A 230,686-nucleotide genomic window follows, 5' to 3' on the forward strand; every position below is an offset into this window, starting at 1 on the left:
TCGGCCAGGCACTGGAGGCCGACACCACCAAGGTCATCAACGCCAAGGGCGGCAAGGTGCTGGGCTCGGTCAAGCACCCGCTCAACGCCTCGGACTTTTCGTCCTTCCTGCTTCAGGCGCAAAGCTCCAAGGCGCATATCCTGGGTCTGGCCAATGCGGGCGGCGACACCATCAATGCCATCAAGGCCGCCAAGGAGTTCGGCATCAACAAGACCATGAAGACCGCCGGTCTGCTGGTCTTTCTGACTGACATCCACAGCCTGGGCCTGAAGAACACCGAAGGCCTGCTGCACACCACCAGCTGGTACTGGGACATGAACGACGAATCGCGCAAGTTCGCCAACAAGTTCTTTGCCAAGACCAAGCGCATGCCTACCGATGTGCAGGCCGCCGACTACTCGGCCGTGATGAACTACCTGAAGGCCGTGGAAGCGGTGAAGACCACCAATGCCGACAAGGTGATGGCCCATCTCAAGAGCACGCCCATCAACGACTTCTACGGCAAGGGCGTGATCCGTCCCGACGGCACTTTCGCCCACGATATGTATCTGGTCGAAGCCAAGAAGCCCAGCGAATCCACCAAGCCCTGGGACTACCTCAAGGTGCTGACCAAGTTGCCTGCCGATACGGTCTGGACCACCAAGGCCGAAACCAAGTGCGCGCTCTGGAAGTAATGGCGCTACCGGTTTGATGCACACCTCACCCTCACCAGCGTATCTCTCATGGAAATCTTCGGCGTTTCATTGCCCGGCCTGATGAGCCAGCTCCTTCTGGGGCTGGTCAACGGTTCGTTCTACGCAATTCTGAGTCTGGGCCTGGCCGTGATCTTCGGCCTGCTCAATGTCATCAACTTTGCGCATGGCGCCCTGTTCATGCTGGGGGCCATGTGCACCTGGATGGCCATGAGCTACTTCGGCATCAACTATTGGGTGATGCTGATCCTGTCGCCGGTGCTGGTGGGGATTTTGGGGGTGTTGATCGAGCGCTTCTTGCTGCGCTGGATCTACAAGCTCGATCATCTCTACGGCCTGCTGCTGACGCTGGGGCTGTCGCTGCTGATCGAGGGGGTGTTCCGCTCCGTCTATGGCGTCTCGGGCCTGGGCTATGACACGCCCGAGCTGCTCGAAGGCGCGACCAATCTGGGCTTCATGATCCTGCCCAATTACCGTGCCTGGGTGGTCGTGGCTTCCATCGTGGTGTGCGTGGCAACCTGGTTTGTGATCGAGAAGACGCGCATCGGTGCCTATCTGCGTGCCGGTACGGAAAATCCGCGCCTGGTCGAGGCTTTCGGCGTCAACGTGCCCGTGATGATCACGCTGACCTATGCCTTCGGTGCCGCGCTGGCGGCTTTTGCCGGCGTGCTGGCCGCTCCCGTCTACCAGGTCACGCCGCTGATGGGGCAGAACCTGATCATTGTGGTGTTTGCCGTGGTGGTGATTGGCGGCATGGGCTCCATCATGGGATCGATTCTCACCGGTCTGGCGCTGGGCGTCATCGAAGGGCTGACCAAGGTTTTCTGGCCTGAAGCATCGTCCACCGTCGTGTTTTTCATCATGGTCATTGTTTTGCTGATTCGCCCCGCTGGCTTGTTCGGTAAAGAAAAATAAGAGGGGCACGACATGAAATCCAAGACGCTTGTTCAACGCATTGCCCCCGTGGGCTATGGCCTGCTGCTACTGGGCCTGATCGTCGCGCCCTTCCTCGGTGCCTATCCGGTTTTTGTCATGAAGCTGATGTGCTTTGCACTGTTTGCTTCGGCCTTCAATCTCTTGCTGGGCTATACGGGTCTGCTGTCCTTCGGCCACGCCGCGTTTCTGGGCGGTGCGGCCTATGTGGCTGGCTACACCATCAAGGCCTGGGGCTTTACGCCCGAAGTCGGCATGTTGCTGGGTACGGTGGTCGGCGGTCTGCTGGGCCTGATCTTTGGCTGGCTGGCCATCCGTCGCCAGGGCATTTATTTCTCCATGATCACGCTGGCGCTGGCACAGATGCTGTTCTTTGTCGCGCTGCAGGCCAAGTTCACAGGCGGCGAAGACGGCCTGCAGGGCGTGCCGCGCGGCAAGCTGTTCGGCGTGATCGATCTGAGCAGCGATATGGTCATGTACTACGTGGCGCTGATCATCGTGGCAGCGGCCTTTCTGCTCATCGTGCGCACCATTCATTCGCCGTTCGGGCAGGTGCTCAAGGCCATCAAGGAGAACGAGCCGCGCGCCATCTCCCTGGGCTATGACGTCAACCGCTTCAAGCTGCTGGCCTTTGTCATCTCTGCGGCCCTGACGGGTCTGGCCGGCTCTCTGAAGACTCTGGTGCTCGGCTTTGCGACCTTGTCCGATGTGCACTGGACCACCTCCGGGCATGTGATTCTGATGACGCTGATGGGGGGGCTGGGCACGCTGTCGGGTCCGCTGCTGGGCTCGGCCGTCGTTGTGGCGCTGGAAAACAAGATCGGCGAGTTCGGTACCTTTCTGGCGCACACCACGGGAGTGGAATGGTTCAGCACGCTGGGCGAATCGGTCACCATCGTCACCGGCCTGATCTTTGTGCTCTGTGTGCTGCTGTTCCGCAAGGGCATCATGGGCGAGTTGATCGCCTGGCTGTTGCGTCGCAAATAAGGCGCTTCGCCCTCTCTCCAAAGGCCGCATCTGCGGCCTTTTTTATTGTCCTGACTTCAGTGTGGAAATCGAAATTTCAGAGATTCCTGAAATTCCTGGTACACGTTTGCAAGCGATGGACTTTATTTCTCACAACAATGGACTTTTTTTCTCATTTCAAAAATGCCTGAGTGCAGCCGGATGCCGGTGCGCGTGCAGGCGCATACAGTTCGAGGTTCGATATGACACATCGGGAGCAGGCGCAGCCCTTGGCCGCGCGCATCTGGCTCTGGGTTCTGGGGGCGGCGCTGGCGCTTGCCGGCCTGTTCTTCTTGATAGGCGGTGGCAAGCTCATCAGCCTGGGCGGCAGCTGGTACTTTTTGCTCGCTGGCCTGGGGCTGCTGTTGTCCGGCGTGCAACTGGTTCGCCGCCGCGTGAGCGGCGCATGGTTCTACCTGGGCACTTTCGGCGCGACCGTGTTGTGGGCGCTGGCCGAAGTGGGCCTGGATTACTGGAGCCTGATTTCGCGTCTGCTGGCGCTGACCTTTGCAGCCGTGGTGGTGCTGGCCAGCATGCCCTTGCTGCGCAAGGCTGGCGAGCCGGGCAAGGCGTTGTCCAGCAAGGCGCCATTTGCTGCAGCGGCGGTCATGCTGGTGGCTGGCATGGCGGCCTTTGTGTCCATGTTCCAGATTCACCCCGAGGTGCAGACCCCGTCTGCCGTGGCACGCAAGCCTGTGGATGCTGCCAGCGAGCAAAAGGACTGGAGCCATTACGGCAACAGCAGCAACAACGACCGCTTTGCCGCGCTGGATCAGATCAACGTGGACAACGTCAGCCAGTTGCAGGTGGCCTGGACTTTTCGCACCGGCGACATACCCAAGTCCACAGGCGCCGGCGCTGAAGACCAGACCACACCGCTGCAGGTGGGCGACAAGGTGTTTGTCTGCACGCCCAGCAACAACGTGATCGCGCTCGACGCAGACTCTGGCAAGCAGCTGTGGCGTCATGACACCAACTCCCATGTGGGCGGTGTGTGGGAGCGCTGCCGCGGACTGGCCTACTTCGATGCGGATGCCGCACTGGCTCAGCCCAGCGTGCCGGGATCGACTCCGGTGCAGGCGGTGAGCCTGCCTGCTGGCGCCACCTGCAAGCGCCGCATTCTGATGAACACCATCGATGCACGTCTGTTTGCCATCAACGCAGACAACGGCGAGTTGTGCGGCGAGTTCGGCGATCACGGCGTGGTCGACCTCAAGCAGGGCGTTGGCACTATTTCAAATCCCGCCTTCTACACCCTGACATCGGCGCCCACGGTGGCCGGCACCACGGTGGTGATCGGCGGCCGCGTGGCCGACAACGTACAGGTGGACATGCCCGGTGGCGTGATTCGCGGCTTCGATGTAATGACTGGCGCACAGCGCTGGGCGTTCGACTCAGGCTCGGCCACGCCCAATGAAGTGCTCAAGTCCGGCGAGACCTACACCCGCTCATCGGCCAATGTCTGGGCGGGAACAACTTACGATCCCAGCTCCAATACGGTGTACCTGCCCATGGGATCGGCTTCGGTGGACCTGTATGGCGCCACGCGCTCTGCAGCGGACCTGAAGTACGGTGCGTCCATCCTCGCGCTGGATGCCGCCACGGGCAAGGAGAAATGGGTGTACCAGACCGTGCACAACGACTTGTGGGACTTCGACCTTCCCATGGCTCCCACGCTGATCGATTTCCCTTTGCCGGATGGCAAGACGACGCCAGCGCTGGTGGTCGGTACCAAGGCCGGTCAGATCTTTGTACTGGACCGCCACAGCGGCAAGCCGCTGACCAAGGTGGAAGACATTGCCGTCAAGCCCGGTCATATTCCTGGCGAAAAGTATGCCCCGACCCAGCCTCTGTCCGTGGGCATGCCGCAGATCGGCACCAAGACCCTGACCGAAGCCGATATGTGGGGCGCGACGCCGGTGGATCAGCTGATCTGCCGCATCAAGTTCAAGTCCATGCGCTATGAAGGCCTGTTCACCGCGCCTGGCACCGATGTGTCGCTGAGTTTCCCGGGTTCGCTGGGCGGCATGAACTGGGGCGGCCTGTCTGCGGATCCCGGCAACAATCTGATCTTTGTGAACGACATGCGTCTGGGCCTGTGGGTGCAGATGATGCCCCAGCAGAAAAAGGACAAGCTGTCCGACGGCGGTGAAGCGCCCAACACCGGCATGGGTCAGGTGCCGCTGGGAGGCACTCCCTATGCTGTGATCAAGGACCGCTTTATGTCGCCTCTGGGCATTCCTTGCCAGAAGCCTCCGTTCGGCACGCTGACCGCCATCGACATGAAGACCCAGCAAGTGGTCTGGCAGGTGCCCGTGGGTACGGTGCAGGATCAGGGGCCCATGGGCATCAAGATGCGCATGCCCATGCCTGTGGGCCTGCCCACACTGGGCGGCACGCTGGCGACCCAGGGCGGTCTGGTGTTCTTTGCCGGCACGCAGGATTACTACCTGCGCGCCTGGGATAGCGCCACCGGCAAGGAAATCTGGAAGGGCCGACTGCCAGTTGGCAGCCAGGGCGGCCCCATGACTTACAAGTCGCCCAGGACCGGCAAGCAATATGTGGTCATCTCGGCCGGCGGTGCCCGTCAGTCGCCCGACCGCGGTGACTACGTGATTGCCTACGCGCTGCCCGATAGCGGCAAATAAGCGACGCAGGCATTGAACCCGAACAGCCATGGCTCGTCAGAGCCATGGCTTTTTTCATCGCCGGGCAGCGCCCCTCTCGGAGGGGCCGCGACCACACGCAGTGGGAAGCGTGGGGGGCCTTTTTTCATGCCTGCGCTGCGTGTTACGCTCGCGCGCTTGAGTCAATGGAGATGTGGTCGTGAGCGAGCAGCAAGGTCCTGAAAATTCACTGAGCCAGCAGCCTTCGGCAGACGAGGCATCGGCCGATATGCGCCGAGCCCTGCTGGATGCGGGCAAGACCGAGTTTGCCAATTACGGCTATGACGGAGCGCGGCTGGAACGCATTGCCGCCAAGGCGGGCTGTGCCAAGCGCATGCTCTACTACTATTTCGGCAACAAGAAAGACGTGTACCTCGCGGTCATCGAGCAGAGCTACTCGGATATTCGCGAGTCGGAGGAGCAGCTCAATCTCGATGCGCTGGAGCCCTTGCAGGCGCTGCATGCGCTGGCGCAAAGGAGCTTCGAGTATCACGAGCAGAACCAGGAGTTCACGCGTCTGGTGCTGCAGGAGAATTTCCAGGGCGGCGAGATGCTGGGCCAGATCTCCAAGACCGAGCTGTTGCGCAAGGCGGCGCTGGAGCCGATCGAGCGCATTCTGCAGCGCGGCGTGGCGCAGGGCCTGTTCAAGGACCAGCTGAGCGCGGTCGATGTCCACTATCTGATTTCGGCCCTGTCCGGCTTCCGCGTGGATCATGCCGCGACCTGGCAGAGCCTGCTGCAGGTCGATCTCTTGGGCGAGAGCTTGCGCGAGCGCCATCTGCAGCTTCTGCTCGATCAGCTCGGCGCTCTGGTGTGCAAGCCCCAGGCCCTAAAGCCTTAGCGCATTCGCATAGCCTGTCATCTCCAGGTAGCCGTTGCCCACGCGGCGGCTTGTGCCATCGGCGCTTATGTTGCGCAGCTCGCACAGACCCTCCCAGTAAATGGCACCGGTGCTGGCGCGGCTGTCCAGTTCCTGGTCGTCCACCAGCGCATGAACCTCGAAACGGCCCGCCGGTGTCTGCACGCTCCAGGCCACAGGGTAACTTGCTTTGCTGTGCGGGCTGCTCCAGTGGCGCAGCGGTTTGAACCGTACCTGATCGGCGGCAAAGATTTGCGCGCTCTGGTTCGGCGCGCGAAATGAGCCGCCGGCCCAGAGCGCCGAACCATTGTGGCGGCGAAGATGAAAGGCCGTGAGGGCGCTGCCGTCATCGAGATTCATGCCTATCCAGTCCCAGCCCTGAGCCTCAGGGTCCATGATGGCCGCGCTGCATTCATGGTCCAGCCAGGCGCGGTTGTGTGCGCTGGCTTGCACAGGCAGCTGCTGCCCGCCCACGGTGATGGAGCCGCCGACCTTGAGCTGAGGCTGACTGTAGTAGTAGCTGGCCTGTTCCTCACGCGGGCCTTTGCGTGAAAGACCATTCAAGCCCTGCAAAAGCAGTGGCTGCGTGCTGTCAAATTCAAGATCCAGTATGAAGTCCTGGTTGCTCAGCAGAGCTCTGTAGCGACTGGCTTCGCTGGCGCTTCGTCCTGGTACGGGTCGACGCTGGAGATACCAGTCGTTGATATGCACATCGGTATCGTTTTCGCTGGCTCCGGCCAGACCCAGTCCCGCGCGCGCCATGCGCTGGTCGTGGCGTAGCTTTTGGCCCTCGACATCGCACAGGGCCGCATGGGCGAAGATCAACTGCTTGGCCGCAAGTGCCGATTGCAGGCCTTGCGCGGCTTCGATGCGCGAGCGAAAGAAAGTCAGCTGAAAGCCCCAGGGCTTGCCGCCGGCCTGCAACTGTCCGGTGATGTACCACCACTCGGTCTGCAGATCAGGGTGGCTGCCGAAGTCGCGTGGAAACTGCAAGGTTCTGGACGGCAAAGCCATGCCTGGCAGAGGCAGGCCCAGGGTAGCCCAGCCCAGCCCGGCAGCAGCCAGCCTCTGCAGGGACTGCCTGCGTGACAGGGCCAGCAGTGCCGGTTGTTGAGGCTGGGAGTGCGTGGGCTGATAAGGCATGGTCCATTGTCGCCCAGCCGATCAGCGCAATGCCATGAGCTTCGAGGTGCTGCTTTGCGCTGCCTCAGCCGATATCGATCAGGGGAACGATCACCATCCAGCTGACTCCGAAGCGGTCGGTCACCACACCAAAACGGCGCGCAAAAAACGTGGTGTCCAGCGCCATCTGTACCTTGCCGCCCTGGCCGATGGCGGCAAAGATGCGGTCGGCCTCATTCTCGCTGGGCGCGGTGATGGACAGAGAAAAGCCTTTGAAGTCTGGCTTGCCGCCGTTCATGCCGTCAGATGCCATGATTTGCGTCTCGCCAATCTGGACATTGGCGTGCATGATTTTTTCGGGATCCATCTGTCCCGGGCCGCAGCCTTGCTGGGTCGATGACTCGGGCTGCGGAGGAGCATCCTTGTAGCGCATCAGCATGGTGATCTCGGCCCCAAGTGCGGCCTGGTAGAAATCCAGGGCCTCTTCGCAGCGGCCATCGAAAAAGAGATAGGGCTGGATTTGCATACGAACTCCTCGCAGCGGTGAAGGTTTCATTGTGCGCTGCGCAACGGCGCAATCATGTGAAAAACGCTGACAGGGGTGCAGGTATAGCTACCAGTCCTCCTTGACGGCCAGCACCGCGTCGGCACTGGCGGCCCGGCGTCCGGCCAGCCACGCGGTGATGACGCCTGCCAGCACCACGGCAGCGCCCAGCGCCAACAGGCGCAGCAGGGGCAGGCGCAGCTCCATGGTCCAGTGAAAGCTCTGCGGGTTGACCACATGCACGAGGATCACGGCCACGCCCAGGCCCAGCAGCGTGCCCGCGATGGTGCCCAGCATGGTCCAGGCCAGACCCTCGGCGGCAACCACGCTCAGCACATTGCGCCGTGTCAGGCCCAGATGGGCCAGCAGCCCGAATTCCTTGCGTCTGGCCAGTACCTGGGCGCTGAAGCTGGCCGCAATGCCGAACAGGCCTATGCCTATGGCCACGGCCTGCAGCCAGTAGGTGACGGCAAAGCTGCGATCGAAAATGCGCAGGGAGCGCTCGCGCAGCGCCTGGCTGCTGACAAATTCCAGCGCTGGGGGCGGCTGCCCCGGCGTGCCGAGGGCCTGCTCTATCGCTGCTTGCAGATCGGTGCCAGACAACTGGCTTTGGGACTCCGGCCAGACGGCGATCTCGCTGATCTGCGCTGCATTGCCTGCATGACCCACCAATGCCAGGTAGTCCTTCCAGTCCAGGGCCACGGCACCGAACTGACGCACATAGTCGCGCCACACGGATGCTATGTAAAAAGAAGCTTCCGGCGTTTGGTGGTCATGGGTTTGAAGGCTGAAAGCCTTGGAAAGCAGCGGCCACGCATCACCAGGCTTCAGGCCATAGAGCTGGGCCACGGCTTCGCTGATGTGCACGGCAATGCCTGGGCGTGTCTCATGGATTGGGCCTTCCACCCAGGGAAGCAGCATGGCCTGCTCACCTTGAAGAGGTCGAATCAGCAGACTGATGGCCGGGCGCTCGGGGCTCAGCACCAACTGGCTGCTGCGCATGGCCTGGGCACGCGCTATGCCGGGCAACTGCTCCAGGCGCTGCGCCGCATCGGCCGGCAGCAGGGCTGCATCGACACGGCTGGAGCCGCCTGCGGCGCGTACATACATGGGGGCGGGCAACACGGCATCCAGCCACTCCATCATGCTGCCGCGAAAGCTGGTGACCATCACCGTCAAGGCTACGGCCAGGCTCAGGCTTGCCACCACACCGCCCACGGCCACGGTAGTGGCGTGGCGCATGCGCCGCGCGCGCTCCAGCGCCAGCGTGGCCAGCGGCTGGCGCGAGAAGGCCTTGGGTACCAGTCCCAGCACCGAACCCAGCAGCCAGGGCAGGGCTGACATGCCGCCCAGCAACAGCAGGCCCACGGCCATATAGGCCGCCAGCGGGATACCTGCCACCGGTGGCATAAAGGCCAGCACCAGGCTGGCTGCAAGCAGCGTCACTGCGGGCCACAGGCGCGGGGCTCTCTCATGCGTGCTGCCCAGTCCCTTGAGCGTGGTCGCTGGCGGCAAATCCATGGCGGCGCGTGCGGGCCACCAGGCTCCGGCCAGCGTGGCGGCAAGGCCCAGCAGACCGAAGACCAGCGCTGCCACAGGGCTCCAGTGCAGGGCTGGCTGCACGCCGGCAAAGAAGCCGCCGCCCAGATCGCCGCCCAGCACCTGCAGCGCCACCCAGGCCAGTGCCGTACCCAGCGCAATACCGGCCAGGCTGCCTATAAGCCCCAGCGCCAGCGCTTCCAGCAGCACCAGTGCCATGCGCTGGCGCGGCGTGGCTCCGAGCACGGCCAGCAGCGCAAACTGCGGCGCGCGCTGTGCCACGCTGAGCGCCAGTACCGAGAACACCAGAAACGCTCCCGTGAACAAGGCCACCAGCGCCAGCACCGTGAGGTTGACGCGGTAGGCGCGCGACATCTCGCCCACGCGCTGCTGATCGTCGCTGGGCTGCTGGATCAATACCTGGTCTTGCCAGGCCGGCAGGGCGTGCAGGGCAGTGGTCACTTGACTGCGGCTGGCGCTGTCGGTCAGCAAAAGGTCCAGCCTGTCGATACGGTCAAACAGGCCGAGCTTTTGCTGCAGTGCGCCAATGTCCATGACTGCGACCGGTGCGCCGCTGGCGGCGACCGTGCCCGCAATGCGAAGTTGCTGGGCCTGGCCGTTGAGCAGCCATTGCATGGGGGCGTTGGCGGCCTGTTCAGGATTCAGACGCAGGGCCTGCAAGGCGGCGGCATTGAGAAATACGGCATCGGGAGCAAACAGATCGAGCCGGTTGCCGCCTTCAAACAGGCGCGGCATCAGGGCCGGGGCGACAGGTGCCAGTTTGAGGGCATCGCTGCCGAGCACGCGCAAGCTCACGCCTTGCGCTGCTCCTAGCGTGCCGCGCGTCTGCAAATCTGCAGTGCTGCCCGGCAGCAACACCGTGGTTTCGACCCAGGGAACGGCGGTGGCGATGCCCCGGGTCTGCGCCACCTGCGGATAGAGTGCCAGCGGCAGACCGCCCTGCATGGCGTGCAGTTGCAGATCGGGCTGGCCGTTGACGCTGCGTACCGCCCTGGAAAATTCGTCCAGTGCCGACTGGTTGATCACATGGACGGCAAAGCCCAGTGCCACGCCAAGCATGATGGCAATCAGCGCCGTGGCCGTGCGCCAGGGATGCTGGCGCAGCTCCTGCCAGGAGAAGCTGCTCAGCAGCATAAGAAGCGGGGGGCGTGCAGTCACAGGCCTAGCGATGTTTGCTGCGACACCGAGAGTTCGGCCTGCATGCCGCCGGCCGTCAGCCGCAGCACGCGGTCGGCTCGCCTGGCCGCTTCTGCGGAATGGGTGACGAGCACCAGCGCCGTGCCGTTGTCGCGGGTTTGCTGCAGCAGCAAATCCATGATCTGCTGGGCTGTGGATGGGTCCAGATTGCCCGTGGGCTCATCGGCCAGCAGCAGAGGCGGCGAATGCACCAGGGCTCGCGCTATGGCCACGCGCTGCAACTGGCCGCCGCTGAGCTGCTGGGGCAGGCGCTGGCCCAGACCCGCGAGTCCCACGGCTTGCAGCACCTGCTGCACGCGCTGCTGACCCTGGCCGTCCATGCGCCCGAGCAGCATCAGCGGCAGGGCAACGTTCTGCGCCACATCGAGATGGGGCAGGACATGAAAGGCCTGGAACACAAAGCCCAGATGCGCGCGCCGCCAGATGGCACGCCGGGCTTCATCGAGCGTGGAAAGATCCGTGCCGTTGTGCAGAACCCGGCCTTGCTGCCAGCTGTCCAGCCCGGCCAGGCAGTTGAGAAAGGTGGACTTGCCCACGCCGGAGTTGCCGACGATGGCGACAAACTCGCCGGCGGCGATCTCGCAGCTCACCTGCGCGAAGACCGTGGTCTGGGCCTCGCCCTCGCCATAGCGTTTGGCAAGGTCGCTGACCTGCAGCAGCGGAAGGGCGTGGGGTGAGTCGGTGGCAGCCATGCAGCGATCTTAACGATGGGCGGCTGCGGTCGTGGTGCTTAGCTGGCGTCTTGCTGCGCCGCGTCAATGGCAGCCATGGCGGCATCCAGCAATTGCTGCTGGGCGCCGGGTGCATCGCAGGCAATGGCATGGCGCTGGGGCATGGAGCGTAGCCAGGTGATCTGGCGCTTGGCCAACTGGCGTGTGGCGGCGATGCCGCGCTCGCGCAGGCCCGCCATGTCCAGTGGTTTGCCGGGATCGGCCTCCAGGGCGTCCAACACTTCCCAGGCCTGGCGATAGCCCACGCAGCGCATCGAGGGCAGGTCCAGATGGAGATCGCCGCGTGCGCGCAGGCTGCGCACTTCGTCGAGGAAGCCTTGCTCCAGCATCAGATCAAAGCGCAGCGCAATGCGCTGATGCAGCCAGGCTCGCTCTGCAGGCTCCAGCGAAAAAAGCGTTGCAAGTCCCATCTGTTCGGCTGGGCCCGTCTTTTTCCTGGTCGTGTGAAAGCTTGAAAGCGGTTTGCCCGAGACATGCCAGACCTCGAGTGCGCGCTGGATGCGCTGGCTGTCGCCGGGGGCCAGGCGTGCTGCCGTGACGGGGTCCACCTGGGCTAGTCTGGCATGCATGGCGGGCCAGCCCAGCTCGGCGGCCTGCGCGTCCAGCATGGCGCGCACTTCGGGGTTGGCGGCGGGCATATCGTCCAGCCCGTCCACCAGCGCCTTGAAATACAGCATGGTGCCGCCCACCAGCAGAGGTATGGACTTGCGGGCGCGGATTTCGGCAACCAGCTTTTGCGTGTCGCGCACGAACTCGGCCGCGCTATAGGCCTGCAGCGGATCGATGATGTCGATGAGGTGGTGCGGCACGGCGGCCAGCTCGTCCCTTGTGGGCTTGGCTGTGCCGATGTCCATGCCCTGGTAGACCAGGGCCGAATCCACGCTGATGATCTCGGCCTTCTGCCCGCGTTGCGCCAGGCGCTCGGCCAGAGCCAGCGCTGCCGCAGTCTTGCCCGAGGCAGTGGGGCCGGCAATGGCGATACAGGGCAGGGCGTGGGCAGCAGTCATGGGCGAAATCCGTACAGGTCAAAGCACAAGAACCAATGACCGCCGGTCATTGGTTCTTGCTGGTTGTGAAGGATAACGCAGCCCGCCGCTTGGCGGCAGCGGCGGGGCTTAGTGCCCTGCCTAGCCCCGGCTCAGCCGTGCCGGCACATAGCGATCGGCCTGAATATCGGGCGAGAGGCCGTGGCTGTAGATTTCGGCCGTGATGGGCAGCAATTGCTCGTTCCATTCCTCCCATTGCCTGCGCAGGCCGGCAAAGATTGCTGGCTGATGCTCCTTGAGATTGGCGCGCTCGCGGGCGTCCTCCTCCACATTGAACAAGAACTCGTTGTCGTTGATCTTGAGGTATTTCCAGGGCCCCTGGCGCACGGCACGCTGGGTCTGTGATTTGTAGCGCCAGAACAGGCTGCGCTCGGTATTGGCTGCATGGCCCTCCAGGATGGGCAGGATGTTCTGGCCGTCGCTGGGGAAGTCGGGGTGTGGCCTGGCACCTGCAGCGGCCAGCAGCGTGGGCAACCAGTCGAAGCTGGCTGTGACCTGCTCCTGGACCTGGGGCTGGATGCGGGCGCTCCAGCGCAGCAATGTGGGCACGCGGATGCCGCCTTCCAGCAGCTCGGTTTTCTGGCCCGTGAAAGGCCAGGTCTTGGAAAAGCGTTCGCCGCCATTGTCGCTGGTGAAGATGACGATGGTGTTGTCGGCCTGGCCGGTGTCATCGAGCGCCTGCAGCACCTGGCCCACGGCCTTGTCCAGGGCCTCGACGATTTCTCCATATTTCTTGAGACTGCCGCCGTCGTAGTGGAACAGGTCCTTGATGCTGTGCGCGACATGCTCGTCGTCAGGCCCTTCCCAGGGCCAGTGCGGTGCCGTGAAGTGCAGCGACAGGAAAAAGGGCTTGTCCTGGTCCTTGCGCTCATGCACATAGCGTGTGGCCTCATCACCCAGGATATAGGTGTAGTAGCCCGTGCGCTCCACGGGCTCGTTGCCTTGCCAGAGGTCGGGGCTGAACTGCTCGCCCACGCCGGGCTTGTGCGTGAAGTAGTCAATGGCACCGCTGTGATTGCCGAAGAAATAGTCGTAGCCGCTGCGCTGCGGGCCGTAGGCGGGCGGCTTGCCCAGATGCCATTTGCCTATCAGCGCCGTGTCGTAGCCCGCTTGCTTGAGCAGCGATGGCAGCGTGGGGTGATCGGCAGGGAGGCCTAGTTGCGCGCCATGGCGTGCCAGCGGCTCTTCGAGCCCGGCCTGGAGCCGGTACTGATAGCGTCCGGTGATCAGCGCAATGCGTGTGGCGGAGCAGACGGCCGAGTTGGCATAGGCCTGATTGAAGCGCACGCCCTGGGCGGCGAGGCGGTCCAGATGCGGGGTCTTGAAATCGGTGGCTCCATAGACGCCCAGGTCGGCCCAGCCCAGATCGTCGGCCAGGATGAAAACGATATTCGGTGCGGTCATGAGTAGGTCGTTCTGCTTATTCGATGGCAAAGCCGGAGTTGGCAATCACGGGACGCCATTTGGCGACTTCGGCCACGCGCAACTGCTCCAGTGCCTGCGGCGTGCGAGGGTCCGGCTGCAGGGACAGCTCCGCCCATTTGGGCTGCAGCTTGGGATCCTGCAGCGCGTGGTTGACGGCGCGGTTGACGGCGGCAATGGCTTCGGGCGAAGTGCCTTTGCGTGCCCACAGGCTGTACCAGCCGCTGCCTGTGGCCTTGGGGTAGCCGGCTTCGGCAAAGGTCGGTACATCGGGCAGCTCGCGACCGCGCTGGCTGCCGAAGGTGCCCAGAATGCGCACCTTGCCTTCCTTGTGCAGCGGAGCGAGCTCGCTGGTGGTCTGGATGGCGGAGGCCAACTGGCCGCTGATCAGATCCGTCATCATGGCCGGACCGCCCTTGTAGGGCACATGCACGATGTTGACGCCGGCCGCTTCGCCCAGCAGCAGACCGAAGAAATGCGGCAGGCTGCCCACGGCAGGGCTGCCGAAGTTGGCTTTTTCAGGGTTGGCCTTGAGCCAGGCCACATATTCCTGAATATTGCGCGCCGGATGCCTGGCGGGGACGGCCAGGCCGAACTGGAAATGCGCGAGCAGACCCACTGGAGAGAAGTCGCGTGCAGGGTCGTAGCCGGGCTTTTTGTAGACGATCTGCGAGAGCACCGGGGTGACCAGCGGTGCGATCAGATAGGTGCTGCCGTCGCTGGGGGCGTTGAGCAGAGTCTGTGCGGCAATCTGGCCGTTGGCGCCGGGTTTGTTGTCCACCACCACGTAGTGGCTCCTGCCCAGCTGTGCGGCGATGTTTTCGGCCAGCACGCGTGCCAGCAGATCGATGCCGCCACCTGCGCCAAAGCCCACCAGAATGCGGCTGGACTGAGGAACGGCGGATATCTCGGCGGCCTTGGCCAGAGAGCTGAGGGAGAAACCAGCGGAGCTGGCGGCAAGCAGCGATTGCTGCAGAAAGGAGCGGCGGGAATGCATGGCTGGAGATCACAAAAGTGCGGCGCGTTGGCCAGTCCAGGCATTCTCAAAAAATCTCTATAAAAAGAAAAATAATAAAAACTGGTTTTTAAATAACACAAACATCTTATTTCAAATCATGATTTGCTGATGCCGAAACGCTGTACCAGCGTCCATGCCGTGATGGCAGTGCAAGCCGACCAGAACCAGATGCCGAAAGCCAGCGGCATGGTGGAATCCGCATCCAGATTCAGTCCCAGCCAGTGCCCCATGGCAAAAGCCATCAGCATCATCACCAGGCCGTTGATCGCCGAGGCCGTGCCCGCTGCCTGGGGGAAGGGTGCGATGGCATTGCTTTGTCCGCAGGGCATGTGAATGCCGTGGGCGATCTGGTAGAGACAGAAGGGAAGGGCATAGGCCCAGATGCTGCGCAGATCGCCCAGGGCCGCCAGGCCCATGATGGAGCCTGCCGTCAGCGACAGCACCCCCGCCACGGCCACGGTGCGCTGCACGCTCATGCTGCGCAGCAGACGGCGGCAGGCGAAGGTGCCGGCGATATAGCACAGCGCGTTGCCGCCCAGCATCAGCCCGTATTGCGTGCGCTCCATATGCAGCACGTTGATGTAGGTGAACGAAGAGGCCGCCAGATTGGTGAACAGGCCTGCATAGCTGAAGCAGGTCAGCAGGTTGTAGGCCTGGAACATGGGGTTGCGCACAATGCGCGACCAGGTGCGCAGCAGATTGCCCGCTTGCAGCGCCTGCGGGTTGCGCTGGGGAATCGACTCCCTGAAGCGCAGCACCACCAGCAGCCAGGCCAGACAGCCCATGAAGGCCTGGGCCAGCATGGTGGAGCGCCAGCCCAGCCAGCCCACGAGCAAGCTGCCACTGATGGGGGCCAGAAAGGCCAGCACGCCCAGGCCTGTCAGCGCCTTGGACATGACTTGCGCGCCCATATGCGGTGCGTAGAGATCGCGAACCACGGCACGCGCGCACATCACACCGGCGCCCAGGGCTGCGCCTTGCAGGCTGCGCCAGGCAATCAAGGCCTCCATGCTCTGAGCGCTGGCGCAGCCCAGAGCGGCGATCACATAGCCGCTGATGCCCAGCAGCAAGATCGGGCGGCGGCCCAGCCGGTCCGACAGCGGGCCCCAGAAAATCTGCGAGCAGCCAAAGGCCAGCAAAAAGCCGGTCAGTGTCAGCTGGGCCTGCGAGACATGGGCGCCAAAGCCTTGCTGCAACTGAGGCAGGGCGGGCAGATAGAGATCGGTTGCCAGCGGCTGCAGACCCAGCAGCAGCCCCAGTGTGAGAATCACAAGGACTGCAGATTCAGGAGCACTCTTCGCTTGCTCATCAAGGGATTGAGCGGGATTTTGCTTTGAATTCAGGGCAGGCGGCGCAGACATAACCAGACAGACTATCAGAACCTGCCCATTGATCCGTATGCTGACGAGACAGTATGTGGCGATGTCGCTCAGCGCGGATTCAGGCCGAACAGCTCATGCAGTGCCTGGCGGTATTGCGCCAGTGCCTTGGACTGGGTGTTGTGGTGGCTGGCGCCCTCGACCAGGATCAGGCGCTTGGGCTCGCGCGCCGCATCGAACAGCTGCTGGCCCAGCCGGGCCGGAATCAGCGGGTCGGCCGTGCCGTGCACGACCAGCAGCGGCGAGCCGATGTCCGCCACGGTGTCGACCGAGTTGAAACGCTGCGTGATCAACCAGTTCACGGGCAGCCAGCCCCAGCGCATGGAGTCGAACACATCGGGGATGCTTGTGAAGGTGGACTCGACCAGCACTCCGCTTTCATCCTTGACGGAGCTGGCCAGATCGATGGCAACGGCGCCGCCCAGCGAGTGGCCGAAGATATAGCGCGGCCTGCCTGCGGCCTGTCGGCCCAGCCAGTCCCAGGCGGCACGGGCATCCTCGGCGGCCGAGGCCTGCGAGGGCAGGGCCGGGCTGCTCTTGCCAAAGCCGCGGTAGTCCACAGCCAGCACCGAAAAGCCCATGGCCTGCAGGCGCCGTATGCGTGGCGAGGAGCCCGTCACATTCCAGCGCGCTCCATGCAGAAACAGCAGCAGCGGGGCACGCGCATCGCTGGATGGCATCCAGAGGGCATGCAGCCTGGCGGCGCTGCCGTCGCGGCTGCGAAAGTCTATCCATCGCTCCTGCATGCCGGTCGTGTTGGCTCCGGGCCAGCTGCGGTCGCTGGGCTGAAAAATCCAGACCCGCTGCCTCGCATCGAGTTCGCGCATGCCCCAGCTCGCGAGCACCAGCAGCAAGGCCAGACCGAGTGCAGCCGCGATGCGGCGAGGGCTCCAGAAGCGTGAGGTCTTGGGCATGGAAGAAGAGCGACGGAAGATGGCGGCTGTCAAGTGCTGTGCAAGTATGGCTGTCTGACCTGCCCCCAGTCATCTGGAGTGCATGAATTGGCGATATTCTTGCGGGTGTTTCAAGCCGCAAATGCATAGCTGGTTACGCAGAGTTTGCGAGCGTTTGAAGCCTGTTTGAAGGATTAGTTCACTATGTCGATCTGCCTGGGTCTTGCCGCCAACAAACTCCACCACCAAACCGAGGACGCCGCGCTGTTTGCCCTGCTGCGCGCCTGCGAGGCCGGAATTCGCGAGCTCAAGCTGGGCTTTCATACCGTGGGCCGCACCTATGACGCCATCACGGCGGCCAGCATGCTTCAGGGCTACAAAGGCCTGGTGCGCTATCCCTATGGCCGCGAGGGCGGGCTTATGAGACTGGTGGCCGAGGTAGTGGGCATGGAGGGTGACGAGCGCACTCTCGACGGCGCCATCTACCTGATGGACCCGGTGGATCCGTCGTCCATCTTCCCCGAAGCCCTGGCCCTGAAGCGCCAGTGCGTGATCCACGGCAAGCCTTTTCTTTCCACCGTCGCCTCCACGCGCGACTGGATAGAGATGGAGCGCATTCACGCCGGCCTGGCACGTGACCGCAATGCCGACCGCTTTCACGACTACGAAAACCAGACGCTGGCGCTGATTGCCCACGATGCCATGAAGCCCACCATGCTGGACTTTGCAGCACACAACTTCGAGTTGCTCAGCCGCTACCGCCGCCGCGTGGGCACGGGCACCACGGGTCAGAAACTCAACGAAATGGCCTGGAGCAAGGGCTGGCCTGCCGACAAGCCCTGGGTGGACCGCTATAACAGCGGTCCGCTGGGCGGTGATGCGCAGATTGCCGATCTGGTTCTGGAAAAGCGCTGCCACCGCGCCATCTTCTTCGAAGACCCGCATGTGGCACGTCAGCACGAAGCCGATATCCAGCTGCTGGAGCGCGCCGTGACCACGGTCACGCACGATGCCGTCTGCAGCACCTCGCCCCAGGTGGCGCAGCGCTGGTGCGATGCGGCAGTCAAGCGCGCAGGCTGATGCGGGTTGCTGAGCGCTACTGGCGGTTGCGGTAGCGCTTGAGCTCGGCCTGCAGCCAGCTGGCGCTGGCTTCGGCCTCTTTGCCGCTGCAGCGCACCTGGTAGGGCTTGTGGCTGATGCTGCTCTCCGTGCCTGCGCGGGCAATGAAGTCCTCGGCTGTTGCCACCCAGCCCTTTTTGAGCAGATAGTCGTATTTGCCGCGCAGATGCTCGGCTGCCTTGGCGCTGTCATGCCAGCTGCCATTGCGCTGGAACTCGCAGCCCGAGGTTTTGAGGTGGCCGATCAGGTACTCGATCTCCTGAGTCGCGGCCGGTGTGGGCGATGCGGCAAGACTCAAGCTGCAGGCTGCACCCAGCAGCAGGGCGGTAATGGTGTGCTTCATGTGGGTTGATCCTACAGAAGAAGAGTCGAGCAAAAACAAAGGCCGCAGCGATGGACTGCGGCCTTGTGTTGGTCGGTCGAAGCTGTGCGGTGCTCAAGGGGCCGGCGTGGCCAGAGGCTTGCCCTTCTCCACGACATACACGCCAATCAGCTTGACCGTGCCATTGCTGGCATTGTGTGCGTCATGAATCACACCAGCGGGAACGACAAAGGTTTCGCCGGCCTTGAGCGTGCGCGGCGACTGGCCGTCGATCAGCAGATCGACCTCACCCTCGCTGATATAGCTGATCTCGTCGCCGGGGTGGGTATGGCGGCCCGCGCGTGAGCCTGGGGCGACTTCCACCTTGGCCACCACGGCTTCGCGGCCCGGTACCGAAACATCGGCCTTGCCGACCATGGTCCGGGACAGGCCTCCGGTCTGAGCCGCACCCGGCTGGGGCATACCCGCCTGGGGTGCAGCAGCCTGGGCCAGGGCGCTCTGGCTGAACAACATGAAGGCGCTGCTGCAAAGCAGGGTCGAAAAGCTGGCGCGGTGAGTCAAGGACATGAAATTACCCTCCAAGGTTTTTGACGGAGACAAGTGGTGAAACCTGTCACTTTTACCGGGAAGGAGTGCGGCCATGCCATGGGGGCTGCCCTAGTCGCAGGGTTGCCGAAAACAAACCTGGGCGCGGTGATGCAAGACCCTGCGGGCAGGAAAGCATAGGGAGCTGCAGGCCGCTGCCTTAGTTGTCGCCCGTGATCCTCGCGAACTTCACCAGCTCGGCGTATTTATCCATGTCGGTGCGCATCACCTGGGCAAGGCTTTCATTGCCCTTGGCGGGCGGGGTTCCAGCTGCTTCCAGCTTTTGACGGATGGCTGGATCGGCGAGACCTGTCTGTATCGCTTTTTGCAGCTTGGTCAGCACTTCCGGAGGCAGACCCTTGGGGGCAGCCAAAGCAAACCAGCCGCTCAAGGCATAGCCCTTGAGCGCGGGGTGTTCTGCCAGCGCCGGCACCTCCTTGAGCGTGGCGATGCGGGTGGCTGTGGTTGCGCCAAGAATCTTGATTTTTCCGGACTGCGCCAGCGGTGCTGCAGCGGTTGGCGAGAGGATGGCGAAGTCCAGGTTGCCGCCGCCCAGATCGCTGGTCATGGCGGGAGAGCCCTTGTAGGGGATGTGAACCAGGTAGACACCCGCAGTCTTCTTGATCAGCTCTCCCGAAAAATGCGGCGTCGAGCCAATGCCGGGGCTGCCGTAGCTGTATTTGCCGGGGTTGGCTTTGGCCAGTTTGACGAAGTCATCCACGGTTTTGACGGGAACATGCGCACCGGCCACCCACAGATTGGGGGCCTGGGCGGTCAGGCTCACCGGGGTCAGATCTATAGCCGGATCGTACTTCTGCGCGGCATTCACAAATTTGGTGCCCGCCATTTCGTTGCTGGAGCCTGCCAGCAAGGTGTAGCCGTCGGGCTTGGCCGATACCACGCGCTGCGCTCCCACCACGCCTGCGGCGCCCGGCACGTTCTCGACCACGACGGTGGCGTTCAACTGCCTGGCCAGTATGTCCCCGACCACGCGGCCGACCATGTCGACAGAGCCGCCCGGAGCATAGCCAATCACGATGCGGATGGGCTTGCTGGGATAGGCATCCTGTGCCTGCACCGCGCCTGCGAACAGGCTGGTCATGGCACAGGCGATGCAAAGTCGGCGGGAAAGAGTGGCGCGGTCTGGATTCATAAGTTCCACAATTATTTGTGGCGAAGGTTGATTCAGTAATTGGTGTTGAATTGCTCAACAAAATTTAATTGATTGTCATGAGATTTCATGTGGGGAGGAATCCATGAAAACCAGTGGTTCAACTGATTTTTAGCCGGTGCCTCGCGCCGGTAGGGCTGGCTGAGCCAGCTGCAGGGCGCACTGCCGAGCTTGAAAGTCCGATTTCGCTGCAGTGTTGGCTGGCGGGGGCAATCAGCCCGTTGCAGTCAATCAATGATCGATATTCCTGCTTATAGTCGGTGGCAAGGCCTGCCCAGCGCATTCCATGCAACGGCGCGTTCTCCGCGGCAGCCAGCCAACCGGGCACAGATCCGGCTCACAAGCGTTTCAGTTGAATCGTCAGGGAGTCTCAGATGCAGGAACAGAACCGCGTTGCCGCCTGGCACGCGTTGGCTACCGATACCGTACTCACTCAATTGCAATCGACTGCCGCCGGGCTGAGCTCTGGAGAGGCCCGCGAGCGCTTGCAGCAGCAAGGACCCAATGCCTTACCTGCTGCCGCTTCGCGCAGCATGCTGGCGCGCTTTCTGTCGCAGTTCAACAATCTGCTGATCTATGTGCTGCTGGGCTCGGCCGTGGTCACCGCCTTGCTGCAGCATTGGGTCGATACGGGGGTCATCCTCGCGGTGGTGCTGATCAATGCGGTCTTCGGATTCGTGCAGGAAGGCCGTGCCGAGAAGGCACTGGACGCCGTGAAGGCCATGGTTTCCAGTCGCGCCAATGTGCTGCGCGACGGCTTGCGCATGGCGGTGCCTGCAGAAGAACTTGTCGCCGGCGACTGCGTGCTGCTCGAGGCTGGCGATCGCGTCCCGGCCGATCTGCGCCTGCTGCGCGCCAGCAGCCTGAAGCTGGACGAGGCCATGCTGACCGGGGAATCGGTGGCCGTCGACAAGTCGGCCGATCCGGTGGTTGTCGATGCCGCTCTCGGCGACCGCTTTTCCATGGCCTACTCCGGCACCCTGGTTGCCGCGGGGCAAGGCCTGGGTGTGGTGGTAGCCACAGGCCCGCGTACCGAGCTGGGCCAGATCAGCACCATGCTGGGTTCGGTGCAGACACTGGCCACCCCGCTGACGCGGCTCATGGACCGTTTCGCGCGTCAGCTCACCGTCACCATACTGAGCCTGTCCGCGTTGATGTTCTGCTTTGCGCTGTGGGTGCGCGACTACGACACAGCCGACGCCTTTATCGCTGTGGTTGGCATTGCCGTATCGGCCATCCCCGAAGGCCTGCCCGTGGTCATGACGATTGCGCTGGCCATTGGCGTGCAGCGCATGGCCGCACGCTATGCCATCGTGCGCAGTCTGCCGGCGGTTGAAACACTGGGCGCCGTCTCGGTCATCTGCTCCGACAAGACCGGTACATTGACACGCAACGAAATGAGCGTGCGCGCCGTGGTGCTGCCCGGTTCCCGCTTCGACATAGAAGGCGAGGGCTATGCGCCCCAGGGGCATTTCACCCTGGCGGGCGAGGAGATCGAGCCTGCGCTGCATCCACAGCTGCTGCACTTCGCCACGGGCGCGGCACTTTGCAACGACGCCCATGTAAGGCATGCCGAAGGTACGGCCTGGACAGTCGAAGGCGATCCCATGGAAGGCGCGCTGGTGACGCTGGCCACGCGCGCCGGTCTGGATGTGGAGCGCCTGCGTCAGGACTGGCGCCGACTCGACGAAGTTCCCTTTGATGCAGTCCACCGCTACATGGCCACTCTGCACCGCCCAGTTGATGCTCCAGCCGTGGTTTTCGTCAAAGGGGCTCCGGAGCAGGTTCTTGCCATGTGCCGCGACCAGCAGGGCGCTGAAGGCCTGCAGGCGCTGGATGCAGCCTATTGGCTGGAGCAGGTCGATGCCCTGGCGGCCAAAGGCTATCGCGTGCTGGGTCTGGCCAGCTTCGCGCCCGAGGATGCCAAGGACAGGGTGGACATGGCCGACGTCAAGGACCTGACCCTGCTTGGCGTGCTGGGCATGATAGATCCGCCGCGAGAATCGGCAAAGGAGGCCGTGCACGAATGCCGCAGCGCCGGAATTGCCGTGAAGATGATCACCGGCGACCATGCTGCCACCGCTGCCGCCATCGCCAGGGAGCTGGCGCTGGCCGACACCATCCGAGTCACTTCAGGCCATGAGCTGGACGGGCTCAACGATGCCCAGCTGATCGACGTGGCCAGAGCCTCCACGGTATTCGCCCGTACCAGTCCGGAACACAAGCTGCGCCTGGTGCAGGCCCTGCAGGCAGATCACAGCGTCATCGCCATGACTGGTGACGGCGTCAACGACGCACCGGCACTCAAGCGTGCCGACATCGGTGTGGCCATGGGCATCACCGGCACGGCTGCCGCCAAGGAGGCCGCAGGCATGGTGCTGGCCGACGACAACTTCGCCACCATCGTCGCCGCCGTCAAGGAAGGGCGCACCGTCTACGAAAACCTGCGCAAGGTCATTGCCTGGACCTTGCCGACCAACGGCGGTCAGGCGATTGTCATCGTCGCGGCGATTTTGCTGGGCCTGTCCCTGCCCGTCACTCCGGTGCAGATTCTCTGGGTCAATCTGGTCACCGCCGTGGCCCTGGGCCTGACGCTGGCCTTCGAGCCGCCCGAGCCCACGCTGATGCAGCGCAAGCCGCGCTCGCCGGACGAGCAGTTGCTGCAGCCCTATCTGCTGTGGCGCGTCGCCCTGGTCTCGGTGCTGTTCGCGCTGGGCTGCTTCGGCATGTTCGAGTGGTCGCTGCGCCGCGGCGACTCGGTCGAACTGGCTCGCACCATCGTGGTCAATGCGCTGGTGATCATGGAGATCTTCTATCTGTTCAGCGTGCGCTACACGCAGGGAACCTCGCTGAGCCTGCGCGGCGTCCTGGGCACCCCGGCGGTGCTGCTGGGCGTGGCCGGCGTCACCCTGGTGCAACTGCTGTTCACCTACACCCCGCCCATGCAGGCACTGTTCGACAGCCGTCCTGTCGACCTGGCGGCCGGACTGCTGGCGATAGGGCTGGGTGTTGCCCTGCTGCTGTTGCTGGAGGTCGAGAAGCTCTTGGTGCGCTGGATGAGACTGGGCGTGCGGGCCTAGAGCGCTGTGCACGCAAGGCATTCAAGCCATCGTTTCACTGCCTGGCCGAGGGCATGAAAAAAGGCCCCGAAGGGCCTTTCTTGCGAGTGACGAGCACCTGACGCTCAGATCACGCCTTGTGCCAGCATGGCGTCGGCCACCTTCACAAAGCCGGCGATGTTGGCGCCGTCGATGTAGCTGATGGTGCCGTCTTCGCGCTTGCCGTGCTTCACGCAAGCAGCGTGGATGCTTTGCATGATTTGCAGCAGACGGGCGTCCACTTCTTCTGCGGGCCAGGACAGGCGGGCCGAGTTTTGCGACATTTCCAGACCCGAAGTGGCCACGCCACCGGCGTTGGATGCCTTGCCGGGTGCGTACAGCACGCCGGCAGCTTCGAAGGCGCGGGCGGCTTCGTTGGTGGAGGGCATGTTGGCGCCTTCAGCCACGCACAGCACGCCGTTGGCGATCAGGGTCTTGGCATCGGCTTCGTTCAGTTCATTCTGAGTGGCGCAAGGCAGGGCCACGTCCACCTTGATGGACCAGGGGCTCTTGCCGGCCAGGAATTCCACGCCGGAAACCAGCTTGGCGTAGTCGCTGACGCGGCCGTACTTGTGGTTCTTCACATCCATCAGGATGGCCAGCTTTTCGGTGGTGAAACCTGCAGCGTCGTACACGGTGCCCGAGGAGTCGGACACGGTCACGACCTTGGCGCCCAGCTCCATGGCCTTTTCCACGGCGTACTGAGCCACGTTGCCCGAACCGGACACGGACACGGTCTTGCCTTCAAAGGACTGGCCGCGAGTGGCCAGCATTTCACGGGCGAAGTAGACGGTGCCGTAGCCGGTGGCTTCGGGGCGGATCAGCGAGCCGCCGAAGGACAGACCCTTGCCGGTGAACACGGAAGCCGCAGTGTTCGACAGCTTCTTGTACATGCCGGCCATGTAGCCCACTTCACGGCCGCCCACGCCGATGTCGCCTGCCGGCACATCGGTGTCGGGACCCACGTGGCGGAACAGCTCGGACACGAAAGCCTGGCAGAAGCGCATGACTTCGGCAGGGCTCTTGCCCTTGGGGTCGAAGTCGGAGCCGCCCTTGCCGCCGCCCATGGGCAGAGTGGTCAGAGCGTTCTTGAAGGTCTGCTCGAAAGCCAGGAACTTCAGCACGGACTGGTTGACCGAGGGGTGGAAGCGCAGACCGCCCTTGAAGGGGCCGATGGCCATGCTGTGCTGGATGCGGAAGCCGCGGTTCACCTGCACCTGGCCCTTGTCGTCAGTCCAGCTCACGCGGAACTGGATGATGCGCTCGGGCTCGACTAGGCGCTCCAGCAGGGCGTGCTCGGCGTACTTGGGATTCTTCTCGATGAAGGGCCACAGGCTTTCCATCACTTCGGTGACGGCTTGCAGGAATTCGGGCTGACCGGGGTTGCGTTGTGCCACTTCTTCCAGGAATTGGCCTACGGACTCGTACTTCATAGAGAACTTTCTGACAGGGACAGAGGAATGCGCTGAAACTCGCGAAACCAAAATTATGCCAAAAAGTTATGCAGTCATGCATGGATTCGGTGCATGGGAGCGCAATTCTGGTGCGCAAATGCCCAAATTTGGAACATTGCTGCCGTATTTATTCTTAGTTTTCAGGCACTTGGATGGTGCAGTTGAAGTAAAGGATTTTTCATCCCGGTGTCGTAAAAACATTTTTGCTGCCTGTCGCACAAGTGTTTTCGTTTCGTGACGGCCGGCTTCATGCGCTCGCCCTGTCTTATCTGTGCTAGCACCAGAGTGGTGCATGTGATTTCAGGCACGAAATCTGCAATCGTGAAAACTGATTTTCATGAACCAGGCCGCACGCCTGAGCTGGGAGACTGCGCAGCTGGCCTCAGGGCCTGGGTAAATCTGGATTTGAAATTTAAATTTCATATTTTTTAATAAGGAAAAATTTATTTCAATCGGCTTGCCTGCCCTGCGCCAGGCCAGCCCTCAACCAAGAGGAGGTGGATATGGCAGCTGAGATCCCCGTGACGCCCTCGGCGTCAGGCAAGGCCAGTGCGGCGCAGATGCAGCAACTGGAAAATGCGCTCAACCAGATCGGTGTGACGCGCTCGCACAAAAGCATCATCTTTCTGGTGGTCTGCGGTGTGCTCTTCGATGTGTTCGAACAGAACGCGGTCGGCCTGGTCGGCCCCCTGCTGCGCCAGCAATGGGGGCTGGACGCGACGGACATTGCCTTTCTCAACACCATCACCTTTTTTGCCGCCGCCATGGGGCGTTTGCTGTCGGGCTACCTGGCCGACCGCATGGGGCGACGCTTCATGCTCAATGTGAACCTGGCGCTGTTCACGCTGGGAGCCGTCGGCTGCGCGCTGGCGCCCGATTACGCGTTTCTCGCCGTGGCGCGTGCCATCGTGGGCTTTGGGCTGGGCGGAGAAATCACCACGGCCGTGACCATGCTGGCGGAGTTCTGCTCGGCCCGCTTTCGCGGCACGGCAGTCGGTCTCATCAATGTAGGCGGCGGCGGCCTGGGCAATATGCTGGCGCCGGCATTTGCCCTGGGCGTGTTCACGCTGTTCCCGGGCGATGATTCCTGGCGCTGGCTGTTCGGCTGCCTGGTCATGCCGGCCATCTTCATCGTGTTCTACCGCCGCTTCGTGCCGGAGACGCCGCGCTTTCTGCTCTCCAAGGGACGGGTCGAGGAAGCCAATCAGGTGCTGAGCATGCTGGCGGCCGGCAAGCTGGCCAATGCGCAGTACGAACTGCGCGAGTTCATCACCCCAGGCAGCGCACAAGAGCAGACGGCTGCCGCTCAGACCGTGCAGCGCAGCTCCTTCACCGACATCTTCAGGGGCGGCTATGCGCGGCGCACGATTGCCGTGGGCCTGGCTTCGTGGATGACGTTTGGCGCGCAGCTCTCGGTGCTCACGCTGATGCCGACGATTCTGGTCGCTCAGGGCTATTCCATCACCAAGAGCTTCAGCTTCACCATCGTCATGCAGATGGGCAGCCTGCTTGGGGCGATCGCGGCATCGACCATGGGCTATTACTTCCCGCGCAAGCGGGTGCTGACGGTAGGGGCGATTGCCGCCTGCCTTGCGGGGCTGGCGTTCGGCAACTTCACCGACAGCGTGGCCATGATCCTGGTCTGTGGTGCGCTGTTCCAGTTCTGCGTGCTGACGCTCAACACCTCCATCTGGATTTTTGCGCCCGAGCTCTACCCCACGCGCATTCGTGCGCTGGGAACCTCCTTCCTGCTGGCGCTGGGCACGATTGGCGGCGCCATGTCCCAGGTGCTGGCGGGCAAGATGTTCGACCTGCACGGCGTCTCCGGAATGTTCGGCATGATCGCGGCCATGTATTTCATCTTTGCGATTGCCGTGCAGTTTGCCCCCGAGACCTTTGGCCGTTCCATCGAGGAAGGCGTGGGTGGTGAATCCCATTCACAGGAGGAGTCTGCAGCGGCTGCAGGCGTACCTGCAAGCGCTCAGGAGCGCACGGCATGAAGGCTGGCATGCATATTCTGCTGATCAATCCCAATACCTCGCAGCAGACCACGGCGCTGATGCTCAGACAGGCGCGGGCCTGTCTGCCGCCCGGCGTACTGCTGCACGGTGCGACGGCCGAGCGGGGAGCGGCCATGATTACCGACGAGGCGGGACTGAAGCTCGCCGAGCAGGAGGTGCTGCGGCTGGGCCTGGGCTTTGCCCAGGGCGATGACAGCCAGGCTGGGCGGGCCATCATCGTGGCCGCGTTTGGCAATCCGGGGCTGGAGTTGTTGAGAGCGGCCTTGCCGGCCGGAGTTGCCGCCTTCGGCATTGGCGAGGCAGCGATGCTGCAGGCCGCTCGGGATGAGCAGGGGCGTCCGCGCCGCTTTGGCATTGCGACCACCACGCCGGGGCTGGAGGCTTCGATTGCCGCCTCGGTCGCGACGCTGGGCCTGGCGCCCTGGTTCTGCGGCACGCGCATTGCCCAGGGCGAGCCGTTGGTGCTGGCTGCAGATCCGGCCTTGCAGTGCGAGCGCCTGGGCGATGCCGTGGCCCAATGCGTGCAGCGCGATGGCGCACAGGCCGTGGTGATCGGCGGCGGCCCGTTGTCCGAAGCCGCGCTGTGGCTGGCGCCGCGCTTTGAGGTGCCGGTGCTGTCGCCCGTGGTGGCCGCGATGCAGGCGGCGCTGGCCGGCCTGTCGGTCGCCGTCGCTAGCTGATTGCTATTGATTCAAGAGCTTATACCGCCAGTCATTCATGGGTTTTAGGTTGAAAAATATCTGAAATCTATGAATAACAAGCGCAACAAGCTTTTGATTTCATAGCATCTCGTCCAGCGCATCGTGGCTGGTCTCGATGGCAGCCATATGTCTGCGCCCCGGCTGGCCGCTTTGCTGCAAGGTAGCCGTGGCAATCAGGTGGCAGAGCATGAAAAGCGCCGTGTGATTGTCCAGCGGTCCCGGTGCCGAGGTCTGCACGCGCAGCAGCCAGTCCGCCTCGGGGGCCGGGCTGGCATGGTCGGTGATGCAGATCAGGCGGGCACCCAGCAGCCTGGCCTGGCGCGCGAACTCGCTGACCACGCGCACGCTGCGGCGCAGGGCAAAGATCACCACAACATCGTTTTCGCCGATCTGGGCCGCGTATTCGCCCAGGGTCTCGCCGGCGCCGGGGATGACCTGGCTGGGCATCTCCAGTGCCTGCAGCAGCTGCCAGCGCAGATAGGCGGCAAAGTTGCGGTTCTGGCGATAGCCGACAAAGAACAGCTGTCGGGCGCCGATCAGCGCCAGGGCGATGTCCTCCAGCTGCTGTGCCGAGATCTGTCCTATGGTGACAGCCAGATTCTCAGAGGCCTGGCGCAGATGGGTGGCAATCACATCCGCCGTGGGCTTGCCCTGGGCCGATGCGGCAGCCAGAAACAGCGGCGAGCCGTTGTCGCCCTGGGCGCGAGCATGGCGGCGCGCATCCTCGTAGCCTTCGTAGCCCAGCCGCTGAATGAAGCGAGTGACCGTGGCATTCGATACCCCCGTGAGCTTGGCCATCTCGGCCGCCGCATAGCTCGACAGATTGCCGGGAAAGTCCAGCAGGAATTCCGCCAGCCGCCGCTCCGAGGGCGGCAGCTGCGGCAGGGCCGCACGCACGCGGGCGATGAAGGAGTGGGCTTCGGCGGGTTCCGGGGTGGAGGAGCTGGGGGTCATGACGGCGGATGGCAGGCGGGGGACAGATCTTCCGGCCCGCTGTTTTGGTCGATACCGGCAATGTAGCGGCTATTTGGCGGCTGTTGCAGCCCGGCCATCAGCGCCCGCGCAGAAACAGCGCATCCAGCTCCTTCATGCTCAGCTGACGCCAGGTGGGGCGGCCGTGATTGCACTGGTCGGAGCGCTCGGTCACCTCCATCTGGCGCAGCAGCGCATTCATCTCGTCCAGCGTGAGCTTGCGGTTGGCGCGCACCGCGCCGTGGCAGGCCATGGTGGCCAGAATCTCGTTGCGCGCGCGCTGCACCACGGTGCTGGCGTCATGCTGGGCCAGTTCGGCCAGCACGCTGCGCGCCAGCTCCACGGCATCGCCCTGGGCCAGCGTGGCCGGCACGGCGCGCACGGCCAGGGTCTTGGGCGAGAAGGGCGAGACCTCCATGCCCAGGGTCAGCAAGGTTTCAGCATGGGCCTCGGCCGTGGCGACTTCCTCGGGCGTTGCGGCAAAGGTGGCGGGAATCAGCAGCGGCTGGCTGGGAATCTGCTGGTCGCCATTTTCCGTATTCACGGCGCTCTTGAGCTGCTCATAGACGATGCGCTCATGGGCGGCATGCATGTCCACGATGACCATGCCCTGGCTGTTCTCGGCCAGGATATAGACGCCATGCAGCTGGGCCACGGCCCGGCCCAGCGGCCAGACGGGGGTGTTGTCTGCCGCAGCCGTCACGGGTGGTTGCGCTGCTGGCGCTGCGGCATGTTCGGCAGTGTGCGTGGTAGCAGCAGGTTCGACCGGGGCTGCAGCTGCAGCATTGGCAACGATCTCAGTAGCGGCTGGCGCTTCCTGCATCTGGGGTGCAGGCGCTTTTCGCTGAAAGTAGCTGGACTGGCCCGAAGGGCGCAGCCTGATGCCTTCGTCCTCGGGCTGAGGCACGGGGCTTGGCATGGCCGTGGTGTTGGTGATCGTGGTCGCGCCGGGGGCCGATGATTCAGGCGTCGCAGGCGTGGCGCTCGCTGGGGCTGGTGCCGCAGTCACCATCTGGGGCGCGGGCGCGGTTTTAGCAGTGGCTTCGCGCATGGGCTCCCAGAGCTTGGCCAGATCGCGCACGGGATTGCCGATGGCGGGTTCGCCAAAGCTCATGCGGGTTTGCGGCCAGGCAGGGGCTGCGACGGGCTTGGTCGCGGGCTTGGCCGGGACAGGCGTGGCAGTGCTCTCGTCGATCAGGCCGGGCTGGCGGGCGGCTTCCTGGGCAGCCGCCTCGACCACGGCCGCGGCGCGCGGCGTGGCCAGCGCGTTCTCGATCGCGTGGCGCACCGCCTGGTGGACTTCGCGGCTGTCTCGAAAGCGCACCTCGATCTTGGTGGGATGCACGTTCACATCCACACGCGCGGGGTCGATCTCTATATAGAGCGCGTAGACCGGCTGCTTGTTGCCATGCAGCACGTCCTCATACGCAGAGCGGGCCGCATGCGTCAATACCTTGTCGCGAACAAAGCGGCCGTTGACATAGCAGAACTGCTGGTCGGGACGCGAGCGCGCCGCGTCCGGGATGCCGGCGCGGCCCGTGACGTGGACGGGGCCGGCCCAGTGATCGACGGCGACCGAGTTGTCGACAAACTTGTCGTTCAGCACATCGGCCAGGCGGCGCGACAAGGCTTCGTCGGGCGTGCTGCCGGCAGCGCGCCATTGCTCGACCAGCTTGCCTTCATGCCAGATGGCAAAGCTCACATCGGGGCGTGCCAGCGCATGGCGACGCACGGACTCTATGCAATGCGCGAGTTCGGTGGCATCGGTCTTGAGGAATTTGCGGCGCGCGGGCGTGGAGAAGAACAGCTCCTTGACCTCTACGGTCGTGCCCTGGTTGCGTGCGGCGGGGCGCAGCTCGCCGCTGCGTGCATCCAGCAGATAGGCCGAGTCCTGACCTGCAGGGCGCGAGAAGATGGAGGTTTCCGATACCGAGGCGATGGCGGCCAGTGCCTCGCCGCGAAAGCCCATGGTGGCCACGGTTTCCAGATCGTGCAGATCGCTGATCTTGCTGGTGGCATGGCGGCGCAGGGCCACGGGCAGCTCGTCGCGCGGGATGCCGCAGCCGTCGTCTTCCACCGCGATCAGGCGCACACCGCCGGCCAGCAGGCGCACGGTGATCTGGGCTGCGCCCGAGTCCAGAGCGTTGTCCACCAGTTCGCGCACCACGGAGGCGGGGCGCTCGACCACCTCGCCGGCGGCGATCTGGCTGATCAGCTCGTCGGGCAGGTCGCGAATCGGCCGGCGCACGGGGGCAGCCTGGTCGGCGGTTTCGGTAGGAGAGGGGGAGAGTTCGGGGCTGGTTGCGTTCACGGCAACCATTCTAGGCGGCTGTACAAACCGGCCGGGAAGTGAGTTTTTTGAAAGGGGAAAACACAAAGAGCCGCCGGAATACTTCTGGCAGCTCTTCGTTGAACCCGCGGGCGCAGGGCTTAGTGGCGGTGGCGGTAGCCGCCCTTGGTCAGTTCGTTGCCGATCAGAGCACCGGCGGCGGCACCGCCGATGGTGCCCACGGGGCCGCCAAACAGCACGTTGCCCACTGCACCGCCGGCCACGGCACCTGCGCCGATACCGACTTGCTGACGGCTGGGGCCATGGGCGCAGCCGCCCAGTGCCAGTGCGCCGGTCAGTGCGGCTGCCAGAGTCAGGGCCTTGCCATAGCGCATTGTGAATGTCTTCATGTTCGTATTCCTCTCGTCGTGCTAGTTATGGAAAGCGGTCTGGTCTCTGTGCCCACTCCTGCGCATGCGGGAGGCTGGAGACGCCGGACTTTGTTGGCCAGGGGGCCGATGTCGTGATTTGCAATGCACGGCTTGCGGCGACACATCTCTACTGTGCCAGCAGAAATGGCAAGCTGACGTATTGTTGACGTTTAGTTTTATCAAAACTTGTAACAAACCAGCATTAAAAGGCCGGCCTTGTTGCAGTCTGCAAGCAGCTGTGAGTTTGCTCTCAAAAACATGGCACTACAGCAAAGGGTGGAGCGTCTGCGGGCTTTGGGGGCGCAGTACATTACTGGCCGGCATACGCCGGTATGCCAATCCATTTTTGAGGACCGTGTTTTGGAAATCATTCAGTTTCTGATCGACTTCATCCTGCATATCGACAAGCATCTGGAAGCCTTTGTCGTGGCCTATGGGCCTTGGGTGTATGCCCTGTTGTTCATCATCGTGTTTGTCGAAACCGGTGTGGTGGTCATGCCTTTCCTGCCCGGTGACTCGCTGATGTTCATCGTCGGCGCGCTGTGCGGTGCCGGCTACATGAGCTACCCGTTGGCGGTGGTGGTGCTGCTGGCAGCAGCCATCCTGGGTGACCAAAGCAATTACACGATAGGCCGCTACCTGGGCCCCAAGGTGTTTCAGTGGGAGGACTCGCGATGGTTCAACCGCAAGGCTTTTGACCAGGCCCACAACTTCTATGAGCGCTATGGCGGCGTGACCATCATTCTTGCGCGCTTCATGCCTTTCATTCGCACCTTTGCACCTTTCGTGGCCGGTGTGGCTCATATGAGCCGCGCCAAGTTCAGCCTGTTCAATGTTGTGGGGGCCGTGCTCTGGGTGGTGGGCATCAGCGCCGCAGGCTACTTCTTCGGCAATATGGAGTGGGTGAAGAACAATCTTGAAAAAATCATCTGGGGTCTGATCCTGGTGCCCGGTCTGATCGCCATCTTTGGTGCCTGGCGCGCCGGCAAGGCCGAAAAAGCCAGGACCGCCTGATCTGCACTCTTGACAGTGCTTTGCCCCGACCGGAAAAGCGCTGACCCATGAAAAAGCCCCGGCAAGCCGGGGCTTCTTTTTTGGGAATTCAGATCGGATCGAGGCGTTTATTTGCGCTTGCCTACCTCGTTGCCGATCAGCGCGCCTGCCGCGGCACCGCCTACGGTGCCCAAAGTGGAACCAAACAGTGCATCACCGACCACGCCGCCAGCGACGGCGCCGACACCGGTGCCGATCTGGGCATTGGTGGGCGAGGTGGAGCAGCCTGCCATGGCCAGCGTGAAGGCAGCAGACACGGTGATGGCAAGAGTTCGCAGTTTCATGAGGTCTCTCCTGTACAGCTTGCCCTAGAGGCCAGCTTTCATAAGAACACGCCTTGATCTTGAACCTTCTGCCCTGGCTTTCAGGTAGGAGAGAGGGCCAAGCCTGTGTCATTCAGGCTTGGCGACTGTCATCGAGCCGGCTTGTCGGCTGACAGCCAGCATGGTGGTTTTGTGTAAGCGCGCACTTAAACCGATCGGCTGCGCGCCAGGGGCGGGTTGTGGGCGAAGTACTTGCGTATGCCCGTCATCAGCGCATCGGCCAGTTGCTCGCGGTAGGCGGCAGAGGCCAGCTTGGCTTCTTCCTCGGGGTTGCTGATGAAGGCCGTTTCCACCAGCACGCTGGGAATGTCGGGCGCCTTCAGCACGGCAAAGCCGGCCTGCTCCACGCGGGCCTTGTGCAGCTTGGCCATGCTGCCGATTTCGCCCAGCAGCGAAGTGCCCAGCTTGAGGCTGTCCTTGATCTGGGCGGTGGTGCTCATGTCCAGCAGCATGCGCTGCACATGCTGATCCTGCAGTCCGCCCACGTTCAGGCCGCCCACCAGGTCGGCCTGATTTTCCTTGTTGGCCAGCCAGCGGGCGGCCGTGCTCGATGCCCCGCGTTCGCTGAGCGCAAACACGCTGGCACCGCGCGCTGCCGGGGTGGTGAAGGCATCAGCATGGATGCTGATGAACAGATCGGCCTGGACGCGGCGGGCTTTTTCCACGCGTGTGGCCAGGGGCACGAAGAAGTCGGCGTCGCGCGTCATGAAGGCGCGCATGGGGCTGCCGCCTATACGCGAGTTGTTGATGCGCTCGCGCAGCAGATGGGCGACCTTGAGCACCACGTCTTTTTCACGCAGGCCGCTGGGACCGGTGGCGCCGGGGTCTTCGCCGCCATGGCCGGGGTCCAGCGCCACGATGATGATGCGGTCCGTGCTTTGCGAGGTGGCAATATTGGGTGCAGGCCTTGGCGTCGGTGCCGGGCGTGGCGCGGGAGCAGGCGGCGGCGGCACGGGAGCCGGTGCCGGAGCCTGTGCAATTACCGCGGGAGCCGGTGCTGGCGCGCTGGGCCGCTGGTTGCGCTGGGCAATCAGATCACCCAGGGGGTCGGCCGGAGGGGCTGTCGCAATCGCTACAGGGGGCGGTGTCGTGATGGCGGGGTTGTGCGGTGCCGGGGCGGCGGCCGTGCTGCCGGCATCGCGCAGGCGCTCGCTGATCAGGGCTTCCAGCGGGTCCACGGCCTTGGCGGGGTAGAGGTCCAGCACCAGCCGGTGCTTGTAGGGAGCAATCGGGGCCAGCGTGAAGACCTGGGGCCGGGCTTCCTGCTTGAGGTCGATCACCAGACGCACCACGCCGGGCGCAAACTGGCCAACGCGGATGCTGGCGATATTGGGGTCGTCGGAGCGGACCTTGGCCACCAGTTCCTTGAGCGCCGGGTTCAGATCCAGGCCCTCGATATCGACGGCCAGCCGCGGCGGGCTGGGCACGAAGACCGGCTTGGCCGTCAGCGGAATATCGGATTCCAGCGTGACGCGCGAGTAGTCAGGTGCGGGCCAGACGCGCACGGCCACGATGCTCGCGCCCTGCGCAATATGCTGGCGGCCCAGCAGCAGAACCACGCCGCCTGCCTGCAGCAGATTGCGGCGGGAAAGACCCGGTCGGGAAAGACCCGGTCGGGAAAGACCCGGTCGGGAAAGACCTAGTCGGGGCAGGTCCGGAAAAGCCGTGGAGAAAGTTGTTTTGCTCATGCCGTCAATGCTTCAAGCACGGTGCAGCCTGCGGGGGTGCCGGCCTTGAGCGTCACCTGTCGCTGCACATCGTCAATTGCTTCGATATGGATAGCTATATCCGCAACAGGTGTAACCGCTGCAGCCTTTTCGGGCCATTCTGCCAGCTTGAGTCCAGCGCTGGCAAAAATGTCACGAAAACCTGCATCTTCCCATTCACGCGGATCGTCGAAGCGGTAGAAGTCAAAGTGCCAGATCGAGAGATCGCCAGCCTCATGCGGCTCCACCACTGCGTAGGTCGGGCTCTTGATGCGGCCCTGCACGCCCAGGGCGCGCAGCCAGTGACGCACCAACGTGGTCTTGCCCGCACCCAGGTCGCCATGCAGGGTCACATAGGCGTTGCGCAGTTGGGGCAGGGCGGCCAGTTGCCGGGCAAAGCGCTCGGTATCTTGTTCGCTTTGCCAGAGTATCTGGCACTGCGCCAGCGCCGGTGTGGGCTCGCTTCCTACAATTCGGGGTGTATGTTGAGCAGCAGTCAATTGGTTCCTTTGATGCAAGCCTGGGCTCGCGAGCTGGGATTTTCCCAAATCGGCGTGGCGGGCGTGGATTTGTCCTCGGCAGAACCCGGTTTGCTGCAATGGTTGGCGCAAGGGTTTCATGGCGAGATGCATTACATGCAGGCCCATGGTTTGAAACGAGCCCGGCCAGCGGAATTAGTTCCCGGCACGGTGAGCGTGATTACCGCGCGCATGGATTATCTGCCGCGCGAGACCGGGGACGGCTGGCAGGCCGTGGAATGGGATCGGCTCAAGCGTCCCGAAGAAGGCATTGTCTCCATCTACGCCAGAGGCCGTGACTATCACAAGGTGCTGCGCAACCGCCTGCAGAAGCTGGCTGAGCGCATCGCACAGGAAATAGGCCCGTTCGGCCACCGTGCCTTTACCGACTCCGCCCCGGTGCTGGAGGCCGAGCTGGCAAGCCGCAGCGGCCAGGGCTGGCGCGGCAAGCACACCCTGGTGCTGAGCCGCGAGGCCGGATCGATGTTCTTTCTGGGCGAAATCTATGTAGACTTTGCGCTAGAGCCCACCGTCCCCGTCACAGCGCACTGCGGCAGCTGCTCGTCCTGCATAGACGCCTGTCCCACGGGCGCCATCATCGCGCCGCACAAGGTCGATGCGCGGCGCTGCATCTCCTATCTGACCATCGAACATGCGGGCAGCATTCCCGAGGAACTGCGGCCCTTGATGGCCAACCGCATCTATGGCTGCGATGACTGCCAGCTGGCCTGTCCCTGGAACAAGTTTGCCCATCCGAGCGTCTTGCCGGACTTCGACGCCCGCGCCGGACTGGCCGACACTCAACTGGTGCATTTCCTGGCCTGGGATGAAGCCACTTTTTTGCGCGTGACCGAGGGCAGCCCCATCCGCCGCATTGGCCATGCGCGCTGGCTGCGCAATGTGGCCGTGGCCCTGGGCAATGCCTGGCGCGAAACCGGCAGGCCCGAACTCAAAGCCGCGCTGCAGAGCCGGGCCGATCATCCCGACCCCGTGGTGGCCGAACATGTGGCCTGGGCGCTGGCGCAGCGCGCCTGACTTTTAGTGAAATTGGCCTCTATCGCTTATCCAGTAAGCGCAAGAGGCTATCAAATTTAAATGCCGATCAGCCAGAGCCCGAAGGGTAGGCTGAGCACGCCCAGCATCGTGGACAGCGACACCAGACTGGCCACAAACGAGCCTTCATAGCCCATGCGCACAGCCAGCACATAGCAGGACGAGGCAGTAGGCAGGCTGGAGAACGCCATCAGCGCAATCGCCTGCGGCTGGTTGAGGTGGAACAGCTGAACCATGGCAAAGGCGATCAGCGGCTGGATGGCATGGCGTATCAGCAGCAACTCGCTGGCCAGCAGCTTGTTGCTGGCCAGAGCACTGAGCTTGAGGCCGGCGCCGGCGGCCATCAGGCCCAGTGCGATCGAGGCCGCACCGATGCGTGCCACGGGGGCTTCGAGCAAGGCCGGAATTTTCAGTCCGGCGGCATTGAACAGCAGGGCGCTGACGGTGGCGATGATCAGCGGATTGCGCAGCAGATGACCGACAAAATGCTGGTCGCTGCCACGTGTCATGGGCCAGACGGCGGCCACATTGAACAGCGGCACGGATACGCCGATCAGCACCGAGACATAGAGCAGTCCGTCCGGCCCTGCCAGGCGCGAAACCAGTGCCAGCGCGATGAAGGAGTTGAAGCGAAACGCCACTTGCGCTGCTCCCGCATAGCCACGTGCATCGATGCGCCGGCCCAGAAGAGGCAGGTGTGGAAGGCTGTAGGTCAGCGCAATGCCCAGCAGGCCTCCCAGCACACCGGCAGCCAGCAATTGGCTGGCGTCGCCCCACTGGATCGGGTTGCGCGTGATGGAGTGAAACAGCAGCACCGGAAACAGCAGGTAGTAGACGAGCTGCTCCACGGCTTGCCAGACGCTGCGGTTGATGGGCGTGAAACGGCACAGCACATAGCCCAGCACGATGAGCGCGAAATCGGGAAAAAGCAGTTCTAGATAGTTCACGGCCTGTAAGCATAGGGCCGGTCATAGGTTTGCTGAGAGAAAGCTGTCGCCAAGTTTCTATGTAGTAGTACTTACTGTTGTCGCTCGGCTCATTCGAGCTGAACTTTGATGCGCTTCAAGGAAATGGTGTGAATCTAGGGTAATTACTGAGAAATCAGGGCTAACAAGAATGTGTCGGGTTTTTTGCGGCACGTACCATCAGCCGTTAATTTCAGAACTCATAAGGAGACCCCTTCATGAATCGTCGTATGTGCGTGGGCCTGACAATGGCTCTGGCAACTGTAGGTTTCTCGACCGGTGTGTTGGCAGAGGCCAACTACCCCACCAAGCCCATCAAGCTGCTGGTGCCCTTTGCAGCAGGCGGCACGACCGACATCATTGCGCGTGTGATCGCCGAGCCGCTGAGCAAGGAACTGGGTCAGTCCGTGGTGGTGGACAACAAGGGCGGTGGCGGCGGCGTCATCGGTGCGCAGGAAACCGCGCGCCAGAAGCCCGACGGCTACAACCTGGGCATTTCCACGCTGTCGACCATGGCCACCAATCCGGCCATCAACCCCAAGACTCCCTACAACCCGCTGACGGACTTCACGCCCATCATCAATATTGCGGCCACGCCCAATGTGATCGCCGTGAACCCCAAGTTCCCCGGCGCGGCTAACTACAAGGCTTTCGAGGCCGAACTCAAGGCCAATCCCGGCAAGTACTCCTATGGCTCGTCCGGTACGGGCGGCATCCAGCACATGCTGATGGAGCTGTACAAGTCGCTGACCGGCATCCAGATGACCCATGTGCCTTATCGCGGCGCGGGCCCGGCCCTGAACGACGCGGTTGCCGGCCAGATCCCCATGATTCTGGACAACCTGCCTTCGGCGCTGCCTTTCATCAAGGACAACCGCCTCAAGGCCATCGCCGTGGCAGCTCCCCAGCGTCTGGCCGTGCTGCCTGACGTGCCCACCTTCAAGGAAGTGGGTCTGCCCCAGGTCAATCGCATGGCTTCCTACGGCATTCTGGGCCCCAAGGGCATGGACAAGGCCATGGTCGACAAGATCAATGCCGCAGTGAAGAAGGTGCTGCAGGACCCCGCGGTCAAGAAGCGCATCGAAGACACCGGCTCGCTGGTGGTGGGCAACTCTCCTCAGGAATTCGCCAAGGAACTGAAGGAAGAGTTCGAAACCTACAAGCAGGTCGTGGCCAAGCAGAAGCTGACACTGGACTAAGCAGCTGATCTGCTGCCGATGCAGTAGCGGATACCGCAAGCCCGAATTGCCTTTGAGGCGATTCGGGCTTTGTTTTTTTTATTATTTTCCGCTCCCAGGCAGCAACAGAATCTTGCCGATGCTGACCCCGGACTCCATATGTCTGTGCGCCCCAGCAGCATCTGCCAAAGCGAAGGAGCTATCGATCACGGGCCGTATCGCTCCACTCTCCAATGCACCAAGCCATCGCTGGGCAAAGCGCTGGACCATCGCCTGCTTGACTTCGGGCGAGCGTGACTTCATCACGGTTCCGAAGATCCGCAGATGGCGGTACAGCACCAGGTCCATGGGCAATGCAGCGCCCTGGGAGCCGCCCAGCAGGCCCACCATCACCATGCGCCCGCCGACGGCCAGCGATCGCACATTGGGCTCCAGGTAGGGGGCACCGACGAAATCGATCACGATGTCCACGCCTTTGCCGTCGGTGGCCTGGGCCACCACGGTTTGGAAGTCCTCGCTGCGATAGTCGATGAAGACATCGGCTCCGAAACCCAGGACCGCTTCGCGCTTGTCGCTGCTGGCCGTCGCAAAAACCCGGGCGCCGGCAGCATGTGCAAGCTGAACGGCGGCCGATCCGACACCACCCGCTGCCGCATGGATCAGCACCGACTCGCCGGCGCGCAAGCCAGCCAGATGAAACAGGGCCTCGTGTGCGGTCACGAACACCTCGGGTATCGCACCGGCATCCACCAGGTCCAGATTCCCGGGGACATGTATCGCCATGCGGTGGTCTATGCGCGAAATCTCGGCATAAGCGCCGCCGCCCACGATGCCCATGACCCGGTCGCCCACGGAGAAGCCCTGCACCAAGGGACCGGCGTCGATCACGGTTCCGGCGATCTCCAGGCCCATGGTGTCTGCGTCACTAAAGGAAGCTCGGCCATAGGCGCCCTTGCGGTGATAGAGGTCGGCACGATTGACGCCGATGGAGGCGTTGCGTACCAGCAAGTCGTGGGGGCGAAGCTCAGGAGCCGGCAGCTCGCGGGCCACCAGCACCTCGGGCCCGCCAAAGTCGTCAAAAACGATGGCCTGCATGGTGGTGGGCTTTGCTGCGGGGATGGAGTCTGTCAAAAAGGTGGGCATAGCGTCGTTCTCGAAATATCTTTGAGCGCTGAAGATTACGACGCAAAGCTTTGTTTGCAATGCCGCGATTTCGCTCTACATTGATGCAAATTTGCATCAACTGATGAGCCATGAACTGGGACGATACCCGCATCTTTCTCGCCCTGAGCCGCACGCACTCATTGCGCGCCGCAGCGCGCAGCCTGGGCATTGATCAGGCAACGGTCGGGCGACGCCTGAATGCGCTGGAGTCCGAGCTGGGGGCAAAGCTGTTTTTGCGGGCCAAGGATGGATACCTGCTCACGGCCGCTGGCGAGGTGGCACTGGCTGCGGCAAAGCGTATGGAGAGTGCGGCCCTGGACTTGCGCACCAAGATCGAGGGTCAGGATGAAAATCCCGGTGGGCTGGTGCGCGTGACAAGCACCGACTCCATCGCTATTGACCTGTTGCTGCCCGCTGTCGAGCGTTTGCAGCAGCACTGGCCGAATATCCGCGTGGATCTGGAAGTCTCCACCCAGTTGCTCAGCCTCGGTCGTCGGCAGGCGGATATTGCTTTTCGCAACGTCAGGCCTGATACCCCGGAGCTGGTGGTTCGCCGTGTGGCTTCGTGGCCTGTGGGGCTGTTCGCAAGCACGAGTTATCTGGCTCGCTTTGGCGAGCCTGCCCCTGAAGACGAGTTGCGCGGTCACCATCTGGTGGCATACGGGCCTTATCTGGAGCAGAGTCCGCTACTGAGCATGGCCGGAGTGCCGGCACGTCAGGCCAGGATTGCCATGTCGGTCCGCTCCAGTCTCCTCGTGCGCAAGGCGGTTGCTGCAGGCATCGGGATTGGGGAAATGCCGTTGTGGATGGGGGAGCGCGAAGGCCTGGTGCGTATCTGGCCGCAACGCCGACGTCCGAACGACTACGAAGTCTGGCAGGTCATGCATCCCGATCTGCAGCGCACGGCTAGGGTGAGAGCGGTTGCGCAGTTCCTGGCCGAGGCTTTCGATGGTCCATCAGCCGGCATCAGCTGAAGCAGGCACAGCATTTGCCATTGCCGGTATCTGACCCTGATCTCCATGGTGCACCGAGCTGATTTCAGCTCGGTGCATCCTCGCCAGCGTGTACGCTAGCTCCATGTCCGACACTCCTAAAAAAGCCCGCAAACCGCAGATTCCCGATGACTGGCCGCAGCCCTTGCCGCAGAGCCAGCATGCGCTCGATCAGTTCATCGATGCCCTGCTGCTGGAGGACGGGCTTTCGCGCAATACCCTGTCCGCCTACCGGCGTGACCTGACAGCGGCTGCGCGCTGGCTGGCGCGGCTGCAGCCGCCCAAGGCGCTGGATGCTGCGCAGGAAGCCGATCTGCAGGGTTATTTCACGGCCCGTGTGGAGGGCACCAAGGCCACCTCCTCGAACCGTAGGCTGACGGTGTTGCGTCGCTATTTTCACTGGGCGCTGCGTGAAAAGCGCATCGCTGCCGACCCTACGGTGCGCATGCTGGCGGCCAAACAGCCGCCGCGCATGCCCAAGACCCTGACCCAGGAGCAGGTGGAGGCCCTGCTCGATGCGCCCGATGTGGACAGCCCGCTGGGCTTGCGCGATCGCGCAATGCTGGAGCTGATGTATGCCAGCGGTCTGCGTGTCAGCGAACTGGTGGGCGTGTGCATGCATGAGCTGGACCTGCGCTCGGGCGTGCTGCGCGTGACGGGCAAGGGACGCAAGGAGCGGCTGGTGCCGTTCGGCCAGGAGGCGCAGCACTGGCTGGAGCGCTATCTGCAGCAGGCGCGAGCGGCGATTCTGGGAGGGCTGCAGACCGAGGAGGTGTTTGTGACCCAGCGCGGTGCGGGCATGAGCCGCGTGATGTTCTGGGTCATCGTCAAGAAATGCGCGCAGATCGCGGGTATCAACTCGCCCCTCTCACCGCATACGCTGCGCCATGCGTTTGCCACCCATTTGCTCAACCATGGCGCCGACCTTCGCGTGGTGCAGATGCTGCTGGGGCATGCCGATATCTCCACCACCACCATCTACACCCATGTGGCGCGCGAGCGGCTCAAGGCTCTGCATGCCGAGCATCACCCGCGCGGCTGAGCCGCTACCTAGGTCGTCGCGCTGCCAAGCTGCAGGTGGTATAGCCCCCAGACGGCGGCAGGAAAGCGCTGCTTGACGGGCAACTGGCCGAGCTCCGGAATCTGATGGGCTGCAAAAATGGCCCAGAGCGGGCCCACGCCGCCCATTGCCAGCGGCACGCCGTCCAGCTGGGTGGCGATCAGCATGCGCCAGCGCACGGCCTGGGCCAGCGGTATCTGGCTGCGATAGCCATCTATGCCCTGCAAAGTCAGTTGCAGGCCGCGCGCCATGGCCTGGCCTACATCCACGCCGGCGGCCTGCAGCACCTGCTCCAGTAGCGGGCCTTGCAGGCTGTGCTCGGCTTCGTCGTATTCAAGCGTGGTCCTGAGCGTCTGCTGCTCCAGGCTGTTGAGCGCATCCATGCCACAGGACCAGGCTGCATCAAACAGATAGCCATGGATGATCAGCATGCGGTCCGCCACGGCCTGCGGCTTGCCGCGATTGGCCTGCACACCGGGGCCGCTGATGGTGAGCACAGCGGGCTGCAGGCCATCGAGCACGCAGGTGCGGGAGGCCTTGCGTGTGGCCGCGGCGGGCAGAGCCATGGCGCCCAGTGCAGCGCCCGCAGCACCGCTTCGCAGCAAGATGGAGCGACGGGATAGAGGTTGTTTTTCTTCCATGGGGCGCTTTCTTTGTGGAGATTGCTGCAGTCTAGCGACAAGCCTTGCGGGCGTCATTGCGACATGTCGATGAAGGTGTTGGTCGGTTGGAGTGTTGGTCTATTTAAATGTTTGAAGTTTTATTTTGATGTTTTCTGTCCAGTGAATTGACGAATCGTCGTCCAAATCAACCGGGGAATTCACTTTGGTCAAAAATGCAGGTCTTGATTTTTGGATTTCGAGTGATGACTAACTTTCTGCGTCGCAGCATGCTCACCTGTGCCCTGGCAGCCATGCTGCCTGCCACCTTGTCCCTGAATGTCCAGGCGGCCGACAAAGCCGACGCGGCTGGCTGGCCCAGCCGTCCCATTCGTCTGGTGGTGTCCTACCCTGCCGGTGGTGTGAGCGATGTGGTGGCCCGTGCACTGGGTGAAAAGCTGTCACAGTCGCTGGGGCAGTCGGTGGTGATCGACAACAAGGCCGGCGCGGGTGGCGCGATTGGCCTGGACCAGGTCGCCAAGTCCAACCCCGATGGCTATACGCTGGGCTTTTCGTCCATCAGCCCGCTGACGCTGAGCCCCCATCTGGGCAAGCCGCTGTTCGATCCGCACAAGGATATTGTTCCCGTGGTCAGCGTGATGTATTCGCCCGTGCTGCTGCTGGGAACGACCCGTCTGGCAGCCAAGAGCTTTCCCGAGCTGATGACCCAGGCCAAGGCCCACCCCGGCGATGTGCGCTGGGCCACGGCTGGTCTGGCCTCGCTGGGCCACATCATGCTCGAGCAGATTGCCGATCAGGGCAAGGTTCAGATCACCCATGTGCCTTACAAGGGCGGTGGCCAGCAGCTCAATGACGGCCTGAGTGCACAGTTCGAGGTGTTGTCCACGAATGCCGGCCCAGCCGTGATGCAGCATATCAAGGCCGGCAAGTTCAAGGCCCTGGCCGTGGGAGCTCCGGCGCGTCTGGACTCGCTGCCCCAGGTGCCCACGCTGGCCGAGCTGGGTTACAAGAACGCCAACACCACATCGGTCTTCGGCATCTTCGCTCCCGCAGGTGTGCCCGCCCCCGTGCTGGCTCGCCTGAATGCCGAGGTGAACAAGGCGCTGGCGCTGCCCGAGATCCGTCAGCGCCTGGAAGCCACTGACAATGTGCCTACCGGCGGCAAGGCTGCGGACTTTGCCAAGCAGATCGAGGTCGAGTCCAGGTCCAACGCCCAGATCATCAAGGCTGCAGGTATCCAGACCAACTGATCGGGACTTTCTTGAATGAAAAAGGGCTTGCGGTCACATCGGCTGCAAGCCCTTTTTCGTTGTGCGCAGCAAGCGCACTGACTGGTCGCGAAGCGGATTGGCTCAGATCACTTCGCTGGCCAGGTTGTCGGCCCAGCTCAGTGCCTGCAGATGGGCCCAGTTGACCTGGTGGTTGGACAGCTGCAGCGCATTGGCGGCGCGGGCAAAAGCCGCTTCGTCGCCAGACTCGCAGGCGCGCGTCAGATCCAGGAAGGGTGCAAAAACGCCCTGGTTGTGTACCAGTGCGTCAACCACGGACTGGGGCAGGGCTACGGATTCCAGGGCCTTGGCCATGGGCTGGCTCAGCATCACATCGAGCAGCGAGAAAACGCCCACGACGAAAGCGTGGTCGCATTCCTCGGGCGGCAGCAGCTCGGCGGTCAGCAGCTCCATCAGGCGGCCGCGCACCACGGCTGTCTGGCCCACAGCCGGCGGTGTGCCGCCGGCGCGTGAGGTGGTCAGCAGCAGGGCCGCCCAGCGGAACAGCTTCTTGAGGCCCAGAATCATCACCGCATGGCGGAAGGAGGTGATCTCGCAGGACAGGCCGAAACCCGAGCTGTTGATGAAGCGCAGCAGGTTGAAGGACAGCGTGGGGTCCTTCTTGAGCAGCTCTTCGATCTCCTCCGTGCTGGCCTGCTGGCGCACCAGGTTGATGAGCTGGATGATGGTGGTCTGCGTGGGGCGGATGGTGCGCGCCTGCACGAGCTGGGGCTGGGCGAACCAGTAGCCCTGGAACAGCTTCACACCCAGGCCCAGCATATGCTCGAACTGCTCGGCTGTTTCGACCTTCTCGGCCACGATCTGGGCGCGTGTGTAGGTCTGGGCAAACTTCACCAGCTTCTCGGCATGCTCGATCGCGAAGCTCTGCATGTCCAGCTTGACGAAGGAGGCCATGGGCAGCCATGACGCATAGTTGCGGCGCAGCAGGTTCTGGTCGAAAGCCAGGCGAAAGCCACGCTGGCGCAGGGCCGCGAATGTGGGCAGGCAGGCTTCGATGTTTTCCTGCGTGGCATCGGCGGGCAGGGCCGGCACTTCCAGTACCACACGGTCGGGGTGAATCAGCTCCAGGTGGCCGCCGCTCAGGCTGTCATGGGTGCAGTTGATGAAAACCGTCTTTTTGCCCACCAGGGCTTCGGCACCGGCGTAGGACAGTGCATTGAACAGCAGTGCCGCATCAGATGCTGCTGTGTGTGCGTTATGTGCAACCGAGCGGTCAAACAGCTCGTAGCCATACACATCCCGCTTTTCATCGACGATTGCCTGACGCGCAATGCTGGCCATATTGGCCTCGTCCCTGTCTGCAACGGGGCTGGCGGTTGGTGAAGAGGCGTTTGTGTCAGAGGTATCCATGTCGGTTATCGCTTGGGTGTGGGGCAAAAGTGCTGTCAGTCGGACAGACACTCCGTCCATCTCAAAGCCTGCAGATGAGCGTGATTGATGTCCCCGTGCTCCAGCTCCAGGCTGCAGGCACTGCGGTCGAATTGTTCCTGGTCATGACTCTCGCAGGCCTTGGTGAGCATCAGCAGCTCGCCCAGAATGCCTTCATGATGCAGCAGCGCGGCAGAGACCGATTCGGACACCGGAATCAGCGCCAGCGCTGCAGGCAAAGGCATGCCCAGCATGCGGTCCAGCATGGAGAACATGCCGCAGATAAAGGCCAGATCGGCGTCGGTGTCCGTTAGCGAGTGCTTGGCCAGCAGCTCCATCAGACGGCCGCGAATCACGGCGGTCTGGCCTACGGCCGGCGGGGGGCCGCCTTCACGGGCGGCCGTCAGCAGCATGGCAGCCCAGCGAAACAGCTTGTTCAGGCCGAGCAGCATCACGGCCTGCTTGAAAGAGGTGATCTTGCGATGGGCGCCAAAGCTGGCCGAGTTGATGAGGCGCAGCAGGTTGAAGGCCAGGGCGGCGTCCTTTTTGAGAACTTCCTCGATCGCATCGGTGCTGGCCTGCTCGCGTACCAGCGTCAGCAACTGGATGATGCTTTGCTGCGTCGGGGTCAGAAGGCGGGTCTGCATCACCGTGGGACGGGCAAACCAGAAACCCTGGAAAAGCTCGATGCCCAGGCGCTGCCCCAGCTCATGCTGGTGGGCACTTTCGACTTTTTCGGCGATCAGCTCGGCGCGGGTGTGGCGGTTGGCGAACTTGACCAGCACCGTAAGCTGGTCCGGTGCCAGCGTGGAGAGGTCTAGCTTGATGTAGTCGGCCAGCGGCAGCCAGGCCGAATACACAGACTCCAGTACCGTGTGGTTGAAGGCCAGATGAAAGCCCTGGTCCTTGAGTGCCAGCAAGGTGGGCAGGCGGGCTGCCACCTCATGCACGGCAGCATGGCCCAGAGGGGGGATCTCCAGCACCACCTTGTCGGCAGGCAGCAGCTCCAGGTGCTCGCCGGTCAGACCTTCGTGAGTGCAATTCACGAACATGAGCTTGGTGCCGACCAGATCTTCCTCTCCAGCATGCGTGAGGGCCGCAAAGATCAGCGTCGCGTCTGAGGCCATGGTGTGACCATAAGGCGAGCGCGAGCGGTTGAACAGCTCGTAACCAATGATTTGCTGCAGCCCGTTGACGATGGGCTGGCGTGCAATCATGCCTTTGGACAGGTTGCGCGGCGAGGCGAATGCCTGGTCCTCTATGGTTTGTTCACTCATTGCTGCATGACGTCTGTGTGGGAAATGGTTGGCTGTGCCGGTTATTGTAAGAACGAGCCGATCATAGTGTCAGCTTCGTGCGTTCAGTCCGTTTGTGCCAACAACTTCGGCTCGCGGGCCTCGCTTGTCGGTGGTTCTTGATTCGAGTCAAGAAAAAAATACCTATATCTGTTGCAGCCAGGCGATCTCGGTTGCGGTGAAGCCTGCGGCACGGCGTGCCTTCTCATTGAAGGGTGGGCGCAGGCGCGGCGCTTCATGGCGCTTTGTCAGCTCCAGGTACAACGACTCGGGGTCCAGACCGTTTTTCTCGCACAGCCAGCGATACCAGTGGTTGCCTATGGCCACATGGCCCACTTCCTCGCGCAGGATGATGTCCAGAATGTCACAGGCCGCCAGCGCATCGGTCGCGTGGGTGTTGCGCAGCTTGTTCTGGATCTGCGGCGTGGCGTCCAGGCCGCGCGCCTCCAGCGTTCTGGGTACCAGGGCCATGCGGGCCACGATGTCGCCCGCCGTTTTTTCGCACATGGTCCACAGGCCCTGGTGGGCCGGATGGTCGCCATAGTCCTGACCATGATGCTGGCGCAGATGATCGCGTAGCAGGCGGAAATGCTTGGCTTCCTCTGCAGCCACCTGCAGCCAGTCGTGGTAGTACTGCTCGGGCATGCCGTCAAAGCGCCAGATGGCGTCCAGTGCGAGGTTGATGGCATTGAACTCGATATGTGCAATGGCATGGATGAGCACGGCCCGGCCTTCGAGGGTGGCCGGCGAGCGGCGCGCCACGGCCGTGTGGTGCTTGAGCTCGGGCCGGGCCGGGCGGCCGGGAAGCTCGGATTCGGGGATGCGCAGTGTCGGTGCTGTTTCTGCTATCGAATAGAGAGCTTTTTGTGTATGCAGATCAATGGCTGCAGCAGCTTTTCTCTCTGGGTCTGCAAGGCACAAGACCTCTAGCGCGCGATGACGTAACTCCATCCCTACAATTCTAGGTTCTATAAAGAAGCAACCCACAGGGAGACAAGCAGATGGCAATTTACGAACTCGACGGCGTTGCGCCGCAGATCGACGAAAGCGCCTGGGTGGCCGACAGCGCCGAGGTCATGGGCCGCGTCAAGCTGGACAAGGACGCCAGTGTCTGGTTTGGAACGGTCATCCGCGGGGATACCGAAAACATCAGCATCGGCGCGGGCTCCAACATCCAGGATGCCAGCGTGCTGCATGCCGATTTCGGCAAACCGCTTACGGTGGGTTGCAATGTGACGGTTGGCCACCAAGTAATGCTGCATGGCTGCACGATTGGCGATGGCTCGCTCATCGGCATCGGTGCAGTGGTGCTCAATGGCGCCAGGATAGGCAGGAACTGCCTGGTGGGCGCAGGCTCGCTGGTGACCGAGGGCAAGGAATTTCCCGACGGCTCCATGATCCTCGGCAGCCCCGCCAAGGTCGTGCGCGAGCTATCGCCCGAGCAGATCGAAGGTCTGCGCCAGAGCGCCAGGAACTATGTTGAAAATGCTCGCCGCTTCAAGCGCGGCTTGCGCAAGCTGGGCTGAGGGCCCTGCTTTTTACCGGAATCGATTAGCGTGTCTGAACTGCATAAATTCATTTTTGACGGCCTGCCCGTGCGTGGTGCCATTGTTCGCCTGACTGACTCCTGGCAGGAAATCCTGCAGCGCCGTGCCGGCAACAAGGATACCGGCGCCTACCCAGAGGCCGTCAGCACCTTGCTCGGCGAGATGACGGCGGCTGGCGTGCTCATGCAGTCCAACATCAAGTTCAATGGCGCGCTGGTATTCCAGGTTATGGGTGACGGCCCGGTCAAACTGGCCGTGGCCGAAGTGCAGTCGGACCTGAGCCTGCGTGCCACGGCAACACTGGTGGGAGAGGCCAATCTGCCCCTGCGCGGCCAGTTGGCCCCGCTGGCAGAACTGGTCAATGCCCATGGCGCGGGCCGCTGCGCCGTCACGCTGGACCCCAAGGACCGCCAGCCCGGCCAGAACCCCTATCAGGGCGTGGTGCCGCTCAACGATGGTGCTGGCGGCCGCTTCGAGCGCCTGTCGGATGCGCTGCAGTTCTACATGATGCAGTCCGAGCAGCTCGACACCGTGATGGTGCTGGCCGCCAATGACCAGATCGCTGCCGGTCTGATGCTGCAGCGCATGCCTGTGAAGGGTGAGGCGAATCTGGCCGCTGCCACCGAAAGCGGTGAGGCCGAGCATGATGCCCAGGGCCTGAACGAGGAATACAACCGTGTTGCCACGCTGGCCTCCAGCCTGACGCAGCAAGAGCTGTTGACGCTGGATGTGGAGACCATTTTGCGGCGCCTGTTCTGGGAGGAGAAGCTGCTGCGCTTCGCTCCTCAGGCCGACGAGCAGGCCCCGCGTTTCGCCTGTACCTGCAGCCGTGACCGGGTGGCCGCCATGCTGACCTCGCTGGGCGAGGAAGAGGTGGATTCCATCGTGGCCGAGCGTGGCAAGATCGAGGTGGGCTGCGACTTCTGCGGCCAGCAATACCAGTTCGACGCCATCGATGCGGCGCGTCTGTTCACCGAAGTGCAAAAGCAGCCGCCCAGCTCCAGCTCGGTGCAATAACTGAACAGTCTGCCCGCGGCGATGGAGCTCTGATGGCGGTGGAGATACCCTGCAAGAGCCCAGGTCGGGGCAGCGCGGGTGTCTTCCAGCTCGGAAAAGATAGGGGAGAAGGCACGAGGCGCCTCAGGGGGCGCTTTTCAAGGCCTCGAACAGTGCCAGCTCGCACTCGGGATCGCCGCATTGCTCGCAGGCTTTGCGGCGTATTTTCTGACTGGAACTCCATGGATTTTTGCTTGAAATCCAATCCCAGTCTGCGGCCGGTTCCATGAATTTCAGAGAGGCAGCCAGTTGCTGCCATTGGGCAGACGGTCTGCCGTACAGCATCACATAGCTCTGAGAGCGTGCTTCCAGCAGTGCGCGCCATTGGCTGATCTGCTGAGCGATGGCGGGGTCCGGGTCGGCATCGCGCCAGTCCTGGCCCAGCACATAGACCAGGGCATCGGCCGGCCATTCATCGCCGCTCGCGGGGGCCAGGCATTGCCAGGGCGTGGCATGGCCCGCATCCAGACGGGCCTGCAGCAAGCCATGAGCCATGCCGCGCGCCAGTGCATGCGGCGCACCCAGCAGCACCAGCGTGGGCGCAGGAACAGCAAAGCCAGCGCGGGGCTGGCTTTGATGCAGAGCGGGTGCCGGGTCAGCGCTTGGAAACCTGAATATAGATTTCATTGGGTTTGACCATGCCCAGCTCGTAACGGGCCTTTTCTTCCACGGTGGACAGGCCGTCCTTGAGGTCGTTGACCTCGGACTGCAGCCTGTCGTTTTCCGATTTTTCTAGGGCGTTGGCCGCGTATTGATCCTTGATTTGCTGCTGCAGCTCGTGCACATAGGCCATGCTGCCATTGCCCAGCCAGAGCTGGGCATGAATGGCGGTCAGCAAGACCAGCAATGTGACACAGACGACGCGGTTGACCATACAAAAACCTGGTGGAATCAAGGGTAAGCGCCCTGGCCGCAAAGCGGTTGCCGGGCACTTACTTCAGCTGCGCACTTTAGCGCAGGTTGTAGAAGGCAGCGCGGCCGGGGTACTCGGCGACATCGCCCAGGTCTTCCTCGATGCGCAGCAGCTGGTTGTACTTGGCGATACGGTCGGAGCGGCTCATGGAGCCGGTCTTGATTTGACCAGCATTCAGGCCCACGGCGATGTCGGCAATGGTGCTATCTTCGGTTTCGCCAGAGCGGTGCGAGATCACGGCGGTGTAGCCGGCGCGCTTGGCCATTTCGATGGCGGCGAAGGTCTCGGTTAGGGTGCCGATCTGGTTGATCTTGATCAGGATCGAGTTGGCGATGCGCTTTTCGATGCCTTCCTTGAGGATCTTGGTGTTGGTCACGAACAGGTCGTCACCCACCAGCTGAACCTTGGCGCCCAGGCGCTCGGTCAGGATCTTCCAGCCATCCCAGTCGCCTTCGTGCATGCCGTCTTCGATGGAGATGATGGGGTACTTGTCGCACCAGCCGGCCAGCATGTCGGTCCACTGCGTCGAAGTCAGCGTCATATTGCCTTCACCGGCCAGCACATACATGCCGTCCTTGTAGAACTCGGAAGCTGCGCAGTCCAGGCCCAGGGCGATCTGCTCGCCGGGCTTGTAGCCGGCCTTTTCGATGGCTTCGATGATCAGCTGGATCGCGGCTTCGTGGTTTTCCACGGAAGGTGCGAAACCGCCTTCGTCGCCCACGGCGGTGGACATGCCGTTGTGGTGGATGATGGCCTTCAGCGCGTGGAAGACTTCGGCGCCCCAGCGCACGGCTTCACGGAAGGTGGGGGCACCCACGGGGATGATCATGAACTCTTGCAGGTCCAGCGAGTTGTTCGCGTGGGCGCCGCCATTGATCACGTTCATCATGGGAACGGGCAGCTGTACGCCACCCATGCCGCCGAAGTAGCGGTACAGGGGCAGGCCGGCTTCTTCGGCTGCGGCGCGGGCCACGGCCATGGACACGGCTAGCATGGCGTTGGCGCCCAGGCGGCTCTTGTTGTCGGTGCCGTCCAGGTCGATCAGGGTCTTGTCCAGGAAAGCCTGCTCGGAAGCGTCCAGGCCCAGCACGGCTTCGGAGATTTCGGTGTTGATGTGCTCCACAGCCTTGAGCACGCCCTTGCCCAGGTAACGGCTCTTGTCGCCGTCACGCAGTTCAATGGCTTCGCGCGAGCCGGTGGACGCGCCCGAGGGCACGGCGGCACGGCCCATCACGCCGGATTCCAGCAGCACGTCGCACTCAACGGTGGGATTGCCGCGGCTGTCCAGCACTTCGCGGCCTACGATGTCAACAATGGCACTCATTGCATTTCCTTTGGGTTTCTGAAATCGGTACGTGCAGGCTGACTTCTTTCATGAAATCACGCCCAAGCGCTTGTGCATAAAGCGCAAGCTGCTATCAAAATTGTGAAGCCGACTCTTCTCCACATGCTGCGCGCGCGCCATGCACGCGACGAGTATGGAAGAGGCTGCGGCGGCTATTGTGCACAAATTTGGTGGGCCGCTTTTGCCTTGACGTGTTGCAGCAGTCGAATTTCTTGCGCAAGACGTTTCTGTGCAAGCATTCGGACACAAAAGCGGATACAAAAAAGGCATGACGCCACGCTTCATCGTGTCGGTCATGCCGGGGTGCATCATCTGCTCAGACGCCGCTGCCCGCCTTGGGGCGGCCGGGGCGTATGGACATGCAGGCCTGCTGCAAGGCCGCCATGTCGCTGCTGATGCGCTGTGCATGCATGCTCAGGCCTGGAAGCGGTCTTCCAGGAAGCCGTTGCGCTTGGTCACATCGTCCAGCGTCACCAGTGTCTCCAGCAGTGCCTTCATGTGCTTGAGCGGCACGGCATTGGGGCCGTCCGACAGGGCGTTGCAGGGATCGGGGTGGGTTTCCATGAACAGGCCAGCCACGCCCACGGCCACGGCCGCACGCGAGAGCACGGGCACCATCTCGCGCATGCCGCCGCTGGATGTGCCGTTGCCGCCGGGCAGTTGCACGCTGTGGGTGGCGTCGAACACGACAGGGGCGCCAGTCTCGCGCATGATGGCCAGCGAGCGCATGTCGCTGACCAGGTTGTTGTAGCCAAAGCTGGCGCCGCGTTCGCAGGCCGTGAAGCTGTCCGCGGGCAGGCCCGCTTCCACAGCCGCAGCACGGGCCTTGTCGATGACATTCTTCATGTCATGCGGGGCCAGGAACTGGCCCTTCTTGATGTTCACGGGCTTGCCCGACTGGGCCACGGCGCGGATGAAGTCCGTCTGGCGGCACAGGAAGGCGGGGGTCTGCAGCATGTCGACGACAGACGCCACGTAAGGCACTTCGGCCTCGGTGTGCACATCAGTGAGGATGGGCACGTTCAGCTCCTTCTTCACCTTGGCAAGGATCTCCAGACCTTTTTCCATGCCGGGGCCGCGAAAGCTGGTGCCCGAGGAACGGTTGGCCTTGTCGAAGCTGCTCTTGAAGATGAAGTGGATGCCCAGCGAGGAAGTGATTTCCTTGAGTTGCCCGGCCACGTCCATCTGCAGCTGTTCGGATTCGACCACGCAAGGGCCGGCGATCAGAAAGAAGCGCTTGTCCAGACCAATATCAAAGCCGCAGAGTTTCATGGGGGTTCCTTTTTGCACGCCGTGCATGCTTCAAAAACTGAAGCTGCTGGCGCTCTATTTTGAAAGACTTCAACATCATTTGATGCTGAGATCATTGCATTTCAAGCGCTGGCAGCTCCTATTTAAGGATTGATTCCGGAGGAGGGGAATCAGGCCTTCTTGCCCGGCTGGGCCTTGTTGTCCATGGCCGCCTTGATGAAGGCGTTGAACAGCGGGTGACCATCCCAGGGGGTGGACTTGAACTCGGGGTGGAATTGCACACCGATGTACCAGGGGTGAACCTTGGCGGGCAGCTCGACGATTTCGGTCAGCTGTTCGCGCTGGGTCAGGGCCGAGATCACCAGGCCGGCTTCGCGCAGCTGGTCCAGATACTGGGTGTTGGCTTCATAGCGGTGGCGGTGACGCTCGGTCACCACGTCGCCGTAGATGCTGTGCGCCAGCGTGCCCTTTTGCACGTCGGAAGACTGTGCACCCAGACGCATGGTGCCGCCCAGGTCGGAGTTCTCGTCACGGGTCTTGATCGTGCCGTCCGCGTCCTTCCACTCGGTGATCAGGGCGATCACGGGATTGGGGGTGGCGGGGTCGAACTCGGTGGAGTTGGCGCCTGCGAGACCGGCCACATGACGGGCGTACTCGATGGTGGCAACCTGCATGCCCAGGCAGATGCCCAGGTAGGGCACCTTGTTCTCGCGGGCAAACTTGGCCGTAGAGATCTTGCCTTCCACGCCGCGCGAGCCGAAGCCGCCGGGCACCAGAATGCCGTCGTAATCCTTGAGCAGCTTGGTGGCATCCGCGTCGTGGATGGTTTCCGAGTCCACATGCGTGATCTTCACGCGCACATGGTTGCGCATGCCGGCGTGCTTGAGTGCTTCGTTGACCGACTTGTAGGCGTCGGACAGCTCCACGTACTTGCCCACCATGGCAATCTTGACTTCGCCCTGGGGATGCTCGGTCTCATAGACCAGGTCGTCCCAGCGCTTGAGATTGGTGGGAGGCGTGTTCAGGCGCAGCTTGTCGCAGATCAGGCCGTCCAGACCCTGCTCGTGCAGCATGCGCGGCACCTTGTAGATGGTGTCCACGTCCCACATGGAGATCACACCCCACTCGGGCACATTGGTGAAGAGGGAGATCTTGCTCTTTTCCTCTTCGGGCACCTGGTGCTTGGCGCGGCACAGCAGCGCATCGGGCTGGATGCCGATTTCGCGCAGCTTCTGCACGGTGTGCTGGGTGGGCTTGGTCTTGAGCTCGCCGGCCGTCTCGATGAACGGCAGGTAGGTCAGGTGCACAAAGGCGGAGTTGTTGGGGCCGAGCTTGAGCGCCAGCTGACGCGCAGCTTCCAGGAAGGGCAGGGACTCGATATCGCCCACGGTGCCGCCGACTTCGCAGATGGCCACATCCACTTCGTGGTCGGTGCCAAGGCCCGCGCCGCGCTTGATGTATTCCTGGATCTCGTTGGTGACATGGGGGATGACCTGCACGGTCTTGCCCAGATAGTCGCCACGGCGTTCCTTTTCCAGCACGGACTGATAGATGCGGCCCGTGGTGAAGTTGTTGCTCTGACGCATGCGCGTTTCGATGAAACGCTCATAGTGGCCCAGGTCCAGATCGGTCTCGGCTCCGTCATCGGTCACGAACACTTCGCCGTGCTGGAAGGGCGACATGGTGCCCGGGTCCACGTTGATATAGGGATCGAGCTTGATGAGGGTGACTTTGAGACCGCGCGATTCCAAAATCGCAGCAAGGGAGGCTGAGGCGATTCCCTTACCTAGGGAAGACACCACACCGCCGGTGACGAAGACGAACTTGGTCATGTCTTTTTTTGGTGGTGGTAAAACAGGATTATAGGTTCGCCACGAATTTCGGCGTGGCGTACAGGGATGCTTGTGCGGCAGCAAAGCCGCTCAGGTCTGATAAATTGCGCAGCATGAATGACGTGTTCGCAGGCAAACATCTGGTGCTGGGTCTCTCCGGAGGCGTGGCTTGTTACAAATCGGCCATGCTGTGCCGCTTGCTGGTCCAGGCCGGTGCCACGGTGCAAGTGGTCATGACGGAGGCGGCCGAGCAGTTCATGACAGCCGTCACCATGCAGGCGCTTTCTGGGCGCGCAGTCTACACCTCCCAGTGGGATGTGCGCGAACCCAACAACATGCCCCACATCAATCTGAGCCGTGAAGCCGATGCCATCCTCATCGCACCCTGCAGCGCGGACTTCATCGCGCGCCTGGTGCAGGGCCGCTCGGACGAGCTGCTCAGCCTGATGTGCCTGGCCCGGCCCATGGAGAGCGTTCCCCTGCTGCTGGCCCCGGCCATGAACCGCGAGATGTGGGCCCATCCCGCGACCCAGCGCAATCTGGCCCAGGTGCAGGCCGACGGTGCCCAGGTGCTGGGCGTGGGCAACGGCAGCCAGGCCTGCGGCGAGACCGGCGACGGCCGCATGCTGGAGCCCGAGGAAATCATGGAGGAGCTGGCGGCGCACTTCACGGCCAAGAGCCTGCAGGGTCAGCATCTGCTGGTGACGGCCGGCCCGACTTTCGAGGCGATCGATCCGGTACGCGGCATCACCAATCTTTCGAGCGGCAAGATGGGCTTCGCAATTGCCCGTGCGGCGCACGAGGCCGGCGCCCAGGTCACGCTGGTGGCCGGCCCGGTGCATCTTCCAACGCCGCGCGGAGTGACCCGTGTCGACGTGCAGTCGGCGCGCCAGATGCAGACTGCCGTGCAGTCCCTGGTGGCGGGGGCCTCGATCTTCATTGCCACGGCCGCCGTTGCCGACTGGCGGCCGGCCGAGTTTTCCGATCAGAAGATCAAGAAGGATGGCTCGGGCGATGTGCCGGCCATGGACTTTGTCGAGAACCCCGACATTCTTGCCGGCGTGGCCCAGTCCGACCAGGCCCGGTCCGGCAAGCTGTATTGCGTGGGCTTTGCGGCCGAAAGTCATGATCTGCTCAAGCACGCCAGCGCCAAGCGGCTGCGCAAGAGCGTGCCGCTGCTGGTGGGCAATATCGGCCCCGCGACCTTTGGCAAGGACGACAATGCACTGCTGCTGATCGACGATCAGGGCTCCAAGGAGCTGCCTCATGCCAGCAAGGACGTGCTGGCGCGCCAGCTGGTCGATGAAATTGCACAGCGACTGAGCGCCAAGCGTCCCTGATCCGTGATCCCAGGAGTCCGAACATGAATCCCTCCAGTTATGAAGGCCCGCGCAATGGCGACTATGTGGCTTATGTGGATCAGCTGATGCGAGCCAGTCCCGAGTACCGCCGCACGCAACGCAGCATTGCCGGAGCGATTCAGACTGCGGTCGTCACGCCAGGCTCCCAGGCCGGCTCGCCCATGTCCCAGCTGCGCAACACCCTGCAGAAGGCGCGCGACATGGCCGAGCAGGCACAGCAGGTGCCGGGAGCGCGAACCACGGCGGCTGCTCAACCGGCCCAGCGCACGGCTGCTGCACGGCGCCCCAATACGGCCGTGACCAAGCAGGAGGCGCAGCAGCGCTTCAGGGCCATGGAGCGCGAGATCGAGGGGCAGAAGGCTCAGAATGGTCGCAAGCCCTGGGTGTCTCCGGGCTCGCTGGCGCTGATCGTGGGCGGGGTGATCCTCTCCCAGTTCATCCAGGGCTTTGGCGTGCTGCTCGCACTCATGGGCCTGATGTCGCTGGTGGGCGGCGTGCTCAAGCGCCTGCAAGGCCGCTGACAGGCGTCAAGCGCCAGCTCTTGCCCGGCAGCGGGCACAATGGCGCCCTTCAGGAAAACCGCTGGCCGCTGCCATGCAGCTGCCGCAATGAATGCAAGGCCCGGTTCACGGGCCTTGTTTCAAGACAGACAAGACTAGCCAGATCCTTATGAATGTTGATGTAAAGATTCTCGATGCGCGCCTGCGCGACAACCTGCCCGCCTACGCCACTGCCGGCAGCGCCGGACTGGACCTGCGCGCCTGCATCGATGCGCCCGTGACCCTGGAGCCCGGCCAGTGGCAGCTGATTCCCACCGGCATGGCCATGCACCTCAAGGACCCCCATTACGCGGCGCTTATCCTGCCGCGCTCGGGCATGGGCCACAAGCACGGCATCGTGCTGGGCAACCTGGTCGGCCTGATCGACTCCGACTACCAGGGCCAGCTCATGGTCAGCGCCTGGAACCGTTCGCAGACCGCCTTCACGCTGCAGCCCATGGACCGTCTGGCCCAGCTGGTCATCGTGCCCGTGGTGCAGGCACAGTTCAATCTGGTGGATGACTTTGCCGACGCCAGCGAGCGCGGCGAAGGCGGTTACGGCTCCACCGGCAAGCACTGAGTCTCTGGACTCGCCCGCACCTCGCGCAACATGAGCCGCCAGACCCGCAGCCGCTCTGCTTCCTGGACCAAGGTGCAGCTGGGGCGCGACCAGCACATGCGGCGACGCCTGCAAAAACGCCACTGGCTGCGTCTGCATGCCGCTCTGACCGGCGGCCTGAGTCTGGCTGCCATGTCCCTGATCAGCCTGTGCCTGCTGCATGCCGGTGTGCACAGCATGGGGCTGCGCTATGGGCTGGCGCTGGCCTGCGGCTATCTGCTTTATCTGCTGCTGGTGCGTCTGTGGGCGGGCTGCATGCTGCGCCGCGACTGGGACGGGGGCGAGCTGCCCTCCGATGGTCCCGGCTTGGGCGGCAAGCCGGGCAGCGCCGACGCTGCGGGCTTTGAAAGCGGGCAGGGAGGCTCCTACGGCGGCGGCGGTGCCGGCGGCCACTGGGACGATGGCGCAGCCGTGCCTGATATCGCGCCTGCGTCGTCGGGCCTGGAGCTGCCGGATGTCGATGTGTCGGGGCTGGACGGACTCGATGAAGGCGCCGTGGTGCTCGTGCCGGTGCTGCTGGTTTTTGCGGCCCTGCTGATCGCGGTCACGGGCATGGGCTCGCTGATGTGGCTGGTGTTCGGTGCCGATCTGTTCCTGACCGTGGCGGTAGAGGTGGCGTTTGCGCTGCTGATGACCCGAACCCTGTATGTGGTGGAGCGCGAAGGCTGGCTGCTGGCGGCGCTGCGCATCAGCTGGAAGCCCGTGCTGGGCGCCCTGGTCGCGGCCGTGGCGCTGGGGCTGCTCGCCGACTGGCTGTTTCCCCAGGCCGATACCCTCGCACAGGTGCTGCGCAGTCTTTGATCGCCCTCAGTCCTGGTGCCTGGCGCCAGGCAGTTGCAGCTGCATGCGCAGCCCGCCCAGCGGCGATGGCAGAGCCTGGATGCTGCCACCATAGGTCTGAACCAGATCGCGCACGATGTCCAGGCCCAGCCCGGCGCCGGGACGCTGTTCGTCCAGCCGCTCGCCGCGCGCAAAGATGCGCTCGCGCAACTCGGGGGCAATGCCCGGGCCGTCGTCGTCTATGCACAGCGTCAGTTGCTGGCTGTCATCGGCTATAGGCTGCACCTTCAGAACGACCTTCGACCTGGCCCATTTGCCGGCGTTGTCCAGCAGATTGCCCAGCATCTCCATCAGGTCCTGGGAGTCGCCCTTGAAGTCCCATTGCGAGGGGTCTCCCTGTAGCTCGAAGCGTATGCAGCGCGCCGCATGCAGCTTGTCCATGGTGTGCACCAGGGAGTGCAGCGGTCCGGCCAGCGCGGTGCGCAGGCCATGGCCTTGCTGCGCCGCTGCGGCGGCGGCGCGGGCGCGGGCCAGGTGATATTCGACCTGGCGGCTGGCACTGGCGACCTGCTCGCGCACCAGGATCGCGAGCGGGCTGTCCTGCTGCGCGGCCGCGTTGCCCATGATGCTCAGCGGGGTGTTGACTGCGTGAGCCAGATTGCCGGCCTGGGTGCGGGCTCGCTCCACCATCTCGGCATTCATGCGCAACACATGGTTGAACTCCTGAACCAGGGGCATGATTTCGGCCGGGTGCTCGCCCCTGATTTCAGAAGCTTCGCCCTGGCTCACGGCGGCCAGCTGACGGCGCAGGGCGGCCAGCGGAGCCAGTGCCAGCTGCAGCTGCACAACCACGGCGGCGATCAGTCCCGCCGCCAGCATGCACAGCGCGGCCACCAGCATCTTCGTAAAGCGCTGCAGCGGCGTGGCCAGCATGGCCGCGTCGGCGGCAATCATCAGGCGCAGCGGTGGGGCATCGGCCTCGGGCAACTGCACGGTACGCGTCACGATCACCAGGGTGTTGCCATTGCCGTCCGACATATGGCCGTAGCTGGCGGGAGCGTGCAGGGGCAGGGTTGGCTCCCAGACCTTGTCGGCCTGGAAGAAAGGCCAGTCCAGGGTCTGGTCCCAGAGCGAGCGCGAACGCTGGATGCCGGCCTGAACCGTTTGCTGGCCGCTGGCATCGAGCTGGTCCACCTGCCAGTACATGCCCGACAGCGGTTGCTGCAGCAAGGGATCGCCGGAGAAGGGCGAGACCGTGACCGGGACGGCCTGATCCGGCTGGTAGTTGACGGCGCCGCTGAGCCGGTCGAGCTTGGCCACCAGCTGGCTGCGCAACTGCTGGGTCAGGTGCTCGGCAAACAGCGTGCGCAGGCCCCAGCCCGTGAGCAGCAGGGCCGCCAGCACCCAGATCAGGGCGCCCGCCAGCAGTCGCAGGCGCAGCGAGTTCTTCCAGGAGCCCGCAGTCAGCGGGGGCGGCTGTTGGGTCGTGGGGGTGGTCAGAGTGTGCTCGGACATAAGGGTTATGTGTGGTTGGAGGGCGCGACCAGGCGATAGCCCAGGCCGCGCACGGTTTCAATCGAGCCTGCAGGCAGCTTTTTTCGCAGGCGCCCGACAAAGACCTCGATGGTGTTGGAGTCGCGATCGCTGTCCTGCGGGTAGATATGCTCGGACAGCTCGGTGCGCGAGACCACGGCGCCCATGCGCTGCATCAGCAGGGCCAGCACCTTGAATTCATGGCTGGTCAGCGTCAGCGCCTGACCTTCGACGGTGACGCGCGCCTGGCGCGAGTCCAGGGTGATGGCACCGCATTGCCACAGTGCGCTGGCATGCGGGCTCAGACGCCGCAGCAGGGCCCGCAGACGCGCCAGCAGCTCTTCCATGTGGAAGGGTTTGGCCAGATAGTCGTCGGCTCCGGCATCCATGCCTGCGACTTTTTCATGCCAGGCGGCTCTCGCAGTGAGGATCAGCACCGGCATGGAGCGGCCCTGAGCGCGCCAGGCGCGCAGCACGCTCAGCCCGTCGCGCACGGGCAAGCCCAGATCCAGCACCGCAGCGTCAAAGCTCTCGACCTCGCCCAGGTATTGCGCCGTCTCTCCATCGGCGGCCGTCTCCACGGTGTGGCCGGCCTGCAGCAGGGCCTGCTGCAGCTGCTCGCGCAGCGTGGGTTCGTCTTCAATCAGCAAAATTCGCATGCTCTGCAGCCTTCCTGAATGCCGGGGCTCACTTCTTGCGCTTCATGCTGATGAGGCTGCCGTTGCTGGCATCGATCTCCAGCTTGACCACCTTGCCATCGTTTTGCAGCAGCCGGATCTCGTAGACAAAGCGGCCGTCCTCGCGGTCGAACTCCACCTTGATGACCTGGCCCTGGTATTGCTGCTCGACCTGATCCAGAACCGTGCGCAGCGGCAGCACCTGGCCCTGGCGCAAGGCCTGGCGGGCGAGTTCGTGGTCGTTGTCGCCGGCATCCGAGGTGGCAGGCCACAGGCTCAGCGCGGCAAAGCCTGCCGTTGCCAGCAGCATGGCCAGCACGGCATGAAGGGCGCGCCGGCGTGGGCGTGGCGGGGATTGCGGTTCATTTGAGGCGTTGGAAGAAGTCATGGCGAAGGAGCTGGAGTTGAGGTGATGCGGCCTGGTGGCGCTCTGCAGCCAAGGTTATAGGCCTGCATCGATGAACGGAAGCTGAATGGCGGCTTCAGAAACGGTTCAGGGTGAATGCGAACAATCGGTCGCAATCCCAACAGGGCACCTCCCGCCCGGCGGGCCGTATTTTTGTCCCCCTCGTTCACCAACCGACTGCAGGAGTTTCCATGTCTCATCTTCAAGCCCCCGTCTTTGCTATGCCCGCTCGCGTCCTGTCGCTATACCGGACCATGCAGCGCAGCGGCGGCATCGCCCTGCTGGGAGGCGCCGCGCTGCTGTCCGCAGGCACCTGCCTGGCCGCAGAAAACTCCCTGGCTGACCGTGCCTCGGCTTCGGTGGCGGCCGTGCGCGGCATGGCACTCGGACCGGCCCTGTCCATCCGCGATGTCTGCGACCGGCTGGAGAAGGCCGGCTATCGCGAATTCCAGGAGGTGGAGTGGGACGACGGCCTCTACAAGGTCAAGGCCACAGCCAGCGATGGACGCTTTGTGAAGCTCTATGTGGATGGGCGCAGCGGTGAAGTGCTGCGCGTACTCAGCAAAGGCTGAGTTTGCTATATTTTTAATAGCTTTCGGCGCTTTGTGATGGAGGTTTCAAATGGTATTTGAATCGGAAATGAGCGCTGCTCAGGGCAAGGCGCTATGGTTTGAAGAGTTGTAAACGGCTGCGCTTTACTCAAAGTATTGTGAGCAAATGTGAAAGCTGTCGTCCTGGCGAGCCTGTGCCGCGTTGCAATGGAAAGGCAGACCGTGCAAGGTTTGCAGAGCAACTCATAACAGGGACTGCGGCGCATGGAATGTGCATGCGCCAATCAGGAGATTTCCATGCAAATCAATCAACGCTGGGGCCGGTTGGCCATGGTGAGCGCAATCGTTGCGGCTCTGTCGGCCTGCGCGGCCTATCCCCAGGGGGGCTACCAGAGCGGCGGCTATCAGGGGGGCTACTCCCAAGGTGCTTATTCGGGTTCTGGCTACCCTGGCAGCACACAGGCCTACCCCGTGGGCAACAACCAGGTCCAGACCTATCCCGCCAATAACTGTGGCTACAACAACCCCAACTGCTATTCGCAGCAGCCTCAGCAATACGCCCAGCAGGGCCGTGTGATGAATATCGAGACCGTGCGCGTGCAGGACGGCAGCGGTGTTGGCGCAGGCGGCGCGATTGCCGGTGGCGTGATCGGCGGCGTGCTGGGCAACCAGGTGGGCAAGGGCTCGGGCCGTACACTGGCGACCATCGCCGGTGTGGCTGCAGGCGCTTTCGCCGGCAATGCCGTGCAAAACAGCATGGGCGGCGGCAGCGTGCGCGATATCTACCGCGTTACTGTGCAGCTGCAGGACGGCAGCGTGCGCGCTCTGGACTACCAGCAGCCTCCGCAGCTGAGCATCGGCGAATACGTGCGCGTGGAAGGCAACCAGATCTTCCGCCGCTAGGCAGCCGAGCGCACAAAACAAAAGGGACTCCGAGGAGTCCCTTTTTGTTGTCTGAAGCGATGAGCGATGCTTGAGCCGGTGGCGCAGCGCAACTCAGTGACAGCAAGCAAGAGCCTAGGCGGCCCCGCCGCCCCGCAGCGAAGCTGTCGTCCCCCTGAGGGGGGAGGCGCAAAGCGCCTCAGGGGCTCAGTGAAGTGTTTCGTTGCCCGGAGCCATGGGCTCGATACGGAAAAATCCCGTACCGGCTGTGCCACGACCGATTTCTTCCTCGGTGGCCTCGCGCACGGCTTCGATCTTGAGGTGCAGGCGGATGGCGATTCCGGCCAGCGGGTGGTTGCCGTCCAGCACCACATGCTCGGGATAGATTTCGGTGACCGTGTAGAGCAGATCGGGAGGCACGGGGTTGGTGCCCTTGGGCATGGCCGTGCTCTCGAAGCTCATGCCTTCCTCGATCTCCTCGGGGAACAGCTCGCGCTTTTCCAGGAAGATCAGGCTCTCGTCATAGTCGCCGAATGCTTCTTCGGGCTCCAGGTGCAGGTCCAGTGTGGTGCCTACGCCGTGGCCTTGCAGAGCCTCTTCGATGCGCTTGAACAGATCATCGCCACCGACAAGGAATTCCACGGGCTCGTCCAGCACGTCCAGCTCCTCGCCCAGGGTGTCTTTCAGTGTCCAGGTCAGGGCGACCACGCATTGTTGGGTAACTTCCATGGTGTGTGTATGCAGTTGGTGGGCCGCGGGCCAGTCCCGCAGCCGAAATTGAAACGCCGCCACGACCGTGGCGCAATGGCAGGCATTGTCCCATGCGCTGCCCGGCACTGCAGCACAGGCCTTTTGTTACACCCTGCAAAAAGCACTTGCACGGGCTTCACATTGGCGCTCTTGCAGGCCTGCATACTGGCCTCATCTTTGCTGCAAGTAATTTGCGGGCTTAAAGGAAAGCACCATGACCTCTCAAGAACAACAACTGCTGCAAGACCTGTGTGCCAGACTGACGCTGACCCAGGGCCAGCCCAAGGACGCACAGGCCGATGCCGAGCTGCGCCGTGGATTGAGCAACGCGCCCGATGCGGTCTACTGGCTGGCCCAGCGCACCTTGATGCTGGAGCAAGCCATTCAGCAGGCCCAGCAGCAGATCGGCGAGCTGCAGCAGCAGGTGAAGCAGGCCCAGCAAAGCCAGAGCCAGGGCGCAGGCAGCTTTCTCTCGGGCGGCCTGGGCACGCACTTCGGCCGGGCTCCCGAGCGTTATGCCGAGGATGGTGGCTACGCTGCCAATGCCCAGCCTCCCTATCAGCCCCAGTACCAGCCGCAGAACCAGCCGCAAGTGGCGTCTCAGCCCTCCAGCTGGCGCGACCGTTTCTTTGGCGGCGGCTCGGCGCCGCGTGCTGCAGCGCCGCAGGCCTATGGCCAGCCCGCAACCTCTGCCGGCAGCAGCTTCCTGGGCAATGCCGCAGCGGCCGCAGCCGGTGTGGCGGGCGGCATGTTTCTGTTCAACGGGCTGGAGAATCTGATGGGCGCCCATCACGCCGGCTCGGGCAGTCAGAGCGGCGGCGAAAGCAAGTCACTGGCGCAGGACAGCAGCAGCCAGGGCCTGCATGGTGATAGCGGCAATACCTCGAGCCTGGCCAACGATGCGGGCCTTGGCAGCATAGACAACTCAGCCAGCTTTGACAGCGGCAGTTGGGACGATGGCGGCGGCTTCTTTGACGATGACTTTGCCTGATTACATGCTTTGAGATTTTTGAGGCTCAAGCCCTTTTCCATCAAACGCTAGCAGCTATGGATTAGATAGTGAGAAGGAAAAAAGAAAGCCACCTGGCGTTTTCAAATCAGGTGGCTTTTTTAATTTCAGTAGCGATGGGCGCGAGCTTTAACTAGGGCGTGACCTAAGTGTGGGACAGCAAGCAAGCGCCGCCGCGCAGCAAAGCTGTCGTCCCCCTCCGCGAAGCAGAGAGGGGGAAGCGGCGGGGCCGCCCAGGCAAAGCCGCTCAGGGGGGTCTTTAGAACGGATAGTGGCGTGCTTCAGTCTGCATGGTAATCCAGCGTGTCTCGGTAAAGGCATTGATGCCCTGCTGGCCGCCGAAATGGCCATAGCCCGAGGCCTTGACGCCGCCAAACGGCATCTGAGCTTCGTCATGCACCGTGGGGCCGTTGATATGGCAGATGCCGGCCTCGATGCGCGCAGCCACACGCCAGCCGCGGGCCGTATCCCGGGTGAAGACTGCGGAGGACAGGCCGAACTCGTTGTCATTGGCCGTGGCAATGGCTTCTTCCTCGCCATTCACGCGCACGATGCCCTTGACCGGGCCGAAGGTCTCCTCGTGGAAGATGCGCATCGCCGGCGTCACATGGTCGATCAGCGTGGCGGGCATCAGCGTGCTCTCGGCCTTGCCGCCGCAGACCAGTTTTCCGCCCTTGGCCAGCGCGTCGTCGATCATGGCATTGCAGCGCTCCACCGTGGCCAGATCGACCACCGAGCCCAGTACCACGGGGCCCTTGCGCGGGTCGCCCAGCGGCAGGCTGCTGGCCCTGGCGGCAAACTTGGCGATGAACTCGTCGGCCACCTTGTTGTCCACCACAAAGCGCTCGGTGGACATGCAGATCTGGCCCGAGTTGGCAAACGCACCAAAGGTGGCGGCGTTCACGGCCGCATCGATATCGGCATCGTCCAGCACCAGGAAGGGAGCCTTGCCGCCGAGCTCCAGCAGCGCGGGCTTGAGATGTCTGGCGCAGGTCTGGCCGATGATGCGGCCCACACGTGTGGAGCCGGTAAAGCTCACGCGGCGCACGGCCGGGTGGGCCACGATGGCTTCGACCACGCTGCCCGCATCGGCGGGCGCATTGGTCACAAAGTTCACCACGCCGGCGGGCAGGCCCGCGTCCTGCAGTGCCTCGATGATCAGGCCGTGGGTGGCGGGGCAGAGTTCCGATCCCTTGAGGATCACGGTATTGCCGCAGGCCAGGGCCGTGGAGATGCTGCGCACGGCCAGGATCACGGGGGCATTCCAGGGCGCGATGCCCAGCACCACGCCGGCGGGCTGGCGCACGGCCATGGCCAGGCTGCCGGGCACGTCGGAGGGAATGATCTCGCCATTGATCTGCGTGGTCAGCGAAGCCGCTTCCAGCAGCATGCTGGCGGCCAGATGCACATTGAAGCCGGCCCAGATGCCCGAGGCGCCGGTTTCTGCGGCCATGGCCGCGGCAATCGCTTCGCCCTTGGCTTCCAGCGCCTGGGAGGCCTTCATCAGCATGGCGCGGCGGGCGTTCGGCCCCAGTTGCGACCAGGCGGGGAAGGCTGCTGCCGCTGCATCGCAGGCGCGAATCGCGTCCTCGGTCGTGGCTGCCGGGGCGCGCGTGGCCACGCTGCCATCCAGCGGGTTCCTGCGTTCAAAAGTCGCGCCATTGCCGGCTGCGCATTCCTGGCCGGCTATCAGCATTTTTTGTTCGATCATTTGTGTCTCCTTTTAAGTGTCGAGCCAGTCGATAAGACTGGTAATTGTTCAGGGCCTTCAATGAAGTGCGGCCTGGTAAAGGGGTGCCGAGCAAGGGCCTAGGCGGCCCAGCCGCCCCGCAGCGTGGGCTGCCCCAGCATGGGCTGCCCCAGCGATGGGCTGCCCCAGCGATGGGCTGCCCCAGCGATGGGCTGCCCCAGCGATGGCATCGTCCCCCTCTGGGGGAAGCGGCAAGGCCGCTCAGCGGGATTCATCTCAATGTTCACCGCCTAAATAAGCGCGGCGCACGGCGGGGCTGCTGCTGAGTTCTGCGGCCGAGCCTTCGCCCACGATGCGCCCGGTTTCGAGCAGATAGCCGCGATCGGCAATCGCCAGGCTCTGGCGCGCGTTCTGCTCCACCAGCAGCACGCCCATGCCCAGCGTCTTGATGCGCGCCAGGGCTGCGAACAGCTCTTTGCACATCAGCGGTGACAGGCCCAGCGAAGGCTCGTCCAGCAGCAGGATATCGGGTTGGCTCATTAGCGCGCGGCCCACGGCCACCATCTGCTGCTCGCCGCCGCTCATGGTGCGCACGGCCTGGGGCAGACGGTCGCGCAGCTTGGGAAAGAGGGCGAAGACCTGCTCCAGATTGCTGGCCTCGTTGGCGCGCGCGCGCCGGGGCTGGGCTCCCAGCAGCAGGTTTTCCTTGACGCTGAGATCGCCGAACACGCCGCGCCCCTCGGGCACCAGGGCCAGGCCGGCTTGCACGATGGCATGCTGGGGCAGCTGCATCAGCTCCTGGCCCGCCAGCTGGGCGCTGGCGCCGGCCTGGGGCGTGACCATGCCGCCCAGCGCCTTAAGCAGGCTGGACTTGCCTGCTCCGTTGGCGCCCAGCATGACGACCAGCTCGCCGGGCCGCACCTGGAGGCTGACCTGGTGCAGCGCCTCATGCTTGCCGTAGCTCACCGAGATATTGCGCACTTCAAGCATGGCGAACCTCCGCTGACCGGTCTTCATCTGCACTCACATCTTCCCCCAGATAGGCACGCACCACCTCGGGCTCTTTGAGCACCTGGGCCGTGGGGCCGTCGGCTATTTTTGTGCCCGCGTTCATCACCACGCAGCGGCTGCACAGCGCGTGTACGGCGTCCATCACATGTTCGACCATGAGAATCGTCAGCCCCGTGGCCTGCAACTGCCGGATCAGTGCAATGCCCTGCTGCAGCTCCGTGGGGTTCAGGCCTGCCAGCCATTCGTCGAGCAGCAGGATCTGCGGCTCCAGCGCCAGCGCGCGGGCCAGCTCCAGGCGCTTCTGGTTGATATAGGTGAGCTCGCCTGCAGGAGTATTCGCAAATTCGGCCAGACCCACCTGATTGAGCAGTTGCAGGGCACGCGCAGCAGCAGGTTTGCCAAACAGTGGTCGGGGTTTGAAGGCCATGCCGGCAATGACGTTGTCGGTGCAGCTCATGGAGCCCAGCACCTTGACCAACTGGAAGGTGCGTGCCACGCCCAGGCGGGCGATCTGGTGGCTTTTGAGCGGGTGGATGGGCTTGCCGTTGAATACGATCTCGCCGCCGTTGACGGGCAGGGCGCCCGAGATCAGATTCATGGCCGTGGTCTTGCCCGAGCCATTGGGGCCGAGCAGGCCAACGACCTCGCCCGGGTAGACGTCAAAGCTCAGTGCGTTGACGGCCACCAGGCCGCCGAAGCGTTTGGTGGCGCCGCGCACGGAAAGCAGGGTGGCGGTCTTCATGGCTGGTCTCCCTTGCTGGCCGAATTCCTGCCCAGCAGCCTGGCCAGCACGCCAGACAGGCCCTGGGGAATGAAGTACACGATCACGATGAACACCAGGCCCAGCAGAATCGAGAAATGGTTGGGGAAGTTGGCACCCAGGTACTCGAACAGCAGCACCAGCGGCACGGCCCCCAGAATCGGGCCGAACAGCGCGCCTGCACCGCCGAGCAAGGCCATGATCAGGGTCTGGAACGAGACGGCGGGAGCAAAGGCAATGCTGGGGTCGATATAGGTCCAGCGCGGAGCCATGATGGCGCCCGTGACGGTGATGAACACGGCGCTGACGGCGAACAGCAGCAGCTTGGCCGTGGTGGTGTTGATGCCCACATGGGTGGCCACGGTCTCGTCCTCGCCGATCACGCGCAGGGCCAGACCCAGGCGCGAGCGATTGATGAGGGCGCGCAGCGCCAGCACCAGAGCCAGCATGGCCAGCAGTTGCCAGTAGATATCGAGCTGGGTGATCTCCACGAACACATAGCGGCCCAGGTCCTTGGTGATGTTGACTTCCCACCAAGTGACGAGCTGCTTGACCAGCTCGGCCAGGCCGAAGCTGAAGATCACGAAGTACACGCCCGACAGCCGCAGCGTGGACAGCCCCACGATCAAGGCCATGATCAGGCCCACGCCGGCCGCAATCCCCAGCACGGCAGCCCAGGGCAGGGACTCGCCGAACACGGCGGTGACATAGGCGCCCATGCCGAAGAAGGCGACGGTGGCCAGCGAGATATAGCGCGTCGGTCCAGAGAACAGAGCCCAGGCCGTGGCCAGCACGCAGTACATCAGGATGCTGATCATGAGCGAGAGGTAGTACTCGTCCGTCAGCCAGCGCGGCAGCAGTGCCAGGCCCAGCAGGGCGGCGGCGCTGACGGCCCAGATCAGGATTTCCTTGCGATGGTTCGGATTCATCGTGCGGCCCTCCCGAACAATCCTGTGGGCTTGAACAGCAGCACCAGCAGGAACACCGCGTAGTTGACGGCCAGCGTCAGGCCGGGGTCGACAAAGGAGGCCACCAGTGTTTCGGCAAAGCCCAGCAGCATGCCGGCCACCAGGCAACCCATGAGATTGCCCACGCCGCCCATGATGACGACGATCAGCGCCTTCATCGCAAACATGGTGCCCATGCCGGCCGAGAAGGGCAGAAACATGCTGACCAGCACGCCGCAGACCGCCACCAGCGCGCCGCCCAGACCGTAGGCCAGTGCCGCCGTGCTGCGCACATTGATGCCGACCAGAGGTGCGAACTGCGGTGCCACGGACACGGCGCGCACCACGGCGCCGGCGCGGGTGCGCGTCAGCAGCAGGTACAGGCTGCCCCCCAGCACGATCGCAAAGCCCAGCACCAGCAGACGGTTGGCCGCGACCTTGCTGCCCAGGATCTCCACGGGTTCGGACAGATAGCTGTAGCTGTGATAGTCGCCGCCGAACATCACCAGCATGATGCCCTGCACGACGAACAGCATGCCGAAGGTGGCCAAAATTGAATCCACCTCCAGCGCCGGTCCGCCCTTGGCGCGGCGCACCAGCGGGGTCAGCAGCAGCTGATAGATCAGCCACTGGATGGCAAAGCCCAGCGGCACCACCAGCAGCACCAGAAGCAGCGGTGAAATACCCCAGCTGCTCACCGCAAAAAAGGCCAGAAAGGCCGGTGCAATCAGAAACTCCCCATACGAGAGATTCATGATGCGCGCCACGCCGTACTGCAGCGTCAGCCCCATGGCCACCAGGCCGTAGAGCCCGCCCAGCATGGCGCCAGCAAGAAGGATGTCTATTAAATTCATAGCGTATACCGCTGGTGATTCATTGTTCTTGTTATGAAATCAATGCAAAGTTAAAGCTAGACATGCGCAAGAAGCTCTTGTTTTGATAGTTCTCGCGGAGCTGGGCGAATGCTGGAATAGGCATGCCCCAGCAACGGGACAGCGAGGAAGGGCAGCCCCGCACCGAGGCTGTCGTCCCCCTCCCATAGCGCGAAGCGCGTAGAGAGAGGGGGAAGGCGCGCAGCGCCTCAGGGGGTGACCCGCGGTATCACCGCAGGTTTGACCCCCGCCCGGTTGGTCGGTGCAATCGCATTGAACTCGCCGTTCTGCCACTGGCCCACATGCCAGAGCTTGGTCAGCATCTGGCCTTCAAGCTTGACGGGGCCGAGCACGGTCTCGAAGCTGCCGCTCTTGAGCTCCTGGGTCACGGCGGCGCGGTCGATCTTGCCCACGCGCTCGATGGCCTGCTGCAGCATCTGCAGCGAGGTATAGACGATGGGGCTGGCAAAGCGGTCCGATTCCTGGCCGGTCACTTCCTTGAAGCGCTTCAGATAGGCCTGCATCTGCGGGTTGCCGGCATCGATGCCGCCCGGCGCCATCACGCCTTCGGCCGCTGCGCCGAACTTGCCCTTGAACATGGGGAACTGCGTGCCCACGCCGGTGAAAAGCACCTTGGGAGTCAGGCCCAGCGTCTTGGCCTGCTCGTTGATCAGCATGGTGTCGGGCGGATAGGAGTAGGCCACGAAGGTGTCGGCACCCTTGCCCTTGGCCTCGTTGATGACGGGCGTCATGTCCTGCGTGCCGATCGGGTAGCTCTTGTCGTAGACCAGCTCGAAGCCATGCTGCTTGGCGGCCTTGCGCGTGGCATTGGCCAGCTCCACGCCAAAGCCGTCGGCGATATTGATCATGGCGATCTTGTTGTTGATCTTGCCGTCCTTCTTGGCCTTTTCCAGCATGGCGACCAGGCCCTCGGCATATTCGCCGCCTGTGCCCAGGAAGAAGAAGGCATGCTTCCAGCGCTTGGCCAGATCGGGGGCCTTGTCGGTCACCGAGGTGGCGGCCAGCAGCGGGTATTTGTGTTTTTCGTAGGTCGGACCCACGGCCAGGTTGGAGCCCGTGCCCCAGGGCGGCAGCACGAAGTCCACCTTGTCCTGGGTGATCAGGCGCTCGGTGGCGCGCACGGCCTCCTCGGTGCTGGAGCGGTCGTCGTATTCGATGACCTCGATGGGCACGCGCTTGTTGTAGGCCTTGAGCATGATGCCGCCGGCGTCGTTGATCTCCTTGACCCAGAGCTTGTAGTTGGGCGCCGTGGTCACGGAAGTACCGCCCGCGTTGACGCCGGTCTTGGCAATTGCCCAGCCGATACGGATGGACTTGGGCGCTTCCTGGGCCAGGGCCTGGCCGCACAGGCCCGCCAGGGCCGTGGCTGCGACCAGGCTTTTGAGAACAAAACGCTTGTCGGCGAATGTCATGTTTGTCTCCTTTTGATGGACGGGTGTCCGGGTTTTCGGCCATCGTAGGAAATCGCGGCGCAAGGGGCTTGTCTGTGCGTGCACTGCGTCTTGTCTGTGCATGCAAGTATCTGTGGGTAAACACTGATTTCCCTGCGAGGCGCCGGTTTTGCCCGGCCCCTGGTCTGGATCGCTATGGATAATGAAGCATCCTGTTACTTCTTCAGGAGCCCAGATGCGGCCAGACATTCCTGCCTACCAAGTGACCGAGAAGATGACCGAGATGCAAGGTGCCCAAGCCGTGGGCGCCTGGCAGCACTGGATGTCCACGCTCTATGGACTGGAGAGCGATGTCTATGGCGATCAGCATTTCTCGGCGCGGCTGGGAACCCTGGAGCTGGGGCCGGTGGGCATGACCCGGATCGAGGCCAGCCGCCATCGCGTGCGGCGCACTTCGGCCAGCATGGCACGCCACAGCACCGACTTTCTCAAGATCGTGGCCCCCTGGCATGGCGAGGCCCGCGTCTGCCAGAACGGGCGCGAAGCCGTGGCGCGCAGCGGCCAGTGGCTGATCTATGACACCACGCAGGAGTACGAGGTGCTCAACCCCGAGTGGTGCGAGCATCTGATCATCACCTTGCCCAAAAGCCGCTTCGAAGACCATGGCCGCGCCATCGACGCCCTCATGGGGCGCTATGTGGGCGGCAGCGAAGGCGTATCCCGCATTGCGCTGGACATGATGCGCGGCACTTTTGCCGAATGTCGGGCCATGGGCCAGGGACTGGCCCAGCATGTGACGGATTCGCTGCTTCAGCTGATCCAGCTGTCCCTGCTCGATGCCTGCGGCCGCGCGGCATCGCTGAGCGCCAGCGAGCTGCTGCAGGGCCGCATCAAGGCCTATGTGCGCCAGCATCTGCGCGATCCTGCCCTGAGCGTGGATGCCGTGGCCGCAGCGCTCAACTGCAGCAAGCGTCATCTCTACAACGCCTTTGCCGATGAGAGCTTGTCCATCAGCCAGCATATCTGGGCCGAGCGCGTGGCCCTGTTCCAGCGCGAACTGCTCAGTCCTGCCAATCGCCACTGCACCCTGACCGAGCTGGCGCTGGCCAGCGGCTTTGCCAGCGGCGCGCATCTGAGCCGCCTGTTCAAGCAGCACACGGGGCAGACGCCGGCGCAGTTCAGGGCAGGCGTGCAGTCTTCGAGTCTGCTGAACTAGGCATTAAATTGGCCTTAAACCCAATCCAGGAAATCGCAAACAGCTATTGATACAATAGCAAACAAGAAGCAAACAAGAAGCAAACAAGAAGCAAACAAGAAGCAAACAAGAAGCAAACAAGAAGCAAACAAGAAGCAAACAAGAAGCAAACAAGGAAAAGAAAGCCACCTGGCGTTTTCAAATCAGGTGGCTTTAAAAATTTGAGGCTAGGGCGCAGCAATTGAACAGGCATGCCCCATCAAAGGACAGCAAGCAAGCGCCGCCGCGCAGCAAAGCTGTCGTCCCCCTCCCGCATTGCGAAGCAAAGCGAGAGAGGGGGAAGGCGCAAAGCGCCTCAGGGGGAGATCAAATGTTTATTCCGCACTTGCCCGGAGCCAGAATCCCATTGGGGTCCAGAGCACGCTTGATCTTGCGCTCGATATCGCGCTTGACCGGACCGTAGCTCTGCGCCACGCGCTCCTGGAAGGCCGTGTTCACGCGGTACACGGCATAGCCTTCCTTCTCGAACTCGTCCAGCAGCTCGGCAAAGCAGGCGTTGGCGCGCTTGGTTTCCTCTTCGTTGCTGCGGTCGTAGAGCACATCGATGACATGGTGCATATCGCGCCAGCCGACGATGAACTCGCCCACATAGTCCAGGCCATGCTTGTTGAGGATCTTCTTGGCCAGCGACTTCTGCTTGTCGCACTCGCTGCCGCGCGCCTGCGACACAGGGGCAAACCACATCGAGCCGCCACCCCCGCGCCAGTTGTAGAGGCCGAACTCCTGCAGGTTGGGCACGCCCGACATGAGCTGGGCACGGTACTTGAAGGGCTGGGTGTCGCCAGCCATCTCCTCGGTGATCAAGCGGCCCTTGCCCAGTTTCTTGAGCGCGTCCTGCACGATCTTGAAGTTGACGTCGACCTGCTCCCTGGTGCCGTACAGCGCAGCGTAGACATTCCAGGCGCCCAGATGCTTGTCTTTCTGGATCTGCTTGAGGATGGCGTCCGGCGTATGGCCGGGCTCGGTGATGTAGTCCGAGCGGCGGGTGTTGCAGGTGGATGCCTCCCACAGCACGCCGGCAATCACCACCGAATTGGGGATGACCTGGGCGATGCGCAGGGGGCGGATGAATTCCACGATCTCGGAGATATCGCTGTCTTCGTCGAACTGGATTTCCAGCGGCTTGAAGACCGGGGGCTTGGGCATCAGCCAGAAACCCATCTTGGTGCAGATGCCGTAGTTGGACTGGGTGAACATGCCGTCCAGCGTCGGGCCGTAGCCCCATTTGAACACCTGCCAGGCCTTGTCGCCCTTGACGCCTCCCATGCCGGTGCGCAGCACATCGCCGTTGGCCATCACCACTTCCATGCCGCACTGCATCATGAAGTGTTCGCCATAGGGGGTGTAGCCCACGCCGCGGTCCATGGTGTTGCCTAGAGGACCGGCAATGGCCGAAGGTGCCGAGAACGACAGCATCAAGGGAATCTTGTTCTCTTCGAGGTAGTCGTAGAGCATCTGGTAGGTCACGCCAGGCTCGACCAGGGCCGTGCACAGTTCGGGGTCCACGTGGATGATCTTGTTCATCTTGCGCAGATCCAGCACCACCTGGCCGCGCTGGCCCGGCGCGGCCGAGCCGTAGCCGAAGTTGCGGCCGGTGGAGATGGTCCACACGGGCACCTTGTGCGCGTTGCAGATCTTGACGACCTCTTGCACCTGCTCCACGGTGGTGGCAGTCACCACGGCGGAAGGTGTGTGCTCTTCGGTAGGCACAGCCATCATCACCTTGGTGTAGGGACGAACCAGCTCGTCCTTGATCATCACATTGTCTTCGCCCAGGGCCTTCTTGAATTGAGCGATGGCCGCATCAAAGCTGCTCTCGCTCATGCCCTTGGGCAGGGCCATGTATTTGCTTGTCATGCTCTGCTTTCCTTGTTTCTTAGATTACGCAGCTAAAGGACACGCGGGCTTCCTTGCCTGCTGCCGCCGTGGTGGTGTTCATGACTTGACCGGACGCCAGCGACCGACCCAGTGCCTGGGCCCAGTCGGCGGCGGCGCCGTCCACACGATGGTGTTCCACGGCCAGCACGCGGCCACCGCTGGAGCGAACCAGGTCCAGCACCAGCGTGGCCGAGGCGTCATCGAGCAGACCCAGCAACAGGGTTTCCTGGCTGTCGGTCAGCAGCTCGCCCAATTGGTTGAATGCGGCGCTGTCCAGACCTTGAAGGCCGGTGTGCACCACGTTGCGGGAGGTGCTCTGAACACCGGCCGCAAAGGCCTTTTCCAGCGCGCTGGCGTGCATGGAGGAGGTCACGGCCAGCACCTCGGCAGAGCGTGTGGCTGCGCTGGCGGTGCGGCCTGCAGCGGAGGTGGCAGCCTGTGCCCAGCCTATGCCGGAGACAGCCAGACCTGCAGCGGTCAGACCTTTGAGAAGGGAGCGACGATCGGTTTGCATTGCATCGTCCTCCTTATTTCCTGGCGGGCTCGGCTGCCTTGGGGGCCTCTGTCTTGGACAGGTAGTTTGCCAAGTCTTCCAGCGTGGCGTCGTCGATATCGGTCACGCGAAAGGATGGCATGGCGTTCATGCCGTTGCGCGCAATGATCACGTAGGTCGCGGGCGGAAAGCCTCGCCCCTTGATGACGGGGCCTATGCCGGCTTCATGGCATTTGGCGCAGGTCTTTTCGTAGAAGCGCTGGCCGGGGCCAATGTTGTGAGAGTCCGCAGCCGAGGCGGCGAGGCTGAGGCCAGACAGCAGGGCTGCCAGGGCCAGTTGGGAGGCATGTTTCAACGTGGGTCTCCGGTGGTTCTGTTGGTCGGCAGACACAAGGCGCGGGTTGGGGCTCGCGCCTTGCCCATGCGGGCGCTGCACCTGAGGTCTTTGCCTCATGGCCCAGTGCCGGCGATGGAGGTTTCAAGCGAGGACAGGAGTCACGCCTGCCGGCTACGACTGCTGTCCTGGACGCTTTAGAAGGGGTAGTGACGTGCGGTGGTCTGCATGGTGATCCAGCGGGTGTCGGTGAAGGCATCGATACCGGCCTGGCCGCCAAAGTGACCGTAGCCCGAGTTCTTTACGCCGCCGAAAGGCATCTGTGCCTCGTCGTGCACGGTGGGGCCGTTGACATGGCAGATGCCCGCTTCGATGCGGCCGGCCACGCGCCAGCCGCGCGCTGTGTCCCTGGTGTAGACGGCGGAAGACAGGCCGAACTCGTTGTCGTTGGCCATGGCGATGGCCTGCTCTTCGCCACGCACACGCACGATGGCTTTTACCGGGGCAAAGGTCTCTTCACGGAAGATTCGCATCTCGGGTGTCACGCCGTCTATCAGCGTGGCGGCCATCAAGGTGTCGCTGGCCTTGCCGCCGCAAAGAATCCTGGCACCCTTGGCCACGGCATCGTCGATGAGCTCGTTGACGCGGTTCACGGTGTTCATGTCCACGACGGAGCCCAGCACCACGGGGCCTTTGCGGGGGTCGCCCAGAGGCAGGGTTGTGGCGCGGCCCACCAGCTTGGCGATGAATTCCTCGGCCACGGCCTCGTCCACGATGATGCGCTCGGTGGACATGCAGATCTGGCCCGAGTTGGCGAAGGCGCCAAAGGTGCAGCCGGCCACTGCGGAGTCGATGTCGGCATCGTCGAGCACCAGAAACGGTGCCTTGCCGCCCAGCTCCAGAATGACGGGCTTGAGGTATTTGGCGCAGGTCTGGCCGATGATGCGGCCCACGCGCGTGGAGCCCGTGAAGTTCACGCGGCGCACGGCGGGGTGGGCCACCATGGCCTCGACCACGGCGCCGGCGTCTTCGGGCGCATTGGTCACAAAGTTCACCACGCCGGGCGGCAAGCCGCCTTCCTGCAGCGCTTCGATGATCAGGCCGTGCGTGGCAGGGCACAGCTCCGAGCCCTTGAGGATCACGGTGTTGCCGCAGGCCAGGGGCGTGGCAATGGCGCGTACGGCCAAGATGATGGGGGCATTCCAGGGGGCGATGCCCAGCACCACGCCGGCGGGCTGGCGCACGGCCATGGCCATGCTGCCGGGAATGTCCGAAGGAATCAGCTGGCCGTTGATCTGGGTGGTCAGCGATGCGGCTTCGAGAAACATATTGGCGGCCAGATGCACATTGAAGCCGGCCCAGATGCCGGAGGCGCCGGTCTCTGCCGCCATGGCTGCGGCAAAGGCCTCGGCCTTGGCCTCCAGGGCCTGGGAGGCCTTCATCAGCATCAGCCTGCGTTCTGTGGGGCCCAGGGCCGCCCAGGCAGGGAAGGCCGCCTGAGCGGCTTCCACGGCACGCACGGCGTCGGCTGTTGTGGCGGCCGGGGCACGCGTGGCGACCGAGCCGTCCAGAGGGTTTTTGCGCTCGAAAGTGGCGCCATTGCTGGCCTGTGCGGTCTTACCGCCGATGAGCATGCTTTGTTCAATCATCTTCGCTTCCTTCACTACCAAGGGCGCGTGACCGCAGTCACTGCTTGTTGATGCAAGTTGAAAAGTGGGGGCTGGTGTCGTTGCACAAGGCTTGTGTCACCGGGCTTGTCTCCACCTTTTGTGATGTTTCGCCTGACACTGGCGTGTGAGTGATCGTAGGAAAAGCCCTGGCAAGATGCTGTGCGCAATGTGCACAAACCGTTTGACGAATCGTGCACGCGACCTAGGGTTTGCACTAGTTTGAATGCAGTGTGGGAGATTCTTCATGGCCTGAGCGCGAAAGTGCTCACTTACCGATAATTGTTGTACTTTGTCGGTACAGGCAGAGATAGATACAACGAGGAGTCAAGGCCCATGACCGCGCCCGTGGTACTGAGTACCGATGGTCTTCCCGAGAAGGAAACTGCACCAGCCTGGCAGGGCTGGATGGCACAGCTGTTCTCGGGTCTGGATACGGATCTGTATGGCGACACCTGTTTTGACGGGCATCTGAGCGTGGCATACGCAGGCGATGTGATGCTCACCAAGCTGGATGCCGGGCGCCACCGCGTCATACGCGACAGCCACCGTCTGCGCGACAGCGAAGCGGCCTACCTCAAGATCGTGGCGCCCTGGAGCGGCCATGCCGAGGTGCAGCAGTACGGCAGCAAGGCCTGCGTGAGCAATGGCAGCTGGGCCATCTATGACACCTCGCAGCCCTATGTGGTGGCCAACCCCCGGCACACGGAGCACCTGATCATGATGGTGCCCAAACAGAGCATTGCCGAGCGAGGCCTGCGTCTGGAAAACCTCATGGGTCGATCGGTGGGGGGCAGCGCCGGCATTGCGCGCATTGCTCTGCAGACCATGCGCAGCACTTACCAGGAACTGGACAATATGACGGCACCGCTGGCGCGTCGCGCCGGGGAGTTGCTGGTGGATATGGTGCATCTGTCCCTGCAGGCACTTGGCGGGCAGGCCACGGCGGTGACGCAAAAGCAGGCCCTGTACGACCGCATCTGCGAGCATGTGGCCTGCCATGTGCGCGACCCTGGGTTGTCGGTCGATCAGGTGGCCGAAGCACTCAATTGCAGCCGTCGGCATCTGCACAACGCCTTTGCGGGACGAGATCAGTCGCTGGGCGGCTTCATCCAGCAAAGCCGGCTGGAGCTTTGCATGCGGGAGCTGCATTCCCCGGCGCTCGCGCACCGCACCATTACGGAAATTGCCATGGGCTGTGGTTTTGGCAACAGCGCGCACTTCAGCCGTGCCTTCAAGGCCTATGCCGGCATGTCGCCGTCCGAGTTCAGAGCGCTCGGTCATTGATCTGTGCCGACCAGCGTTTTCGAGGCCTATAGGACAATGCAGTCCGTTGCTTAGAAAGCAGGACTGTATTCATGGACATCAATACGCCGCTCACCCTGCTGGGTGGGCTCACCGCCTCTCAATTCATGCGCCGCCACTGGCACAAAAAGCCCTTGCTGGTGCGTCAGGCCATCCCTGGCTTCAAGGCCCCGATTCCGCGCGCCCGACTGCTGGCCATGGCGGGCGAGGATGGCGTGGAGTCGCGCCTGATCCAGCAGCTCGAAGGCGACAACTGGAAGCTCAGCCACGGCCCGCTGTCCCGTCGCAGCCTGCCTGCATTGACCAAGCCGGGCTGGACCGTGCTGGTGCAGGGCGTGGACATGCATGACGCCAAGGCGCATGAGTTGCTGCAGCAATTCCGCTTTGTGCCCGAGGCGCGCCTCGATGATCTGATGATCAGCTTTGCCACCGATCAGGGGGGCGTAGGCCCGCATTTCGACAGCTATGACGTGTTTCTGCTGCAGGCCCAGGGCAAGCGCCGCTGGCGCATCGGTCGTCAAAAAGACCTGTCTCTGCAGCAGGGCAAGCCACTGAAAATCCTCTCCAATTTCGAGCCCGAGGAAGAGTTCGTTCTGGAGCCCGGCGACATGCTGTATCTGCCGCCCAAATGGGCGCATGACGGTGTGGCGGAAGGCGAATGCATGACGTATTCGATAGGCTTTCGCTCGCCCGATCGCAGCGAGCTGGGCCGCGAGTTGCTGCTGCGCATGTCGGACGAGCCCGACGAGCCCGAAACTCCGGTCATTTATCGCGACCCCAAGCAGGAGGCCGTGAGCAACCCGGCGCTGATTCCTGAAGGCATGTATGACTTTGCCCGCGAGGCACTGAAGAAGGCCATGGCCGAGCCGCTGGCGCTGGAGCGCGCGCTGGGCGAGTACCTGAGCGACCCCAAGCCCAATGTCTGGTTCGAGCATGGCGATGAAAACGGCATGTTCGAGAGCGTTGTGCTGGATCGTCGCACGCGCATGATGTATGACGCCAAGCACATCTTCATCAATGGCGAAAGCTATCTGGCAGGTGGCCGCGATGCCACGTTGATGCGCAAGCTGGCAGACAGCCGAGCCCTGTCGCGCAAGGATCTGGCAACTGCCAGCGATGACGCGCTGGAGTTGCTGTCGTCGTGGTTTGATGCTGGCTGGGTTCGCTCCGGCGACTGAAACAGGGTGGACTTGTAACAGCGATCGTGCTAACTTACGGGTTTGTCCTCTGTGGCTCCTGCTGATTTCGCAGGCTTTGTGTAGGTTATGTAAATCTTTATCAAAGCTTTGTCAGGGATTTGACAGGAATAAATTTATGCTCCACAGTGTGGCTCAAGGCAAGCGTGGGCTTGCCCGATAAATGAGAACGCGCCGATTTGTGCAGAATTGTTTGGTTGCTGTCAGTGTTAGTCAGCAATGGGCAAAACTACCTATAATGCGGGCTGAGTCGAATTTATCGTTTGACCTGATCTGCCAGAGCGATCAATAGCTGCAAAAGGCTGACCGTAATGGCAATCTGCATACCGTCTGCTGAACCTACCATTTAGGAAACTGTCATGAAGAACTCTCTGATTCTGGCTACCGTGATCGCTGCTGCTGCTCTGGCTGCTTGCGGCAAGAAGGAAGAAGCTCCTGCTGCTCCCGCTCCTGCTGTGGAAGCTCCTGCTGCTCCCGCTCCTGCTGCTGAAGCTCCTGCTGCTCCCGCCGCTGACGCTGCTGCTCCTGCTGCTGACGCTCCTGCTGCCCCCGCCGCTGACGCTCCTGCTGCTCCTGCCGCTGACGCTCCTGCTGCTCCCGCCGCTGAAGCTCCTGCTGCCAAGTAATTCGCTGCATCAGCCAGCTTGAGGCCCAGGCCTCAAGCATGAAAAAACCGCACTCAGGTGCGGTTTTTTTACGTCTGGATTTCACAGCGGATTTTCGAGCCGCGGATGCTTGTCGGCATATGAGGTCTGTACCGATATCTGCACTTGGGCGGATTCTCGCGTGCAAGCGCGCCATGAGCATTGCAGCCCCCAAGCCGAAGTTCGATTCGTTCGGACATGAAAAAAGCCACCAGAGCGCAGTCCGGTGGCTTTTGCATGGGGGCAGCGCTCTTTACTTCAGATCATCGGTGATGATGCGCACGATGCGCTGGCCGTTGGCGGAGTTGTCCGGCTGGCCTTGCTCATTGAGCACGCTGACCTGGGACTTGTTGCCGTCACCCTTGACCTGGATCTGATACTTCTGAGGCGCGGCAGCTTCCTTGCCCTGGCTGAAGATCTTGCTGAAGAAGCCCTTGGACTCAGGCTTGGCGTTCGGGTCCACGTAGCGCACGTAGTAGAGGCCGCGGCTGCGGTCGCGGTCTTCCACGGTGAAGCCGGTGCGGTCCAGTGCCACGCCAACGCGGCGCCATGCGCGCTCAAAGCCTTCTTCCAGCTGCAGCGTGGGCACACCGTTGATGGTGTCCATGCGTGCGCTGGTCGAGGTGGTGGCTGCAGACTTGTCCGCCTTGGCAACGGCAGAGGCCTGCTCTTCGCTCACACCCAGCTTGACCATGATGCGGCGCAGGAATTCGGTTTCCAGTTCGGGATCGCGAGGACGCGGTTGCCAGATGGTGTTGTCCTTGCGCTCGCTGGTGTAGACCTCCTGCATGCCACGGTGGGTGACATAGATGCGGGTCTTGCCATCGGGCTCGCGCTCCAGGCGGGTGCGGAACTTGTCGCGCTCGCTGGTGGAGTAGAGCGAATCGAACACCTTGCCCAGGCTTTTTCGGATGATGTCCTGAGGCAGCTTGGCGCGGTTTTCGGCCCAGTCGGTCTCGAGAATGCCCAACTGGCGGTCTTCCATCGCATAGATGAAGCCGTTTTCCAGCCAGAAGTCGCGAGTGGGCTCCCAGAGCTTGTCGGCTGCACGATCAACCACGAGCCAATGCTCGGCACCGTCGCGCTCGATGCGGACGTCGCCAATCTTGTTGGCTGCGGTGTTGTTGTCGGCAGGCTTGGCGGCCTTGGCATTGGCCTGCATGGCAGCAGCGGATACCACGCCACCAGGGACGGTATAGCGCGAGTCTTGCGACAGCTGCGTCAGATCCGGAGGGACTTCAAGAGAGGGAGCTTGATTCTTGCCCGCGCTCTTGTAGTCGATCTTGGTCTCTTGGAACGTGGTCGTGCAGGCAGACAGGCCCAGCGCGATGCTGAGCAGGCTCAAACGTGCTGTTTGTTGTTTCACGCGGATTGTCCTTGGGTAGCGTTCAAGCTATGTGCGAAAAACCGCTAGCTTAGCGCAACTCGATCAGAGTACGCCAACTTTACGCAGAGCATCCTCAACAACTGCTTCGCATTGCTCGCTCAGCGGCGTCATGGGCAGGCGCATGGCGGGGCCGCACAAACCCATGCGGGCTGCTGCCCATTTCACGGGAATGGGATTGGCTTCGACAAACAGACTCTTGTGCAGGGGCATGAGCTTGAACTGGATTTCCATGGCGCGCTTGGTATCGCCGGCCATGGCGGCCTTGCACAGCTCGCTCATCAGGCGGGGAGCGACGTTGGCCGTCACGCTGATGTTGCCGTGGCCGCCGCACAGCATCAGTGCCACGGCGGTGGGGTCGTCGCCGGAGTAGACGCCGAAGCCGGCAGGCACGTCACGGATCAGCCATTGAGCACGCTCGATGTTGCCGGTGGCTTCCTTGATGCCGATGATGCCGGGGATCTGGGCCAGGCGCAGCACGGTGTCATGCTGCATGTCCGCAACCGAGCGGCCGGGCACGTTGTACAGAACCACGGGCAGGTCGCCAGTGGCTTCGGCGATGGCCTTGAAGTGCTGGTACTGGCCTTCCTGTGTGGGCTTGTTGTAGTAGGGAACGACCTGCAGCTGGCTGTCGGCGCCCACCTTCTTGGCGTACTTGGCCAGCTCGATGGCTTCGTGGGTGCTGTTGGCACCGCAGCCGGCCATGATGGAGACGCGGCCGGCGGCCTGTTCCACGGCGACACGAATGATTTCGCAATGCTCTTCGACATTCACGGTGGGCGATTCACCAGTGGTGCCGACCACACCGATGCAGTTGGTGCCTTCGGCCACATGCCAGTCGATGAGTTTGCGCAGCGACGGGTAGTCGACGCTACCGTCTTCGAGCATGGGCGTAATGAGGGCAACAATGCTGCCAGTGAGAGCAACGGAGGGTGATGTCATATCCGCAATCAGAAAACGGTAAAAATGAATTCTACAAACAGGGACAGGGTGCAGGCAGTGGTTTGCCATCAACAGTGTCTAGCAAAACTCTGTTTTTGTCGAAGTGTTGTTGATAAATGACGAAATGACGAAATATTTAATTTCTGTGCGTCATATTGTTCGTTGATCGTGGCTTTGTTTCGGACGGCATGGCTGCAATCTGGCGGCTTTGCAAGTCTTGCACCATGCGGTCCGGCCGCTTTTCTCAAAGCCTGCATGCAGGCTTGGCGACCGTGGTTTCAGCCCCGCCGGCATCGCTTCAGTTCGCGCTGTAGTTCCAGGCGCTGATATGGGCCTGCGCCAGCCGTTCCATGAAGTCCTCGGCATCTGCCGAGCGCACCACGGTCACGCGCAGGCTGTCGTCATCGGTGGCCAGCTTGATCAGGGCCAGCTGGCGGCCGGCCAGATGTTCGGCCATGTTCTCCAGGCCCGATTCAACACCGTCAGCGGGCGTGTCCCATTGCCAGTCATCAGTGCCTGGCAGCCAGTGCGTGTTCGCAATGCCATCGGCATCCTTCCAGTCAAAGCGGGCGAACTCACCGGCAACGGCAAGCAGATGCACCCAGTACAGGGTTAGCGCGTTTTCACCAGCGGGCAGATGCATGACATCGGGGTCGATCTCGTCATCTTCGTCCCAGCCCATGTCGTCAGGATCAGGTGCCGCCACGCAGTCACGCCATTGCTGAAGCAGTTCTGCGGCCTGGCTTTCGTCATTCAGGCAGAGGATGCGCGATATATCCTGCATCCAGGCCTCATCCTCTGCCTCTATCAGTTCCGCGCGGGTCATGGCCGTGGTTTCGGGGGTGTCGCCACCCAGGCCCTTGAACATGCCGCGCAGCGCGTTACGGTAGTCCTCCCAGGTTTCTCCGGTGCGGGTGATGCTGAAATCCTGGATGGAGAACATGACCAGTTCGGCCTCCGGCCCTTCGCCCATAAAGCTCAGCAGTTCATTTTTCTTGGGACTGCAGTTCAGCGGCGGGCACCAGATATCAGGGGCGGCCAGCAGCTTACCTTTGGTGTTGAAGATGCGGGGCTCGCCTTTTTCGGTGATGGCCAGCAGCTTGCGGCCGGGAAATACCTTGGGGGGCGAGCTGCTGAAGCCGCGCTCTATGGTCTTGAACTGACAGGGGATGATTTCCTGGCCGCGGATGTCAATCACGCCTTCGAGGATGCGGAACTCCTGCTCGCCCTGCTCGTTGACAAAGGGTTCCCGGATGCAGGCGACGGCCAGGTCTGTCTTGGCGCTGAAGTCGTTGATGTGCTCATAGCGGCCCGCATCAAACACAGGGTGGCCGTCGGGCTTGAGCAGCAGCTGGCGCGAGTCGCCATAAGGGCCTTGTTCGGCACGGATTAATTCGTCCTGTTCCTCGTTGTAGTCGATGCTGCTGAGCCCTTCGTGCAGCAACGCGAGGCCGGGCAGGTTGCGCAGGTCCTGCATGTTTTCCTGCCTCGGTGATCTGCAGGCCATCACATGGGGCGTGACGGCATAGGCGTCGCGATAGCCCTCGGAGGGCGATACCAGCCAGATGCCGTTCAAATCCTTGATGCCGGACCTCGCGCCTTCGCCCGGCGTGGTCTCGGGATAGTGCACGCTCAGATGCTCGCCAGAGACAAAAGTCATGCTCGCGCCTTCCAAGGGGCGCTGAAGCCAGCGGCCATAGGGCGTGACCATGCCCACGGGCCAGTGGTCGCGCTCGGCTTCGTTCTGTGGTTTCAGGCCCGTGCGCGGGTGCAGCTTGGGCATGACGTAATAGCTTTCGGTCGCTTCGTCCCAGGCGCCATGGTGGCGCGGCTCGTAGTGATCGGCCAGCCAGGCGGGCCAGTCTTCTTCGCTTTCCTGCTCGATGACCTCGGTGCGTGCAATGACCGAATCGCTCCACCATCCCAGATGGGATTGCGGCGCCCGCTTCAAGGCCTGCAGAGATTCGGGCAGCTCGCCGCCGCTGCAGCTCCATTGCCGGCATAGCTCGCGCTGGGCCTGCAAAAAGGTTGTGAACTGCGCTTCGTCAAAGTCATGCGGACATAGCGTGGCGCAGTCCAGCAGCAGCCACTGGCGCGTGCTGGTGCTGATGGTGTGATCGATGTGCTGCCATTGCTTCTTGACGGAGTCGGGCCAATGCGCAGGGCTTTTTGCGGGCAATGGCTCAATCACGCTCCTCAGCCATTGCCAGCGGGCCCGGACCTGCTCCATGGGGGCGGCCAGGGCCGAGAGGCTTTGCTTGTCCTGGTAGGCGCTGCAGGGAACCAGTTCGGGCAGATGCCGCGCATCGCCCAGCAGCACGCTGAACAGCAGCGGTGTGCTGCTGAACCATTCGGCCCAGCCGTCGCAGCTGCCGCCGGGCTCTGCGGGCCACTCTGTCGAGGGACTGGGGTGTTCGTCGTGGGCAAGCAGCAGGGCGTAGGCGGGCATGGCAGTCGGGCAGATGTGGATGCAGAAGAAGGGCGTCAGGCTTGAAGCAATGCGGCAGGCGCGGCCGGGCCACCGGGCCTGATGGCGGCAATGCGCTGAACCACGCGCTCGGGCTGGTGCAGCAGGCCGTGCTCGTAGGCGACGATGTTCCAGCCTGCGCAGACCTGCAGCAACTCGGCTGGCGCCAGCAGAAAGTCCGGGCGCGAGGGCTTGCCATAGGCCTCGTTGCCCTGGGCGAAGGTTTCGTAGAGCAGCACGCCGCCGGGCTTGACGCTGGCCAGAATCAGCGGCCACAGCGGTCGCCACAGATAGTTGGTGACGACCACGCCATCAAAGCTGCGCCCCGTCAGCGGCCAGGCACTGTTCTCGATGTCGGCGGTAATCGTCTCGGCGATATCCGCCACGGACCGGGTCGCTTCCGGCGCCTTGTCCACGCTGGTCAACGCGTGATTCAAGTCCGAGAGGAAACGGGTATGGCGGCCCATGCCGCAGGCCAGATCCAGCACAGAGCCCTGCGGGCGTACCAGATGGGCAAAGCGGGCAATCCAGGCGGAGGGCGCCGGCGCGCAGTGGCTGGCGGCAATCGCAGGAATGGCGGTGAGTGTGGGAGGCTGGGTGTTGCTGGTCATCTTGCGAAAACTATAGCAGTGCCCGCAGCCCTGTTCCTGCATGGCCTGCCGCAGCGTCAGATGTAGGCCGCCAGCTCAGTGCGGCTTCACATCGTCCTTGAGCGCGGCCAGGGCCATGTCTTCCACCATGCCCGGGGCGATCAGCTTGATGAAGCGACCCAGTTTGCCCTTGCCCGTCATCACCACCTCGCGCTGGCGGCGCCTCATGCCGTCGAGTATGAGGTGCGCGCATTCGGCCACCGTCATCGCGCCGTCTTCCTTGAGGCCGCTGACGCCTGCGGCCTCGCCTCTGGCGTTGTAGCCGTGGTAGCGGATGCGCGTATCCACCACGCCGGGGTAGGCCGTGGTCACGCTCACGCCGGCGGGTTTGAGCTCGATGCGCAGGGCTTCGAAGAAGCCGGCCATGGCGAACTTGCTGGCGCTGTAGGCCGTGCGGCCCGGCACGCCTATCAGTCCTGCCAGCGAAGACACGGCGACGATGGAGCCCTGGCTGGTCTTGAGGTGCGGCAGCGCTGCATGGGTGCACCAGACGCTGCCCCAGAGGTTGATGCGCATCAATCTCTCATACCAGCCCAGGTCTTGTGCGCTGACCTGTTCAAAGAGCGCATGGGCCGAGATCCCGGCATTGTTGATCAGGGCGTCCAGCCCGCCAAACTGCTGCACGGCTGCGTCGATCAGCGCACGGCACTGGGCCTCTTCGCTCACATCGGTGGGAGCTGTCAGCACCTGCGCCCCCAGGGCCCGGCATTGCTCTGCCACGGCTTGCAGATTGCCGGCATTGCGCGCGGCCAGCGTCAGCTGCAGCCTGCTCTGATGGGTTTGTGCCAGCTGTCGGGCCATTTCGGCGCCTATGCCGTCCGAGGCTCCGGTGATGATGATGCGGGTCATGCTCTCTCCCGGCCATGCCGCCCGGGCAGCTTGCCCAAGAGCTCAGAAGCAGGCCCAGACCTGGTCTGCCAGTGTGAGCATGAATTCCGGTTGCAGATACAGGGCAAACACCGCCAGCAGCAGCACGAGCACGGCACACCAGATGGAGATGCGTTGCCAGAGTTTGAGCTGCATGGTGGTGTCTCCGGTATCAGGCGGCGCTGGGCGCGCGGCGCACAATGGCTGCCTCGCGCACGGGCAGGTTGACGATGGCGGCAAAAATGCCCAGGGCAATCGAGATGTACCAGACCATATCGTAGTTGCCGTTGATATCGTAGAGATAGCCGCCCAGCCATACGCCCAGGAAGCTGCCGATCTGGTGGCTGAAAAAGACAAAGCCGCCCAGCATGGACAGATGCTGCACGCCGAAGATCTGGGCGATGGTGGCATTGGTCAGCGGAACGGTGGACAGCCACAGAAAGCCCATGGCGGCGCAGAAGGCATAGACCGACCAGGGCGACAGCGGTGCCAGCAAAAAGGCCACGGTGGCCACCGAGCGCAGACCGTAGATGCCCGACAGCAGGTAGCGCTTGGGCAGCTTCTGGCCCAGATTGCCGGCCAGATAGGTACCGAAGATATTGAACAGGCCGACCAGTGCTAGCGAATAGCTGGCCACATGGGGCGCCATGCCGAAGTCCTTCAGATAGCTGGGCATGTGCACGCCGATGAACATGACCTGGAAGCCGCAGACAAAGTAGCCCGCCATCAGCAGCAGAAAGCTGGGGTAGGTCCAGGCTTCCCTGAGCGCCTGGCCCACGGTCTGCTCGCGCTTGATGGGCGTGCTGCCGCCAAAGCCCGGCTCGCGCAGGCCGAAGGCCAGCGCGGCGATCAGCAGCGCGAACAGCGCCAGTATCAGCAAGGCATTGGACCAGCCGAACTGCGCGATCAGCTTGCCTTCCACGGGCACCATGAAGAACTGGCCAAACGATCCTGCAGCAGCTGCAACACCCATGGCCCAACTGCGCCGCGCCACGGGAATCTGCCGGCCCAGCACGCCGTAGATCACGGCATAGGTGGTGCCGGCCTGGGCCGCGCCGATCAGCACGCCGGCGGTCAGCAAAAACACGGTGGCATCGGGAGACAGCGCCATGCCGGCCAGGCCCAGGGCATAGAGGATGGAGCCGCCGATCAGCACCTTGAAGGCGCCGATGCGGTCGGCCAGCATGCCGACGAAGATGCCCAGGATGCCCCAGGACAGGTTCTGCACGGCAATGGCCAGGGAAAAGTTCTCGCGCGTCCAGCCCATCTCCTGGGTGATGGGTTGCAGCCACAGCCCGAAGCCGTGGCGTATGCCCATGGAGAGCGTGACGATGGCGCCACCGCACAGAAGAATCTGCGCCATGGACATGGGGGCTTGAGTTGTCTTTGTAGTCATGCCGTGTGTGCGAAAAAAGGCTTGGGGGCGGTCAACTTGCCACTTTAACGAAACAAGCTGTTTTGCGCCTGCGCAGGCCGTCACATGCGTGGCAGGCTGGCCTGCCAGAATGCGTGACCGGCAAGCAGCGGCGCGGGAGCCGGAGCAGGGCGGAAGAAAGAAAAAGTGAGCGCCTTGCGCAATCCATGTAATGGATATGGATTTAAAACTATACATAACGTATGAATCGCATGTGGTAGATGCTATTGTTTTAAGAGTATCCGCAGCGATGAAGACCCGGTAAAAACACGTTGCCAAGACAGATGTTCGGGCTTTGTGCAAGAGTATTGGGAGTAAACAACTGTGAATTTATCCAGCTCTCATCCGGAGAGGCCACTACAATCCGCCCCCATGGCAGTCAAACCGTCCAACGAATATTCCGAAGGCTCGATCCGCGTTCTCAAGGGTCTGGAGCCTGTCAAACAGCGTCCCGGCATGTATACGCGCACCGACAACCCCCTGCACATCCTGCAGGAGGTGATCGACAACGCGGCCGACGAGGCGCTTGCCGGCTACGGCAAGAAAATCAAGTTCACCATGCATGCCGACGGCTCCTACAGCGTGGAGGACGACGGCCGCGGCATTCCCTTCGGCCTGCACCCCGAGGAGAAGGCGCCCGTGGTGGAGCTGGTCTTCACGCGTTTGCACGCGGGCGGCAAGTTCGACAAGGGCAATGGCGGCGCCTACAGCTTCTCTGGCGGTTTGCATGGCGTGGGCGTCTCGGTGACGAATGCGCTGGCCACGCGCCTGGAGGTGCAGGTGCATCGCGACGGCCAGGTGGCCACGCTGGTGTTCTCGGGCGGCGATGTGGTCGAGCCGCTCAAGGTGCGCCCTCTGCAGGCAGGCGAGCGCAAGCAGGGCACGACGGTGCGTGCCTGGCCCGATGCCAAATACTTCGAATCCTCGGCCCTGCCCATGGGCGAGCTGGTGCATCTGCTGCGCAGCAAGGCTGTGCTCATGCCCGGCGTGGCCGTTTCGCTGATCAATGAAAAGTCGCGCGACACCCAGAGCTGGCAGTTCAAGGGCGGTCTGCGCGACTATCTGGCGCAGAGCCTGCATGGCGAGCCCGTCATCCCCCTGTTCGAAGGCGAGGGCTTTGCCGACAAGAACAACGACAGCTTTGCCGAAGGCGAGGGCGCGGCCTGGTGCGTGGCCTTCACCGAGGACGGCGCGCCGCTGCGCGAAAGCTATGTCAACTTGATTCCCACCACGGCGGGCGGCACGCATGACAGCGGCCTGCGCGACGGCCTGTTCCAGGCCGTCAAGGCCTTCATCGACATGCACTCGCTGCTGCCCAAGGGCGTCAAGCTTATGCCCGACGACGTGTTCGCGCGCGCCAGCTATGTGCTCAATGCCAAGGTGCTGGACCCGCAGTTCCAGGGCCAGATCAAGGAGCGCCTGAACTCGCGCGACGCCGTGCGTCTGGTCTCGGGCTTTGTGCGCCCGGCGCTGGAGCTGTGGCTCAACGAGCATGTGGACTGGGGCAAGAAGCTGGCCGAAATCGCCATCAAGGCCGCCCAGACCCGTCAGAAGGCCGGCCAGAAGGTGGAAAAGCGCAAGGGCAGCGGCGTGGCCGTGCTGCCCGGCAAGCTGACCGATTGCGAGAGCAAGGACATAGCCGTCAACGAGGTGTTTCTGGTCGAGGGCGACTCTGCCGGCGGCAGCGCCAAGATGGGCCGCGACAAGGAAACCCAGGCCATCCTGCCGCTGCGCGGCAAGGTGCTCAACACCTGGGAGGTGGACCGCGACCGGCTGTTCGCCAACAACGAAATCCACGATATCTCGGTGGCGATCGGCGTGGACCCGCATGGCCCCAATGACGAGCCCGATCTGTCCGGCCTGCGCTACGGCAAGATCTGCATTCTCTCGGACGCGGACGTGGACGGCTCGCACATCCAGGTGCTGCTGCTGACGCTGTTCTTCAAGCATTTCCCCAAGCTCATCGAAGCCGGCCACATCCATGTGGCGCTGCCGCCGCTGTTCCGCGTGGATGTGCCTGCGCGCGGCAAGAAGCCGGCCATCAAGGTCTATGCGCTCGATGCGGGCGAGCTCGATGCCATCATCGAGAAATGCGCCAAGGACGGCGTGCCGCGCGAGAAATGCCAGGTCAGCCGCTTCAAGGGCCTGGGCGAGATGAATGCCGAACAGCTGTGGGAAACCACGCTGAACCCCGATACGCGTCGCCTGCTGCCGGTGCAGTTCATGAATCTGGACTTTGCACAGTCGGAGGCCGTGGTCACCAAGCTCATGGGCAAGGGCGAAGCCGCCGCCCGCCGCGAGCTGATGGAGCTGCATGGCGATGCCGTGGAGGTCGATATCTAGGCGGGCGTTGCCAACGTCTGCACTAGCGCTCACTAGCGGTCGATGGAGCCAGCCATGCACAAGCCCATGTTCGATGCCTCACCCAGCCAGCCGCCCGCGCGCGGCGGGTTCGCGTCTGTGCGCTTGCGACGTGCGGTGGCAGCTGCCCTGCTGGCGGGCTCGGGCTGGCTGGCCCTGGCGCCGGCGGCGCATGCCGATCTCTGGGCCTATGTCGACGAATTCGGCGTCACGCACTTTGCGGCCGAGGCGCTGGACGAACGCTACAAGCTGTTCTTCAAGGGCGAGCTCTACGACAGCAGCCAGCCGGGTCTGCAGCTCAAGCAGGATTCGGCGGCCGAGGGGCTCAACGCCCGCACGCGCATGCAGAGCTTTTTCGAGGTCTCGCCGCGCTACAAGAGCGTGAGGCCGCATCTGCAGAAAGCGGCCGAGAGAACCGGCGTGGACTACGACCTGATCAAGGCCGTGATCGCCGTGGAGTCCGGCTTTGATGCCCAGGCCGTCTCGCCCAAGGGCGCTGTCGGCCTGATGCAGCTGATGCCGGCCACGGCAGAGCGCTTTGGCGTGTCGGCCAGCAAAAAGCGCAGCATGCAGCAGCAACTGGCCGACCCGGCCGTGAACGTGCCTGCCGGCGCGCGCTATCTGAGCTATCTGATGGACTTGTTCCCGGGGCGGCTCGATCTGGTGCTGGCCGCCTATAACGCAGGCGAAGGTGCGGTGCAGAAATTCGGCAAGGCGATTCCGCCCTACAAAGAAACAATGAATTACGTCAAGGCCGTCACCGGCATCTACGAGCAGTTGCAGGCAGCCCGGCCCCTGAGCGGCCGGCTGGCTGCGGCCGGCTCGGCTGGCCGCGGCGGCTCCCGCATACGCATGACTCTGCCGGGCGCGGCCTCTGCGGCCGCGGACGCGCAAATACCTTGAGTCGCCGGATCGGCGCAATTTGGAAAATCACAAAGAATTCATGAGCGATCAAACCACACTGGATTTGTCTCAACAAGCCGCTGGCGATGCACTGGACCTGGGTCAATACGCACAGCGCGCCTATCTCGAATACGCTTTGTCGGTGGTCAAGGGCCGTGCCCTGCCCGATGTCAGCGATGGCCTCAAGCCCGTGCAGCGCCGCATCCTCTATGCCATGGACCGCATGGGTCTGGGCTATAGCGGCCCGAATGGCAATACGGCGGCCAAGCCGGTCAAGAGCGCCCGTGTCGTCGGCGACGTGCTGGGCCGCTTTCACCCGCACGGCGACCAGTCGGCCTACGACGCACTGGTGCGCATGGCCCAGGACTTCAACCAGCGCTACCCGCTGGTCGACGGCCAGGGCAACTTCGGCAGCCGCGACGGCGACGGCGCAGCGGCCATGCGTTACACCGAGGCGCGCCTGTCCAAGATCACCGGCCTGCTGCTCGACGAAATCGATATGGGCACGGTGGACTTTGTGCCCAACTACGACGGCAGCACCCAGGAGCCCAAGCAGCTTCCGGCGCGCCTGCCGTTCTCGCTGCTCAATGGCGCCAGCGGCATTGCCGTGGGTCTGGCAACGGAAATCCCGAGCCACAATCTGCCCGAGGTGGCGGCGGCCTGCGTGGCCTTGATCAAGAAGCCGCAGCTGCCCGAGGAAGAGCTGCTGGCGCTGATTCCCGGCCCCGACTATCCGGGCGGCGGCCAGATCATTTCATCGAGCAGCGATATTGCCGATGCCTATCGCACGGGCCGTGGCAGTCTCAAGGTGCGTGCGCGCTGGAAGATCGAAGAGCTGGCACGCGGCCAGTGGCAGCTGGTGGTGACCGAGCTGCCGCCCGGCGTGTCGGCCCAGAAGGTGCTCGAAGAGATCGAGGACATCACCAACCCCAAGGTCAAGACCGGCAAGAAGGCGCTGAGCCAGGAGCAGACCCAGCTCAAGGCCAGCATGCTGGCCGTGCTGGACTGCGTGCGTGACGAGTCGAGCAAGGATGCGCCGGTGCGCATCGTGTTCGAACCCAAGACCGGCAAGATTCCCCAGTCGGAGCTGATCACGGCGCTGCTGGCCCACACCAGCCTGGAGTCTTCGAGCTCGATCAATCTGACCAGCATCGGCCTCGATGGTCGCCCGGTGCAGAAGTCGCTGCGCCAGATGCTGGAGGAGTGGATTGCCTTCCGCTTCCAGACCGTGACGCGACGCAGCCAGCATCGGCTGGAGAAGGTGCTGGATCGCATCCACATCCTCGAAGGCCGTCAGGCCGTGCTGCTCAATATCGACAAGGTTATTGCCATCATCCGCGCCAGCGATGAACCCAAGCAGGCCCTGATCGACGCCTTCAATCTTTCCGAGCGTCAGGCCGAGGACATTCTTGAAATCCGTCTGCGTCAATTGGCGCGCCTGGAGGCCATCAAGATCGAGCAGGAGCTCAAGGAACTGCGCAGCGAGCAGGGCAAGCTGGAAGACATCCTGGGCAGCGAGGCGACCATGCGCCGCCTGATCTGCAAGGAAATCGAGGCCGATGCCAAGACCTTCGGCGATGCCCGTCGCACGCTGATCCACGAGGAGAAAAAGGTGGTGGCCGAGGTCAAGGTGGTGGATGAACCCACGACCGTGATCATTTCCGAAAAGGGCTGGGTGCGCACGCGTCAAGGCCATGGCGTGGATGCGGGCACGCTGAGCTTCAAGGCAGGCGACAGCCTCTACGGCACGTTCGAGTGCCGCACCGTCGATCAGTTGCTGGCCTTTGGCAGCAACGGCCGGGTCTATTCGGTGCCGGTGTCGGCCCTGCCGGGCGGACGCGGCGACGGCCAGCCCGTGACGACGATGATCGAACTCGAAGCCGGTACCCAGCTGCTGTACTACTTTGCCGGCAGCGAAAGCACACAGCTGCTGCTCTCGGGCTCGGGCGCCTATGGCTTCACGGCGAGTGTGGGCGATATGGTCTCGCGCCAGAAGGCCGGCAAGGCCTTTGTCACGCTGGGCGAGGGCGAGACCCTGTGCGCACCTTCGGTGGTGCATGGCGTGCCCATGAATGCGCGTGCCGAATATGTGGAAGGCGGCGAGCAGGGAGCAGGTTTGCTCAACCCCGCCAGCCATGTGATCTGCGCCTCGGTGGGCGGTCGCATTCTGACCTTCGAGATCGCAGAGCTCAAGGCCATGCCCAAGGGCGGGCGCGGCCTGATGCTGATCAGCCTGGAAGACAAGGATCAGCTGGCCGGCGCGGCCGCCTATACGCGCAGCATCCGCCTGGATGGCGTGGGGCGCGGCGGCAAGGCGCGGACCGAGACGCTGGAGATCCGCAGCCTCAACAACGCCCGTGGCAACCGCGGCCGCAAGGGCAAGGCTGCCGACCTGGGCTTCAAGCCCCAGGCGGTGACGCGTGTGGAATAGGTGATCAGTACGCCCATGAAAAAACCGCGTCAGTTTTGCTGGAGCGGTTTTTTTTTTGATCGGGCTTGAAGAAGGAATGGCAGAGAACGATCCGTGGCGGACGTTTGTGTCGAAGCCGTCAACGGTATCGCTTCGATCTTTCTGAGAAATTGTCACGTATAGATCTTCGTTGCCGCAAATCTCTCGCGCAGCCATGTGGCCGCGGGCCCGCTGGGCCGCTGTTTGTGCCAAACCAGCTCCAAGGCCACTGGGTGCGCCCCTTCGTCGAATCGTAGCGCTGGCATGACGAGGTCCTTGGCGATAGGCGAGCGCGCGATGATGTGATCAGGGATCAGTGCCCAGCCAATTCCTTGCTTGAGGATTTGCAGGATGACCCAATGGCTTTCGACCCACCAGACCTCGGCAGCGACGCGAAGGCGGTGCTTTTCGGTTCCCTCGGACCTCAGGGTCACCATGATTTGGCGGTGACGCTTGAGCTCCTCCCAGTCGACAACGGTGTGCGCAAGCGGATGGTTGCTTCCGCAAACCAGTTTGAGCGGTACCCAGCCAATAGTGTGAAAGCCAAGTTCTGCGGGCAGCGATTCCTGGCGCCACATCACTCCGATATCCGCTTTTCCATCAAGAATCATGTTGCTGACATCCTCCATCATGGGGAACAGCAACTCCAGCTCGACATGGGGAAAGAGGCTCGCGAACTCGGCGAATAGCTCTCCCTGCACATGCTCCGGGTAGAGCTCGTCGATGGCTACGACAAGGCGCTTTTCAACATGCGCCTCGAAGCTCGCCGCAACCCCAATGAGGTGTTCGCGGCGGTCGAGGATCAGCCTGGCCTCAGCCAGCAGGCGCTCGCCCGCAGCCGTCAACGAGGGGTTGCGCCCGGCACGGTCGAACAGCATCACCCCAAGATCCGTCTCCAGGTTGGAAACCTGGGTGCTGACGGCCGATTGCGCCTTGCGCAAAGCTCGTCCGGCGGCAGAAAACGATCCTTTTTCTGCCGCCGAGACGAATGCTTCCAGTTGATCCATGGATATGCTCATCTATCTGATTTTAAGATGGAAGATAACTTTTCATTATTTGATATCAAGATACATTGCACACCAATCAATGTGATTGGAGAAAAATGATGAAAACGCGCAGTCTTTCTGATCGGGTGCGGCACGCTTTGATGTTCGAGGCTATCGGGTTGATGATCATCATCCCGGCCTCGGCAGCCTTGTTCAACAAGCCCATGACGCACATGGGGGTGGTGGGTATCGGCTCTGCCACGATCGCGACGGTTTGGAATTTCACGTTCAACATCGGATTTGATCGCTGCATGCGGAAGATGTACGGCCACATTCGCAAGAGCTTCAAAGCACGCCTGCTGCACACTGTCTTGTTTGAGGCGGGTCTGCTGCTGATTCTGCTGCCGTTGATAGCCTGGTATCTGAATATGACGCTACTCGATACGCTGGTGCTCGATCTGGCTATCGTCGTGTTCTATCTTGTTTACAACTTTGTGTTCAACGTCGCCTATGACCGCTTTTTCCCGGTCATGGCAAATAGCCGCCCTCAGGTTGTTTCCAACTTGGGCGAGGCTTCATAGTTCACAGCCCGGCTTGGGTGCCAAGTCTCATGGAGGGGCTGGCTTCATGACGTGGTGCAGGTTTGAGCTGCAGTTACGGATTCCCCGCGCAATCCAGTGTCGGACTGAAGACTGAATTGGAGCGCCCATCATGTCGCTTGGCTTGGAGGCTAGCCAGTCGCGCTATCCATCGAATGCCACAAGGCCTGCATCTGCAAGGTACCGAAGTCAATGTTCGAAGGTTCTCTATGAAATTCCAGAGCCGCTGGCTCACGCTTGGCGTGGTTTCAACGGCGTTGCTGCTCATCGTCATCGATATGACGGTGCTCTACACGGCGTTGCCGAGTCTGGCGCAGGCCCTGCACACCACGGCTTCGGAAAAGCTGTGGATTCTCAATGCCTACTCTTTGGTGATGGCCGGATTGATGCCGGCCATGGGTGCCTTAGGCGATCGCCTGGGCCACCGGGCGGTCTTTATCAGTGGCATGGCTCTGTTTGGACTGGCCTCCGTGATTGCAGCATTTGCTCCCAGCGCCGCTGTACTGATCGCTGCTCGTGCATTGCTTGCCATTGGCGGCGCAGCCATGATGCCGGCCACGATTGCCATTGTTCGTACCACCTTCCACGACCCCAAAGAACTGGCTTTTGCCATTGGTGTCTGGGCGTCTGTGGCCTCTGGTGGCGCTGCGGTGGGCCCGGTTTTGGGTGGAGTCTTGCTGGAGCATTTTTGGTGGGGTTCGGTTTTTCTGATCAACGTCCCAGTCATTGCTGTGGCTGCAGTGCTGGCCTGGTGGCTGGTTCCCAAGAGCGCGGGGAATGCGAGCGTCACCATCGACTTGCATAGCTGCTGGCAAAGCACGCTTGGCATCATTGCACTGGCTTATGGCATCAAGGAATTGGCCAGGCTCGATAGTCATGTGCTCCTGGCCTGGGGGGCTTTGCTTGCGGGAGCTGCGACATTGACAGTCTTTGTGCGACGTCAACTCCGGCTGCCTCAACCATTGATTGATTTCAGCTTGCTTTCAGTCACCCCCATAGCCATGGGTATTTTTATCGCCCTCGTGGCGTCAATGATGCTGATCGGCTTTGAGTTGGTGCTCAGTCAGAGGCTGCAGTTGGTTCTGGGAAAAAGTCCTCTTGAGGCAGGAGCATCTGTTCTGCCTATCTCCTTGGGGTCTTTCTTCGCAGGACCATTGGCGGGGATATTGATTGGACGCATTGGCGGTCCGCGTGTCATTGCTGCCGGCCTGGTCATGTGTGCCTCAGGCATCTGGGGATATCTTGGCTTGAACGAGGCAGGCGCATTGTGGCAAGTGGGGGTCCTGGCCTTGTGCGGTGTGGGAATAGGCTTCAGCCTGACCGCCTCCAGCGCGCTGGTAATGACGAATGTGTCAGAAGACCGCGCAGGCATGGCGGGGTCTGTAGAAGGCGTGGCCTATGAGTTTGGAGGAGGGTTGGGGGTGACTATTTTTGGCTCCCTGATGACCGCGGTCTACGTCGCGCATGTACGACACGGCGGTAAAGAGGCCATGGCTGGCAGCGGCCTGGACGAGGCGTACCGAAATACCCAGCAAGGCATCCAATCTCCAGCCGTTTTACAAAGCGCAATGCAAGCGTTTGAAGCGTCTTTTGCCGCGGTTAGCGGTGTTGTCATCGCGTTGCTTTTTTCTCTCGCGCTAGTCGTTTTGGTGCTGGCTCGTCATTTACCCAAGCAGCAGACGGGCGGCTGACTCCAGGCAATAGGCAGGATTTTGAGGTTGCTCTGCTTTTGCAACAGCGCGCCGCAGCTTTGGTCCAAAGCTGTCGTTTCATAAAGTACGCGTGCGGCGGCTTTGGGGCGCCGAACGGCGACAGTCAAAATCTATGCCAAAGCAGCCCGCCTCGCTGACTCCGTTTCGGCCGCCAGGGATTAATGCTCACAGCAGGAAATTCGATTTTGACCTGGGTTGAGGCTTAGCTCGCTCCAGTCCCGGAGGCCTGTTGATGCAAAGAGCTTTGGCAAAGCTCTTGCGCCTATTTACTGCGCTGGCACAGGCAATGCCGCAAAGGTTTGCGCTGGGGCTATTATTTGGTCGCGGCAGGCGACCAGGGGCAGGTCGCGCTGTCCCGATTCGGTGCGAGAGACCAGGGCATACAAGGTGCTCACGGCCCTGGACACGGCATCGGGCACGGCGCGCCCTTGAATCAGATGGCCCAGCAGAACGGCCGAGAACACATCGCCCATGCCGTTGGGCAGAGGGTGCAGGTCGATATAGGGCGTCTGTACCAGCCAGGACTTGTCGGCAGTCACGGCCAGCGTGGCCAGTTGGTCGGCAGGCAGATCGTCGGTGCGCAGGCTGGTGATGACGATCATGGCCGATGGGCTGTGATGCAGCTGCGTCAGCATGGCTCGGGCCGCCTGGGTGGCCGCTTCCACGGTGCTCAGCGGCTGGCCGCCGCACAGCAGCTCGAACTCATAATGGTTGGGCGTGATGACGCTGGCCTGGGACAGCGCGCGCTTGCGCAGAAAGTCCGGGATGCCGGGGCGCACGAACACGCCGCGCCCCACATCGCCCATGACCGGGTCGCACAGATAGTGTGCCTTGGGCTGGGCGGCGCGCACCTCCTGCACGGCGGCCAGAATGGCTTCGCCCACACCGGCATCGCCCAGATAGCCCGAGAGCACGGCCGTGCAGCGCGCCAGCACGCCGCGGGCGCGCAGGCCGTCCAGCACATCCTGTACATGGGCCGGAGTGAAGACCTGGCCCTTGAATTCGCCGTAGCCCGTGTGGTTGGAGAACTGCACCGTATGCACGGCCACGGGTTCTATGCCCAGCAGTTGCAGCGGCAGCATGGCGGCGTCGTTGCCCACATGGCCGTAGGCGACATGGGATTGAATGCTGAGAACCAGCGGGGGTGCCTGCGTGCTGGGCATGAGGGCTCTTTCGTGAGTGATCGAGATGCTTGCGGCAAGCATCGCGCTGCAAAGATAAAGTGAGCTGCTTGCGCTTGTCAGTCAATCAATTCAGATGGTTTTGTATCTGAAATCTATGAATGGCAAGCGGTATTAGCTCACTTTATGTGAGTGAGCGGAAGTCTTAGCCCAGCTCTGCCATCAGCTCGATTTCCACGCAGCAGCCCAGGGGGATCTGGGCCACGCCGAAGGCGCTGCGGGCGTGCTTGCCGACTTCGCCGAAGACTTCGCCCAGCAGTTCGCTGCAGCCATTGGTGACCAGATGCTGCTCGGTGTAGCTGGTGCTGGAATTGACCAGGCTCATGACCTTGACGATGCGCTTGACGCGATTCAGATCGCCGCCGCAGGCATGCTGCAGCGTGCCCATCAGATCCACGGCCACGGCTCGGGCTGCCTGCTTGCCTTCTTCGGTCGTCATGTTCTCGCCCAGCTTGCCGACCCAGGGCTGGCCGTTCTGCTTGGCGATATGGCCGCTGAGGAACACCAGATTGCCGGTCTGCATATAGGGCAGGTAGGCGGCTGCAGGCATGGCCACTTCGGGCAGGGTGATGTTCAGGGCTTTGAGTTTTTCATAGACGCTCATGACGGCTCCAAAAAGTGCGAGGCTAAGGATCGACAAGTTTGACACAGCAGCGGGCCCGGGCATGGATCGCCTTGGCACAGTGGCCATAGCTTTTGAATTGATAGCTGCTCGCACAATGAGAGCAAATGTTTGATGCCGTTTTGGTGTCCGAGACAGGGCAGGGATAGTCGCAATGCTGGGCCTGGTCGCTCCCTCCTAGCATGGCAGCATGCCGCTCCATCAGACTCCAAGCTCTCAGCGTCGCCGCCTGTCGTGGCTGGCGCCGCTCTGGGGTTGTGTGCTGGGCGCTGCATGGCAGGTGACCCAGGCCAGGCTGTGGCATCTGTCGCTCTACCAGATCTTGCTGGCTTGGGGTTTGCTGACACTGCTGTTTGCAAGCAGATGGCGTGGTAGGTCCTGGCAGAGCTGGTGGCTGATGCTGTTGGGTGCTGCCTGCTGTGTGGCGGGGCTGACGGGTTGGCGTGCACATGTTTATCTGACGCAGACCCTGCCACAGGCGCTGGAGGCGGTGGACTTGCAGGTGGAAGGCCGGATTGCCTCCATGCTGCAGAACCAGGCCAACGGCCAGCGCTGGCGTTTTGTGGTCGATAGTTCGGACGCAGGCGTGCCAAGGCTGCTGGAGCTGTCCTGGTATGGCCCGTTCGGGCAGGTGCCGGATGCCAACCAGCCTCTCGTGCCTGACTGGGCCAAAGGCGTGGCGCTGAGTCCCGGACAGCGTTGGCGCTTCACGGTGCGCGTCAAGCGCCCGCATGGCTCGCGCAATCCGCACGGGTTTGACTATGAGCTGCTGGCCTGGGAGCAAGGAGTGCTGGCCACGGGCTATGTGCGCAAGCAGCCCGCGCCCGAACTGCTGGCCGTGACAAGCCAATATCCGCTGCAGCGCTGGCGACAGGGCTTGCGCGATCGCATTCAGGGCGAGGCATTGCGCTTGCAGCGCTGGTTGCCAGGTGGCGGTGCAGAGCATGCTCAGACCGCTCTGGGTGTGGTGGCTGCGCTGGCCGTGGGCGATCAGCAGGCGATTGACCGCAAGGACTGGACCCTGTTCCGTCAGACAGGTGTGGCGCATCTGATGAGCATATCGGGCCTGCATATCACCATGTTTGCCTGGCTGGCAGTCTTGATCGTGGGCCGTGTATGGAGGCTGAATGCGCGCGCTTGTCGTTGGATGCCTGCCCCGCGCGCGGCCCTGGTCATGGGCGTGTTACTGGCGGCGGCCTATGCCTTGTTCAGCGGTTGGGGCCTGCCTGCGCAGCGCACGATCTGCATGCTGGCTGTAGTGGCGCTGCTTCAATGGCTGGGCGTGCGCTGGCCCTGGGCCTGTGTATGGCTGCTGGCACTGGCGGTGATTGTTGTGGCCGACCCCTGGGCGTTGTGGCAGGCTGGGTTCTGGCTCAGTTTTGTCGCCGTCGGCGTATTGCTTGCTTCCAATTCAGGGGCCGTTAGCGCTGAAGCTGCAAGCGCAAAAAGACGATTTCTCGCACGCTTGAAGGAATTGTGGCGCGAGCAGTGGCTGATCTCCCTGGCCTTGGCACCACTGGGTCTGCTGCTGTTTGGTCAAGTGTCCGTAGTGGGCTTGCTGGCCAATCTGCTGGCCATTCCCTGGGTGACATTGGTGGTCACGCCGCTGGCCTTGCTGGCTGCCGTGCTGCCCATGGCGGCAAGCGCTGCCGCCGTCGCCATGCTGCCCTTGATGAGCCTGCTGCAGTGGCTGGCTGCGCTGCCCGGGGCCGTATGGGCCTTGCCGCAACCTGCCTGGTGGGCCAGTGTGCTGGCGATAGCCGCCGGACTGCTGGTGATTGCGCCTTTGCCACTCAGGTTGCGGCTGGTGGCGGCCATATTTGTTTTGCCAGCCCTGTTTTGGCCTCGATCATGGCCGCGTGCGGGCGAGTTTGAACTGCTGGCGGCGGATATCGGCCAGGGCAATGCCGTCATCATCAGCACAGCCAGCCACCGTCTGCTCTATGACGCAGGGCCGCAGTACAGCCGCCAGAGCGATGCCGGCGAGCGTGTGCTCCTGCCGCTGATGGCCGCGAATGGCATGCAGATTGATGCCATGATGCTCAGTCACAGCGACAAGGATCACACCGGCGGGGCTCTGGCCGTCAAGGAGGCTCAGCCTCGCGCGAAAGTCTGGGGCTCGGACTCGGTGATTCAAGCCCCGCAACTGGCGGGCCTGGCTCCGGTTCAGCGCTGTACACAGGGGCAGCACTGGCAATGGGATGGTGTGACGTTTGAAGTGCTGCATCCGCCTGCAGGAGAGGCCTGGCTCAATGGTCGCAAGGCCAAGCCGAACTTTGGCAGTTGCGTGTTGCGCCTGCGTTCGGCCAGCGGGCGCGTGGCCCTGTTGGCCGGAGATATCGAGGCAGCGCAGGAGCAGCAACTGTTGCAAACCAGTCTGGACGAGCCAGTGGACTGGCTGCTGGTGCCTCACCATGGCAGCAAGACTTCATCGACCGAGTCCTGGGTCAGCACTCTGCGGCCGCGCTGGGCGGTGGTGCAGGCGGGTTATCGGAATCGTTTTGGACATCCGGTGGCTGCTGTGGTGCAGCGCTATCAGGCGGTGGGCAGCCAACTGGTGGCTCAGGATCGCTGCGGCGCGGCCTACTGGAACTCTGCTCAACCTGAAAAATTGGAATGCGAGCGCTTGATTCGGGCGCATTATTGGGATGTCCATGCCGTTTCCAAGGAGCAGCCCTGAGAAACTGGCATGGGGCTTGCATTGATGCTGTACCGCCTTCGGGCGGGTGCATACATGCATGGTTGCACGCTCGTTGCCTGGCAGCTTGTCCGGTGCGGCGTCGCTAAACTGAAATCCGTGGCTTGCCTGTGTGAGCAGCGGCAAAAATAGAGAGGACAAGATGCGCACATTCGATGAGATGTATCTGAGCTTGCCCGCCGAAGGTGGTGCGGTGCGAGACCACTATCGGGACTATGCGCAGTGGCTGGGCAAGCAATCGCAGGAATACCTGCGAGCGCGCAGTGCCGAGGCGGAAATCGTTTTTCGCCGCGTGGGTATCACCTTTGCCGTCTATGGCGACAAGGACGAGAGCGGCGCAGGTACGGAGCGCCTGATTCCGTTCGATCTGATCCCCCGCATCATTCCGGCCCATGAGTGGGCCAGCATGCAGGCCGGTCTGGCCCAGCGCGTGAAGGCGCTCAACTGCTTTATCCGCGATGCCTACCATGGCCAGGACATGGTGCGCGCCGGTCTGATTCCGACGGAGCTGGTGCGCGGCAACAGCCAGTACCGGCCCGAGATGGAGGGCATTCAGGTGCCCAACGATGTCTACGCCAACATCGCCGGCATAGACATCGTGCGGGCGCCCGATGAGCAGGGCAACGGCGTCTACTACGTGCTCGAAGACAATCTGCGCGTGCCATCGGGTGTTTCCTACATGCTGGAGAACCGTCGCATGACCATGCGCCTGTTCCCCGAACTTTTCGGCAAGCATGCCGTGGCACCCGTGGCCCACTATCCCGACATGCTGCTCGACACGCTGCGTGCCAGCGCACCGTCGGGCGTGCTGGAGCCCACGGTGGTGGTGCTGACGCCGGGCATGTACAACAGCGCCTATTTCGAGCATGCCTTCCTGGCCCAGCAAATGGGGGTGGAGCTGGTCGAAGGCCAGGATCTGGTGGTCGAGAAAGACGTGGTCTATATGCGCACCACCCAGGGGCTGCAGCGTGTGGACGTGATCTACCGCCGTGTGGACGATGATTTCCTCGACCCCGAAGTCTTCAGGCCCACATCGACGCTGGGCTGCAAGGGCCTGATGCGGACCTACCGTGCAGGCAACGTCAATATCTGCAATGCCGTGGGCACGGGCCTGGCCGACGACAAATCGGTATATCCCTATGTGCCGGAGATGATCCGCTTCTATCTGGGTGAGGAGCCCATCCTGCAGAACGTGCCGACCTGGCTGTGTCGAAAGGAGGACGACCTCAAATACGTGCTCGACCACCTGCATGAGCTGGTCGTCAAGGAGGTGCACGGTGCAGGTGGCTACGGCATGCTAATCGGGCCGGCCGCGACCAAGGCCGAGATAGAGGCTTTCCGCCGCGTGCTGGTCGGCAATCCTTCGGGTTATATCGCTCAACCCACGCTCTCCCTGTCCACCTGCCCGACCATGGTGGAAAAAGGCATAGCGCCGCGCCATATCGACCTGCGGCCCTTTGTGCTCACGGGCACCGAGGTCAATATGGTGGCCGGTGGACTCACGCGTGTGGCGCTCAAGCAGGGATCGCTGGTGGTGAATTCGTCTCAGGGCGGCGGAACCAAGGATACCTGGGTGCTGGAAGATCAAGGGGGAGCTCGCTGATGCTGTCACGTACCGCAGATCATTTGTGCTGGATGTCCCGCTACACCGAGCGGGCGGAAAAAAATGCTGCAAGCATTTTTTCAACAGAATACGGCGCGCGCGTTCAGCGCGTGCGGGGTTCTCTGCCCAAGGAGGGCCTATGCTGAGTCGTACTGCCGATCATTTGTATTGGATGTCCCGCTACACCGAGCGGGCGGAGAACACCGCGCGCATGCTCAGCGTAGCCTATGAAACCGCCATGCTGCCGCAGGCCATCCATGATGCGCACCGTGGCTGGCAGAGCGTGCTGTCCATCAGCGAGCTGATCCCGGCCTTCAAGGCTCAGTTTCCGGTGGTGGATCGTGAGTCGGTGCTGCAGTTCATGGTGTCGGACGAGGCCAATCCGTCCTCCATCTTTGCCTGTCTGAAGGCTGCACGCGAGAACGCGCGTGCCGTGCGCGGTGCGCTGACCACGGAGTCCTGGGAAACGCAGAATCAGACCTGGCTGGCGCTGCAGCGCCACTTCGGCAAGGATGCCTGGAAAAAGGATCCGGCGCAGTTCTTCGAATGGGTCAAGTACCGCTCACACCTGTGGCGCGGTGTGTCGCTGGGCACCATGCTCAAGGACGAGGCGCTGCACTTTGTGCGCCTGGGCACTTTTGTCGAACGGGCCGACAACACGGCACGTTTGCTGGATGTGAAGTTCCATTCCATAGAGCGCGACTACCACGGCATGCCGCGCGGTCGCGCCCTGATGAACTTCGACTTCTATCACTGGAGCGCCTTGCTGCGCAGCGTCTCGGCCTTCGAGGTCTACCGCAAGGTCTACCGCGATGTGATCACGCCCGAACGCGTAGCCGAGCTGCTGATGCTGCGCGCCGACATGCCGCGCTCGTTGCTGGCCAGCATGCATGAGGTGGTCAAGAACCTGGAGCGCGTGGCCAACGACCATTCGCAGGAAACCACGCGCAAGGCCGGGCGCCTGCTGGCCGACCTGCAATACGGTCGCATCGACGAGATACTGACCACCGGCCTGCACGCCTATCTGACGCAGTTTCTCGATCGCGTCAACGATCTGGGCTCCGGCATCAGCCGGGACTTCCTGATGCCGACCTGAGGCCGGGGTCTCCAAAGCAAAAAGCGGCCCTGAGGCCGCTTTTGTCTTTCAGCGTGAAGCCGAAATTATTCGATCTCGCCCATCAGAGACTGCAGATAGTTCTGCGTGCCGACCTTGTCGATCAGGTCGAGCTGGGTTTCGAGGAAATCGATGTGCTCTTCGGTGTCGTCCAGAATCTTCTGCAGCAGATCGCGCGAAACATAGTCGCGCACGGATTCGCAGTGCGCGATACCGTCCTTGATGGTCTGCTGCGCCGCTTGCTCCAGGCGCAGGTCGCAGGCCAGGGCTTCCGGCACGTCCTCGCCGATCTGCAGCTTGCCCAGGTCCTGCAGATTGGGCAGGCCGTCGAGCATGAAGATGCGGTCCATCAGCGCGTCGGCATGCTTCATCTCGCCGATGGATTCCTCATATTCCTTCTTGGCCAGCTTGTCGAAGCCCCAGTGCTTGTACATGCGGTAATGCACAAAGTACTGGTTGATGGCGGTCAGTTCGTTCTTGAGCTGGGCTTGCAGCCAGGAAATGACTTGTGCATCACCTTTCATGAGGACTCCTTCTCGGGCAGTTGTTGTTCGAGTCGATTGTCCATGCTTTATGAGGCAAATCAAACAAAGCCCATGCCCGCGCGAATTGGCTGCATCTGATGCGCGTTCTCGTTTAGCTTACGTACTGCCGGACGGACCTTCCTCGCGAGGTTTGACTCAGTGATGACAACAAAAGCTATGAGCGTGATTGAAGGACTATTGGCTTGAACTTCCTGGTTTCGGCCCACAATAGAAAGCTGAGCTGCACAGAGGTGCGGCTTGACTTCAGAAGCCGGGAATCTGGTTTGATAGGTTTTGTAAATCAATTTGATGAAATCAATCGATTGGTTTTATTAAGCGGGCCGCTCTAAACTTCATCCTGTCTTCAAACACTAACCACAAGGAAACAGCAAATGTCTCTGATCAACACTCAAGTTCAACCTTTCAAGACCGAAGCCTATGTGAACCGCAACGGCAAGGGTGAATTCATCACCGTGACTGAAGAGAGCCTGAAGGGCAAGTGGTCTGTGGTGATCTTCATGCCCGCCGCCTTCACCTTCAACTGCCCCACCGAAATCGAAGACGCAGCCAACAACTACGCCGAGTTCCAGAAGGCCGGTGCCGAGGTCTACATCGTGACCACCGACACCCACTTCTCGCACAAGGTGTGGCACGAAACTTCCGACGCAGTGGGCAAGGCCAAGTTCCCCCTGGTTGGCGACCCCACACACCAGCTGACCAACGCTTTCGGCGTGCACATCCCCGAAGAAGGCCTGGCTCTGCGCGGTACCTTCGTGATCAACCCCGAAGGCGTGATCAAGACCATGGAAGTGCATTCCAACGAAATCGCTCGTGACGTGTCCGAAACCCTGCGCAAGCTCAAGGCTGCCCAGTTCACCGCCGCCAACCCCGGCCAGGTGTGCCCCGCCAAGTGGAAGGAAGGCGCCAGCACGATCACTCCTTCGCTGGATCTGGTCGGCAAGATCTAAGCCTGATACCTATCGGCTGAGCGTGCATGCGCTCTGAAAGCCGGACGACGTTCAGGCGAGTGCCGCCTGTCCGTCCGGCTTTTTTTCGCCCAGTTTTTGCTTTCATGGGCGGGCAAAGGCCTCAAAAGCACTTTGCTGCATTGCATCAACAACTCTAAATTCAAAGGAATCCACCATGCTTGACGATCAACTCAAAGCCCAACTCGCCGCCTACCTGGAACGCGTGCAGCAGCCGTTTGAGCTGGTGGCTTCTCTGGATGACAGCGAGACCAGTGCACAGATGCACGATCTGCTGAAGACCATCCAGTCCCTGCGCAGTGACAAGATTTCGCTGCGCACCGACGGCAGCGATGCCCGCAAGCCCTCGTTCACGCTGCAGCGCCAGGGCACGGCCACCCAGCTGCGTTTTGCCGGCCTGCCCCTGGGCCATGAATTCACCTCGCTGGTGCTGGCCCTGCTGTGGACGGGCGGCCATCCTCCCAAGGTGGAGCAGGATGTGATCGACCAGATCAAGGCTCTGGACGGCGACTTCAACTTCGAGGTCTACATGAGCCTGAGCTGCCACAACTGCCCCGACGTGGTTCAGGCGCTGTCGCTGATGGCCATTCTCAACCCCAAGGTCAAGACCACGGTGATCGAAGGCGGAGCCTTCCAGAAGGAAGTGAGCGAGCGCGAAATCATGGCCGTGCCCATGGTGTTCATGAACGGCAGCGTGTTCGGCTCCGGTCGCATGACCATCGAAGAAATCGTGGCCAAGCTGGACACCGGTGCAGCCTCGCGTGACGCAGCCAAGCTGTCGGCCAAGGAAGCCTTCGACGTGCTGATCATCGGCGGTGGCCCTGCCGGCGCGGCAGCCGCCGTGTACGCTGCGCGCAAGGGCATTCGCACCGGCGTGGCGGCCGAGCGCTTTGGTGGCCAGGTCAACGACACGCTGGCGATCGAGAACTACATCTCCGTGCTGGAAACCGACGGACCCAAGTTCGCCGCTGCATTGGAAGCCCACACCCGCGCCTATGACGTGGACATCATGAACCTGCAGCGCGCCGAGAAGCTTATTCCCGCTGCGCAGCCCGGTGGCCTGGTGGAAGTGCAAATGGCCAATGGCGGCTCGCTCAAGGCCAAGACCGTGATCCTGTCCACCGGTGCGCGCTGGCGCAATGTGAACGTGCCTGGCGAGGCCGAGTACAAGAACAAGGGCGTTGCCTATTGCCCGCACTGCGACGGTCCGCTGTTCAAGGGCAAGCGCGTCTCGGTGATCGGCGGTGGCAACTCCGGCATCGAAGCTGCGATTGACCTGGCGGGTCTGGTGGCCCATGTGACGGTGGTGGAATTTGCCGATCAACTCAAGGCCGATGCCGTGCTGGTCAAGAAGCTGCACAGCCTGCCCAATGTGACCGTCATCACCAACGCCCAGACTACGGAGATCACGGGTGCCAACGGCAAGGTCAACGGCCTGAGCTACAAGGACCGTACGAGCGGTGCCGAGCACCATGTGGAGCTCGAAGGTGTGTTTGTGCAGATCGGCCTGGTGCCGAACACCGAATGGCTCAAGGGCACACTGGAGCTGAGCAAGTTCGGTGAAATCATTGTGGATGCCAAGGGGCAGACCAGTCTGTCCGGCGTGTTCGCCGCCGGTGACTGCACCACGGTGCCTTACAAGCAGATCGTGATCGCCGCCGGCGCCGGTGCCACGGCGGCACTGTCGGCCTTCGATCATCTGATCCGCAACTAAACGGCCTTCATCGCTTGCAAGGTAAGCGATGGTAGCTATTAAAAAAGGACTGCCTAGGCAGTCCTTTTGCTTTTGAACGGCCGCGAAGAGAGGGCATGGCCGCCGGGGTCGTCAGGGCTGCAGCGTTCCTCAGGGCGGGTTGAGGACATAAGCAGCCCGTGAAAACAGGCGGCGCTGCAAGCCGTAGCCTTGCGCAAGACTCAATTCCCGGTTTTGTAACGAGTTTATTTGCGGTTGAGAATTATTCGCATATACTTCTTCCATTCAGCCAGCCAATGCCGTGCCAGCTACAGGCCGCGAAGCCTCTGACGTTTCGACCTGTGGCCATTGACGTACCTATCAGAAGCCAGCTCTTTTCCATTTCTATGAATAAAGAGGGTTTCTGGTATGGCTTCCGCCACCGCTTTGCACGCCCGCGCCATGCCGGCGCCACGCTCCAATCTCCGTCCGCTGGCGCTGGCCTGCGCACTGGCTTGCGCCACCATCTCGGTTCAGGCGCAGCAAAAGTCTTCCGAGTCCGTCCAGGTCGCAGCGGCCCGCGCCGACCGCAACACTCCTGTTTTGCGCGATGTGGTCATCAGTGCCTCGCGCGACGAGCAGGATGCCGACAGCCTGCCCATGACGGTGGACGTCATCGACGCCAAGCAAATGGAAGAGGAGCAGATCGGCGACATCCGCGAGCTTGCAGCCAAGCTGCCCAATGTGACCGTGCCGCGCAGTCCTGCGCGTTTCACGTTGGCCGGCTCTCCTACCGGGCGCGACCAGAACAGCGGCTTCAATATCCGCGGCCTGGAAGGCAACCGCGTACTGATGCTGGTCGATGGCGTGCGTCTGCCGCGCAGCTATACCTTCAGCGCCAATGCCTTTGGCCGCGACTATCTGGATCTGGGTCTGGTGCAACGCGTGGAAATCCTGCGCGGCGCCGTGCCCGCTCTCTATGGCTCGGACGGCATGGGCGGCCTGGTCAATTTCATCACCGTGCAGCCCTACGATCTGCTCAAGGACGGCAAGACCATTGGCGGCCGGGTCTCGGCCAGCTATGACGGCTCGGACAACGGCAAGCGCCTGGGCGCAACCCTCGCGGGCAAGGCCAGCGATGAATGGAGTTGGCTGCTTTCGGCCGGTGTGGGCCGCTCCAGCGCGCTGGAGAATATGGGCAGCAATAACACCGTGGGTGCCCTGCGCACCACGCCCAACCCCGAAAAGGACAAGAGCCATTCGCTGCTGGGGCGCCTGGTCTACACGCCATCGGCCGTGCAAAAACATGTCTTCACGCTGGAAAACGTGGACAAGCGTGCCGACTACGACCTGTTGAGCGCTCGCAGCGCCACCGTCACCGATTCGCGTGCCGAGACCACCATGAAGCGCTGGCGCGCTACCTGGCAGGGGCAGTGGCAGCAGCTGGATACGGCACTGGCCGACGAGCTCAAGCTGATGGCCAGCTATCAAAGCTCGAGCTCGCGCGAGTTCGTGACCGAAACCCGCACCCCACCGCTGGCCTATCGCGAGCGCGATGTGACTTATGACGAGGATGCGCTGCAGCTGCATGCCCAGGCCGGCAAGACGCTGCGCTGGGAAAATGGCCTCAGCGGCAAGTTCAGCTATGGCATCGACTATCTGCGCGGCAAGGTGGTCAACGAGCAGAACGGCATCACGCCGCCGGCAGGCGAGAGCTTTCCGCTCAAGCGCTTCCCCGACACCACGGAAACCTCGACCGCGCTGTTTGCCCAGGCCGAGCTGCATTATGGTGCTTTCAGCCTGACGCCCGGATTGCGGGCCGAGCACTACAGCATCAAGCCCAAGCAGCAGGGCTTTGGCGGCACGGCGGTCAGCAATTCGGACTCCGCCGTCTCCCCCAAGCTGGGTGCCATGTTCCAGATGAACGATGCCTGGTCGGTCTACGGCAACTATGCCGCCGGTTTCAGAGCGCCGAATGCAGGGCAGATCAATGCCTTCTTCGAGAACCCGTTCATGTTCTACAAGAGCATTCCCAACCCCGATCTCAAGGCGGAAAAAAGCAATACCTTCGAGCTGGGCCTGCGCGGCCGTATGAGTGCGCTGCGCCTCGATGCCGCAGTCTTCACGGGCCGCTACAAGGACTTCATCCAGGATCAGGTGCAGGTTGCGGGCGAATACGGTGATCGCAACAACCCGGCCACGTTCCAGTCCGTCAATCTGAACCGCGTGCATATCAGCGGCTTCGAGCTCAAGGCCGACTATGACTGGGGCCGGTTTGCGGGCGGCAACTGGCGCACCAATGCCGCCTATGGCTACACCAAGGGTACGGACAAGAGCACCAACAAGCCGGTGGACACCATCTCGCCTCAGCAACTGGTGCTGGGCGTGCGCTATGACCGCTCGAATGTGGGCGTGCAGCTCAGCGCCTCGCACTGGGCAGGCAAAAAAGACAAGGATGCGCCTGATCTTTCCACTGGCCGCCCCTTGCTCAGCTCATCTGCGACGGTGCTGGATTTGAGTGCGCAATGGCGTATCCGTCCGGGCACGCGTCTGAATGTGGGCATCTACAACCTGACGGACAAAAAGTATTCGCGCTGGGCGGATGTTCGTGGCTTGAGCCGCACGACGCAGATTGCCGATGCCTATACCCAGCCGGGCCGCAATGTGCGCGTGTCCCTGGTTCAGGACTTCTGATTTTGTAGCTGAAAGCGCTTGACTGATAAGCGCTGTAGGCCTTTTTGACTCAAAACTGCGGGAGTGTGCCATGTCTGTTTTCGAGAACGCCGCCAATGCCCAGAGTGCTTCTGGCAGTCGCGATGAGGAATATCTGCTCACCGAGGGCGAAGCCCAGCTGGCCACGGTGCTGGCGCTGATGACCGGTTTCAGCCAGGGCTGCTGTGCGGCGCACCGCGCGCCCATGGCTCAGAGGGTCTCGACGCAACTGGCGCGCATGGCCGAAGGCCTGGACGGCTGTGAGCGCTCTGAGGACATGCGCCACTTTCTGCAAAAGCTGGAGCAGCGCTGGGCCACGGTGGCCCGGGTGCTGGCCCAGCCTGAACAAGAGCCCGAAGCCCAGGCTTCGGCTCCCCGCTTTGACGACGAATTTTCCAACCCACAACCACACTGGCATCACAGCCCGGAGACCCTGCAATGAACGCCATCACATCCCCTGAAATCCAGACCATGACTGCGGTGCAGATCCGTGAGCAATTCGCGCAAAAGCGCGAGCAAGGCCTGCGCGCCAAGGATGCGGCCGAGGCGCTGCAGCTGAGCGAAGGCGCGGTCATCGCGGCCCATGGCGGCGAACATGAACGCACGCTCAAGGCTTTGCCGCTGCGCGCCGAATGGCTGGACATTCTTAAAGCCCTGGAAGCCTGCGGCACCGTGATGGCGCTCACGCGCAACGAATCCACCGTGCATGAAAAAGACGGCATCTACCAGAACCTCTCGGCCCAGGGACCGGTCGGTCTGGCGCTGAGCCGCGAGATCGATTTGCGCCTGTTCTTCATGCACTGGCATGCCGGCTTTGCCGTGACCGAGGAGTCCGCCAACGGCAACCGTCCTGCCATGCGCAGCCTGCAGTTCTATGACGCCGCTGGCCGTGCCGTGCACAAGGTGTTTGCGCGGGAGGCCACGGACATGGCAGCCTGGAATGCACTGGTGGAGCGCTTTGCTGAGCCCTCTGCAGGCTATGTGTTCCGCGAGCCTGCGGCCAAGCCGGCCGTCAAGGCCGATGCCGAGATCGACGTGCCCGCGCTGACTCAGGCCTGGACCGATATGAAGGACACGCATGAGTTCTTCGAGATGCTGCGCAGGTTCGGAGTCGAGCGCCAGCAGGCCTTCCGTCTGGTGCCTCAGTACTGCGAGCGCCTGAGCACCGACGCGGTCGCGCAGTTGCTGGGCGATGCGGCGGTGGACGCTGTCTCCATCATGGTGTTTGTGGGCAGCAGCGGCTGCATCCAGATCCACACCGGCCCCGTGAGCAATATCCAGCCCATGGACGGCAAGGACGGCGTGCGCTGGATCAATGTGCTGGACAAGGGCTTCAACCTGCATCTGCGCACCGACCTGATAGCCAATGTCTGGGTGGTGCAGAAACCCACCAGCGATGGCGTGGTGACCTCGGTTGAGGCCTTTGATGCCGAAGGCAACAACATGGCCATGTTCTTTGGTGAGCGCAAGCCAGGCCAGCCCGAGCTGCAAGGCTGGCGCGATCTGGTGGCTGGCCTGCCGCGCAAGACTGCAGTGGCGGAGGCCGTATGAGCACGGCCAGCATTTCCCGACGCCAGGGCCTGCAGTGGCTGGGTGCGACCGTGGCGGGCACGGCCCTGCCGGGGCTGGTGCAGGCCGCTTCTGCAGCTGCTGCACCCGGAGCCAAGCGACTGGTGTCGCTCAGCGGCGCACTGACCGAGGTGGTCTATCTGCTCAATGCCCAGAGCCTGCTGGTGGGCACGGACACCACCAGCCTGTTTCCCGAAGCGGCGCAAAAAACTGCCAAGGTCGGCTATGTGCGCCAGCTCTCGGCCGAAGGCCTGCTCTCGCTCAAGCCCGATGCGGTGATCGCAACCAGCGAGGCCGGCCCTCCCGTGGTGCTCGATCAGATCCGTCAGGCTGGCGTGCGTGTATCGCTGGTTGCGGCCAGGCACAACTGGGCCGAGGTCCAGGAAAAGGTCAAGGTTGTGGGGCGCGAGACAGGTCGTTCCAGCGAGGCCGACAAGCTGCTGGCCCAGCTTGATGCGCAGTGGAGCAGCGTCCAGGCGCAGGTGGCCAAGGCCCAGCGCAAGCCGCGCGTGCTGTTTGTGCTCTCGCACAGCGGCAGTCCGCAGGTGGCAGGCAAGGGCACGGCAGCCAATGCACTGATCCAGTACGCGGGCTGTGTCAATGTCATCGACCAGTTCGACGGCTACAAGCCCTTGACTGCCGAAGCCATGGCCAGCGCTGCGCCCGAGGTCATCATCAACACCACGCAGGGCATTGAAGCACTGGGTGGCGAGGCCGCCTTCTGGAAGCGGCCCGAGCTGGCACTGACTCCCGCCTATGCCAAGAAGGCGCTGGTGACGCTGGAAGCCAGCCATTTGCTGGGCTTTGGTCCGCGCCTGCCCAGCGCTGTGCAGGCGCTGCATATGCGCGCTTTGCAGTGGGTGGCCTGAGCATGAGCGCAAGCATGGGGAGCGTGGCACCAAAGCCAGCAGTCGAGCTGCCCGTCGCATCACGTTGGCGCACTCCTGCTGGGCGGCTCAGCCGCGGCGCAGCCCTGCTGCTGGGGGCGGCTCTGGTATTGCTGGCCATGGTGTGGGGTGCGGCCAGCGGGGCCTATGCCATTGCACCGGGGCAATTGCCCGGGATTGCCTGGGACGGGCTTCGCAGTCTTTTTGGCGCTGCGGTGGACAGCGGCCCCGAGCATCTGGTCTTTCTCAATATCCGCCTGCCGCGCCTGCTCATGGGCGTGGCTGCGGGTGCAGGACTGGGGCTGGCAGGCGCATTGATGCAGGGGCTGTTTCGCAATCCGCTGGCCGACCCCGGCCTCATCGGCGTGAGCAGCGGCGCGGCCCTGGCTGCCGGCATCACCATCGTGCTGGGCGGCCTGTATCTGCCCTGGCTGCCGCGTCATCTGGGTAGCTGGGCCCTGGTGGCCATGGCTTTTGGCGGCGGTCTGGCCGTGACCGCCGTGGTCTATGTGCTGGGTCAGGTCCAGGGCACGACCCGCATCGGCCTGATGCTGCTGGCCGGCATTGCCATCAATGCGCTGGCCGGCGCCGGACTGGGCTTTCTGAGCTTTGTATCGACGGACGAGCAGTTGCGCAATCTGCAAATGTGGCTGCTGGGCAGCCTGGGCGCCTCGCGCTGGAGTGCGGTGGCCCTGGTGTCGGCGGCTGTGGCCGTCAGCGCGGCGGCGGCGCTGGCGCTGGCAAGGCCGCTGAATGCGATTGCCCTGGGCGAAGCCCAGGCCAATCTGCTGGGCGTGGCCGTGGAGAAAACCAAGCGCCGCGCCGTGATGGTGGCGGCGCTGGCTGTGGGCGCTGTGACCGCGACCACGGGCATCATCGGCTTCATCGGTCTGGTCGCGCCGCACTGGGTGCGGCTGATTGCCGGTCCCGATCATCGCGTGGTGCTGCCGGGCTCGGCCCTGCTGGGTGCGGCGCTGGTGGTCAGCGCCGATGCCGTGGCGCGCACCATCGTCAAGCCGGCCGAGCTGCCGCTGGGCGTGCTGACCGCGTTTATCGGCGTGCCGCTTTTCCTGGCCATGCTGCGCCAGTTCAGGAGCAAGGTATGAGTGCGCACCAAGGGGTGTCCAGCCTCGAATGCCGCAATCTGGGCGTTGGCGTGCTCAAGGGGCCGCGCCTGGCGACGGTGGATGTGAGGATTCCGGCGGGGCGCTTTACCGCCATCCTCGGCCCCAACGGCGCCGGCAAGTCCACGCTGATGTCCATGCTGGTGGGCGAGCGCGCGCCGCAGTCGGGGCAGGTCCTGCTCGACGGGCAGGCGCTGTCCGCGCACGCGGTGGAGGGTCTGGCGCGGCGTCGCTCCGTCATGCCCCAGGATTGCAGCGTGGCCTTTGACTTCACGGCCCAGGAGGTGGTGGAACTGGGACGTTATCCGCATCGTCATCAGCCCGGCACCGGGGAGGCGCAGATTCCGGCGCAGGCCATGGAGTTGACCGGGGTCGATCATCTGGCGCAGCGCAGCATCAACACGTTGTCGGGCGGCGAGCGGGCTCGCACTCACCTGGCCAGGGCACTGGCGCAGATCTGGCAGCCGCCCGCCGACGGCGCGGCGCGCTGGCTTCTGCTGGACGAGCCCACCGCTGCTCTCGACCTGGCCCATCAGCACCATGCCATGCGCCTGCTGCGCCAGTGGGCTGGGCAGCAGGGCGCAGGCGTGGTGGCGGTGATTCACGATCTGAACCTGGCCTTGCGCTATGCCGATGATGTGCTGGTACTGGGCGGGGATGCCGGAGTGCATCACGGTGCGGTGCAGGATGTGCTGCAACCGGCGCTGGTGCGCCAGGTCTGGGGCATGCAGTGCGACCCGGTGCGCAGCAGCGACGGCGCGCTGCAGTATATTTTTGTAGCTGATACTGCTTTACCTGCTTGAAATTTAAGCATATTGAATTGAATTTTGAAGCCAGTCATGCGCAGGCTGCTTCAGATTCAATAGCTAATGACCTGGCTGTCACTGGCTGTCACTGGCTGTCACTGGCTGTCACTGGCTGTCACTGGCTGTCAATGTGTATGCACGGTCAGCGCAACCAGCTTGAGCACCAGCGGCCGCACCATCATCACGCAGAAGAACGCCACCGGCATGGCCAGCGCATAGGCGCTGAACACACGACGGACGTAGCCGGCATCAAAGCCGGTATTGGCCGCCACGATGGTGCAGCACATCAGAAACGCCATGATGCCGGCCATGAAAAACGCGAAAACAAACGGCGTGTAACGCCTGTGCAGCTTCAGTGCGGAAAGTCTGGAGGAGAAGGAGTTGGAGTATGAATTCATGGGAACGATGCTGAAAATGCACTCGGCGTCATGGCGGCTTGCGTTGCTGTGTCAAAGGCTTGAGGCCGAATGCATGGATGGGAAACAGGGTTGCACTGTAAGCATCAGCGGCGGCCGGCGGTAGAGGTCCGGGGCTTGTTGTACTCATAAGCAGAACTTTCGAATTCAATTGGAGATACATTCGCAGTCATGCCGAATCTGCGAGCCATAGAAACCTTTGTCAAAGCGCTGGAGGGCGGCTCCATCGCCTCGGCCGCGCGTCAGCTGGGCATTTCGCCCGCCGCAGCCAGCCAGAACATCGCGCGGCTGGAGCGCGAGTTGGGCACGCGCCTGATCACCCGCACCACCCGGTCCATGGCCTTGACCGAGGCCGGCGAGAGCTATCTGGCGCGTGTCGCTCCGGTGCTCGACGAGCTCGAAAAAGCCCAGTCCGATCTCTCGCTGATTCATGGAGAGCTGCAAGGCCGTTTGCGCATTGCCTGCATGGCAGCCTTCGGCCGCCATGTGCTGGCGCCGCTGCTGCCGGCGTTTAGCGCGCTGCATCCGCGACTGGAGCTGGAGCTCTTGATCACGGACCGGCATGTGGATGTGCTCAAGGAGGATGTGGACATCAGCGTGCGCTACCGCGATGTGCTGGAGCCCGGCATGTCGGTGCGGCTGCTGGCCTCGGTGCCGCGCATTCTGTGTGCATCGCCGCAGTATCTGCAACAGCATGGCTGCCCGCAGACGGCACAGGATCTGCTTGAGCATGCCTGTCTGCTGTATCGGCGCGAGCGCGACGGCAGGCTTATGCGCTGGCCCTTTCTGCGCGATGGCCAGCGCACCGATCCGCAGCAGAGGATTGCGGCCATAGGCAGCGATATCGATGCCCTGGTGGAGTTCGCCGCTGCCGGTGGCGGCATCGCCTGGGCCGGCAGCTTCATCGTCCATGAAGAGATGCGCAAGGGGCGGCTGGTGCCTCTGGCACTCAAGCCGGCGCGCAAGGGCCAGTTGCAGTTCGAGGATGCTCCGCTGGACTTCTTCGCCTGCTTCAAGGATCGCAAATATGTACCGGCCAAGGTCCGCGCCCTGGTGGACTATCTGCTGCAGGAGCTGCCGCAGCAGCCCGTCCTGCGTTGAGCGAGGACAGTGCGTGGCGCCTGCATTACCCGTAGTTCTTGACGCCGGCGCGGGCTAAAGGCACGGGCTAAGTAAGGGCGGCCGAGAGCCGCCTCGCAGCGAGGGCTGCGTCCCCTTGGGGAAGCGGCGAAGCCGCTCAGGGGAAGGCTTAATGTCCCAGATGCTGCGGCAGCACTTCCTGCAAGATGGTAGTGGCAATCTCTTCGATCGACTTGGTGGTGCTGGACAGCCACTCGATGCCGCTTCTGCGCATCATGGCCTCGGCCTCGGCCACCTCGTAGCGGCAGTTGGGCAGGCTGGCGTACTTGGAGTCGGGGCGGCGTTCGTTGCGGATGCTGGACAGGCGCTCGGGCTGAATCGTCAGGCCAAACAGCTTTTTGCGATAGGGCTCCAGCGCGGGCGGCAACTGCTTGCGCTCGAAGTCTTCGGGAATCAGCGGGTAGTTGGCCACCTTGAGGCCAAACTGCATGGCCAGGTACAGGCTGGTGGGAGTCTTGCCCGAGCGGCTCACGCCCACCAGAATCACGTCGGCGCCGCTCAGGTCGGCATGGGTCTGGCCATCATCGTGAGCCAGCGTGTAGTTGATGGCCTCCATGCGCTCCAGATATTCCTTGCTCTCGCTGATGTCGGCAAAGCGGCCCACGCGGTGCAGCGACTTCTGGCCCAGCTCCACCTCCAGCGGGCGCACAAAGGTGCCGAACATGTCGAACAGCTTGCCCTTGCAGTTGGCTTCAAGGAATTCCAGCATCTCCTGATTGACCAGGGTGGTGAAGATGATGGGCTTTCTCTTCTCCACCTCGGCCACATGGTTGATCTGGCGCACGGCCTGATGAATCTTGTCCATGGAGTCCACAAAGGGGATGCGAATCAGCCTCGGCTTGCTCTCGAACTGGGCCATGATGGCCGTGCCGAAGGTCTCGGCCGTGATGCCTGTGCCGTCAGAAATGACAAAAATCGTATGGGTATGCATAGTGCGCGCAGTGATTAGGTGGGACCTGAGCAGGCAATGCCATGTCCCGGACTCTGAATCTGGTTTGAGCCACGCGACGCTCGCCGGCTCAGCCTACAATGGCGGCCATTATTCCCAAATTCAAGCCCATGCTCGTTGACGGTCGACATCCAGAACAGCAAAGCACTGCATTCAAGCAGCATGGGTTCGCGTGCCCTGGCCATTCAGCCCAGAGCCGCCTGCGTACCGGTTTTTAACTTTGGAGCTTCCCATGTCTCAACTGTTCGAAGCGACCGCTCTGGTCGTTCCGTTTGAAAAACTGAGAATGTCTGATGTCGAGTCCGTAGGCGGCAAGAACGCCTCGCTCGGCGAAATGATCTCGCAACTGCCCCAGGGCGTACGCGTGCCTACCGGCTTTGCCACCACGGCTCATGCATTCCGCGAGTTCCTGGCATTTGAAGGTCTGGCCGGCAAGATCTCGGCCAAGCTGGCTGCCCTGGACGTGGACGATGTCCGCGCTTTGGCCGCTGTGGGCGCGGAAATCCGCACCATGGTGGAAAACCAGCCTTTCCCTGCCGATCTGGAGCAGGCCATCCGTGAGGAATTTGTTCGCCTGCAAGGCGGCAATGCCGAGGCATCGTTTGCCGTGCGTTCTTCCGCCACGGCAGAAGACCTGCCCGATGCATCGTTTGCCGGCCAGCAGGAAACCTTCCTGAACGTGGTGGGCATCGAAGACGTGCTGCACAAGATGAAGGAAGTGTTCGCGTCGCTGTACAACGACCGCGCCATCTCCTACCGCGTGCACAAGGGCTTCGAGCACGATGTGGTGGCCCTGTCCGCCGGCGTGCAGCGCATGGTGCGCTCCGACAAGGGCGCTGCCGGCGTGATGTTCACCATCGACACCGAATCCGGTTTCGAGGAAGTGGTCTTCATCACCTCCAGCTACGGCCTGGGCGAGACCGTGGTGCAGGGCGCCGTGAACCCCGACGAGTTCTATGTGCACAAGCCCATGCTCAAGGCTGGCAACAAGGCGCTGATCCGCCGCAATCTGGGCTCCAAGCTGATCCAGATGATTTTTGCCACGCCCGAGGAAAAGGCTGCAGACGGCAAGCTGGTCAAGACCACCGATGTGGCTCACGAGCTGCGCAACCGCTATTCGCTGACCGACGAGGAAGTGCAGCAGCTGGCGCATTACGCTCTGGTGATCGAGCAGCATTACGGCCGCCCCATGGATATCGAATGGGGCAAGGACGGCACCGACGGCCAGCTCTACATCCTGCAGGCGCGCCCCGAAACCGTGAAGAGCCAGGCCAAGGGCCAGGCCGAGTTGCGCTACAAGCTCAAGGGCACGGGCACCGTGCTGGCCGAAGGCCGCGCCATCGGCCAGAAGATCGGTACCGGCCCCGTGCGCCTGGTGTCCGACATCTCGCAGATGGACCAGGTGCAGGCCGGCGACGTGCTGGTGACCGACATGACCGACCCCAACTGGGAGCCCGTCATGAAGAAGGCTTCGGCCATCGTCACCAACCGCGGTGGCCGTACCTGCCACGCAGCCATCATTGCTCGCGAGCTGGGCATCCCTGCTGTCGTGGGCTGCGGCAATGCGACCGATCTGCTCAAGGCCGAAACACTGGTCACCGTGTCCTGCGCGGAAGGCGATACCGGCAAGATCTATGACGGTCTGCTGGAAACCGAAGTGACCGAGGTCAAGCGTGGCGAGATGCCCAGCATCTCCACCAAGATCATGATGAACGTGGGCAACCCCCAGCTGGCTTTCGACTTTGCCCAGCTGCCCAACGAAGGCGTGGGTCTGGCCCGTCTGGAATTCATCATCAACAACAATATCGGCGTGCACCCCAAGGCCATCCTGGACTACCCCGCCGTTGACGCAGATCTGAAGAAGGCTGTCGAGTCCGTGGCCCGCGGCCATGCATCTCCCCGCGCGTTCTACGTGGACAAGGTGACTGAAGGCGTGGCAACGATTGCCGCCGCTTTCTGGCCCAAGCCCGTGATCGTGCGCATGTCCGACTTCAAGTCCAACGAATACCGCAAGCTGATCGGCGGCAGCCGTTACGAGCCCGAGGAAGAGAACCCCATGCTGGGCTTCCGCGGTGCAGCGCGCTACATCTCGGCCGAGTTCGGTGAAGCCTTCAAGATGGAATGCGAAGCCCTGCGCCGCGTGCGTGAGGACATGGGTCTGACCAACGTCAAGATCATGATCCCCTTCGTGCGCACCCTGGGCCAGGCCAAGCGCGTCACCGAGCTGCTGGCCGAGAACGGTCTCAAGCGCGGCGAGAACGGCCTGCAGCTGATCATGATGTGCGAAGTGCCTTCCAACGCAGTCCTTGCCGAAGAGTTCCTCGAATACTTCGACGGCTTCTCCGTGGGCTCCAACGACCTGACTCAGCTGACTCTGGGCCTGGACCGCGACTCGGGCCTGGAGCTGCTGGCCGCCGACTTCGACGAGCGCGACCCCGCCGTCAAGAAGCTGCTGGCCCGTGCCATCAAGGCCTGCCGCGACCAGAACAAGTATGTAGGCATCTGCGGCCAAGGCCCTTCGGACCACCCCGACTTTGCCAAGTGGCTGGCCGACGAAGGCATCTCGTCTATCTCTCTGAACCCTGACAGCGTGGTCTCCACCTGGCAGAAGCTGGCTGAATAAGCCTTGCGCATCGGCATGCAGACGCATCACGCGCCCGTGCATGACGATGCTGTGTCGGATGCTCCGCGACAGGCATTCGATGCTTTGGGCAATCCGGTGGAAGTCACCTTCCCGCCGGATCTGCACGATACCTACCACCTGAGACTCAAGGCCTTGCTGCTGACGGTCTGGGTGGTATTTTCATTTGGCATCTGCTACTTTGCGCGCGATATCCAGGCGCTGGTGCCCAACTGGCCCGTGGCCTACTGGATGGCGGCCCAAGGGGCGGTCCTGATGTTCCTGCTCATCATCGTGGTCTATTGTGTGGCCATGGATTATTTCGAACGCCAGCAGGCGCGTGACGAGGCGCGCAAAGCGGCTGAGGCTCACGACGCCTCCTCTGCCACTTCCGATCTTCATGCCTGAGCGGCCAGTTCTGAGCCGTGCCTATCACTGGCGGCTGCATCGCATCCTGTTTCTCTATGTGCTGGGAACGGCAGGCTTTCTGCTGACCATGCTCTGGGCCGAGGAGCGCGGGCTCTCTCGCCACTGGATCGGGCCCATCTTCCTGTTCTCCACGGTGATGGTGTACGCGGCCATCGGCGTGTATTCGCGCACCAGCGATGCCGAGGAGTATTTCGTCGCCGGCCGGCGCATTCCGCCTTTCTACAACGGCATGGCGGCTGCTGCAGACTGGATGAGCGCAGCCTCCTTCATCAGCCTCTCCGGTGCGCTTTATCTGCAAGGCTTTTCGGGAACCGGCACGCAGCCCGGCGGACTGGCCTATGTCCTGGGATGGACGGGCGGGTTCTGTCTGGTCGGTATGCTGATTGCCCCCTATCTGCGGGCCATGAATCTCTATACCGTGCCGGATTTCTTTCAGGCGCGCTATGGCGGACGTTGGCCGCGCATCATTGCTGCGCTGGCGGCCATCACCTGTTCCTTCACCTATGTGGTAGCGCAGATCTACGGCGTGGGCCTGATTGCTGCGCGACTGACCGGCGTGCAGTTCGAGATCGGCATCATGCTGGGGCTGGGCGGCGTGCTGCTGTGCTCGTTCCTCGGCGGCATGCGGGCGATCACCTGGACCCAGGTGGCGCAATATGTGGTGATCCTGCTGGCCTTCATGCTGCCTGTCTCCTGGCTGGCCTACAAACAGCTGGGCAACCCCTGGGCCCAGCTGGCCTATAGCCAGCAACTGGGCAAGATCGGCGCCATGGAGCAGCAGTTGCTTTCCTCAGAGGCCGAGCAGTCGGTGCTGGAGGCCTATCGCACCCGCGCTCAGGTGCTGCAGGCCAAGCTGCGCGATGTGCCCAATGTGCTGGCGGCCGAACGTCAGGCACTGAGCGAGCATATCCGCGAGCTGCGCACCAGCAGTGGCAATATCGGCGCCATCATGGCCGCCAGCCGGGAGCTGGCCGCCATGCCCAAGGACGAGGCGGCGGCGCGCGAGCTCTGGAGCCGTGAGTTGCACGAGGCCTATGAGCGGGCCAAGCCGCTGGGCGGCATGCCGCTGCAAAGCCAGCCTTTCGCAGGGGATCCGGATGGCTCGCCGGCCGAGCAGCAGGCCTATGAGGAAAGTCGGCGCAACTTTCTGGCGCTGATGTTCTGCCTGATGGTCGGCACGGCCGGGCTGCCGCACTTGCTCACGCGCTATTTCACGGTTCCCTCGGTGTCTGCCGCACGTACCTCTGTGGCCTGGTCGCTGTTCTTCATCGGGTTGCTGTATCTGGGGGCGCCAGCCTTGGCCGTACTGGTGAAGTACGAGGTCATGAGCAATCTCGTTGGCACGCATTTCGATGCCTTGCCGAACTGGATAGCGCAGTGGTCAAGGGTGGACGCCTCGCTGCTGTCGGTGGAGGACATCAACGGCGATGGCATTTTGCAGTTTGCCGAAATCCGCATGGGGGCCGACCTTATCATGCTGGCCACTCCAGAACTAGGCGGCATGCCTTATGTGCTCTCGGGGCTGGTGGCTGCGGGCGGACTGGCGGCGGCCCTGTCCACGGCCGACGGCCTGCTGCTGACCATCAGCAATGCCCTGGTGCGGGATCTCTATTTCCAGGAGCGCCAGCGCCTGGATACGCGCAAGCGCCGCATCTCGCCTGAACAGCGCGTGATTCTTTCCAAATTCGCATTGCTGCTGGTGGCCCTGTCGGCGGCGTTTGTCGCGGCGCGTCGCTCTTCGGACATTCTTCCCATGGTCTCTGCCTCCTTTTCTTTGGCGGGCTCGGCTTTGGTGCCGGCCATGGTGCTGGGCATCTTCTGGCGTGGCACCACGCGCCGTGGCGCGGTGGTCGGCATGCTGCTGGGCCTGGCCGTGACGCTTTACTACATGGCCTCGCACGTTCCGGGTCTGCAAGGGGTGCTGCCGTCGATCCTCCGTGGCGAGGCACTCTGGTGGGGTATTCAGCCCATCTCGGCCGGAGTGTTCGGTGTGCCGGTGGGCTTGGCCTCCACATTGCTCGTCAGCTGGTGGGAGCAGCGACGGGCGAGAGCTTGAAAACTCTTGATTGGATGGCCTTCAGCGATCTTTTGAATCAGGTTCAAGGCAGTTTTCTGCTGAATATCCGCCGCGAACTGATCTGGAGCATGCGCGGACCAGGCTTGCAGGAAAACCCGCTTTTCAGCTGCAGCCATAGCTGCCATCCTGCAGGGCGGAAAGCAATTCAATGCACAGAGGGCGGGGTCGATGTATCTAGTCAAAACACCCGAGGGCCAGCTGGCCTTCAAGGAGCGCCATGCCGATCTGAGCCAGCGGCTGCGCTCGGCCTTTTTGCTGTTTGACGGTCGTCGCAGTCTCATGCAGGTGCTGGAGGCGACCTCGGCGCTGGGGGTGAACAAGGACGATATTCTGGCGCTGGTCGGCAAGGGCTGGCTGGCCACAAGAGAGTCGTCCGTCGCGGCCGATGCAGCAGTACAGGCCCATGCATCTTCGCTCTCAAAGAGCAGTTCGGCATCGTTGGCAGCTGCTGACGTCGACCCTGGCAGCGCCCAGAGGCGTTACCAGAGAGCCTATCCGATAGCAGTGTCCATCACGGGGGCTCTGGGGCTCAAGGGCTTCAGGCTGAATCTGGCGGTGGAGGCGGCCATGGGTTATGAGCAACTGGCAGCGCTGGCTCCGCGCATACGTGATGCTGCGGGTGACAAGGCCTATATGTCGTTGCACAGGGCGCTGTTTGAGGCGGAAGAGACATAAGCACCATCTGTGCCGAGCCTCTCGCAAAGAAAAAAGCGGCCTCAGAGAGAGCCGCTTTTTTGATGAGCCAGCCTGTTTTTTAGACAGCCAGCAGTTCCACGTCAAACTTAAGCGTGGCGTTGGGCGGGATCACGCCACCGGCGCCGCGCGCGCCATAGCCCAGGGCAGCGGGGATCAGCAGCGTGCGCTGGCCGCCCACCTTCATGCCCTGCACGCCTTCGTCCCAGCCCTTGATGACCATGCCGGCGCCCAGGGGAAAGACGAAAGGATCGTTGCGGTCCTTGCTGGAGTCGAACTTGGCGCCTTGCACGCCATTGTTGTAGAGCCAGCCGGTGTAGTGCACGGTCACGTTCTGACCGGCCTTGGCTTCGGCGCCTTCGCCCACGACGGTGTCTTCGTATTGCAGGCCGGAGGCAGTAGTGTTGAATGCCATGATGATTTCCTTTCAGCGCAAAGCAGAAAAAGGCGATGGAAAAAAGGGCCCGCCAAGCACGCTTGGGGCCCTTGGATGATAGTGGTGCACCTGCTTGCTGCCAGTCCCCCGGCCGCAACAGCGGCAAGGTTTACTTCTTGGCGCGCGCGGCAACCCAGCGGTTGGCAAAGGCTTGTACATCGGACAGGCGCTTGAGCAGATCCTGCCCGGTCAGGGTGACGGTGTAGCCGTCGCTGCCATGCTCGAGCAGGCCGCACTCGCGCAGCTCCTTGATACGGGTGTTCAAGGTGTTGGGGGTGATGCCGCCCACACTGTCTTGCAGCAGTCGGAAGGTCTGGGGATGACCATCCCGCAAAGCCCACAGCACGCGCAGCGCATAGCGGCATTCGAGCTTCTCGAACAGCTGGTTGATGGCGGCGTTTTCCTTGGAGCTCATGGACGCTTCTCCTTGCGCAATGATGTTGTCGAGCTGGGCGCACTAGGCGCTTTCAGTGCCATGTCCAATGGACTATAGCGGTTAATTTATTTTGCTACAAGTTTAGTAGCTTCAAATCTTCGACTGCAACGCCTTGAAGTGATAAAGGCCACAAACAGCGCGCAAGTGTTGCGGGTCAGCCACGAATCAGGGAGAAGACTCGCTTGCTTCAGGGTTTGTAGCAATAGGGGCAGGGCTGAAGCAGCCCTGGGGACAGGGTGGCGAGCCATGCCGGAAGTGTTAGTACTGGCTTAGGTGTTTCCGGGTGTAAAAATTGACTCTAGCCATTGATTTGTCAGAGCAAGCAGCTATGGAAATCATAGTTCCTGCTTTTGTGCCGGCATTTGCTTGAGTTGCACCAGCACCTGCAGCAGACGGTTGCTCGGCGTGGCAATGCCCAGGGCCTGACCGCGCCGCACCACATAGCCGTTGAGATGGTCTATTTCCGTGGTCTTGCCCCGCGCCAGATCTTGGGCCGTGGAAGAGAGCTGTCGGGGCATGGTGCGCGCTATGGCCGCTACAGCCTCGTCCACGGAGGCCGGCAGCAGCACGCCGTCGGCCAGAGCTACGGCCTTGCATTCGGCGGCAATATCCTGCATGACGGCGGGTACGCCCTGCTGCGCTATCAGCCAGCCATAGGGCTGCTGGGTGAGGGCGGAGAGTGCGTTGTACACGCAGTTGATGATGAGTTTTTGCCAGAGTGCGGTCAGCACGCCGTCCGAGGTCTGGGTGGGGATGTTTGCTGCGCTGAACTGGAGTGCAATCTCGTCACCCTGCGGACAGGGCGCGATGAGCAGCTCGCCCCGGCCGAAGTGACGCACATGGCCTGGGCCGGCCATGGCGGTGGCGACATAAACCACGGCAGCAGCCACCGGCTGCCGGCCCAGTACCAGGCGCAGGCGCCGGTCGTTGTCCACGCCGTTCTGCAAGCTCAGTACTTGAGTGTGCGCTGCCAGGTGGGGTTTGATCTGTGCAGCCGCTGCTTCGGTGTCGGTGGATTTCACGCAGAACAGCACCACATCGGCGCCTGCCACGGCACTGGCTTCGGTGCTGGTGGTGATGGGGATGTTCAGATCTTCTGTCGCCGTCTGCAGTCGCAGCCCGTGCTGGCTGATGGCCTGCATATGCGATGCTCTACCGATCAGCGTGACCGGGTGGCCGGCGCGTGCCAGCAGAGCACCAAAGTAGCAGCCCACCGAGCCCGCACCCATGACGGCAATGGACAGGCGGGGGGAGGCGGCGGTGTGGTTGACCATGTTCATGCGGCTATCTCGCAAAGAGGCTCAGCTCTTGAGCTTGAGCAGATAGGTCATCAGCTGGGCAGTGGAGGTTTCGACCTCCAGAAATTCATGCAGTGCCTTGCCGGTTTGCCAGGAAGAGTTCCAATTATTGCTGACCAGGGCTTGCTTCCAGCTGTCCTGGTTGCTTGCATGGTCGATAGCGGCCAGCAGTTGCTGGGCGCGTTCTGCCGGCAGATTCTTGCCTGTAAAGACGGCACGCCAGTTGGACATTTCCGCATCCAGACCCTGGTCGCGCATGGAGGCAATGCCGAACATGGCACGGCGTGACGAAACACCGAGGGCGCGCAGTTTGCCCGCCTGCAAGGCTTCTCTGAACTCGCTGTAACCAGAGATTCCCACCTGCACCTGCTTTTGCAGCAGGGCCTGGAGCACATCGTTACCGCCGGCAAAGGGTTTGTATTGCAGTTGCTCCGCATTGGCCTTGGCCAGGCGGGCCAGCATGCCTGCGTACATATGGTCCACACCGCCTGCAGAGCCTCCGGCAATGGTCAGTGCCGGCAGGTTCTCGCGCATGGCCTTGGCCAGTGCCTTGGGGTTGGCAAGCGGCGAGTCGGTGGGCACGGCCACCACCAGATAGTCGCTGGTCAGGCGCGCAAGGGGTTGCACCTGCTGCAGCGCGGCCGAATTCTTGTTCAGCGCCAGGGCGCCGACCATGACCATGCCACTGATCAGCAGGCAGTTGGGGTCGCTGCCATAGCGTTTGGTGTACTCGGCCAAGCCGATGGTGCCGCCCTTGCCGCCGATGTTTTCATAAACGACCTTGTCCACCGTGCCGCTGCTGGTCAGCGCGGTGCCCAGGGTGCGGCCGGTCTGGTCCCAGCCGCCGCCGGGGTTGGCGGGGATCACGATACGCAACTGCGTGCCAAGGCGCTGAGGCGGATTGGCGATGGCAGCAAAAGGTGTAGACAGCAAGGCAGCGCAATAGCTTAGCCAGTGGCGACGTGTCAGGGCATTGTTCGCGTGGGGGGTATTCATGTCTGTCTCCGTTGTTATGTGTCTTTTGGTGGGTTTGGCCGCAAGCGAAGGCTTGCTGACCTGGGCTGCATGCGAAAAAGCCCCGACCTGGGGCAGGTCGGGGCTTTGAGTAGCAGGGAACCGGCGCGCCGGTTCCTCGGACTGACTTTACAGCGAGTCGATGAAGCTGCGCAGCTTGTCGGAGCGCGAGGGGTGCTTGAGCTTGCGCAGCGCCTTGGCTTCGATCTGACGGATGCGCTCGCGCGTCACGTCAAACTGCTTGCCGACTTCTTCCAGCGTATGGTCAGTGGACATTTCAATACCGAAGCGCATGCGCAGCACCTTGGCTTCGCGAGGCGTCAGGCCGTCGAGAATGTCCTTGACCACATCGCGCAGACCGGCCTGCATGGCGGCGTCGATAGGCGCCGTGTTGTTGCCGTCCTCGATGAAGTCGCCCAGGTGGGAATCGTCGTCGTCGCCGATGGGGGTTTCCATCGAGATCGGCTCCTTGGCGATCTTCATGATCTTGCGGATCTTGTCCTCGGGGATCTCCATCTTGGCTGCCAGGATGGACGCATCGGGCTCGAAACCAAACTCTTGCAAGTGCTGGCGCGAGATGCGGTTCATCTTGTTGATGGTCTCGATCATGTGCACGGGGATACGGATCGTGCGGGCCTGGTCGGCGATGGAGCGCGTGATGGCCTGACGAATCCACCAGGTTGCATAGGTCGAGAACTTGTAGCCGCGACGATATTCGAACTTGTCCACGGCCTTCATCAGGCCGATATTGCCTTCCTGGATCAGATCCAGGAATTGCAGACCGCGGTTGGTGTACTTCTTGGCGATGGAGATCACGAGACGCAGGTTGGCCTCGATCATTTCCTTCTTGGCATCGCGGCTGGCGCGCTCGCCGCTGTTCATGCGCTTGTTGATGTGCTTGAGCTCTTCCAGAGGCACGACCACGCGGGCCTGCAGGTCGATCAGGTTCTGCTGCAGCTCCTGCACGGGCGGAATATTGCGCTCCAGCACGGCGCTGTAGTTCTTGCCTGCCGCCACTTGCTTGATGACCCAGTCCAGGTTCAGCAGATTGGGCGGGAAGTCCTTGATGAACTGCTCCTGGGGCATGCCGCACTTGTCAACGATGATCTTGCGCAGCTCGCGTTCCTTCTTGCGCACGTCGTCCACCTGGGCGCGCACCAGATCGCAGAGCTTTTCAATCGTCTTGGCTGTGAAGCGAATGGTCATCAGCTCTTCGGTGATGGCCTTCTGCACCTTCATGTATGCCTCGGTGCCGTAGCCTTCCTTGTCATACACCTTGTGCATCTTGTCGAAGAGCTCGCGCATGGAGTCAAAGCGACCCAGGGCTTCGTTCTTCAGCTCTTCGAGCTTCTTGGTCAGGGCCTTGGAGCCGCCCTTGCCGTCATCGTCGTCTTCTTCGTCGTATTCGTCGAAGTCTTCTTCGGCCACATAGTCGTCGTTCTCATTGGCATTGACGAAGCCGTCCACCACGGTGGAGATGACAACCTTGCCTTCGCGGATTTCCTCGGCCATGTTGAGGATTTCGGCGATGGTCGCAGGGGAGGCCGAGATGGCTTCCATCATGTCCATCAGACCGCCTTCGATGCGCTTGGCGATTTCGATTTCGCCTTCGCGTGTCAGCAGTTCGACGGTACCCATTTCACGCATGTACATGCGCACGGGGTCGGTGGTGCGACCGAATTCTGAGTCCACGGTGGACAGAGCCGCTTCGGCCTCTTCTTCCGCTTCTTCTTCGGTGGTGGCCGACTGGCCGGTGTTGTTCAGCAGCAGGGTTTCCGCATCGGGAGTCTGCTCGTACACGGCCACGCCCATGTCGTTCAACATGGAGATCACGACTTCCAGCGTTTCGGCATCGACCAGCTTGTCGGGCAGGTGGTCGTTGATTTCGGCGTGGGTCAGGTAGCCGCGGGTCTTGCCCAGCTTGATCAGCATCTTCAGACGCTGACGGCGGGTGTTCATTTCCTCTTCGGTCAGAACAGTCTCGTCCAGGCCGAATTCCTTCATCAAGGCGCGTTCCTTCGCCTTGCTGATCTTCATGCGCAGAGGCTTGGCCTTTTCGGCAGGAGCAGCAGACGCTTCGGTCGATGCCTCCTCTTCGACTTCGCCTTCCAGATCGCTGTCGATATCCGACAGGTCTGCATCATCCATGTCCTCGTCGGCCTCCTTGGCCTTGGGCTTGCGGCCGCGCTTGGCGGGAGTCTTGTCGGCATCGGCACTGGCAGCGGGGGCCTTGACGGCGGCTGCCTTCTTGGCAGCAGGGGCCTTTTTGGCGACAGTCTTCTTGGCGGCAGGAGCGGCAGCTGTGTCGTCGTCTTCTTCGGCCTTCTTGCGGCCGCGCTTGGGAGTTGCCTGCGCCAGCAGCGCATCGGCCATGGCTTTGAGTTCGGCTTGTGACTTGGTAACCACGGTGGTGTCTTTCTTTGCTTCGGCTGCAGATGCAGCACTCTTCTTCACAGCAGGCTTGCTGGCACTGGCCTTTTTCGCGGGCTCTGCTGCGGAAGTGGAAGTTTTAGAGGTCTTGGGCTTTGCTGAAGCTTCTGGGGCCTGCTTGGACTTCACGGACTTTGAAACGGGCATGAACACCTCTCACGGTACGAACACACACAAACACACAAAGGAAAACGGAAAATGCAAACAAACGCCATGAAAGCTGGCGCAAGAACAGGTCTAGCCTGTCCGGTGGAGCACAAAGACTCCATGGCAAGATGTTGGGGCGATCATTTGGTATGCAATCCTTGCGAGAAATGGGCCATGCAGTTGCTGCCATCACGTGATTTCTTCACGGTGCCCGGGTCGGAGGTGTTGCTGTCGCTCTTGCCTATATCCACTAAATTATACCTTTTTTAAAGATGTCAAGAGGTGGAGCTAATAATTACAGATAAATTTTTTCGCCGCTGTTGAAACTCAATGTAACGCCTTGCCGCTGTGGGGTCAGTAGCAATTTCCTTGAGAGCCTTGGCTTCTTCGCGCTTGAGGTGATCCACCAGAATCAGATTGAGCGTGCCGCGCAACTCCTTGCGCAACTCGTCCACTTCGCCTTCAGGGGTGGCATGGGCGCCGCTCATGAGCTTGTGGGCAAGCGGCTCGCAGGGTGAGCCTTGCAATTGCTCGCGCAGCACAGCCCAGGAGCGCGGCCCGGACTCGGTGAACTGGGCCTCCAGCCAACGGAACAAGGGGGCATGGCTTTGGTTGCAGCGAGCCAGGGCATCGAAATCCTCATGGGTCATCTCTTCCATGAACTCCATGTGACACATCAGCAGGCGTGCGGCCTGATCTTCGCGGCTGACCGGCGTGGGGCGCGGGCCCAGTTGTGGCGGGTTCCAGTCCTCGCCCTTCTTGCCCCAGGGCTTGCGCTGGCGGCCGAATTCCTTGCGGCCCGACCAGTTGCCACCATCGCTGCCTCCGCTCTGGCTTGGGTAGGAGGGGCTGGGTGCACCTGCGTCAGTCCAGTCGGGAGCGCTTTCCCAGTTGCCCGCAGGAGCATCCCATTCCGGTGCCTGAGGGCCGGGGGGCGCAGGGGCGCGGCGGGCAATGGGGGCGGTGCGTGCGGCTTCCTGCGCCCAGATATCGGAGAGGTCGCGCGAGTCCAGCTGGGCCAGGGCTGCGATTTCGGAGAGCAACTGGCGCTTGAGCGCGCCGTCGGGCAGCAGCGACCACAGCGGCCGGGCGTTGCTGGCCATGTGGGCACGGCCTTCTGTCTGTCCCAGATCGCAGCCTTCGCTGGCCGATTCGATGAGAAAGCGGCTCAGTGGCGTTGCATCGCCTACATAGCGCGAGAAGGCCTCGGGGCCGAATTCGCGGATGAAGCTGTCGGGGTCGTGCTCCGAAGGCAGGAACAGGAATTTGATGGAGCGCGTGTCGGTTGCCAGCGGCAGGGCTGCATCCAGAGCCTTGCGCGCGGCGCGCCGGCCAGCGCCGTCGCCGTCGAAGCTGAAGACCACGGCATCGGTGAATCGAAACAGCTTTTGCACATGCTCGGGCGTGCAGGCCGTTCCAAGCGTGGCCACGGCATTGGCAAAGCCGAGCTGGGCCAGCGCCACCACGTCCATATAGCCTTCGGTGACCAGGGCGTAGCCCATGTCGCGCAGGGCCTGGCGGGCCTCGTAAAGGCCGTAGAGTTCGCGGCCCTTGTGGAAGACCGGGGTTTCGGGCGAGTTCAGGTACTTGGGCTTTTCATCGCCGAACACCCGCCCGCCAAAGCCTATGCACTCGCCTTTGACATTGCGAATCGGGAACATGAGCCGGTCGCGAAAGCGGTCGTAGCGGCGGCTGTCGTCCTCGCCGACGATGACCAGCCCGCATTCTTCGAGCTGCGGGTTGTCGTACTCGGCAAATACGCTGGCCAGACCATGCCAGCCTGCAGGGGCATAGCCCAGGCCAAAGCGCTTGGAAACTTCGCCGGAGACGCCACGCTTTTTCAGATACTCGATGGCTTTCGGAGCTGCCTTGAGCTGCTTGCGATAGGACTCGCCGGCTTTTTCCAGCAGATCACTCAGTGTTTCCGCCTTTTGCTTTTGCTGAGCCTGGCGCTGGCGCTCGGCGGGACTGATGTCGTCCTGCGGCACTTGCAGACCGCATTGGTTGGCAAGCTCCTGCACGGCTTCGACAAAGCCCATGCCGGCATGCTCCATCAGAAAGCCGATGGCATTGCCATTCTTGCCGCAGCCAAAGCAGTGAAAGAACTGCTTGCTGGGGCTGACGGTGAAAGAGGGCGACTTCTCGCTATGGAACGGGCATAAGCCCATGAAGTTGGCGCCGCCCTTTTTGAGCTGTACATAGCGGCCCACGATGTCGACGACGTCGACGCGGGATAGCAACTCTTGGATAAATGATTGGGGAATGGCCACCCGCGTATTCTGCCTTTTTCGGCAATGGCCGAGGGCGCGGCAGGAATGGAGCAGGCGGGCAAAAAAAAGCCTGCACCCATGGGTGCAGGCTCAGGTCTCCTGATGCCTGGGTCATTGCCAGGCTCTCCTCTAAAACGTCTCCTCCGCCACTCAGTCTTGAGGCTTGCGACCGGCTCCGTGCGGGCAGAGATGCCGGTCTTGCACTGCCAGTGCAGGCAGTCATGTACTCAAAACATGTGCGCATTCTAAAAGCGATTCGAAGTCCTGGTGATTGGTCTGTCAGATAAATGATGTCTTATAGATGACTTGCATGAGTTGGCCCTGCCTGGGTAATGAGGGAATTTTTCAATGAGATTCCATGTTGTTGATTTAAAATGAATTTATCGATTTTCAGAAGCTGTTGAAAGTACTGTCTCGCTGAATGACCTTTTGCATTGCTCTGGTTTGTCTGTGCATGTCGCATGCCGGTTTGCCGGCGCGGTGCGGCATTTCGGGCGCAACTGCTTGATCCCGATCACAACAGGCCTGCATGGCGCTCGGTTGTAAGCCTGGCGTGACCGATGCTGGGGTACAAAACGCTCAGGAGACAAACATGACAAGTTCTTTCGATCTGAACCTTGCACCGAATACCGCCAACTACGCCGCGCTGACGCCGCTGAGCTTTATTGCCCGCACGGCCGAGGTCTACCCCGAGCGCCTGGCCATTGTTCACGGCGACTTGCGCCAGAGCTGGGCGCAAACCTATGCGCGCTGCCGTCAGCTGGCCAGCAGCCTGCAGAAAATCGGCATTGGCAAGAACGACACCGTGGCCGTGATGCTGCCCAATACGCCACCCATGGTGGAGGCGCACTTTGGCGTGCCCATGGCCGGTGCCGTGCTCAACACGCTCAATACCCGGCTCGATGCCGAGACCCTGGCATTCATGCTGGATCACGGCGAAGCCAAGGCCCTGATCGTTGACCCCGAGTTTGCGGCCTTGATGGCCAGGGCACTCAAATTGCGCAAGGGCACAGAACCCATCTATGTGATCCAGGTCGAGGACAGCGTCTATGGCGAGGCGGCCGAACAGATCGGTGCCATCGACTACGAAAGCTTTGTGGCCCAGGGCGATGCCGGCTTCGACTGGCAGTTGCCCGGCGACGAATGGGATGCGATTGCGCTGAACTACACCAGCGGCACCACAGGCAACCCCAAGGGCGTGGTCTACCACCATCGCGGCGCGCACAACAATGCCATCAGCAATGTGCTGGAGTGGGACATGCCCAAGCACGCGGTCTATCTGTGGACGCTGCCCATGTTCCACTGCAACGGCTGGTGCTTCCCCTGGACGGTGGCCGCACGCGCGGCGGTCAATGTCTGCCTGCGACGGGTGGATGCGCAGGCGATTTTTGACGCCATCCGCAACCATGGCGTGAGCCATTACTGCGGTGCGCCCATTGTGCACAGCCTGCTGGTGAATGCGCCGGCTGCCATGAAGCAGGGCGTGCCCGCAGGCGTCAAGGCCATGGTGGCAGGGGCCGCGCCGCCTGCATCGATGATCGAGGGCATGGAGGCCATGGGCTTTGACATCACCCATGTCTATGGCCTGACCGAAACCTATGGCCCGGCCACGGTCTGCGCCAAGCATGAGAGCTGGAATGCGCTCGATATCGGCGAGCGCGCCCGCCTGAACTCGCGCCAGGGCGTGCGCTACCACCTGCAGCGCTCTGCTGCCGTGCTGGACCCCGAAACCATGCAGCCCGTGCCGCGCGACGGCCAGACCATGGGCGAGATCATGTTCCAGGGCAATATCGCCATGAAGGGCTATCTCAAGAACCCGCAGGCGACGCAGGAAGCTTTCCGCGGCGGCTGGTTCCACAGCGGCGACCTGGCAGTTCAGCATCCCGACGGCTATATCCAGATCAAGGATCGCAGCAAGGACATCATCATCTCGGGAGGCGAGAACATCTCGTCCATCGAAGTGGAGGATGTGCTCTACCGCCACCCCGCCGTGCTGGCTGCGGCCGTGGTGGCCAAGCCCGATCCCAAATGGGGCGAGACGCCCTGCGCCTTCATCGAGCTCAAAGCCGGAGCCGAGACTACGGCCGAAGACATCATTGCCCACTGCAAAAAGCATCTGGCCGGCTACAAGGTGCCGCGCGCGGTGGTGTTTGGCGAGCTGCCCAAGACCAGCACGGGCAAGATCCAGAAGTTCGAGCTGCGCAAGCAAGTAGGCTCGGCTTCAGCTATCTCGGTTTGAGATCTGGCCGTAAACAAAGAAGCCCGGTGCTCCAGCTCTGTGGGCAGCGGGCTTTTTCGTGTCTGTCAGTTCAGTAAATTTGATAGCTGCTAGCGCCTGCTATTCATGGAACTTTGATGGCTTTCAATCTGAAATCTATGAATAGCAAGCGCAAGAAGCTCTGAATTGGATAGCGCCAACCGGGGCGTCGCGTCAGGCCTGCTCGGGCGGCATGCGCTGCCAGCCTTGGGGTGTCATACGCAGCACCTCGGCGCGACGCGTATCGGCATCGATGTGCCAGTCGCTGAGCACGATGCGCCACTGCTGCCTGCCCAGTGCGTGGTCGGCGGGCTGATGAGTGTGGCCGTGAATCAGCCAGGGCGCTTGCGCGGCCTGCATCCAGGTGGCACTCATCTGCGCGTCGGCATCCGCGTAGGGTGCGCCGCTTTGCTTGCGTTGCTCGCTTTCGCTGCGTGCCGATCTGCCGATCGCGCGGCGCACGGCCAGGGGCTGGGCCAGCAGTTGCTGCTGCCAGGCGGCGGAGCGCGAAACAGCGCGGAATTGCTGGTAGTCCACATCGTCAAGGCACAGCGCATCGCCATGGCTGAGCAGGATGCTGGTGCCTGCCCACCGCAGCACCGTGGGGTCGGAGAGGCCGGTCATGCCGCTGCGGCGCAGAAATTCGTCACCGGCCAGAAAGTCGCGGTTGCCGACCATGAAGAACAGCGGGCGCTGCTGCGCCGCCTCGCGCAGCACGGCGGCGCACTCGGCTTCGAAGCTGCCGGGCTCATCGAGTGCATCGTCACCCACCCAGACTTCAAACAGATCGCCGAGGATAAAGATGGCGTCGGCCGTGCTGCGCGCCAGATAGTCCCGCCAGGCTTCGACCGTCTGCGGCTCGGACGGCTGCAGATGCAAGTCGGAAATGAAGTCGATAGCTTGCCAGTCGGGTGCGCCTTGCAGCTGCGCCACCTGGGGAGCAGTCGTGCGGGGATCTGAAGAATCAGTCATGTGATGATGGTACGCAGCCTGAAAACAATAACGGCCCCGAGCGAGAGACGGCAAGCAAGAGCCGCCTCGCAGCGAGGCCGTCGTCCCGGCCGGGGGCGCCTTGCATCTGTGCCACTTGAGGCGCAGTCGTGCGGGAATCAGAATGAACGATGGATTCAGTCATTTGAACAAGTGAGGACTTGCGCAAACCAGAATGCAACAACAGCCTGCTTCCAGAGGCAGTCATCCTGCCTGAGCCCGTTTTTGCGTAAGTCGTGAGGTAAGCGGCTTCTAAAACAACAACGGCCTCGTGCGAGAGACGGCAAGCAAGGGCCGCCCCGCAGCGAGGCCGTCGTCCCCCTCAGGGGGAAGCCGCCAAGCGGCTCAGGGGGATCAAATTACAGGGCCACTGCCTTGTCGATCACCACGGCGTCGAAAGGCACGTCGTCGTGGAAGCCCTTGCGGGTGGTGCGCACCTTCTTGATGGCGTCCACGACTTCCTCACCCTTGACCACCTTGCCGAACACGGCGTAGCCCCAGCCCTGGCCGGTGGGAGCGGTGTGGTTCAGGAAGCCGTTGTCCACGGTGTTGATGAAGAACTGGGCGGTTGCGCTGTGGGGATCGCTGGTGCGAGCCATGGCAATCGTGTACTTGTCGTTCTTCAGGCCGTTCTTGGCTTCGTTCTCGATGGGAGCAGCAGTTTCCTTTTGCTTCATGTCGGCTGCAAAACCGCCACCCTGGATCATGAAGTTCTTGATCACGCGGTGGAAGATGGTGCCGTTGTAGAAGCCCTGGTTCACGTAGTTCAGGAAGTTCTCGGTGGACTTGGGCGCGTTCACGGCGTCCAGTTCCAGGGTGATCACGCCCTGGGTTGCGGTGTCAGCCACGTTGATGGTCACGTGCAGTTCGACTTGGGGATTGCTCATGTCTGTGCTTTCTAGAGGATGGAGTAAAGAGGCGGGCGCGGCCCGGCAGGTGCAGCGCCGCCGGGGTGTTTACTTGATTTCGGTGGCAGAGAGGATTGTTACCGGCGTCGTGGGTACATTCTGGTGCATGCCACGGTTGCCCGTAGCCACGGCGCGGATTTTGTCCACCACATCCATGCCTTTGACGACCTTGCCGAAGACGGTATAGCCATGGCCGTCGGGCTTGGGGGCGTTGAGCATGTCGTTGTTCACCACATTGATGAAGAACTGAGAGGTGGCGGAATTGGGGTTGCCGGTGCGCGCCATGGCAATCGTGCCGCGGTCGTTCTTGAGGCCGTTGCTGGCTTCCAGCGGAATCGGGGCGCGTGTGGGCTTTTCGTTCAGATTGGCGTCCATGCCGCCCCCCTGGATCATGAAGCCGTCGATGACGCGGTGGAACACCGTGCCGTCATAGTGCTTGTCACGCACATACTGCAGAAAATTGGCGGCGCTCTTGGGGGCCTTGGCATCGTTGAGCTCGACCACGATATCGCCCATGCTGGTCTTGAGCTGCACCTTGGATTGCGCCTGGGCCAGGCCGGGGGTGGCAAAAACAGTGGCTGTCAGCGCAATCGCGGACAGGGCCTTGAGGCTGTTTCGACGGAAATTCAGCATGGTCATATTCCTGGGTAAGTGGGCCTTGGGCAGGGCCGCAGGGATGGCGGCTGCGAAAAACAGGCTTGAGGCAGCTGAGGGCGCCGGCCTGCTTCACAAGAGGGAGAAGGGCGGCGATGGCAAAAAACGGGTTCAGCGCTGTGCAGGCTGGGCCGGGGCAGGCGTTGCGAGAGAGGCCGCAGGCTGCAGCAAGTCCTTGAGCTGCTTGAGCTTGGGGTTCAGGGCTGCTGGGCGGCCGCCCTTGGCCAGGGACTGCGCATAGGACTGATAGGCCAGGCGGGCATAGATATCGCCCAGGTTCTCGTGCGCCACGGCATAGTTCGGATTGTTGCGCACGGCGGCTTCGAGCGCGGCGCGGGCGCGATCCAGGTCACCCTGGCGTGCATAGATCACGGCCAGGTTGTTATAGGGCTCGGGCAGCTCGGGATAGTCCTCGGTCAGCTGGCGAAACGCTGCAATCGCGTCCTCGGTCTTGCCGTCATTGCTCAGCGCGATGCCGCGCAGAAAACGCATCTGCGGGTCGCGTGAATTCTTGGCCAGATAGGCGTCTGCTTTTTGCAGCGCCTGCTGTGTCTTGCCGCTCTTGAGCAACTGGGCAACATCCGTGTAATCGTCGGCGTAGGCGCTACCTGCAGCGAGCAAGGCAGCCAGGGCTGCCGCACGCGCTGCGGTACTGAACAAGTTGCGTACAGGCATGTAGGTGCTTTCATGGCGCCGCAAAACTGCGCTGCGGCGGGAGCTTATACTGCGGGGAATTGTAGCTGAGGGGTGTGCGGCGCTTAGGCGTCTGGCCGGACCGGGATGTGTCTGGATGCTAGTGCGCATTTTTCAGCCTCAGGGAATGGCAGGCATGGTTTATGCATCGCAGGCATGACCAGTGCTGCTGCTCGCCACCCTCTCTCCCTATTTCAAGATTCATGAGTTTGCGTATCTACAACACGCTGTCGCGTGCACTGGAATCGTTTTCGCCGCTTGAGCCGGGCCATGTGCGTATGTACGTCTGTGGCATGACGGTCTATGACCTCTGCCACCTGGGCCATGCACGCTCCATGGTGGCTTTCGACGTGGTGCAGCGCTGGCTGCGCGCCAGCGGCTACAAGGTGACCTATGTGCGCAACATCACCGACATCGATGACAAGATCATCAAGCGCGCGGTGGAAAATGGCGAGACCATACGCAGCCTGACCGACCGCATGATCGATGCGCTGCACCAGGACGCGGATGCGCTGGGCATCGAGCGCCCCACGCTGGAGCCGCGCGCTACCGAGTATGTGCCGCAGATGCTGAGCATGATTGCCCGCTTGCAGGGCAAGGGCCTGGCCTATCAGGCCGGCAACGGCGATGTGAACTACTCCGTGCGCAAGTTTCCGGGCTACGGCAAACTCTCGGGCAAGTCGCTGGACGAGCTCAACGCCGGCGAGCGTGTGGCCGTGGCCGACGGCAAGCACGACCCGCTGGACTTTGTGCTGTGGAAGTCGGCCAAGGTGGACGAGCCCGCCGATGTGAAGTGGGCTAGCCCCTTTGGCGAAGGTCGCCCCGGCTGGCATATCGAGTGCTCGGCCATGGGTTGCGAGCTGCTGGGAGAGAGCTTCGACATCCATGGCGGCGGTGCGGATCTGCAGTTCCCCCACCACGAGAACGAGATCGCCCAGAGCGAAGGTGCGACCGGCAAGCCGTTCGCACGGACCTGGATGCACAACGGCTTCATCAACGTGGACAACGAGAAGATGTCCAAGTCGCTGGGCAACTTCTTCACCATCCGCGACGTGCTCAAGGAGTACGACGCCGAGACCATCCGTTTCTTCGTCGTGCGCAGTCACTACCGCAGCCCGCTGAACTATTCCAATGTGCATCTCGATGATGCGCGCGGTGCGCTCAAGCGCCTCTATACCGCGCTGGACCTGGTGACGCCTGCCGAGGTGCAGATCGACTGGAGCAATCCCTATGCCGCCCGCTTCAAGGCGGCGATGGACGAAGACTTCGGCACGCCCGAGGCCGTGGCCGTGCTCTTCGAGCTGGCCGCCGAGGTCAACCGCAGCAAGTCGCCCGAAGTGGCTGGCTTGCTCAAGGCCCTGGGGGCCTGCCTGGGCTTGCTGCAGGCCGAGCCGCAAAAGTTTCTGCAGGCTGGTGCCGAAGGGGTGGACGCGGCAGCGATCGAGGCGCAGATTGCCGCACGCGCAGAGGCCAAGGCTGCCAAGAACTGGGCCGAGGCCGACCGCATCCGCAAGGAGTTGCTCGATCAGGGCATCGTCCTCAAGGACTCGGCTGCGGGCACGACCTGGGAAGCGGCCGCCAAGGGCTGAGGCTGCATGCAATATTCCATCAACTGTGTGAGCAGTGCGGAGAGTCGTGCATGAGTGCGGCCAAGCATCTGGATACCATGGAGTTTGAGCAGCTGCCGCTGGTGGCTGATCTGCCCGTGCCCATGGGGCCGGCTGCGCCTTTGCCTGTAGCGCCTTTGGGGGCCGCAGCCATTGCTCAGCCTGCGGGTACATCTGCAAAGCAGGCAGTTGCGTCCAAAGCGGCCGCTCCAAAGATCCATCTGGATTTGCCTGATGGTGTGCCCGCCTATTGGGCTGAGGCCTGTCGTCAGCTCATGCGCCGCGATCGTGTGCTCAAGCGCCTGATTCCGCAACTCGGCAGCCAAGCGCTGTTGCCTTGCGGGCAGGAGCAGGCCTTTGCCACGTTGGCCCGGTCCATCATCGGGCAGCAGATTTCGGCGAAGTCCGCCAAGACCTTGTGGAACAAGTTCGCCAGGCTGCCTGCTGCCATGCAGCCCGAGCAGGTGCTCAGGCTCAAGGTGGACGATATGCGTGCGGTGGGGTTGTCGGCCCGCAAGGTGGACTATCTGGTCGATCTGGCTCTGCACTTCACCGAGAACCGTCTGCACATGGATGAATGGGCTCAGATGAGCGATGAAGTCATCATTGCCGAGCTGATGTCCATACGCGGTCTCAGCCGCTGGACGGCCGAGAATTTTCTGATTTACTGTCTGGGGCGGCCCAATGTGCTGCCTCTGGACGATGCCGGTTTGATACAGGGCATCTCTCTCAATCATTTTTCGGGCGATCCTGTCAGTCGCAGCGATGCCCGTGAAGTTGCCGAGGCTTGGAAACCGTGGTGTACGGTTGCAACTTGGTATATTTGGCGCTCGCTCGAGGCGCAGCCTGTGGCTTGATGACATCTGTCCACTGGCCGATTGCAAGGATTGCAACAGGCTGGCACAAGGAGAAATACGTTGGCGAAAAAGAACTTTCTGGATTTTGAGCAGCCCATTGCCGAACTCGAATCCAAAATCGAAGAACTGCGCTATGTGCAGACTGAAAGCGCAGTAGATATCTCGGAAGAGATCGATCAGCTCAGCAAGAAAAGCCTGCAGCTGACCAAGGACATCTACAGCGACCTGACCCCCTGGCAGATCACCAAGATCGCACGCCATACCGAGCGCCCCTATACGCTCGACTATGTGCGCGAGTGCTTTACCGACTTTGTCGAAATGCACGGCGACCGCCACTTTGCGGATGACCAGTCCATCATCGGCGGCCTGGCGCGCTTCAATGGTCAGCCCTGCATGGTGATCGGTCATCAAAAGGGCCGCGATACCAAGGAGCGTACGCTGCGCAACTTCGGCATGACGCGTCCCGAGGGCTATCGCAAGGCCTTGCGTCTGATGAAGACGGCCGAGAAGTTCAAGCTGCCCGTGTTCACTTTCGTGGACACGCCCGGCGCCTTCCCAGGCATCGATGCCGAGGAGCGTGGCCAGTCAGAAGCCATCGGTCGCAACATCTACGAAATGGCCCAGCTGCAGACCCCCATCATCACCACCATCATCGGTGAAGGTGGCTCGGGCGGTGCGCTGGCCATTGCGGTGGCAGACCAGGTGCTGATGCTGCAGTACTCCGTGTACTCGGTGATCAGTCCCGAAGGCTGCGCTTCCATTCTGTGGAAGACCGGCGAAAAGGCCCAGGAAGCAGCAGACGCCATGGGCATCACTGCTCACCGCCTCAAGGCGCTGGGTCTGGTGGACAAGATCGTCAACGAGCCTGTGGGCGGTGCTCACCGCGATCACAAGCAAATGGGTGCCTTCCTCAAGCGTGCGCTGGGCGATGCCTATCGCCAGCTGACCGATCTCAAGCCCAAGGAGCTGCAGGATCGTCGCTACGACCGCATTCAGAGCTATGGCAAGTTTGCCGACACCAAGGCCGACAACCGCTGATCCAGCGGGCTTGATGCCGCTTGCGCACAATGGCTCCTTCGGGAGCCATTTGTTTTTTGTCGAGAGTTTATGAGCGAAATACGCCTTAATCCCTTGCTGGGTAGGCGTTGGCTGCTATTGAATTTGAAAGATGGAGTCTGTTGTTCATGCAAGCCCAGTCAGATGCTGACTTGTTGGCGGCTTCGGCCGGCCGGGTGGATGCCGCAGTGGCTGCATTCAATCCAGCGCTGCCGCTGGTTGTGGCCTTCAGCGGCGGAGCCGATTCGTCAGCTCTGCTGCTGGCCTGCCATGCGCGTTGGCCGGGGCAGGTGCGGGCGATTCATGTGCACCATGGTTTGCAGGTTGCAGCTGATGAATTTCAGCGGCACTGCGAGCAGCTGTGCGCCCGGCACGGCATTGCCCTCAAGGTCTGCGCCATCAATGCGCGCAATGTGCAGGGACAAAGCCCCGAAGATGCGGCGCGGCAGGGGCGTTATGCGGCCTTGATTCAGGAGGCTCGGCAGCCTTGGCTCGATGCGCAGGGTGCTGCGCTGGATGCGGTGCGCTCCATGGCGCTGGCCCAGCATGCCGACGATCAGGTCGAGACCTTGCTGTTGGCGCTCTCGCGCGGTGCCGGTGTGGCCGGTCTGGCGGCCATGCCTGGGCATTGGCAAAGAGCAGGGCTGGAATGGTTCAGGCCCTTGCTGGAGGTGCCGGGGCAGGCGCTGCGCGACTGGTTGCGGCTCAGGAATTTGAGCTGGGTCGAGGATCCGACGAATGCCGATCCAAGTTACACGCGCAATCGCATCCGGGCTCAGTTGCTGCCGGTGCTGGAGCAGGTCTTTCCGCAGTTTCGCAGTACGTTTGCACGCAGCAGCGCCCATTGCGCCCAAGCGTCGCAGTTGCTGGACCAGCAGGCGGCGGCAGATCTGCAACTGGTGGGGGTGCCGCCCGCCATCAAGGCGCTGCAGAGTTTGAGCGAGCTGCGTATGGGCAATGTCCTGCGTTATTGGTTGCGCACCGAGCATGGCACCACGCCGACGGCGGCACAGCTTGCGCAGCTCATGGCACAGCTCGGCGTTTGCACTACGCGAGGGCACCGCATCCACATCAAGGTGGGGCGAGGTTTTGTAGAGCGCCAGGGGGCAAGTCTCGGTTGGTACAATTCCTAGGTTTTGGTTTTTTTACCTGTACGAAAACCGCCGGCGCGCCAAAACCTTTGTGATCTGCGCCGTGGCTGCTGTTTCGTCACCCTTTAGTATCCAATGGCACTGATCGTTCATAAATACGGCGGCACCTCGATGGGCTCGACAGAGCGCATCCGCAACGTCGCCAAGCGTGTGGCCAAATGGGCTCGGGCAGGTCACCAGTTGGTGGTTGTGCCCAGCGCCATGAGTGGCGAAACCAACCGTTTGCTGGGTCTGGCCAGCGAACTGGCTCCCAGCCACGCCAAGAGTTCGTACTATCGTGAGCTTGATATGCTGGCCGCCACTGGCGAGCAGGCATCCTCGGCGCTGCTGGCCATTGCGCTGCAGGCCGAAGGCATGGAATCGGTCAGCTATGCGGGCTGGCAAGTGCCCGTGCGCACCGATAGCAGCTACACCAAGGCTCGCATCGAGTCCATCGACGACAAGCGCGTGCGCGCCGACCTCGAGGCAGGTCGTGTCGTGATCGTGACCGGCTTCCAGGGTATCGATCCCGAAGGCAATATCACCACGCTGGGGCGTGGCGGCTCCGATACTTCGGCCGTGGCCGTGGCTGCCGCCCTGAAGGCGGCCGAATGCCTGATCTATACCGATGTGGATGGCGTCTACACCACCGATCCCCGTGTGGTGCCTGCTGCCAAGCGCCTGGGTACGGTGAGCTTTGAGGAAATGCTGGAAATGGCCAGCCTGGGCTCCAAGGTGCTGCAAATCCGTTCCGTGGAGTTTGCAGGCAAGTACAAGGTGCCCATGCGCGTGCTGTCGAGTTTCACGCCCTGGGATATCGATCTGGAAGAAGAAGCCAAGTCCGGCACGCTGATTACTTTTGAGGAAGACGAAAAAATGGAAAAGGCTGTCGTATCCGGCATCGCTTTCAATCGTGGCGAGGCCAAGATCTCCGTGCTGGGCGTGCCTGATACCCCCGGCGTGGCTGCTGCCATCCTGGGTCCCGTGGCTGATGCCAACATCGAAGTCGATGTGATCATCCAGAACATCTCCAAGGACGGCAAGACCGACTTCAGCTTCACCGTGAGCCAGGGCGACTACCAGCGTGCCATGGAGCTGCTGCGTGAAAGCGTTGTTCCTGCGCTGGGTGCTTCCGAAGTGGTGGGCAATCCCAATATCGCCAAGGTCAGCATCGTCGGTATCGGCATGCGCAGCCATGTGGGCGTGGCCTCCACCATGTTCCGTGCTCTGAGCAAGGAAGGCGTGAACATCCAGATGATCTCGACTTCCGAGATCAAGACTTCGGTTGTGATCGACGAGAAGTACCTGGAGCTGGCCGTGCGTTCCCTGCACACCGCCTTCGGTTTGGACAAAAGCGAATAATTTTCGCAACTTTCCAAAAACGAACAAAAAAGCTGTTTACAATAGCGTCATTCCGGAAACGTGACCGAGTGGCCGAAGGTGCTCCCCTGCTAAGGGAGTATGGGGTGTAGAGCCTCATCGAGGGTTCGAATCCCTCCGTTTCCGCCAAATCAAAGAAAAAGCCGCAAGGCTTTTTCTTTTTGTCAAGACCATCTGGGTCTTGACAAAAAGTTTCAAACTTTGATTTGAGTCTGGTAAAAACAGGCTACAATGCAAGGCTTCGCTGATCGCAGCAAGCAACGAGATTCGAGATCGGTACTTCCGGTTTTGCACTCGGTTCCTTAAAAAAATACAGCCGATAAGCGTGGGCGTTTGAGGGCAAGCAGCCAGTTCTTCGGAGCAAACTCTTCGGAGTTATCAAGCGCTCACAAAAACAGTAATGAGGAAGAATTAATTCTTCTTGATTCCGTCAAGTGAGTGAGCAGTCGAAAGACTTTAAATTCAAGATCGAACTATAGAGTTTGATCCTGGCTCAGATTGAACGCTGGCGGCATGCTTTACACATGCAAGTCGAACGGTAACAGGTCTTCGGATGCTGACGAGTGGCGAACGGGTGAGTAATACATCGGAACGTGCCTAGTAGTGGGGGATAACTACTCGAAAGAGTAGCTAATACCGCATGAGATCTACGGATGAAAGCAGGGGACCTTCGGGCCTTGTGCTACTAGAGCGGCTGATGGCAGATTAGGTAGTTGGTGGGGTAAAGGCTTACCAAGCCTGCGATCTGTAGCTGGTCTGAGAGGACGACCAGCCACACTGGGACTGAGACACGGCCCAGACTCCTACGGGAGGCAGCAGTGGGGAATTTTGGACAATGGGCGAAAGCCTGATCCAGCAATGCCGCGTGCAGGATGAAGGCCCTCGGGTTGTAAACTGCTTTTGTACGGAACGAAAAGCCTGGGGCTAATATCCCCGGGTCATGACGGTACCGTAAGAATAAGCACCGGCTAACTACGTGCCAGCAGCCGCGGTAATACGTAGGGTGCAAGCGTTAATCGGAATTACTGGGCGTAAAGCGTGCGCAGGCGGTTTTGTAAGACAGTGGTGAAATCCCCGGGCTCAACCTGGGAACTGCCATTGTGACTGCAAGGCTAGAGTGCGGCAGAGGGGGATGGAATTCCGCGTGTAGCAGTGAAATGCGTAGATATGCGGAGGAACACCGATGGCGAAGGCAATCCCCTGGGCCTGCACTGACGCTCATGCACGAAAGCGTGGGGAGCAAACAGGATTAGATACCCTGGTAGTCCACGCCCTAAACGATGTCAACTGGTTGTTGGGTCTTAACTGACTCAGTAACGAAGCTAACGCGTGAAGTTGACCGCCTGGGGAGTACGGCCGCAAGGTTGAAACTCAAAGGAATTGACGGGGACCCGCACAAGCGGTGGATGATGTGGTTTAATTCGATGCAACGCGAAAAACCTTACCCACCTTTGACATGGCAGGAACTTACCAGAGATGGTTTGGTGCTCGAAAGAGAACCTGCACACAGGTGCTGCATGGCTGTCGTCAGCTCGTGTCGTGAGATGTTGGGTTAAGTCCCGCAACGAGCGCAACCCTTGCCATTAGTTGCTACATTCAGTTGAGCACTCTAATGGGACTGCCGGTGACAAACCGGAGGAAGGTGGGGATGACGTCAAGTCCTCATGGCCCTTATAGGTGGGGCTACACACGTCATACAATGGCTGGTACAAAGGGTTGCCAACCCGCGAGGGGGAGCTAATCCCATAAAGCCAGTCGTAGTCCGGATCGCAGTCTGCAACTCGACTGCGTGAAGTCGGAATCGCTAGTAATCGTGGATCAGAATGTCACGGTGAATACGTTCCCGGGTCTTGTACACACCGCCCGTCACACCATGGGAGCGGGTCTCGCCAGAAGTAGGTAGCCTAACCGCAAGGAGGGCGCTTACCACGGCGGGGTTCGTGACTGGGGTGAAGTCGTAACAAGGTAGCCGTATCGGAAGGTGCGGCTGGATCACCTCCTTTCTGGAAAAATGCTGCTTCAAATTGAACGTCCACACTTATCGGTTGTTGGAACAAGCCAGGTGGCCTGCTGAAAAAGTGGGCTGCGTGGAATGGGTCTGTAGCTCAGCTGGTTAGAGCACTGTGTTGATAACGCAGGGGTCGTTGGTTCGAGCCCAACTAGACCCACCAAGATTCCAATATCTGGTCAGAGGATCCCGGGGGATTAGCTCAGCTGGGAGAGCACCTGCTTTGCAAGCAGGGGGTCGTCGGTTCGATCCCGTCATCCTCCACCAAAAATGATAGCGCTAATGGTGCTATAATCGAAGGCTTCCCAATACAAAAGCAGTCTTGCAAAGACTGCTTTTGTATTGATCGAAACGTCGATCAATTGGCTGTTCTTTAAAAATTCATAGAGTCGAAATCAGCGTTGCTGGTGGAAAGAGTTGAAAAATACTCACCGTGCCGCCAGCAACATTTTGATTGCGTCAAAACAGATATTTTGCGAATGCAAATTTATCTAGTAATGACGAATATTCTCTAAGCTGCATCGAAAGATGCAGCCAAAGATATTCACATTACGGCATAACGCGTGAGGTGCAAGACCTCACCAGTCTTTGAAACCAGGCTTTGATTCTCGCTAAGAGAGTCCAAAGTTATAGGGTCAAGTGACTAAGAGCATATGGTGGATGCCTTGGCGATGATAGGCGACGAAAGACGTGATAGCCTGCGATAAGCTTCGGGGAGCTGGCAAATAAGCTTTGATCCGGAGATTTCTGAATGGGGGAACCCACCTCGCAAGAGGTATCGTGCACTGAATACATAGGTGCACGAAGCGAACCTGGAGAACTGAAACATCTAAGTACCCAGAGGAAAAGACATCAACCGAGATTCCGATAGTAGTGGCGAGCGAATTCGGAAGAGCCTTGCAGTGATAGTCGATCAGTTAACAAAACGGCATGGAAAGGCCGACCATAGTGGGTGATAGTCCCGTATGTGAAAACCGATCGGTGGTACTAGGCTGCAGACAAGTAGGGCGGGGCACGAGAAACCCTGTCTGAATATGGGGGGACCATCCTCCAAGGCTAAATACTCATCATCGACCGATAGTGAACCAGTACCGTGAGGGAAAGGCGAAAAGAACCCCGGGAGGGGAGTGAAATAGATCCTGAAACCGTATGCTTACAAAAAGTCGGAGCCCTTAGGGGTGACGGCGTACCTTTTGTATAATGGGTCAGCGACTTACATTCAGTGGCAAGCTTAACCGAATAGGGGAGGCGAAGAGAAATCGAGTCCGAATAGGGCGACTAGTCGCTGGGTGTAGACCCGAAACCAAGTGATCTATCCATGGCCAGGATGAAGGTGCCGTAACAGGTACTGGAGGTCCGAACCCACTAATGTTGCAAAATTAGGGGATGAGCTGTGGATAGGGGTGAAAGGCTAAACAAACTTGGAAATAGCTGGTTCTCTCCGAAAACTATTTAGGTAGTGCCTCAAGTATTACCGTCGGGGGTAGAGCACTGTTTAGGCTAGGGGGTCATGGCGACTTACCAAACCTATGCAAACTCCGAATACCGACGAGTACAGCTTGGGAGACAGAGCACCGGGTGCTAACGTCCGGACTCAAGAGGGAAACAACCCAGACCGCCAGCTAAGGTCCCTAAAATTGGCTAAGTGGGAAACGAAGTGGGAAGGCTAAAACAGTCAGGATGTTGGCTTAGAAGCAGCCATCATTTAAAGAAAGCGTAATAGCTCACTGATCGAGTCGTCCTGCGCGGAAGATGTAACGGGGCTAAGCCAGTTACCGAAGCTGCGGATGCACAGTTTACTGTGCGTGGTAGGAGAGCGTTCTGTAAGCCTGTGAAGGTGTCTGGTAACGGATGCTGGAGGTATCAGAAGTGCGAATGCTGACATGAGTAGCGTTAAAGGGGGTGAAAAGCCCCCTCGCCGTAAGCGCAAGGTTTCCTACGCAACGTTCATCGGCGTAGGGTGAGTCGGCCCCTAAGGCGAGGCAGAGATGCGTAGCTGATGGGAAACAGGTCAATATTCCTGTACCGATCAATAGTGCGATGTGGGGACGGAGAAGGTTAGCTCAGCCAACTGTTGGATATGTTGGTTCAAGCGTGTAGTCGTGCTCTTTAGGCAAATCCGGAGAGCTAAGATGAGGCGTGATAACGAGTCTGCTTGCAGACGAAGTGAGTGATACCCTGCTTCCAGGAAAAGCCACTAAGCTTCAGCTATTGACGACCGTACCGCAAACCGACACTGGTGCGCGAGATGAGTATTCTAAGGCGCTTGAGAGAACTCAGGAGAAGGAACTCGGCAAATTGACACCGTAACTTCGGGAGAAGGTGTACCCCAAGTAAGTGAAGTTGTACAAATGGAGCTCAAAGGGGTTGCAAAAAATTGGTGGCTGCGACTGTTTAATAAAAACACAGCACTCTGCAAACACGAAAGTGGACGTATAGGGTGTGACGCCTGCCCGGTGCTGGAAGATTAAATGATGGGGTGCAAGCTCTTGATTGAAGTCCCAGTAAACGGCGGCCGTAACTATAACGGTCCTAAGGTAGCGAAATTCCTTGTCGGGTAAGTTCCGACCTGCACGAATGGCGTAACGATGGCCACACTGTCTCCTCCTGAGACTCAGCGAAGTTGAAATGTTTGTGATGATGCAATCTCCCCGCGGAAAGACGGAAAGACCCCATGAACCTTTACTGTAGCTTTGTATTGGACTTTGAACGGATCTGTGTAGGATAGGTGGGAGGCTTTGAAGTGCGGTCGCTAGATCGCATGGAGCCGACGTTGAAATACCACCCTGGTGCGTTTGAGGTTCTAACCTGGATCCATTATCTGGATCGGGGACAGTGCATGGTAGGCAGTTTGACTGGGGCGGTCTCCTCCCAAAGCGTAACGGAGGAGTTCGAAGGTACGCTAGTTACGGTCGGACATCGTGACGATAGTGCAATGGCATAAGCGTGCTTAACTGCGAGACTGACAAGTCGAGCAGATGCGAAAGCAGGACATAGTGATCCGGTGGTTCTGTATGGAAGGGCCATCGCTCAACGGATAAAAGGTACTCTGGGGATAACAGGCTGATACCGCCCAAGAGTTCATATCGACGGCGGTGTTTGGCACCTCGATGTCGGCTCATCTCATCCTGGGGCTGTAGTCGGTCCCAAGGGTATGGCTGTTCGCCATTTAAAGAGGTACGTGAGCTGGGTTTAAAACGTCGTGAGACAGTTTGGTCCCTATCTTCCGTGGGCGCTGCAGATTTGAGGAAGCCTGCTCCTAGTACGAGAGGACCGGAGTGGACACACCTCTGGTGTACCTGTTGTCACGCCAGTGGCATCGCAGGGTAGCTAAGTGTGGAAGAGATAACCGCTGAAAGCATCTAAGCGGGAAACTCGTTTCAAGATGAGATCTGCCGGGGCCTTGAGCCCCCTGAAGGGTCGTTGTAGACCACGACGTTGATAGGCTGGGTGTGGAAGCGCAGTAATGCGTTAAGCTAACCAGTACTAATTGCCCGTGCGGCTTGACCCTATAACTTTGGGTAAGCCTGGAAAATGAAAGACAGAACGCAAGTTCTAGTTATGCCGAAAAGGCGCAATCGAAAAGCTGATTGAAGACTCTATGAATTCGTTGGATTGAAGGTGAGCGAGATTAAGAAGTTAATCGAGGCGCTGTCAATCTGACAAAAAGTTTATGCCTGATGACCATAGCAAGTTGGTACCACTCCTTCCCATCCCGAACAGGACAGTGAAACGACTTTGCGCCGATGATAGTGCGGGTTCCCGTGTGAAAGTAGGTCATCGTCAGGCTCTTACGCCAAAACGCCTGGCTCACGCCAGGCGTTTTCTTCTCCCTCCTTGTAATGAGGGGTGAGAAGAAAACGCAAAAACGTTTTAAAAGTACTGTGAAAACAGTGCTACAATAGAAGGCTTCGCTGATCGCAGCAAGCAACGAGATTCGAGATCGGTACTTCCGGTTTTGCACTCGGTTCCTTAAAAAAATACAGCCGATAAGCGTGGGCGTTTGAGGGCAAGCAGCCAGTTCTTCGGAACAAACTCTTCGGAGTTATCAAGCGCTCACAAAAACAGTAATGAGGAAGAATTAATTCTTCTTGATTCCGTCAAGTGAGTGAGCAGTCGAAAGACTTTAAATTCAAGATCGAACTATAGAGTTTGATCCTGGCTCAGATTGAACGCTGGCGGCATGCTTTACACATGCAAGTCGAACGGTAACAGGTCTTCGGATGCTGACGAGTGGCGAACGGGTGAGTAATACATCGGAACGTGCCTAGTAGTGGGGGATAACTACTCGAAAGAGTAGCTAATACCGCATGAGATCTACGGATGAAAGCAGGGGACCTTCGGGCCTTGTGCTACTAGAGCGGCTGATGGCAGATTAGGTAGTTGGTGGGGTAAAGGCTTACCAAGCCTGCGATCTGTAGCTGGTCTGAGAGGACGACCAGCCACACTGGGACTGAGACACGGCCCAGACTCCTACGGGAGGCAGCAGTGGGGAATTTTGGACAATGGGCGAAAGCCTGATCCAGCAATGCCGCGTGCAGGATGAAGGCCCTCGGGTTGTAAACTGCTTTTGTACGGAACGAAAAGCCTGGGGCTAATATCCCCGGGTCATGACGGTACCGTAAGAATAAGCACCGGCTAACTACGTGCCAGCAGCCGCGGTAATACGTAGGGTGCAAGCGTTAATCGGAATTACTGGGCGTAAAGCGTGCGCAGGCGGTTTTGTAAGACAGTGGTGAAATCCCCGGGCTCAACCTGGGAACTGCCATTGTGACTGCAAGGCTAGAGTGCGGCAGAGGGGGATGGAATTCCGCGTGTAGCAGTGAAATGCGTAGATATGCGGAGGAACACCGATGGCGAAGGCAATCCCCTGGGCCTGCACTGACGCTCATGCACGAAAGCGTGGGGAGCAAACAGGATTAGATACCCTGGTAGTCCACGCCCTAAACGATGTCAACTGGTTGTTGGGTCTTAACTGACTCAGTAACGAAGCTAACGCGTGAAGTTGACCGCCTGGGGAGTACGGCCGCAAGGTTGAAACTCAAAGGAATTGACGGGGACCCGCACAAGCGGTGGATGATGTGGTTTAATTCGATGCAACGCGAAAAACCTTACCCACCTTTGACATGGCAGGAACTTACCAGAGATGGTTTGGTGCTCGAAAGAGAACCTGCACACAGGTGCTGCATGGCTGTCGTCAGCTCGTGTCGTGAGATGTTGGGTTAAGTCCCGCAACGAGCGCAACCCTTGCCATTAGTTGCTACATTCAGTTGAGCACTCTAATGGGACTGCCGGTGACAAACCGGAGGAAGGTGGGGATGACGTCAAGTCCTCATGGCCCTTATAGGTGGGGCTACACACGTCATACAATGGCTGGTACAAAGGGTTGCCAACCCGCGAGGGGGAGCTAATCCCATAAAGCCAGTCGTAGTCCGGATCGCAGTCTGCAACTCGACTGCGTGAAGTCGGAATCGCTAGTAATCGTGGATCAGAATGTCACGGTGAATACGTTCCCGGGTCTTGTACACACCGCCCGTCACACCATGGGAGCGGGTCTCGCCAGAAGTAGGTAGCCTAACCGCAAGGAGGGCGCTTACCACGGCGGGGTTCGTGACTGGGGTGAAGTCGTAACAAGGTAGCCGTATCGGAAGGTGCGGCTGGATCACCTCCTTTCTGGAAAAATGCTGCTTCAAATTGAACGTCCACACTTATCGGTTGTTGGAACAAGCCAGGTGGCCTGCTGAAAAAGTGGGCTGCGTGGAATGGGTCTGTAGCTCAGCTGGTTAGAGCACTGTGTTGATAACGCAGGGGTCGTTGGTTCGAGCCCAACTAGACCCACCAAGATTCCAATATCTGGTCAGAGGATCCCGGGGGATTAGCTCAGCTGGGAGAGCACCTGCTTTGCAAGCAGGGGGTCGTCGGTTCGATCCCGTCATCCTCCACCAAAAATGATAGCGCTAATGGTGCTATAATCGAAGGCTTCCCAATACAAAAGCAGTCTTGCAAAGACTGCTTTTGTATTGATCGAAACGTCGATCAATTGGCTGTTCTTTAAAAATTCATAGAGTCGAAATCAGCGTTGCTGGTGGAAAGAGTTGAAAAATACTCACCGTGCCGCCAGCAACATTTTGATTGCGTCAAAACAGATATTTTGCGAATGCAAATTTATCTAGTAATGACGAATATTCTCTAAGCTGCATCGAAAGATGCAGCCAAAGATATTCACATTACGGCATAACGCGTGAGGTGCAAGACCTCACCAGTCTTTGAAACCAGGCTTTGATTCTCGCTAAGAGAGTCCAAAGTTATAGGGTCAAGTGACTAAGAGCATATGGTGGATGCCTTGGCGATGATAGGCGACGAAAGACGTGATAGCCTGCGATAAGCTTCGGGGAGCTGGCAAATAAGCTTTGATCCGGAGATTTCTGAATGGGGGAACCCACCTCGCAAGAGGTATCGTGCACTGAATACATAGGTGCACGAAGCGAACCTGGAGAACTGAAACATCTAAGTACCCAGAGGAAAAGACATCAACCGAGATTCCGATAGTAGTGGCGAGCGAATTCGGAAGAGCCTTGCAGTGATAGTCGATCAGTTAACAAAACGGCATGGAAAGGCCGACCATAGTGGGTGATAGTCCCGTATGTGAAAACCGATCGGTGGTACTAGGCTGCAGACAAGTAGGGCGGGGCACGAGAAACCCTGTCTGAATATGGGGGGACCATCCTCCAAGGCTAAATACTCATCATCGACCGATAGTGAACCAGTACCGTGAGGGAAAGGCGAAAAGAACCCCGGGAGGGGAGTGAAATAGATCCTGAAACCGTATGCTTACAAAAAGTCGGAGCCCTTAGGGGTGACGGCGTACCTTTTGTATAATGGGTCAGCGACTTACATTCAGTGGCAAGCTTAACCGAATAGGGGAGGCGAAGAGAAATCGAGTCCGAATAGGGCGACTAGTCGCTGGGTGTAGACCCGAAACCAAGTGATCTATCCATGGCCAGGATGAAGGTGCCGTAACAGGTACTGGAGGTCCGAACCCACTAATGTTGCAAAATTAGGGGATGAGCTGTGGATAGGGGTGAAAGGCTAAACAAACTTGGAAATAGCTGGTTCTCTCCGAAAACTATTTAGGTAGTGCCTCAAGTATTACCGTCGGGGGTAGAGCACTGTTTAGGCTAGGGGGTCATGGCGACTTACCAAACCTATGCAAACTCCGAATACCGACGAGTACAGCTTGGGAGACAGAGCACCGGGTGCTAACGTCCGGACTCAAGAGGGAAACAACCCAGACCGCCAGCTAAGGTCCCTAAAATTGGCTAAGTGGGAAACGAAGTGGGAAGGCTAAAACAGTCAGGATGTTGGCTTAGAAGCAGCCATCATTTAAAGAAAGCGTAATAGCTCACTGATCGAGTCGTCCTGCGCGGAAGATGTAACGGGGCTAAGCCAGTTACCGAAGCTGCGGATGCACAGTTTACTGTGCGTGGTAGGAGAGCGTTCTGTAAGCCTGTGAAGGTGTCTGGTAACGGATGCTGGAGGTATCAGAAGTGCGAATGCTGACATGAGTAGCGTTAAAGGGGGTGAAAAGCCCCCTCGCCGTAAGCGCAAGGTTTCCTACGCAACGTTCATCGGCGTAGGGTGAGTCGGCCCCTAAGGCGAGGCAGAGATGCGTAGCTGATGGGAAACAGGTCAATATTCCTGTACCGATCAATAGTGCGATGTGGGGACGGAGAAGGTTAGCTCAGCCAACTGTTGGATATGTTGGTTCAAGCGTGTAGTCGTGCTCTTTAGGCAAATCCGGAGAGCTAAGATGAGGCGTGATAACGAGTCTGCTTGCAGACGAAGTGAGTGATACCCTGCTTCCAGGAAAAGCCACTAAGCTTCAGCTATTGACGACCGTACCGCAAACCGACACTGGTGCGCGAGATGAGTATTCTAAGGCGCTTGAGAGAACTCAGGAGAAGGAACTCGGCAAATTGACACCGTAACTTCGGGAGAAGGTGTACCCCAAGTAAGTGAAGTTGTACAAATGGAGCTCAAAGGGGTTGCAAAAAATTGGTGGCTGCGACTGTTTAATAAAAACACAGCACTCTGCAAACACGAAAGTGGACGTATAGGGTGTGACGCCTGCCCGGTGCTGGAAGATTAAATGATGGGGTGCAAGCTCTTGATTGAAGTCCCAGTAAACGGCGGCCGTAACTATAACGGTCCTAAGGTAGCGAAATTCCTTGTCGGGTAAGTTCCGACCTGCACGAATGGCGTAACGATGGCCACACTGTCTCCTCCTGAGACTCAGCGAAGTTGAAATGTTTGTGATGATGCAATCTCCCCGCGGAAAGACGGAAAGACCCCATGAACCTTTACTGTAGCTTTGTATTGGACTTTGAACGGATCTGTGTAGGATAGGTGGGAGGCTTTGAAGTGCGGTCGCTAGATCGCATGGAGCCGACGTTGAAATACCACCCTGGTGCGTTTGAGGTTCTAACCTGGATCCATTATCTGGATCGGGGACAGTGCATGGTAGGCAGTTTGACTGGGGCGGTCTCCTCCCAAAGCGTAACGGAGGAGTTCGAAGGTACGCTAGTTACGGTCGGACATCGTGACGATAGTGCAATGGCATAAGCGTGCTTAACTGCGAGACTGACAAGTCGAGCAGATGCGAAAGCAGGACATAGTGATCCGGTGGTTCTGTATGGAAGGGCCATCGCTCAACGGATAAAAGGTACTCTGGGGATAACAGGCTGATACCGCCCAAGAGTTCATATCGACGGCGGTGTTTGGCACCTCGATGTCGGCTCATCTCATCCTGGGGCTGTAGTCGGTCCCAAGGGTATGGCTGTTCGCCATTTAAAGAGGTACGTGAGCTGGGTTTAAAACGTCGTGAGACAGTTTGGTCCCTATCTTCCGTGGGCGCTGCAGATTTGAGGAAGCCTGCTCCTAGTACGAGAGGACCGGAGTGGACACACCTCTGGTGTACCTGTTGTCACGCCAGTGGCATCGCAGGGTAGCTAAGTGTGGAAGAGATAACCGCTGAAAGCATCTAAGCGGGAAACTCGTTTCAAGATGAGATCTGCCGGGGCCTTGAGCCCCCTGAAGGGTCGTTGTAGACCACGACGTTGATAGGCTGGGTGTGGAAGCGCAGTAATGCGTTAAGCTAACCAGTACTAATTGCCCGTGCGGCTTGACCCTATAACTTTGGGTAAGCCTGGAAAATGAAAGACAGAACGCAAGTTCTAGTTATGCCGAAAAGGCGCAATCGAAAAGCTGATTGAAGACTCTATGAATTCGTTGGATTGAAGGTGAGCGAGATTAAGAAGTTAATCGAGGCGCTGTCAATCTGACAAAAAGTTTATGCCTGATGACCATAGCAAGTTGGTACCACTCCTTCCCATCCCGAACAGGACAGTGAAACGACTTTGCGCCGATGATAGTGCGGGTTCCCGTGTGAAAGTAGGTCATCGTCAGGCTCTTACAGTGAAAACCCCGTAGTCGAAAGATTACGGGGTTTTTTATTTGATCAATCGGTATTCTTGATATTGCTTGCGCAGTAGTGGACATGGAAAGGATGAGCATGCAGCTGCAGGACATGTTGTATTCACAAGGCTTTGGCATTCGCCGTGTCTGCTCCGGCTTGGTGCAGCAAGGCTGGGTGGAGCTGTGGAACCCGCAGACTTCTGACTGGGAGAAGGTCCTGGATTCCACCCAGCAGGTGGATCCTGAAGGTCTGCGCTTCAAGGTGCAAGGCGTGGAGTGGGAGTATCACGAGCTGGGTTATGTGCTGCTGAACAAGCCTGCTGGCACCGAATGCTCGCAAAAGCCATCGGCCTATCCCAGCATCTACACCTTGCTGCCGGCTCCGCTGCGTCAACGACCCAACAAAGGGGCGGTGCAAGGTGTTCAGGCGGTGGGGCGCCTGGATCAGGATACGACTGGCATGCTGCTGCTCAGCGACGATGGCCAGTTCATCCACCGCATGTCGTCGCCCAAAAAGCATGTCTCCAAGGTTTACCGGGTGACTTGCAAGCATCCCGTGGATGCCAAGCAGATACAGCGGCTGCTGGATGGTGTCGTGCTCGATGATGATCCCAAGCCCGTCAAGGCAGCGGCCTGCGAGCAGGTGGATAGCCATGTGCTGGATCTGACGCTGACCGAGGGCAAGTATCACCAGGTCAAGCGCATGATTGCGGCCGTGAGCAACCGGGTCGAAGGTCTGCATCGCAGAAGAATCGGCGGCATGGAGTTGCCCGCAGAGCTGGAGCCTGGCCAATGGCGCTGGCTTACGGCGGATGAGCTGGAATTGTTCAAGCCGGGCAAGTAGGGCAGAGAACCATAAAAAGCCTGCTGGCTTGCGCCAGCAGGCTTTTTGATTGGGGACACGGTAAATCAGTGTCTCTGCGCAGGGAGCATGGACGTCTGCTGGAGCTTGCCCGAGGCTTGCAGCGCAGCGCCGGGCAGGAATTCGATGCCGGTGCGGCGCACCAGCTCCGTGTAGCTGATGGGCTCGGTGACACGGGCCGCATCATCATTGGCCTGCCAGTGCGCCCAGGCACGCTGGCTCTGAGCGTCATAAACCAGCTTGTAGAGAAAGCTGGGCACACGCACCTGGTTGTGGCCGACGGAGGCTGCATTGGTATCAAAGACCGGGCCGGTGATGATGTAGACATCGCCCTGAGCCCGTTGCGCATAGCTGCGCGTGTCTTTTTCGATGCGGGCCCAGGGGCCGCCGTTCTGCTTGATGGACTGGGGCACCATATTGGCCAGCGAGAAGCTCTGGGCCATAGCCTGTGCGGTCGGCATGTCGCCAGCGGGAGCCATGTGGCCGCGTGAGTAGCCGGAACGCTTGTAGTCGTCCAGCTCGGCGCGTTCATCACGAGGCAGGCGGGCATCGCTGTAGAACTTGTTGGTGCGCTTTTCGTCGGCATCGGCGACCAGGGCCTTGTTCAGGCGTTGGGCGACGAAGACGGGCGTCTTGCTCTGGCCGCTGTGCAGCACGGCAAACGCGTCATAGCACAGCGCACGCAGCTTGGGCTGATCGCTGAGCACGGGGGCCTTGCCATTGGCAAAGAACTGCGGGCATTGCTCAAAGCCCTGGGTGCTGCGCGTGGGATTGCTGACCTGGATGAGCGATGCGGGGCTGACCGCTGCCGAGGGCGCAGGCATCCGGGCGGAGCAGGCCACACTGCCGATGGCCAGCATTGCGATGCCGGCATGGCGCAGCCATAGCGGGGAGCGTGAGGAGAAAGAGGAGAGCGGTGCTGAAAAAGCGGAAGACATGCGCGAAGAAGGCCGAGGGAGATGAAAAGAGTGCCAGCAGCCCAGGCGCAAGAGCGAGTCTGGCCGTCATCGAGGAGGAGTGATTGCTACTTGAATAAGAGCTGCTTGCGCAAGCTTTGAAAGCTTTTCAAGGTGAAAGTTTCCTGAAAAGCTTTGTAATAAAGCGCTAAATGCTCATATTTTATTAGGGGTGGACTTTGCCACAGTCCTGTCCCTGCTTACGTCGCCAAGCTTCGGATCCCTGAGGGCGTTCCATGCATGATCAGGATCTGCAGCGCGGCTTGGGTTTGCAGATGCAGCTGTTTGAGCGCCTCGTCTTTCTGGGGCGGCAAAATGTACTGGCCCTGTGCGTTCCTGGCATAGGGCTTGCCCAGAATGTCGGCCATGTCGATCTGGTAGTAGCTGCGGTCGCCATACGGCCGCTTGCCGTCGATATAGGGCAAGGGCCAGATCGCCTGGCCGTCTTCCTCCTCGGCCAAGACATAAGGCAGGTCATCGGTACCGACTTCTCGCCACAGGGCGGCATGCAGCAGCGTCAGGTGTTCGGGACGAAAGTCGAAGCTGCTGTCTGGCGCCTGACCTGAGAAGTCGGGCGGCAAGGCATAGCGACCGGGCGCCAAGGTGGCGGTGGCCACAAACTGCGGCAGCCAAAGGCAGACCTCGGCCAGGAGCCTGGTGGCCAGAGCAGGATCGTGATTGCGCAGCACCTGCTGGGCCGTGTCGAGGGTGGACAGATCGCCGCCGAAGGGCTGCACGGGATCGAAGCCGGGTGCCCCAGACTCTACGGGCATCCACTGCACCCGCAGCAGGCGCATCAGCTGCAGATGCTGGGCGCTCAGCGGCGGCAGCGCCTGGCTGAAGACCATCTGGATCACGGCTCGACGTTCGGTACTGCCCTGACGCTTGCGCAGCCACGACCAGCTCAAGGCGCCGGTTGCCGCAACTGCCAGGGTGGAGAGTGTGGAGATCAGCAGCCTGCGCTTCATGGGCGAAGGCTTTCAGTCATCGATGGAAGCGCTCCAGCGGTCGCCCCAGCCGCTGTTGTGCTGCACGCGGTCGATTTCGCGGCGGTCACGCTTGGTGGGGCGGCCGGTGTGCTGGGCCGCCAGTGCTTCGGCGGGCTCAGGTGCCAGACGGCGCTGCTCGGCCAGCTGTTCGCGCTGGGCAATGCTTTGCGCCGTTTCCTCGTATAGCTGTTGGGCCACGGGTGCCGGGCCGCGCATGCCGCTCAGCCCGCGCACTATGACTTCCCTGGGAATATTGCCCTGGCGCAGGTGGATGTGGTCGCCCGGGCGGATTTCACGCGAGGCCTTGGCATTGGCGTTGTTGACCGTGACCCGGCCTTTGCCAATCTCCTCCACAGCCAGGCTGCGGGTCTTGTAGAACCGCGCGCACCACAGCCATTTGTCCAGACGCATGGATTCAGTTTCACTCATATCGGTATTTTGCGGCGTGAAGGGATGGCGATTCAAGTCAGAGCAGTATCCATGTCCTGGGCATCGCCATTGTGCAGGGGCAGCTGAATCAGCGCCTGCAGGCCACGCACGCGGCCGAGTTCGTCGTGCAGGTTGCGCAGCTCGATCTGGCCGCCCAGGGTCTGCACGATCTCCTGGCAGATGGCCAGGCCCAGGCCCGAGCCGCTGCGCGTGTTGCCCGCCGAAAAGGGCTGGAACAGTCGCTGGGCCAGTTCATCGTCGATGCCGCTGCCGCTGTCTTCGATACTCAGCTGCGCCATGCCGTCGTGCGCGCGCACATCGATCTGCAGACTTCCGTGCCTGGGGGTGTGGCGTATGGCGTTGTGCAGCAGGTTGCGGGTCAGCTCGCGCAGCATCCATTCATGGGCGGCCACGCAGCAGGCCTGGGTTTCGATGCCGAAGTCCATGTCGTGATCGGCAATCAGCGGCGACAGCTCCAGCGCCACGTCGCGCACGATATCGTCGAGCTGGGCGAGCATGGCGCTGCTCTGGTTGCTGTCTTCCTGGCGCAGCTGCTCGACCTTGGCCAGGGCCAGCATCTGATTGGCGACGCGGGTGGCGCGGTCCACCGTGTCGTCAATCTCGGCAAAGGCCTGGGCCGGAGGAATATCGCCGCGCTTGGCTGACTGAACCTGAACCTTGAGCACGGCCAGCGGCGTGCGCAGCTGGTGCGAGGCGTCGCGCACAAAGCGCTTCTGATTGCTCAGCAGGCCTTGCAGGCGCTGCATGGTCTGGTTGGTGGCTTCCAGCAGGGGCTGGACTTCGCGCGGGACCTCGGGCGCAGCCAGCGGACTCAGATCCCCCTGGGCACGGCCCTGCAGATCCTGGCTGAGCTGGCGTATGGGCTGGGTGGCGCGCTGCACCACGATGATCACGATCAGGGCGACGACCAGCACCAGCAAGGCTTGACGAATCAAGGTGTCACGCAGAATCTGCAAGGCCAGGGATTCGCGCAGTTCCAGGGTTTCGGCCACCTGGATCACGGCCATGCCGCGTCCGTTGGCACTGGCAACCGGCTGCAGCAGCACGGCCACGCGCACGGGGTGGCCGCGAAACTCGTCGTCGTAGAAGTCCACCAGCGCCGCATAGGGCGGGCGCTGCGGAATCCTGCCGTTCCAGACTGGCAGTTCCTCGAAGCCGGAGATCAACTGTCCGTCCAGCGTGGAGACGCGGTAGAACATGCGGCTCTGGTTGTCAGCCTCGAAAATTTCCAGTGCCGAATAGGGAACGATGGCGCGCAACTGTGCCTGATCGTCGTATCCCGTGACGCCGATTTGCTCGCTGATGCTTTTGGCCGAGGCCAGCAGGGTTCTGTCGTAAGCCGTGTGCAGCGATGCCAGGGTTTGCTGATAGAGGCTCCAGGCGTTGAGGGCAATCAGCGCCAGCACAGGCAGCAAGATGCCGGTGAGCAGCAGGCGCCGCAGTGACCAGGCCGTCTTGAGCCGCGCTTTGGCACCAGCCGCTGTCATGCGGCCGCCTCGGCCTTGACCAGATAGCCCAGTCCGCGCAGTGTGACCAGTTGCACGCCGGTGCCGCCCAGCTTTTTGCGCAGCCGGTAGGCCACGACTTCCACGGCCTCGTATTGCACATCGACCTCGCCGGGGAAGACCAGACTGAACAGCCGCTCCTTGGTGACCGCATGGCCGGGGCGGGCCAGCAGCGCATGCATCATGGACAGCTCGCGCGGGGTCAGCTCCAGGACCTTGTCGTCGAGATAAATGGCGCCGCTTTCCTTTTCATAGCGCAATGCGCCCAGGGTGATAACTTCAGAGGCCGATCTGGGTGTGAAGCTATCCTGGCTGCGGCGCAGCAGGGCGCGCAGGCGTGCTTCCAGTTCGTCGAGGTCAAAGGGCTTGGCCAGATAGTCGTCGGCACCGGCGTTCAGCCCCATGACGCGGTCGCCCACGGTGCCACGTGCCGTCAGTATCAGCACCGGTGTGCGCAGGCCCAGGGCCCGGGCGCGCTCCAGCACCTGCAGGCCGTCGAGGCCGGGCAGGCTCAGGTCCAGCACCACGGCATCGGGTTCGCGGGTCTGCCAGTGAGCAAGGGCACTGGGGCCGTCGGCCGCCACATCCACATGCAGCCCGCGGCGCATCAGGGTGCGCTGCAGCGTGGTGCGCATGGCGGAATCATCTTCAACAAGCAGTAATTGCATGGAGCCGAACATAGCACTGCGCTGCGAATGCGAAGACAAGTCGTGAAACTACCGGGCTTGCTTAAGGGATAGCCCTAGGTGATTGGACAGCCGTTTGACAGGCAGGCTGTCCATGATTGCATTCACCAACTACATAAGGAGTACATCATGCGTCGTGATACGTTTCTGAAGTCTCTGGCAGCCCTGGCGGCGGCCGGTGCTTTGCCCCTGTCGGCCCAGGCAGCGGCAGCCATCAAGATGATGCTGCCCGCCAACCCTGGTGGCGGCTGGGACACGACAGGCCGTGCCCTGGGCAAGGCCTTGCAGGACGCAGGTGTAGCTTCTTCCGTCACCTATGACAACAAGGGTGGCGCTGCCGGCGCCATCGGTCTGGCCCAGTTCGTCAACGGCAGCAAGGGCGATCCCAATGCCATGATGGTCATGGGCGCCGTGATGCTGGGCGGCATCATTACCGGCAAGCCTCCCGTCAACCTGAGCCAGGCCACGCCTTTGGCGCGCCTGACCAGCGAGTACAACGTGTTTGTGCTGCCCGCCAATTCGCCCTACAAGAACATGGCGGAAGTGGTGGCCCAACTCAAGAAGGACCCTGGCTCCATCAAGTGGGGCGGTGGCTCGCGCGGCTCCACCGAACACATTGCAGCGGCCATGATCGCCCGTGAAGTGGGTGTGGACCCAGCCAAGATCAACTACGTGGCTTTCCGTGGGGGCGGCGAGGCCATCTCCGCCATTCTGGGCGGCAACGTCACCGTGGGCGGCAGCGGCTTCAGCGAGTTTGCGGAATACATCGCAACCGGCAAGATGAAGCCCATCGGCGTGACTTCGGCTCAACGCCTCAAGGGTGCGGCCTCCAGCATTCCCACGCTCAAGGAGCAGGGCATCAATGTGGAAATCGGCAACTGGCGCGGTGTGTATGGCGCGCCCGGCATTTCCAAGGCCCAGCGCGACGAACTGGTCGCCCAGATCGAAAAAGCCACCAAGAGCAAGGCCTGGGCCGAAGCGCTGCAGAAGAACGACTGGACACCTGCCTGGCTGGGCGGCGATGCCTTTGGCAAGTTCGTGGATGACGAGTTCGCCAGCCTGCGCGCCACCATGGCCAAGTCCGGCATGATCTGATGATCACCAGGCCGCTGCGTTCTGCAGCGGCCTCTGGCGCGTGAACACGCTCCAGGGACATGGTACAGGGCTGGCGACTTCAGCCCTGATCGCGTTGTGTCCTGCTGTTTTCCCCCGCACTGATTGATGGCCTGCCCCTGACGGCGCAAGCCAGGGTTTGTGCAACCCCATGATGCCGTGAGAGCTACTGGCAAGTTTGCTCTGACGGGTTCCGAAAACCATTGAAATCAAACACATTCATCATGTCTGATTCATTCCAAGATCTGGCCCGGGCAGCGGAGGCCGCACAGGTTTCGGCCTATGCAGACCCCGATGAGCCGCAAAGCCCCAATGTACCGTCCAAAAGAGCGCAAACCATTGTAGGTTCGGGCGTGCTGCTGGTCGCTGTCGGCCTGGCTGTCGGCGCACTGCAGATTCCTTCCGACTCGGGCTACGGCGGCGTCGGCCCCAACTTTCTGCCCTGGCTGTGCGCCATCGTGCTGGCCGTTTGCGGTGCGCTGCTGATCTGGGAAGCTCGGAGCGGCGGCTTTCGCCATGCGGCGGATCCTGGCGGCCATGCCAAGGCCGATATATTGTCTTTTGTCTGGGTTTCTGCAGGTCTGCTGATCAATGCGGCTTTGATTGGAACCGTCGGCTTTATCTTCAGCTGCACGATTTGCTATGTCTTGGCCGTGCAGGGCCTGCGCCGCGCCGCGCATCAGCCTCAGGCCTCTGAAATCGGCACCTGGGTGAAGGATGTGATCACTGGCTTGCTGATTTCAGCGCCCGTTTTCTGGATGTTTACTCAGTTCCTGGCAATCAATCTGCCTGGCTTGACTCAGACGGGGTGGCTGTAATGGATATCTTCAATGCTTTGATGGCAGGCTTTGCCACCGCCATCACGCCCGCCAATCTGTTGTGGGCCCTGGTGGGCTGTGCCCTGGGTACGGCTGTGGGCGTGCTGCCCGGTATCGGCCCGGCCGTGGCAGTGGCCATGCTGCTGCCCATCACCGCCAAGGTGGATGTGACGGCATCCATGATCTTTTTTGCCGGCATCTACTACGGTGCCATGTATGGCGGCTCGACCACCTCGATTCTGTTGAACACGCCCGGCGAAACGGCGTCCATGGTCACGGCCATGGAGGGCAACAAGATGGCCAAGAGCGGCCGAGCGGGTGCGGCGCTGGCAACCGCCGCCATCGGCTCGTTTGTCGCGGGGACCTTTGCCACCGTGGTGGTGACCCTGTTCGCTCCCTATGTCGCCGACTTTGCCGTGAAGCTGGGCCCGCCCGAGTACTTCATGCTGATGGTGCTGGCCTTCACCACCGTGAGCGCCGTGCTGGGCCAAAGCTCGCTGCGCGGCATGACGGCGCTGTTTGTCGGCCTGGCTGCAGGCTGCATCGGCATGGATCAGATCTCCGGTGCCGCGCGCTATACCGGCGGCAAGATGGAACTGCTGGACGGCATCGACATCGTGCTGGTGGCAGTGGGTCTGTTTGCTGTGGCTGAAGTGCTGTATGCCGCCATGTATGAAGGCAAGGTCGAGGAGTCGCAGAACAAGCTGACCCGTGTGCACATGACCAAGCGTGACTGGAAGCGTTCCTGGCCCGCCTGGATGCGCGGCACGCTGCTGGGTACACCGTTTGGCTGCATTCCCGCTGGCGGCACCGAGATCCCGACCTTTCTGAGCTACGCGACCGAGAAGAAGCTGGCCAAGGGCGAAGACAAGGCCGAGTTCGGCGGCAAGGGCGCCATCGAAGGCGTGGCCGGTCCGGAGGCTGCGAACAATGCCACCGTGACCGCAGCCCTGATTCCGCTGCTGACGCTGGGCATTCCTACCAGCAACACCACGGCCGTGCTGCTGGGCGCCTTCCAGAACTACGGTATCAACCCCGGCCCCCAGCTGTTCACCAGCTCGGCGGCCCTGGTCTGGGCGCTGATTGCCTCGCTGTACATCGGCAACGTGATGCTGCTGGTGCTCAACCTGCCCATGGTGGGTCTGTGGGTCAAGCTGCTGAAGATTCCGCGTCCCCAGCTGTATGCCGGCATCTTGATCTTTGCAACGGTCGGTGCCTACGGCATGCGCCAGAGCGCGTTCGATCTGTTCCTGCTCTACGGCATTGGCTTGCTCGGTGTGATCATGCGCCGCTTCGACTTCCCCACCGCTCCCGTGGTGGTGGGCATGATCCTCGGCCCCTTGGCGGAAGCGCAGATGCGCAATGCCGTGTCGATCGGCGAAGGCAGCTGGTGGATCTTCCTGCAGCGTCCCATGTCGCTGACGCTGATCATCATCGTGCTGGCCGTACTGATCATTCCCCGTGTGCTCAAGCGCCTGTCGGAGGCCAAGCAGGCCCGGGAGGCAAGCGCCGCCTGAGTCCCGTTTCCTAGCCTGCTGCGGGTGCTGTACGCATGGAGCCCGTTGCATTCATATCCCCTGTTCGGTGAGCTGGACAGGGGATTTTTTTATGGAGGCCGGCTAAAGCATGCTTTGAATGCGCTAGCTGGAGGTCTGTGCCGATGGTTTTGGGGCAATGTCGCCCTACCATGGCGCAATGATGGAAATGAGCCAACGGCTACCCAACGATTTCGCTTGCGAGCTGCCCGACGATGCCGACGGCATCTATGCATTGGCGGCACGGTCCATGTTTCAGCTGTTCTCGTCAATGAGCCAGGGCATGTTTCTGGTCGACAGAAGCGGGCGCATTGTCTGGGTCAACAAAGGCTACGAGCGTTTTTTGCCACGCCTGGGAGTAGCCGGTGTGGGCGATTTTCTCGGGCATAAGGTGGAGGAGGTCATCCCCAACACGCAGATGCGCAGCGTGCTGGAGACCGGCAAGCCGGTCCTGATCGATCTGCTGACCAATAGCGCCGGAACCTTTGTCGTCAGCCGCCTGCCGCTGCATGACGATGAAGGTGGCGTGATCGGTGCCATCGGCATTGTGCTGTTCGACCAGCCCGAGACAACCTTGCAGCCGCTGATCAGCAAGTTTGCGATGCTGCAGCGCGATCTCGATGAAGCGCGGCGCGAGCTGGCTGCCCAGCGCAGCCGCAGCCTGCAGGCGTCCGTACAGGGTTCGCGCCGCAGCAAATACAGCTTTGCCAGCTTTGTGGGCAGCAGCCCGGCTGCGGTCGAGGTCAAGCGCCAGGCGCGACGGGCGGCCCAGTCCATGAGTCCGGTGCTGCTGTTGGGCGAGACCGGTACCGGCAAGGAGGTGCTGGCCCATGCCATCCATGCCGCATCGGCTCGGTCTGCCGGTCCTTTTGTGAGCGTCAATATCGCGGCCATTCCCGAAACGCTGCTGGAGGCCGAATTCTTCGGCGTGGCTCCGGGCGCATTCACCGGAGCCGACCGCAAGACGCGCGATGGCAAGTTCAAGCTCGCCGATGGCGGCACCCTGTTTCTCGACGAAATCGGCGACATGCCCGCCAGTCTGCAGGCCAAGCTGCTGCGGGCCTTGCAGGAGGGAGAGATCGAGCCGCTGGGCTCCAACCAGATCGTGCATTTCGATGTACGCGTGGTGGCCGCCACCTCTCGGGATCTGCTGCAGATGGTGCGCGACGGGCGCTTCCGGGAAGACCTGTTCTACCGGCTGCATGTGCTGCCCGTGCGCGTGCCGCCGCTGCGCGAGCGCAGCAGCGATATCCCGGCCCTGGTGGAAATGCTCTGCGAGGACCTGGCGCTGCGCAACGACATGGTTCCGCCGGAGCTGGGAAAGGGGGCGCTGGAATTGCTGGTCGCACAGGCCTGGCGCGGCAATATTCGCGAGCTGCGCAATGTGCTGGAGCAGGCAGCCATGCGCTGCGATGACTCGCACATTGATGCCGGCCTGCTGGCACAGGTGCTGCGCTCGTCCGGGGTAGAGCTGCAGGTTCCGCATCGGCAGCCCTTGGCGCAGGAACCCGTGGCTGCGGCGGGCGATTTGCTCAAGCCGCTTGCCGAGCAAATGGCCGAGCTCGAAGCCCGTGCGATAAGGGCAGCGATGCAGGCCCATGGAGGCAACAAGCTGGCCGTTGCAAGGACGCTCGGCATATCGCGCGCCAAGCTCTACGACCGGCTCGAGAAGCTGAATTTCTGAGCCATGCTAGGGATTGCCCTTGGTGGGTAGGACTTGGTTTGTTTTTATAGTTATAAAAAATATCTAATTTGAGTCCGGAGACAGCATGGCATTGGTACAAGGGCAGGAGTTGTGGAGGCCCACGCAGCAGCAGCAGGAGCAAAGCGGCCTGTGGCATTACATGGACTGGCTGCGCGACCGCCGTGGCCGTGACTTCTCCGACTATGAAGCGCTGTGGCAATGGTCGGCGACGGATATCGAAGGCTTTTGGCGCTCCGTCTGGGACTATTTCGACATTCAGGCCGATGGAGACCCGACGCAGGTGCTGGCCGGCCGCAAGATGCCGGGTGCCGAGTGGTTTCCCGAAACCCGGCTCAACTATGCCGAACACATCTTCCGCCAGGCCAGCGACCAGCGTCCGGCCATCATTGCGCGCTGCGAGGGCCAGACCCCAGTCGAAGTCTCCTGGCAGCAGCTGCAGCGCGATGTGGGCGCCCTGGCGGCAAGCCTACGCGGTCTGGGCATAGTGCGTGGCGATCGCGTGGTGGCCTATCTGCCCAATGTGCCGCAGACCGTGGTGGCGTTTCTGGCCTGTGCCAGCATCGGCGCCATCTGGTCCAGTTGCGCGCCGGAGATGGGGGTATCCGTGGTGCTGGATCGCTTCCAGCAGATTGCGCCCAAGCTGATTTTCGCGACCGACAGCTATAGCTATGCCGGCAGGCAGTTCGATCGCCGTGAAGTGCTGGACGAGGTGCTCCAGGGTCTGCCCGATATTGCCCGGGTGATTCATGTGCCGGGGCCCTTGTTCGGCAGCGATGCCGAACACGCGGCCGTGCCCTGGCGTGACTGCATGAGTTGGGCCGATGCAACGTGCCATGCAGCGCCGTTGCAGTTTGAGCGCCTGCCGTTCTCCCATCCGCTGTGGGTGGTGTACTCGTCGGGAACCACCGGCCTGCCCAAGGCCATGGTGCACAGTCATGGCGGCATCGTGCTCACCCATCTCAAAACCAATCGCCTGCAGCACGACGTGTTGCCCGGCGATCGTTTCATGTTCCTGGGAAGCACGGGCTGGATTGTCTGGAACCTGATGATAGGCAGCCTGCTGGCCGGCGCGACCGTGGTCCTGTCCGACGGCAACCCAACGGCGCCGAGCGACGATGCGCTCTGGGACTTCATCGACCAATACCAGGTCAGCATCTTCGGTTGCGGTGCGGCCTTCCTCACCAAGAGCATGAAGGATGGCATCTCGCCGAAGAGGGGGCGCCAGTTCGAGAAGCTGCGTGCCATCAACTCCACGGGCTCGCCGCTGCCTCTCGATGCCTATGCCTGGGTCTACGAGAACGTCAAAAGAGATCTGTGGCTGGCCTCGATCAGCGGCGGCACGGATATCGCCTCGGGCTTTGTGGCCTGCGCGCCCATACTGCCCGTCAACGCGGGCGAGATTCAGTGCCGCGAACTGGGCGTGGCCGCCCATGCCTTTAACGAACAGGGCCAGAAGGTGATCGCCGAAGTCGGCGAACTGGTGATTACCGAGCCCATGCCCTCCATGCCCGTGTTCTTCTGGAACGACGAGAGCGGGGCGCGCTACCACGACAGCTATTTCGACGTGTTTGCCGGCTGCTGGCGCCATGGTGACTGGATCGAGTTCAGCGAGCGCGGCACGGCCGTGATCTACGGACGCTCGGACAGCACCATCAACCGCTTCGGCATACGCATGGGCACGGCGGAGATCTACCGTGTCGTCGAGGAGCTCGAAGCCGTCAAGGACAGCCTGGTGGTCGACCTCGAATATCTGGGTCGACCTTCCTTCATGCCGCTGTTCGTGACTCTGGCCGAAGGCCAGGCATTGACGGGCGAGCTGACCGCCCAGATCAAGAACGCCATCAAGACCAAGGCTTCGGCACGTCATGTGCCCAATGTGGTGGTTCAGGTGGCCGAGATTCCGCGCACCCTCACCGGCAAGAAGATGGAGGTGCCGGTGCGCAAGCTGCTGCTGGGCGCGGACGCGGCCAAGGTGGCCAGCCCCGATGCCATGGCCAATCCATCCAGCATTGATTTCTTCATTCAATTTCGAGAGCAGGTGCCGCAGGCGTGACAGGCGCTTGAGGCTGATTTGACTCAATACCCAAAGCAGGCCCACCCATGAACCATCAAGATCTGATCGCCATCGATTTCCACACCCATGCGGAAGTCAGCTGCCGCAATCCCTTTGACAGCTACGGCGAGGAGTACGACCGCGCGGCCGACAAATACTTCGGCAGCTCGCTGCGCCCGACGATCGCCGAAACCATTGCCTATTACCGCGAGCGCAAGATCGGTCTGGTGATGTTCACGGTGGACAGCGAGGCGCAACTGGGTCGCCGCCGCATCCCCAACGAAGAGATCGCCGATGCCGCGCGCGAGAACAGCGACATGATGGTGGCGTTCGCCAGCATCGACCCGCACAAGGGCAAGATGGGCGCGCGCGAGGCCGAGCGCCTGATCACCGAATGCGGCGTCAAGGGCTTCAAGTTCCATCCCACAGTGCAGGGCTTCCATCCCTATGACCGCATGGCCTGGCCCATCTACGAGGTCATCAACCACTACAAGCTGCCCGCCATCTTCCACACCGGCCACAGCGGCATCGGCAGCGGCATGAAGTGCGGCGGCGGTCTGCGCCTGGCCTACAGCAACCCCATGCTGCTGGACGACGTGGCCGTGGACTTCGGCGATATGCAGATCGTCATGGCCCATCCCAGCTTTCCCTGGCAGGACGAGGCGATCTCGGTGGCGCTGCACAAGCCCAATGTCTGGATCGATCTTTCGGGCTGGAGTCCCAAGTATTTCCCCAAGCAGCTGGTGCAGTACGCCAACACCCTGCTCAAGGACCGTGTGCTGTTCGGCAGCGACTTCCCGCTGATCACGCCCGAGCGCTGGATGAAGGACTTCGAGGTCGCCGGCTTCAAGCCCGAGGTCATGCCCGGCATTCTCAAGGACAACGCCGTGCGGCTGCTGGAGCTGGACAGAAAACGCGATGCCGCATGAAAGCCACAAGGATCACCCCGGTGATCCTTTTTTCATGGCGGATTGAGCAAAGCCAGAGACGAGCCCTAAGGCGGTTGTTGATTTGTATTGAAATCAGTCACTGTCTGAATTAAAGACATTTATTGCCTGATTTTCAGACGATATAGAGCTGCGTATAGCGGCTCCTCAGAGGAAAACCAGACTGGCACGAAGACTGCTGTCTGCACACCATAGAAAGACAAGCGGACACACCGCATCCATCCTCAAGGAGACAACACATGCACAAGCGCAGCCTGCTGCAGGCGGCCGTTCTGGCGGCCATGGTGGTTCATGTTCCCGGCGCCCTGGCGCAATCCGAAATCCGCATTGCCCATGTCTACAGCAAGACCGGGCCGCTGGAGGCCTACGGCAAGCAGACCCAGGCCGGGCTGCTGATGGGGCTTGAATATGCCACGGGCGGCAGCATGACGGTGGCAGGCAAGAAGCTGGTGCTTATAGAAAAGGATGACCAGGGCAAGCCCGATCTGGGCAAGAGCCTGCTGGCCGCAGCCTATTCGGACGACAAGGCAGATCTGGCTGTCGGCCCCAGCGCGTCGGGCGTGGCGCTGGCCATGCTGCCCGTGGCCGAGGAGTACAAGAAGATCCTGATCGTCGAGCCCGCCGTGGCCGATTCCATCACCGGCGACAAGTGGAACAAGTACATCTTCCGCACGGGCCGCAACTCCAGCCAGGACGCGATCAGCAATGCCGTGGCCATCGACAGGCCTGGCGTGACGATTGCGACACTGGCCCAGGACAATGCCTTCGGTCGCGACGGCGTCAAGGCCTTCAAGGAAGCGGTCAAGAAAGGCAAGCTGGTGCATGAGGAGTACCTGCCCGCCGCCACCACCGATTTCACGGCCGGGGCCCAGCGCCTGATCGACAGGCTCAAGGATGTTCCGGGCAGGAAGGTGATCTGGATTGTCTGGGCCGGTGCCGGCAACCCCTTCAAGATCGTCGACATGGACCTCAAGCGCTACGGCATCGAGATCGCCACGGGCGGCAACATACTGCCCGCCATGGCGGCCTACAAGAATCTGCCGGGCATGGAGGGCGCCACCTACTATTACTTCGGCATTCCCAAGAACCCGGTGAACGAAGCCATGGTCTCCATGAGCTACAAGCAGTTCAAGGCTCCGCCGGACTTCTTCACGGCGGGCGGTTTCTCGGCCGCCATGGCCATCGTCACGGCACTCAAGAAGACAGGCGGCGACACCAAGACCAACACCTTGATCAAGGCCATGGAAGGCATGAGCTTCGATACACCCAAGGGCGTCATGACCTTCCGCAAGGAGGATCACCAGGCCATGCAGAGCATGTACCACTTCAGGATCAAGAACGATCCGGCCATGGCCTGGGGCGTGCCCGAGCTGGTGCGCGAGATCAAGCCTGAAGAAATGAACGTTCCCGTCCGGAACGGACGGTAACCCCCCCCTGAGTTACTTCGCCTAGGCGGCCCCGCGCCTTCCCCTAACCGGGCGTCCCCTCTCTCGTCGGGAGGGGAACGACGCCATCGCCGTGAGGCGGCTCTTGCTCGGCGTCTCTGACTTGGTCAGCGTGCGGGCAAGGTTCAGTTCACTTTTTGATAGCTGCATGCGCTTGTGTGTAAGGCGCTAGGGGCTGTATTTGCCTATTTTTCATGCTGACCACTGACAAGCTCACCGTCCGCTTTGGCGGCCATGTTGCGGTCAACGGCGTGACCTGCTCCTTCGAGCCGGGCACGCTGACGGCCATCGTCGGCCCCAATGGCGCGGGCAAGACCACTTACTTCAATCTGATCTCGGGGCAGTTGCGGGCCACGGAGGGCAGGGTGTCGTTGCAGGGGCGCGACCTTACGGGCCTGCCGCCTTCGGCGCGCACGCGTGCCGGCCTGGGGCGGGCCTTTCAGCTCACGAATCTGTTCCCGGCCCTGTCGGTGCTGGAGAACGTGCGCCTGGCCGTGCAGGCCACGCGCCAGGGCGCGCACCGGCGCGGCATGAATCTCTGGAGCATCTGGAGCGACCACCGCGCATTGCTGGCGCGCGCGCAGCAAATCCTGGAGCAGGTGGCGCTGTGGGCGCGGCGCGATGAGCCGGTTTCGGCCCTGCCGCATGGCGACCAGCGCAAGCTTGAGGTGGCGCTGCTCATGGCGCTGGAGCCGAAGGTCTATATGTTCGACGAGCCTACGGCGGGCATGAGCCATGACGAGGCGCCGGTGATTCTGGACCTGATACGCGAACTCAAGAAGGATCGCAGCAAGATCATTTTGCTGGTGGAGCACAAGATGGACGTGGTGCGCGAACTGGCCGACCGCATCATCGTGCTGACCAATGGCACGCTGGTGGCCGACGGTAAACCGGCCGAAGTCATTGCCTCGCCCGTGGTGCAGCAGGCATACCTGGGGTTGACGCCCCAGGATGCCGTTGGCGGCACTGACGCTCACCCCCATCCCGGCCTTCCCCCGTCAGGGGGAAGAGGAGAACAACCATGAGCGAGATACTGTTGGAGCTCCAGGGCGTGCACACCCATATAGGCGCCTATCACATCCTGCACGGCGTGGATTTGGCTGTGCCGCGCGGCGAGGTCACCATGCTGCTGGGCCGCAATGGCGCGGGCAAGACCACCACGCTGCGCACCATCATGGGCCTGTGGCAGGCCGGCCAGGGCAGCATCCGCTTTGGCCGGCAGGACATCACGCGCCTGGCCACGCCGGCGATTGCCCAGCTCAACATCGCCTATGTGCCCGAGAACATGGGCATTTTTGCCGACCTCACGGTCAAGGAAAACCTGCTGCTGGCTGCACGCTCGGCCTCGCATGCGGCGCGTATGGACCGCTCGCGCCTGGACTGGATCTACGAGCTGTTCCCGGCCGTGCAGAAATTCTGGGACCATCCGGCCGGCAAGCTCAGCGGCGGGCAAAAGCAGATGGTGGCCGTGGCGCGCGCCATCGTCGAGTCGCGCGATCTGCTCATCGTGGATGAACCCAGCAAAGGCCTGGCTCCGGCCATCATCAACAACATGATCGAGGCCTTCGCCCAGCTCAAGGCCAGCGGCGTGAGCATTTTGCTGGTCGAGCAGAACCTTGCCTTCGCCAAGCGCCTGGGCGACGGCGTGGCTGTAATGGACAACGGCCGTGTCGTGCACGCGGGCCGCATGGTCGATCTTGCGGCCGACGAGGAACTGCAGCAGTCGCTGCTGGGGCTGGCGCTATGAAGTCACAAGAGTCAAAGCAAAAAGCAGATCGAGCGCTTGCTGGTCAAGCGCAGGCCGCTATGGATATGAAAGTTCGCGCCGAGGTGAGGACATGATACGCAAGGACCTGGATTACAAGCCGCTGCTGCTGGTGCCGCTGCTGGCGCTTGCTACCTTGCCCCTGGTGGGCTCTCCCAGCACCTGGCTTACGCTGACGGTGGCTGGCCTGGCAATGGGTATGATCATCTTCATCATCGCCTCGGGGCTGACCCTGGTGTTCGGCCTCATGGACGTGCTCAACTTCGGCCATGGCGTGTTCATCGCGCTGGGCGCCTTCGTCGCCACCAGCGTGCTCGGTGCCATGGGTGACTGGACGGGCTCGGCGCAGCTGTGGCGCAACCTGGTGGCCGTGCTGCCGGCCATGGTCGTGGCCATGCTGGTGGCTGGGGCCCTGGGCCTGGCCTTCGAGCGCTTCATCGTGCGGCCCGTCTACGGCCAGCACCTCAAGCAGATTCTCATCACCATGGGCGGCATGATCATCGGCGAGGAGCTGATCAAGGTCATCTGGGGTCCGCAGCAGATTCCGCTGCCGCTGCCCGAAGCCATGAAGGGCGCCTGGCTGCTGGGCGATGCGGCCGTGGAGAAATACCGGGTCTTTGCCGTGCTGGTGGGCGCTGCCGTGTTTGCCGTGCTGGCCTTCATGTTGTCGCGCACCAAGATCGGCCTGCTGATCCGCGCCGGCGTGCAGGACCGCGAGATGGTCGAGTCCCTGGGCTACCGCGTGCGCCGATTGTTCGTGGCCGTGTTCGTCGCGGGATCGGCCCTGGCCGGCCTGGGTGGGGTGATGTGGGGCCTGTACCAGCAGAACGTGGTGGCCCAGATGGGCGCCCAGGTCAATGTGCTGATCTTCATCGTCATCATCATCGGCGGCCTGGGCAGCACGGGCGGCGCGCTGATCGGTGCGCTGCTTGTGGGACTGATGGCCAACTACGCGGGCTTTCTGGTGCCCAAGGTGGCGCTGTTTTCCAATATCGCGCTCATGGTGGCCGTCCTGCTGTGGCGTCCCCAAGGCATCTATCCGGTCGCCAACAGATGAGATACCCCCTGAGTCGCTTCGCGCCTTCCCCCTGGAAGGAGGACGCCACCCTCGCTGCGGGGCGGCGCGGCCGGCCCAGGCCCTTGCTCGGTGGCAACTGGCTTGGTGCATGCCGGCTGCATATGTGGCGCCATGAAAGTTTGAAAGGCTAGTCTGATGCTCAACCGTTTGCTCTCCGGCGACCTGCCGCGCAGCCGCGTGCTGGCCATGGTGTTATTGCTGATCTTCGCGGGCCTGGCCCTGGCGCCGTTTCTCTTTCCCGGTGTCAAGGCGCTCAATGTGGCGGCCAAGGTGCTGATCTTCGTGGTGCTGGTGGCAAGCTTTGATCTGCTACTCGGCTATACAGGCATCGTCAGCTTTGCCCACACCATGTTTTTCGGCATAGGCGCTTATGGTGTGGCCATTGCCTCAGGCAGGCTGGGGCCGGGCTGGGGGGCGCTGGCCCTGGGACTGGGGGCGGCGCTGCTGGTGTCGCTGCTCTTGTCCCTGGCCATCGGCCTGTTCTCCCTGCGTGTGCGTGCCATCTTCTTTGCCATGATCACGCTGGCCGTGGCGGCTGCATTTCAGACCCTGGCGTCGCAGCTGTCGGACTGGACGGGAGGCGAGGACGGCCTGACCTTCAAGATGCCCGAATGGCTGTCGCCCAGCTTCGAGCCGTTCGAGAACGAGATCTTCGGCATCCTCATCGACGGCAGGATCATCAGCTACTACCTGCTGTTTGCCGTGGCCGTGGCCCTGGTGCTGATGCTGCTGCGCATCGTCAATTCGCCGTTCGGCCGCGTGCTGCAAGCCATCCGCGAGAACGAATTCCGTGCAGAAGCCATTGGCTACCGCGTGGTGGTCTATCGCACCACCTCCAGCGTGCTGTCGGCCCTGTTCGCCTGCGTGGCTGGCGCCATGCTGGCCGTCTGGCTGCGCTACAACGGGCCCGATACCTCGCTCTCGTTCGAGATCATGATGGACTGTCTGCTCATTGTGGTGATCGGCGGCATGGGCACCATCTACGGCTCGGTGATCGGCTCCGTGGTATTCCTGATCGCCCAGAGCTATCTGCAGGATCTGCTGCGCATGGCCAGCGAGGCCAGTGCCAGTCTGCCTTGGCTGGCCGCGCTGCTGTCGCCCGACCGCTGGCTGCTGTGGCTGGGCCTGCTGTTCGTGCTTTCGGTCTATTACTTCCCCACGGGTGTCGTGGGGAGGCTGCGCGCGGCTGCGGCGCGCAAGTCCTGACATCTTTTACTGGCATCCCTTCTCTGACTGCTTTCACTACGACAGGAGACAAAGCCCATGCAGAAGACCTATGCGATTGCCTTGCCGCCTCTTTCCCTTGGCGCCCTTGCGGTGCTGGCGGCCGCCGTGCTGACCGCCTGTGGAGGCGGTGACGGCGGTGACCTGAATGCCAAGCCCGGCTACCTGGGCACGGTGCGGCAACAGAGCTATGACGGCAGCAGCGATGACCTGCTGACCGCGGGCCTGGGCAAGAGCGGCCTGGCCGTGGCCACGGCGCCGAGCTTTGCGGTTGCGCTCCAGCCCACGGCGGCCGAGCTGCGCCGCCTGGCCATTTACACCAATTACCGCGCCATGCTGGACATGACGGCAGCGGGTGGCTACGGCACGCTCTACGGCCCCAATGTGGATGCGCAGGGCCGGGTGACGGCCGGCGAGGGCAGGATTGCCGGTACCGAGTACATCGCGTTCTCGGATGACGGCACGGGCCGCAAGAACGTCACGCTCATGGTGCAGGTGCCGGACAGCTTCGATCCCAGGAAGGCCTGCATCATCACCGCCACGGCTTCGGGCTCGCGCGGCGTGTATGGCGCCATCACCACGGGCGAATGGGGGCTTAAGCGCGGCTGTGCAGTGGCTTATTCCGACAAGGGCACGGGCGCCGCGCCACATGACCTCATGAACGACACCGTGCCGCTGATCGACGGCACGCGCAGCACGGCTGCCGCAGCGGGCAAGCAGGCTGCATTCAATGCGGGGCTCACGGCTGGCGAACTGGCCGCCTTCAACACTGCCACGCCCAACCGCTTTGCCTTCAAGCATGCGCACTCGGGCCAGAACCCAGAGAAGGACTGGGGCCGTACCACGCTGCAGGCCGTGGAGTTCGCCTACTACGTGCTCAACGAGCGCTATGGGGAGCGCAACATTCTGGGCGAACGCCTGCGGACACTCAAGCCGAGCAACACCATCGTCATTGCATCAAGCATCTCCAACGGCGGCGGCGCGGCGATTGCCGCCGCCGAGCAGGACTCGCAGGGGCTGATCAATGGCGTAGCCGTGTCCGAGCCTGCGGTGGAGTTGCCCGCCAGCCCCGGCGTGACCGTGCAGCGCGGCGGCACGGCACTGCCCGTGGTGGGCAAGACGCTGGTGGACTTCACGAGCTATGCCAACCTCTATCAATCCTGCGCCTCGCTGGCGGCATCGGTCAGCGGCTCTCCCTATGCGGCTGCGTTTGCTGCGGGCTTTGCCAGCACGGCTCTGCCGATTGCGCCCAACCGCTGCGCGGCACTCAGGACTGCCGGATTGCTGAATGCCACGACCACGGCGGCACAGGCCGAAGAAGCTTTGCAGAAGCTGCGCGACTATGGCTGGGAGCCGGAGTCCAGCGAGCTGCATGCCTCGCTGGCCGCCTTTGAGGTGGCGCCCGCCGTGTCGGTCACTTTTGCCAACTCGCTCTCGCGCGCCAGCGTGAAGGACAACCTCTGCGGCTACAGCTATGCCGGTGCGACGGCTGCGGGCGCAGTGACGCCGCTGGCCCCAGAGGCGCTGGCCAGCATGTTCTCCACGGGCAACGGCGTGCCGCCATCGAGCAGCGTGCAGCTCATCAACAACAAGGGCAAGTTCGGTGCCGCGCGCGACTTCCTCTCCGTCTCGGTGAACTCGGGCGTGGCCGACTGGAACACGCCGGGTGCGCTATGCCTGCGCAATCTCGTCACGGGCAATGATGGCGCCGCCAGGGCGCTGCAGGCCGGTGTCGACGAGACAAGGCGCAACGGCAATCTGCAGGGCAAGCCGGCCATCATCGTCCATGGCCGCGCGGATGCGCTGCTGCCCGTGAACCACACGACGCGGCCCTATGTGGCGCTCAACCGGAAAGTGGAAGGCGCTGCCAGCAAGCTCAGCTATGTGGAGGTCACGAATGCCCAGCACTTCGACAGCTTTATCGGCCTGCCCACCGTGCTGCCGGGGTACGACACGCGTTACATCCCGCTGCATGTCTATCTGAACCGCGCGCTCGATGCCATGTATGACCACCTTGCCAACGGCAAGGCGCTACCTCCCAGCCAGGTGGTGCGCACCGTGCCGCGTGGTGGCAACCCAGGCCAGGCGCCGGCCATACAGCCGGCCAATCTGCCGCTGATTGCCGGCACGCCGGCAGCGGCCGACAGGATAGAGGTCAGTGCCGGAGCCATCCGCGTGCCGGACTGATACGCATGACCGGCAGGTGGCTACGGCTGCCGGCCGACTACCGAAGTTGATAGCTGATAGCGCTTATCGCATATGCGCTAGAGGCCTTTTTGATGCTGAAACCTGCCATGCCCAACAACTGCGCTTCTGCGGCCATCGAGCCGGCATCCTGCTATGCGAACTGCGCTGGCTACGAGATTCATTACCTTGACTGGAAGCCGCAAGGCCCGACCAAGGCTACGGTGATCGCCTGGCATGGCCTGGCACGCACGGGGCGCGACATGGATGCACTGGCGCAGTTTCTTGCGGTGCAAGGCTATCGCGTCATCTGCCCGGATACGCTGGGCCGCGGCCTGAGCCAATGGAGCCGCAACCCGCGCGAGGAGTATCAGCTGCGCTTCTATGCCCGGCTGGCACGCGAGCTGATGGATGCGCTGGCGCTGCAGCAGGTGCACTGGGTGGGCACCAGCATGGGCGGAGCGATAGGCACGGTCTGTGCATCCGGCCTGTTCGAGCCGGATCTCAGGCAGCGCATTCTCACGCTCACGCTCAACGACAATGCGCCCGAACTGGCCGAGGCTGCGCTGGCCCGCATCAAGAGCTACGCGGGCCGGCCGCCGGTGTTCGACACCGTCGCCGAGCTGGAAGGTTTTTTCCGCGCGGCCTACAAGCCCTATGGCTGGCTCAGCGATTTCGAGTGGCGCAAGCTGACCGAGACCAGCACGCGTCGTTGCGATGACGGCCGCGTCACCCCGCATTACGATCCGCGCATGATCGAGCAGTTCACCGAGCATGACAACGACTATCTGCTCTGGGATCACTATGACGTGCTGCAACTGCCCGTGCTGTTGCTGCGCGGCGAGGAGTCCGATCTGGTGCTCAAGCCGGTGGCCGAGCAGATGCAGCAGCGTGGCCCCGGTGCCCGAGGTCTGCTGACCTGGCTGGAAGTGCCGGACTGCGGCCATGCGCCGGCGCTCAATGTGAGCACGCATTTCGAGGCCGTTCTGTCCCATCTGCACCAGGTTTGACGCGCAAAACCTCGCAGGCCCGGGGATGTTCGCGTCTCGCTAGCATCGGTGGCTAACCCTGGTCGGGGTAAGGAGCGTGGGTCATGGGTTTTGTCGTGGATCTGATTCGGGAATACGGCTTCGGCATTGTCTTTCTCAACGTGCTGGTAGAGCAGCTGGGCGCGCCCGTCCCGGCCTATCCGGTGCTGGTGGTGACCGGAGCGCTGGAGGGGGGCAGCCTGGCACGCCTGGGCTGGCTCACCGTGATTGCGGTGGCCGCAGCGCTGATAGCCGATGTGCTCTGGTACCACGCTGGCAGGGCCTATGGGCACAGGGTGCTGGGACGTATCTGCCGCATTTCGCTCTCGCCCGATGCCTGCATACGCCAGACCGAGTCGGTTTATGGGCGTTGGGGCGCCAAGTCCCTGCTGGTGGCCAAGTTCGTGCCGGGCTTTGCCTCCATTGCCAGTGCGTTGGCCGGTGTGGTGGGCACGCCGCTGCGCACCTTTGTGTTGTTCGATACGCTGGGGGCCCTGATCTGGGTGGGCTCGGCGGTGTTTCTGGGCTCGCTGTTCAGTTCCACGGTGCAGGATCTGCTCGATGTGCTGACGGCGCTGGGCAAATGGGGGCTGCTGCTGCTGTGCGTGGCGTTCGCGGTCTTCGTGGCGCGCAAATGGTGGCAGAGGCAGCGCGTCGTGCGTTCGCTGAAGATGCCGCGCATGTCGGTCGAGGAACTGGCGGGGCTCAACGCCCAGGGCATCACGCCGACGGTGATCGATGTGCGCGAACCCCTGCTCTTCGGCCAGGGTCATATTCCCGGGGCCAGCTCCTGGCTGGAGCATCAGGGCAAGGGCAAGGCGGCCTACGAACATTTGCTGCCGCGTGAGCGGCATGAGCATGGCCTGGTCGTGTACTGCGACTGTCCCGACGAGATCTCCGCCGCGCGCGTGGCCCGGCAATTGCAGCGTGCGGGATTTCACAACGTCCGGCCATTGTCCGGTGGCCTGACGGCCTGGGAGGCAGCGGGCTTCGAGCTGGAAAAGCCCCAGGCCTGAGCAGGCCCCAAAGAAAACGCCCTGACCGTAGGGCAGGGCGTCGGGGCAGGGACTGTGGCCCTTATTTTCCGGCAGGCATGGAGCAATGTCCGCCCTGTGCTGCCTGGCCGGAGCCGGCTGCAATCAGCGGCGCTTCAAAGCGCAGGTCGATGGCCGGCGATGTATGAAAGTCCCAGGCCAGAAAGACGAGCAGCAGAGCCCAGAATACGGTGCGCAAGGTGCTTGGTGAGGTCATGGTTGTTCCTTGCTCAGAAGCCGAAATGGCGGCGGATGCGCAGGCCGAAGATGGTGCCCGCAAATGCCAGTGGGACCCAGATCCAGCCGTGGATGGAGCCGGTGGAGATGCCCGAGAGCATGGCGCCCACATTGCAGCCGAAAGCCAGGCGCGAGCTGTAGCCGAGCACCAGTCCCGCCACCAGGGCCACGACCCATTGCGTGCCTGTGAGTGCCTTGGCAGCCGCGGGCTTGCCGGCGGCAATCCACAGTGCGCCGCCCAGAATGCCGATATTGGTGATGCTGGTCACGTCCAGCAGCACGGTTTCATGCAGGCGCGCCGCATTGCCGGGCTGGCTCCAGAACCAGTTGCTGGCCAGATCGACGGCGCCCGTGGCGTTGGCGATCTTGGCTGCCCACAGACCAAAGCCGTAGACCACGCCCCAGGGCTGGCCCGCGATGATCAGATTGAGCGTGGCCAGGATGGCCAGCAGCACGGCACCGACCAGCCATTTGCGCACCAGCAGCGGCTTGGCCGGGCGGTTCAGGGCGGCATTGGCCTTTTTCACATACAGGGCCACGCCTGCAGCGATCACGGCCAGTGCCACCAGCGTGGCGATCAGCGCTGGAGCCCAGCCCCATTGCGTGACCAGGCCCACGGGTGCTGTATTGCCCAGGTCCAGCCACCAGCCCAGGTGCAGGCTGCCCAGAAAACTGCCGATCGCAAACAAAGGCAGTATGGCCGTGTTCATGGGAATGCCCATGCCGGCTTTGTACAGCGTGCCGCTGCCGCAACCGTCGGCGATCTGCATGCACAGGCCGAAGACAAAGGCACCGACCAGCAGGCTGATGCTGGGGGGGCCGAGAGCTGCCGTCAGCTCGGGGAAATGGCCCAGCAAAGGCATGGCCAGTGCCGCAGCCAGCGCCAGCAGTAGCAACTGGCCAAAGATGCCGCTGCCGTCTTTTTCCTCGACCAGCATGCGCCAGCCCGTGGTGAAACCAAAGCGCTTGCCGGCCAGCACCGCGCCCAGGCCTATGCCCACGGCGAACAGCGCCGCCTGACGCACCGAGACCGACCACAGCAGCCAGCCAAAGAAAACGGCCAGCAAGGCCGTTATGGGAAGTCGTTTCATGTTTTTAGTGTTAATTCAGTGCCTCAAGAGTTCGAGGCGTGTAATACCGCCACACACCAAGTCAGAGACACCAAGCAAGTCCTAGGCGGCCCCTCTGCCTCGCAGCGAGGGTGTCTGTCCCGCTTGGGGAAGGCGCGAAGCGACTCAGGGGAGTCATTTAAAAGTTTTTTCCCACCATTTTTGGGCGTCATAGGCCAGTGACTGGGCGCGGCCCGGCTGGTTGGCCATGCGCGGCGCGTCCTTGGACTGCGTCCAGTCCACCATGGAGCCTGCGTAGAGCTTCACATTGGGCAGGCCGGCCATTTCGGACAGGCCGAACCAGTCGGTGGCCGCCCAGTGACCGGTGTTGCAGAAGGCCACCATGTCCTGGCCTTGTGGGCGCTGGACCTTGGCAGCGATTTCCCTGGCCTTGGCTGCATCCACGAACTGCGAAGTACCGGGCACAAACCACTGATTGAAATCCAACTGCTGGGCGCCGGGCAGGGTGCCCGAGAGCTTGGCTGCTGGCGCGCGGGTCTTGCCCAGATAGAAGGCGTCGGGGCGCGAGTCCACCAGGGCCGCATTGGAGAGGTCGATATGCTTGCCCACGTCCTGCTGGGTGGCCAGCCAGCTGGCGTCAAAGGTCGGTGCGTAGCTGCTGGGCGCGATCTGTGTGCGGGTCTTGGTCAGGGGCTTGCCTGCGCCTTCCCAGGCCTTCATGCCGCCGTTGACGATGGACAGCTCCTGGAGACCCAGGCTTTTGAGCGTCCAGTAGACGCGGGCAGTGGCACCGAAGTCCGTGGCGTCGGCACCGCTGGAGATCACGATGGCATGCGTGGCCGGCGTCAGGCCCAGGGACTGCACCAGTGCCACCAGCTTGGCCTGGTCGGGCAGCTCGCCCGGATTGGTGGCCGGGCCGCGCCATTTGCCGTAGGGGGCGTTGGTGGCCTGGGCGATATGGCCGGCCTCGAAGGCTTTGGGGTCGCGGATATCGATGAGGCGGACATCGGCCTGCTGCAGCAGTGGCTGCAGTTGCTCGGGGTTGAGCAGGGGTTGGGCTGCGAGCGCCCAACTGGTGGCGCCCAGGCTCAAGCCCAGACCCAGTGCATAGCGTGTCAGAGAGTTTTTCATGGCAGGAGTCGGCAAAGCCGAGTCGTCAGGGGCATGGCTATGCCCAGGGCCTCTATTGTCCGGCCTTGCCGCGACAGGGCCAACCAAGAAAAACTTGTCTGCTTATTGCCTGGGGTCATGAACCGGAGAGCAAACGGCATGACTTCTGATGATGATAGCTAGAAGTGGTTGAATCGCTTTGTGGGTAGGCGATTGCAGCTATTAATCTTGAGCAATCATGCGCTTTTCCCGGCCGGAAACAGCTCCTGCACCGCCCGCCGGATACCGCCATAGCCCGTACAGCGACAAAGGTTTCCACACATCTGGGCCTCGGCCTCGGCAGCCGTGGGGCGGGGCTGCTGCTGGTGCAGCCAGCTCATGCTCATGACCATGCCGGAGGTGCAATAGCCGCATTGCACGCCGCCGCAGCGCGCCAGCGCGTCGCGCACGGGTTCGCTGGCGCTGTCCTGTGCCACGGACTCGATGGTGCGCACCGTCTGGCCCTGGATCTGATAGGCCATCAGCAGGCAGGCATTCACGGGCTCGCCGTTGAGCCAGACCATGCAGGCGCCGCAGCGCCCCACTTCGCAGCCGGGCTTGGCCCCGGTGAGGTGCCAGTGCTCGCGCAGCAAGGTCAGCAGCCGGGTGTCGGGGCTGCAGCTGGCGCTGACCGGCTGGCCGTTCAGATTCAGCTGCAGCGCAAAAGCCGGGGCCTCCTTTGCGCTGGCTGCGGGTGGCTTGCCGCCGTGCTCCGGGATGTGGGTCGTCGTCATGGTGTGGAGGACTCCGCGCCCGCCTCCAGCAGCGCGATCACGCGCTCCGGGGTCATGGGCAGTTGCGTGATGGGGCGCTGCAGTGCGGCGGCCAGGGCATTGGCCACTGCGGGCAGGGCCAGGTTGACGCTGATCTCGCCGGCTCCGCGCGGGCCTATGGGATCGCCCTCGGGAAGGTTCTCGATCGCCAGCACCTGCATTTCAGGGGCATCGGCCAGCGTGGGGATCAGATAGCTGTCGAGATTGCGTGCCTGGTAGTGGCCGTCCAGGCAAGTCAGCTCCTCCTGCGTGCCCATGGCCAGGCCCATGAGGGCGCCGCCTTCCATCTGACCCAGATAGCCCTGGGCCGATGCCACGGGGCCCAGGGCCGTGCACATCACCAGCCGCTGCACCTGGACCAAGCCGCTCCAGGTGTCGACGCGTACCTGGGCAATGGCGGCGCAGGCTCCGAAGACGAAGTGGGTGTCATGCGCGTTGCCCTCCGGGTCCTCTGCGCGCAGGTCTATAGAGATACAGGGCGCTTGTTCGCCCGATGCCTTTGCCAGATCGGCGTAGCTCAGGCACAGGCCCGCAGCGCTTTCCAGGCCCCAGGCGCCGCAGCGCAGAGGGATATCGGGCAGCAGTCTTGCGGCGGTCAGGAGCAAGGCTTGCTGCCAGGGCTGGGCCGCCTGCTGCAAGGCGCGCCATACCAGCGTGGTGGCGCGCGAGGCGGCCACTGGGCCCGAGTCGGGCGTCAGCCGGGTATCGCCCAGCACCGGCCGGATCGCGTCGGCTGCGCAGCCCAGATGCTGCGCGCCCAGGCTCTGTATGGTTCCGACCAGGTTCTGTCCCAACTCGGTAAAGCCGCAGCGCAGCTCGATCGCACCGTCGGCGGCCAGGGCCAGCTCCATGCGGCAGTCGCTGGGCCCACCCTTGCCAAAGCCGTCACTGCGGTGGATCAGCGTGAGGCCCACGCCGTGCAGATGGCGGCCGTCCGCGCTGGCCCAGCGATGCGGCCCGCGCCACAGCGCTTGCTGGCGGGCGACATCGAGTGCGCGCTGGGCGCCGTCAAATGGCACGACATGCTGGCCCAGCGGGCCGGGTGCCTCGGGAGCGGCGAGATTGAGGGCGCGAAACGCGTCAGCTGTCATGCCGACCAGCGCAGCCAGTCTGTCCATCTGCTGCTCGAGTGCAAATTGCACCTGCACGGCGCCGAAGCCGCGAAACGCACCGGCGATGCCGTTGTTCGTATAGGCCAGCCTTGCGCTGAGGTCCAGCGCCTGATACCGGTAGGGGCCGGGGACATGCTCGAGTGCGGCATCCAGCACCTCGGGGCCGTGCGTGGCATAGGCCCCGGTGTCGGCCACTATCTGCACCTGGTGGTAGGTAAGCCGCCCCTGTGCATCGCAGCCTGTCTGCATTTCGATCTGCATGGGATGTCGCTTGACACCCAGATCCACTGATTGCGGACGTGTCAGGTGCAACCGTACGGGGCGCTGCGCCTTCCAGGCCAGCAGGGCCGCAATCGGCTGAATCGTCAGCTCGTCCTTACCGCCATAGGAGCCGCCCACGGGTGTGCCCACGGCATGCACTCTGTCGTGAGGCAGGCCCAGCATGTCGGCGATGACCTGCTTGTCCCGCGCGGGATTGTGGCCGCCGAAGAACAGCTGCAGGCCGCCCGCGCCATCGGGCTCGGCGACACCGCCTTCGGTCTCGAGAAAGGCATGCATCTGGCGCGGCGTCACATAGCTGTCCTGCACCCGGTGCACTGTGCTTGTCCGGGCCGCAGATATATCACCCTGGCGGTGGCTGGCGGCATGCAGCAGATTGCCGCCCTGATGGACCGGATGGGCGGCGGCCACCGTGTCGTCAAGGGCAGCGACCGGGTCGCAGACCGGGGGCAGGGGTTCGTAGTCAACCCGGATCAGCGCCAGAGCCTGCCGCGCCGTCTCCATGTCCACGGCCGCAACGGCGGCGACCGGGTCGCCCACATGGCGCACCTTGTCGATGCAGAGCACGGGCCGATCCGCCTTGCGCAAGCCATAGTGCTTGATGCCGGGAATATCGGCATGGGTCACCACGGCATGGACGCCTGGCAGGGCTTGGGCGGCGCTGGTGTCGATGCTCAGAATGCGCGCATGGGGGTGGGGGCTGCCGAGAATCGCTGCGCGCAGCTGGCCCGGCCGGATGCGGTCGCTCAGAAAGCCCGGGTTGCCGCCGAGCTTGGCCCCGGCATCGGGCCGTACCGGCAAAGCCTCCAGGCCCAGCTCGCGGATGTGATGAGGGGTGGGGAATTCCATGATGGTTCAGGCCAGCAGCCCGCAATGTCCGGCAATCAGGCGGCTGGCAATCCGGGCCAGATCGGGAGGCAGGCTTTGCTCGCAGGTGGTGCGTATATCGCCGAGGGAGGGATGGATCTGCAGCTCCTGCGCATAGCTCAGCAGCTTTTCCGTGGCTTGCAGGCGGTGCACTCCTATGCCGGGAGCCGCCACGGCGATTCGGTCCACGCTCAGCAGCTGTTGTGCATCGCTCCAGCGCAAGGCCATGCGCAGGCGCGCGGGGGAGAATGCCGCGCGGTAGCCGACCTTCTCGAACACCAGTGGCCGGGGCTCCATCACATCGCTGCGCGGCAGCAGGAACGACAGCATCAGAGGCCGGTCCATGAGCTTGAGCGTCTGCGCCAGCGACTGCAGGTTGCCGTCCGTCAATTCGACCTGTGCATCCATGGCCAGCAATACCGGGCAGCAGTCGCCTTCGCCCCAGCCTATATTGCCGCCCAGGGTTCCCAGGCGGCGTATTCCCATGGCTCCGAGCTGATCCAGGGCCTGGACGAGCACGGGCGCGTGCTGCTGTACCCAGGGGTGACAGCGGACGGCTTCCAGCCGCATGCCTGCACCAATATGCAGATACTGCGGGCCGAGGCTGATCTGCTGCATCTCGGGCCAGTGCATCACATTGATGAAATGCGTGGCCGACGGCGCCAGGCGAGGCTCTGCCCATGACTGCTGCAGCAGCGTGCCCCCGGCGATGAAGCAAGCGGCATCGCCGAGCTTGCGGGCCAGGGCCTGTGCGGCCTGGGGTGACGAGGGGTGGGTGAGCAGCATGGCAGCCTCCTGCTGGCGTGGTCCTCAGCGCTGTGCCCAGAAGGCTTGCTGCTGGGCGGCGATCTCGGCCTCCATCTCGGGTACGGGGCCGATCAGCTCCACGGCCTTCTGGCAATGGTCGAAGACATAGCGCGACGAGACGCTCATGGTCGGGTTCTCGCCATGGCTGCCCGTGCATTCCAGCAGGTGCTGCTCGGTCATGCCGAACACGATGCGACCGATATTGGCCCAATAGGCCGTACCGGCGCACATGCAGCAAGGCTCCACATTGGTGTAGAGCGTGCAGCTCCAGAGAAACTCGGCCGTGTAATTGGTGGCCGCCATGCGCGCCAGGGTCGATTCCGCGTGATTGACGGTGTCGATATTGCACTGCTCCATGAGCACGGTCTCCTGGTCGGGGGCCACCAGCACGGCACCGAAGGGGTGGCGGCCCATTTGCGTGGCGCGCTGGGCCACGGCCTGCGCGCGACGCAGATTGCGCTGGATTTGTTCGGCAGAGGGCGTCAGGCCCTGCGGGGGAAAGTTCTTGTCTGTCATGGTGGCGGTCCTTGTGTTGATCAGGCTGGAGTGCTCTGGCTCCAGGGAAAGAGGCGCTTGTGCAGCTGCTGCACGCCACCATAGAGCAGCAGGCTGCACAGCACCAGCAGTGCCAGTGCGGCAAAGGCCACGGGCACCTTGAAGGAGGAGGTGGCAAACAGGATCAGATAGCCCAGGCCTTTTTCCGCAGCCACGAACTCGGCGACCACGGCGCCCACAATGGCCAGCGTGATGGAGACCTTGAGGGCCGAAAACACATAGGGCACGGCAAACGGCATGCGAATCTGCCAGTACTGGCGGCTGGTGGTGGCGCGCAGCGAGCGCGACAACTCCACCAGCTCTGCCGGCACCGAAGCCAGGCCCAGGGCCGTGGAAACCACCAGCGGGAAAAAGGCAATCAGCGTGGTGATGACCACACGGGGCAGCAGGCCTGCACCCAGAGTGACGACGATGATGGGAGCGACGGCCACGATGGGGGTGGACTGGATCACCACCAGCCAGGGCATGATGATTTTCGAGAGCAGCTGCGATCGCGTGATGGCGATGGCCAGCGGAATGGCCAGTGCGATCGCCAGCGCATAGCCTATGAGCGCGACCTGCAAGGTGGCCGTGACATGCTCCAGCCAGCGCTGCAGCCCCATCTCGGCAGCAGCCAGCCAGATCTGGCTGGGAGCGGGAAAAATGTACTCGGGTATATGCGCCAGGCGGCAGGCGCACTCCCAGAACAGCAGGACGGCGAGGAAAACCAGCAGCGACGCATGGCGTTGTATGAGGGCAGACATAGGGGGCCTCTTGGGGCTGCGGGAGGATCTTCAGGCGTGTGCGGGGTGTTTGCTGAAGACCTGGAGACGAATCTCGTTGGCCATTTCGGTGAACACGGGATCGGCCAGAGTGGCCATGCTGCGCGGGCGTGCCAGCGGCACATCGATGATGTCGGCCACACGGCCCGGGCGGGCGCTCATGACCACGATGCGGTCGGATAGCAGCAAGGCCTCCTGGATGGAGTGGGTCACAAAGACCACGGTCTTGGGGCGCTCGTTCCAGATGCGCAGCAGCTCCAGGCTCATTTCGTCGCGTGTGAGCGCGTCCAGCGCCGAAAAGGGCTCGTCCATCAGCAGGATGTCCGGATCATGCAGCAAGGAGCGTGCAATCGCGACGCGCTGCTGCATGCCGCCCGAGAGTTCGTGGGGCCGCTTGTGGCCGAAGTCCCTGAGGCCGATCATCTCCAGCAGTTGCTGGGCGCGGGCCTCTTCCTTCATTTCCACATTGCCGTATTTGTGGCGCATGGGGAAGGTGATGTTGTCCAGCACCGAGAGCCAGGGCAGCAGCGTGGGCTTCTGGAACACCATGCCGATCTCGTCGCGTGGTTCGGTCACGGGCAGATCGAAGATGCGCACCTCGCCGCTGCTGGGGCGGATCAGGCCCGCAATCAGTCGCAGGATGGTGGACTTGCCGCAGCCCGAAGGGCCGATCAGCGAGACGAATTCGTGGCGGCGCAGATGCAGGTCCACGCCCTGCAGGGCCGTGACAGGGCTGCCATCGCTGGAGACAAAGGTCTGGGTGACCGCGTTCAGATCGATTACGTATTGCATGGCAGGCGATCAAGGAAAGAACAAGGGCGGGAGCGCGAGGGCGGCGCTGTGCCGCCCTCACAAGGGATTTACTGGCTCAGAAAGCGGCGGTCCACCAGCGTTTCCGGGTCGACCTTCTTGAGGTCGTAACTCATGGACTGGGCCACCCAGCCCCAGGTGGCAGCCAGCAGCCGGGGCTCGAATTTGCCAAGGCCGTCGCGCTGGCTGATCTCGTTCCTGAGCAGCGGGATGGAGGCTTCAAATTCGGCCTTGACCACGGCAGTGTCGGCCTCGGGCACCTGGGCCTTCAGCGACTCGGCCGCCTTTTGCGGGTTCTGGATGGAGAACTCCAGCGACTTGCCCAGTGCCCGCACATAGCGCTTGAGCACTTCGGGGCGCTCCTTGATGGTCTTGTCGCTGGCCATGACGGACCAGCCATAGCCGTCCAGACCGAACTGCGTCCAGGGCAGGACCGACAGTTCCTTGCTGGCCTGCTTGAGCACGGCGCCGAAAGCTGGAGCCACGGTCACCCAGTTGATGGTCGCGTCCACGCGGCCCTGGGCCAGCATGGGTGCCAGCGTCGCCGGGTCCGACTTGATGACCTTGATCTTGCTGGCGTCCACGCCGTTCTTCTGCAGCACGATGGGCCACAGGGCATTCGACGAGGAGAAGGTGGGCATGGCCACCGTCTTGCCTTCCATGTCCTTGAGGCTCCTGATCTTGCTGTCGGTGCGCGTGAAAAGCGCATCGGGCTGTTTGGAATACAGCGACATCACGGCCTTGACGGGAATCCTGCCTTCGGCAGCGGCCATCATCAGCGCCGAGATGCCGCCAAAACCCACATCGGCAGAGCCCGAGGCCACCTTGGTCACGGCATCGGCCGAGCCTCGGCCGGGAACAATCTTCACGTCCAGGCCTTCGTCCTTGAAAAAGCCTTGCTGCACGCCGGCATAGACAAAGGACTTGTCGCCACCGGGCAGCCAGTCGAGCTGTACCGTGAGCTTGTCGGCTGCCTGGGCCGCTGCGCCACAGGCGACGAGCATGGCGAAAAGGGCGGAGCGCTTGAAGTAGGTAGCGGGGCGCGTCATGAATAACTCCTGAAGAATGCGAGTTCGGGGTAATTGCTTGCTATACATTGATGAGCGGCATGCGCAAGCTCATAAACGGTTTTGATTGAATTTCATCCAAAACCGGCAGCAAGGTATCGCTCAGGGCCTGAGGGCAGGCCAGCTGTGGCACATGGCCGCAGTCGAGGCTGATGCGCCTGGCGCCCGGCGTGAGCTGCTGCATGCGCTGCTGCAGCGGCAGCGTCACGGAGCGGTCCTGGCGACATTCCACATAGATACGTGGCACCCGGCCAAAACGCTCTGCGCTGAGCCGGTTCACCATGGCCCGGCCCGTTTCGGGCTGGACGCAGAGACGGCTGGCCGCTTTGAGCGCTGCGGTCGGAGGGCAGTCATGCAGGAACAAAGCCATGGCGGCTTCCAGCGGCACGCTGCTGGCATTGCGCTGCTCGTTCCAGGCCAGATGCGGGCCTATGCCCTGGTAGTCAAAGCCCGGATCGGCGGCGCGGCATTGTGCGATCACATCGCCATAGCTCATGCCGCTGGGCAGCATCATTCCGGCCAGGTAGACCAGGGCGCTGACCCGCTCGGGGGCGGCCTGGGCGACCTGAGACGCTGTCATGCCGCCACCGCTGTGACCGACCACCACGGCAGGGCCGTCCAGCGCTTCCAGCACGCGCAGCACATGGGCGGTGTAGCCGTCGAGATTGGCGCAGCTGTCGTCTTCGGCGGCGGCATCGTTGCCCGGCAGATTGACGGCAAGCACCTTCCAGCCTCGGGCCTGCAGCAGCGGCGTCCAGGCCGCAAAAGCCCAGCTGCCTTGCCAGGCCCCGTGGATCAGCACCATATTGCGTGAGCTTGTCATCGTGGTCTCCGTCAACCGTAGGTGCGGCGATAGCATTCGATCTGGTGCTGCTCCACCGTGACGGCCGGGTATCTGGGCTGCTCGCCATCGTCCAGGCAGGTGGGAATGCATTCCACCTTGTGCAGCGGGTTGCCCGTGAAGAAAAAGGGCACGGAATAGCGTTCGCGACCCGAGACATTGATGACCCGGTGCAAGGTAGAGACATAGCGGTCGTTGGTCCAGCGCGCGAACAGGTCGCCGATGTTGACGACGAATGCGCCGGGTACGGGGGGGGCGTCGATCCAGCTGCCGAGATCCTTGTCCCAGACCTGCAGGCCGCCGGCCTCGTCCTGCAGCAGCAAGGTCACGCCGCCGAAGTCCGTGTGCTCGCCGCAGCCTTTCTCGCCGGGTTCAGGGTTGGCAGGCTGGGGCGGGTAATGCAGCAGGCGCAGGGTCGCGGCGGCCTCCTTGAGATAGCCGTCGAAGTGGCTGACCGGCACGCCCAGCGACAAGGCTAGGCCGCGCACAATGGTCGCGCCCAGGCCGTAGGCGGCCTGGTAATAGTTCTGCATCACGGCGCGGAAGTCGGGCAGGGTTTCGGGCCATTGGTTGGGGCCGGTATTGAAGCGGCCGGCCAGCACGCGCGCATCGTTGGCCGCGACCTCGGCGCCAGCGTAAAAGCTTTCCTTGAGATCGGGCGGTGCGCCGCTCTCCAGCGTCTGGGCGCGCAGCGGCTCATAGCCGCGATTGCAGCGGGAGAGCTTTTTGTCCACGGCCAGCTTTTCGGTCATGGGCAGGTCAAAGAAGCGCTGGCTGGCGGCAAACAGGCTGCTGATCAGCGCAGGGTCTATGCCATGGCCGGTGATATAGAAGAAGCCGCGCTGTTCGCAAGCCTGGCGCAGTTGCTCGGCCACCAGGTGCTGATCCACAGGGTCATGGCTGCGCAGGCCGCTGATGTCGATGAGGGGGAGGGCAGAGGTGCTCACGAATGGCGTCCAGAAACTGAAGAACTGGAGTCAGTTTAGAAAGCACAGTCCGTGCTGGGTAGCGCAGCTTTTGCTGCGGGGTGATCTAAAAATGTGAGCGCTAATCGCTGATGGGTAAAGTGTTGCACGGCATTGGTGCATTCGCGAGAGGCGATACGCACAATGCCGGTGCAGTCATGGACCGGGGCGCTCTCAGCTCCTGGCGGAAGCCGCCGCAGCGGCGGTCTGCGTGCGGGCCACCCATTCACGCAGGGCGACGCTTTCCTCGTCCTCGCGGCTTTCTATGGCATCGGCCGCGATGCGGTTGAAGGCGTCGAGTGCCGATGGCAGCGTGCGTCCTGCACGCACATAGACGCCAAGTTCGGAGTACAGAGTGGTAGGGGTATCCAGCGGCACATGGACCAGCCGGCCTTCGCGCAGCTCGCGCTCCAGCCCCAGGCGGCTCTGGAAGAAAATTCCCACGCCGCGTTCGGCAAGACTCTTGGCCAGCTCGATGGACGAGGTTTCCAGCAACACCTGCAATGCACGCTTGTGGTGCGCCAGCAAGGGCTGCAGCAAGTCGTGCATGGAGAGTTCGGGCGTTGGCAGAATCAGCGGAAAGGCCGCGCATTGCGCAAAGTCCACGCGCTCCAGCTGGGCAATCGGGTGCTTGGGCGGCACGATGGCACCCAGCGCAAAGCGGCCCATGGTGCATTGGCGCAGATTGTCGTGGCGCTTGATCGAAAAGCCTATGCCCACGTCCGCATCGCCCTGAATCACGGCCTGTGCCGCCTGCTGGGAGCCGCAGGTGCGCACATGAATCTGAATCGTGGGATAGCGCCTGTGCATCTGCGTGAGCACGGCCGGCATCAGGTCGGCGTTCAGGCCTTCCACGGCGGCCACGCTGACCGAGCCGCGACGCACGCCGCGCAGCAGCTCCAGCTCGGTGCTGAGGCGGTGCTCGTCCTGCAGCACTGTGATCACATGGCGCGAAAACACTTCGCCGGCGGCCGTGAGCCGCAGGCCCGAGCTCAGGCGCTCGAACAGCGGGCTGCCGATTTCGTCCTCAAGCTGCAGCAATTGGCGGTTGACTGCCGACGAGGCCACATGCAGATGGCGCGCGGCTTCGCGTATGGAGCCGCAGCGGCGAATCATGTCGAAATAGCGAATGGAGCGGGCGTGAATATGCATGCAGCCGGAGGCAGCATATGCCGTGCCAGTTCGCTGGATGGCCGCCTACTGCGGCGCGCCCGCCGCCTTGGCGTGCTGGGCACGGGCCTTGAGATCGACATCGTCCTCGCGCCCGGTGGGCCAGCCTTGCATATGCTGCCGGGCAATATCGCTGAGTGCGGTGATCCAGGGCGCACTGTCGTTGAGGCAGTCTATGTACTCGAACTGCTGGCCGCCCGCATGCAAAAAGGCTTCACGCGCTTCCTGCTTGATTTCCTCCAACGTCTCCAGGCAGTCGCTGGTAAAGCCGGGGCAGACCACATCGACGCGCCGGGTGCCGGCCTGGGCCATGGCAATCAGCGAGGGTTCGGTATAGGGCTCCAGCCATTTGGCCTTGCCAAAGCGCGACTGGAAGGTCACCAGATACTGGTCGGTGGCGAGCTTGAGCCGCTCGGCCAGCAGGCGTGCCGTCTTGTGCGATTCGCAGTGATAGGGATCGCCCAGATGCAAGGTGCGCTCTGGCACACCATGAAAGCTCATGACCAGCTTGTCCCCGCGACCGTGGCCGCGCCAGTGGGCTTCTATGCGCTGTGCCAGCGCTTCGATATAGCCGGCATCGTCGTGGTAGCGGTTGACGAAACGCAGCTCGGGAATATGGCGCTGGGTCCTGGCCCAGTCGTAGACGGCGTCGAACACGCTGGCCGTGGTCGTGCCCGAGTACTGGGGGTACAGCGGCAGGATCAGGATGCGCGTCACGCCGTCTTTCTTGAGTGCATCCAGCTGGGCCGCAATGGACGGCGTGCCGTAGCGCATGGCTGGCAGCACCAGCACATTGTGGCCGCGCTCGCCCAGCCAGCCGCGCAGCAAAGTGGCCTGGCGCGTGGTCCAGTGCAGCAGCGGGGAGCCGTCCTTTTCATGCCAGACGGTGGCGTACTTGGCGGCCGACTTGGCCGGACGGGTGCGCAGGATGATGCCGTGCAGAATCGGCCACCAGGCGAGCTTGGGAATCTCGACCACACGATCGTCACCGAGAAACTCCGCCAGATACGGGCGCACTGCGGCGGCCGTGGGCGCGGCCGGCGTGCCCAGATTGCACAGCAGGATGCCGGTGCGTGCGGATTGATCGTGACGGAAGCGGGGTTCGGGCGCAAAGCGTGATGGCATGGCGCAATTGTGTCAGCTAATCGGATAGGCGCAGCCGCTCTGCGGCATTAGCCGGGCCGCTATTCTTCGGGGTATGCAACCCCAAGACACCACAGCCCCTGCCATTGAAACTCTTCAGCGTCTGCGCCACAGTGGCCAGATTCGCGCCATCAGTCTGGATCTGGACGACACGCTCTGGCCCATCTGGCCCACGATTGCCAAGGCTGAGGCCGTTTTGCTGCAGTGGCTCGCGCAGCATGCTCCCGGTACGGCCGAGCACCTGGGCGATACAGACAAGGTGCGTGCCTTGCGCCATGAAATCGTGGGGCTGCGCCCGGATCTGAAAGCCGACCTCAGTGGCCTGCGCCGCGAGTCCATCCGGCTGGCGCTAAGCCGCGCCGGTGACGATCCCGCCCTGGCCGAACCGGCCTTTGACGAGTTCTTTGCCGCTCGCCAGCGGGTCGAGCTGTTTGACGATGCCTTGCCGGCGCTGCAGTTTCTCTCGCAGCGCTGGCCCGTGGTGGCCCTGTCCAATGGCAACGCGAATGTGCATGTGGTGGGTATCGGTGAGCACTTCCATGCCTCGCTGTCTGCCAGCGGAGCCGGCATGGCCAAGCCCGAGACGCGTTTTTTTCAGGCCGCAGCGGATGCGGCCGGCGTCGCCCCCGAGCATGTGCTGCACATCGGCGACGATGCGGAGCTGGATGCCCGGGGCGCCATGGATGCGGGTATGCACGCAGTCTGGCTCAACCGCGGGCAGGTAGCATGGCCTTGCGTGGGACCTGAACCCCACGTCACAGTCGCCAGCCTTTGGCAGTTGTGTCAGGGGCTGGCAGATCGTTGACCGGGACGAGCGGGAGCAGTGCGGGTCAGCGAACAAGGACCGCCTATGCCTACCTGTCTGTCTGCCTGTCTTCTCACGCCGCCTCCGCTGGCACCTGTGCGAACCATTGCCTGGAGCCGGCCTATGGTGTGGCTGTCCAGAGCCTTGCAGGACATTTCTAACGCTCCGTTAATCAGTCTGGCGCATGGTCTGGCCTTGATCCTGATCGGTGCAGCAATCCTGACCCTGGGGCACAATCGCTTCTGGTTGATGGCAGGGGCCTTGTCGGGCTTTCTGGTGGTGGGGCCTCTGGTGGCCACCAGCCTCTATGCCGTCAGCCGGGCCATAGAGCGCGGTGAGGTGGCAGACTGGGGTCTGATTCGCCGCACCTGGACGCAATGGCAGAGCTGCCATGCCACGGGCCGGGGAGGGTACTGGTGCATGGTCAGGTTCGGCGCCTTGCTGGCGCTGGCAGCCACGGGCTGGGTGCTTATTTCGGCATCGCTGATCACCGTGATGTCGCCCGTGCGCGTGCAAACCCTGCAGGATTTCATTGTGCATGTGGTGCTGGCCAGGGATGGTCAGCTATTTGTGCAATGGATGGCTTTGGGCAGCTTTCTGGCTGCTCCGATTTTTGCGTCCAGCGTGGTGGCCATGCCGCTGATGCTGGACAGGCGAGTGACCGTGCGCCAGGCCGTGTTGACCAGTTGGTCCGTGGTGCTGGCCAACCCTGGCCCTATGGCCTTGTGGGCGGCGCTGATTGTGATGTTGACTTTGCTGGGCCTTGGCAGCTATCTGCTGGGGCTGGTGGTTGTGATGCCCCTGCTGGGCCATGCCAGCTGGCACGCCTATCGAGACCTGGTGGATGCCTCTGCATTCCCCGCCAGAGATGAAGCGATAGTGCCTGCCGTCTGAGCGCTGCGCGACCAGGGCCTGGCAAAGGCTGTAAGGACCTGGTTGTCGTGATATTCGGATATACGGAAGAACAGCTTGCCCACTTTTTCCTGACCTGGGGGGTGGGTGCCTTCATCTTGTTCATGGTGTTCATCATCTTGCAGCTGGCGCGTCAGTCCAAGGCAGGCAAGTTCGGCACCTTTGTGATCTTTCTGGGCCTGGGCGTGGGCTTTGTAGGCTATCTCGCCAAGATCATCATCCAGTGGTGGATAGAGAGCCGCTGAGCTGATACATGGGGCGGCGCTGACCGGCTCACTACTTGAGCAAGGTCCGCCCCGCAGAGAGAACCTAGCCCCCTTCCGAAAAGAAGGGGGAAGAAGCGGTGTCTCAGTGGGTTAACCCGGTTTCACCTGTGCGCGCTTGAGCACTTTTTGCCAGCGGTTCTGCTCGGTGGCGATGAACTGGGCAAACTGCTCCGGCGTGCTGCCAATGGGCTCGGCCGCATCGCCTTGCAAGCGTTTGAGTGCATCGGGCGCCTTGACGGCCTTGGCGCACTCTGCAGCCAGCTTGTCCACATGGGAGCGAGGCAGACTGGAAGGGGCCAGCATGCCGTACCACTGGGTCATCTCGAAGCCGGCAAAGCCCTGCTCGGCCACCGTGGGCACATCGGGCAATTGCGGCAGGCGCCTGGTCGAGCCGGTGGCGATACAGCGCACCTTGCCGGCCTTGATGAAGGGCAGCAGCGCGGCGGCGCCAACCGAGGCAGCATCAAGGCGGCCGGAGAGCAGGTCGGTCATCATGGGGCCGGTGCCGCGGTAGGGCACGTGGAGCATGAAGATGTCGGCCGTCATTTTCAGGTATTCGAATGCCAGATGCCCCGCGCTGCCGTTGCCGGCCGAGCCGTAGCTGAGCTTGCCGGGGTTCTTCTTGGCATAGGCCACCAGATCTGCAATGTTCTTGACGGGCAGATCGGGGTGCACCACATAGAGGCTGGGCACCTTGGCCAGCAGGCTCACAGGCACAAAGTCCTTTTTTGAGTCCCAGGGCAGCTTGTCAAAAATATAAGGGTTGACGGCTAGGGTACCGATATGGCCGAGGATGACCGTGCTCTGGTCATCGGCGCGAGCCACCTCCTGCATGGCGATATTGCCCGCGGCGCCGGGCTTGTTGTCCACGAATACGTTCTGGCCTATGGTCTTGGACAGCTCTGCGGCGGTGGAGCGGGCCACGATTTCAGAGCTGCCGCCAGGCGCAAACGGCACGACAAAGCGAATCGGACGGTTGGGCCAGCTGTCATCGGCAGCGCGGGCCATGCCGGGCAGCAGGCCGCTGCAGGCCAGGGCTCCGGCGCCGGTCAGCAGATGGCGGCGCGAGATACTCAGAACTTCGCGAGTGGACTTGTCGAATGTGGATGCCATGTTGTCTCCGTTGCTTTTGGCTTTATGCGGCTGAGAGATTGCCTCTCAAGCCATGGTTGCAACTGTGGCTGTCAAATCGCTGTCAAACCTGGTGCAGCAGGACTATCCAGGCATCAGGATTGTGCTGATAGGGTTTGCGCTAGAGCTACTCAGTCCTAGTCCTTGCGGACCAGTTGCTCGGCTGCCTCGAGTGCGCAACGCACCGCACCTTCCAGCGTCGCTGGATAGGGCCCGTTCACATAGTCGCCGCAAGCCCAGAGGCCATGGCCCAGCTCCAAGCCAGGGCGCTTCACGCCGGGCCGGCAGGCAAATGTGGCGCGCTTTTCAACCACGGTCAGCACAGCTTGAATGTCCTGCCAGCCCAGCTGTTGCCGGGCTTGTTCCAGCACCTGCTGCTCCAGGGCTTGGCGGTCCGTGCGGCAGTCGCTGATGACAAACGCCATCAGACCTTGCTGGGCGCCATCGGAGGGCTGCAGATGCCCGCGGTCAAATACAAACTGGGCCGGAGCCTGCTCGCCGGGTTGCAGTGCCAGCCAGGGCAGCCCGGCGGCAAGGCGATGGCTGGTGCGCGCATAGACCGTGGCAATGGCCGTGTGCTCCAGCGCCTGCGCGGTCTGTGCCCAGTGCTGGTAAGTCACCGCGTCGCGCGCGGGCAGGCGCTGGTCTTCGGCCGCCAGCAGGGCCAGGCGGGCGGCTTCCTGAGGTGAGCAAGCCAGCAGCACGGCATCGAAGCGCGATTGCTCAAGCGCTGGTCTCAGTGCCGCATTGGATGTACGCAGCAGCCATTGCCGGCCATGGGGAATCAGCTCCTGAATGCGGCTGGCCGTATGCACGGCATGGCCGCGGTCTTGCAGCCATTGCGCGGCCGGATTCGGAAACAGATCACCGAGTTCGTAGCGCGGAAGCAGAAAATGCGAGCCGCCCGTACCCGCGAACAGCGCGTCATGTAGCACGCGCAGGAAGATGCTGCCACTTGCCTGTGAGGCTGGCAGGTTGAGGGCCGACACGCACAGCGGCTCGATGAATTCGTCGAGCAGGCGCTTTGGCAGACCGCTGCAGATATCGGCAACGGTTGCAGCCTCTGCGCAGCGAAAGCCCTGAACGCGCCAGCGCAGGGCGCGCCCCAGCAGGGCGGCACGTTCGCGCAGTGACCAGCCGTTGGCGCTGGCAATGCCGATCAAGGCGTCCAGCGGCGCCGGCAGGTCGGGGAAGGACAGGCCGTTGCCATCGGCGTAACGCATGGTAAGTGGTTTGCGCAGCAGGGCTTGCTCCGGCGTCGCGCCCACGATGCGCATGAGCCGCAGGCATTCGGCATAGGCGCCAATCAGAATGTGCTGGCCGTTGTCGGCGATGGTGCCGCCCGGCAGTTCCAGATTGCGGGCCCGGCCACCCAGTTGACGACCGGCCTCGAAAACCGTGGGCTGATGGCCGTCTAGCGAAAGCTGTACAGAGGCAGCCATGCCGGCCCAGCCGCCACCGATGATGGCAACTTCCATGGCGCGCTTACATGCGACCCAGCGCCTGCATCTTCCAGACCAGCCAGAACTTGCGCAGTGGCGTGAGACTGATGCGCTGGTGCAGTACCTGGAAGTTCTCGGACTCGATTTCGCGCAGCAGGGTGCGATAGATGCTTGCCATCATCAGGCCGGGCTTTTGTGCGTGGCGGTCGGCATCGGGCAGCAGGCCAAGCGCCTTGTCATACAGGCTATGGGCACGCTCGGCCTGAAAGCGCATCAGGGCCGTGAAGCGTTCCGAGTACTCGCGCTTGTTGATCTCGTGGGCCTTGACGTCGAACTGCTGAAGCTCGCTGATAGGCAGGTAGATGCGCCCGCGCATGGCGTCTTCGCCCACGTCGCGGATGATGTTGGTCAGCTGCAGGGCCTGGCCCAGGGTGTGGGCGTATTCGGTGGTGCGCTCCTCGGTCTGCCCGAAGATGCGGGCGGCAACCTCGCCTACCACGCCGGCGACCAGATGGCAGTAGCGCTGCAGACCGGCAAAGTCCAGGTAGCGGGTCTGATCCAGATCCATCTGGCAGCCTTCAATGACGGCCTGCAGATGGCGCTCTTCGATGCCATAGGTCTTGGCGTGGGGCATCAGTGCCTGCATCACGGGATGAGCGGACTGGCTGGTGAATGCCCTGTGTACCTCGGTCTTCCACCATGCCAGCTTGGTGGCTGCCACGCCAGGGTCCGTGACCTCGTCAACCACGTCATCCACTTCGCGGCAGAAGGCATAGAAAGCCGTGATGGCGGCGCGGCGCTCCTTGGGCAAGAAGAGAAAGGCGTAATAGAAGCTGCTGCCCGAAGAGGCGGCTTTGTCTTGGACGTACTGATCCGGATTCATAGGGGGAGCATTGTCCCATGACGCGGGCGGTTGGCCGACACAACAGTGAAATGCGCGGCATGCGCCTAGTCAGACTTCAAATTCAATAGCGCCTTGCGTAGGCCCATCAGGGGATAGGGGCTATCTGTTCGCTCACATGCGCACGGCTTGCCAGAGCATGGCGACCATGTCGAGCTTGCCCAGTTTGATGCGTTGATAGAGGTTGCGGCCTTGCATGGCGTCCAGTCTGTCCAGAATGCGCAGACCGCCTTGCACGACCAGGCGCAGCTCCCAGCCCGTGCGGCCGGGCAACTGATGCACCAGGGGCGCTCCATGGTGCATGAGGCTGCGGGCCTGGCGGTTGAGTTCGCCGAGCAGAGACTGCAGCTCGGGTGTCAATGCCGCTGCCTCCGGCTTGATGGCACTTCGCACAATGCCATGGCGGGCCAGGTCGGCATCCGGCAGGTAATGGCGCTGGCGCGGCAAGTCCTGGCTCAGGTCCTGCCAGAAGTTGATGAGTTGCAGGGCGGTGCAGATGGCGTCGCTCTGAATCAGTGCCTTGGCGTTGACCACGCCATACAGATGCAGCAGCAGGCGGCCGACCGGGTTGGCCGAGCGGCGGCAGTAATCCAGCAAATGGGCCATGTCGGTGTAGCGGGTCTGGGCGGCCGTCATGCGCACATCCTGCTCGAAGGCACTGAGCAAGTCGGCCAGCAATGGCTTGGGCAGACCATGGGCCTGGACCTGGACTGCCAGCGGGCCAAAGACATGCGGCCAGGCGGTGCGCATCAGCATGGCGGCTTCGCCGGAGCAGCCCAGCTGCTGCAAATCTGCGCCATATTGCTGCAGCTGTGCGATGCGCTGCTCGGTGCCATGCTGGCCCTCGTCGGCCAGATCGTCGGCGGTGCGCGCAAAGTGGTAGATGGCGGCGATGGGCGCACGCAGTCGTGGCGGGCACAGCCAGGAGGCGACAGGGAAATTTTCGTAGTGGGTGATGCTGGCCGGCGCGTTGGCGGCGGGGCTCGCTGGGGGCATATGGTTCACGCCCGTATTGTGGACCGGGTGGACTTGCCGGCTGGCGGCAGCCCATAAAAAGACGGCGCAAAAGCGCACGTGCGTGCACAATCAGCGCTGACTTGGGTGCTGCGGCCTGCCCGGCAGCTGCGCTTTTCCTATTTTTACAAGCCCAGAACACCATGGCTGTTTCGTCTTCTCGTCGTTTTGCAATGTTGTCTTTGCCGCGCCGGCCTGCCGCTCCCTTGGCTGCGCTGTCCATAGTGGCGGCTGCCGTCATGCTGTCGGCCTGCTCCAAGAAAGAGGCCGCGCCCGAGCCGGTGCGCGCAGTCAAGCTGGTGACCGTGGGTGAGGGGCAGATCGAGTCTGCTCAGCAATATTCGGGCGATGTGCGGGCCCGTGTCGAATCTCGCCTCGGCTTTCGCGTGGCGGGCAAGATCACAAGGCGCGAAGTGGAACTGGGTCAGCATGTGAAGGCTGGACAGGTATTGGCGCGACTGGATGCGCGCGATTACCAGCTCAGCGCCGATGCCGCGCGTGCCCAACTGGCCTCGGCCACCACGCAGCGCGATCTGGCCGAGGCCAATGCCAAGCGTTTTCGCACGCTGCGCGCCCAGAACTTCATCAGCGCTGCGGAGATGGAGCGCTATGAGGCCAATCTGAAGGCGGCCCAGGCCTCGCTCGATCAGGCCCGTGCCCAGCTCTCGAGCCAGTCCAATCAGGAGAACTACACCCAGTTGCTGGCTGATGCCGATGGCGTGGTCACCGCCGTGGAGGCTGAACCCGGTCAGGTGGTTGCGGCCGGCACGCCCGTGGTGAGGATTGCCCAGGACGGCGCACGCGATGCGGTGTTCAGCGTGCCCGAAGACCGGCGCAGCGCCATCAAGCCGGGCCAGGGCGTGAAGGTGCGTCCCTGGTCGGACGAGTTGCGCGTGATCAACGCACAGGTGCGTGAGGTGGCGGCCAGTGCCGACCCGGCCACACGCACCTATGTGGTCAAGGCTGCGCTGCTGGGCGCGGACCTGCCTTCATTGGGCGCGACCGTGCATGTCATGCCCGAGGGCATGGGCGTCAGCGGCGAAGCCATAGGCAGCCAGGTCATCAAGCTGCCAACCACGGCCTTGCGCCAGGAGGGGGGTAACGGTCAGGGTACGGCCGTCTGGCTGTATGACGCGGCCAGCAGTTCGGTGAAGCTGCAGCCGGTGCAGATTGCCAGCGCCGACGGCAACGAGGCGGTGATTGCCTCGGGTCTGCAAGCCGGCATGCAGGTGGTGGCCACAGGCGTCCACGTGCTGACCCCCGGGCAGAAGGTGACGGTATATCGCGACAAGTATGCGAAGCCGCAGCAGGGTTCTGGATCAAATCAGCCGAAAACGCAGGCGGGCAAAGCGCAGGATGCTCATGAATCAGGTGTGGGTCAGCCTGCGGTGGCTGCGGAGGCTGGCAAATGAGCGGCGCTGGACACAAAAAGACCAGTGGCGCGCATTTCAATCTTTCCCGCTGGGCGCTCGATCATGTGGCGCTGACACGCTATTTCATCGTTGTGCTGATGCTGCTGGGCTTTACGGCCTTCTTTCAGCTGGGCCAGGACGAGGATCCTCCGTTCACCTTCCGCGCCATGGTCATTCGCACCTACTGGCCCGGCGCGACTGCCGAGCAGGTGGCTCAGCAGGTGACGGACAAGATCGAGCGCACGCTGCAGGAAGTGCCTTATGCCGACAAGATCAGCAGTTACTCAAAGCCTGGCGAGTCGCAGGTCATCTTCCAGGTCAAGGACTATTCGCCCCCCAAGGAGGTACCGCAGCTCTGGTATACGGTGCGCAAAAAAGTGGGGGATATGCGCTACACCCTGCCGCAGGGCGTTCAGGGACCGTTCTTCAACGACGATTTCGGCGATGTCTATGGCGTGATCTATGCGCTGCAGGCCAAGGGCTTCAGCTATGCCGAGCTCAAGACCCTGGCCGACGATGTGCGTCAGCAACTGCTGCAGGTGCCCGATGTGGCCAAGGTCGAGCAGTTCGGCGTGCAGGACGAAAAGGTCTATGTGGAGCTGTCGCACCGCGCCACGCAGATGGGGCTGAACCTCAAGCAGGTGCTCGATCAGCTCAACCAGCAAAATGCCGTGGCATCGGCCGGTACCTTGCAGACGCCAGCCGAAACCATTGTGTTGCGTGTGCAAGGCCAGTTCAACGATCTGGAGCAACTGCGTGCCATGCCCATCATCGGCCAGGGCGGAGCGCAGTTCAGGCTGGGCGATATCGCCGAGGTGCATCGCGGCTATGCTGACCCTGCCAATGTCATGGTGCGCTTTCAGGGCGAGCCTACGGTGGCCCTGGGGGTGTCCATGGTCAAGGGCGGCGACATCATTGCGCTGGGCAAGGCGCTGACGCAGGCAACGGAGCGCATCGCCAAAAGCCTGCCTGTGGGCGTGACGCTGAGCAATATGCAGAACCAGCCCAAGGCGGTGGCGGATTCGGTCAGCGAGTTTCTCCAGGTGCTGATCGAGGCAGTGGTCGTGGTACTTGCCGTGAGCTTTCTGAGCCTGGGCCTGCACAAGCGCCCGGGGCAGCATCCGCTGTGGAAGCGCTGGTATATCGACCCGCGTCCCGGACTGGTGGTGGGCATCACCATTCCGCTGGTGCTCGCCGCAACCTTCCTGGCCATGTGGTACTGGAATATCGGTCTGCACAAGGTGTCGCTGGGCTCGCTCATCATTGCGCTGGGCTTGCTGGTGGACGACGCCATCATTGCCGTGGAGATGATGGTGCGCAAGATGGAGGAGGGCTACGACAAGTACCGTGCCGCCACCTTTGCCTATGAAATCACCTCCAAGCCCATGCTGACCGGCACGCTGATCACGGCAGCGGGCTTTCTGCCCATCGGAATGGCCAAGTCCATGACGGGTGAATACACCTTCGCCATCTTCGCGGTGACGGTGATTGCGCTGGTGCTCAGCTGGTTTGCATCGGTGTACTTCGTGCCCTATCTGGGCCTGCTGCTGCTCAAGAAGCCGCCGCATGCCGCCAAGCTGCCGCCCGAAGTGGCATCCGGTGAGGTGTCGGCCGAAGAAGCAGGCATCAACACCAATGCAGGTGAGCATGAGCTGTTCGATACGCCGTTCTACAACCGTTTTCGCCGCACGGTGAACTGGTGTGTGCAGCACCGCTGGCTGACGATTGGCGCGACGGTGCTGGTGTTCGTGCTGGGTCTGGCGGGCATGGGCAAGGTGCAGCAGCAGTTCTTCCCTGATTCCAGCCGCCCCGAAGTGCTGGTCGATATATGGTTCCCCGAGGGCACGTCCTTGCAGGCCAACAAGGAGGTGACGCTGCGTGTGGAAAAGCGCTTCTTGCAGCTCGACGGTGTGGAGTCCGTCAGCGAATGGATAGGCTCCGGAGCACCGCGCTTCTATCTGCCGCTGGACCAGGTGTTTCCGCAGAACAACGTCTCCCAGTTCATTCTGGTGGCCAAAGACCTGAAGGCGCGCGAGGAAATCCGCAAACGGTTGCCGGCGCTGATGGCCGAGGAATTCCCTGAGGTGCGGGCGCGCTCCAAGCTGCTGCCCAACGGGCCGCCCGTGCAATATCCTGTGCAGTTCCGTGTCATGGGCTCGGACCCCGCCAAGCTGCGCACCTACGCCGATGAAGTCAAGGCGCTCATGCAGGCCAATGCCGATATGCGTGGCGTGAACGATAACTGGAATGAGTCCGTCAAGGTCATTCGCCTGCAGGTCGATCAGGACAAGGCGCGTGCCCTGGGTGTGACCAGCCAGTCGATCGCCGAAGCCACGGGCATGAACTTCAGCGGCATCACAGTGGGGCAGTTTCGTGAAGGCGACAAGCTGATCGATATCGTGATGCGCCCGCCCAAGCAGGACCGCGATGCAATTACCGATATCGCGGGTGTCTATGTCACAACGGCAAACGGGCAGTCCGTTCCGCTCACGCAGATAGCCAAGCCCGTCATGGTCTGGGAGCCGGGTGTGATGTGGCGCGAAAAGCGCAATTTCGCGATTACCGTTCAAGGCGATGTGCGCGAAGGCCTGCAAGGTGCAACGCTGACCAACGAGCTGTTGCCGCAGTTGCGCAAGATGGAGGCTGGCTGGCATGCTGCGGGCGACACAGGCTATCGCATCGAAGTGGCCGGTGCCGTGGAGGAAAGTTCCAAGGGGTCGGGTGCCATCGTGGCAGGAGTCCCGGTGCTGCTTTTCCTGACCTTCACCCTGCTGATGTTGCAGTTGCGCAGTGTCAGCCGTTCGCTGCTGGTGTTTATCACCGGCCCGCTGGGCATCCCTGGTGTGGCTGCGGCCTTGCTGCTGCTGAATCGCCCCTTTGGCTTTGTGGCTCTGCTGGGCGTTGTGGCCTTGATGGGCATGATTCAGCGCAATTCGGTCATCCTGATCGATCAGATCGAGAGCGGACGTGCCCAGGGCGTGCCGGCATGGGATGCGATTGTGGAAGCTGCCGTGCATCGCCTGCGCCCCATCGTGCTGACTGCAGCGGCTGCCGTACTGGCGATGATTCCGCTGTCGCGGAGCGTGTTCTGGGGCCCCATGGCTGTGGCCATCATGGGCGGTCTGATTGTGGCGACCGTGCTGACCCTGCTGGCCTTGCCCGCCATGTATGCGGCGGCTTTCCGCATCAGAAAGGACACGGCCTGAGCCTGTTCTGAAAGAAAGACCGCCAATTTTGCGGCTAGAATCTGCGTCTTGACCTCAGTAAGCGTAAATTTGCGCATTGCTGACCGCGCGGGTGGCGAAATTGGTAGACGCACCAGGTTTAGGTCCTGACGGTGGCAACACCGTGCCGGTTCGAGTCCGGCTCCGCGCACCAGACATTGGCAGTCCCTGCTGCCTCAAGCCCGTAACCCCAAGCCGTTACGGGCTTTTTCTTTTCCTGCCCTGCTTTGCAGGCGCGGCGTCAGCTTTTAAGGCAAACCCCTGTAGGGCGATGGCGGAGCCTGCGCGGCGCCTCGTTATAATGGTCGGCTTCGCCTGTTCCTGATTTGAGCAAATGCCTGGCGCCAGACGCTGGGGCAAATGACCGGGGCAGGCTCTGGAAATTTGTGGTGCCGCATGTCGTTGGGTATGCGCGCACTGTGACTTTGCGCAATACGGTGCGGGTTGCTTGGCAATCTGCACGGTCCTCATCCCTCTTAGGAAAAATCATGGCCGTTAACGTTGAAACTCTTGAAAAGCTCGAGCGCAAGATCACGCTGAGCGTGCCCCTGTCTGCGATCCAGTCTGAAGTTGATGCTCGCCTGAAGAAGGTGGCGCGCACCGTGAAGATGGACGGCTTCCGTCCTGGCAAGGTGCCCATGAGCGTTGTGGCTCAGCGTTATGGCTACTCCGTGCAATATGAAGTGCTGAACGACAAGGTGGGCGAGGCTTTTGCCGCTGCCGTGAACGAAGCCGATCTGCGCGTTGCCGGTCAGCCCAAGATCACCGAAAAGGAAGGCGCTGCCGAAGGCGAAGCGCAATTCGAAGCTGTGTTCGAAGTCATGCCCGAAGTCAAGATCGGCGATCTGACTGCAGCCGAAGTGGAGAAGCTGTCCACCAGCGTGGACGACGCAGCCATCGACAAGACCGTGGACATTCTGCGCAAGCAGCGTCGCACCTTCACCGAGCGCGCTGCCGGTGAAGCCGCTGTGGACGGCGACCGCGTGACTGTGGACTTCGAAGGCAAGATCGACGGCGAGACTTTCTCCGGCGGCAAGGCTGAAGACTTCCAGTTCCTGGTCGGCGAAGGCCAGATGCTCAAGGAATTCGAAGACGCAACCCGCGGCATGAAGGCTGGCGAGTCCAAGACTTTCCCCCTGGCTTTCCCTGCTGACTACCACGGTGCCGATGTGGCCGGCAAGACTGCCGACTTCCTGGTGACCGTCAAGAAGGTGGAAGCTCCCAACCTGCCCGAAGTGAACGAAGAGTTCGTCAAGACTCTGGGCGTGGAAGGCGGCTCTGTTGAAGCCCTGCGCGACGACATCAAGAAGAACCTGGAGCGCGAAGTGAAGTTCCGCGTTCAAGGCCGCAACAAGCAAGCCGTGATGGACGCTCTGGTGTCCGTGGCCGAGCTGGATCTGCCCAAGGCTTCCGTGCAGGCTGAAGTGGGCCGTCTGCTGGAAGGCGCGCGCGCCGAACTGGAACAGCGCGGCATCAAGGACGCAGCCAAGGCTGAAATCCCTGAAGACATCTTCCTGCCCCAAGCCGAGCGTCGCGTGCGTCTGGGCCTGGTGGTGGCCGAGCTGGTCAAGACCAACAACCTGCAAGCCACTGCCGAGCAGATCAAGGCTCATGTCGAAGAGCTGGCTTCCAGCTACGAGAAGCCCGAAGACGTGGTGCGCTGGTACTTCGGCGACCGCAACCGTCTGGCCGAAGTGGAGGCCGTTGTGATCGAAAACAACGTCACCGATTTCGTTCTGGCCAAGGCCAAGGTCACCGACAAGGCCGTTTCCTTCGACGAGCTGATGGGTCAGGCCTAAGGGCTGAACCTTTTATCGGTGCTTGCCCTAGGCAAGTTCCGATAACTTGAATTGCGGGGCTTGTGCTTTTGCGCGCAAGCCCCATTTTCTTTTCAGAATGCGGCTACAGTAGGCGCATAGCACTGGAGAAAACATGAGCGCATTGGATACATTGGGTTTGGGCATGGTGCCCATGGTCATTGAACAGTCGGGTCGCGGTGAGCGCTCCTATGACATTTATTCGCGTCTGCTCAAGGAGCGCGTGATTTTCCTGGTGGGCGAGGTTAACGATCAGACCGCCAACCTGGTGGTAGCCCAGTTGTTGTTCCTGGAAAGCGAAAATCCTGACAAGGACATTTCCTTCTATATCAACTCCCCCGGCGGCAGCGTGACGGCAGGCATGGCGATTTTTGACACCATGAACTTCATCAAGCCTGATGTCTCGACGCTGTGCACCGGCATGGCGGCGAGCATGGGCGCTTTCCTGCTGTCGGCCGGAGCCAAGGGCAAGCGCTATGCACTGCCCAATGCTCAGGTCATGATTCACCAGCCTCTGGGCGGTGCACGTGGTCAGGCGACCGAAATCGAAATTCATGCCCGCGAAATCATCAAGACCCGCGAGCGCCTGAACAAAATACTCGCCGAGCGTACCGGTCAGCCCCTGGAAAAGATTCAGAACGACACCGAGCGCGACTATTTCCTTTCCGCCGATGAGGCTAAGGAATACGGCCTGGTTGACCAGGTAATCAGCAAGCGTTCCTGAAATGCATAGCACCGAGTCCTATGTCTGATTGGGATTGCGGGTGCTGGCAATGAAAAACCTGGGAGTTGCTGACTGGCTCCCGGGACTTGCTCGGCGGCGTTTGTCCCTGATGGCCTACGCCGCCTTGTCTTTGGTTATCATTAATTTTCGTTTTTTCGTAACGAGGCACAGCCCCCATGGCCGATAAAAAAGGCTCTTCCACCGAAAAGAATTTGTATTGCACCTTCTGCGGCAAAAGCCAGCACGAGGTCAAGAAGCTGATCGCCGGCCCGTCCGTGTTCATCTGCGACGAGTGCATCGACTTGTGCAATGAGATCATTCGCGACGAACAGCCTGCCGCCGATGCCAAGGAAGGTCGCGGCGATCTGCCTACGCCCGCCGAAATCAAGGCCAATCTCGACAACTATGTGATCGGTCAGGAGCAGGCCAAGCGCACGCTGGCCGTGGCGGTCTACAACCACTACAAGCGCCTGAATCACAAGGACAAGGCAGGCAAGGACGATGTGGAGCTCAGCAAGAGCAATATCTTGCTGATCGGTCCCACGGGTTCGGGCAAGACCTTGCTGGCCCAAACGCTGGCGCGTCAGCTCAATGTGCCATTCGTGATGGCCGATGCCACCACGCTGACCGAGGCTGGCTATGTGGGCGAGGACGTCGAGAACATCATTCAGAAGCTGCTGCAAAGCTGTGAGTACGACGTCGAGCGTGCTCAGCGTGGCATTGTCTACATTGATGAAATCGACAAGATCTCCCGGAAGTCGGACAACCCCAGCATCACGCGCGACGTATCGGGCGAGGGCGTGCAGCAGGCGCTGCTCAAGCTGATCGAAGGCACGATGGCCAGCATTCCTCCCCAGGGTGGACGCAAGCATCCGAACCAGGACTTTCTGCAGATCGACACCACCAATATCCTGTTCATCTGCAGCGGCGCGTTCGCGGGACTGGAGAAAGTCATCGAGAACCGCACCGAGGCTTCGGGCATAGGCTTTGGCGCTACCGTCAAGAGCAAGAAGCAGCGCTCCATCTCGGAGATGTTCCTCGAGATCGAGCCTGAGGATCTGATCAAGTTCGGCATCATTCCCGAGCTGGTTGGGCGTATGCCCGTGGTGACGGCGCTGGCCGAACTCAGCGAAGACGCACTGGTACAGATCCTGACCGAGCCCAAGAATGCGCTGGTCAAGCAGTACAGCAAGCTGCTGGCCATGGAGGGTGTGGAGTTGGAGATACGCCCCGCGGCCCTGAAGGCGATCGCCCGCAAGGCCCTGGCTCGCAAGACCGGTGCCCGTGGCCTGCGCTCCATCGTCGAGCAGGCACTGATCAGCACCATGTTCGAGTTGCCAACCGCCGAGAATGTGGAAAAGGTAGTGGTGGAAGAAGCCACCATTGAAGACGGCAAGGAGCCGCTGCTGGTTTACCGCGAAGCGGCCAAAAAGGCCTGATACTGTGCTTGCGTGCAAGGCGGGCCCTCCAATGGGCTCGCTTTGTCGCCTGCGGCTGAAAGGCAATGCCCCTGAGGCGGCAAAAACAATTTGCCCCCAGGGGTTGAAATACACCGGTAAGCGGACCATCTTCCGCTGAGAAACCGAGGATACCTATGTCTGGACAAACCCCTTTGCCTTCTACCGAGCTGGACCTGCCACTGCTGCCGCTGCGCGATGTGGTGGTGTTTCCGCATATGGTGATTCCGCTGTTCGTGGGGCGTGCCAAGAGCATCAAGGCTCTGGAGCTGGCCATGGAAGGCGACCGTCGCATCATGCTGGTGGCGCAGAAGACGGCCTCCAAGGATGAGCCTGCAGCGGAAGACATGTTTGATGTGGGCTGTGTCTCCACCATCTTGCAGATGCTCAAGCTGCCCGACGGCACCGTGAAGGTGCTGGTGGAAGGCCAGCAGCGCGCGCTGGTCAAGCAGGTTGCCGACGAAGAGTCTCACTTCACGGCATCTGTGACGCCTGTGGAGCCCGAAGGCGATGCCCATGAGCAAAGCGAAATCGAAGCGTTGCGCCGTGCCGTGACCCAGCAGTTTGACCAGTACGTCAAACTCAACAAGAAAATTCCTCAGGAAATCCTGACTTCGATCGCCAGCATCGATGATGCCGGTCGTCTGACCGACACCATTGCGGCGCACCTGCCTCTAAAGCTCGAGAGCAAGCAGGCGGTGCTGGATCTGGTGGACATCAAGGAGCGTCTGGAAAACCTGTTCGAGCAACTCGAGCGCGAGGTTGACATCCTCAACGTCGACAAGCGCATCCGTGGTCGCGTCAAGCGCCAGATGGAGAAAAATCAGCGCGACTTCTATCTGAATGAGCAGGTCAAGGCCATCCAGAAGGAGCTGGGCGAGGGTGAAGATGGTGCCGACATCGAGGAGATCGAGAAAAAGATCAAGCTCGCCAAGATGCCTGCCGATGCTCGCAAAAAGGCTGAGGCCGAGCTCAAGAAGCTCAAGCTGATGTCGCCCATGTCGGCTGAAGCTTCGGTGGTGCGCAACTACATCGAAGTGCTGACTGGACTGCCCTGGAGCAAGAAGACCAAGATCAAGCACAATCTGGCGAATGCCGAGGAAGTGCTGAACGAAGATCACTTCGGCCTGGAAAAGGTCAAGGACCGCATTCTCGAGTATCTTGCCGTGCAGCAGCGTGTGGACAAGGTCAAGGCGCCCATTCTGTGTCTGGTGGGTCCTCCCGGCGTGGGCAAGACCTCGCTGGGTCAGTCCATTGCCAAGGCCACAGGTCGCAAGTACGTGCGCATGGCGCTGGGCGGCATGCGAGACGAGGCGGAAATTCGCGGTCACCGCCGTACCTATATCGGCGCCATGCCCGGCAAGGTGCTGCAGAGCCTGGAGAAGGTCGGTACGCGCAATCCCCTGTTCCTGCTGGACGAAATCGACAAGCTGGGCATGGACTTCCGTGGCGATCCTTCGAGCGCGCTGCTGGAAGTGCTGGACCCCGAACAGAACAACAAGTTTGGTGACCACTACGTGGAGGTCGACTTCGACCTGTCCGACGTGATGTTTGTGGCGACCTCCAACTCCATGAACATTCCTTCGGCCTTGCTGGATCGCATGGAGGTGATTCGTCTGTCGGGCTATACCGAAGACGAAAAGACCAATATTGCCATCCGCTATCTGCTGCCCAAGCAGATCACCAACAACGGCGTGAAGGACGGCGAGCTGGAAGTGACCGAAGCCGCGATTCGTGACATCGTGCGCTACTACACCCGCGAAGCGGGCGTGCGTTCGCTTGAGCGCGAGCTGTCCAAGATTTGCCGCAAGGTGGTCAAGGGCTTGCAACTTGGCAAGCTTCAGCCCAAGGTGGAGGTGAATGCCGACAACCTCAATGAATATCTGGGCGTGCGCAAGTTCAGCTATGGCCGTGCCGAGCATGCCAATCAGGTGGGGCAGGTTGTGGGTCTGGCCTGGACCGAAGTCGGCGGCGATCTGCTGACCATCGAAGCCGCCACCATGCCAGGCAAGGGTGTCATTACGCGCACAGGCTCTCTGGGCGATGTGATGAAGGAGTCGGTCGAAGCTGCTCGCACCGTGGTGCGCAGCCGCGCTCGTCTGCTTGGCATCAAGGATGAAGCCTTCGAGAAAAAGGACATTCATGTGCATGTGCCTGACGGCGCTACGCCCAAGGATGGCCCCAGCGCCGGTGCAGCGATGACGACAGCTTTTGTCTCGGCTCTCACTGGCATTCCCGTGCGAGCTGATGTGGCCATGACCGGTGAAATCACCTTGCGCGGTGAAGTCACGGCGATCGGCGGCCTCAAGGAAAAGCTGCTGGCTGCTCTGCGTGGTGGCATCAAGACTGTGCTCATTCCTGAAGAGAATGCCAAGGATTTGCAGGACATTCCCGATAATGTGAAGAGCGGTCTGGAAATCGTTCCTGTGAAATGGATCGATCAGGTTCTCAAGGTGGCGCTGGAGCGCGTGCCGGATCCTTTGACTGAGGAAGCTGTAGCTGCCGTGGCGTCCACCGATGCCAAGCCGGTAGAGGCGGCCATCAAGCATTGATGCTTGTTTGTGAAAATTGTGGCGTTTTTTCTGGGAGGGCTCAGAACTGCGCTACAATTCATCCATCGCAGCAAACAACGTTGTACAATGTTGGGCTTCGGTAGATATGCGGGAATAGCTCAGTTGGTAGAGCGATACCTTGCCAAGGTATAGGTCGACGGTTCGAACCCGTTTTCCCGCTCCAGGTTTTCAGAGCCTGTAGCAATACAGGTTCGCATCAAAAGGCGAAAGTTTTTTGAATGCGGGAATAGCTCAGTTGGTAGAGCGATACCTTGCCAAGGTATAGGTCGACGGTTCGAACCCGTTTTCCCGCTCCAGGTTTTCAGAACCTGTAGCAATACAGGTTCGCATCAAAAGGCGAAAGCTTTTTGAATGCGGGAATAGCTCAGTTGGTAGAGCGATACCTTGCCAAGGTATAGGTCGACGGTTCGAACCCGTTTTCCCGCTCCAGGTTTTCAGAACCTGTAGCAATACAGGTTCGCATCAGAAGGCGAAAGCTTTCTGAATGCGGGAATAGCTCAGTTGGTAGAGCGATACCTTGCCAAGGTATAGGTCGACGGTTCGAACCCGTTTTCCCGCTCCAGGTTTTTGTGATAGCGGCGCGATAGCAAAGCGGTTATGCCCCGGATTGCAAATCCGGTTAGACCAGTTCGACTCTGGTTCGCGCCTCCAAACTTGTGGCACAAGCCCTGCAGATGAAAGTCTGCAGGGCTTTTTGCTTTGTGCGCCTGGTATCTGAATACGCCGCAAATCCTGAAGGTGGGCGCCGCATCTGCATCGCCCTATGCAACTCAGGCCTGCTGCAGGCCATGTCCTTTCGCTATGCAAAAGCCCAGGGCAACGCCCTGGGCGAGTCGGAGAAGACGGGAGCGATGCCCGCGTTCAGGCGGGCTCGGCCAGCTTCACGCTCTGACGCAATGTCTTGGCGGCTTCCACCATATGTTGCAGCGCCGGAATCACTTCGGCCCACTGACGTGTCTTGAGACCGCAGTCAGGGTTGACCCAAAGGCGTTCCGTGGGAATGCGTTTTGCGGCTTTTTGCATGAGCTCCACGATGCCTGCCTTGGTGGGAATGTTGGGAGAGTGGATGTCATAGACGCCCGGACCGATCTCATTGGGGTAATCGAAGTGCTCGAAGGCCTCCAGCAACTCCATGTCCGAGCGCGAAGTCTCTATGGTGATCACATCGGCGTCCATGGCTGCAATCGAAGCAATGATGTCGTTGAACTGCGAATAGCACATATGGGTGTGAATCTGGGTTTCATCGGCAACGCCATTGGCGCTGATGCGGAAGGACTCCACGGCCCAGTGCAGATATTCCTTCCATTGTGATTGGCGCAATGGCAAACCCTCGCGCAATGCAGCTTCGTCGATCTGGATCACGCGCACGCCGGCTCTTTCCAGATCCAGCACTTCTGCGCGAATCGCCAGAGCCAGCTGATAGCAGGATGTGGCGCGCGGCTGGTCATCGCGCACGAATGACCAGTTCAGGATGGTGACCGGGCCTGTCAGCATTCCTTTCATGGGTTTGCGGGTCAAGGACTGGGCGTACTGGATCCATTCCGTTGTCATCGCCTTGGGGCGGCTGATGTCGCCGAACAGAATGGGCGGCTTGACGCAGCGTGAGCCATAGGACTGCACCCAGCCGAACTGGCTGAAGGCATAGCCGTCGAGTTGCTCGCCAAAATATTCGACCATATCGTTGCGCTCGGCCTCGCCATGCACGAGCACGTCCAGCCCCAGAGCCTCCTGCTCTTGCACGCAGCGTTCGATCTCGGCGCGCATGGCGCCTTGGTAGCGGGCGAAATCCAGGCGACCGGCCTTGAATTCGCTGCGTGCCTGGCGGATCTCTGCCGTCTGTGGGAAAGAGCCGATAGTGGTGGTCGGGAAGGCTGGCAGCTTGAGCAAGCGGGCTTGCTTGGGGGCGCGTGCTTCATATCTGCTCTGGCGCTGGCCCAGCCCGGCGCTGATCTGCTTGACCGCAGCTTGCACCACGGGGTTGTGGACGCGAGGCGATGTGCGGCGTGCAGCCAGAGCTGAAGCGTTGTCGGCCAGTTCGGCCTTGACGCAATCTCGGCCATGGCGCAAAGCCTTGCCCAGCACGCGCAGCTCATCCAGTTTCTGCAGAGCATAGGCCAGCCAGGATTTGATGTCAGCATCCAGCTTTTGTTCGCTGTTCAGATCCACGGGTACATGTAGCAAGGAGCAGGATGGCGCAATCCAGAGACGGTCGCCTAGGCGCTCTGCCAGCGGCTCCAACCAGTCCAGCACGGCAGCCAGATCGGTTTTCCAGATATTGCGGCCGTTGATCACGCCCAGCGACAGTACCTTGTGCGCGGGCAGCAGCCCCAGCAGCTGTTGCACATCGTCCTGGCCGTTGATGGCATCGATGTGCAGGCCGGCTACGGGCAGGTTTGCTGCCAGATATTTGTTTTCGGCCAACTGGCCGAAATAGGTCGCCAGCAGCAGCTTGACCCTGCAGCTCTTGAGGTGGTGGTAAGCAGTGTTGAACGCATGTTGCCAGTCGGCATCGAGTTCGGTGACCAGGATGGGTTCGTCAATCTGTACCCATTCCACACCCTGGGTCGCCAGCGCATCCAGTAGTTGCGCATAGACGGGCAGCAGCTGCTGCAGCAGCTCTAGCTTGCTGGCGCCGTCCTTGGCCTTGCCCAGCGCCAGATAGGTGACGGGGCCTATGAGGACGGGCTTGGCCTGTATGCCTTGTGTCCTGGCTTCGGCCAGTTGTTCCAGCAGGCGCGATGCATCGAGCTTGAATTCGGTGGTCGAGCTGAACTCGGGCACGATGTAGTGGTAGTTGGTGTCAAACCATTTGGTCATCTCGCCCGCGGCGACGCCAGCGCAGCAGTGGGTGTGGCCGGTGCTACGGGATTCGGTTGTGACCGCCGAACGGCCACGGGCCACGCGAAAGTAGTTGTCCAGCGCATCGCCTTCGAAGTCTTGCACCCGTTCGGGCAGATTGCCCAGCGTAAAGCTCATGTCCAGTACTTGGTCGTAGAACGCGAAGTCACCCACGGGCACCCAGTCCAGCTCTTGCTGCGCGGTCCAGTGGCGTTGGCGCAGCTCGGCGCCCAGCGCCTTGAGCGCATCGCGCGAGGATTCACCTCTCCAGTAGGACTCCAGCGCGAACTTCAGTTCGCGCTTTGCGCCGATGCGAGGAAAGCCCAGGTTGTGAATAGTCGTCATGCAGAAATCCAGTCTTGTGATCTTCGGCCCATGGCCAGAGTGGCTTGGGTCAGCGGACTGGATGTTCCTGGAATCGATGCATGAAGTAAAATGGTTGTTTCTCATGTATCCATGAATTGTGTTCACAGATGATTGAGCGTATCCATCTCGCCATCGTGCAAGAGGTTGAAAAACAAGGCTCTTTGACTGCGGCAGCTGATGTGCTGTGCGTCACCCAGTCCGCCCTGAGCCACAGCATGAGAAAGCTGGAAGCCCAACTCGGCACCGATGTCTGGTTGCGTGAAGGGCGCAGCCTGCGCCTGACGCAGGCGGGTCAATACCTGCTGGCAGTGGCCAACCGCGTGCTGCCTCAGCTGGATCTGGCCGAGTCGCGTTTGCAGCAATTTGCTCTCGGAGAGCGCGGCAGCTTGCGCATCGGCATGGAATGTCATCCCTGCTACCAGTGGCTGCTGAAAATCGTCTCCCCATATCTGGCCGCCTGGCCCGACGTGGATGTGGACGTGAAGCAGAAGTTTCAGTTTGGCGGTATCGGTGCGCTGTTCGGCTATGAGATCGACATGCTGGTTACGCCCGATCCGCTGTTCAAGCCGGGTCTGCACTTCGAGCCCGTCTTTGACTATGAGCAGGTGCTGGTCGTGGCTGCGGATCACGCCTTGGCCCAGGTCGACCATGTCAAGCCCGATGATCTGTCTCGCGAGGTGCTGATTACCTATCCCGTGGCCGTAGACCGGCTTGATATCTATACCCAGTTTTTGCTGCCCAAAGGCATTGCGCCCAGGCGCCACAAAACCATAGAGACCACCGACATCATGATGCAGATGGTCGCCAGCGGCCGGGGTGTCGCGGCCCTGCCGCGCTGGCTGGCTCTGGAATATGCCGAAAAGATGGCAGTCGTACCCGTGAAGCTGGGCAGCAAGGGCATAGCCAAGCAAATCTACCTCGGCGCGCGCGAGGCAGAGTTGCATACCGACTATCTGCAGGCCTTTATTGCGCTGGCACGAGCACCTGGTCTGGCTCTGCCGGCTGCCGCATCCGCGCAGGACGACTCTTGAGAAGAGCGGCAGCCGACGGCTGAATAAGCAATAGCGGCTGACTCACATGTTGATGGCCGTCATGCCCGGTGCGGATGCACGGTCGGCTTGCCGTCCGGCTTGCACGCCCCACAGCCACATGGCGCCGCCCGCCAGTAGCGTCAGCACAAACGATTGCTGTGCGCCCCAGTGGTCGATCAGCCAGCCGGCAGCGGCAGCGCCCAGGGCCACACCGCTGGCGAGGCCAGTCAGCAGCCAGGTCATGCCCTCGGTCAGTCGGTTTGCTTGTACCTGCTGCTCCACCAGACTCATGGCCACGGTAATCGTCGGGCCAAAGGTAATGCCTGCCAGCAGCACGGCCAGCGTCAGTGCGGTCAGATTGCTGGCCAGCAACAGGGGCAGGGCGGAGATGGCGACCGATGCCCCGACCCAGACGATCTGGCGGCTGAGCGGCATCTGCAGGCGCAGCGTGCCAAACAGCAAGCCCATGGCGCAGGAGCCCAGCGCATAGAAGGACAGTACCACACTGGCCATGCCGGGCTGGCCCTGAGCCGTGGCGAAGGCTACGCTGGCCACATCGATCACGCCCACGATGACGCCTTGTGCCAGCATGAACAGCGCCAGCGTGCGCACCACGGGCTGGCGCAGCATCGACGAAGCCCTGCCTTTTTCCGAGCTGGTATGGGGGCTGACAGGTGGTTCGGTACGGCGTTGCACCACAAACAGGCCTACGCCGATGATGAGGAACAGCGCTGCTGCCAGCGGACCGGCCTCTGGGAATAGCAGCATGCTCAGGCCCACCGATAGCGGCGGGCCGACGATAAAGGCCAGATCGTCGAGCACGCCTTCCAGTGCAAACGCGGTCTGCAACTGAGGCGTTCCACTGTAGATCGCCGTCCAGCGGGCGCGGACCATGGCCGGCATGCTGGGCAGACTGCCGACGGCAGCGGCCAGTGCCAGCAGCAGCCAGTCCGGCCCCTGCCAGTGGGCGCAGGCCAGCAAGGCCAGCATCGACAGCGCACTGCTGGCGGCCGCAAACGGCAGCACCCTGAACTGGCCGTAACGGTCAACCAGCGCCGAGATGCGCGGTGCCAGAACGGCAATCGACAGCGCGAAACAGGCCGACACCATGCCTGCCAGCGTATAGGCGCCGCGCTGCTGCGACAGCATGGTGATCAAGCCAATCCCCGTCATCGACAGCGGCAGCCGCGCCAGCAGCCCGGCCAGCACAAAGCCCGTGCTGCCCGGCGCCGTAAACAGCTTGCGGTAAGCATTCAACATGGAAACCCTTGAATAGATTCACTTGCATACATCGTGTATGCGAGTGACATTCTAGGAGCTTGGGATGTAGCGCGTATGATTGGCATACGCTTTGTATGTGAATATTGCCGGGAGTTCGCAGTGACCCAAGTTCGCCAGAGTCGTGCCAGCATGATCGAAGCCACACGGGCCAAGCTGATCAGTGCTGCGCGCAGCGCTTTCGCCCAGCATGGCTACGCCCAGGCCGCCATGGACGAGTTGACTGCGCAGGCCGGTTTGACGCGCGGCGCGCTCTATCACCACTTTGGTGGCAAGCCCGGCCTGCTGGCTGCCGTGGTGGCCCAGATGGATGAAGAAATGGACCAGCGGCTGGAGCTAGTGCTGCGGGGCCATGACGATCCATGGGAAGGCTTTCTTGCCTATTGCCGCGCCTATTTGGCCATGGCGCAGGAGGCTGAAATTCGCCGCATTGTGTTGCAGGATGCACGCTCCGTGCTCACCGGCACCGACCAGGGGCAGCAGCACCAGCAATGCATTGCTTTTATCGCCGGTTTTTTGCAGCAGCTCATCGACGAGGGCGTCATCGTGAGCGCCAGTGCACCGGCGCTGGCAAGGTTGCTCAACGGCTGCCTGATCGAAGCGGCTTTCTGGATTGCCGAGGAGGGCGCTCCACCCGAGCGCCTGAACGAGGCCTTGCAGGCGCTGGATTTGATGCTGCAAGGCTGGAAGGCGGCCTGAGCCATTGCCAGAGCCGTGCTGCAGCCATGCCTGCTGTGCTTTGCCTGCAGTAGCCAGAATGAGGATCGTCTTGACTGCCAGGGTATTCTCGAGCTGAGGACATCAGCGATTTTGTGCAAGCGAACAATCCGGAATGTGCAAAGAGTCCGGGCTCGGAGGCTTTACCGGGACCGACGACCGGCAGCGTTCGAGTCGTCTGAGGTCTTCAGCGCGCTTCAGCGATCGCGCTGATGCAGCAAGTCAGGCAGGTAAGGCGAGATATTGGCGATGGCCCGGGCCATATAAACATCTTTTTCACCCACAGGGGCCACGTAATGCAATGCACTCCTGGCGGCCTCGATCCCCTCGGCACGGGCAATAAGCCAGGCGGCAAGGTATTGCGCTGCCAGGCAGCCTCCTGCGGTAGCCACGTTGCCGTTTGCGAAGAATGGCTGCTCCAGCACGCGAACGCCGGCCTCTTCAACCCAGGGCCTGGTTGTCAGGTCGGTACATGCCATCACGCCATTCAGCAAGCCGAGTTTGGCCAGTATCAGCGTGCCGGAGCACTGTGCAGCAATCAGTTGCCGTGAAGGGTCCAGCCTGAGCCTTGACATGAGGTCGGCATTGCGCGCGACCTCACGCGTTTGCATTCCACTGCCCACGATGACCGCATCTGCAGCGCCCGCATCCTCCAGAGTGGCCTGGGCTTCGATGACCACCCCGTTCATTGACCTGACGCGTGCGCTCGGGCATGCGATCGACACCCGCCAACCGGGTCGCTTGATGCGGTTGAGTATGCCTAGAGAAATGAGTGAGTCGAGCTCGTTAAAGCCTTCGAAAGTCAGGATTGCGATATGCATTGGGATGTTCCGGATGTGAACTTGTATCAATGCTCATGCTAGAGATGAGATTCAATACACTCAAATAATTGTCATGGATACAGGTTCTATATGCCGATTGCCCGATACAAGCAGCTAGTGGACCAGCTAGCCTCGGAAATTCGCGAAGGCCGACTGGCACCAGGCACACGCCTGCCCACCCACCGGCAACTGGCATCCCGGGAGGGACTGACACTGGTCACGGCGACTCGTGTCTATGCCGAGCTGCAGGCCATGGGCCTGGTCAGCGGCGAGACGGGGCGAGGAACTTTTGTGCGCGAAGCAGCGCTGCCACCTGGCCTCGGTATCGACCAGCATGCCACTGCGATAGGCATGCTGGACCTGAACTTCAACGCTCCTGCCCTTCCTGGTCAAGCCGAGTTGCTGCGCTTTGCATTGCGTCAGCTTGCCGCCAGCGGAGATTTGGAGGCACTGCTGCGCTATCAGCCGCACGGAGGCCGGGCCCATGAGCGAGCGGCTATCGCCCTATACCTTGAAAACCGTAGGCTGACGGTTCCTGCCGAACAGGTGCTTATCGTGGATGGAGCGCAGCATGGACTCGCAAGCACGGCCATGGCATTGCTGCAACCTGGCGATGTAGTGGCTGTTGATGCTTTGAGCTACCCGGGCTTCAAGGTGCTGGCGCAACAGCTGAGGCTTGAGCTGATTGCCATTCCGGCAGCTGGTTCGGGGCCGGACCTCGATGCGCTGGAGCTGCTGTGCCGACGCCGCAAGGTACGCGCGGTCTATGCAATGCCGACTCTCCATAACCCGCTTGGATGGGTGATGAGCATCAACCGACGTCATGCATTTGCAGCGTTGATCCGTCGCCATGGCCTGTTGCTGATCGAAGATGCCGCGTATGCGTTTCTTGCTCCGGATGCACCACTGCCCATGGCCGCACTGCTGCCTGAGTCCACGGTATATGTCTCAGGCTTTTCCAAGAGTGTCGCCACGGGTTTGCGGGTGGGCTTTGTGGCTGCGCCGGCGGCCTGGATATCTCGGATAGAACGAGCTATCCGTGCAACGACCTGGAACACCCCCGGCGTCATGACCGCCATGGTTGTGAATTGGCTGAGAGACGGGACGGTTGCCAGGCTGGAAGCTCAGAAGCGAGAGGATGCCCAGATGCGTCAGAAACAGGTGACGCAGGTCTTCAAAGGGCTGCCCTGTATGCGCCACCTCAATTCGTATTTTGTCTGGCTCCCCATGCCGGATGACCTGAGGGCTGATCAGGTCGCGATGGCGCTGCAGACGGCAGGAATTTCCGTGTCAACGGCCGAACCCTTTGCCACTGGCGTGCAAGTGCCGCAAGCACTGCGGCTGGCCTTGGGTTCGGTGCCGCTCGAAAAACTTCGGCATGCCTTGATGCGGGTCAGGCTGGCGCTGGATGGAGCCACGCTGCATTAGAGGATGATGCCCAGAGCTCCCTGTGCATCCGGTTTCGGGGCCGTAGCCAGGGGGTAATGCTGCCGGCCATGGTCACACCGACCTGAAAACATGGCGTGCGGCGCCTGATGTATCAAGGTTGCACGCGATTCAGGCGCAGGGTCCGGAGACCGGATTACTGGTACTTTTGCTCCAGACCATCCCAGAAATCCTTGTTCACCAGCCGCTGGCGCTCAAGGAAAGGTGCGACGATGGCGGGGTCTTCATCGACCTTGTGATCGTCGCGCAGCAGGGTCAGGCACTTTTGCATGCCGGCCACAGCGCCTTGAAGTGCGGCATTGGCGTAGAGCACAAAGCCATAGCCCAGCTCGCCCAGTTCGTCGGCGTTGAAGATGGGGGTCTTGCCACCGATGACCATATTCATGAGCTGTGGGGCTTGCAGGCGCTGCGGCAGGGTGCGCACTTCTTCGGCCTGGGTGACGGCCTCGACAAACAGGATGTCGGCGCCGGCTTCCTGAAACTGCTGGGCACGCTCGATGGCGGCTTCGAAGCCGTGGACGGCGGCCGCGTCGGTACGAGCCATGATGAGAGTGCCGCTGTCGCGGCGCGCATCGACGGCGGCCTTGATCTTGCCCAGCATTTCGCCGGTTTCGATCACGGCCTTGCCATTGAAGTGGCCGCAGCGCTTGGGGCTGACCTGGTCCTCGAGCTGAATGCAGTCGGCGCCGGCACGCTCCAGAGTGCGCACGGCGTGGTAGGTGTTGACGGCGTTGCCGAAGCCGGTGTCGGCATCGACCAGCAGCGGCACTTCCACGGCGTCGCGGATGCGGGCCGTATGGTCGGCGATATCGCTGAGACCCATGAAACCCTGGTCGGGCATGCCGAACCACATATTGGTCACGCCGGCACCGGTCACATAGATGGCTTCAAAGCCCAGATCGGCGATCAGCCGCGCCGACATGGCGTTGAATGCACCGGGCACGATGACGCCGCGGCGGGCATCGGCCAGGGCTTTGAGTTGTTGTTTGGGGTTCATGGGATTTCTTGATAAAAAAGACTCTGATGCTTATCTGCCCTGCGCGGCCGGCTGTCAGCCTTGACGAGGCAGGGCGCTGCCTGGCAGCAGCTGCCCCGCGCCCAAGGCTGCGAAGCGGCTCGGGGGGAATCAGTCCAGCGAAATATTCGCGTTCTTGATCACGGGCCCCCACTTGGCGCGCTCGGCTTCAAGATATTTGCCATAGGCCTGGGGCGTGCCGCCCATGATCTGGCCGCCGCTGCTTTCGATCATCTGGCGCAGAGACTTGTCGTTCTTGAGCGCTTCGTTGACGGCCTGGTTGAGCTTGACCACCACAGCGTCGGGCGTGCCGGCCGGCGCAATCATGCCCAGCCAGTTGTACGACTCGAAGCCCTTGACCCCGGCTTCGTCCAGCGTGGGCACCTCGGGCAGCACGGCCAGACGGGTCTTGCTGGAGACGGCCAGGGCATTGATCTTTTTGGCCTTGATGGAGGGCAGAGCCGAGTAGCCCATCTCGAACATCATGGCCAGATGGCCGCCCATGAGGTCGGTGGCCGCCAGCGAGCCTCCCTTGTAGGGCACATGGGTCAGCTGGGTCTGGGTCTGATAGGCCAGCAGTTCGCCCGACAGATGGTGGGCACCGCCCACGCCCGAGGAGCCATAGGTCAGATCGCCGGGCTTGGCCTTGGCATGGGCCAGCAGTTGCTGCACGCTCTTGAAGGGCTGGTTGGGAGCGGTGGTCAGAAACAGGGGGGCCTGCTCGATGAGGATGATGGGCTTGAACGCCGTCTTGGCGTCATAAGGCATCTTCTTCATCAGCATGGGGTTGGTGACCAGGGGGCCGGGCGAGCCGAAGCCGAAGGTGTGACCGTCGTTGGCCTTGGCGATGGCATCCGTGCCCGTCACGCCGCCGGCACCGCCGCGGTTGTCGATGATCACGGGCTGGCCCAGCACCTTGCCCAGCGAGTCGGCAATCAGGCGTGCGCGGGTATCGGCATAGCCGCCTGCCGCATAGGGCACGATGAGCTTGACGGTGCGGGTGGGCCAGGCTTCAGAGCCCTGGGCCAGGGCTGCAGAGGCGCCGCCCAGCAAGGCGGTAGCGGCGGCGGCGCAGGCAGTGGCGCGGAGCAAGGCGTTTCTACGGGAAATCATGAATCAGGTCTCAGTATTCTTTTAAGGATCCAGCGTATATAGGGCATACGCTGGATGCTATGTTTTTTGTGAAACTCACTTTTCCTGCATATGAGCTGCCTTGACGATCTCGCCCAGGCGCTTGCGCTCGGCATCGGCAAATTTCACGAATTCCGCACGTGTGCCGCCGACCGGCTCGATGCCCAGCCCCTTGAGCTTCTCTACGGTGGCAGGTTCCTTCATGGCCTTGTCCACGGCGGCTGCCAGCTTGTCCAGAATGGAGGGTGGCGTGCCCTTGGGGGCATGAATGCCGGCCCAATGCGCGATCTGCAGATCGGCAAAGCCTTGCTCCACGGCAGTGGAGAGCTGGGGGTAGGCCGAGATGCGCTGGGTCCAGGTCGTGGCCAGAGGTTTGAACTTGCCCTCGTGAATGATGTGCGGCAGCGCGATGATGCTGGCTTCTGAAGTGCCTTCGACCTGGCCGCCGAGCACGGCCGTGGTGCTCTCCGAACCGCTCTTGTAGGGCACGGGCTGCAGCTTGGCGCCGTATTTCACATTCAGCATCTCGGCCACGAAGTGCGGCGTGCTGCCCGTGCCGGCGGTGGCAAAGTTGAAGCCGGCGCCCTTCTTGGAGGCTTCGACGAAGTCGCGCAGATTGTTATAGGGCGCGTTCTTGGGCACCACGATCACCGAAGGTGCGAGGCCAATCATCACCACGGGCTGCAGAGCATCGTCCTTGAAAGGCATGGTCTTCTTGATCATGCTGTTGGAGATGACGCCGGCCGCGCTGACCAGCAGGGTGTAGCCATCGGGCTGGGCCTTGGCCACGATATCGGCACCTACGGTGCCACCCGCGCCAGGACGATTGTCGATCACCACGGGCTGGCCAAGGATCTTGGAGGCGCCTTCGGCCGCCGATCTGGCCATCAAGTCATTGGCGCCGCCTGCGGAAAACGGCACAACGAGGCGAATCGGACGCGTGGGCCAGTCGGCGGCCTGGGCCAGGCCGGCTGTGCCCAGCACGGAAAGAGTCAAGGCCTGGGCAACAAGATTGCGACGGTTCAAAAACATGGATATCTCCTGGATCCAAATCCCTATTGGTATGGCCCGATACCGCAAGCACTGTGCCAGGCGAATTTGGGGAAAACCCTCTGAATATCAAGTGTTTGAAATCATTGGGGTTTTTGTGATTCTGTGGACTAGCTGCCGGTAGCGGTGTATTGTTTGTATTTCATTGATGAAATAATTGTTTTCATGAGTGAAATAGATGCGATATCGAACGATGGCATCAAACGGATGCCAGCAGCCGGCCAGCCGCATTTGCCGCACATCGTCACCGTAGGCCGCTACCGTGTGGGGCGGGTGCTGGAGCGGCTGGCACAGCCCTGGTCGGGTGAGGCCAGGTTCTCGCATATCTCGGCCTCCTTCGATGATGCGGTGGCCCAGGTGCAGGCGCTCAATCTGCGCCAGCCCATCGATGCCCTGGTGGGGGCGGGAGCCAGTGGAGCCTGGATTCGAGAGCGCGTGGACATTCCGCTGGCCATGGTAGAAGTACGTGGCCTGGATTTGCTGCAGGCGCTGCGCCAGGCCAAGTTGCAGACCACGGAAGAGGCTCCGCGCGTGGGCCTGGTCAACTTCGAGGTGCCGTCGCCCGTGGTGGCCCAGTTCGACAGCCTGTTCGGCCTGGGTCTGGTCCAGATCGCCTATCAAGGTCCGCATGACGCGCCGGCCTGCGTGCAGAAACTCAAGGCGTCGGGCGTTGGTGCCGTGGTGGCGCCGGGCCTGGTGGCCGATCTGGCAGAGCAGGCGGGCATGGCCAGCGTGTTGCTGTATTCCGATATTTCGGTGCGTCAGGCACTCAGCGACGCCATGCTGCTGGCCCGTCATCGACGTGCCGAGCGCGACCGGCATCAACGGCTGGAAACCGTGTTGCACCAGTTGCAGGACGGTGTGGTGGCCGTGGACGAGCGTGGCCGTATTTGCGCGCTGAACCCTCGCATGGCCGCTTTGCTCGGTGCCCCGGTCGAGGCCTTGCACGGCCGCATGCTGGAGGAGGTGGCTCCGGCCCTGGGCACGGCCCGGGCACTGGCGGGTGAGGAGGGGGGAGAAGAGGTGGTGCAACTGGCCTTGCGTACCCTGGTGGTGCGACGTGCGCCAATTGTGGAGAACGGGCTGGTGACCGGCGCTTTGCTGGTCTGCCGCGATCCAGCCGTCATCCAGCGGGCCGATCGCAGCCTGCGCGCCAATCAGCGGCAAAGAGCCGCCGGTGTACGCTGGCGCATTGAGGACTATCTGGGCAGCAGCCCCGCTGCACAGCGCGTGCGACTGCTGGCCAGGCAGTACGCGAACAGCGATGCGACGGTGTTGATCCTGGGTGAAAGCGGGACCGGCAAGGAGCTGGTGGCGCAGGGTATCCACAGTGCAGGACGGCGTGCGGCACAGCCATTTCTGGCCGTCAACTGTGCGGCGCTCAGTGAAAGCCTGCTGGAGAGCGAGCTTTTCGGTTACGAGGAAGGCGCTTTTACCGGGGCCAGGCGCGGCGGCAAGACCGGGCTGATCGAGGCCGCGCATACCGGGACCCTGTTTCTCGATGAAATTGGCGACATGCCGCTGGCGCTGCAATCGCGACTGCTGCGCGTGCTGCAGGAACGCGAGGTATTGCGCGTAGGTTCCACCACGCCGATTCCCGTGGATGTGCGCGTGATTGCCGCCACCCATGCGGATCTGGCGGATCAGGTGGAGCGTGGCCGGTTCCGGCGCGATCTCTACTACCGGCTGGCGGTGCTGCGCCTGAGCACGCCTTCGCTGCAAATGCGTGGTGCCGCCGATGTTGCGGAACTGGGCCGCGCCATGCTGGCTCAGCGCCTGAACGCTGCAAGCGAGTTGCCCCGCGCACTGCATGACAGAGTGGAGCAGCAGCTCGATGCACTGCTGGCCAGGGCTGCGGCGCATGACTGGCCCGGCAATGTCCGTGAACTGGACAACTGGGTGGAGCGCCTGCTGGCCTGCAGCGACTATCTAGACTCAGGCCGGGGCGGCCTTCTGGATATGGCGCGTTTGCTTGAAGTCTTCCCTGAGTGCGCCGACGGCCTGGCTCTGGCCGAGCCTGCCGCGGCCCGGCAGGCACAGCTCAGGGACGCGGGTCGCCTTGCCGAACAGAAGCGATTGCGCGAGGTGCTGGAGTCGGTCGGGGGTGATCAGCGCCAGGCCTGTGAAATTCTCGGCATCAGCCGGGCCACTCTGTGGCGGCGCATGAAGGCTTAGCGGCGTTGCAGCGTGAGGTCCGCCATACGTATGATTTCGGCCAATATCGCGAGTGCATGGCGTGAATTGCTGCAACCGGCGCAACAATCACCAGCAAGCGGAGGTTGGGCTGTGCCTGGGGCTTTCTGGGTGTGAAAGACTGCAGGCTCCGCTGTCTGGTGAGCCGGGTCGAGGCTGGTGCCACAGCCGGGCCTGATGTTTTATCGATTGAGATCGGGAGAGAGACGGGTTATGTCCGACGTGAGCGAGCTTGAGAACGAGAGTGCGGTCTATAGAACCTTGCTGGAGTCCACCAAGGCCATTCCCTGGAAGATCGACTGGGCGACCATGAAGTTCGCCTATATCGGCCCTCAGATCGAGAGCCTGCTTGGCTGGAGCCGTGAAAGCTGGGTCAGTGTCGAAGACTGGGCCATGCGCATGCACCCCGAGGACCGCGAATATGTGGTGAATTTCTGCGTGAGCCAGTCCCAGGCCGGCGTGGACCATGAGGCTGACTATCGCGCGCTGACCAAGGACAACGGCTATGTCTGGATTCGCGATGTGGTCCATGTGGTGCGCAATGCGCAAGGCGAGGCCGAAGCGCTGATCGGCTTCATGTTCGACATCAGCGAGCGCAAAAAGACCGAGGAAAGGCTGCTGAGTCTGCAGAAGGAGCTGGAAGTGCTCTCCTTCAAGGATGGCCTGACCAGCATTGCCAACCGGCGCTGCTTCGATACCAGCTTCGAGCAGGAATGGGAGCGCACGCGCAGCGATGGCAAGCCCCTGTCCATGCTGCTGTTCGATGTCGACTTCTTCAAGCAATACAACGATTTATACGGTCATATCCAGGGTGACAAATGTCTGGTGGATATTGCCCAGACCCTGAGCCTGGCGCTGGACGGACAGCGTGACCTGGTGGCGCGTTACGGTGGCGAGGAGTTTGTGGTGCTGCTGCCCGAAGCCGATGCCGAAACTGCGCAAAAAGTGGCCGAGCGCTGCCAGCGCCTGATCCAGAAGCAGTCCATCGTGCATGCGCTGTCGCCCCATGGCAGGCGGGTCACCATGAGCATTGGTGCGGGCACGGTGCTGCCGGCAGAGCATGATCGACCTGCCGGCTTTATCGAAGCCGTGGACCGGCAGCTCTATGCGGCCAAGAACAAAGGCCGCCACCGGATTGAAAGCGTCATCTTGAGCGCTTGAACCCTGCCCAGGCCTGCGTGCGGCAGGCGCCCGGCAGGGCAATACCCGGTGTCAGGCTTTCAGCACTTCGCACGGCACCCGTACCCAGCCTTCCATCAGAATGCGGGCACTGCGGCTCATCAAGGCCCTGGTGACCTGCCATTGACCCTGGTCGCTCCTGGCTTCGGCCCCCACACGCAGGGTGCCGCTGGGATGGCCGAAGCGTACGGACTGGCGCTCGCCGCCGCCCGCCGCCAGATTGACCAGCGTGCCTGGAATGGCGGCAGCCGTGCCTATGGCGACGGCTGCCGTGCCCATCATGGCGTGGTGCAGTTTGCCCATGGAAAGCGCCCGCACCACGAGATCGATATCCTTGGCGGCAATCGCTTTACCGCTGGAGGCTGTGTAGCTTTGCGCGGGAGCCACAAAGCCTATCTTGGGCGTGTGCTGGCGTGTGGCAGCTTCACCCAGATCCTTGATCAGGCCCATCCTGAGTGCGCCATGGGCGCGGATGGCTTCGAACCTGGCCAGGGCGGAGCCATCGCTGTTGATGGCATCCTGCAGTTCGCAGCCGGTATAGCCCAGCTCTCTGGCATCGAGAAAGATGGTCGGAATGCCGGCATTGATGAGGGTCGCGCAAAAGCGGCCGACGCCGGGCACATCCAGCTCGTCGCTGACATTGCCGGTGGGAAACATGGCAGCTCCGTCCTCACCCTCATCGGCGGGGTCCAGGAACTCCAGGGCCACTTCGGCAGCGGCAAAGGTCACGCCGTCAAGTTCGAAGTCCCCGGTTTCCTGCACCTGACCATCGCGGATCTGCACATGGTTGATGATGGTCTTGCCGATATTCGCCTGCCAGATGCGAATGACGGCCACGCCGTTGTGCGGAATGCGCTCGGCCGGAATCAGCCCCATGTGAATGGCGCAGGGGCCGACGGCAGCGCTCAGGTTGCCGCAGTTGCCGCTCCAGTCCACAAAAGGCTGATCGATGGACACCTGGCCGAACAGATAGTCCACATCGTGATCGGCGCTTGTGCTCTGGCTGAGGATCACGCCTTTGCTGGTGGAGGATGATGCATTGCCCATGCCGTCAATCTGTTTGCCATAAGGGTCGGGGCTACCCAGAGTGCGCAGAAAGATGGCGTCGCGAACAGGGCCGGGCTGCCGGGCCGCTTCGGGCAGATCCTGCAGCTCGAAGAACACACCTTTGCTGGTGCCTCCGCGCATATAGGTGGCGGGAATGCGGATTTGCGAAGTGAGGGACATGGAATGGCAAACAAACAAGGTATTCAAGGCTCAAGCCAGGGCTTGAGCCTTGAATCAGTGAAACAGATGTAGCTGTTGAGGACGAGGCGGAGAGCCGGAAGCCAATGGCCAGCGATGCAGCACCTGGTAGCGTAACTGCTTGCCTGTGCCGGTTCGCTCGACCAGCTGGATCTCATCGATCAGCCAGTCGACGGGATCGATACGCCGAGTGGGCAGGGCATGTAGAGCTCTGTAGCTGATGGTGATATGCGGTTGATGGCCGCCATCCTTGAAACCGTGGGATTTCAACTCGGTCTGCAGCGTTGTCAGCAGCTGGTTGAAAGGCTCTGGACGTCCGCGGGTTAGCAAAGACCAGTGAATGCGCTCGCCCTCCTCACCGCGAATGCGGTTGAAGCTGAGCTCGAAGGCCTTCAGCTGCGCCGCTTGCACTGCATTGCCTGCGGCCAGCAAGGCGAGCAGTGCCTCTTGCCCGGAGTCAAAAGGGCCACACCAGGTTTGGTGCCAGTTATCTGGAGAGAATATGCGCTCGCCCAGGTCCTTATCAAGGCCCAAGGCGCTGATCCGGGCACGCAGGCGATGACGTTCCGGGCTTTGGGGCTGGGTGACAATCAGCATGCGTGCCTGGCTCATAGCTGCTCCTTAGCTCACAAGTTCAGCCGTTGACGCGGAATCGGCTGTGGCGCTACCCGCCAGGAAGTCCTGGGCAAAGCGCTGCAGCACGCCACCGGCTTCGTAAATCGAGACCTCTTCCGCGGTATCGAGGCGACACAGTACCGGCACTTCGGTGCGGGCGCCGGTCGTGCGGTGGATATGAAGTGTAAGCTTGGCCTGGGGGCTACGCTGGCCGATGACATCAAAGCTCTCGGTGCCATTCAACCCCAGTGTGTGGCGGCTCGTGCCGGGCAGGAACTCCAGCGGCAACACCCCCATGCCGATCAGATTGGTGCGGTGGATGCGCTCGAAGCCCTCAGCCACGATGACCTCCACACCGGCCAGGCGAACGCCCTTGGCTGCCCAGTCACGGCTCGATCCCTGGCCGTAGTCGGCGCCGGCGATGATGATCAGCGGTTGCTTGCGCTGTATGTAGGTCTCTATGGCTTCCCACATGCGCATGGTCAGTCCCTCGGGCTCGACGCGAGCAAGAGAGCCCTGGCGCACCTTGCCCTGGTCGTCCACCACCATTTCGTTGAGGAGCTTGGGATTGGCAAAGGTGGCGCGCTGTGCGGTCAGGTGGTCGCCGCGATGCGTGGCATAGGAATTGAAGTCCTCCTCGGGCAGACCCATTTTGTGCAGATACTCGCCTGCGGCCGAGTCCATCAGGATGGCGTTGGAGGGCGAGAGGTGGTCGGTGGTGATGTTGTCGGGCAGGATGGCCAGAGGACGCATGCCGCGCAAAGTGCGCTTAGCGGCCAGCGCACCCTCCCAGTAGGGCGGGCGGCGGATATAGGTGCTTTGCGGGCGCCAGTCATACAGTGCCTCGACCTTCTCGCCCTGGTCTGCGCGGATGGCAAACATGGGCTCGTAGACCGAGCGGAACTGCTCGGGCTGGACGGCAGCCTTGGCCACGGCGTCGATTTCCTCGTCGCGGGGCCAGATGTCCTTCAAGCGGATTTCGCGGCCCTGGAAGACGCCCAGCACATCGTTCTCGATATCGAAGCGCATGGTGCCCGCAATCGCATAGGCCACGACCAGCGGAGGCGAGGCGAGAAAGGCCTGTCTGGCATAGGGGTGGATGCGGCCATCGAAGTTGCGGTTGCCCGAGAGCACGGCCGTGGTGTAGAGGTCGCGGTCGATGATCTCTTGTTGAATCACAGGGTCCAGAGCGCCGCTCATGCCGTTGCAGGTGGTGCAGGCAAAGGCCACCACGCCAAAGCCCAGCGCTTCCAGGTCATGTAGCAGACCGGCTTGTTCCAGATACAGGGGCACGGTCCTGGAGCCGGGGGCCAGAGAGGTCTTGATCCAGGGCTTGCGGGTCAGGCCCAGATTGCGCGCATTGCGCGCCAGCAGGCCGGCCGCGATCACATTGCGTGGGTTGCTGGTATTGGTGCAGCTGGTAATGGCTGCAATGATGACGGCCCCATCGGGCATCTGCCCTTCGGCCTGCGTCCACTCACCGGCAATGCCTCTTGCTGCAAGCTCGCTGGTTGCCAGGCGGGCGTGTGGATTGGAAGGGCCGGCCATATTGCGCACCACTCCGGACAGGTCAAAGCTCAGTGTACGTTCGTATTCGGCACTTTCCAGGCTATCTGCCCACAGACCTACCTGTTTGGCGTAGTTCTCGACCAATTGCACCTGCTCAGGCTCGCGCCCCGTCAGACGCAGATAGTCGATCGTCTGCTCGTCGATCGCGAACATGGCCGCCGTGGCTCCATATTCGGGTGCCATGTTCGAGATGGTGGCGCGGTCGCCGATGGAGAGGCTGCGCGCGCCTTCACCATGGAACTCCAGATAGCTTCCCACCACTTTTTGCTGACGCAGGAATTGGGTCAAAGCCAGCACGATGTCAGTGGCAGTGATGCCGGGCTGCCGCCTGCCAGTGAGTTGCACGCCAATGATTTCGGGCAGGCGCATCCACGAGGCGCGGCCCAGCATCACGTTCTCGGCTTCCAGTCCACCCACGCCCACGGCGATCACTCCCAGTGCATCGACATGTGGTGTGTGGCTGTCGGTACCTACCAGAGTATCTGGGAATGCTTCACCATCGATAGCATGGATCACAGGGCTCATGCGCTCCAGATTGATCTGGTGCATGATTCCGTTGCCTGGCGGAATCACCTCCACATTCTTGAAGGCTCGCTTGCACCAGTCGATGAAGTGAAAGCGGTCCTCATTGCGCCGGTCTTCGATGGCGCGGTTTTTCTCGAAGGCCTCGCGGTCGTAGCCACCGCACTCAACGGCCAGCGAATGATCGACGATCAGCTGCACGGGCACCACGGGATTGACAGCGGCCGGATCGCCACCTTGCTCGGCAATCGCATCACGCAGGCCGGCCAGGTCGACCAGCGCTGTCTGGCCCAGGATGTCATGGCAGACCACGCGGGCCGGGAACCAGGGAAAATCGCGTTCGCGCTTGCGTTCAACGATTTGCCTGAGGTACTCGGTCAGGTGGGCCGGATCGCTGCGCCGCACCAGGTTCTCGGCATGGACGCGACTGGTATAGGGCAGTGTGCTCCAACTGCCGGGGCGGATGGCTTCCACAGCGGACCGGGCGTCGAAGTAATGCAGCGCAGTGCCGGGCAAGGGTTTACGGTAAGGGTGGTGAGTCATTGTCTCGGGGATTCTTTTAGTAGTCTCAATAGGCCAGAGCCGAGCGTGAGGCTTCTGCGTTGCCGGCGCTGTGGCAGTGCGGGGATTGTGAAAGGGCTGCAGGCAATGGTGAAGGCATCGGCGCTTGGCTTGTCGGCTGCATGGTGGGCTGTGTACCCAGTGCGAGTTGGAGCCGGGCCTGCGACACGCGCAGCAACTGCTCGCAAAGCTGCGTGCTGGCAGTCTGCATCTGGCGTTGCCGCGCCAGATGGCCAGCCAGCAGGCTTGCTCAGCAAGCGAGCCTCGGCCACCTGGGCTGCACTCAGGCAGGTCACGCTCATGCCGCGCCGGGGCTGTGCGCTCAGCGGTCCGTCATGGCACAGCAGCTTCATGGCCTCGCGCACAGGAGTGCGGCTCACGCCAAACTCCTGGGCCAGTGCTCCGTCGTTGATGTCCGATCCGGGCGGCAACTGATGGCTCAGAATGCGCTCGCGCAGCTTGTCGGCGATGGCAATGCACAGGGAATGGGCTTGCATGGGCTGGGCAGACATTGCTGGAGCTTACTGGCGTGCCTCGATAGGCACGAAATGCAGGTCGTCCGGGCCTGTGTAGTTGGCGCTGGGACGGATGATCTTGTTGTCCTGGCGTTGCTCGATGATGTGCGCTGCCCAACCGCTGGTGCGGGCAATCACGAACAGCGGCGTGAACATGGTGGTGGGCACGCCCATCATGTGATAGCTGACGGCGCTGAACCAGTCGAGGTTGGGGAACATGTTCTTGACCTCCCACATCACCGATTCCAGGCGTGCGGCAATGTCGTACATCTTGCTGCTGCCGGCCTCGTCCGACAGCTTTTTGGCCACGCCTTTGATGACCACATTGCGAGGATCGCTCACGGTATAGACGGGGTGGCCGAAGCCGATCACGACTTCCCTGGCATCCACGCGGCGGCGGATATCGGCCTCGGCCTCTGCCGGGTTGTCGTAGCGCTTCTGGATCTCGAACGCCACCTCATTGGCTCCGCCGTGCTTGGGGCCGCGCAGAGCGCCTATCGCAGCGGTAATCGCCGAGTACATATCGCTGCCCGTGCCTGCCACCACGCGGGCCGTGAAGGTTGATGCATTGAACTCGTGCTCGGCATACAGATTGAGCGAGGTATGCATGGCGCGCACCCAGCTCTCGCAAGGCCTTGTGCCATGCAGCAGATGCAGAAAGTGGCCACCGATGGAGTCGTCCCCGGTTTCGACCTCGATGCGGCGGCCCGAGTTGCTGAAGTGGTACCAGTAAAGCAGCATGCTGCCCAGGCAGGCCATCAGGCGGTCGGCGATATCGCGGGCGCCAGGAGGATTGTGGTCGTCTTTCTCCGGCAGCGCGCAGCCCAGGGCGGAGACACCGGTGCGCATCACGTCCATGGGATGGCTGGCGGCGGGTAGCTGTTCCAGCGCAGTCTTCACGCTGCCGGGCAGGCCGCGCAAAGCCTTGAGCTTGGCTTTGTAGGCCCTGAGTTCGGCGTGGGTGGGCAGTTTGCCGTGTACCAGCAGGTGGGCAATCTCCTCAAACTCGCAGACCTCGGCAATGTCCAGAATGTCGTAGCCGCGGTAGTGCAGGTCGTTGCCGTTCCTGCCCACGGTGCACAGTGCCGTGTTGCCTGCTGTCACGCCGGAGAGGGCGACGGACTTTTTTGGCCTGAAGCTTGCGGCGGCGTGGTTAATGGCGGTTGAAGATATTGGGGATGTTGGGGCTGTCACAGTGCTCATGGGTGTCTCCTTTGGATGTGCAGTGCAGGTCCTTGCTGGTCTGCGATACTTCGCAATCTACGCATTTGTTTTTTATGCGTACAGAGCTGAATTGGTGAATGCTTGCGAAGGTGATTGCATGTATTTGCAAATTTTGCGAATATTTGGAGCCGGCAATAGGGAGAAGGTAAGTGGCCAAGACATTCATGGGCGTGCGTCTGCGCAGCCTGCGTGCCGAGCGTGGTCTTACGCAGGCTGCGCTGGCTCAGGCGCTGGAGTTGTCACCGAGCTATCTGAATCAGATCGAGCAGGATCAGCGTCCGCTCACGGTGGCCGTGCTGCTCAAGATTCACAGGGTGCTGGGCGTCGATATCCAGCAGTTCTCCGAGGATGAGGAGGCCCGCTTGCTGGCGCAATTGCGCGATGCGGTGGCCGCCATGCCTCAGCCAGAAGGTTCGGTGCCGCTTCCCGAGCTGCGTGAGGTCGCAGCCAAGCTGCCGCAGATGGCACAGATGCTGCTGGCAATGCACCAGCGTCACCTGGCGGACGCCGAGCGGCTGGAGGCCTTGACCGCCCATCTGAGTGATGGCCGCGCCGGGCCGGATGCCGACACCTCAGTTCACGGAGATGTCGCCGGGAATGGCGCAATGGCAGGCCTGCTGACGCAGCCCTCGCGCCAGATGCCGTTCGAGGCGGTGCGTGATTTCTTTTTTTCCCACCGCAATTACCTTGATGCGCTTGATCGTGCAGCCGAAGCGCTGGCTCGGCAGGCTGCAGAGCAAGGCGGTCATCTGCATGATTGGCTGCAATACCGGCTGCAGGCACGACATGGTGTATTGGTTCTGCATGCTCATGCCGGGACTGCTGAGAAATCGGGCAGCCATAGGTGCTACGATGCGCTCACGCGCACCTTGTATGTGGCTCCGCAGCTGAGTCCGATGCAGCAGGCATTTCAGCTGGCTACGCAACTGGCGCTGCTGGAGTTTGATTCACTGCTTGAAAGGGAGCTGCAAAGCGTGCCCTGGCAGGACGAGGCCACGCGCCGGCTGGCACGCATGGGGTTGGCCAATTATGTAGCCGGGGCATTTGTGCTGCCATATGGAGAGTTCTTGCGTGCAGCCGAAGGCCTGCGCTACGACATAGACTTGCTGGCAAGGCACTTCGGTGTGGGCTTCGAGACCGTCTGTCATCGTCTCTCAACCCTGCAGCGCAGCGATGCGCCGGGTGTGCCGTTTTTCTTTATCCGAGTGGACCGGGCCGGCAATATCAGCAAGCGCCAGTCGGCCACGCATTTTCATTTCTCCAAGACAGGCGGCACCTGCCCGTTGTGGGTGGTGTACGAGGCTTTTACCCAGCCGGGTCGCATAGTGCCCCAGCTCGCCAGCATGCCGGACGGGCGCGTCTACCTGTGGATTGCTCGCACCATCAGCCATGCCGGCCAGGGCTGGGGGGCTCCAGGCAAGACCTTCTCCATCGGCATGGGCTGCGACTTGCAGCACGCCGCGCGGCTGGTGTACTCCCAAGGCATGGATTTGCGCAATATAGGAGCGGCCACACCTATCGGCATGGGCTGCAAGGTATGCGAGCGCAGCGCTTGCCCGCAACGTGCTTTCCCGTATGTAGCCAAACCGCTCAAAGTCAATGAAAACGAGAGCGGATTTGTCCCCTATGGCGGCTAGTTGCTGCTGCCATGTGCGGTGAAGTTGGGGGGATGCATCTGACGCTGGATTGCTGTCACCAACTGATTAACAGGCGTGAAAATGCATTGGAGCAAAAATCTGTATTGTATTCATTGCTATTTATTTGATAGCATTCCGAGAAAATTCGCTTAGTCTTCTTGGACGATGGGCTGAGGGCGATTTCTTCATACGCTGTCTCCAAGTTTTGATTGCACATCAACAAGGAGACAAGAATGCGTTTAGCCGGAAAAGTTGCCGTGGTCACGGGGGCAGGCCAGGGCATGGGGCGAGCGATTGCACAGCGTTTTGCCGATGAGGGTGCCACTGTGGTGGCCGTGGACTTGAATGAAGAAGCAGCCAGACAGACCCTGGAAGGCAGGGGCGGCAAGCATCTGGCCCGTTCCTCCAATGTGGCCGACAGCGCTGCGGTCGATGCGCTGTTTGTCGAAATCCGCGAAAAGCTCGGCGCCGTCGACGTGCTGGTGAACAACGCCGGCGTAGGCTCGGTGGACCAGTTTGCCGATATTCCTGACGCGACCTGGGAGCGCGTGATTGGCGTGAACCTGAACGGCGCTTTCTACTGCGCCCGTGCCGCCGTCAAGCAGATGCAGGAAGGCAAGGGCGGTGCCATCGTCAATATCTCCAGCACCTCGGCTGTCAGCGGTGACGGTCCGGCGCACTACTGCGCTTCCAAGGCCGCCCTGATGGGCTTGACCCGTGGCATGGCCAAGGAGCTGGCGTCCGAGAAGATCCGTGTGAACACACTGGTTCCCGGACCCACCAACACGCCCATGATGCAGGGCATTCCCCAGGAGTGGGCCGATGCCATCATCGCCGGCGTGCCCATGGGCCGCATGGCTGAGCCAGAAGACATCGCCAAGGTGGCAGTGTTCCTGGCCAGCGACGACAGCGGCTTTGTGACGGGTCAGAACGTGGCAGTCAACGGCGGCAGCGCCTTCCTCTAAGGAGAGACAAGCATGAGCAAGCGTCTGGAAGGAAAGATTGCATTTGTGACCGGTGGTGGTTCCGGTATCGGTGCCGCAACGGCTGAGCGTTTCGCACAGGAGGGGGCAACCGTGGTGATCTGCGGCCGCCGCAAGCAGCCTCTCGACGAAGTCGTGGCCAGGATCAAGGCAGCAGGCGGCAGTGCCGAGGCCATCGT

General features: G+C 61.9%; 189 protein-coding genes, 11 tRNA genes and 6 rRNA genes (2 of these 206 running past the window's edge). 105 read left to right on the forward strand and 101 right to left on the reverse strand.

Going from position 1 to position 230,686, the window contains the following annotated elements:
• The 5 genes from MPZ60_RS05740 to MPZ60_RS05760 all read left to right on the forward strand — a co-directional run.
• On the forward strand, positions 1-674 hold the 3' portion of the coding sequence (locus MPZ60_RS05740) for an ABC transporter substrate-binding protein (RefSeq protein WP_034378762.1). 523 nt of this gene lie to the left of the window's left edge; only the last 674 of its 1,197 coding nucleotides appear in the window; the start codon falls outside the window, past its left edge; it ends in the stop codon at positions 672-674.
• Positions 675-722: 48 nt separating this feature from the next.
• Positions 723-1,607 carry a branched-chain amino acid ABC transporter permease gene (locus MPZ60_RS05745; protein WP_003057801.1) on the forward strand — a complete coding sequence of 295 codons (885 nt, stop codon included), beginning with the start codon at positions 723-725 and terminating at the stop codon, positions 1,605-1,607.
• A 12-nt stretch (positions 1,608-1,619) separates the two neighbouring features.
• On the forward strand, positions 1,620-2,612 hold the full coding sequence (locus MPZ60_RS05750; RefSeq protein WP_034359889.1) for a branched-chain amino acid ABC transporter permease: 993 nt from the start codon (positions 1,620-1,622) through the stop codon (positions 2,610-2,612).
• A gap of 221 nt (positions 2,613-2,833) precedes the next feature.
• Positions 2,834-5,278 (forward strand): membrane-bound PQQ-dependent dehydrogenase, glucose/quinate/shikimate family, encoded by a 2,445-nt coding sequence (locus MPZ60_RS05755; protein WP_034360039.1) that lies wholly within the window; start codon positions 2,834-2,836, stop codon positions 5,276-5,278.
• Between the two features lie 178 nt (positions 5,279-5,456).
• Positions 5,457-6,137: a TetR/AcrR family transcriptional regulator gene (locus MPZ60_RS05760; protein WP_034359891.1), complete on the forward strand. Its 681-nt coding sequence runs from the start codon at positions 5,457-5,459 to the stop codon at positions 6,135-6,137.
• Here the strand turns inward: MPZ60_RS05760 and MPZ60_RS05765 are convergent.
• From MPZ60_RS05765 to MPZ60_RS05805, 9 genes are all read right to left on the reverse strand, one after another.
• Positions 6,126-7,298, reverse strand: a complete 1,173-nt coding sequence (locus MPZ60_RS05765; protein ID WP_052057710.1) for a lipocalin-like domain-containing protein — start codon at positions 7,296-7,298, stop codon at positions 6,126-6,128. The genes MPZ60_RS05760 and MPZ60_RS05765 overlap by 12 nt on opposite strands.
• Before the next feature lie 64 nt (positions 7,299-7,362).
• On the reverse strand, positions 7,363-7,803 hold the full coding sequence (locus tag MPZ60_RS05770; RefSeq protein ID WP_034359893.1) for a VOC family protein: 441 nt from the start codon (positions 7,801-7,803) through the stop codon (positions 7,363-7,365).
• Between the two features lie 87 nt (positions 7,804-7,890).
• On the reverse strand, positions 7,891-10,515 hold the full coding sequence (locus tag MPZ60_RS05775) for an FtsX-like permease family protein (protein WP_034359895.1): 2,625 nt from the start codon (positions 10,513-10,515) through the stop codon (positions 7,891-7,893).
• A gap of 20 nt (positions 10,516-10,535) precedes the next feature.
• Positions 10,536-11,270: an ABC transporter ATP-binding protein gene (locus MPZ60_RS05780; protein WP_034359897.1), complete on the reverse strand. Its 735-nt coding sequence runs from the start codon at positions 11,268-11,270 to the stop codon at positions 10,536-10,538.
• A 38-nt stretch (positions 11,271-11,308) separates the two neighbouring features.
• A complete protein-coding gene (gene miaA, locus MPZ60_RS05785; RefSeq protein WP_034359899.1) occupies positions 11,309-12,316 on the reverse strand; it encodes a tRNA (adenosine(37)-N6)-dimethylallyltransferase MiaA in 1,008 nt (335 codons plus the stop codon).
• A 120-nt stretch (positions 12,317-12,436) separates the two neighbouring features.
• A complete protein-coding gene (locus MPZ60_RS05790) occupies positions 12,437-13,759 on the reverse strand; it encodes a sulfatase (RefSeq protein ID WP_034359900.1) in 1,323 nt (440 codons plus the stop codon).
• 16 nt (positions 13,760-13,775) lie between these two features.
• Positions 13,776-14,774 carry a tripartite tricarboxylate transporter substrate-binding protein gene (locus tag MPZ60_RS05795; RefSeq protein ID WP_034359902.1) on the reverse strand — a complete coding sequence of 333 codons (999 nt, stop codon included), beginning with the start codon at positions 14,772-14,774 and terminating at the stop codon, positions 13,776-13,778.
• A gap of 116 nt (positions 14,775-14,890) precedes the next feature.
• Positions 14,891-16,066, reverse strand: coding sequence for a multidrug effflux MFS transporter (locus tag MPZ60_RS05800; RefSeq protein WP_034359904.1), 1,176 nt, complete (start codon positions 16,064-16,066; stop codon positions 14,891-14,893).
• A gap of 158 nt (positions 16,067-16,224) precedes the next feature.
• A complete protein-coding gene (locus tag MPZ60_RS05805) occupies positions 16,225-17,088 on the reverse strand; it encodes an alpha/beta hydrolase (protein WP_034359907.1) in 864 nt (287 codons plus the stop codon).
• A 183-nt stretch (positions 17,089-17,271) separates the two neighbouring features.
• Here MPZ60_RS05805 and MPZ60_RS05810 point away from each other — a divergent pair, with 183 nt between their 5' ends.
• Complete coding sequence (locus tag MPZ60_RS05810) at positions 17,272-18,147, forward strand: methylglyoxal synthase (RefSeq protein WP_012837335.1); 876 nt, start codon at positions 17,272-17,274, stop codon at positions 18,145-18,147.
• Between the two features lie 16 nt (positions 18,148-18,163).
• Here the strand turns inward: MPZ60_RS05810 and MPZ60_RS05815 are convergent, their stop codons facing one another.
• The 3 genes from MPZ60_RS05815 to MPZ60_RS05825 form a co-directional block, all read right to left on the reverse strand.
• Positions 18,164-18,529: a DUF5329 domain-containing protein gene (locus MPZ60_RS05815; RefSeq protein WP_034359909.1), complete on the reverse strand. Its 366-nt coding sequence runs from the start codon at positions 18,527-18,529 to the stop codon at positions 18,164-18,166.
• 93 nt (positions 18,530-18,622) lie between these two features.
• A complete protein-coding gene (locus tag MPZ60_RS05820; RefSeq protein ID WP_034359911.1) occupies positions 18,623-19,075 on the reverse strand; it encodes a cupin domain-containing protein in 453 nt (150 codons plus the stop codon).
• A gap of 178 nt (positions 19,076-19,253) precedes the next feature.
• Positions 19,254-20,195, reverse strand: coding sequence for a tripartite tricarboxylate transporter substrate binding protein (locus tag MPZ60_RS05825; RefSeq protein WP_080746203.1), 942 nt, complete (start codon positions 20,193-20,195; stop codon positions 19,254-19,256).
• Positions 20,196-20,638: 443 nt separating this feature from the next.
• Between MPZ60_RS05825 and MPZ60_RS05830 the strand changes: the two genes are divergently transcribed.
• Positions 20,639-23,344: an HAD-IC family P-type ATPase gene (locus MPZ60_RS05830; RefSeq protein WP_034359915.1), complete on the forward strand. Its 2,706-nt coding sequence runs from the start codon at positions 20,639-20,641 to the stop codon at positions 23,342-23,344.
• 104 nt (positions 23,345-23,448) lie between these two features.
• On the opposite strand, the gene gdhA is transcribed toward MPZ60_RS05830, so the two are convergent.
• Entirely contained in the window at positions 23,449-24,795 is a 1,347-nt protein-coding gene (gene gdhA, locus MPZ60_RS05835) for an NADP-specific glutamate dehydrogenase (protein ID WP_003064453.1), read from the reverse strand.
• 524 nt (positions 24,796-25,319) lie between these two features.
• Here gdhA and MPZ60_RS05840 point away from each other — a divergent pair.
• Together MPZ60_RS05840 and MPZ60_RS05845 are read left to right on the forward strand one after the other, a co-directional pair.
• Complete coding sequence (locus MPZ60_RS05840; protein WP_052057711.1) at positions 25,320-26,816, forward strand: MFS transporter; 1,497 nt, start codon at positions 25,320-25,322, stop codon at positions 26,814-26,816.
• Positions 26,813-27,517 carry an aspartate/glutamate racemase family protein gene (locus tag MPZ60_RS05845; RefSeq protein WP_034359918.1) on the forward strand — a complete coding sequence of 235 codons (705 nt, stop codon included), beginning with the start codon at positions 26,813-26,815 and terminating at the stop codon, positions 27,515-27,517. Before MPZ60_RS05840 ends, MPZ60_RS05845 begins: the two co-directional genes overlap by 4 nt.
• A 99-nt stretch (positions 27,518-27,616) precedes the next feature.
• On the opposite strand, the gene MPZ60_RS05850 is transcribed toward MPZ60_RS05845, so the two are convergent.
• The 3 genes from MPZ60_RS05850 to MPZ60_RS05860 all read right to left on the reverse strand — a co-directional run bounded on the left by MPZ60_RS05850 (position 27,617) and on the right by MPZ60_RS05860 (position 31,189).
• Positions 27,617-28,492: a MurR/RpiR family transcriptional regulator gene (locus tag MPZ60_RS05850; protein ID WP_034359919.1), complete on the reverse strand. Its 876-nt coding sequence runs from the start codon at positions 28,490-28,492 to the stop codon at positions 27,617-27,619.
• 97 nt (positions 28,493-28,589) lie between these two features.
• A complete protein-coding gene (gene mutL / locus MPZ60_RS05855; RefSeq protein ID WP_080746204.1) occupies positions 28,590-30,830 on the reverse strand; it encodes a DNA mismatch repair endonuclease MutL in 2,241 nt (746 codons plus the stop codon).
• 110 nt (positions 30,831-30,940) lie between these two features.
• Positions 30,941-31,189 carry a hypothetical protein gene (locus MPZ60_RS05860; protein ID WP_003064462.1) on the reverse strand — a complete coding sequence of 83 codons (249 nt, stop codon included), beginning with the start codon at positions 31,187-31,189 and terminating at the stop codon, positions 30,941-30,943.
• 381 nt (positions 31,190-31,570) lie between these two features.
• Between MPZ60_RS05860 and MPZ60_RS05865 the strand changes: the two genes are divergently transcribed.
• Complete coding sequence (locus tag MPZ60_RS05865) at positions 31,571-32,224, forward strand: DedA family protein (RefSeq protein WP_003064464.1); 654 nt, start codon at positions 31,571-31,573, stop codon at positions 32,222-32,224.
• 107 nt (positions 32,225-32,331) lie between these two features.
• On the opposite strand, the gene MPZ60_RS05870 is transcribed toward MPZ60_RS05865, so the two are convergent.
• The 3 genes from MPZ60_RS05870 to tsaE all read right to left on the reverse strand — a co-directional run bounded on the left by MPZ60_RS05870 (position 32,332) and on the right by tsaE (position 34,792).
• On the reverse strand, positions 32,332-32,547 hold the full coding sequence (locus MPZ60_RS05870) for a glycine zipper 2TM domain-containing protein (RefSeq protein ID WP_003064466.1): 216 nt from the start codon (positions 32,545-32,547) through the stop codon (positions 32,332-32,334).
• Between the two features lie 185 nt (positions 32,548-32,732).
• Positions 32,733-34,274 carry an N-acetylmuramoyl-L-alanine amidase gene (locus tag MPZ60_RS05875; protein WP_034359920.1) on the reverse strand — a complete coding sequence of 514 codons (1,542 nt, stop codon included), beginning with the start codon at positions 34,272-34,274 and terminating at the stop codon, positions 32,733-32,735.
• Entirely contained in the window at positions 34,271-34,792 is a 522-nt protein-coding gene (gene tsaE / locus MPZ60_RS05880) for a tRNA (adenosine(37)-N6)-threonylcarbamoyltransferase complex ATPase subunit type 1 TsaE (RefSeq protein ID WP_034359921.1), read from the reverse strand. The genes MPZ60_RS05875 and tsaE overlap by 4 nt, the downstream gene beginning before the upstream one ends.
• A 12-nt stretch (positions 34,793-34,804) precedes the next feature.
• Here tsaE and queG point away from each other — a divergent pair, with 12 nt between their 5' ends.
• Entirely contained in the window at positions 34,805-35,845 is a 1,041-nt protein-coding gene (gene queG, locus MPZ60_RS05885; RefSeq protein ID WP_034359923.1) for a tRNA epoxyqueuosine(34) reductase QueG, read from the forward strand.
• 56 nt (positions 35,846-35,901) lie between these two features.
• Here queG and MPZ60_RS05890 read toward each other — a convergent pair whose 3' ends face one another.
• Positions 35,902-36,810 (reverse strand): AEC family transporter, encoded by a 909-nt coding sequence (locus MPZ60_RS05890; RefSeq protein ID WP_012837347.1) that lies wholly within the window; start codon positions 36,808-36,810, stop codon positions 35,902-35,904.
• Positions 36,811-37,046: 236 nt separating this feature from the next.
• Between MPZ60_RS05890 and MPZ60_RS05895 the strand changes: the two genes are divergently transcribed.
• Positions 37,047-38,027 (forward strand): tripartite tricarboxylate transporter substrate binding protein BugE, encoded by a 981-nt coding sequence (locus MPZ60_RS05895; RefSeq protein WP_034359925.1) that lies wholly within the window; start codon positions 37,047-37,049, stop codon positions 38,025-38,027.
• Positions 38,028-38,108: 81 nt separating this feature from the next.
• On the opposite strand, the gene MPZ60_RS05900 is transcribed toward MPZ60_RS05895, so the two are convergent.
• The gene (locus MPZ60_RS05900; protein WP_242881909.1) at positions 38,109-39,149 is read right to left on the reverse strand and encodes an NAD(P)H-quinone oxidoreductase; all 1,041 of its coding nucleotides are present in this window, start codon (positions 39,147-39,149) and stop codon (positions 38,109-38,111) included.
• Positions 39,150-39,259: 110 nt separating this feature from the next.
• On the opposite strand from MPZ60_RS05900, the gene MPZ60_RS05905 reads away from it, so the two are divergent.
• Entirely contained in the window at positions 39,260-40,144 is an 885-nt protein-coding gene (locus MPZ60_RS05905) for a LysR family transcriptional regulator (RefSeq protein ID WP_034359927.1), read from the forward strand.
• A 103-nt stretch (positions 40,145-40,247) separates the two neighbouring features.
• Positions 40,248-41,204, forward strand: a complete 957-nt coding sequence (xerD, locus tag MPZ60_RS05910) for a site-specific tyrosine recombinase XerD (protein WP_052057712.1) — start codon at positions 40,248-40,250, stop codon at positions 41,202-41,204.
• A gap of 8 nt (positions 41,205-41,212) precedes the next feature.
• Here xerD and MPZ60_RS05915 read toward each other — a convergent pair whose 3' ends face one another.
• On the reverse strand, positions 41,213-41,863 hold the full coding sequence (locus MPZ60_RS05915) for a molybdopterin-dependent oxidoreductase (RefSeq protein ID WP_034359928.1): 651 nt from the start codon (positions 41,861-41,863) through the stop codon (positions 41,213-41,215).
• 224 nt (positions 41,864-42,087) lie between these two features.
• On the opposite strand from MPZ60_RS05915, the gene MPZ60_RS05920 reads away from it, so the two are divergent.
• Entirely contained in the window at positions 42,088-43,092 is a 1,005-nt protein-coding gene (locus MPZ60_RS05920) for a tripartite tricarboxylate transporter substrate binding protein (protein ID WP_034359930.1), read from the forward strand.
• A 102-nt stretch (positions 43,093-43,194) separates the two neighbouring features.
• On the opposite strand, the gene MPZ60_RS05925 is transcribed toward MPZ60_RS05920, so the two are convergent.
• The 3 genes from MPZ60_RS05925 to MPZ60_RS05935 form a co-directional block, all read right to left on the reverse strand.
• The gene (locus tag MPZ60_RS05925) at positions 43,195-44,481 is read right to left on the reverse strand and encodes an EAL and HDOD domain-containing protein (RefSeq protein WP_034359932.1); all 1,287 of its coding nucleotides are present in this window, start codon (positions 44,479-44,481) and stop codon (positions 43,195-43,197) included.
• Positions 44,482-44,516: 35 nt separating this feature from the next.
• Positions 44,517-45,776 (reverse strand): EAL and HDOD domain-containing protein, encoded by a 1,260-nt coding sequence (locus tag MPZ60_RS05930; protein WP_003064492.1) that lies wholly within the window; start codon positions 45,774-45,776, stop codon positions 44,517-44,519.
• A gap of 162 nt (positions 45,777-45,938) precedes the next feature.
• On the reverse strand, positions 45,939-46,745 hold the full coding sequence (locus MPZ60_RS05935) for a ferritin-like domain-containing protein (RefSeq protein ID WP_034359934.1): 807 nt from the start codon (positions 46,743-46,745) through the stop codon (positions 45,939-45,941).
• A 50-nt stretch (positions 46,746-46,795) separates the two neighbouring features.
• Between MPZ60_RS05935 and MPZ60_RS05940 the strand changes: the two genes are divergently transcribed.
• Together MPZ60_RS05940 and MPZ60_RS05945 are read left to right on the forward strand one after the other, a co-directional pair.
• Positions 46,796-47,320: a gamma carbonic anhydrase family protein gene (locus tag MPZ60_RS05940; protein ID WP_003064497.1), complete on the forward strand. Its 525-nt coding sequence runs from the start codon at positions 46,796-46,798 to the stop codon at positions 47,318-47,320.
• A gap of 30 nt (positions 47,321-47,350) precedes the next feature.
• A complete protein-coding gene (locus MPZ60_RS05945) occupies positions 47,351-48,358 on the forward strand; it encodes an Hsp33 family molecular chaperone HslO (protein ID WP_003076386.1) in 1,008 nt (335 codons plus the stop codon).
• Between the two features lie 123 nt (positions 48,359-48,481).
• Here the strand turns inward: MPZ60_RS05945 and MPZ60_RS05950 are convergent, their stop codons facing one another.
• From MPZ60_RS05950 to MPZ60_RS05970, 5 genes are all read right to left on the reverse strand, one after another.
• A complete protein-coding gene (locus tag MPZ60_RS05950) occupies positions 48,482-49,024 on the reverse strand; it encodes a hypothetical protein (RefSeq protein WP_187771818.1) in 543 nt (180 codons plus the stop codon).
• Positions 48,993-49,271, reverse strand: coding sequence for a septum formation initiator family protein (locus MPZ60_RS05955; protein WP_003064503.1), 279 nt, complete (start codon positions 49,269-49,271; stop codon positions 48,993-48,995). Before MPZ60_RS05955 ends, MPZ60_RS05950 begins: the two co-directional genes overlap by 32 nt.
• Positions 49,272-49,347: 76 nt before the next feature.
• On the reverse strand, positions 49,348-50,634 hold the full coding sequence (gene eno, locus MPZ60_RS05960; protein ID WP_003057720.1) for a phosphopyruvate hydratase: 1,287 nt from the start codon (positions 50,632-50,634) through the stop codon (positions 49,348-49,350).
• Positions 50,635-51,069: 435 nt separating this feature from the next.
• Positions 51,070-51,927 (reverse strand): 3-deoxy-8-phosphooctulonate synthase, encoded by an 858-nt coding sequence (gene kdsA / locus MPZ60_RS05965; protein ID WP_034360053.1) that lies wholly within the window; start codon positions 51,925-51,927, stop codon positions 51,070-51,072.
• Positions 51,928-52,076: 149 nt separating this feature from the next.
• On the reverse strand, positions 52,077-53,738 hold the full coding sequence (locus MPZ60_RS05970) for a CTP synthase (protein ID WP_034359936.1): 1,662 nt from the start codon (positions 53,736-53,738) through the stop codon (positions 52,077-52,079).
• Between the two features lie 113 nt (positions 53,739-53,851).
• Between MPZ60_RS05970 and coaBC the strand changes: the two genes are divergently transcribed.
• The 4 genes from coaBC to MPZ60_RS05990 all read left to right on the forward strand — a co-directional run bounded on the left by coaBC (position 53,852) and on the right by MPZ60_RS05990 (position 57,058).
• Positions 53,852-55,078: a bifunctional phosphopantothenoylcysteine decarboxylase/phosphopantothenate--cysteine ligase CoaBC gene (gene coaBC / locus MPZ60_RS05975; protein WP_034359938.1), complete on the forward strand. Its 1,227-nt coding sequence runs from the start codon at positions 53,852-53,854 to the stop codon at positions 55,076-55,078.
• Positions 55,079-55,101: 23 nt separating this feature from the next.
• Entirely contained in the window at positions 55,102-55,620 is a 519-nt protein-coding gene (locus tag MPZ60_RS05980; RefSeq protein ID WP_034359940.1) for a hypothetical protein, read from the forward strand.
• Positions 55,621-55,768: 148 nt separating this feature from the next.
• Entirely contained in the window at positions 55,769-56,218 is a 450-nt protein-coding gene (dut, locus tag MPZ60_RS05985) for a dUTP diphosphatase (RefSeq protein ID WP_034359942.1), read from the forward strand.
• A gap of 30 nt (positions 56,219-56,248) precedes the next feature.
• The gene (locus MPZ60_RS05990) at positions 56,249-57,058 is read left to right on the forward strand and encodes a hypothetical protein (protein ID WP_034359943.1); all 810 of its coding nucleotides are present in this window, start codon (positions 56,249-56,251) and stop codon (positions 57,056-57,058) included.
• A gap of 6 nt (positions 57,059-57,064) precedes the next feature.
• On the opposite strand, the gene MPZ60_RS05995 is transcribed toward MPZ60_RS05990, so the two are convergent.
• The 3 genes from MPZ60_RS05995 to MPZ60_RS06005 are packed head-to-tail and all read right to left on the reverse strand — an operon-like array spanning position 57,065 to position 59,566.
• Positions 57,065-58,552 (reverse strand): sensor histidine kinase, encoded by a 1,488-nt coding sequence (locus tag MPZ60_RS05995; RefSeq protein ID WP_080746206.1) that lies wholly within the window; start codon positions 58,550-58,552, stop codon positions 57,065-57,067.
• Between the two features lie 5 nt (positions 58,553-58,557).
• Positions 58,558-59,229, reverse strand: coding sequence for a response regulator transcription factor (locus MPZ60_RS06000; protein WP_034359944.1), 672 nt, complete (start codon positions 59,227-59,229; stop codon positions 58,558-58,560).
• Between the two features lie 28 nt (positions 59,230-59,257).
• Positions 59,258-59,566: a PepSY domain-containing protein gene (locus MPZ60_RS06005; protein WP_080745993.1), complete on the reverse strand. Its 309-nt coding sequence runs from the start codon at positions 59,564-59,566 to the stop codon at positions 59,258-59,260.
• A gap of 278 nt (positions 59,567-59,844) precedes the next feature.
• Here MPZ60_RS06005 and MPZ60_RS06010 point away from each other — a divergent pair, with 278 nt between their 5' ends.
• Both MPZ60_RS06010 and MPZ60_RS06015 read left to right on the forward strand, forming a co-directional pair.
• Complete coding sequence (locus MPZ60_RS06010; RefSeq protein WP_034359954.1) at positions 59,845-60,225, forward strand: PepSY domain-containing protein; 381 nt, start codon at positions 59,845-59,847, stop codon at positions 60,223-60,225.
• A 276-nt stretch (positions 60,226-60,501) separates the two neighbouring features.
• A complete protein-coding gene (locus tag MPZ60_RS06015) occupies positions 60,502-61,107 on the forward strand; it encodes a glycine zipper 2TM domain-containing protein (protein WP_034360058.1) in 606 nt (201 codons plus the stop codon).
• 186 nt (positions 61,108-61,293) lie between these two features.
• Here MPZ60_RS06015 and MPZ60_RS06020 read toward each other — a convergent pair whose 3' ends face one another.
• A complete protein-coding gene (locus MPZ60_RS06020) occupies positions 61,294-61,815 on the reverse strand; it encodes a peptidylprolyl isomerase (protein WP_003064531.1) in 522 nt (173 codons plus the stop codon).
• Between the two features lie 235 nt (positions 61,816-62,050).
• Between MPZ60_RS06020 and MPZ60_RS06025 the strand changes: the two genes are divergently transcribed.
• Positions 62,051-62,827: a DUF2076 domain-containing protein gene (locus MPZ60_RS06025; protein WP_034359956.1), complete on the forward strand. Its 777-nt coding sequence runs from the start codon at positions 62,051-62,053 to the stop codon at positions 62,825-62,827.
• 277 nt (positions 62,828-63,104) lie between these two features.
• Here MPZ60_RS06025 and MPZ60_RS06030 read toward each other — a convergent pair whose 3' ends face one another.
• From MPZ60_RS06030 to MPZ60_RS06055, 6 genes are all read right to left on the reverse strand, one after another.
• On the reverse strand, positions 63,105-64,556 hold the full coding sequence (locus MPZ60_RS06030) for an aldehyde dehydrogenase (RefSeq protein WP_034359957.1): 1,452 nt from the start codon (positions 64,554-64,556) through the stop codon (positions 63,105-63,107).
• A gap of 255 nt (positions 64,557-64,811) precedes the next feature.
• A complete protein-coding gene (locus tag MPZ60_RS06035; protein WP_034359959.1) occupies positions 64,812-65,525 on the reverse strand; it encodes an ABC transporter ATP-binding protein in 714 nt (237 codons plus the stop codon).
• On the reverse strand, positions 65,518-66,288 hold the full coding sequence (locus MPZ60_RS06040) for an ABC transporter ATP-binding protein (protein ID WP_034359961.1): 771 nt from the start codon (positions 66,286-66,288) through the stop codon (positions 65,518-65,520). Before MPZ60_RS06040 ends, MPZ60_RS06035 begins: the two co-directional genes overlap by 8 nt.
• Positions 66,285-67,235 (reverse strand): branched-chain amino acid ABC transporter permease, encoded by a 951-nt coding sequence (locus tag MPZ60_RS06045; protein WP_034359962.1) that lies wholly within the window; start codon positions 67,233-67,235, stop codon positions 66,285-66,287. The genes MPZ60_RS06040 and MPZ60_RS06045 overlap by 4 nt, the downstream gene beginning before the upstream one ends.
• Complete coding sequence (locus MPZ60_RS06050) at positions 67,232-68,107, reverse strand: branched-chain amino acid ABC transporter permease (protein ID WP_034359964.1); 876 nt, start codon at positions 68,105-68,107, stop codon at positions 67,232-67,234. The genes MPZ60_RS06045 and MPZ60_RS06050 overlap by 4 nt, the downstream gene beginning before the upstream one ends.
• Positions 68,108-68,334: 227 nt before the next feature.
• Positions 68,335-69,558 (reverse strand): amino acid ABC transporter substrate-binding protein, encoded by a 1,224-nt coding sequence (locus tag MPZ60_RS06055; protein WP_034359966.1) that lies wholly within the window; start codon positions 69,556-69,558, stop codon positions 68,335-68,337.
• A 214-nt stretch (positions 69,559-69,772) separates the two neighbouring features.
• Here MPZ60_RS06055 and MPZ60_RS06060 point away from each other — a divergent pair, with 214 nt between their 5' ends.
• Complete coding sequence (locus MPZ60_RS06060; RefSeq protein ID WP_034359967.1) at positions 69,773-70,753, forward strand: AraC family transcriptional regulator; 981 nt, start codon at positions 69,773-69,775, stop codon at positions 70,751-70,753.
• A gap of 345 nt (positions 70,754-71,098) precedes the next feature.
• On the opposite strand, the gene MPZ60_RS06065 is transcribed toward MPZ60_RS06060, so the two are convergent.
• The 4 genes from MPZ60_RS06065 to MPZ60_RS06080 all read right to left on the reverse strand — a co-directional run bounded on the left by MPZ60_RS06065 (position 71,099) and on the right by MPZ60_RS06080 (position 75,146).
• Complete coding sequence (locus MPZ60_RS06065) at positions 71,099-72,649, reverse strand: FAD-binding oxidoreductase (protein ID WP_034359969.1); 1,551 nt, start codon at positions 72,647-72,649, stop codon at positions 71,099-71,101.
• Between the two features lie 19 nt (positions 72,650-72,668).
• Positions 72,669-73,184: a hypothetical protein gene (locus tag MPZ60_RS06070; RefSeq protein WP_034359971.1), complete on the reverse strand. Its 516-nt coding sequence runs from the start codon at positions 73,182-73,184 to the stop codon at positions 72,669-72,671.
• Positions 73,185-73,197: 13 nt separating this feature from the next.
• Positions 73,198-73,518 carry a cytochrome c gene (locus tag MPZ60_RS06075; RefSeq protein WP_012837377.1) on the reverse strand — a complete coding sequence of 107 codons (321 nt, stop codon included), beginning with the start codon at positions 73,516-73,518 and terminating at the stop codon, positions 73,198-73,200.
• A 176-nt stretch (positions 73,519-73,694) separates the two neighbouring features.
• Positions 73,695-75,146, reverse strand: coding sequence for an aldehyde dehydrogenase (locus MPZ60_RS06080; RefSeq protein WP_034359973.1), 1,452 nt, complete (start codon positions 75,144-75,146; stop codon positions 73,695-73,697).
• A gap of 354 nt (positions 75,147-75,500) precedes the next feature.
• Between MPZ60_RS06080 and MPZ60_RS06085 the strand changes: the two genes are divergently transcribed.
• The 3 genes from MPZ60_RS06085 to MPZ60_RS06095 all read left to right on the forward strand — a co-directional run bounded on the left by MPZ60_RS06085 (position 75,501) and on the right by MPZ60_RS06095 (position 78,291).
• Positions 75,501-76,451, forward strand: coding sequence for a helix-turn-helix domain-containing protein (locus MPZ60_RS06085; RefSeq protein ID WP_034359975.1), 951 nt, complete (start codon positions 75,501-75,503; stop codon positions 76,449-76,451).
• Between the two features lie 71 nt (positions 76,452-76,522).
• A complete protein-coding gene (locus tag MPZ60_RS06090) occupies positions 76,523-77,647 on the forward strand; it encodes a JmjC domain-containing protein (RefSeq protein ID WP_034359976.1) in 1,125 nt (374 codons plus the stop codon).
• A 377-nt stretch (positions 77,648-78,024) separates the two neighbouring features.
• Entirely contained in the window at positions 78,025-78,291 is a 267-nt protein-coding gene (locus MPZ60_RS06095) for a hypothetical protein (protein WP_034359978.1), read from the forward strand.
• 271 nt (positions 78,292-78,562) lie between these two features.
• Here MPZ60_RS06095 and bamC read toward each other — a convergent pair whose 3' ends face one another.
• From bamC to MPZ60_RS06125, 7 genes are all read right to left on the reverse strand, one after another.
• Entirely contained in the window at positions 78,563-79,675 is a 1,113-nt protein-coding gene (bamC, locus tag MPZ60_RS06100; RefSeq protein ID WP_034359980.1) for an outer membrane protein assembly factor BamC, read from the reverse strand.
• A 63-nt stretch (positions 79,676-79,738) separates the two neighbouring features.
• Complete coding sequence (gene dapA / locus MPZ60_RS06105; protein ID WP_003064577.1) at positions 79,739-80,635, reverse strand: 4-hydroxy-tetrahydrodipicolinate synthase; 897 nt, start codon at positions 80,633-80,635, stop codon at positions 79,739-79,741.
• Positions 80,636-80,933: 298 nt separating this feature from the next.
• On the reverse strand, positions 80,934-83,084 hold the full coding sequence (locus MPZ60_RS06110; RefSeq protein WP_034359982.1) for a hypothetical protein: 2,151 nt from the start codon (positions 83,082-83,084) through the stop codon (positions 80,934-80,936).
• Positions 83,085-83,119: 35 nt separating this feature from the next.
• Complete coding sequence (locus MPZ60_RS06115) at positions 83,120-83,755, reverse strand: bifunctional 2-polyprenyl-6-hydroxyphenol methylase/3-demethylubiquinol 3-O-methyltransferase UbiG (protein ID WP_052057714.1); 636 nt, start codon at positions 83,753-83,755, stop codon at positions 83,120-83,122.
• 33 nt (positions 83,756-83,788) lie between these two features.
• A complete protein-coding gene (locus tag MPZ60_RS06120) occupies positions 83,789-84,601 on the reverse strand; it encodes an SDR family oxidoreductase (RefSeq protein WP_034359984.1) in 813 nt (270 codons plus the stop codon).
• A 42-nt stretch (positions 84,602-84,643) separates the two neighbouring features.
• The gene (locus MPZ60_RS25135; RefSeq protein ID WP_003057673.1) at positions 84,644-84,775 is read right to left on the reverse strand and encodes a hypothetical protein; all 132 of its coding nucleotides are present in this window, start codon (positions 84,773-84,775) and stop codon (positions 84,644-84,646) included.
• A 16-nt stretch (positions 84,776-84,791) separates the two neighbouring features.
• Complete coding sequence (locus tag MPZ60_RS06125; RefSeq protein WP_034392076.1) at positions 84,792-85,988, reverse strand: MFS transporter; 1,197 nt, start codon at positions 85,986-85,988, stop codon at positions 84,792-84,794.
• A 417-nt stretch (positions 85,989-86,405) separates the two neighbouring features.
• Here MPZ60_RS06125 and MPZ60_RS06130 point away from each other — a divergent pair, with 417 nt between their 5' ends.
• The 3 genes from MPZ60_RS06130 to parC are packed head-to-tail and all read left to right on the forward strand — an operon-like array spanning position 86,406 to position 91,728.
• Positions 86,406-88,376: a DNA topoisomerase IV subunit B gene (locus tag MPZ60_RS06130; RefSeq protein ID WP_034359988.1), complete on the forward strand. Its 1,971-nt coding sequence runs from the start codon at positions 86,406-86,408 to the stop codon at positions 88,374-88,376.
• A 54-nt stretch (positions 88,377-88,430) separates the two neighbouring features.
• On the forward strand, positions 88,431-89,297 hold the full coding sequence (locus MPZ60_RS06135; RefSeq protein ID WP_034360062.1) for a lytic transglycosylase domain-containing protein: 867 nt from the start codon (positions 88,431-88,433) through the stop codon (positions 89,295-89,297).
• 40 nt (positions 89,298-89,337) lie between these two features.
• Positions 89,338-91,728, forward strand: a complete 2,391-nt coding sequence (gene parC, locus MPZ60_RS06140) for a DNA topoisomerase IV subunit A (RefSeq protein WP_034359990.1) — start codon at positions 89,338-89,340, stop codon at positions 91,726-91,728.
• A 152-nt stretch (positions 91,729-91,880) separates the two neighbouring features.
• On the opposite strand, the gene MPZ60_RS06145 is transcribed toward parC, so the two are convergent.
• Positions 91,881-92,765, reverse strand: coding sequence for a LysR family transcriptional regulator (locus MPZ60_RS06145; RefSeq protein ID WP_034359992.1), 885 nt, complete (start codon positions 92,763-92,765; stop codon positions 91,881-91,883).
• Positions 92,766-92,848: 83 nt separating this feature from the next.
• Here MPZ60_RS06145 and MPZ60_RS06150 point away from each other — a divergent pair, with 83 nt between their 5' ends.
• Both MPZ60_RS06150 and MPZ60_RS06155 read left to right on the forward strand, forming a co-directional pair.
• Positions 92,849-93,313: a PACE efflux transporter gene (locus tag MPZ60_RS06150; RefSeq protein WP_224650058.1), complete on the forward strand. Its 465-nt coding sequence runs from the start codon at positions 92,849-92,851 to the stop codon at positions 93,311-93,313.
• A 173-nt stretch (positions 93,314-93,486) separates the two neighbouring features.
• Positions 93,487-95,022: an MFS transporter gene (locus MPZ60_RS06155; RefSeq protein WP_080746207.1), complete on the forward strand. Its 1,536-nt coding sequence runs from the start codon at positions 93,487-93,489 to the stop codon at positions 95,020-95,022.
• A gap of 287 nt (positions 95,023-95,309) precedes the next feature.
• On the opposite strand, the gene pdxY is transcribed toward MPZ60_RS06155, so the two are convergent.
• Together pdxY and MPZ60_RS06165 are read right to left on the reverse strand one after the other, a co-directional pair.
• Positions 95,310-96,206 (reverse strand): pyridoxal kinase PdxY, encoded by an 897-nt coding sequence (gene pdxY, locus MPZ60_RS06160; RefSeq protein ID WP_034360065.1) that lies wholly within the window; start codon positions 96,204-96,206, stop codon positions 95,310-95,312.
• A 163-nt stretch (positions 96,207-96,369) separates the two neighbouring features.
• The gene (locus MPZ60_RS06165; protein ID WP_034359996.1) at positions 96,370-96,828 is read right to left on the reverse strand and encodes a RidA family protein; all 459 of its coding nucleotides are present in this window, start codon (positions 96,826-96,828) and stop codon (positions 96,370-96,372) included.
• A 208-nt stretch (positions 96,829-97,036) separates the two neighbouring features.
• Here MPZ60_RS06165 and MPZ60_RS06170 point away from each other — a divergent pair, with 208 nt between their 5' ends.
• The 4 genes from MPZ60_RS06170 to MPZ60_RS06185 all read left to right on the forward strand — a co-directional run bounded on the left by MPZ60_RS06170 (position 97,037) and on the right by MPZ60_RS06185 (position 102,243).
• Positions 97,037-99,526: a DNA internalization-related competence protein ComEC/Rec2 gene (locus MPZ60_RS06170; protein WP_034359998.1), complete on the forward strand. Its 2,490-nt coding sequence runs from the start codon at positions 97,037-97,039 to the stop codon at positions 99,524-99,526.
• A gap of 160 nt (positions 99,527-99,686) precedes the next feature.
• The gene (locus tag MPZ60_RS06175) at positions 99,687-101,147 is read left to right on the forward strand and encodes a circularly permuted type 2 ATP-grasp protein (protein ID WP_034360068.1); all 1,461 of its coding nucleotides are present in this window, start codon (positions 99,687-99,689) and stop codon (positions 101,145-101,147) included.
• Positions 101,147-101,293: an alpha-E domain-containing protein gene (locus MPZ60_RS06180; protein ID WP_122974736.1), complete on the forward strand. Its 147-nt coding sequence runs from the start codon at positions 101,147-101,149 to the stop codon at positions 101,291-101,293. Before MPZ60_RS06175 ends, MPZ60_RS06180 begins: the two co-directional genes overlap by 1 nt.
• Positions 101,287-102,243, forward strand: a complete 957-nt coding sequence (locus MPZ60_RS06185) for an alpha-E domain-containing protein (RefSeq protein WP_003057653.1) — start codon at positions 101,287-101,289, stop codon at positions 102,241-102,243. The genes MPZ60_RS06180 and MPZ60_RS06185 overlap by 7 nt, the downstream gene beginning before the upstream one ends.
• 65 nt (positions 102,244-102,308) lie before the next feature.
• On the opposite strand, the gene bfr is transcribed toward MPZ60_RS06185, so the two are convergent.
• Positions 102,309-102,785 (reverse strand): bacterioferritin, encoded by a 477-nt coding sequence (gene bfr / locus MPZ60_RS06190; protein ID WP_003057652.1) that lies wholly within the window; start codon positions 102,783-102,785, stop codon positions 102,309-102,311.
• Positions 102,786-103,177: 392 nt separating this feature from the next.
• On the opposite strand from bfr, the gene ahpC reads away from it, so the two are divergent.
• From ahpC to MPZ60_RS06230, 8 genes are all read left to right on the forward strand, one after another.
• On the forward strand, positions 103,178-103,753 hold the full coding sequence (gene ahpC, locus MPZ60_RS06195) for an alkyl hydroperoxide reductase subunit C (protein ID WP_003057651.1): 576 nt from the start codon (positions 103,178-103,180) through the stop codon (positions 103,751-103,753).
• A gap of 175 nt (positions 103,754-103,928) precedes the next feature.
• Positions 103,929-105,485 carry an alkyl hydroperoxide reductase subunit F gene (gene ahpF, locus MPZ60_RS06200; RefSeq protein WP_034360000.1) on the forward strand — a complete coding sequence of 519 codons (1,557 nt, stop codon included), beginning with the start codon at positions 103,929-103,931 and terminating at the stop codon, positions 105,483-105,485.
• Positions 105,486-105,872: 387 nt separating this feature from the next.
• Positions 105,873-108,137 carry a TonB-dependent hemoglobin/transferrin/lactoferrin family receptor gene (locus MPZ60_RS06205; protein WP_034360003.1) on the forward strand — a complete coding sequence of 755 codons (2,265 nt, stop codon included), beginning with the start codon at positions 105,873-105,875 and terminating at the stop codon, positions 108,135-108,137.
• 70 nt (positions 108,138-108,207) lie between these two features.
• Entirely contained in the window at positions 108,208-108,597 is a 390-nt protein-coding gene (locus MPZ60_RS06210) for a hypothetical protein (RefSeq protein WP_034360005.1), read from the forward strand.
• On the forward strand, positions 108,594-109,706 hold the full coding sequence (locus MPZ60_RS06215) for a hemin-degrading factor (RefSeq protein WP_034360007.1): 1,113 nt from the start codon (positions 108,594-108,596) through the stop codon (positions 109,704-109,706). Before MPZ60_RS06210 ends, MPZ60_RS06215 begins: the two co-directional genes overlap by 4 nt.
• The gene (locus MPZ60_RS06220; protein ID WP_034360009.1) at positions 109,703-110,593 is read left to right on the forward strand and encodes a hemin ABC transporter substrate-binding protein; all 891 of its coding nucleotides are present in this window, start codon (positions 109,703-109,705) and stop codon (positions 110,591-110,593) included. Before MPZ60_RS06215 ends, MPZ60_RS06220 begins: the two co-directional genes overlap by 4 nt.
• A gap of 14 nt (positions 110,594-110,607) precedes the next feature.
• Complete coding sequence (locus MPZ60_RS06225) at positions 110,608-111,717, forward strand: iron ABC transporter permease (protein ID WP_034360070.1); 1,110 nt, start codon at positions 110,608-110,610, stop codon at positions 111,715-111,717.
• A complete protein-coding gene (locus MPZ60_RS06230) occupies positions 111,714-112,538 on the forward strand; it encodes a heme ABC transporter ATP-binding protein (RefSeq protein ID WP_242881908.1) in 825 nt (274 codons plus the stop codon). Before MPZ60_RS06225 ends, MPZ60_RS06230 begins: the two co-directional genes overlap by 4 nt.
• Before the next feature lie 128 nt (positions 112,539-112,666).
• On the opposite strand, the gene MPZ60_RS06235 is transcribed toward MPZ60_RS06230, so the two are convergent.
• Positions 112,667-112,939 (reverse strand): DUF2798 domain-containing protein, encoded by a 273-nt coding sequence (locus MPZ60_RS06235; RefSeq protein WP_034360013.1) that lies wholly within the window; start codon positions 112,937-112,939, stop codon positions 112,667-112,669.
• A 189-nt stretch (positions 112,940-113,128) separates the two neighbouring features.
• Between MPZ60_RS06235 and MPZ60_RS06240 the strand changes: the two genes are divergently transcribed.
• Positions 113,129-114,058: a LysR family transcriptional regulator gene (locus MPZ60_RS06240; protein WP_034360015.1), complete on the forward strand. Its 930-nt coding sequence runs from the start codon at positions 113,129-113,131 to the stop codon at positions 114,056-114,058.
• Positions 114,059-114,206: 148 nt separating this feature from the next.
• Here MPZ60_RS06240 and MPZ60_RS06245 read toward each other — a convergent pair whose 3' ends face one another.
• Complete coding sequence (locus MPZ60_RS06245; RefSeq protein WP_003057637.1) at positions 114,207-115,028, reverse strand: pyruvate, water dikinase regulatory protein; 822 nt, start codon at positions 115,026-115,028, stop codon at positions 114,207-114,209.
• A gap of 250 nt (positions 115,029-115,278) precedes the next feature.
• Here MPZ60_RS06245 and ppsA point away from each other — a divergent pair, with 250 nt between their 5' ends.
• From ppsA to MPZ60_RS06265, 4 genes are all read left to right on the forward strand, one after another.
• Positions 115,279-117,669: a phosphoenolpyruvate synthase gene (ppsA, locus tag MPZ60_RS06250; RefSeq protein WP_034360017.1), complete on the forward strand. Its 2,391-nt coding sequence runs from the start codon at positions 115,279-115,281 to the stop codon at positions 117,667-117,669.
• A 15-nt stretch (positions 117,670-117,684) separates the two neighbouring features.
• A complete protein-coding gene (locus MPZ60_RS06255; RefSeq protein ID WP_034360071.1) occupies positions 117,685-118,074 on the forward strand; it encodes a DUF4212 domain-containing protein in 390 nt (129 codons plus the stop codon).
• On the forward strand, positions 118,067-120,151 hold the full coding sequence (locus tag MPZ60_RS06260) for a VC_2705 family sodium/solute symporter (protein ID WP_034360019.1): 2,085 nt from the start codon (positions 118,067-118,069) through the stop codon (positions 120,149-120,151). Before MPZ60_RS06255 ends, MPZ60_RS06260 begins: the two co-directional genes overlap by 8 nt.
• 189 nt (positions 120,152-120,340) lie before the next feature.
• Positions 120,341-120,847 carry a hypothetical protein gene (locus MPZ60_RS06265; RefSeq protein ID WP_034360021.1) on the forward strand — a complete coding sequence of 169 codons (507 nt, stop codon included), beginning with the start codon at positions 120,341-120,343 and terminating at the stop codon, positions 120,845-120,847.
• Positions 120,848-120,926: 79 nt separating this feature from the next.
• Here MPZ60_RS06265 and MPZ60_RS06270 read toward each other — a convergent pair whose 3' ends face one another.
• The 6 genes from MPZ60_RS06270 to dnaG all read right to left on the reverse strand — a co-directional run bounded on the left by MPZ60_RS06270 (position 120,927) and on the right by dnaG (position 128,896).
• Positions 120,927-121,280 carry an FKBP-type peptidyl-prolyl cis-trans isomerase gene (locus MPZ60_RS06270; RefSeq protein WP_003070674.1) on the reverse strand — a complete coding sequence of 118 codons (354 nt, stop codon included), beginning with the start codon at positions 121,278-121,280 and terminating at the stop codon, positions 120,927-120,929.
• Between the two features lie 130 nt (positions 121,281-121,410).
• Positions 121,411-121,716 carry a helix-turn-helix domain-containing protein gene (locus MPZ60_RS06275; protein WP_003057624.1) on the reverse strand — a complete coding sequence of 102 codons (306 nt, stop codon included), beginning with the start codon at positions 121,714-121,716 and terminating at the stop codon, positions 121,411-121,413.
• Between the two features lie 356 nt (positions 121,717-122,072).
• Positions 122,073-123,017: a ketopantoate reductase family protein gene (locus MPZ60_RS06280; protein WP_034360023.1), complete on the reverse strand. Its 945-nt coding sequence runs from the start codon at positions 123,015-123,017 to the stop codon at positions 122,073-122,075.
• Positions 123,018-123,038: 21 nt separating this feature from the next.
• Complete coding sequence (locus MPZ60_RS06285) at positions 123,039-124,031, reverse strand: tripartite tricarboxylate transporter substrate binding protein (RefSeq protein ID WP_034360024.1); 993 nt, start codon at positions 124,029-124,031, stop codon at positions 123,039-123,041.
• A 147-nt stretch (positions 124,032-124,178) separates the two neighbouring features.
• On the reverse strand, positions 124,179-126,626 hold the full coding sequence (rpoD, locus tag MPZ60_RS06290; protein WP_034360073.1) for an RNA polymerase sigma factor RpoD: 2,448 nt from the start codon (positions 126,624-126,626) through the stop codon (positions 124,179-124,181).
• Between the two features lie 275 nt (positions 126,627-126,901).
• Positions 126,902-128,896, reverse strand: a complete 1,995-nt coding sequence (dnaG, locus tag MPZ60_RS06300) for a DNA primase (RefSeq protein WP_034360025.1) — start codon at positions 128,894-128,896, stop codon at positions 126,902-126,904.
• Between the two features lie 592 nt (positions 128,897-129,488).
• Between dnaG and MPZ60_RS06305 the strand changes: the two genes are divergently transcribed.
• Positions 129,489-131,135 carry an acyl-CoA synthetase gene (locus MPZ60_RS06305; protein ID WP_034360027.1) on the forward strand — a complete coding sequence of 549 codons (1,647 nt, stop codon included), beginning with the start codon at positions 129,489-129,491 and terminating at the stop codon, positions 131,133-131,135.
• A gap of 192 nt (positions 131,136-131,327) precedes the next feature.
• On the opposite strand, the gene MPZ60_RS06310 is transcribed toward MPZ60_RS06305, so the two are convergent.
• From MPZ60_RS06310 to MPZ60_RS06325, 4 genes are all read right to left on the reverse strand, one after another.
• On the reverse strand, positions 131,328-132,125 hold the full coding sequence (locus tag MPZ60_RS06310; RefSeq protein WP_034360029.1) for a UDP-2,3-diacylglucosamine diphosphatase: 798 nt from the start codon (positions 132,123-132,125) through the stop codon (positions 131,328-131,330).
• Between the two features lie 377 nt (positions 132,126-132,502).
• Positions 132,503-133,030 (reverse strand): peptidylprolyl isomerase, encoded by a 528-nt coding sequence (locus MPZ60_RS06315; protein ID WP_034360031.1) that lies wholly within the window; start codon positions 133,028-133,030, stop codon positions 132,503-132,505.
• A 69-nt stretch (positions 133,031-133,099) separates the two neighbouring features.
• Positions 133,100-133,684 carry a peptidylprolyl isomerase gene (locus MPZ60_RS06320; RefSeq protein WP_034360075.1) on the reverse strand — a complete coding sequence of 195 codons (585 nt, stop codon included), beginning with the start codon at positions 133,682-133,684 and terminating at the stop codon, positions 133,100-133,102.
• 132 nt (positions 133,685-133,816) lie between these two features.
• Positions 133,817-134,380: a tetratricopeptide repeat protein gene (locus tag MPZ60_RS06325; protein ID WP_034360033.1), complete on the reverse strand. Its 564-nt coding sequence runs from the start codon at positions 134,378-134,380 to the stop codon at positions 133,817-133,819.
• A 221-nt stretch (positions 134,381-134,601) separates the two neighbouring features.
• Between MPZ60_RS06325 and cysS the strand changes: the two genes are divergently transcribed.
• The 17 genes from cysS to MPZ60_RS06410 all read left to right on the forward strand — a co-directional run bounded on the left by cysS (position 134,602) and on the right by MPZ60_RS06410 (position 152,754).
• Positions 134,602-135,987: a cysteine--tRNA ligase gene (cysS, locus tag MPZ60_RS06330; protein ID WP_034360035.1), complete on the forward strand. Its 1,386-nt coding sequence runs from the start codon at positions 134,602-134,604 to the stop codon at positions 135,985-135,987.
• Between the two features lie 50 nt (positions 135,988-136,037).
• A complete protein-coding gene (locus tag MPZ60_RS06335; protein ID WP_034360037.1) occupies positions 136,038-136,862 on the forward strand; it encodes a DNA-3-methyladenine glycosylase in 825 nt (274 codons plus the stop codon).
• A gap of 60 nt (positions 136,863-136,922) precedes the next feature.
• Positions 136,923-137,900, forward strand: coding sequence for an acetyl-CoA carboxylase carboxyltransferase subunit alpha (locus MPZ60_RS06340; protein ID WP_003057594.1), 978 nt, complete (start codon positions 136,923-136,925; stop codon positions 137,898-137,900).
• Positions 137,901-138,040: 140 nt separating this feature from the next.
• Positions 138,041-139,051, forward strand: a complete 1,011-nt coding sequence (gene tilS, locus MPZ60_RS06345) for a tRNA lysidine(34) synthetase TilS (protein ID WP_080746208.1) — start codon at positions 138,041-138,043, stop codon at positions 139,049-139,051.
• 93 nt (positions 139,052-139,144) lie between these two features.
• Positions 139,145-140,410: an aspartate kinase gene (locus MPZ60_RS06350; RefSeq protein WP_003057587.1), complete on the forward strand. Its 1,266-nt coding sequence runs from the start codon at positions 139,145-139,147 to the stop codon at positions 140,408-140,410.
• Between the two features lie 54 nt (positions 140,411-140,464).
• Positions 140,465-140,557 (forward strand) — tRNA-Ser (locus tag MPZ60_RS06355).
• A 341-nt stretch (positions 140,558-140,898) separates the two neighbouring features.
• Positions 140,899-142,431 (forward strand): 16S ribosomal RNA (locus MPZ60_RS06360).
• A gap of 91 nt (positions 142,432-142,522) precedes the next feature.
• A tRNA-Ile gene (locus MPZ60_RS06365) sits at positions 142,523-142,599 on the forward strand.
• Positions 142,600-142,627: 28 nt separating this feature from the next.
• Positions 142,628-142,703, forward strand: a tRNA-Ala gene (locus MPZ60_RS06370).
• Between the two features lie 366 nt (positions 142,704-143,069).
• Positions 143,070-145,947 (forward strand): 23S ribosomal RNA (locus tag MPZ60_RS06375).
• Positions 145,948-146,112: 165 nt separating this feature from the next.
• Positions 146,113-146,225 (forward strand): 5S ribosomal RNA (gene rrf, locus MPZ60_RS06380).
• Positions 146,226-146,576: 351 nt separating this feature from the next.
• Positions 146,577-148,109 (forward strand): 16S ribosomal RNA (locus tag MPZ60_RS06385).
• Between the two features lie 91 nt (positions 148,110-148,200).
• A tRNA-Ile gene (locus MPZ60_RS06390) sits at positions 148,201-148,277 on the forward strand.
• A gap of 28 nt (positions 148,278-148,305) precedes the next feature.
• Positions 148,306-148,381, forward strand: a tRNA-Ala gene (locus tag MPZ60_RS06395).
• Positions 148,382-148,747: 366 nt separating this feature from the next.
• A 23S ribosomal RNA gene (locus tag MPZ60_RS06400) occupies positions 148,748-151,625 on the forward strand.
• A gap of 165 nt (positions 151,626-151,790) precedes the next feature.
• Positions 151,791-151,903 (forward strand): 5S ribosomal RNA (rrf, locus tag MPZ60_RS06405).
• The 16S, 23S and 5S rRNA genes sit together here with 5 tRNA genes alongside, the layout of an rRNA operon.
• Positions 151,904-152,007: 104 nt before the next feature.
• Positions 152,008-152,754 carry a 16S rRNA pseudouridine(516) synthase gene (locus MPZ60_RS06410; protein WP_034358020.1) on the forward strand — a complete coding sequence of 249 codons (747 nt, stop codon included), beginning with the start codon at positions 152,008-152,010 and terminating at the stop codon, positions 152,752-152,754.
• 65 nt (positions 152,755-152,819) lie between these two features.
• Here the strand turns inward: MPZ60_RS06410 and MPZ60_RS06415 are convergent, their stop codons facing one another.
• From MPZ60_RS06415 to MPZ60_RS06435, 5 genes are all read right to left on the reverse strand, one after another.
• Positions 152,820-153,632: a DNA/RNA non-specific endonuclease gene (locus MPZ60_RS06415; protein ID WP_034357928.1), complete on the reverse strand. Its 813-nt coding sequence runs from the start codon at positions 153,630-153,632 to the stop codon at positions 152,820-152,822.
• A gap of 296 nt (positions 153,633-153,928) precedes the next feature.
• Positions 153,929-154,696, reverse strand: a complete 768-nt coding sequence (locus tag MPZ60_RS06420) for a hypothetical protein (RefSeq protein WP_034357930.1) — start codon at positions 154,694-154,696, stop codon at positions 153,929-153,931.
• A gap of 12 nt (positions 154,697-154,708) precedes the next feature.
• Positions 154,709-155,146, reverse strand: coding sequence for an RNA-binding S4 domain-containing protein (locus MPZ60_RS06425; RefSeq protein WP_034357932.1), 438 nt, complete (start codon positions 155,144-155,146; stop codon positions 154,709-154,711).
• 32 nt (positions 155,147-155,178) lie between these two features.
• A complete protein-coding gene (locus tag MPZ60_RS06430; RefSeq protein WP_034357934.1) occupies positions 155,179-156,654 on the reverse strand; it encodes a sensor histidine kinase in 1,476 nt (491 codons plus the stop codon).
• Complete coding sequence (locus tag MPZ60_RS06435) at positions 156,651-157,352, reverse strand: response regulator (RefSeq protein ID WP_034357937.1); 702 nt, start codon at positions 157,350-157,352, stop codon at positions 156,651-156,653. The genes MPZ60_RS06430 and MPZ60_RS06435 overlap by 4 nt, the downstream gene beginning before the upstream one ends.
• Positions 157,353-157,487: 135 nt before the next feature.
• Between MPZ60_RS06435 and MPZ60_RS06440 the strand changes: the two genes are divergently transcribed.
• The 14 genes from MPZ60_RS06440 (at position 157,488) to MPZ60_RS06505 (ending at position 175,269) form a co-directional block, all read left to right on the forward strand.
• A complete protein-coding gene (locus tag MPZ60_RS06440) occupies positions 157,488-158,453 on the forward strand; it encodes a tripartite tricarboxylate transporter substrate binding protein (RefSeq protein ID WP_034357938.1) in 966 nt (321 codons plus the stop codon).
• A gap of 242 nt (positions 158,454-158,695) precedes the next feature.
• Positions 158,696-159,289, forward strand: coding sequence for a tripartite tricarboxylate transporter TctB family protein (locus tag MPZ60_RS06445; protein ID WP_003068813.1), 594 nt, complete (start codon positions 158,696-158,698; stop codon positions 159,287-159,289).
• Positions 159,289-160,806: a tripartite tricarboxylate transporter permease gene (locus tag MPZ60_RS06450; RefSeq protein ID WP_034357940.1), complete on the forward strand. Its 1,518-nt coding sequence runs from the start codon at positions 159,289-159,291 to the stop codon at positions 160,804-160,806. The genes MPZ60_RS06445 and MPZ60_RS06450 overlap by 1 nt, the downstream gene beginning before the upstream one ends.
• 187 nt (positions 160,807-160,993) lie before the next feature.
• Complete coding sequence (locus tag MPZ60_RS06455) at positions 160,994-162,508, forward strand: sigma-54-dependent Fis family transcriptional regulator (RefSeq protein WP_046462610.1); 1,515 nt, start codon at positions 160,994-160,996, stop codon at positions 162,506-162,508.
• An 85-nt stretch (positions 162,509-162,593) separates the two neighbouring features.
• Positions 162,594-164,582 (forward strand): acetoacetate--CoA ligase, encoded by a 1,989-nt coding sequence (locus tag MPZ60_RS06460; RefSeq protein ID WP_034357942.1) that lies wholly within the window; start codon positions 162,594-162,596, stop codon positions 164,580-164,582.
• 47 nt (positions 164,583-164,629) lie between these two features.
• Positions 164,630-165,511 carry an amidohydrolase family protein gene (locus MPZ60_RS06465; RefSeq protein WP_034357944.1) on the forward strand — a complete coding sequence of 294 codons (882 nt, stop codon included), beginning with the start codon at positions 164,630-164,632 and terminating at the stop codon, positions 165,509-165,511.
• Positions 165,512-165,768: 257 nt separating this feature from the next.
• Positions 165,769-166,956 carry a substrate-binding domain-containing protein gene (locus MPZ60_RS06470; protein WP_034357945.1) on the forward strand — a complete coding sequence of 396 codons (1,188 nt, stop codon included), beginning with the start codon at positions 165,769-165,771 and terminating at the stop codon, positions 166,954-166,956.
• Positions 166,957-167,168: 212 nt separating this feature from the next.
• Positions 167,169-167,999, forward strand: a complete 831-nt coding sequence (locus MPZ60_RS06475; protein WP_034357948.1) for an ABC transporter ATP-binding protein — start codon at positions 167,169-167,171, stop codon at positions 167,997-167,999.
• Positions 167,996-168,721 (forward strand): ABC transporter ATP-binding protein, encoded by a 726-nt coding sequence (locus MPZ60_RS06480; protein WP_034357950.1) that lies wholly within the window; start codon positions 167,996-167,998, stop codon positions 168,719-168,721. The genes MPZ60_RS06475 and MPZ60_RS06480 overlap by 4 nt, the downstream gene beginning before the upstream one ends.
• A gap of 91 nt (positions 168,722-168,812) precedes the next feature.
• A complete protein-coding gene (locus MPZ60_RS06485; protein ID WP_034357952.1) occupies positions 168,813-169,796 on the forward strand; it encodes a branched-chain amino acid ABC transporter permease in 984 nt (327 codons plus the stop codon).
• A 156-nt stretch (positions 169,797-169,952) separates the two neighbouring features.
• Positions 169,953-171,023: a branched-chain amino acid ABC transporter permease gene (locus tag MPZ60_RS06490; RefSeq protein ID WP_034357954.1), complete on the forward strand. Its 1,071-nt coding sequence runs from the start codon at positions 169,953-169,955 to the stop codon at positions 171,021-171,023.
• 57 nt (positions 171,024-171,080) lie between these two features.
• The gene (locus tag MPZ60_RS06495; protein ID WP_034357956.1) at positions 171,081-173,228 is read left to right on the forward strand and encodes a D-(-)-3-hydroxybutyrate oligomer hydrolase; all 2,148 of its coding nucleotides are present in this window, start codon (positions 171,081-171,083) and stop codon (positions 173,226-173,228) included.
• A 92-nt stretch (positions 173,229-173,320) separates the two neighbouring features.
• Positions 173,321-174,235: an alpha/beta fold hydrolase gene (locus MPZ60_RS06500; protein ID WP_034357958.1), complete on the forward strand. Its 915-nt coding sequence runs from the start codon at positions 173,321-173,323 to the stop codon at positions 174,233-174,235.
• Between the two features lie 83 nt (positions 174,236-174,318).
• Positions 174,319-175,269 (forward strand): VTT domain-containing protein, encoded by a 951-nt coding sequence (locus tag MPZ60_RS06505; protein WP_034357960.1) that lies wholly within the window; start codon positions 174,319-174,321, stop codon positions 175,267-175,269.
• A 61-nt stretch (positions 175,270-175,330) separates the two neighbouring features.
• Here MPZ60_RS06505 and MPZ60_RS06510 read toward each other — a convergent pair whose 3' ends face one another.
• The 14 genes from MPZ60_RS06510 to hemH form a co-directional block, all read right to left on the reverse strand.
• Positions 175,331-175,504, reverse strand: a complete 174-nt coding sequence (locus tag MPZ60_RS06510; RefSeq protein ID WP_012837430.1) for a hypothetical protein — start codon at positions 175,502-175,504, stop codon at positions 175,331-175,333.
• Positions 175,505-175,517: 13 nt separating this feature from the next.
• Positions 175,518-176,615, reverse strand: coding sequence for a YeeE/YedE thiosulfate transporter family protein (locus MPZ60_RS06515; RefSeq protein WP_034357963.1), 1,098 nt, complete (start codon positions 176,613-176,615; stop codon positions 175,518-175,520).
• Between the two features lie 153 nt (positions 176,616-176,768).
• Positions 176,769-177,725, reverse strand: coding sequence for a sulfurtransferase (locus tag MPZ60_RS06520; protein WP_034357965.1), 957 nt, complete (start codon positions 177,723-177,725; stop codon positions 176,769-176,771).
• 215 nt (positions 177,726-177,940) lie between these two features.
• Positions 177,941-178,477 (reverse strand): (2Fe-2S)-binding protein, encoded by a 537-nt coding sequence (locus MPZ60_RS06525; protein ID WP_034357967.1) that lies wholly within the window; start codon positions 178,475-178,477, stop codon positions 177,941-177,943.
• Entirely contained in the window at positions 178,474-180,756 is a 2,283-nt protein-coding gene (locus MPZ60_RS06530) for a xanthine dehydrogenase family protein molybdopterin-binding subunit (RefSeq protein WP_034357969.1), read from the reverse strand. The genes MPZ60_RS06525 and MPZ60_RS06530 overlap by 4 nt, the downstream gene beginning before the upstream one ends.
• A gap of 6 nt (positions 180,757-180,762) precedes the next feature.
• Entirely contained in the window at positions 180,763-181,560 is a 798-nt protein-coding gene (locus MPZ60_RS06535; protein ID WP_034357970.1) for a xanthine dehydrogenase family protein subunit M, read from the reverse strand.
• Between the two features lie 24 nt (positions 181,561-181,584).
• A complete protein-coding gene (locus tag MPZ60_RS06540) occupies positions 181,585-182,097 on the reverse strand; it encodes a nucleoside deaminase (protein ID WP_034357972.1) in 513 nt (170 codons plus the stop codon).
• Between the two features lie 20 nt (positions 182,098-182,117).
• The gene (locus MPZ60_RS06545; protein WP_034357975.1) at positions 182,118-182,879 is read right to left on the reverse strand and encodes an ABC transporter permease; all 762 of its coding nucleotides are present in this window, start codon (positions 182,877-182,879) and stop codon (positions 182,118-182,120) included.
• 30 nt (positions 182,880-182,909) lie between these two features.
• Entirely contained in the window at positions 182,910-183,689 is a 780-nt protein-coding gene (locus MPZ60_RS06550; protein WP_034357978.1) for an ABC transporter ATP-binding protein, read from the reverse strand.
• A gap of 68 nt (positions 183,690-183,757) precedes the next feature.
• Positions 183,758-184,756 carry an ABC transporter substrate-binding protein gene (locus tag MPZ60_RS06555; protein ID WP_034357982.1) on the reverse strand — a complete coding sequence of 333 codons (999 nt, stop codon included), beginning with the start codon at positions 184,754-184,756 and terminating at the stop codon, positions 183,758-183,760.
• Positions 184,757-184,796: 40 nt separating this feature from the next.
• Complete coding sequence (locus tag MPZ60_RS06560; RefSeq protein WP_034357984.1) at positions 184,797-185,597, reverse strand: alpha/beta fold hydrolase; 801 nt, start codon at positions 185,595-185,597, stop codon at positions 184,797-184,799.
• A gap of 11 nt (positions 185,598-185,608) precedes the next feature.
• Positions 185,609-186,562 (reverse strand): isopenicillin N synthase family oxygenase, encoded by a 954-nt coding sequence (locus MPZ60_RS06565; RefSeq protein WP_034357988.1) that lies wholly within the window; start codon positions 186,560-186,562, stop codon positions 185,609-185,611.
• Positions 186,563-186,754: 192 nt separating this feature from the next.
• Complete coding sequence (locus MPZ60_RS06570; protein WP_034357991.1) at positions 186,755-187,732, reverse strand: LysR family transcriptional regulator; 978 nt, start codon at positions 187,730-187,732, stop codon at positions 186,755-186,757.
• Positions 187,733-187,777: 45 nt separating this feature from the next.
• A complete protein-coding gene (gene hemH, locus MPZ60_RS06575; protein ID WP_034357994.1) occupies positions 187,778-188,875 on the reverse strand; it encodes a ferrochelatase in 1,098 nt (365 codons plus the stop codon).
• Positions 188,876-188,948: 73 nt separating this feature from the next.
• Here hemH and MPZ60_RS06580 point away from each other — a divergent pair, with 73 nt between their 5' ends.
• Genes MPZ60_RS06580 through MPZ60_RS06590 form a run of 3 tightly spaced genes read left to right on the forward strand, consistent with a single transcriptional unit; the run spans position 188,949 to position 190,855 of the window.
• Positions 188,949-189,698, forward strand: a complete 750-nt coding sequence (locus MPZ60_RS06580; protein WP_080746151.1) for an HAD family hydrolase — start codon at positions 188,949-188,951, stop codon at positions 189,696-189,698.
• 45 nt (positions 189,699-189,743) lie between these two features.
• Positions 189,744-190,592, forward strand: a complete 849-nt coding sequence (locus MPZ60_RS06585) for a DUF2189 domain-containing protein (RefSeq protein WP_034358000.1) — start codon at positions 189,744-189,746, stop codon at positions 190,590-190,592.
• A gap of 47 nt (positions 190,593-190,639) precedes the next feature.
• A complete protein-coding gene (locus MPZ60_RS06590) occupies positions 190,640-190,855 on the forward strand; it encodes a DUF2788 domain-containing protein (protein ID WP_003068886.1) in 216 nt (71 codons plus the stop codon).
• A 111-nt stretch (positions 190,856-190,966) separates the two neighbouring features.
• Here MPZ60_RS06590 and MPZ60_RS06595 read toward each other — a convergent pair whose 3' ends face one another.
• From MPZ60_RS06595 to hpnC, 4 genes are all read right to left on the reverse strand, one after another.
• Positions 190,967-191,989, reverse strand: coding sequence for a tripartite tricarboxylate transporter substrate binding protein (locus MPZ60_RS06595; protein WP_034358004.1), 1,023 nt, complete (start codon positions 191,987-191,989; stop codon positions 190,967-190,969).
• 155 nt (positions 191,990-192,144) lie between these two features.
• Positions 192,145-193,485, reverse strand: coding sequence for a hydroxysqualene dehydroxylase HpnE (gene hpnE / locus MPZ60_RS06600; protein WP_034358007.1), 1,341 nt, complete (start codon positions 193,483-193,485; stop codon positions 192,145-192,147).
• Between the two features lie 7 nt (positions 193,486-193,492).
• A complete protein-coding gene (hpnD, locus tag MPZ60_RS06605) occupies positions 193,493-194,332 on the reverse strand; it encodes a presqualene diphosphate synthase HpnD (protein ID WP_034358010.1) in 840 nt (279 codons plus the stop codon).
• A gap of 132 nt (positions 194,333-194,464) precedes the next feature.
• Positions 194,465-195,346, reverse strand: a complete 882-nt coding sequence (gene hpnC, locus MPZ60_RS06610; protein WP_034358013.1) for a squalene synthase HpnC — start codon at positions 195,344-195,346, stop codon at positions 194,465-194,467.
• Between the two features lie 191 nt (positions 195,347-195,537).
• On the opposite strand from hpnC, the gene MPZ60_RS06615 reads away from it, so the two are divergent.
• The 12 genes from MPZ60_RS06615 (at position 195,538) to MPZ60_RS06670 (ending at position 207,222) form a co-directional block, all read left to right on the forward strand.
• Complete coding sequence (locus MPZ60_RS06615) at positions 195,538-196,776, forward strand: efflux RND transporter periplasmic adaptor subunit (RefSeq protein ID WP_034358016.1); 1,239 nt, start codon at positions 195,538-195,540, stop codon at positions 196,774-196,776.
• Positions 196,773-199,982, forward strand: a complete 3,210-nt coding sequence (locus MPZ60_RS06620) for an efflux RND transporter permease subunit (RefSeq protein ID WP_034358018.1) — start codon at positions 196,773-196,775, stop codon at positions 199,980-199,982. Before MPZ60_RS06615 ends, MPZ60_RS06620 begins: the two co-directional genes overlap by 4 nt.
• An 85-nt stretch (positions 199,983-200,067) precedes the next feature.
• Positions 200,068-200,154 (forward strand) — tRNA-Leu (locus MPZ60_RS06625).
• A gap of 334 nt (positions 200,155-200,488) precedes the next feature.
• Positions 200,489-201,799 carry a trigger factor gene (gene tig, locus MPZ60_RS06630; protein ID WP_034360127.1) on the forward strand — a complete coding sequence of 437 codons (1,311 nt, stop codon included), beginning with the start codon at positions 200,489-200,491 and terminating at the stop codon, positions 201,797-201,799.
• 133 nt (positions 201,800-201,932) lie between these two features.
• A complete protein-coding gene (clpP, locus tag MPZ60_RS06635) occupies positions 201,933-202,541 on the forward strand; it encodes an ATP-dependent Clp endopeptidase proteolytic subunit ClpP (RefSeq protein WP_003068910.1) in 609 nt (202 codons plus the stop codon).
• 176 nt (positions 202,542-202,717) lie between these two features.
• Positions 202,718-203,980: an ATP-dependent Clp protease ATP-binding subunit ClpX gene (clpX, locus tag MPZ60_RS06640; protein ID WP_012837449.1), complete on the forward strand. Its 1,263-nt coding sequence runs from the start codon at positions 202,718-202,720 to the stop codon at positions 203,978-203,980.
• Between the two features lie 155 nt (positions 203,981-204,135).
• Positions 204,136-206,550 (forward strand): endopeptidase La, encoded by a 2,415-nt coding sequence (gene lon / locus MPZ60_RS06645; protein WP_034360129.1) that lies wholly within the window; start codon positions 204,136-204,138, stop codon positions 206,548-206,550.
• A gap of 108 nt (positions 206,551-206,658) precedes the next feature.
• Positions 206,659-206,734: transfer RNA gene (locus MPZ60_RS06650), tRNA-Gly, on the forward strand.
• A gap of 57 nt (positions 206,735-206,791) precedes the next feature.
• A tRNA-Gly gene (locus MPZ60_RS06655) sits at positions 206,792-206,867 on the forward strand.
• A 57-nt stretch (positions 206,868-206,924) separates the two neighbouring features.
• Positions 206,925-207,000, forward strand: a tRNA-Gly gene (locus MPZ60_RS06660).
• A 57-nt stretch (positions 207,001-207,057) separates the two neighbouring features.
• Positions 207,058-207,133 (forward strand) — tRNA-Gly (locus MPZ60_RS06665).
• 15 nt (positions 207,134-207,148) lie between these two features.
• A tRNA-Cys gene (locus MPZ60_RS06670) sits at positions 207,149-207,222 on the forward strand.
• A 210-nt stretch (positions 207,223-207,432) separates the two neighbouring features.
• Here MPZ60_RS06670 and metE read toward each other — a convergent pair.
• On the reverse strand, positions 207,433-209,754 hold the full coding sequence (gene metE, locus MPZ60_RS06675; protein WP_034360131.1) for a 5-methyltetrahydropteroyltriglutamate--homocysteine S-methyltransferase: 2,322 nt from the start codon (positions 209,752-209,754) through the stop codon (positions 207,433-207,435).
• Between the two features lie 128 nt (positions 209,755-209,882).
• Between metE and MPZ60_RS06680 the strand changes: the two genes are divergently transcribed.
• Entirely contained in the window at positions 209,883-210,806 is a 924-nt protein-coding gene (locus tag MPZ60_RS06680; protein ID WP_034360133.1) for a LysR family transcriptional regulator, read from the forward strand.
• 42 nt (positions 210,807-210,848) lie between these two features.
• Here the strand turns inward: MPZ60_RS06680 and MPZ60_RS06685 are convergent, their stop codons facing one another.
• Positions 210,849-212,066 carry an MFS transporter gene (locus MPZ60_RS06685; RefSeq protein ID WP_034360135.1) on the reverse strand — a complete coding sequence of 406 codons (1,218 nt, stop codon included), beginning with the start codon at positions 212,064-212,066 and terminating at the stop codon, positions 210,849-210,851.
• A gap of 150 nt (positions 212,067-212,216) precedes the next feature.
• Here MPZ60_RS06685 and MPZ60_RS06690 point away from each other — a divergent pair, with 150 nt between their 5' ends.
• Positions 212,217-212,783, forward strand: a complete 567-nt coding sequence (locus tag MPZ60_RS06690; protein WP_034360137.1) for a TetR/AcrR family transcriptional regulator — start codon at positions 212,217-212,219, stop codon at positions 212,781-212,783.
• A 215-nt stretch (positions 212,784-212,998) separates the two neighbouring features.
• Here the strand turns inward: MPZ60_RS06690 and MPZ60_RS06695 are convergent, their stop codons facing one another.
• Positions 212,999-213,622 carry a DJ-1/PfpI family protein gene (locus tag MPZ60_RS06695; protein WP_034360510.1) on the reverse strand — a complete coding sequence of 208 codons (624 nt, stop codon included), beginning with the start codon at positions 213,620-213,622 and terminating at the stop codon, positions 212,999-213,001.
• 90 nt (positions 213,623-213,712) lie between these two features.
• Here MPZ60_RS06695 and MPZ60_RS06700 point away from each other — a divergent pair, with 90 nt between their 5' ends.
• On the forward strand, positions 213,713-215,050 hold the full coding sequence (locus tag MPZ60_RS06700) for a PLP-dependent aminotransferase family protein (protein WP_034360139.1): 1,338 nt from the start codon (positions 213,713-213,715) through the stop codon (positions 215,048-215,050).
• 154 nt (positions 215,051-215,204) lie between these two features.
• Here MPZ60_RS06700 and MPZ60_RS06705 read toward each other — a convergent pair whose 3' ends face one another.
• From MPZ60_RS06705 to MPZ60_RS06715, 3 genes are all read right to left on the reverse strand, one after another.
• Complete coding sequence (locus MPZ60_RS06705) at positions 215,205-216,065, reverse strand: oxaloacetate decarboxylase (protein WP_034360141.1); 861 nt, start codon at positions 216,063-216,065, stop codon at positions 215,205-215,207.
• 129 nt (positions 216,066-216,194) lie between these two features.
• Positions 216,195-217,196 carry a tripartite tricarboxylate transporter substrate binding protein gene (locus MPZ60_RS06710; RefSeq protein ID WP_034360143.1) on the reverse strand — a complete coding sequence of 334 codons (1,002 nt, stop codon included), beginning with the start codon at positions 217,194-217,196 and terminating at the stop codon, positions 216,195-216,197.
• Between the two features lie 75 nt (positions 217,197-217,271).
• A complete protein-coding gene (locus tag MPZ60_RS06715; RefSeq protein ID WP_034360145.1) occupies positions 217,272-218,246 on the reverse strand; it encodes a tripartite tricarboxylate transporter substrate binding protein in 975 nt (324 codons plus the stop codon).
• 183 nt (positions 218,247-218,429) lie between these two features.
• Here MPZ60_RS06715 and prpR point away from each other — a divergent pair, with 183 nt between their 5' ends.
• Together prpR and MPZ60_RS06725 are read left to right on the forward strand one after the other, a co-directional pair.
• On the forward strand, positions 218,430-220,439 hold the full coding sequence (gene prpR / locus MPZ60_RS06720; protein ID WP_034360147.1) for a propionate catabolism operon regulatory protein PrpR: 2,010 nt from the start codon (positions 218,430-218,432) through the stop codon (positions 220,437-220,439).
• Positions 220,440-220,670: 231 nt separating this feature from the next.
• Entirely contained in the window at positions 220,671-221,618 is a 948-nt protein-coding gene (locus MPZ60_RS06725) for a sensor domain-containing diguanylate cyclase (RefSeq protein ID WP_034360149.1), read from the forward strand.
• Positions 221,619-221,669: 51 nt separating this feature from the next.
• Here MPZ60_RS06725 and prpF read toward each other — a convergent pair whose 3' ends face one another.
• From prpF to prpC, 5 genes are read right to left on the reverse strand one after another with little or no spacing between them, the layout of a single operon-like run.
• On the reverse strand, positions 221,670-222,863 hold the full coding sequence (prpF, locus tag MPZ60_RS06730) for a 2-methylaconitate cis-trans isomerase PrpF (protein ID WP_034360151.1): 1,194 nt from the start codon (positions 222,861-222,863) through the stop codon (positions 221,670-221,672).
• A 54-nt stretch (positions 222,864-222,917) separates the two neighbouring features.
• The gene (locus tag MPZ60_RS06735) at positions 222,918-223,493 is read right to left on the reverse strand and encodes a 2'-5' RNA ligase family protein (protein ID WP_034360153.1); all 576 of its coding nucleotides are present in this window, start codon (positions 223,491-223,493) and stop codon (positions 222,918-222,920) included.
• Positions 223,494-223,502: 9 nt separating this feature from the next.
• Positions 223,503-226,130 (reverse strand): Fe/S-dependent 2-methylisocitrate dehydratase AcnD, encoded by a 2,628-nt coding sequence (gene acnD, locus MPZ60_RS06740; RefSeq protein ID WP_034360155.1) that lies wholly within the window; start codon positions 226,128-226,130, stop codon positions 223,503-223,505.
• Positions 226,127-226,645, reverse strand: coding sequence for a GntR family transcriptional regulator (locus tag MPZ60_RS06745; RefSeq protein ID WP_242881907.1), 519 nt, complete (start codon positions 226,643-226,645; stop codon positions 226,127-226,129). The genes acnD and MPZ60_RS06745 overlap by 4 nt, the downstream gene beginning before the upstream one ends.
• A gap of 24 nt (positions 226,646-226,669) precedes the next feature.
• Positions 226,670-227,866, reverse strand: coding sequence for a 2-methylcitrate synthase (prpC, locus tag MPZ60_RS06750; RefSeq protein WP_224650164.1), 1,197 nt, complete (start codon positions 227,864-227,866; stop codon positions 226,670-226,672).
• A 170-nt stretch (positions 227,867-228,036) separates the two neighbouring features.
• On the opposite strand from prpC, the gene MPZ60_RS06755 reads away from it, so the two are divergent.
• The 3 genes from MPZ60_RS06755 to MPZ60_RS06765 form a co-directional block, all read left to right on the forward strand.
• On the forward strand, positions 228,037-229,524 hold the full coding sequence (locus tag MPZ60_RS06755) for a short-chain fatty acyl-CoA regulator family protein (RefSeq protein WP_034360157.1): 1,488 nt from the start codon (positions 228,037-228,039) through the stop codon (positions 229,522-229,524).
• Between the two features lie 233 nt (positions 229,525-229,757).
• Positions 229,758-230,489, forward strand: a complete 732-nt coding sequence (locus MPZ60_RS06760) for an SDR family NAD(P)-dependent oxidoreductase (RefSeq protein ID WP_034360159.1) — start codon at positions 229,758-229,760, stop codon at positions 230,487-230,489.
• A 12-nt stretch (positions 230,490-230,501) separates the two neighbouring features.
• On the forward strand, positions 230,502-230,686 hold the 5' portion of the coding sequence (locus MPZ60_RS06765) for an SDR family NAD(P)-dependent oxidoreductase (RefSeq protein ID WP_004341345.1). 583 nt of this gene lie beyond the right edge of the window; only the first 185 of its 768 coding nucleotides appear in the window; its start codon is at positions 230,502-230,504; its stop codon lies off the right edge, out of view.

This window comes from Comamonas sp. 7D-2, assembly GCF_022749555.1.
GTDB classification, from domain to species: domain Bacteria; phylum Pseudomonadota; class Gammaproteobacteria; order Burkholderiales; family Burkholderiaceae_C; genus Comamonas; species Comamonas thiooxydans.

Coding starts and splice junctions, on each gene's coding strand:
- prpC (WP_224650164.1), bottom strand. CDS start 227,866: ATGAGCACTGTGACAGCCCCAACATCCCCAATATCTTCAACCGCCATT.
- MPZ60_RS06520 (WP_034357965.1), bottom strand. CDS start 177,725: ATGAAAAACTCTCTGACACGCTATGCACTGGGTCTGGGCTTGAGCCTG.
- MPZ60_RS06530 (WP_034357969.1), bottom strand. CDS start 180,756: ATGGAATTCCCCACCCCTCATCACATCCGCGAGCTGGGCCTGGAGGCT.
- MPZ60_RS06550 (WP_034357978.1), bottom strand. CDS start 183,689: ATGCAATACGTAATCGATCTGAACGCGGTCACCCAGACCTTTGTCTCC.
- MPZ60_RS06180 (WP_122974736.1), top strand. CDS start 101,147: ATGCTGTCACGTACCGCAGATCATTTGTGCTGGATGTCCCGCTACACC.
- MPZ60_RS06435 (WP_034357937.1), bottom strand. CDS start 157,352: ATGTTCGGCTCCATGCAATTACTGCTTGTTGAAGATGATTCCGCCATG.
- MPZ60_RS06570 (WP_034357991.1), bottom strand. CDS start 187,732: ATGCATATTCACGCCCGCTCCATTCGCTATTTCGACATGATTCGCCGC.
- MPZ60_RS06210 (WP_034360005.1), top strand. CDS start 108,208: ATGTCTGTTTTCGAGAACGCCGCCAATGCCCAGAGTGCTTCTGGCAGT.
- MPZ60_RS06155 (WP_080746207.1), top strand. CDS start 93,487: ATGCCACAAGGCCTGCATCTGCAAGGTACCGAAGTCAATGTTCGAAGG.
- MPZ60_RS06135 (WP_034360062.1), top strand. CDS start 88,431: ATGCACAAGCCCATGTTCGATGCCTCACCCAGCCAGCCGCCCGCGCGC.
- tig (WP_034360127.1), top strand. CDS start 200,489: ATGGCCGTTAACGTTGAAACTCTTGAAAAGCTCGAGCGCAAGATCACG.
- MPZ60_RS05795 (WP_034359902.1), bottom strand. CDS start 14,774: ATGCATTCCCGCCGCTCCTTTCTGCAGCAATCGCTGCTTGCCGCCAGC.
- MPZ60_RS06325 (WP_034360033.1), bottom strand. CDS start 134,380: ATGCCTGTACGCAACTTGTTCAGTACCGCAGCGCGTGCGGCAGCCCTG.
- cysS (WP_034360035.1), top strand. CDS start 134,602: ATGAGTTTGCGTATCTACAACACGCTGTCGCGTGCACTGGAATCGTTT.
- MPZ60_RS05860 (WP_003064462.1), bottom strand. CDS start 31,189: ATGAAGACATTCACAATGCGCTATGGCAAGGCCCTGACTCTGGCAGCC.
- MPZ60_RS06305 (WP_034360027.1), top strand. CDS start 129,489: ATGACAAGTTCTTTCGATCTGAACCTTGCACCGAATACCGCCAACTAC.
- dut (WP_034359942.1), top strand. CDS start 55,769: ATGAATGTTGATGTAAAGATTCTCGATGCGCGCCTGCGCGACAACCTG.
- MPZ60_RS05810 (WP_012837335.1), top strand. CDS start 17,272: ATGTCGATCTGCCTGGGTCTTGCCGCCAACAAACTCCACCACCAAACC.
- MPZ60_RS06245 (WP_003057637.1), bottom strand. CDS start 115,028: ATGCATACCCATACGATTTTTGTCATTTCTGACGGCACAGGCATCACG.
- MPZ60_RS06695 (WP_034360510.1), bottom strand. CDS start 213,622: ATGCATATCGCAATCCTGACTTTCGAAGGCTTTAACGAGCTCGACTCA.
- coaBC (WP_034359938.1), top strand. CDS start 53,852: ATGAATGACGTGTTCGCAGGCAAACATCTGGTGCTGGGTCTCTCCGGA.
- bfr (WP_003057652.1), bottom strand. CDS start 102,785: ATGAAAGGTGATGCACAAGTCATTTCCTGGCTGCAAGCCCAGCTCAAG.
- MPZ60_RS06320 (WP_034360075.1), bottom strand. CDS start 133,684: ATGCTGAATTTCCGTCGAAACAGCCTCAAGGCCCTGTCCGCGATTGCG.
- MPZ60_RS06230 (WP_242881908.1), top strand. CDS start 111,714: ATGAGTGCGCACCAAGGGGTGTCCAGCCTCGAATGCCGCAATCTGGGC.
- MPZ60_RS06715 (WP_034360145.1), bottom strand. CDS start 218,246: ATGTTTTTGAACCGTCGCAATCTTGTTGCCCAGGCCTTGACTCTTTCC.
- MPZ60_RS06505 (WP_034357960.1), top strand. CDS start 174,319: ATGGGTTTTGTCGTGGATCTGATTCGGGAATACGGCTTCGGCATTGTC.
- MPZ60_RS06445 (WP_003068813.1), top strand. CDS start 158,696: ATGTCTGATTCATTCCAAGATCTGGCCCGGGCAGCGGAGGCCGCACAG.
- MPZ60_RS06205 (WP_034360003.1), top strand. CDS start 105,873: ATGGCTTCCGCCACCGCTTTGCACGCCCGCGCCATGCCGGCGCCACGC.
- pdxY (WP_034360065.1), bottom strand. CDS start 96,206: ATGCCCAGCACGCAGGCACCCCCGCTGGTTCTCAGCATTCAATCCCAT.
- parC (WP_034359990.1), top strand. CDS start 89,338: ATGAGCGATCAAACCACACTGGATTTGTCTCAACAAGCCGCTGGCGAT.
- MPZ60_RS05980 (WP_034359940.1), top strand. CDS start 55,102: ATGAATCCCTCCAGTTATGAAGGCCCGCGCAATGGCGACTATGTGGCT.
- MPZ60_RS05990 (WP_034359943.1), top strand. CDS start 56,249: ATGAGCCGCCAGACCCGCAGCCGCTCTGCTTCCTGGACCAAGGTGCAG.
- MPZ60_RS06310 (WP_034360029.1), bottom strand. CDS start 132,125: ATGACTGATTCTTCAGATCCCCGCACGACTGCTCCCCAGGTGGCGCAG.
- MPZ60_RS06090 (WP_034359976.1), top strand. CDS start 76,523: ATGGACATCAATACGCCGCTCACCCTGCTGGGTGGGCTCACCGCCTCT.
- MPZ60_RS06265 (WP_034360021.1), top strand. CDS start 120,341: ATGTATCTAGTCAAAACACCCGAGGGCCAGCTGGCCTTCAAGGAGCGC.
- MPZ60_RS06535 (WP_034357970.1), bottom strand. CDS start 181,560: ATGCTGCTCACCCACCCCTCGTCACCCCAGGCCGCACAGGCCCTGGCC.
- MPZ60_RS06025 (WP_034359956.1), top strand. CDS start 62,051: ATGACCTCTCAAGAACAACAACTGCTGCAAGACCTGTGTGCCAGACTG.
- MPZ60_RS05870 (WP_003064466.1), bottom strand. CDS start 32,547: ATGAAACTGCGAACTCTTGCCATCACCGTGTCTGCTGCCTTCACGCTG.
- MPZ60_RS05895 (WP_034359925.1), top strand. CDS start 37,047: ATGAATCGTCGTATGTGCGTGGGCCTGACAATGGCTCTGGCAACTGTA.
- MPZ60_RS06545 (WP_034357975.1), bottom strand. CDS start 182,879: ATGTCTGCCCTCATACAACGCCATGCGTCGCTGCTGGTTTTCCTCGCC.
- MPZ60_RS06685 (WP_034360135.1), bottom strand. CDS start 212,066: ATGTTGAATGCTTACCGCAAGCTGTTTACGGCGCCGGGCAGCACGGGC.
- MPZ60_RS06690 (WP_034360137.1), top strand. CDS start 212,217: ATGATCGAAGCCACACGGGCCAAGCTGATCAGTGCTGCGCGCAGCGCT.
- MPZ60_RS06145 (WP_034359992.1), bottom strand. CDS start 92,765: ATGAGCATATCCATGGATCAACTGGAAGCATTCGTCTCGGCGGCAGAA.
- MPZ60_RS06175 (WP_034360068.1), top strand. CDS start 99,687: ATGCGCACATTCGATGAGATGTATCTGAGCTTGCCCGCCGAAGGTGGT.
- hemH (WP_034357994.1), bottom strand. CDS start 188,875: ATGCCATCACGCTTTGCGCCCGAACCCCGCTTCCGTCACGATCAATCC.
- MPZ60_RS06235 (WP_034360013.1), bottom strand. CDS start 112,939: ATGAATTCATACTCCAACTCCTTCTCCTCCAGACTTTCCGCACTGAAG.
- MPZ60_RS06035 (WP_034359959.1), bottom strand. CDS start 65,525: ATGCTTGAAGTGCGCAATATCTCGGTGAGCTACGGCAAGCATGAGGCG.
- MPZ60_RS05750 (WP_034359889.1), top strand. CDS start 1,620: ATGAAATCCAAGACGCTTGTTCAACGCATTGCCCCCGTGGGCTATGGC.
- hpnC (WP_034358013.1), bottom strand. CDS start 195,346: ATGCCCCCAGCGAGCCCCGCCGCCAACGCGCCGGCCAGCATCACCCAC.
- MPZ60_RS06130 (WP_034359988.1), top strand. CDS start 86,406: ATGGCAGTCAAACCGTCCAACGAATATTCCGAAGGCTCGATCCGCGTT.
- MPZ60_RS06735 (WP_034360153.1), bottom strand. CDS start 223,493: ATGAGCCAGGCACGCATGCTGATTGTCACCCAGCCCCAAAGCCCGGAA.
- MPZ60_RS06165 (WP_034359996.1), bottom strand. CDS start 96,828: ATGAGCGTCTATGAAAAACTCAAAGCCCTGAACATCACCCTGCCCGAA.
- MPZ60_RS06085 (WP_034359975.1), top strand. CDS start 75,501: ATGACCGCGCCCGTGGTACTGAGTACCGATGGTCTTCCCGAGAAGGAA.
- MPZ60_RS06745 (WP_242881907.1), bottom strand. CDS start 226,645: ATGCAAGCCCATTCCCTGTGCATTGCCATCGCCGACAAGCTGCGCGAG.
- MPZ60_RS05935 (WP_034359934.1), bottom strand. CDS start 46,745: ATGGAGTTACGTCATCGCGCGCTAGAGGTCTTGTGCCTTGCAGACCCA.
- hpnD (WP_034358010.1), bottom strand. CDS start 194,332: ATGAATCCGGATCAGTACGTCCAAGACAAAGCCGCCTCTTCGGGCAGC.
- MPZ60_RS06170 (WP_034359998.1), top strand. CDS start 97,037: ATGCCGCTCCATCAGACTCCAAGCTCTCAGCGTCGCCGCCTGTCGTGG.
- MPZ60_RS05815 (WP_034359909.1), bottom strand. CDS start 18,529: ATGAAGCACACCATTACCGCCCTGCTGCTGGGTGCAGCCTGCAGCTTG.
- MPZ60_RS06125 (WP_034392076.1), bottom strand. CDS start 85,988: ATGTCCATGGCGCAGATTCTTCTGTGCGGTGGCGCCATCGTCACGCTC.
- MPZ60_RS05845 (WP_034359918.1), top strand. CDS start 26,813: ATGAAGGCTGGCATGCATATTCTGCTGATCAATCCCAATACCTCGCAG.
- MPZ60_RS05820 (WP_034359911.1), bottom strand. CDS start 19,075: ATGTCCTTGACTCACCGCGCCAGCTTTTCGACCCTGCTTTGCAGCAGC.
- MPZ60_RS06050 (WP_034359964.1), bottom strand. CDS start 68,107: ATGAATTTAATAGACATCCTTCTTGCTGGCGCCATGCTGGGCGGGCTC.
- MPZ60_RS06595 (WP_034358004.1), bottom strand. CDS start 191,989: ATGGCATCCACATTCGACAAGTCCACTCGCGAAGTTCTGAGTATCTCG.
- MPZ60_RS06315 (WP_034360031.1), bottom strand. CDS start 133,030: ATGAGCAATCCCCAAGTCGAACTGCACGTGACCATCAACGTGGCTGAC.
- MPZ60_RS05850 (WP_034359919.1), bottom strand. CDS start 28,492: ATGACCCCCAGCTCCTCCACCCCGGAACCCGCCGAAGCCCACTCCTTC.
- MPZ60_RS06510 (WP_012837430.1), bottom strand. CDS start 175,504: ATGACCTCACCAAGCACCTTGCGCACCGTATTCTGGGCTCTGCTGCTC.
- MPZ60_RS06095 (WP_034359978.1), top strand. CDS start 78,025: ATGAAGAACTCTCTGATTCTGGCTACCGTGATCGCTGCTGCTGCTCTG.
- MPZ60_RS06080 (WP_034359973.1), bottom strand. CDS start 75,146: ATGATTGAACAAAGCATGCTCATCGGCGGTAAGACCGCACAGGCCAGC.
- clpX (WP_012837449.1), top strand. CDS start 202,718: ATGGCCGATAAAAAAGGCTCTTCCACCGAAAAGAATTTGTATTGCACC.
- MPZ60_RS06110 (WP_034359982.1), bottom strand. CDS start 83,084: ATGCCCGCCTACGCCCTGCTGCTTGCCCACGACGAACACCCCAGTCCC.
- xerD (WP_052057712.1), top strand. CDS start 40,248: ATGTCCGACACTCCTAAAAAAGCCCGCAAACCGCAGATTCCCGATGAC.
- MPZ60_RS06000 (WP_034359944.1), bottom strand. CDS start 59,229: ATGCGAATTTTGCTGATTGAAGACGAACCCACGCTGCGCGAGCAGCTG.
- MPZ60_RS06680 (WP_034360133.1), top strand. CDS start 209,883: ATGATTGAGCGTATCCATCTCGCCATCGTGCAAGAGGTTGAAAAACAA.
- MPZ60_RS06495 (WP_034357956.1), top strand. CDS start 171,081: ATGCAGAAGACCTATGCGATTGCCTTGCCGCCTCTTTCCCTTGGCGCC.
- MPZ60_RS06710 (WP_034360143.1), bottom strand. CDS start 217,196: ATGATTTCCCGTAGAAACGCCTTGCTCCGCGCCACTGCCTGCGCCGCC.
- metE (WP_034360131.1), bottom strand. CDS start 209,754: ATGACGACTATTCACAACCTGGGCTTTCCTCGCATCGGCGCAAAGCGC.
- MPZ60_RS06485 (WP_034357952.1), top strand. CDS start 168,813: ATGATACGCAAGGACCTGGATTACAAGCCGCTGCTGCTGGTGCCGCTG.
- gdhA (WP_003064453.1), bottom strand. CDS start 24,795: ATGAAGTACGAGTCCGTAGGCCAATTCCTGGAAGAAGTGGCACAACGC.
- MPZ60_RS06525 (WP_034357967.1), bottom strand. CDS start 178,477: ATGACGACGACCCACATCCCGGAGCACGGCGGCAAGCCACCCGCAGCC.
- MPZ60_RS06455 (WP_046462610.1), top strand. CDS start 160,994: ATGAGCCAACGGCTACCCAACGATTTCGCTTGCGAGCTGCCCGACGAT.
- MPZ60_RS06280 (WP_034360023.1), bottom strand. CDS start 123,017: ATGAACATGGTCAACCACACCGCCGCCTCCCCCCGCCTGTCCATTGCC.
- MPZ60_RS05915 (WP_034359928.1), bottom strand. CDS start 41,863: ATGGAAGAAAAACAACCTCTATCCCGTCGCTCCATCTTGCTGCGAAGC.
- MPZ60_RS05745 (WP_003057801.1), top strand. CDS start 723: ATGGAAATCTTCGGCGTTTCATTGCCCGGCCTGATGAGCCAGCTCCTT.
- MPZ60_RS05790 (WP_034359900.1), bottom strand. CDS start 13,759: ATGACCGCACCGAATATCGTTTTCATCCTGGCCGACGATCTGGGCTGG.
- MPZ60_RS06615 (WP_034358016.1), top strand. CDS start 195,538: ATGTTGTCTTTGCCGCGCCGGCCTGCCGCTCCCTTGGCTGCGCTGTCC.
- MPZ60_RS06115 (WP_052057714.1), bottom strand. CDS start 83,755: ATGCAGGAACAGGGCTGCGGGCACTGCTATAGTTTTCGCAAGATGACC.
- MPZ60_RS06700 (WP_034360139.1), top strand. CDS start 213,713: ATGCCGATTGCCCGATACAAGCAGCTAGTGGACCAGCTAGCCTCGGAA.
- MPZ60_RS06415 (WP_034357928.1), bottom strand. CDS start 153,632: ATGCTGGCCATCGGCAGTGTGGCCTGCTCCGCCCGGATGCCTGCGCCC.
- MPZ60_RS05995 (WP_080746206.1), bottom strand. CDS start 58,552: ATGTCCGAGCACACTCTGACCACCCCCACGACCCAACAGCCGCCCCCG.
- MPZ60_RS05905 (WP_034359927.1), top strand. CDS start 39,260: ATGAACTGGGACGATACCCGCATCTTTCTCGCCCTGAGCCGCACGCAC.
- MPZ60_RS05780 (WP_034359897.1), bottom strand. CDS start 11,270: ATGGCTGCCACCGACTCACCCCACGCCCTTCCGCTGCTGCAGGTCAGC.
- MPZ60_RS06620 (WP_034358018.1), top strand. CDS start 196,773: ATGAGCGGCGCTGGACACAAAAAGACCAGTGGCGCGCATTTCAATCTT.
- MPZ60_RS06220 (WP_034360009.1), top strand. CDS start 109,703: ATGAGCACGGCCAGCATTTCCCGACGCCAGGGCCTGCAGTGGCTGGGT.
- MPZ60_RS06185 (WP_003057653.1), top strand. CDS start 101,287: ATGCTGAGTCGTACTGCCGATCATTTGTATTGGATGTCCCGCTACACC.
- MPZ60_RS06070 (WP_034359971.1), bottom strand. CDS start 73,184: ATGCAAACCGATCGTCGCTCCCTTCTCAAAGGTCTGACCGCTGCAGGT.
- MPZ60_RS05875 (WP_034359920.1), bottom strand. CDS start 34,274: ATGAGCAAAACAACTTTCTCCACGGCTTTTCCGGACCTGCCCCGACTA.
- MPZ60_RS05930 (WP_003064492.1), bottom strand. CDS start 45,776: ATGAGTGAACAAACCATAGAGGACCAGGCATTCGCCTCGCCGCGCAAC.
- MPZ60_RS06580 (WP_080746151.1), top strand. CDS start 188,949: ATGCAACCCCAAGACACCACAGCCCCTGCCATTGAAACTCTTCAGCGT.
- ahpF (WP_034360000.1), top strand. CDS start 103,929: ATGCTTGACGATCAACTCAAAGCCCAACTCGCCGCCTACCTGGAACGC.
- prpF (WP_034360151.1), bottom strand. CDS start 222,863: ATGTCCCTCACTTCGCAAATCCGCATTCCCGCCACCTATATGCGCGGA.
- hpnE (WP_034358007.1), bottom strand. CDS start 193,485: ATGGAAGTTGCCATCATCGGTGGCGGCTGGGCCGGCATGGCTGCCTCT.
- ahpC (WP_003057651.1), top strand. CDS start 103,178: ATGTCTCTGATCAACACTCAAGTTCAACCTTTCAAGACCGAAGCCTAT.
- MPZ60_RS06470 (WP_034357945.1), top strand. CDS start 165,769: ATGCACAAGCGCAGCCTGCTGCAGGCGGCCGTTCTGGCGGCCATGGTG.
- MPZ60_RS06475 (WP_034357948.1), top strand. CDS start 167,169: ATGCTGACCACTGACAAGCTCACCGTCCGCTTTGGCGGCCATGTTGCG.
- MPZ60_RS06460 (WP_034357942.1), top strand. CDS start 162,594: ATGGCATTGGTACAAGGGCAGGAGTTGTGGAGGCCCACGCAGCAGCAG.
- MPZ60_RS06420 (WP_034357930.1), bottom strand. CDS start 154,696: ATGAAGCGCAGGCTGCTGATCTCCACACTCTCCACCCTGGCAGTTGCG.
- MPZ60_RS06240 (WP_034360015.1), top strand. CDS start 113,129: ATGCCGAATCTGCGAGCCATAGAAACCTTTGTCAAAGCGCTGGAGGGC.
- MPZ60_RS05840 (WP_052057711.1), top strand. CDS start 25,320: ATGGCAGCTGAGATCCCCGTGACGCCCTCGGCGTCAGGCAAGGCCAGT.
- MPZ60_RS06540 (WP_034357972.1), bottom strand. CDS start 182,097: ATGACAGACAAGAACTTTCCCCCGCAGGGCCTGACGCCCTCTGCCGAA.
- MPZ60_RS05920 (WP_034359930.1), top strand. CDS start 42,088: ATGACTAACTTTCTGCGTCGCAGCATGCTCACCTGTGCCCTGGCAGCC.
- MPZ60_RS06270 (WP_003070674.1), bottom strand. CDS start 121,280: ATGGCATTCAACACTACTGCCTCCGGCCTGCAATACGAAGACACCGTC.
- MPZ60_RS06065 (WP_034359969.1), bottom strand. CDS start 72,649: ATGACAAGCAAATACATGGCCCTGCCCAAGGGCATGAGCGAGAGCAGC.
- MPZ60_RS05825 (WP_080746203.1), bottom strand. CDS start 20,195: ATGACCAGCCTGTTCGCAGGCGCGGTGCAGGCACAGGATGCCTATCCC.
- MPZ60_RS06010 (WP_034359954.1), top strand. CDS start 59,845: ATGTCTCATCTTCAAGCCCCCGTCTTTGCTATGCCCGCTCGCGTCCTG.
- MPZ60_RS06705 (WP_034360141.1), bottom strand. CDS start 216,065: ATGAACCCCAAACAACAACTCAAAGCCCTGGCCGATGCCCGCCGCGGC.
- rpoD (WP_034360073.1), bottom strand. CDS start 126,626: ATGCCCGTTTCAAAGTCCGTGAAGTCCAAGCAGGCCCCAGAAGCTTCA.
- prpR (WP_034360147.1), top strand. CDS start 218,430: ATGAGTGAAATAGATGCGATATCGAACGATGGCATCAAACGGATGCCA.
- MPZ60_RS06450 (WP_034357940.1), top strand. CDS start 159,289: ATGGATATCTTCAATGCTTTGATGGCAGGCTTTGCCACCGCCATCACG.
- MPZ60_RS06555 (WP_034357982.1), bottom strand. CDS start 184,756: ATGACGCGCCCCGCTACCTACTTCAAGCGCTCCGCCCTTTTCGCCATG.
- MPZ60_RS06725 (WP_034360149.1), top strand. CDS start 220,671: ATGTCCGACGTGAGCGAGCTTGAGAACGAGAGTGCGGTCTATAGAACC.
- MPZ60_RS06585 (WP_034358000.1), top strand. CDS start 189,744: ATGCCTACCTGTCTGTCTGCCTGTCTTCTCACGCCGCCTCCGCTGGCA.
- MPZ60_RS05955 (WP_003064503.1), bottom strand. CDS start 49,271: ATGGTCAACCGCGTCGTCTGTGTCACATTGCTGGTCTTGCTGACCGCC.
- MPZ60_RS05940 (WP_003064497.1), top strand. CDS start 46,796: ATGGCAATTTACGAACTCGACGGCGTTGCGCCGCAGATCGACGAAAGC.
- MPZ60_RS06150 (WP_224650058.1), top strand. CDS start 92,849: ATGATGAAAACGCGCAGTCTTTCTGATCGGGTGCGGCACGCTTTGATG.
- MPZ60_RS05765 (WP_052057710.1), bottom strand. CDS start 7,298: ATGCCTTATCAGCCCACGCACTCCCAGCCTCAACAACCGGCACTGCTG.
- miaA (WP_034359899.1), bottom strand. CDS start 12,316: ATGACTGCTGCCCACGCCCTGCCCTGTATCGCCATTGCCGGCCCCACT.
- MPZ60_RS06045 (WP_034359962.1), bottom strand. CDS start 67,235: ATGAATCCGAACCATCGCAAGGAAATCCTGATCTGGGCCGTCAGCGCC.
- MPZ60_RS05770 (WP_034359893.1), bottom strand. CDS start 7,803: ATGCAAATCCAGCCCTATCTCTTTTTCGATGGCCGCTGCGAAGAGGCC.
- MPZ60_RS05755 (WP_034360039.1), top strand. CDS start 2,834: ATGACACATCGGGAGCAGGCGCAGCCCTTGGCCGCGCGCATCTGGCTC.
- MPZ60_RS06260 (WP_034360019.1), top strand. CDS start 118,067: ATGCCTGAGCGGCCAGTTCTGAGCCGTGCCTATCACTGGCGGCTGCAT.
- ppsA (WP_034360017.1), top strand. CDS start 115,279: ATGTCTCAACTGTTCGAAGCGACCGCTCTGGTCGTTCCGTTTGAAAAA.
- MPZ60_RS05805 (WP_034359907.1), bottom strand. CDS start 17,088: ATGCCCAAGACCTCACGCTTCTGGAGCCCTCGCCGCATCGCGGCTGCA.
- MPZ60_RS06515 (WP_034357963.1), bottom strand. CDS start 176,615: ATGAAACGACTTCCCATAACGGCCTTGCTGGCCGTTTTCTTTGGCTGG.
- MPZ60_RS06350 (WP_003057587.1), top strand. CDS start 139,145: ATGGCACTGATCGTTCATAAATACGGCGGCACCTCGATGGGCTCGACA.
- acnD (WP_034360155.1), bottom strand. CDS start 226,130: ATGACTCACCACCCTTACCGTAAACCCTTGCCCGGCACTGCGCTGCAT.
- kdsA (WP_034360053.1), bottom strand. CDS start 51,927: ATGAAACTCTGCGGCTTTGATATTGGTCTGGACAAGCGCTTCTTTCTG.
- MPZ60_RS06020 (WP_003064531.1), bottom strand. CDS start 61,815: ATGGAAGTTACCCAACAATGCGTGGTCGCCCTGACCTGGACACTGAAA.
- MPZ60_RS06480 (WP_034357950.1), top strand. CDS start 167,996: ATGAGCGAGATACTGTTGGAGCTCCAGGGCGTGCACACCCATATAGGC.
- eno (WP_003057720.1), bottom strand. CDS start 50,634: ATGAGTGCCATTGTTGACATCGTAGGCCGCGAAGTGCTGGACAGCCGC.
- dapA (WP_003064577.1), bottom strand. CDS start 80,635: ATGACATCACCCTCCGTTGCTCTCACTGGCAGCATTGTTGCCCTCATT.
- MPZ60_RS05775 (WP_034359895.1), bottom strand. CDS start 10,515: ATGCTGCTGAGCAGCTTCTCCTGGCAGGAGCTGCGCCAGCATCCCTGG.
- MPZ60_RS05900 (WP_242881909.1), bottom strand. CDS start 39,149: ATGCCCACCTTTTTGACAGACTCCATCCCCGCAGCAAAGCCCACCACC.
- MPZ60_RS06015 (WP_034360058.1), top strand. CDS start 60,502: ATGCAAATCAATCAACGCTGGGGCCGGTTGGCCATGGTGAGCGCAATC.
- MPZ60_RS06275 (WP_003057624.1), bottom strand. CDS start 121,716: ATGAGCTCCAAGGAAAACGCCGCCATCAACCAGCTGTTCGAGAAGCTC.
- MPZ60_RS06215 (WP_034360007.1), top strand. CDS start 108,594: ATGAACGCCATCACATCCCCTGAAATCCAGACCATGACTGCGGTGCAG.
- MPZ60_RS06500 (WP_034357958.1), top strand. CDS start 173,321: ATGCTGAAACCTGCCATGCCCAACAACTGCGCTTCTGCGGCCATCGAG.
- MPZ60_RS06255 (WP_034360071.1), top strand. CDS start 117,685: ATGCAGACGCATCACGCGCCCGTGCATGACGATGCTGTGTCGGATGCT.
- queG (WP_034359923.1), top strand. CDS start 34,805: ATGCAAGCCTGGGCTCGCGAGCTGGGATTTTCCCAAATCGGCGTGGCG.
- MPZ60_RS06425 (WP_034357932.1), bottom strand. CDS start 155,146: ATGAGTGAAACTGAATCCATGCGTCTGGACAAATGGCTGTGGTGCGCG.
- MPZ60_RS06760 (WP_034360159.1), top strand. CDS start 229,758: ATGCGTTTAGCCGGAAAAGTTGCCGTGGTCACGGGGGCAGGCCAGGGC.
- MPZ60_RS06560 (WP_034357984.1), bottom strand. CDS start 185,597: ATGACAAGCTCACGCAATATGGTGCTGATCCACGGGGCCTGGCAAGGC.
- MPZ60_RS06060 (WP_034359967.1), top strand. CDS start 69,773: ATGCGGCCAGACATTCCTGCCTACCAAGTGACCGAGAAGATGACCGAG.
- MPZ60_RS06465 (WP_034357944.1), top strand. CDS start 164,630: ATGAACCATCAAGATCTGATCGCCATCGATTTCCACACCCATGCGGAA.
- lon (WP_034360129.1), top strand. CDS start 204,136: ATGTCTGGACAAACCCCTTTGCCTTCTACCGAGCTGGACCTGCCACTG.
- MPZ60_RS06120 (WP_034359984.1), bottom strand. CDS start 84,601: ATGACCCGCATCATCATCACCGGAGCCTCGGACGGCATAGGCGCCGAA.
- MPZ60_RS06490 (WP_034357954.1), top strand. CDS start 169,953: ATGCTCAACCGTTTGCTCTCCGGCGACCTGCCGCGCAGCCGCGTGCTG.
- clpP (WP_003068910.1), top strand. CDS start 201,933: ATGAGCGCATTGGATACATTGGGTTTGGGCATGGTGCCCATGGTCATT.
- MPZ60_RS05925 (WP_034359932.1), bottom strand. CDS start 44,481: ATGGATACCTCTGACACAAACGCCTCTTCACCAACCGCCAGCCCCGTT.
- MPZ60_RS06285 (WP_034360024.1), bottom strand. CDS start 124,031: ATGAATACCCCCCACGCGAACAATGCCCTGACACGTCGCCACTGGCTA.
- MPZ60_RS06225 (WP_034360070.1), top strand. CDS start 110,608: ATGGGGAGCGTGGCACCAAAGCCAGCAGTCGAGCTGCCCGTCGCATCA.
- MPZ60_RS06440 (WP_034357938.1), top strand. CDS start 157,488: ATGCGTCGTGATACGTTTCTGAAGTCTCTGGCAGCCCTGGCGGCGGCC.
- MPZ60_RS06055 (WP_034359966.1), bottom strand. CDS start 69,558: ATGACATTCGCCGACAAGCGTTTTGTTCTCAAAAGCCTGGTCGCAGCC.
- mutL (WP_080746204.1), bottom strand. CDS start 30,830: ATGGTTGCCGTGAACGCAACCAGCCCCGAACTCTCCCCCTCTCCTACC.
- MPZ60_RS25135 (WP_003057673.1), bottom strand. CDS start 84,775: ATGCAGCTCAAACTCTGGCAACGCATCTCCATCTGGTGTGCCGTGCTC.
- MPZ60_RS06030 (WP_034359957.1), bottom strand. CDS start 64,556: ATGATCGAACAAAAAATGCTGATAGCCGGCCAGGAATGCGCAGCCGGC.
- MPZ60_RS05970 (WP_034359936.1), bottom strand. CDS start 53,738: ATGACCAAGTTCGTCTTCGTCACCGGCGGTGTGGTGTCTTCCCTAGGT.
- MPZ60_RS06335 (WP_034360037.1), top strand. CDS start 136,038: ATGAGTGCGGCCAAGCATCTGGATACCATGGAGTTTGAGCAGCTGCCG.
- MPZ60_RS05830 (WP_034359915.1), top strand. CDS start 20,639: ATGCAGGAACAGAACCGCGTTGCCGCCTGGCACGCGTTGGCTACCGAT.
- MPZ60_RS06430 (WP_034357934.1), bottom strand. CDS start 156,654: ATGACAGCGGCTGGTGCCAAAGCGCGGCTCAAGACGGCCTGGTCACTG.
- MPZ60_RS06040 (WP_034359961.1), bottom strand. CDS start 66,288: ATGAAGACCGCCACCCTGCTTTCCGTGCGCGGCGCCACCAAACGCTTC.
- MPZ60_RS06410 (WP_034358020.1), top strand. CDS start 152,008: ATGCAGCTGCAGGACATGTTGTATTCACAAGGCTTTGGCATTCGCCGT.
- MPZ60_RS05950 (WP_187771818.1), bottom strand. CDS start 49,024: ATGAAATCTATATTCAGGTTTCCAAGCGCTGACCCGGCACCCGCTCTG.